208 protein-coding genes, 3 tRNA genes and 1 pseudogene (1 of these 212 running past the window's edge) are annotated in these 230,686 nt (G+C 48.6%); 105 read left to right on the top strand and 107 right to left on the bottom strand.

The features are described from left to right. The first annotated feature begins 223 nt into the window (after positions 1 to 223). Genes ATHL_RS06530 through ATHL_RS06565 form a run of 8 tightly spaced genes read left to right on the top strand, consistent with a single transcriptional unit; the run spans position 224 to position 7,437 of the window. Positions 224 to 1,612 (top strand): dipeptidase, encoded by a 1,389-nt coding sequence (locus tag ATHL_RS06530; RefSeq protein WP_062191113.1) that lies wholly within the window; start codon positions 224 to 226, stop codon positions 1,610 to 1,612. Between the two features lie 5 nt (positions 1,613 to 1,617). Further along, positions 1,618 to 2,508, top strand: a complete 891-nt coding sequence (locus tag ATHL_RS06535) for a DUF1385 domain-containing protein (protein WP_162787628.1) — start codon at positions 1,618 to 1,620, stop codon at positions 2,506 to 2,508. Positions 2,509 to 2,526: 18 nt separating this feature from the next. After that, positions 2,527 to 3,093, top strand: coding sequence for a helix-hairpin-helix domain-containing protein (locus ATHL_RS06540; RefSeq protein ID WP_062191119.1), 567 nt, complete (start codon positions 2,527 to 2,529; stop codon positions 3,091 to 3,093). 52 nt (positions 3,094 to 3,145) lie between these two features. Next, positions 3,146 to 3,592 carry a GatB/YqeY domain-containing protein gene (locus tag ATHL_RS06545; RefSeq protein ID WP_062191122.1) on the top strand — a complete coding sequence of 149 codons (447 nt, stop codon included), beginning with the start codon at positions 3,146 to 3,148 and terminating at the stop codon, positions 3,590 to 3,592. A gap of 45 nt (positions 3,593 to 3,637) precedes the next feature. Continuing rightward, entirely contained in the window at positions 3,638 to 5,734 is a 2,097-nt protein-coding gene (locus ATHL_RS06550) for an HD family phosphohydrolase (protein WP_162787629.1), read from the top strand. After that, positions 5,731 to 6,189 (top strand): rRNA maturation RNase YbeY, encoded by a 459-nt coding sequence (gene ybeY, locus ATHL_RS06555; protein ID WP_062191138.1) that lies wholly within the window; start codon positions 5,731 to 5,733, stop codon positions 6,187 to 6,189. The genes ATHL_RS06550 and ybeY overlap by 4 nt, the downstream gene beginning before the upstream one ends. Positions 6,190 to 6,195: 6 nt before the next feature. Next, on the top strand, positions 6,196 to 6,576 hold the full coding sequence (locus tag ATHL_RS06560) for a diacylglycerol kinase family protein (RefSeq protein WP_062191141.1): 381 nt from the start codon (positions 6,196 to 6,198) through the stop codon (positions 6,574 to 6,576). 12 nt (positions 6,577 to 6,588) lie between these two features. Then, positions 6,589 to 7,437: a TIM barrel protein gene (locus ATHL_RS06565; protein ID WP_062191143.1), complete on the top strand. Its 849-nt coding sequence runs from the start codon at positions 6,589 to 6,591 to the stop codon at positions 7,435 to 7,437. 18 nt (positions 7,438 to 7,455) lie between these two features. On the opposite strand, the gene ATHL_RS06570 is transcribed toward ATHL_RS06565, so the two are convergent. Next, the gene (locus tag ATHL_RS06570) at positions 7,456 to 8,112 is read right to left on the bottom strand and encodes a response regulator transcription factor (protein WP_062191145.1); all 657 of its coding nucleotides are present in this window, start codon (positions 8,110 to 8,112) and stop codon (positions 7,456 to 7,458) included. 121 nt (positions 8,113 to 8,233) lie between these two features. Between ATHL_RS06570 and ATHL_RS06575 the strand changes: the two genes are divergently transcribed. From ATHL_RS06575 to ATHL_RS06595, 5 genes are all read left to right on the top strand, one after another. After that, a complete protein-coding gene (locus ATHL_RS06575; protein WP_062191147.1) occupies positions 8,234 to 8,626 on the top strand; it encodes a response regulator transcription factor in 393 nt (130 codons plus the stop codon). Between the two features lie 17 nt (positions 8,627 to 8,643). Next, on the top strand, positions 8,644 to 9,012 hold the full coding sequence (locus tag ATHL_RS06580; RefSeq protein WP_062191149.1) for a DUF192 domain-containing protein: 369 nt from the start codon (positions 8,644 to 8,646) through the stop codon (positions 9,010 to 9,012). After that, complete coding sequence (locus ATHL_RS19495; protein WP_062191153.1) at positions 8,987 to 10,390, top strand: LysM peptidoglycan-binding domain-containing M23 family metallopeptidase; 1,404 nt, start codon at positions 8,987 to 8,989, stop codon at positions 10,388 to 10,390. Before ATHL_RS06580 ends, ATHL_RS19495 begins: the two co-directional genes overlap by 26 nt. A gap of 90 nt (positions 10,391 to 10,480) precedes the next feature. Continuing rightward, the gene (locus ATHL_RS06590) at positions 10,481 to 12,070 is read left to right on the top strand and encodes a hypothetical protein (protein ID WP_062191156.1); all 1,590 of its coding nucleotides are present in this window, start codon (positions 10,481 to 10,483) and stop codon (positions 12,068 to 12,070) included. Positions 12,071 to 12,075: 5 nt separating this feature from the next. Further along, entirely contained in the window at positions 12,076 to 12,510 is a 435-nt protein-coding gene (locus ATHL_RS06595) for a hypothetical protein (RefSeq protein WP_062191159.1), read from the top strand. On the opposite strand, the gene ATHL_RS06600 is transcribed toward ATHL_RS06595, so the two are convergent. Then, on the bottom strand, positions 12,507 to 13,232 hold the full coding sequence (locus ATHL_RS06600) for a histidine phosphatase family protein (protein WP_062191162.1): 726 nt from the start codon (positions 13,230 to 13,232) through the stop codon (positions 12,507 to 12,509). The two genes, ATHL_RS06595 and ATHL_RS06600, sit on opposite strands and share 4 nt — an antisense overlap. Positions 13,233 to 13,350: 118 nt before the next feature. Here ATHL_RS06600 and ATHL_RS06605 point away from each other — a divergent pair, with 118 nt between their 5' ends. After that, positions 13,351 to 13,806 (top strand): VOC family protein, encoded by a 456-nt coding sequence (locus tag ATHL_RS06605; protein ID WP_062191165.1) that lies wholly within the window; start codon positions 13,351 to 13,353, stop codon positions 13,804 to 13,806. A 42-nt stretch (positions 13,807 to 13,848) separates the two neighbouring features. Here the strand turns inward: ATHL_RS06605 and glmS are convergent, their stop codons facing one another. Further along, a complete protein-coding gene (gene glmS / locus ATHL_RS06610) occupies positions 13,849 to 15,690 on the bottom strand; it encodes a glutamine--fructose-6-phosphate transaminase (isomerizing) (protein WP_062191167.1) in 1,842 nt (613 codons plus the stop codon). Between the two features lie 378 nt (positions 15,691 to 16,068). Between glmS and ATHL_RS06615 the strand changes: the two genes are divergently transcribed. From ATHL_RS06615 to ATHL_RS06670, 12 genes are all read left to right on the top strand, one after another. Beyond that, a complete protein-coding gene (locus ATHL_RS06615; protein WP_062191170.1) occupies positions 16,069 to 17,595 on the top strand; it encodes an AAA family ATPase in 1,527 nt (508 codons plus the stop codon). 26 nt (positions 17,596 to 17,621) lie between these two features. Next, a complete protein-coding gene (locus tag ATHL_RS06620) occupies positions 17,622 to 19,205 on the top strand; it encodes an Hsp70 family protein (RefSeq protein ID WP_062191184.1) in 1,584 nt (527 codons plus the stop codon). Positions 19,206 to 19,216: 11 nt separating this feature from the next. Continuing rightward, entirely contained in the window at positions 19,217 to 19,597 is a 381-nt protein-coding gene (locus ATHL_RS06625; protein ID WP_062191186.1) for a DUF1257 domain-containing protein, read from the top strand. 15 nt (positions 19,598 to 19,612) lie between these two features. Continuing rightward, positions 19,613 to 19,825 (top strand): DUF2997 domain-containing protein, encoded by a 213-nt coding sequence (locus tag ATHL_RS06630; RefSeq protein ID WP_062191189.1) that lies wholly within the window; start codon positions 19,613 to 19,615, stop codon positions 19,823 to 19,825. A gap of 37 nt (positions 19,826 to 19,862) precedes the next feature. Further along, complete coding sequence (locus ATHL_RS06635; protein WP_236822389.1) at positions 19,863 to 20,399, top strand: 4Fe-4S single cluster domain-containing protein; 537 nt, start codon at positions 19,863 to 19,865, stop codon at positions 20,397 to 20,399. Next, complete coding sequence (locus ATHL_RS06640; RefSeq protein ID WP_062191196.1) at positions 20,393 to 22,651, top strand: WD40 repeat domain-containing protein; 2,259 nt, start codon at positions 20,393 to 20,395, stop codon at positions 22,649 to 22,651. Before ATHL_RS06635 ends, ATHL_RS06640 begins: the two co-directional genes overlap by 7 nt. Further along, positions 22,648 to 23,952 (top strand): MFS transporter, encoded by a 1,305-nt coding sequence (locus ATHL_RS06645; protein WP_062191200.1) that lies wholly within the window; start codon positions 22,648 to 22,650, stop codon positions 23,950 to 23,952. The genes ATHL_RS06640 and ATHL_RS06645 overlap by 4 nt, the downstream gene beginning before the upstream one ends. A gap of 47 nt (positions 23,953 to 23,999) precedes the next feature. Further along, complete coding sequence (locus ATHL_RS06650) at positions 24,000 to 24,341, top strand: rhodanese-like domain-containing protein (protein WP_201797949.1); 342 nt, start codon at positions 24,000 to 24,002, stop codon at positions 24,339 to 24,341. Between the two features lie 317 nt (positions 24,342 to 24,658). After that, the gene (locus ATHL_RS06655; protein WP_062191205.1) at positions 24,659 to 25,684 is read left to right on the top strand and encodes an NAD-dependent epimerase/dehydratase family protein; all 1,026 of its coding nucleotides are present in this window, start codon (positions 24,659 to 24,661) and stop codon (positions 25,682 to 25,684) included. A gap of 22 nt (positions 25,685 to 25,706) precedes the next feature. Continuing rightward, entirely contained in the window at positions 25,707 to 26,252 is a 546-nt protein-coding gene (locus ATHL_RS06660) for a hypothetical protein (protein WP_062191208.1), read from the top strand. Between the two features lie 66 nt (positions 26,253 to 26,318). Continuing rightward, positions 26,319 to 28,175: a molecular chaperone HtpG gene (htpG, locus tag ATHL_RS06665; protein WP_062191211.1), complete on the top strand. Its 1,857-nt coding sequence runs from the start codon at positions 26,319 to 26,321 to the stop codon at positions 28,173 to 28,175. 176 nt (positions 28,176 to 28,351) lie between these two features. Further along, positions 28,352 to 30,466, top strand: coding sequence for an acetate--CoA ligase family protein (locus ATHL_RS06670; protein ID WP_201797950.1), 2,115 nt, complete (start codon positions 28,352 to 28,354; stop codon positions 30,464 to 30,466). A gap of 65 nt (positions 30,467 to 30,531) precedes the next feature. Here the strand turns inward: ATHL_RS06670 and ATHL_RS06675 are convergent, their stop codons facing one another. Both ATHL_RS06675 and alaS read right to left on the bottom strand, forming a co-directional pair. Next, complete coding sequence (locus ATHL_RS06675; RefSeq protein ID WP_062191217.1) at positions 30,532 to 30,948, bottom strand: hypothetical protein; 417 nt, start codon at positions 30,946 to 30,948, stop codon at positions 30,532 to 30,534. Positions 30,949 to 31,050: 102 nt separating this feature from the next. Continuing rightward, entirely contained in the window at positions 31,051 to 33,792 is a 2,742-nt protein-coding gene (alaS, locus tag ATHL_RS06680; RefSeq protein WP_084001300.1) for an alanine--tRNA ligase, read from the bottom strand. 180 nt (positions 33,793 to 33,972) lie between these two features. Here alaS and ATHL_RS06685 point away from each other — a divergent pair, with 180 nt between their 5' ends. From ATHL_RS06685 to secF, 5 genes are all read left to right on the top strand, one after another. Then, positions 33,973 to 34,692, top strand: a complete 720-nt coding sequence (locus ATHL_RS06685; RefSeq protein WP_062191223.1) for a PP2C family protein-serine/threonine phosphatase — start codon at positions 33,973 to 33,975, stop codon at positions 34,690 to 34,692. Between the two features lie 3 nt (positions 34,693 to 34,695). Next, complete coding sequence (locus ATHL_RS06690; protein ID WP_062191226.1) at positions 34,696 to 35,745, top strand: potassium channel family protein; 1,050 nt, start codon at positions 34,696 to 34,698, stop codon at positions 35,743 to 35,745. Continuing rightward, entirely contained in the window at positions 35,729 to 36,112 is a 384-nt protein-coding gene (locus ATHL_RS06695; RefSeq protein ID WP_062191230.1) for a hypothetical protein, read from the top strand. The genes ATHL_RS06690 and ATHL_RS06695 overlap by 17 nt, the downstream gene beginning before the upstream one ends. A gap of 63 nt (positions 36,113 to 36,175) precedes the next feature. After that, on the top strand, positions 36,176 to 37,558 hold the full coding sequence (gene secD, locus ATHL_RS06700) for a protein translocase subunit SecD (RefSeq protein ID WP_062191233.1): 1,383 nt from the start codon (positions 36,176 to 36,178) through the stop codon (positions 37,556 to 37,558). Between the two features lie 10 nt (positions 37,559 to 37,568). Next, the gene (secF, locus tag ATHL_RS06705) at positions 37,569 to 38,492 is read left to right on the top strand and encodes a protein translocase subunit SecF (RefSeq protein WP_062191236.1); all 924 of its coding nucleotides are present in this window, start codon (positions 37,569 to 37,571) and stop codon (positions 38,490 to 38,492) included. 72 nt (positions 38,493 to 38,564) lie between these two features. Here the strand turns inward: secF and ATHL_RS06710 are convergent, their stop codons facing one another. The 3 genes from ATHL_RS06710 to ATHL_RS06720 form a co-directional block, all read right to left on the bottom strand. Next, positions 38,565 to 39,245, bottom strand: a complete 681-nt coding sequence (locus ATHL_RS06710) for a YesL family protein (protein ID WP_114679472.1) — start codon at positions 39,243 to 39,245, stop codon at positions 38,565 to 38,567. An 80-nt stretch (positions 39,246 to 39,325) separates the two neighbouring features. After that, a complete protein-coding gene (locus ATHL_RS06715) occupies positions 39,326 to 40,486 on the bottom strand; it encodes an NBR1-Ig-like domain-containing protein (RefSeq protein ID WP_162787630.1) in 1,161 nt (386 codons plus the stop codon). Between the two features lie 113 nt (positions 40,487 to 40,599). Next, entirely contained in the window at positions 40,600 to 41,250 is a 651-nt protein-coding gene (locus ATHL_RS06720) for a YigZ family protein (RefSeq protein ID WP_062191244.1), read from the bottom strand. A gap of 68 nt (positions 41,251 to 41,318) precedes the next feature. Between ATHL_RS06720 and ATHL_RS06725 the strand changes: the two genes are divergently transcribed. Continuing rightward, positions 41,319 to 42,395, top strand: coding sequence for a glycosyltransferase family 28 protein (locus ATHL_RS06725; protein ID WP_062191247.1), 1,077 nt, complete (start codon positions 41,319 to 41,321; stop codon positions 42,393 to 42,395). Positions 42,396 to 42,400: 5 nt separating this feature from the next. Here the strand turns inward: ATHL_RS06725 and ATHL_RS06730 are convergent, their stop codons facing one another. Next, entirely contained in the window at positions 42,401 to 43,489 is a 1,089-nt protein-coding gene (locus tag ATHL_RS06730) for an Ldh family oxidoreductase (protein WP_062191250.1), read from the bottom strand. 111 nt (positions 43,490 to 43,600) lie between these two features. Here ATHL_RS06730 and ATHL_RS06735 point away from each other — a divergent pair, with 111 nt between their 5' ends. Both ATHL_RS06735 and ATHL_RS06740 read left to right on the top strand, forming a co-directional pair. Then, the gene (locus tag ATHL_RS06735) at positions 43,601 to 45,643 is read left to right on the top strand and encodes an aldehyde ferredoxin oxidoreductase N-terminal domain-containing protein (protein ID WP_062191252.1); all 2,043 of its coding nucleotides are present in this window, start codon (positions 43,601 to 43,603) and stop codon (positions 45,641 to 45,643) included. A gap of 9 nt (positions 45,644 to 45,652) precedes the next feature. Next, positions 45,653 to 46,738, top strand: a complete 1,086-nt coding sequence (locus tag ATHL_RS06740; protein ID WP_062191255.1) for a hypothetical protein — start codon at positions 45,653 to 45,655, stop codon at positions 46,736 to 46,738. Here the strand turns inward: ATHL_RS06740 and ATHL_RS06745 are convergent. After that, positions 46,724 to 47,368 carry an RNA methyltransferase gene (locus tag ATHL_RS06745; protein WP_084001238.1) on the bottom strand — a complete coding sequence of 215 codons (645 nt, stop codon included), beginning with the start codon at positions 47,366 to 47,368 and terminating at the stop codon, positions 46,724 to 46,726. The genes ATHL_RS06740 and ATHL_RS06745 overlap by 15 nt on opposite strands. Before the next feature lie 182 nt (positions 47,369 to 47,550). Here ATHL_RS06745 and ATHL_RS06750 point away from each other — a divergent pair, with 182 nt between their 5' ends. Beyond that, positions 47,551 to 48,393: a LabA-like NYN domain-containing protein gene (locus ATHL_RS06750; RefSeq protein WP_174233924.1), complete on the top strand. Its 843-nt coding sequence runs from the start codon at positions 47,551 to 47,553 to the stop codon at positions 48,391 to 48,393. A 2-nt stretch (positions 48,394 to 48,395) separates the two neighbouring features. On the opposite strand, the gene ATHL_RS06755 is transcribed toward ATHL_RS06750, so the two are convergent. Then, entirely contained in the window at positions 48,396 to 51,227 is a 2,832-nt protein-coding gene (locus tag ATHL_RS06755; RefSeq protein WP_062192338.1) for a molybdopterin-dependent oxidoreductase, read from the bottom strand. A gap of 5 nt (positions 51,228 to 51,232) precedes the next feature. Next, on the bottom strand, positions 51,233 to 52,114 hold the full coding sequence (locus tag ATHL_RS06760) for an FAD binding domain-containing protein (RefSeq protein ID WP_062191262.1): 882 nt from the start codon (positions 52,112 to 52,114) through the stop codon (positions 51,233 to 51,235). A gap of 139 nt (positions 52,115 to 52,253) precedes the next feature. Between ATHL_RS06760 and ATHL_RS18845 the strand changes: the two genes are divergently transcribed. Next, complete coding sequence (locus ATHL_RS18845) at positions 52,254 to 53,198, top strand: polysaccharide deacetylase family protein (RefSeq protein ID WP_162787631.1); 945 nt, start codon at positions 52,254 to 52,256, stop codon at positions 53,196 to 53,198. A 2-nt stretch (positions 53,199 to 53,200) separates the two neighbouring features. Here the strand turns inward: ATHL_RS18845 and ATHL_RS06770 are convergent, their stop codons facing one another. Next, the gene (locus ATHL_RS06770) at positions 53,201 to 53,764 is read right to left on the bottom strand and encodes a nickel-dependent lactate racemase family protein (RefSeq protein ID WP_062191268.1); all 564 of its coding nucleotides are present in this window, start codon (positions 53,762 to 53,764) and stop codon (positions 53,201 to 53,203) included. After that, on the bottom strand, positions 53,764 to 55,080 hold the full coding sequence (locus ATHL_RS06775) for a nickel-dependent lactate racemase family protein (RefSeq protein ID WP_062191271.1): 1,317 nt from the start codon (positions 55,078 to 55,080) through the stop codon (positions 53,764 to 53,766). Before ATHL_RS06775 ends, ATHL_RS06770 begins: the two co-directional genes overlap by 1 nt. A 95-nt stretch (positions 55,081 to 55,175) precedes the next feature. On the opposite strand from ATHL_RS06775, the gene glpK reads away from it, so the two are divergent. The 6 genes from glpK to ATHL_RS06805 all read left to right on the top strand — a co-directional run bounded on the left by glpK (position 55,176) and on the right by ATHL_RS06805 (position 60,769). Beyond that, entirely contained in the window at positions 55,176 to 56,672 is a 1,497-nt protein-coding gene (gene glpK / locus ATHL_RS06780; RefSeq protein WP_062191275.1) for a glycerol kinase GlpK, read from the top strand. Between the two features lie 65 nt (positions 56,673 to 56,737). Beyond that, on the top strand, positions 56,738 to 57,922 hold the full coding sequence (locus ATHL_RS06785; RefSeq protein ID WP_162787632.1) for an FAD-dependent oxidoreductase: 1,185 nt from the start codon (positions 56,738 to 56,740) through the stop codon (positions 57,920 to 57,922). Then, positions 57,919 to 58,656, top strand: coding sequence for a succinate dehydrogenase/fumarate reductase iron-sulfur subunit (locus tag ATHL_RS06790; protein ID WP_062191280.1), 738 nt, complete (start codon positions 57,919 to 57,921; stop codon positions 58,654 to 58,656). Before ATHL_RS06785 ends, ATHL_RS06790 begins: the two co-directional genes overlap by 4 nt. Positions 58,657 to 58,660: 4 nt before the next feature. Further along, positions 58,661 to 59,050: a succinate dehydrogenase, cytochrome b556 subunit gene (gene sdhC, locus ATHL_RS06795; RefSeq protein ID WP_062191283.1), complete on the top strand. Its 390-nt coding sequence runs from the start codon at positions 58,661 to 58,663 to the stop codon at positions 59,048 to 59,050. A 12-nt stretch (positions 59,051 to 59,062) separates the two neighbouring features. Next, positions 59,063 to 59,431 carry a succinate dehydrogenase/fumarate reductase transmembrane subunit gene (locus tag ATHL_RS06800; RefSeq protein WP_062191287.1) on the top strand — a complete coding sequence of 123 codons (369 nt, stop codon included), beginning with the start codon at positions 59,063 to 59,065 and terminating at the stop codon, positions 59,429 to 59,431. A gap of 159 nt (positions 59,432 to 59,590) precedes the next feature. Then, positions 59,591 to 60,769, top strand: a complete 1,179-nt coding sequence (locus tag ATHL_RS06805; RefSeq protein WP_062191290.1) for an aminotransferase class I/II-fold pyridoxal phosphate-dependent enzyme — start codon at positions 59,591 to 59,593, stop codon at positions 60,767 to 60,769. 73 nt (positions 60,770 to 60,842) lie between these two features. On the opposite strand, the gene ATHL_RS06810 is transcribed toward ATHL_RS06805, so the two are convergent. After that, a complete protein-coding gene (locus tag ATHL_RS06810; RefSeq protein WP_062191293.1) occupies positions 60,843 to 61,058 on the bottom strand; it encodes a DegV family protein in 216 nt (71 codons plus the stop codon). Between the two features lie 33 nt (positions 61,059 to 61,091). Here ATHL_RS06810 and ATHL_RS06815 point away from each other — a divergent pair, with 33 nt between their 5' ends. Beyond that, positions 61,092 to 61,421: an aminotransferase class I/II-fold pyridoxal phosphate-dependent enzyme gene (locus tag ATHL_RS06815; protein ID WP_272897353.1), complete on the top strand. Its 330-nt coding sequence runs from the start codon at positions 61,092 to 61,094 to the stop codon at positions 61,419 to 61,421. 73 nt (positions 61,422 to 61,494) lie between these two features. Here ATHL_RS06815 and ATHL_RS06820 read toward each other — a convergent pair whose 3' ends face one another. Together ATHL_RS06820 and corA are read right to left on the bottom strand one after the other, a co-directional pair. Further along, a complete protein-coding gene (locus ATHL_RS06820; RefSeq protein ID WP_062191300.1) occupies positions 61,495 to 62,328 on the bottom strand; it encodes a DegV family protein in 834 nt (277 codons plus the stop codon). A 48-nt stretch (positions 62,329 to 62,376) separates the two neighbouring features. Further along, positions 62,377 to 63,357, bottom strand: a complete 981-nt coding sequence (gene corA, locus ATHL_RS06825; protein WP_062191303.1) for a magnesium/cobalt transporter CorA — start codon at positions 63,355 to 63,357, stop codon at positions 62,377 to 62,379. 173 nt (positions 63,358 to 63,530) lie between these two features. Between corA and ATHL_RS06830 the strand changes: the two genes are divergently transcribed. Further along, the gene (locus tag ATHL_RS06830) at positions 63,531 to 63,869 is read left to right on the top strand and encodes an SCP2 sterol-binding domain-containing protein (protein WP_062191306.1); all 339 of its coding nucleotides are present in this window, start codon (positions 63,531 to 63,533) and stop codon (positions 63,867 to 63,869) included. Between the two features lie 3 nt (positions 63,870 to 63,872). Here ATHL_RS06830 and ATHL_RS06835 read toward each other — a convergent pair whose 3' ends face one another. Then, on the bottom strand, positions 63,873 to 64,223 hold the full coding sequence (locus ATHL_RS06835; RefSeq protein ID WP_062191309.1) for a metal-sulfur cluster assembly factor: 351 nt from the start codon (positions 64,221 to 64,223) through the stop codon (positions 63,873 to 63,875). After that, the gene (locus ATHL_RS06840) at positions 64,220 to 64,852 is read right to left on the bottom strand and encodes a helix-turn-helix transcriptional regulator (RefSeq protein WP_162787633.1); all 633 of its coding nucleotides are present in this window, start codon (positions 64,850 to 64,852) and stop codon (positions 64,220 to 64,222) included. The genes ATHL_RS06835 and ATHL_RS06840 overlap by 4 nt, the downstream gene beginning before the upstream one ends. Positions 64,853 to 65,054: 202 nt before the next feature. On the opposite strand from ATHL_RS06840, the gene sufC reads away from it, so the two are divergent. The 7 genes from sufC to ATHL_RS06875 all read left to right on the top strand — a co-directional run bounded on the left by sufC (position 65,055) and on the right by ATHL_RS06875 (position 71,052). Next, the gene (gene sufC / locus ATHL_RS06845; RefSeq protein WP_062191314.1) at positions 65,055 to 65,828 is read left to right on the top strand and encodes a Fe-S cluster assembly ATPase SufC; all 774 of its coding nucleotides are present in this window, start codon (positions 65,055 to 65,057) and stop codon (positions 65,826 to 65,828) included. Positions 65,829 to 65,849: 21 nt separating this feature from the next. Beyond that, on the top strand, positions 65,850 to 67,262 hold the full coding sequence (sufB, locus tag ATHL_RS06850) for a Fe-S cluster assembly protein SufB (RefSeq protein ID WP_062191317.1): 1,413 nt from the start codon (positions 65,850 to 65,852) through the stop codon (positions 67,260 to 67,262). 59 nt (positions 67,263 to 67,321) lie between these two features. Beyond that, positions 67,322 to 68,686 carry a Fe-S cluster assembly protein SufD gene (gene sufD / locus ATHL_RS06855; protein ID WP_062191320.1) on the top strand — a complete coding sequence of 455 codons (1,365 nt, stop codon included), beginning with the start codon at positions 67,322 to 67,324 and terminating at the stop codon, positions 68,684 to 68,686. 63 nt (positions 68,687 to 68,749) lie between these two features. After that, complete coding sequence (locus ATHL_RS06860; RefSeq protein ID WP_062191324.1) at positions 68,750 to 69,061, top strand: hypothetical protein; 312 nt, start codon at positions 68,750 to 68,752, stop codon at positions 69,059 to 69,061. Continuing rightward, the gene (locus tag ATHL_RS06865) at positions 69,058 to 70,287 is read left to right on the top strand and encodes an aminotransferase class V-fold PLP-dependent enzyme (protein WP_062191326.1); all 1,230 of its coding nucleotides are present in this window, start codon (positions 69,058 to 69,060) and stop codon (positions 70,285 to 70,287) included. Before ATHL_RS06860 ends, ATHL_RS06865 begins: the two co-directional genes overlap by 4 nt. Positions 70,288 to 70,290: 3 nt before the next feature. Beyond that, positions 70,291 to 70,692: a Fe-S cluster assembly sulfur transfer protein SufU gene (gene sufU, locus ATHL_RS06870; RefSeq protein WP_062191331.1), complete on the top strand. Its 402-nt coding sequence runs from the start codon at positions 70,291 to 70,293 to the stop codon at positions 70,690 to 70,692. Further along, the gene (locus tag ATHL_RS06875; RefSeq protein WP_062191335.1) at positions 70,693 to 71,052 is read left to right on the top strand and encodes a Rieske (2Fe-2S) protein; all 360 of its coding nucleotides are present in this window, start codon (positions 70,693 to 70,695) and stop codon (positions 71,050 to 71,052) included. It begins immediately after the preceding gene. Here the strand turns inward: ATHL_RS06875 and ATHL_RS06880 are convergent. The 19 genes from ATHL_RS06880 to ATHL_RS06970 form a co-directional block, all read right to left on the bottom strand. Continuing rightward, a complete protein-coding gene (locus tag ATHL_RS06880; protein ID WP_062191339.1) occupies positions 71,021 to 71,674 on the bottom strand; it encodes a PIG-L deacetylase family protein in 654 nt (217 codons plus the stop codon). The genes ATHL_RS06875 and ATHL_RS06880 overlap by 32 nt on opposite strands. Positions 71,675 to 71,678: 4 nt before the next feature. Then, complete coding sequence (locus ATHL_RS06885; protein ID WP_062191342.1) at positions 71,679 to 72,479, bottom strand: class I SAM-dependent methyltransferase; 801 nt, start codon at positions 72,477 to 72,479, stop codon at positions 71,679 to 71,681. Positions 72,480 to 72,572: 93 nt separating this feature from the next. Beyond that, entirely contained in the window at positions 72,573 to 73,661 is a 1,089-nt protein-coding gene (gene hypE, locus ATHL_RS06890; RefSeq protein ID WP_084001241.1) for a hydrogenase expression/formation protein HypE, read from the bottom strand. Beyond that, positions 73,648 to 74,733 carry a hydrogenase formation protein HypD gene (gene hypD, locus ATHL_RS06895; protein ID WP_062191344.1) on the bottom strand — a complete coding sequence of 362 codons (1,086 nt, stop codon included), beginning with the start codon at positions 74,731 to 74,733 and terminating at the stop codon, positions 73,648 to 73,650. Before hypD ends, hypE begins: the two co-directional genes overlap by 14 nt. A gap of 8 nt (positions 74,734 to 74,741) precedes the next feature. Continuing rightward, entirely contained in the window at positions 74,742 to 75,002 is a 261-nt protein-coding gene (locus tag ATHL_RS06900) for a HypC/HybG/HupF family hydrogenase formation chaperone (RefSeq protein ID WP_062191347.1), read from the bottom strand. Further along, the gene (gene hypF, locus ATHL_RS06905; RefSeq protein ID WP_062191350.1) at positions 74,971 to 77,313 is read right to left on the bottom strand and encodes a carbamoyltransferase HypF; all 2,343 of its coding nucleotides are present in this window, start codon (positions 77,311 to 77,313) and stop codon (positions 74,971 to 74,973) included. The genes ATHL_RS06900 and hypF overlap by 32 nt, the downstream gene beginning before the upstream one ends. Beyond that, positions 77,303 to 77,956, bottom strand: a complete 654-nt coding sequence (gene hypB, locus ATHL_RS06910) for a hydrogenase nickel incorporation protein HypB (RefSeq protein ID WP_236822345.1) — start codon at positions 77,954 to 77,956, stop codon at positions 77,303 to 77,305. Before hypB ends, hypF begins: the two co-directional genes overlap by 11 nt. A gap of 20 nt (positions 77,957 to 77,976) precedes the next feature. Then, positions 77,977 to 78,333 (bottom strand): hydrogenase maturation nickel metallochaperone HypA, encoded by a 357-nt coding sequence (hypA, locus tag ATHL_RS06915; protein ID WP_062191356.1) that lies wholly within the window; start codon positions 78,331 to 78,333, stop codon positions 77,977 to 77,979. 26 nt (positions 78,334 to 78,359) lie between these two features. Beyond that, positions 78,360 to 79,019 carry a cyclic nucleotide-binding domain-containing protein gene (locus ATHL_RS06920; RefSeq protein WP_084001242.1) on the bottom strand — a complete coding sequence of 220 codons (660 nt, stop codon included), beginning with the start codon at positions 79,017 to 79,019 and terminating at the stop codon, positions 78,360 to 78,362. After that, the gene (gene nuoF / locus ATHL_RS06925; RefSeq protein WP_236822346.1) at positions 78,985 to 80,640 is read right to left on the bottom strand and encodes an NADH-quinone oxidoreductase subunit NuoF; all 1,656 of its coding nucleotides are present in this window, start codon (positions 80,638 to 80,640) and stop codon (positions 78,985 to 78,987) included. The genes ATHL_RS06920 and nuoF overlap by 35 nt, the downstream gene beginning before the upstream one ends. 6 nt (positions 80,641 to 80,646) lie before the next feature. Beyond that, positions 80,647 to 81,126 carry an NADH-quinone oxidoreductase subunit NuoE gene (gene nuoE, locus ATHL_RS06930; protein ID WP_062191365.1) on the bottom strand — a complete coding sequence of 160 codons (480 nt, stop codon included), beginning with the start codon at positions 81,124 to 81,126 and terminating at the stop codon, positions 80,647 to 80,649. Positions 81,127 to 81,211: 85 nt separating this feature from the next. Further along, the gene (locus tag ATHL_RS06935; RefSeq protein WP_062191368.1) at positions 81,212 to 82,996 is read right to left on the bottom strand and encodes an NADH-quinone oxidoreductase subunit NuoF; all 1,785 of its coding nucleotides are present in this window, start codon (positions 82,994 to 82,996) and stop codon (positions 81,212 to 81,214) included. A 58-nt stretch (positions 82,997 to 83,054) separates the two neighbouring features. After that, entirely contained in the window at positions 83,055 to 83,423 is a 369-nt protein-coding gene (locus tag ATHL_RS06940; protein WP_062191372.1) for a (2Fe-2S) ferredoxin domain-containing protein, read from the bottom strand. A gap of 24 nt (positions 83,424 to 83,447) precedes the next feature. Beyond that, on the bottom strand, positions 83,448 to 84,002 hold the full coding sequence (locus ATHL_RS06945) for an ATP-binding protein (protein ID WP_062191375.1): 555 nt from the start codon (positions 84,000 to 84,002) through the stop codon (positions 83,448 to 83,450). Positions 84,003 to 84,004: 2 nt separating this feature from the next. Further along, entirely contained in the window at positions 84,005 to 84,520 is a 516-nt protein-coding gene (locus ATHL_RS06950; RefSeq protein ID WP_062191378.1) for an NADH-quinone oxidoreductase subunit NuoE family protein, read from the bottom strand. A 170-nt stretch (positions 84,521 to 84,690) separates the two neighbouring features. Continuing rightward, positions 84,691 to 85,434, bottom strand: coding sequence for a PHP domain-containing protein (locus ATHL_RS06955; RefSeq protein WP_062191382.1), 744 nt, complete (start codon positions 85,432 to 85,434; stop codon positions 84,691 to 84,693). A gap of 30 nt (positions 85,435 to 85,464) precedes the next feature. Next, positions 85,465 to 85,812 carry a DRTGG domain-containing protein gene (locus ATHL_RS06960; RefSeq protein WP_084001244.1) on the bottom strand — a complete coding sequence of 116 codons (348 nt, stop codon included), beginning with the start codon at positions 85,810 to 85,812 and terminating at the stop codon, positions 85,465 to 85,467. A gap of 10 nt (positions 85,813 to 85,822) precedes the next feature. After that, complete coding sequence (locus tag ATHL_RS06965) at positions 85,823 to 86,809, bottom strand: CBS domain-containing protein (RefSeq protein ID WP_062191387.1); 987 nt, start codon at positions 86,807 to 86,809, stop codon at positions 85,823 to 85,825. A 15-nt stretch (positions 86,810 to 86,824) separates the two neighbouring features. After that, positions 86,825 to 87,205, bottom strand: coding sequence for a DRTGG domain-containing protein (locus tag ATHL_RS06970; protein ID WP_084001245.1), 381 nt, complete (start codon positions 87,203 to 87,205; stop codon positions 86,825 to 86,827). A gap of 323 nt (positions 87,206 to 87,528) precedes the next feature. Between ATHL_RS06970 and hisS the strand changes: the two genes are divergently transcribed. Further along, positions 87,529 to 88,809 (top strand): histidine--tRNA ligase, encoded by a 1,281-nt coding sequence (gene hisS / locus ATHL_RS06975; protein ID WP_062191393.1) that lies wholly within the window; start codon positions 87,529 to 87,531, stop codon positions 88,807 to 88,809. Positions 88,810 to 88,833: 24 nt separating this feature from the next. Further along, positions 88,834 to 88,908, top strand: a tRNA-His gene (locus ATHL_RS06980). A 34-nt stretch (positions 88,909 to 88,942) separates the two neighbouring features. Here ATHL_RS06980 and ATHL_RS06985 read toward each other — a convergent pair. The 4 genes from ATHL_RS06985 to ATHL_RS07000 are packed head-to-tail and all read right to left on the bottom strand — an operon-like array spanning position 88,943 to position 92,982. Then, positions 88,943 to 89,776, bottom strand: a complete 834-nt coding sequence (locus tag ATHL_RS06985) for an aldo-keto reductase family protein (protein WP_062191396.1) — start codon at positions 89,774 to 89,776, stop codon at positions 88,943 to 88,945. A 3-nt stretch (positions 89,777 to 89,779) separates the two neighbouring features. Next, positions 89,780 to 90,751 (bottom strand): polyprenyl synthetase family protein, encoded by a 972-nt coding sequence (locus tag ATHL_RS06990; RefSeq protein WP_062191399.1) that lies wholly within the window; start codon positions 90,749 to 90,751, stop codon positions 89,780 to 89,782. 2 nt (positions 90,752 to 90,753) lie between these two features. Continuing rightward, positions 90,754 to 91,557 carry a TatD family hydrolase gene (locus tag ATHL_RS06995; RefSeq protein WP_062191402.1) on the bottom strand — a complete coding sequence of 268 codons (804 nt, stop codon included), beginning with the start codon at positions 91,555 to 91,557 and terminating at the stop codon, positions 90,754 to 90,756. A gap of 3 nt (positions 91,558 to 91,560) precedes the next feature. Continuing rightward, the gene (locus ATHL_RS07000) at positions 91,561 to 92,982 is read right to left on the bottom strand and encodes a phosphoglucomutase/phosphomannomutase family protein (RefSeq protein ID WP_062191405.1); all 1,422 of its coding nucleotides are present in this window, start codon (positions 92,980 to 92,982) and stop codon (positions 91,561 to 91,563) included. A gap of 125 nt (positions 92,983 to 93,107) precedes the next feature. Here ATHL_RS07000 and ATHL_RS07005 point away from each other — a divergent pair, with 125 nt between their 5' ends. The 5 genes from ATHL_RS07005 (at position 93,108) to ATHL_RS07030 (ending at position 99,030) form a co-directional block, all read left to right on the top strand. Continuing rightward, positions 93,108 to 94,259, top strand: a complete 1,152-nt coding sequence (locus tag ATHL_RS07005; RefSeq protein ID WP_062192345.1) for a cysteine desulfurase family protein — start codon at positions 93,108 to 93,110, stop codon at positions 94,257 to 94,259. Between the two features lie 6 nt (positions 94,260 to 94,265). Then, a complete protein-coding gene (mnmA, locus tag ATHL_RS07010; protein WP_062192346.1) occupies positions 94,266 to 95,351 on the top strand; it encodes a tRNA 2-thiouridine(34) synthase MnmA in 1,086 nt (361 codons plus the stop codon). Between the two features lie 520 nt (positions 95,352 to 95,871). Further along, on the top strand, positions 95,872 to 97,542 hold the full coding sequence (locus ATHL_RS07020) for an alpha/beta hydrolase family protein (RefSeq protein ID WP_236822348.1): 1,671 nt from the start codon (positions 95,872 to 95,874) through the stop codon (positions 97,540 to 97,542). 8 nt (positions 97,543 to 97,550) lie between these two features. Then, entirely contained in the window at positions 97,551 to 98,429 is an 879-nt protein-coding gene (locus ATHL_RS07025; RefSeq protein WP_236822349.1) for a tRNA (adenine-N1)-methyltransferase, read from the top strand. Beyond that, on the top strand, positions 98,422 to 99,030 hold the full coding sequence (locus tag ATHL_RS07030; protein ID WP_236822392.1) for an NUDIX hydrolase: 609 nt from the start codon (positions 98,422 to 98,424) through the stop codon (positions 99,028 to 99,030). Before ATHL_RS07025 ends, ATHL_RS07030 begins: the two co-directional genes overlap by 8 nt. 42 nt (positions 99,031 to 99,072) lie before the next feature. Here the strand turns inward: ATHL_RS07030 and ATHL_RS07035 are convergent, their stop codons facing one another. Continuing rightward, positions 99,073 to 99,708: a 50S ribosomal protein L25 gene (locus tag ATHL_RS07035; protein ID WP_062191413.1), complete on the bottom strand. Its 636-nt coding sequence runs from the start codon at positions 99,706 to 99,708 to the stop codon at positions 99,073 to 99,075. Positions 99,709 to 99,947: 239 nt separating this feature from the next. Here ATHL_RS07035 and ATHL_RS07040 point away from each other — a divergent pair, with 239 nt between their 5' ends. Further along, positions 99,948 to 100,847 carry an ROK family protein gene (locus ATHL_RS07040; RefSeq protein ID WP_062191416.1) on the top strand — a complete coding sequence of 300 codons (900 nt, stop codon included), beginning with the start codon at positions 99,948 to 99,950 and terminating at the stop codon, positions 100,845 to 100,847. 42 nt (positions 100,848 to 100,889) lie between these two features. On the opposite strand, the gene ATHL_RS07045 is transcribed toward ATHL_RS07040, so the two are convergent. The 10 genes from ATHL_RS07045 to ATHL_RS07090 form a co-directional block, all read right to left on the bottom strand. Next, the gene (locus ATHL_RS07045) at positions 100,890 to 101,639 is read right to left on the bottom strand and encodes an ABC transporter ATP-binding protein (protein ID WP_062191419.1); all 750 of its coding nucleotides are present in this window, start codon (positions 101,637 to 101,639) and stop codon (positions 100,890 to 100,892) included. Beyond that, complete coding sequence (locus ATHL_RS07050) at positions 101,620 to 102,420, bottom strand: ABC transporter ATP-binding protein (RefSeq protein WP_062191422.1); 801 nt, start codon at positions 102,418 to 102,420, stop codon at positions 101,620 to 101,622. Before ATHL_RS07050 ends, ATHL_RS07045 begins: the two co-directional genes overlap by 20 nt. Next, positions 102,417 to 103,304, bottom strand: coding sequence for a branched-chain amino acid ABC transporter permease (locus ATHL_RS07055; protein WP_084001249.1), 888 nt, complete (start codon positions 103,302 to 103,304; stop codon positions 102,417 to 102,419). The genes ATHL_RS07050 and ATHL_RS07055 overlap by 4 nt, the downstream gene beginning before the upstream one ends. Positions 103,305 to 103,316: 12 nt before the next feature. Beyond that, positions 103,317 to 104,192 (bottom strand): branched-chain amino acid ABC transporter permease, encoded by an 876-nt coding sequence (locus tag ATHL_RS07060; RefSeq protein WP_062191426.1) that lies wholly within the window; start codon positions 104,190 to 104,192, stop codon positions 103,317 to 103,319. 65 nt (positions 104,193 to 104,257) lie between these two features. After that, positions 104,258 to 105,451 (bottom strand): ABC transporter substrate-binding protein, encoded by a 1,194-nt coding sequence (locus ATHL_RS07065; RefSeq protein ID WP_062191429.1) that lies wholly within the window; start codon positions 105,449 to 105,451, stop codon positions 104,258 to 104,260. Between the two features lie 297 nt (positions 105,452 to 105,748). After that, the gene (locus ATHL_RS07070; RefSeq protein ID WP_062191439.1) at positions 105,749 to 108,529 is read right to left on the bottom strand and encodes a bifunctional transaldolase/phosoglucose isomerase; all 2,781 of its coding nucleotides are present in this window, start codon (positions 108,527 to 108,529) and stop codon (positions 105,749 to 105,751) included. A gap of 21 nt (positions 108,530 to 108,550) precedes the next feature. Next, positions 108,551 to 109,000, bottom strand: a complete 450-nt coding sequence (gene rpiB, locus ATHL_RS07075; RefSeq protein ID WP_062191442.1) for a ribose 5-phosphate isomerase B — start codon at positions 108,998 to 109,000, stop codon at positions 108,551 to 108,553. Positions 109,001 to 109,002: 2 nt separating this feature from the next. Continuing rightward, complete coding sequence (gene tkt, locus ATHL_RS07080; protein ID WP_062191445.1) at positions 109,003 to 111,021, bottom strand: transketolase; 2,019 nt, start codon at positions 111,019 to 111,021, stop codon at positions 109,003 to 109,005. Positions 111,022 to 111,111: 90 nt separating this feature from the next. Beyond that, positions 111,112 to 112,083: a tetratricopeptide repeat protein gene (locus ATHL_RS07085; protein ID WP_062191448.1), complete on the bottom strand. Its 972-nt coding sequence runs from the start codon at positions 112,081 to 112,083 to the stop codon at positions 111,112 to 111,114. Further along, positions 112,083 to 112,826, bottom strand: coding sequence for a DUF1638 domain-containing protein (locus ATHL_RS07090; protein WP_062191450.1), 744 nt, complete (start codon positions 112,824 to 112,826; stop codon positions 112,083 to 112,085). Before ATHL_RS07090 ends, ATHL_RS07085 begins: the two co-directional genes overlap by 1 nt. Before the next feature lie 125 nt (positions 112,827 to 112,951). Here ATHL_RS07090 and argF point away from each other — a divergent pair, with 125 nt between their 5' ends. Genes argF through ATHL_RS07110 form a run of 4 tightly spaced genes read left to right on the top strand, consistent with a single transcriptional unit; the run spans position 112,952 to position 117,478 of the window. Beyond that, entirely contained in the window at positions 112,952 to 113,878 is a 927-nt protein-coding gene (gene argF, locus ATHL_RS07095; RefSeq protein ID WP_062191452.1) for an ornithine carbamoyltransferase, read from the top strand. Then, entirely contained in the window at positions 113,878 to 115,080 is a 1,203-nt protein-coding gene (gene rocD, locus ATHL_RS07100; RefSeq protein ID WP_062191455.1) for an ornithine--oxo-acid transaminase, read from the top strand. Before argF ends, rocD begins: the two co-directional genes overlap by 1 nt. Positions 115,081 to 115,116: 36 nt before the next feature. Beyond that, the gene (gene pyk, locus ATHL_RS07105) at positions 115,117 to 116,592 is read left to right on the top strand and encodes a pyruvate kinase (protein WP_062191472.1); all 1,476 of its coding nucleotides are present in this window, start codon (positions 115,117 to 115,119) and stop codon (positions 116,590 to 116,592) included. A gap of 31 nt (positions 116,593 to 116,623) precedes the next feature. Beyond that, positions 116,624 to 117,478: a sulfurtransferase gene (locus tag ATHL_RS07110; protein WP_062191475.1), complete on the top strand. Its 855-nt coding sequence runs from the start codon at positions 116,624 to 116,626 to the stop codon at positions 117,476 to 117,478. Here ATHL_RS07110 and ATHL_RS07115 read toward each other — a convergent pair whose 3' ends face one another. From ATHL_RS07115 to ATHL_RS19565, 12 genes and pseudogenes are all read right to left on the bottom strand, one after another. Beyond that, positions 117,479 to 117,940: a YkoP family protein gene (locus ATHL_RS07115; protein ID WP_162787635.1), complete on the bottom strand. Its 462-nt coding sequence runs from the start codon at positions 117,938 to 117,940 to the stop codon at positions 117,479 to 117,481. It abuts the gene before it with no gap. A 120-nt stretch (positions 117,941 to 118,060) separates the two neighbouring features. Further along, entirely contained in the window at positions 118,061 to 118,441 is a 381-nt protein-coding gene (locus tag ATHL_RS07120) for a DMT family transporter (protein WP_062191482.1), read from the bottom strand. A 146-nt stretch (positions 118,442 to 118,587) separates the two neighbouring features. Then, complete coding sequence (locus ATHL_RS07125) at positions 118,588 to 119,634, bottom strand: 2-oxoacid:ferredoxin oxidoreductase subunit beta (protein WP_062191485.1); 1,047 nt, start codon at positions 119,632 to 119,634, stop codon at positions 118,588 to 118,590. Further along, complete coding sequence (locus tag ATHL_RS07130; protein ID WP_062191495.1) at positions 119,631 to 121,478, bottom strand: 2-oxoacid:acceptor oxidoreductase subunit alpha; 1,848 nt, start codon at positions 121,476 to 121,478, stop codon at positions 119,631 to 119,633. The genes ATHL_RS07125 and ATHL_RS07130 overlap by 4 nt, the downstream gene beginning before the upstream one ends. A 19-nt stretch (positions 121,479 to 121,497) precedes the next feature. Continuing rightward, complete coding sequence (locus ATHL_RS07135) at positions 121,498 to 122,205, bottom strand: FadR/GntR family transcriptional regulator (RefSeq protein ID WP_062191496.1); 708 nt, start codon at positions 122,203 to 122,205, stop codon at positions 121,498 to 121,500. A 245-nt stretch (positions 122,206 to 122,450) separates the two neighbouring features. Further along, the gene (locus ATHL_RS07140) at positions 122,451 to 123,617 is read right to left on the bottom strand and encodes a M20 metallopeptidase family protein (protein ID WP_062191500.1); all 1,167 of its coding nucleotides are present in this window, start codon (positions 123,615 to 123,617) and stop codon (positions 122,451 to 122,453) included. Then, a complete protein-coding gene (locus tag ATHL_RS07145) occupies positions 123,607 to 124,725 on the bottom strand; it encodes a PSP1 domain-containing protein (RefSeq protein ID WP_062191505.1) in 1,119 nt (372 codons plus the stop codon). Before ATHL_RS07145 ends, ATHL_RS07140 begins: the two co-directional genes overlap by 11 nt. A gap of 4 nt (positions 124,726 to 124,729) precedes the next feature. Then, entirely contained in the window at positions 124,730 to 125,803 is a 1,074-nt protein-coding gene (locus ATHL_RS07150; protein ID WP_062191508.1) for an Mrp/NBP35 family ATP-binding protein, read from the bottom strand. A gap of 414 nt (positions 125,804 to 126,217) precedes the next feature. Next, positions 126,218 to 126,814 (bottom strand): 4Fe-4S binding protein, encoded by a 597-nt coding sequence (locus ATHL_RS07160; protein ID WP_062191514.1) that lies wholly within the window; start codon positions 126,812 to 126,814, stop codon positions 126,218 to 126,220. A gap of 8 nt (positions 126,815 to 126,822) precedes the next feature. Continuing rightward, positions 126,823 to 127,947, bottom strand: a complete 1,125-nt coding sequence (locus ATHL_RS19680) for an NADH-quinone oxidoreductase subunit D (protein WP_062192352.1) — start codon at positions 127,945 to 127,947, stop codon at positions 126,823 to 126,825. A 186-nt stretch (positions 127,948 to 128,133) separates the two neighbouring features. Continuing rightward, positions 128,134 to 128,562, bottom strand: a pseudogene (locus ATHL_RS19685) (NADH-quinone oxidoreductase subunit C); the annotation flags it as partial. Next, positions 128,559 to 129,197 (bottom strand): NADH-quinone oxidoreductase subunit B, encoded by a 639-nt coding sequence (locus ATHL_RS19565; RefSeq protein ID WP_201798007.1) that lies wholly within the window; start codon positions 129,195 to 129,197, stop codon positions 128,559 to 128,561. The gene ATHL_RS19565 and the pseudogene ATHL_RS19685, both read right to left, overlap by 4 nt. Before the next feature lie 229 nt (positions 129,198 to 129,426). Here ATHL_RS19565 and ATHL_RS07175 point away from each other — a divergent pair, with 229 nt between their 5' ends. Next, positions 129,427 to 130,065 (top strand): helix-turn-helix transcriptional regulator, encoded by a 639-nt coding sequence (locus ATHL_RS07175; protein WP_084001251.1) that lies wholly within the window; start codon positions 129,427 to 129,429, stop codon positions 130,063 to 130,065. Positions 130,066 to 130,349: 284 nt separating this feature from the next. Here the strand turns inward: ATHL_RS07175 and hpt are convergent, their stop codons facing one another. From hpt to ATHL_RS07205, 6 genes are read right to left on the bottom strand one after another with little or no spacing between them, the layout of a single operon-like run. Further along, positions 130,350 to 130,928 carry a hypoxanthine phosphoribosyltransferase gene (gene hpt / locus ATHL_RS07180; protein WP_062191526.1) on the bottom strand — a complete coding sequence of 193 codons (579 nt, stop codon included), beginning with the start codon at positions 130,926 to 130,928 and terminating at the stop codon, positions 130,350 to 130,352. 2 nt (positions 130,929 to 130,930) lie between these two features. Next, positions 130,931 to 131,311 carry a PDDEXK family nuclease gene (locus ATHL_RS07185; protein ID WP_062191529.1) on the bottom strand — a complete coding sequence of 127 codons (381 nt, stop codon included), beginning with the start codon at positions 131,309 to 131,311 and terminating at the stop codon, positions 130,931 to 130,933. Beyond that, the gene (locus ATHL_RS07190; protein ID WP_062191532.1) at positions 131,308 to 131,883 is read right to left on the bottom strand and encodes a cytidylate kinase-like family protein; all 576 of its coding nucleotides are present in this window, start codon (positions 131,881 to 131,883) and stop codon (positions 131,308 to 131,310) included. Before ATHL_RS07190 ends, ATHL_RS07185 begins: the two co-directional genes overlap by 4 nt. A 45-nt stretch (positions 131,884 to 131,928) precedes the next feature. Next, positions 131,929 to 133,086 (bottom strand): sigma-54-dependent transcriptional regulator, encoded by a 1,158-nt coding sequence (locus ATHL_RS07195; protein WP_062191535.1) that lies wholly within the window; start codon positions 133,084 to 133,086, stop codon positions 131,929 to 131,931. Further along, the gene (locus ATHL_RS07200; protein ID WP_062191538.1) at positions 133,083 to 135,041 is read right to left on the bottom strand and encodes a two-component system sensor histidine kinase NtrB; all 1,959 of its coding nucleotides are present in this window, start codon (positions 135,039 to 135,041) and stop codon (positions 133,083 to 133,085) included. Before ATHL_RS07200 ends, ATHL_RS07195 begins: the two co-directional genes overlap by 4 nt. Before the next feature lie 7 nt (positions 135,042 to 135,048). Beyond that, the gene (locus ATHL_RS07205) at positions 135,049 to 136,449 is read right to left on the bottom strand and encodes an RNA polymerase factor sigma-54 (protein ID WP_062191541.1); all 1,401 of its coding nucleotides are present in this window, start codon (positions 136,447 to 136,449) and stop codon (positions 135,049 to 135,051) included. A gap of 88 nt (positions 136,450 to 136,537) precedes the next feature. Between ATHL_RS07205 and trmFO the strand changes: the two genes are divergently transcribed. The 6 genes from trmFO to ATHL_RS07235 are packed head-to-tail and all read left to right on the top strand — an operon-like array spanning position 136,538 to position 142,838. Beyond that, positions 136,538 to 137,902, top strand: a complete 1,365-nt coding sequence (gene trmFO, locus ATHL_RS07210; RefSeq protein WP_062191544.1) for a methylenetetrahydrofolate--tRNA-(uracil(54)-C(5))-methyltransferase (FADH(2)-oxidizing) TrmFO — start codon at positions 136,538 to 136,540, stop codon at positions 137,900 to 137,902. Continuing rightward, positions 137,868 to 138,788 carry a M28 family peptidase gene (locus tag ATHL_RS07215; protein WP_062191547.1) on the top strand — a complete coding sequence of 307 codons (921 nt, stop codon included), beginning with the start codon at positions 137,868 to 137,870 and terminating at the stop codon, positions 138,786 to 138,788. Before trmFO ends, ATHL_RS07215 begins: the two co-directional genes overlap by 35 nt. 38 nt (positions 138,789 to 138,826) lie before the next feature. Further along, positions 138,827 to 140,050 carry a sensor histidine kinase gene (locus ATHL_RS07220; RefSeq protein WP_062191550.1) on the top strand — a complete coding sequence of 408 codons (1,224 nt, stop codon included), beginning with the start codon at positions 138,827 to 138,829 and terminating at the stop codon, positions 140,048 to 140,050. An 18-nt stretch (positions 140,051 to 140,068) separates the two neighbouring features. After that, positions 140,069 to 141,262, top strand: a complete 1,194-nt coding sequence (locus tag ATHL_RS07225; protein WP_062191553.1) for an LL-diaminopimelate aminotransferase — start codon at positions 140,069 to 140,071, stop codon at positions 141,260 to 141,262. Between the two features lie 2 nt (positions 141,263 to 141,264). After that, positions 141,265 to 142,632, top strand: coding sequence for a GTPase HflX (gene hflX, locus ATHL_RS07230; RefSeq protein ID WP_062191556.1), 1,368 nt, complete (start codon positions 141,265 to 141,267; stop codon positions 142,630 to 142,632). Further along, positions 142,629 to 142,838, top strand: a complete 210-nt coding sequence (locus ATHL_RS07235; RefSeq protein WP_062191559.1) for a hypothetical protein — start codon at positions 142,629 to 142,631, stop codon at positions 142,836 to 142,838. The genes hflX and ATHL_RS07235 overlap by 4 nt, the downstream gene beginning before the upstream one ends. 66 nt (positions 142,839 to 142,904) lie before the next feature. Here ATHL_RS07235 and rpmF read toward each other — a convergent pair whose 3' ends face one another. Beyond that, positions 142,905 to 143,096: a 50S ribosomal protein L32 gene (gene rpmF / locus ATHL_RS07240; RefSeq protein ID WP_084001253.1), complete on the bottom strand. Its 192-nt coding sequence runs from the start codon at positions 143,094 to 143,096 to the stop codon at positions 142,905 to 142,907. A 291-nt stretch (positions 143,097 to 143,387) separates the two neighbouring features. Between rpmF and ATHL_RS07245 the strand changes: the two genes are divergently transcribed. From ATHL_RS07245 to ATHL_RS07255, 3 genes are all read left to right on the top strand, one after another. Further along, on the top strand, positions 143,388 to 143,819 hold the full coding sequence (locus tag ATHL_RS07245) for a LacI family DNA-binding transcriptional regulator (RefSeq protein ID WP_062191562.1): 432 nt from the start codon (positions 143,388 to 143,390) through the stop codon (positions 143,817 to 143,819). 328 nt (positions 143,820 to 144,147) lie between these two features. Next, entirely contained in the window at positions 144,148 to 146,985 is a 2,838-nt protein-coding gene (locus ATHL_RS07250) for an alpha-L-rhamnosidase (RefSeq protein WP_062191565.1), read from the top strand. Positions 146,986 to 147,100: 115 nt separating this feature from the next. Next, a complete protein-coding gene (locus ATHL_RS07255) occupies positions 147,101 to 149,770 on the top strand; it encodes a glycosyl hydrolase (protein WP_062191567.1) in 2,670 nt (889 codons plus the stop codon). Positions 149,771 to 149,804: 34 nt separating this feature from the next. Here the strand turns inward: ATHL_RS07255 and ATHL_RS07260 are convergent, their stop codons facing one another. The 4 genes from ATHL_RS07260 to ATHL_RS07275 are packed head-to-tail and all read right to left on the bottom strand — an operon-like array spanning position 149,805 to position 155,158. Next, positions 149,805 to 150,776, bottom strand: a complete 972-nt coding sequence (locus ATHL_RS07260) for a DMT family transporter (protein WP_084001254.1) — start codon at positions 150,774 to 150,776, stop codon at positions 149,805 to 149,807. A gap of 25 nt (positions 150,777 to 150,801) precedes the next feature. Then, complete coding sequence (locus tag ATHL_RS07265) at positions 150,802 to 152,802, bottom strand: beta-galactosidase (protein ID WP_062191573.1); 2,001 nt, start codon at positions 152,800 to 152,802, stop codon at positions 150,802 to 150,804. Between the two features lie 29 nt (positions 152,803 to 152,831). After that, positions 152,832 to 153,686, bottom strand: a complete 855-nt coding sequence (locus ATHL_RS07270; protein ID WP_062191576.1) for a fumarylacetoacetate hydrolase family protein — start codon at positions 153,684 to 153,686, stop codon at positions 152,832 to 152,834. 20 nt (positions 153,687 to 153,706) lie between these two features. Next, on the bottom strand, positions 153,707 to 155,158 hold the full coding sequence (locus tag ATHL_RS07275) for a glycoside hydrolase family 13 protein (protein WP_062191579.1): 1,452 nt from the start codon (positions 155,156 to 155,158) through the stop codon (positions 153,707 to 153,709). An 86-nt stretch (positions 155,159 to 155,244) separates the two neighbouring features. Here ATHL_RS07275 and ATHL_RS07280 point away from each other — a divergent pair, with 86 nt between their 5' ends. Then, a complete protein-coding gene (locus ATHL_RS07280; RefSeq protein WP_062191582.1) occupies positions 155,245 to 156,330 on the top strand; it encodes a uroporphyrinogen decarboxylase family protein in 1,086 nt (361 codons plus the stop codon). On the opposite strand, the gene ATHL_RS07285 is transcribed toward ATHL_RS07280, so the two are convergent. Continuing rightward, positions 156,321 to 157,313 carry a 2-hydroxyacid dehydrogenase gene (locus ATHL_RS07285; protein ID WP_062191585.1) on the bottom strand — a complete coding sequence of 331 codons (993 nt, stop codon included), beginning with the start codon at positions 157,311 to 157,313 and terminating at the stop codon, positions 156,321 to 156,323. The genes ATHL_RS07280 and ATHL_RS07285 overlap by 10 nt on opposite strands. 163 nt (positions 157,314 to 157,476) lie before the next feature. Between ATHL_RS07285 and ATHL_RS07290 the strand changes: the two genes are divergently transcribed. Next, positions 157,477 to 158,772, top strand: a complete 1,296-nt coding sequence (locus tag ATHL_RS07290) for an esterase/lipase family protein (protein ID WP_062191588.1) — start codon at positions 157,477 to 157,479, stop codon at positions 158,770 to 158,772. Between the two features lie 9 nt (positions 158,773 to 158,781). Further along, positions 158,782 to 159,561 (top strand): caspase family protein, encoded by a 780-nt coding sequence (locus ATHL_RS07295; RefSeq protein ID WP_062191590.1) that lies wholly within the window; start codon positions 158,782 to 158,784, stop codon positions 159,559 to 159,561. 40 nt (positions 159,562 to 159,601) lie between these two features. On the opposite strand, the gene ATHL_RS07300 is transcribed toward ATHL_RS07295, so the two are convergent. The 6 genes from ATHL_RS07300 to ATHL_RS07325 all read right to left on the bottom strand — a co-directional run bounded on the left by ATHL_RS07300 (position 159,602) and on the right by ATHL_RS07325 (position 173,800). Next, a complete protein-coding gene (locus ATHL_RS07300) occupies positions 159,602 to 162,253 on the bottom strand; it encodes a C25 family cysteine peptidase (RefSeq protein ID WP_062191593.1) in 2,652 nt (883 codons plus the stop codon). Continuing rightward, a complete protein-coding gene (locus ATHL_RS07305; protein ID WP_162787636.1) occupies positions 162,250 to 167,343 on the bottom strand; it encodes a tetratricopeptide repeat protein in 5,094 nt (1,697 codons plus the stop codon). Before ATHL_RS07305 ends, ATHL_RS07300 begins: the two co-directional genes overlap by 4 nt. 244 nt (positions 167,344 to 167,587) lie before the next feature. Then, positions 167,588 to 167,917 carry a hypothetical protein gene (locus tag ATHL_RS07310; protein WP_062191599.1) on the bottom strand — a complete coding sequence of 110 codons (330 nt, stop codon included), beginning with the start codon at positions 167,915 to 167,917 and terminating at the stop codon, positions 167,588 to 167,590. A gap of 151 nt (positions 167,918 to 168,068) precedes the next feature. Then, on the bottom strand, positions 168,069 to 169,889 hold the full coding sequence (locus tag ATHL_RS07315; RefSeq protein ID WP_062191601.1) for an ABC transporter ATP-binding protein: 1,821 nt from the start codon (positions 169,887 to 169,889) through the stop codon (positions 168,069 to 168,071). A 3-nt stretch (positions 169,890 to 169,892) separates the two neighbouring features. After that, the gene (locus ATHL_RS07320; RefSeq protein WP_062191604.1) at positions 169,893 to 171,665 is read right to left on the bottom strand and encodes an ABC transporter ATP-binding protein; all 1,773 of its coding nucleotides are present in this window, start codon (positions 171,663 to 171,665) and stop codon (positions 169,893 to 169,895) included. Continuing rightward, complete coding sequence (locus ATHL_RS07325; RefSeq protein WP_062191607.1) at positions 171,662 to 173,800, bottom strand: Tex family protein; 2,139 nt, start codon at positions 173,798 to 173,800, stop codon at positions 171,662 to 171,664. Before ATHL_RS07325 ends, ATHL_RS07320 begins: the two co-directional genes overlap by 4 nt. Before the next feature lie 209 nt (positions 173,801 to 174,009). Between ATHL_RS07325 and ATHL_RS07330 the strand changes: the two genes are divergently transcribed. From ATHL_RS07330 to ATHL_RS07355, 6 genes are all read left to right on the top strand, one after another. Continuing rightward, positions 174,010 to 174,082, top strand: a tRNA-Arg gene (locus ATHL_RS07330). Positions 174,083 to 174,153: 71 nt separating this feature from the next. Next, the gene (locus ATHL_RS07335) at positions 174,154 to 174,567 is read left to right on the top strand and encodes an Hsp20/alpha crystallin family protein (protein ID WP_062191610.1); all 414 of its coding nucleotides are present in this window, start codon (positions 174,154 to 174,156) and stop codon (positions 174,565 to 174,567) included. Between the two features lie 201 nt (positions 174,568 to 174,768). Next, complete coding sequence (locus tag ATHL_RS07340) at positions 174,769 to 175,182, top strand: Hsp20/alpha crystallin family protein (RefSeq protein ID WP_062191610.1); 414 nt, start codon at positions 174,769 to 174,771, stop codon at positions 175,180 to 175,182. Positions 175,183 to 175,295: 113 nt separating this feature from the next. Beyond that, positions 175,296 to 177,842, top strand: a complete 2,547-nt coding sequence (gene lon / locus ATHL_RS07345; protein WP_062192354.1) for an endopeptidase La — start codon at positions 175,296 to 175,298, stop codon at positions 177,840 to 177,842. After that, positions 177,832 to 178,188: a response regulator gene (locus tag ATHL_RS07350; protein ID WP_062191613.1), complete on the top strand. Its 357-nt coding sequence runs from the start codon at positions 177,832 to 177,834 to the stop codon at positions 178,186 to 178,188. The genes lon and ATHL_RS07350 overlap by 11 nt, the downstream gene beginning before the upstream one ends. After that, positions 178,185 to 178,694 (top strand): MogA/MoaB family molybdenum cofactor biosynthesis protein, encoded by a 510-nt coding sequence (locus ATHL_RS07355; protein WP_114679475.1) that lies wholly within the window; start codon positions 178,185 to 178,187, stop codon positions 178,692 to 178,694. The genes ATHL_RS07350 and ATHL_RS07355 overlap by 4 nt, the downstream gene beginning before the upstream one ends. Before the next feature lie 21 nt (positions 178,695 to 178,715). Here the strand turns inward: ATHL_RS07355 and ATHL_RS07360 are convergent, their stop codons facing one another. The 6 genes from ATHL_RS07360 to ATHL_RS07385 form a co-directional block, all read right to left on the bottom strand. Further along, positions 178,716 to 180,020, bottom strand: coding sequence for a DUF58 domain-containing protein (locus ATHL_RS07360; protein ID WP_062191616.1), 1,305 nt, complete (start codon positions 180,018 to 180,020; stop codon positions 178,716 to 178,718). A 5-nt stretch (positions 180,021 to 180,025) separates the two neighbouring features. Then, positions 180,026 to 180,997 (bottom strand): AAA family ATPase, encoded by a 972-nt coding sequence (locus tag ATHL_RS07365; RefSeq protein WP_114679476.1) that lies wholly within the window; start codon positions 180,995 to 180,997, stop codon positions 180,026 to 180,028. Between the two features lie 21 nt (positions 180,998 to 181,018). Further along, positions 181,019 to 183,385, bottom strand: a complete 2,367-nt coding sequence (locus tag ATHL_RS07370; protein WP_062191618.1) for a YfhO family protein — start codon at positions 183,383 to 183,385, stop codon at positions 181,019 to 181,021. Next, positions 183,382 to 184,989 carry a hypothetical protein gene (locus tag ATHL_RS07375; RefSeq protein ID WP_062191621.1) on the bottom strand — a complete coding sequence of 536 codons (1,608 nt, stop codon included), beginning with the start codon at positions 184,987 to 184,989 and terminating at the stop codon, positions 183,382 to 183,384. Before ATHL_RS07375 ends, ATHL_RS07370 begins: the two co-directional genes overlap by 4 nt. Positions 184,990 to 185,004: 15 nt before the next feature. Next, positions 185,005 to 187,023, bottom strand: coding sequence for a YfhO family protein (locus tag ATHL_RS07380; protein WP_162787637.1), 2,019 nt, complete (start codon positions 187,021 to 187,023; stop codon positions 185,005 to 185,007). Between the two features lie 141 nt (positions 187,024 to 187,164). Continuing rightward, positions 187,165 to 188,682: a hypothetical protein gene (locus tag ATHL_RS07385; protein ID WP_062191627.1), complete on the bottom strand. Its 1,518-nt coding sequence runs from the start codon at positions 188,680 to 188,682 to the stop codon at positions 187,165 to 187,167. A gap of 98 nt (positions 188,683 to 188,780) precedes the next feature. On the opposite strand from ATHL_RS07385, the gene ATHL_RS07390 reads away from it, so the two are divergent. Both ATHL_RS07390 and ATHL_RS07395 read left to right on the top strand, forming a co-directional pair. Beyond that, complete coding sequence (locus tag ATHL_RS07390; protein ID WP_062191629.1) at positions 188,781 to 189,482, top strand: zinc ribbon domain-containing protein; 702 nt, start codon at positions 188,781 to 188,783, stop codon at positions 189,480 to 189,482. A gap of 9 nt (positions 189,483 to 189,491) precedes the next feature. Next, the gene (locus ATHL_RS07395; protein ID WP_062191631.1) at positions 189,492 to 192,014 is read left to right on the top strand and encodes a HEAT repeat domain-containing protein; all 2,523 of its coding nucleotides are present in this window, start codon (positions 189,492 to 189,494) and stop codon (positions 192,012 to 192,014) included. A 49-nt stretch (positions 192,015 to 192,063) separates the two neighbouring features. Here the strand turns inward: ATHL_RS07395 and ATHL_RS07400 are convergent, their stop codons facing one another. From ATHL_RS07400 to ATHL_RS07455, 12 genes are all read right to left on the bottom strand, one after another. Then, on the bottom strand, positions 192,064 to 192,381 hold the full coding sequence (locus ATHL_RS07400) for a DUF167 family protein (protein WP_062191632.1): 318 nt from the start codon (positions 192,379 to 192,381) through the stop codon (positions 192,064 to 192,066). A 5-nt stretch (positions 192,382 to 192,386) separates the two neighbouring features. Next, the gene (locus ATHL_RS07405; RefSeq protein WP_062191634.1) at positions 192,387 to 192,650 is read right to left on the bottom strand and encodes a YggT family protein; all 264 of its coding nucleotides are present in this window, start codon (positions 192,648 to 192,650) and stop codon (positions 192,387 to 192,389) included. Positions 192,651 to 192,658: 8 nt separating this feature from the next. After that, positions 192,659 to 193,399 (bottom strand): YggS family pyridoxal phosphate-dependent enzyme, encoded by a 741-nt coding sequence (locus ATHL_RS07410; RefSeq protein WP_062191635.1) that lies wholly within the window; start codon positions 193,397 to 193,399, stop codon positions 192,659 to 192,661. A gap of 9 nt (positions 193,400 to 193,408) precedes the next feature. Beyond that, positions 193,409 to 194,203 carry a peptidoglycan editing factor PgeF gene (gene pgeF, locus ATHL_RS07415; protein WP_062191638.1) on the bottom strand — a complete coding sequence of 265 codons (795 nt, stop codon included), beginning with the start codon at positions 194,201 to 194,203 and terminating at the stop codon, positions 193,409 to 193,411. Positions 194,204 to 194,209: 6 nt separating this feature from the next. Beyond that, positions 194,210 to 195,208, bottom strand: a complete 999-nt coding sequence (locus ATHL_RS07420; RefSeq protein WP_062191640.1) for a DUF2085 domain-containing protein — start codon at positions 195,206 to 195,208, stop codon at positions 194,210 to 194,212. Next, on the bottom strand, positions 195,205 to 195,750 hold the full coding sequence (locus ATHL_RS07425) for a TlpA family protein disulfide reductase (protein ID WP_062191643.1): 546 nt from the start codon (positions 195,748 to 195,750) through the stop codon (positions 195,205 to 195,207). The genes ATHL_RS07420 and ATHL_RS07425 overlap by 4 nt, the downstream gene beginning before the upstream one ends. Positions 195,751 to 195,753: 3 nt before the next feature. Next, positions 195,754 to 196,470 (bottom strand): cytochrome c biogenesis CcdA family protein, encoded by a 717-nt coding sequence (locus ATHL_RS07430; protein ID WP_062191645.1) that lies wholly within the window; start codon positions 196,468 to 196,470, stop codon positions 195,754 to 195,756. 12 nt (positions 196,471 to 196,482) lie between these two features. Further along, on the bottom strand, positions 196,483 to 197,586 hold the full coding sequence (locus ATHL_RS07435; RefSeq protein ID WP_062191648.1) for a L,D-transpeptidase: 1,104 nt from the start codon (positions 197,584 to 197,586) through the stop codon (positions 196,483 to 196,485). Between the two features lie 61 nt (positions 197,587 to 197,647). After that, entirely contained in the window at positions 197,648 to 199,189 is a 1,542-nt protein-coding gene (gene hutH / locus ATHL_RS07440; RefSeq protein ID WP_062191651.1) for a histidine ammonia-lyase, read from the bottom strand. A 4-nt stretch (positions 199,190 to 199,193) separates the two neighbouring features. Then, positions 199,194 to 199,904: a diacylglycerol/polyprenol kinase family protein gene (locus ATHL_RS07445; protein ID WP_062191654.1), complete on the bottom strand. Its 711-nt coding sequence runs from the start codon at positions 199,902 to 199,904 to the stop codon at positions 199,194 to 199,196. Between the two features lie 23 nt (positions 199,905 to 199,927). After that, positions 199,928 to 200,395, bottom strand: a complete 468-nt coding sequence (smpB, locus tag ATHL_RS07450; RefSeq protein WP_062191656.1) for an SsrA-binding protein SmpB — start codon at positions 200,393 to 200,395, stop codon at positions 199,928 to 199,930. Between the two features lie 22 nt (positions 200,396 to 200,417). Continuing rightward, positions 200,418 to 201,683 carry an MFS transporter gene (locus tag ATHL_RS07455; protein WP_084001256.1) on the bottom strand — a complete coding sequence of 422 codons (1,266 nt, stop codon included), beginning with the start codon at positions 201,681 to 201,683 and terminating at the stop codon, positions 200,418 to 200,420. Between the two features lie 124 nt (positions 201,684 to 201,807). Here ATHL_RS07455 and pfkA point away from each other — a divergent pair, with 124 nt between their 5' ends. From pfkA to ATHL_RS07475, 4 genes are read left to right on the top strand one after another with little or no spacing between them, the layout of a single operon-like run. Beyond that, complete coding sequence (pfkA, locus tag ATHL_RS07460) at positions 201,808 to 202,779, top strand: 6-phosphofructokinase (RefSeq protein ID WP_062191661.1); 972 nt, start codon at positions 201,808 to 201,810, stop codon at positions 202,777 to 202,779. Between the two features lies 1 nt (position 202,780). Beyond that, positions 202,781 to 203,749, top strand: coding sequence for a patatin-like phospholipase family protein (locus ATHL_RS07465; protein WP_062191664.1), 969 nt, complete (start codon positions 202,781 to 202,783; stop codon positions 203,747 to 203,749). Further along, positions 203,746 to 203,973, top strand: a complete 228-nt coding sequence (locus tag ATHL_RS07470) for a hypothetical protein (RefSeq protein ID WP_062191666.1) — start codon at positions 203,746 to 203,748, stop codon at positions 203,971 to 203,973. Before ATHL_RS07465 ends, ATHL_RS07470 begins: the two co-directional genes overlap by 4 nt. Next, the gene (locus ATHL_RS07475; RefSeq protein WP_062191668.1) at positions 203,957 to 204,607 is read left to right on the top strand and encodes an alpha/beta hydrolase; all 651 of its coding nucleotides are present in this window, start codon (positions 203,957 to 203,959) and stop codon (positions 204,605 to 204,607) included. Before ATHL_RS07470 ends, ATHL_RS07475 begins: the two co-directional genes overlap by 17 nt. Positions 204,608 to 204,640: 33 nt before the next feature. Here ATHL_RS07475 and ATHL_RS07480 read toward each other — a convergent pair whose 3' ends face one another. Both ATHL_RS07480 and zwf read right to left on the bottom strand, forming a co-directional pair. Then, a complete protein-coding gene (locus tag ATHL_RS07480; protein WP_162787638.1) occupies positions 204,641 to 205,117 on the bottom strand; it encodes an SH3 domain-containing protein in 477 nt (158 codons plus the stop codon). Positions 205,118 to 205,287: 170 nt separating this feature from the next. Next, positions 205,288 to 206,799, bottom strand: coding sequence for a glucose-6-phosphate dehydrogenase (gene zwf / locus ATHL_RS07485; protein WP_062191673.1), 1,512 nt, complete (start codon positions 206,797 to 206,799; stop codon positions 205,288 to 205,290). A 225-nt stretch (positions 206,800 to 207,024) separates the two neighbouring features. Between zwf and ATHL_RS07490 the strand changes: the two genes are divergently transcribed. Then, positions 207,025 to 207,870, top strand: a complete 846-nt coding sequence (locus ATHL_RS07490; protein WP_062191676.1) for a DegV family protein — start codon at positions 207,025 to 207,027, stop codon at positions 207,868 to 207,870. Positions 207,871 to 207,927: 57 nt separating this feature from the next. Here the strand turns inward: ATHL_RS07490 and ATHL_RS07495 are convergent, their stop codons facing one another. After that, positions 207,928 to 208,242 (bottom strand): putative quinol monooxygenase, encoded by a 315-nt coding sequence (locus tag ATHL_RS07495; RefSeq protein ID WP_062191678.1) that lies wholly within the window; start codon positions 208,240 to 208,242, stop codon positions 207,928 to 207,930. 112 nt (positions 208,243 to 208,354) lie between these two features. On the opposite strand from ATHL_RS07495, the gene ATHL_RS07500 reads away from it, so the two are divergent. Both ATHL_RS07500 and ATHL_RS07505 read left to right on the top strand, forming a co-directional pair. Beyond that, on the top strand, positions 208,355 to 209,326 hold the full coding sequence (locus tag ATHL_RS07500) for an aldo/keto reductase (protein WP_062191681.1): 972 nt from the start codon (positions 208,355 to 208,357) through the stop codon (positions 209,324 to 209,326). 51 nt (positions 209,327 to 209,377) lie between these two features. After that, on the top strand, positions 209,378 to 210,112 hold the full coding sequence (locus tag ATHL_RS07505; RefSeq protein ID WP_084001257.1) for an RluA family pseudouridine synthase: 735 nt from the start codon (positions 209,378 to 209,380) through the stop codon (positions 210,110 to 210,112). Positions 210,113 to 210,171: 59 nt separating this feature from the next. Here ATHL_RS07505 and ATHL_RS07510 read toward each other — a convergent pair whose 3' ends face one another. Next, positions 210,172 to 212,490 carry a sodium-translocating pyrophosphatase gene (locus ATHL_RS07510; RefSeq protein ID WP_084001258.1) on the bottom strand — a complete coding sequence of 773 codons (2,319 nt, stop codon included), beginning with the start codon at positions 212,488 to 212,490 and terminating at the stop codon, positions 210,172 to 210,174. A 307-nt stretch (positions 212,491 to 212,797) separates the two neighbouring features. Here ATHL_RS07510 and ATHL_RS07515 point away from each other — a divergent pair, with 307 nt between their 5' ends. From ATHL_RS07515 to ATHL_RS07550, 8 genes are all read left to right on the top strand, one after another. Next, positions 212,798 to 213,763, top strand: coding sequence for an ABC transporter ATP-binding protein (locus ATHL_RS07515; protein ID WP_062191682.1), 966 nt, complete (start codon positions 212,798 to 212,800; stop codon positions 213,761 to 213,763). Positions 213,764 to 213,767: 4 nt separating this feature from the next. Then, the gene (locus ATHL_RS07520; RefSeq protein WP_062191685.1) at positions 213,768 to 214,499 is read left to right on the top strand and encodes an ABC transporter permease subunit; all 732 of its coding nucleotides are present in this window, start codon (positions 213,768 to 213,770) and stop codon (positions 214,497 to 214,499) included. Further along, positions 214,496 to 216,049 (top strand): GldG family protein, encoded by a 1,554-nt coding sequence (locus ATHL_RS07525; RefSeq protein ID WP_062191689.1) that lies wholly within the window; start codon positions 214,496 to 214,498, stop codon positions 216,047 to 216,049. The genes ATHL_RS07520 and ATHL_RS07525 overlap by 4 nt, the downstream gene beginning before the upstream one ends. Positions 216,050 to 216,053: 4 nt before the next feature. Continuing rightward, complete coding sequence (locus ATHL_RS07530; protein WP_062191692.1) at positions 216,054 to 216,653, top strand: DUF4340 domain-containing protein; 600 nt, start codon at positions 216,054 to 216,056, stop codon at positions 216,651 to 216,653. Between the two features lie 160 nt (positions 216,654 to 216,813). Further along, a complete protein-coding gene (locus ATHL_RS07535; protein ID WP_062191693.1) occupies positions 216,814 to 218,025 on the top strand; it encodes a sigma-70 family RNA polymerase sigma factor in 1,212 nt (403 codons plus the stop codon). 134 nt (positions 218,026 to 218,159) lie between these two features. Then, positions 218,160 to 221,258, top strand: a complete 3,099-nt coding sequence (locus ATHL_RS07540) for a tetratricopeptide repeat protein (protein ID WP_062191696.1) — start codon at positions 218,160 to 218,162, stop codon at positions 221,256 to 221,258. Positions 221,259 to 221,279: 21 nt separating this feature from the next. After that, positions 221,280 to 221,735: a nucleoside-diphosphate kinase gene (gene ndk / locus ATHL_RS07545; protein ID WP_062191699.1), complete on the top strand. Its 456-nt coding sequence runs from the start codon at positions 221,280 to 221,282 to the stop codon at positions 221,733 to 221,735. A gap of 108 nt (positions 221,736 to 221,843) precedes the next feature. Beyond that, a tRNA-Asp gene (locus ATHL_RS07550) sits at positions 221,844 to 221,916 on the top strand. Positions 221,917 to 222,019: 103 nt separating this feature from the next. Here ATHL_RS07550 and ATHL_RS07555 read toward each other — a convergent pair. Next, a complete protein-coding gene (locus tag ATHL_RS07555; protein ID WP_062191701.1) occupies positions 222,020 to 222,478 on the bottom strand; it encodes a MarR family winged helix-turn-helix transcriptional regulator in 459 nt (152 codons plus the stop codon). 84 nt (positions 222,479 to 222,562) lie between these two features. Here ATHL_RS07555 and ATHL_RS07560 point away from each other — a divergent pair, with 84 nt between their 5' ends. The 4 genes from ATHL_RS07560 to ATHL_RS07575 all read left to right on the top strand — a co-directional run bounded on the left by ATHL_RS07560 (position 222,563) and on the right by ATHL_RS07575 (position 226,160). After that, positions 222,563 to 223,051, top strand: a complete 489-nt coding sequence (locus tag ATHL_RS07560; RefSeq protein WP_062191704.1) for a cupin domain-containing protein — start codon at positions 222,563 to 222,565, stop codon at positions 223,049 to 223,051. A 130-nt stretch (positions 223,052 to 223,181) separates the two neighbouring features. Then, entirely contained in the window at positions 223,182 to 224,162 is a 981-nt protein-coding gene (gene mvaD, locus ATHL_RS07565) for a diphosphomevalonate decarboxylase (RefSeq protein ID WP_062191707.1), read from the top strand. Between the two features lie 211 nt (positions 224,163 to 224,373). After that, on the top strand, positions 224,374 to 224,988 hold the full coding sequence (locus ATHL_RS07570; protein ID WP_062191710.1) for a glycerol-3-phosphate acyltransferase: 615 nt from the start codon (positions 224,374 to 224,376) through the stop codon (positions 224,986 to 224,988). Continuing rightward, complete coding sequence (locus ATHL_RS07575) at positions 224,985 to 226,160, top strand: glycosyltransferase (protein ID WP_062191713.1); 1,176 nt, start codon at positions 224,985 to 224,987, stop codon at positions 226,158 to 226,160. The genes ATHL_RS07570 and ATHL_RS07575 overlap by 4 nt, the downstream gene beginning before the upstream one ends. A 97-nt stretch (positions 226,161 to 226,257) precedes the next feature. Here ATHL_RS07575 and ATHL_RS07580 read toward each other — a convergent pair whose 3' ends face one another. After that, positions 226,258 to 227,958, bottom strand: coding sequence for a histidine kinase (locus ATHL_RS07580; RefSeq protein ID WP_062191715.1), 1,701 nt, complete (start codon positions 227,956 to 227,958; stop codon positions 226,258 to 226,260). 123 nt (positions 227,959 to 228,081) lie between these two features. Between ATHL_RS07580 and ATHL_RS07585 the strand changes: the two genes are divergently transcribed. Next, complete coding sequence (locus ATHL_RS07585; RefSeq protein ID WP_236822350.1) at positions 228,082 to 228,726, top strand: response regulator; 645 nt, start codon at positions 228,082 to 228,084, stop codon at positions 228,724 to 228,726. Between the two features lie 189 nt (positions 228,727 to 228,915). Then, positions 228,916 to 230,686, top strand: partial view of a 4-hydroxyphenylacetate decarboxylase large subunit gene (gene hpdB, locus ATHL_RS07590; RefSeq protein ID WP_062191718.1) — the 5' portion only. The gene runs 968 nt beyond the window's last position; 1,771 of the gene's 2,739 nt are visible here — the first part of the coding sequence; the start codon lies at positions 228,916 to 228,918; the stop codon falls past the right edge of the window.

The following is a 230,686-nucleotide window of genomic DNA, read 5'->3' on the forward strand; positions in this document are numbered from 1 at the left end:
TTCATATTGCCCCGGTTCAACTTTTGGTAAAATGAGGTTCAGGCGCATTCCAGGTGTGCCTCTCTGTTCGTCGGATGTGGGGTGGCTTGCTAACTACCCCTCATCCATTTAACCACCTTTTTACCAGCTTTGGAACGATCACAAAAAACATCCGGATTGTACGCCTGCCCTAAAATACCTTATAATCATCTGGCGACATCCCAAGTTCAACTACGAGGTATTCATGCCAGACCAAATTGATCAGGCGATTATATATGCCCGAAACCATCATTCCGATTTTTTATCGGAATTAAAGGATTTCGTATCCATTCCATCGGTATCTACCACTCCAGAATATAAGCAGGAGATGGAAAAGGCCGCTCACAAAGTCGCTCAAATGGCCAGTTCCGCCGGTTTGGAAAATATCCAGATTTATCCTACTTCGGGTCACCCGATTGTTTTTGGCGAGTGGCTACACGCAAAAAACCAGCCAACCATCCTTATTTATGGTCATTACGATGTGCAACCGGTGGACCCTGTCGATCTTTGGGAAACCCCACCTTTTCAACCCTCTCTCCGGGATCAATACTTCCTCGGTCGCGGCGCTTCGGATATGAAGGGCCAAATTGTTGCTGTTTTTGCGGCTCTACAGTCCATTCGCCACACAACTGGATCCTTCCCGGTCAATATTAAACTTATGATCGAGGGAGAAGAAGAAATAGGTTCACCTCACCTGAGAACCTTCATTGAAGATCACCGATCCATGTTATCTTGTGATGTATCTCTTAATCCCGACGCCGGGATGATCGCTCCAGACCTTCCCACCCTGGTGTATGCCCTGCGTGGTCTGGTGTTCTTCGAGCTGAAAGTTTTTGGGCCTGAACACGACTTACATTCCGGAGTCTTTGGTGGGGTTGTTCATAACCCTGCCCAGGCATTATGCGAAATTATTGCTTCGATGCATGACGAAAATGGCAGGATTACCATTCCTGGTTTTTACGATCATGTCCGTACTCTCTCTTTGGAGGAAAGAGAGGAACTCTCTCGCCTCCCCATGGGTGAAGACTATTACTTACAACAAACCGGGGCACCTCAGTTATGGGGCGAACCCGATTACACCCCCGTTGAACGGATTGGGGCTCGTCCGACGTTAGAAGTTAACGGGTTATTCTCGGGCTTTACCGGCCAGGGTACAAAAACTGTTCTTCCTGCATACGCGATGGCAAAAATTTCCTGTCGTATTGTTGCTGATCAGGAACCTGACGAAATTCATCGACTTCTACGGCACTATCTTGAACAACACATTCCCTCAACTGTTCGCTGGGAATTGAACTATTTCGGAGGAGCCCCCGCATCCATCACAGACCCCAATCACCCGGCAGCCACAGCAATGAAGAAAGCATTGGAATTAGTATGGAAAACACGACCGCTTCTTAAAAGAGAAGGAGGGAGCATACCGGTAGTTGGTGATATTCAAAAGATCCTGGGAGCCGATTCGGTTCTAACAGGATTTGGTCTACCTGACGATCGCATCCACAGCCCTAACGAGAGACTTCACCTCCCCACCTGGTTCAAAGGGATCGAAGCCCTTATCGCCTTTTTTTACCTCATGAAAAGCAACCTCCAGGAGTGATCATTGTGAAACCTTCTCGCATGCCCGCATACGGTGGACAGGCTATTATTGAGGGAGTTCTCATGCGCGGTCGCCATGCAATGGCTGCCGCCATGCGTTCTCCCGAAGGGGAGATTGTACTGCAGACCGAAGAGCTCTCCGGAATTTATACCCATTCCCTCTTCAAACTTCCTTTTCTTCGCGGCCTGATTGGGCTATGGGATGCCCTGGGATTGGGCATGCGTTATTTAACAATTTCAGCCAACCTTCAAAGCAAAGAGGAAGAGAAAATCGAAGGCAAATCTGCTTTCATCACGGTTGGGATCTCCCTTTTAATAGCAGTGGCCCTTTTCTTTGCTGGCCCAGCATGGATAGGCCATGTAGCAGAGCGGTTGTTTCACCTTAATGCCTTTTCCAGTAATTTATTGGAGGGCTTCATCCGGCTCGCAGCTATTATTGGATATATCTGGGGGGTAGGAAAACTTCCAGAAATTGCCCGCGTATTTGCCTATCACGGTGCAGAGCATAAAACCATTAATGCCTTTGAAGACGGCGCAGAGTTATCCCCATCCATAGTAAAAACCTATCCGCTGGAGCATCCCCGTTGTGGAACGGCTTTTCTTCTCACGCTGGTAGTCTTTTCCATTATTCTTTTTACCATCATTGGTCCACTCTCTGGACTCTGGCGTGTCTTGAGTCGGGTGATCTTGTTACCTGTATTAGCCGGACTGGCTTATGAATATATCCGCTTTACAGCTAATCACCTGGATCATCCTCTGGTGCGTATTTTCACCCAACCCAATCTTGCTCTTCAGCGTCTTACTACACGAGAACCCGACCTTTCCATGATTGAAGTAGCTATTACAGCCTTTTCAGCTATGCGCAGACTAGAAGAGGAACACAACGCTAAGGATTAAAAAAACAGAGGTGCTCTGATGACAGCCTGGCCAGACTGGTGTAAAGTAACATTTGGGATTTTCGTTGGTTTGTTGGCTGGAGCAGTCATTTTTTGGATTGCCCGGCAACCGGATGGCACCCCCATTACCTTAATGCCCAGGCCAACCCCATCTCCATTTCAGGTTTTTGTTACTGGCGCAGTAGCAAACCCCGGAGTTTATGGAATTGAGCCCGGAGGCCGTGTAATAGCCGCTCTTCAAAAAGCCGGTGGAGAAACCTTTGATGCAGACCTCTCTCAGGTGAATCTCGCAGCATTGGTTAATGATGGGGAGAAAATCTACATTCCCCGGAAGGGAGAACCCTTGCCCGTTGAGTATAAGAGCAAAAGTTCTACTTCCACATCCAATCGGGTTGACCTTAACAAAGCGTCTCTTGAAGAATTAATGCAATTACCAGGAATTGGGCAGGATCGTGCTCAGGCTATTATTGCCTATCGCCAGAGTCATGGAGGATTTACATCTATCGAAGAAATAACTTTAGTAGAAGGGATAGGTCAGGGCACCCTGGAACGTCTGAAAGACCTCATCATAATTAATCAACCATAACATCCAAAATTCATGAGATGAACATTGAGCCAGTGGGAGTTATAATCATCCTATGAACATTAGAAAATCTCTCGAAAATGCACTGCATGACGCTATGCGCCAAAAAGATACTCTGACCATGAATGCTATTCGCTCGGTCATTGCCGCCATCAAACTCGCCGAGGTGGAGACAGGCTCCCCACTCGATGACGTGGCGGTTTCCGGAATTATCCAAAAAGAAATTAAATCTCGCCGTGAGTCAATCGCGGATGCAGAAAAAGCTGGACGATCTGACCTGGTGAACCTCGCGAAGCAAGATATTGCTGTTCTGGAGCAATTCCTCCCCCAACAACTCTCCGAAACCGAACTTGAAGAATTAACCCGGCAGACCATACAGGAAGTTGGTGCGACATCCATTTCAGATATGGGAAAAGTAATGAAAGCCCTCCTTCCTAAAGTACAAGGAAGAAGCCCCGGCGATAAAGTGAGCCAGATGGTGAAGCGCTTACTTACAGGTTAAATGATGGATTTTTCAAGGTTTAGAGCAGGCCTTCTAAATGCTAAGGTGCGAAAAGCAATCCTGATCTTAATCTGGACTGCCACTAGCCTGCTTTCGGCAGCGGCTCTGGTCTCTCCAATTGCCACCAGACCCTCGGCTTATGTATTATCTCCAGGAGATGTAGCTCCCCAGGATATTCAGGCGCCCTACTCCCTCAGTTTTCCAAGCGAAATTTTAACCGAGCAGGCCCGCCAGGAAGCAGAGCAGCGAGTACCGGCCCTTTACTTACCTGCTGATCCAGCCATCTCAAGAAAACAGATTGAACAGTTACGCACCGCACTCAATTACATCAGTGTTGTCAGGCTCGATGCTTACTCCAGTGACGAGGAGAAAATATCGGATCTCTCAAATTTAACCACCATAAAAATAGATGCGGATTTAGCGCGCACAATTCTCAACCTCAATGAGGTTCGCTGGCAAGCCATCCAGAACGAGGCCTTGAATGTTTTAGAGCAAATCATGAGAGATTCAATTCGTGAAGATCAGGTCAATGAAGCAGTTCGCCGAATCCCCTCTTTAATTAGTTTTTCTCTTCCCCAAGAACAGGCTGTTATTGTAAATGAGCTGGTTGCACCATTTATTGTTCCAAACAGTCTTTTCGACCGTGAGCAGACCGAAGCCGCGAAAAAAAAGGCGCGTGAATCCGTTCAGCCAGTAATACGAAATTACATTTCGGGTGAAATCATCGTCCGGCGAGGTCAGGTGATCACTCCCATGGTATGGGAAACCCTGCAACAATACGGTTTAATTCGATCCCAGACCACTCATGAAGATTACATTTCATCCCTGGCATTGGTGGCTGTGGTTACCGGTTTTGGAATATTATTTTTCACCAGACGTTCCAACGAACCCGGAAACAATCTAAAAATATTAAAACGGCTCCCCAGCCAGGTCTTAATTGCAGCCCTTTTCCTTCTCTTTTTATATTCCGCGAAACTCGTAATTCCCAACCGAACCGTTGTCCCCTATTTTTTTCCTTTACCAGCATTCGGGTTAACGATCTCTATTTTATTCAACCTTGAAATTGGGCTAATTTTGTCATTAATGCTTTCTATTCTCACCGGGTTCGGGTTGACCAATGCCCTCGACCTAACCATTTTCTATATTCTCACCAGCTTTATCGGGGCGCTTACTTTGGGACGAGGAAAACGTATCAGCGCCTTTATCTGGGCAGGAATCGCCATTGGGCTTTCGGGCAGCGCTGTCATCCTTGCTTACCGCCTCACCAGTCCCTATTCCGATCTGATCGGTCTGGCCACTCTGGTTGCCGCAGCCTTCGTGAATGGAATTGCGTCATCAAGTCTGGGATTATTATTCCAGTATATCTTTTCTCAATTTCTCGGAGCTACCACAGCCTTACAATTGCTGGAAATTTCTCGCCCCGATCATCCCCTTCTTCAATTTATCCTTCAAAACGCCCCTGGTAGTTACCAGCACAGCCTGCAGGTTGCTGTTCTGGCGGAACAGGCCGCAGATAAAATTGGCGCCGATTCAATGCTTGTGCGAGTCGGGGGGTTATATCACGATGCGGGTAAAGCGCTAAACCCTTCTTTCTTCATTGAGAATCAAATCGGTGGCCAGCTAAACACTCATGACGATCTGGATCCATCGGAAAGCGCACGCATCATAATTGAGCATGTTAATCACGGGGTAATGCTTGCCCGGAAATATCGATTACCCAATCGAATCCAGGATTTTATTCGTGAGCATCATGGTACACTGATGACTCGTTACCAGTATGCAAAAGCGCTCGAATTGGCCGGGAATGATACGAGCCGGGTGGATTCAACCAAATTTCGGTACCCGGGACCTGAACCGAGATCAAGAGAGACAGCCATTCTCATGCTTGCAGATGGATGCCAGGCACGGGTACGTGCAGAACTCCCTCAGACTGAAGAAGAAATCCGCTCAGTAGTTCGAAAAGTAATCGAATACTGTGAAAAGGAAGGCCAATTGGATCACACACAGCTCACGATGAGAGATTTAAGTGTTATAACCGAGTCGTTTGTCTCAACTCTGAAAAACACTTATCATCCCCGCATCCGATATCCCGAAATAGCTCCCGCAACACAACCTTTATCTATTGAGGAAACAGCTAAATGATTTACGTCACGATTTCAGAAAATTTTTCATCCAGTGTGCCTGAAGAAGCAGTAATAACAGCGGCTCGAGCGGCTCTCCAGACCCGGCACGTAAAAGAAGATGAAGTAGATTTAACCATCGTTTTCGATGACGATGCAAGGATTCAAGAACTTAATCAACAATTTAGTGGTATTAATGCTCCAACCGATGTCTTATCGTTCCCTGCAAACGTAATTGACCCAGAAACAGGCCGACTCTACCTGGGTGATATTATTATTTCGGTTCCTCGAGCTGAAGTGCAGGCTGTAGAGGCCGGGTTAAAAGTAGAAGAAGAATTAACAATTCTTGTAGTTCATGGAGTTCTTCATCTGCTAGGATTTGATCATTATACCGATGTGGATAAGATGAAAATGTGGGCTACACAGAAAAATATCCTGGCAGAATTAGGAATTGCCAGCGATAAACTCCCTGAATAGGATTGTATGTTTCCTTTTCTTCGTTCTCGGTTTAATGCCTTCCGGTATGCCTTTTCTGGATGGTGGTATGTTATTAAAACCCAAAGAAACGCCTGGATTCATGCCATCGCCTCCATGGGGGTCATTTCTATTAGCCTGTGGTTAAAACTTCCTCCTCGCGATTGGGCAGTGTTAATCCTTACCATCGCTTTAGTCTGGACTGCAGAATTTCTTAATACCGCGCTTGAAGCCGTTGTGGATCTTTCTATCCCCTCCCAACATCCTCTGGCACGGGTTGGAAAGGATGTAGGTGCTGCAGCGGTTTTGATCGCCGCATTATCATCTATCGTCATTGGAGTTTTGATTCTTGGCCTCCCTTTAATCAACCGACTCCGTTCTATATTCTAAAGGGTGAGAACTATGGATAATTCTCCTTTTTTATTTGGTACGGTTGGTGCTCCTCTTTCAACTCCTAAAAAACCAGGAGGGAGTGTGGGAGCCATCCAGACGCTTGCTTCCCTTGGACTATATGCCTTTGAGTTGGGTTGGGTCCAATCCGTCCGGGTGACTGAAGAGACCTGCTTTGCAATTAAAAAAACCGCTTCAGAATATTCTGTACACTTAAGCGTCCATGCACCTTATTTTATAAATCTAAATGCAAACGCAGAGGAATGGCCCAAATCTCGCAAACGGCTCATGGACGCGGCCCATTATGGATACCTTGCTGGAGCTACCGATATTATTTTCCATCCGGGTTCTTATTTTAATGTCGATCCAGATCAAGTAATTCCTCTGGTTGTTAGCCGCCTGCGGGAATGCGTCCGGGAACTACGCGTCGATGGAAATCCGGTCACCCTGCGTCCGGAGACCATGGGTAAAAAGTCTATGCTCGGTTCGCTTGAAGACACTTTGACAATGAGCGCAGAGATTGATGGGGTAGAACCCTGTTTAGATTTTGCGCACTTGCATGCCCGAGCAGGAGATGGAACCATGAACACGAAAGAAGAATGGCTCGAAGTGCTTGAGAAATACGAAAAGTCCCTCGGTAAAGAGGCTCTCTCTCGTTTACATATTCACATGTCAGGAATTGAGTATTCTGAAAAAGGAGAACGGAACCATTTAAAAATTAGCGATTCTGATTTTAACCTGGTAGATCTCTTTGAAGCTCTTCACGAGGCTGGGGCACGGGGGCGCATTGTATGTGAAAGTCCGGTCCTCGAAGAAGACGCTTTATATATGATGGAAAAGTGGCATATCCTCTTTGGTTAAAAGGGCGAGCCGCTGTACTTATAAGTATTCTTTGAGGTTATGCTCAACAGCGTAAGCCGCGGCTTCAGCGCGATTGCTTACCCCCAGTTTAGATAAAATACTGCTGACATAATTCCGAACCGTCCCCTCGCCGAGGAAAAGCGCCTTGGCAATTTCCCGATTCGTTTTTCCTTCAGAAACCAGCATTAATACATGCCTTTCTTGTTGAGAAAGGTTAGCAAAGGCCGATGCTTCCTCTTCTTTAACCGCTCGCCTCACTTCCTGAAAAACTCTCTGCGTTACAGCCGGGTCTAGTAGAGCTTCTCCCTTACCTACCGCCTCAATGGCTTTTATTAAATCCTCACCTGCAATTTGCTTTAAAACATACCCCGAAGCTCCCGCCCGAATCGCAGAAAACAGCATTTCATCTTCCGCATAGGACGTCAACATAATCACCCGGGTATTCGGATATTGCGTGGTTATCTCTTCGCAGGCCTCGATTCCACTGGCTCCTGGAAGACGAATGTCCATGAGAACAATATCCGGCCGGTGTCGGGCAACCTGTTCCACCGCTTCTCTGGCCGATGCTGCTTCGCCCACCACCTCGAAATTTTCCCGATGCTCCAGTAAAGATTTCAATCCCAGCCGAACAACTTCATGATCGTCAACCAGTACGATCCGATATTTCGTTACCATAATCGCTGATCCTCCAGTGATGAGTATAAATGAGCCTTTCATTCCTTGCAAGAGAAAAATCTTTTTCCTGAATAAACACCCTCATCCGAGGGGTTGTGGTAAACTAAACGGGAGGGAGCCTATGGAAGAGCAGAGAATTCGAACCATTGTATATGTCGAGGACGATCTCGAAATGATCGACCTGGTGTCACTTATCCTGAATCGACGAGGTTTCCAGGTTCATGGTGCCCACGGCGGGAGGAACGGGTTAGATTTGATTAATCGTGAACTTCCGGATCTGATCCTGCTCGACCTGATGATGCCTGGAATGGATGGCTGGGAAGTATTCCAGCAGGTGAAAGCCAACGAGAAAACCCGTAATATTCCTGTAATCGTCATTACCGCAAAAGCACAGGACATCGACCGTGTCCTCGGGTTACATATAGCCAAGGTCGATGACTACATCTGTAAGCCATTCCGTCCCCAGGAACTGGTCGATGCCGTAGAAAAAGTGCTCCAGCGGATTTCACCATAATAAGCATCTTTACCGGCATGAAACAGGTGCTCCTGACCAACTTCTCGAATCCTTCTGCTCCCACCTTGCGAGTGAAGTTCTGCGATGATTTTTTTTCCCGATTTCGCGGTTTAATGTTTACTGCTTCTTTACCCAAAGATCATGGCATCTTACTGGTAGAACCTCAAGAAAGCATCATCAATACTTCCATTCACATGTTCTTCATGAATTTTGATATCGCCGTTATCTGGTTATCTTCGCATTACAAAGTGGTTGACGCCTGTTATGCCAGAGCCTGGCGACCGCTTTATAAACCCAGAACGCCGGCGAAGTTCGTACTTGAAACCCGCACTGAAAACTTGCCCTTTTACCACATCGGTGATGAAATCCAAGTTCACGAAATATAACCTTTTCTTTTTGGGTCTACTCCTTTGCCTGGTTATTTTTCCTGTCAGGGTGCGTGCTCAGAATCAACCAGATGGCCCGGTTTATGTGGTTCAACCTGGAGATACGCTGTATAGTATTGCCCTCCGGTTTGGAATCACAGTGAATGACTTGATTTCAGCCAATTCAATCAGCGACCCAAACCAGGTTAATGCAGGCACAGAATTGATCCTTCCTGGCCTGGAAGGAGTCACCGGAAAATTGGTAACTGAAACCCTTCCTCTAGGAATGGATCTTTCAGCACTTATTAAATACCGCGGATTAGATGAGGCGTTAATTGTCCGCTTGAACCGGATAACCAGTCCCGCCGAGATTTACGCCGGTTCTAATCTCATTCTTCCCCAAACAGATACCCCTTCTTATCGAAAGCCCTTACAACCCCCGGCAGAGGGAAGTGCATATCTACAATATGCGGCCTTCCATAGGCTAAATCCATGGGAAGTTATCCTTGCCAGTCAAGAAATTTCTTCGGCCTATGTCACTCCAGGAGAAAACCTGGTTGCTGCATCTTCCGGAGAAAGCCCGCCTTATACACCTCTATCCCCCCTGGTATCCCGCCTTGAGATGAACCCCTTGCCTCTGGTACAGGGGCATACAACCGTCATCCAAGCATCGGTTTTACCCGGTGTTCAATTAGAAGGTAATTTAAATGGTTACCCACTCCATTTTATGCAAAGTTCACCCGGAAATTTTGTTGCCCTGCAAGGGATTCATGCCATGGCCGATCCGGGATTAGCACCATTATCCCTGAAAGCTACAGACGAAACCGGGAAAAGTTTGTTCTTTTCACAAATGGTACTTCTACAACAGGGCTATTACGCCCAGGATCCTCCTCTGACCGTTGACCCGGCGACGATTGACCCTGCCAATACCCGGCCCGAGGATGAACTTGTTCGACAACGAACAGCTCCTGTAACACCCGAAAAGTTCTGGTCGGGAATTTTCCGTTTACCGGTAGATGAGCCTTATTGCATAAAGTCGTGGTTTGGGAACCGCCGTTCTTATAATGGTGGATCTTACTCATATTTCCACACCGGTCTCGATTTTGGGGTATGCGCTTCATTAAACATTTATGCTCCCGCCCCTGGAGTTGTCGTTTTCGCCGGTCCATTAACTGTCCGTGGAAACGCCACCATTATCGATCATGGCTGGGGCGTTTACAGCGGGTTCTGGCATCAGGAACAAATTCAAGTTAAAGAGGGCGATCGGGTAGAAGCTGGCCAACTTATTGGCCTGATTGGAGGTACGGGGCGGGTCACCGGTCCTCACCTCCACTGGGAAGTATGGGTTAATGGGGTGCAGGTTGAACCTCAAGATTGGTTGGATCGAGAATTTCCATGAACAACTTGTTCTAAATGAAACCTAAGGTATAATGAGGACGCACCGGTTATTACCCGGTCGGGAATTAATCGTGGAGTAAACAGGGAAGCAATGGGTATAACTCCTCTGACACTGAAACCAGATTACTGGAAAAACTTCGAAATTACCGAAGAAGATCTCCAATTTATCTATAACCACCTATTAGAATTAGAGACCCCTCTCACGGCTGAAGAATTGGTCGAAACTCTGGTTATTGAACGCATTCGCCGTGAAAAGGACAACCTGCTTCAGCAACAAAATCACTCCAACCAGATCTACCGCCCCGGTGAACCATACCAAATAGGCCAACAACTCCTGTTCCCAGCCTTTAATTGGAAACGTGGTCGGGTGTTGTCTATTAGAGAAGGAAATAATCCGGAGATTTCATCTTTCAAAGTTATAGAAGTCGAATTTGAAAATGGTGAAAGGCATCTGTTTGCCTCGGAATTACCCGATCATAAATTGAATACTCCTATAGAAATTTCACTGGATGATCCAGAATTAGATCCCAAATACGTTTTAAAATCACACGGCCAACAGTTAATAAAAGTTCTTACCCAGCACCTGGAGGGAAACCCGGAACTGGTAAAAATCGCTGGTCGATGGTTCCCGCGTGCCTTACTGGTAGATATCAACATGGGTCATCTGAATTTGGCAGAGGCCATTCTGGAAGTCGCGAATGGAGGTCCCCTTCCAACCCACGAGCTAATGGAACAGCTCGATCTTCCTCAGGATGTCAATCCTAAACTCACCGAATTTTCATTAAATCTGGCGTTACAAAATGACGAACGCTTTGACGAAGTGGGCCCGGCAGGGAAAATCCTTTGGTATCTTCGCCGACTTGAACCGGAATTTGTAAAACAACCCCCTCCTCAATTAACCTATACTCCATACCCATACCAGCCCGAAAAGGTCGCCGGATTACTTGCCCAATTTGAGGGACACATAGCTGACGAACTGGATCAATGCATTGCTCCTCCGGCTACGAACGATGAGGTCACCATCACTCTGCTCTATCCGCACTTTCGCGTTGGGGCATTGCCTGTTTGTGGAGATCTGTACCGTTTCTTCCCTACCGCATACGAATCACCGCGAGTTCGTTTTACTTTTGTAGATGCCGAAACCAGGGCACAATTCGAAGGTTGGGTAGTTCGCGAACACGGCTATGTCCTGGGTCTTCGGGAATGGTTTTTAAAAAATGAATGTTTTCCCGGCAGTCTCATCACCATCCGTAAAAGCGAAGTACCAGGAGAGGTGATCGTCTCTTCGGGTCATCGACGCCCCACTCGTGAATGGCTTCGCACTGCTATGGTTGGCTCTGATGGTGGCATTGTATTCGCGATGTTAAAACACAACATCAGTACGCCCTACGACGAACGGATGGCCATCGTAGTTCCTGACCAGGAAGCTCTGGATAAAGTATGGGAGCAATCCAATTCACGGAATCGGTCACTTCCTCAAATAGTAAAGAAAGTGATGTTTGAGCTTGCCAAGCTCAGCCCTCAAGGCCACGTTCATGCACAGGAACTTTACGCTGCTGTTAATATCATTCGGAGGTCTCCCCCAGGCCCCATTGTATCCATCCTTCTCGAAAGTGAATGGGCTCAGCATCTGGGCGACCTCTATTTCCGCTTCCATGATTCCAATTCCACTGAAGGGTAAGGAACATGCCGGATTTAAAACGCTTCAGCCTCATTAAACCCACTTCCCAGACTCCATTTCACATCGATTTTGATTGGTGGAAGAGTCAGGATAACAACTGGCGTGTGTATCTCTTTGGTTACTTATGTCCTGAGCATCAAAAAGCCTTTTCCGAGAGCTCATTAAACATTCAGGTTGACTGGGTGGACAAAGAAACTGCTGAAGTGACCACGGTGGATGGATTGCAGCATACCTTAATTACTCATTGTGCCCGTCAACCAGACTTTGTTACCAAAAACACCTCGTTAGTCGATGCAGTTTTTCGGATCTTTCTTGCCAACGGGAATTCTCCCCTTACCCCTGAAGAACTTGCCAAAATGATCGGACGCCCCCCTGAAACAATTTTACGCACTCTCGCCGGAACAACAGTTTATAAAGGAATCAGGCCTGTTCAGGCTTAACTGAAAATATTATTCATCACCTCTGCTCTATCACTCAAATGACATAAAAAATTGTGGTAAACAATACGTCGATCACCATCCATAAAATCGATACGGGTAATGCCGCAATTATTCAATTGAAACCAGGCGATAACAATTTCCTCCACTCCCAGTACAGCAGCCAGAAAGTTCATATAAAAACCCCCGTGACTCACCACTAACACCCTATCATCCGTCCCTCCGTGCCGATCTAACAGCTCATATAGAACTCTACGTGCTCTTACAGGGCGCTCTTCCCTCTCCTCATATGGACGATCCCACCAACCATTTTCGGGGATACTCTCATCCAGGATAACGTCTGGGAAGTTTTCCCGAATCTCCTCAAGACATAGACCCGGAAGACCTATCTTCTGATTCGTTGTTCGATCATCCAGGTATATACCACCGTTTTCATGCCAGTCCTTCCAAGGAATAACTTTTACTCCCAGTCTCTGCCCAATGACCGATGCCGTGCTCAAAGCCCTGACCATCAGGCTGGAATACACGTGAGTGATTCCATAGTTGGTCTCATCCATGTCACCCACAGGGTCTCTATGGGTGGCAAGGAAATTAGCCGTAGCCTGTGCCTGTTTCCATCCGATATCGGTCAATTTTGGATCGTGACTTCTACCCTCATCTGACCCAGTCCGCCTGTAAAGCTCATTATTTTCTGACTCACCATGACGCACAAAATAAAGTCGCATCGATCCAATCTCCATTGTTTTTTGTTTTAGCCCGTATTCTACTCTGCCCTTAACCAGGAACCATATAAAATAAGTTTACCCATAATTTAAATTTCACAACACTAAACGGAGGTTTTCCATGGAAGAAAGGGTTGGGTTAGGAACCAACATTATCACTCAAATTGGTATTGTTGTTCATGACATTGAAAAATACATCGACGCATATTGTTCCATTCTTGGGTTACCACGCCCACAGGTTATTCTGACAGACGAATACGAAAAAGCCAGGACAATTTATCAGGGTAAACCGACTTATGCTCGAGCTAAATTAGCCTTTTTTGATATGGGGCAAGTACAAATTGAGTTGATCGAGCCAGTAGATGGCCCCAGTACATGGAAAGAATTCTTGGAAAATAACGGTGAGGGAGTTCATCATATTGCATTCCAGATCAAGGATACCCCGGATGTTGTTACTTACCTGGAAAACAAAGGCATTCCCATGGTCCAACAGGGTTATTACACCGGCGGAATGTACTCATACCTCGACGCCAGTTCTCAACTTGGTGTCATTCTGGAATTGCTTGAGAATTTTTAAAAAGTCAAGGCCCCCGCGGAACTCCGCCGGGGGCCTATATTTTTACTCGACTGTCACCGATTTTGCCAGATTTCGCGGCTGATCAACATCTAACCCCCGTAAGGATGCAATATGATAAGCAAATATCTGCAACGGGATCACCGTAACCACCGGGGCTAGCAACCAGTTCACCCGGGGTACCCAAAAAACGTGGTCTGCCAGGCTTTCAACTCTTTGGTCCCCTTCCGTTGCCACTGCCACCACCACTCCTCCCCGGGCTTTCACCTGTTCAATCTGGCTGATCATTTTGTCGTACCATAAATCCTGCGGGGCAATCGCAACCACGGGCATATCTTTATCGACCAGGGCAATCGGGCCATGTTTCATTTCCCCTGCCGGATATGCTTCTGCATGAATATAGGAAATTTCTTTAAGTTTCAACGCGCCTTCATAGGCTATCGGCATATTAATTCCTCGGCCAAGGTATAATGCGTCTCGCGTATCCTTTAAGGCCCGTGCCACAGCAAGAACTTCATTTTCCCGATCGAGGCATCGCCCTACAGCATCCGGTAAAACCGAAAGATCGGACACCAGTTTTTGTCTGTCTCTCTGAGTCAGCACACCGCGCAGATCTCCTAACAGGATTGCCAGAAGGTATAAATCGACCAGAGGGGCTGTGAAAGCCTTGGTAGAAGCTACCCCAATTTCTGGCCCAACCTGCATGGAAATACAGCCATCTGCTATTCTCATAGCCTGAGAGCCAATAGCATTTACGATAGACCATACCATAGCTCCTTTACGCCTGGCCTCTTCCATAGCTGCCAGCGTATCAGCAGTTTCGCCTGACTGACTGATTGCCAATACTACGGTATTGGCATTCACAAGGGGATCACGATATCGAAACTCTGATGCAATATCCACCTCAGTCGGAATTCGAGCTATGTGCTCCAGCAGGAACTTTCCAACCATTCCTGCATGAGCCGCAGTTCCACAGGCCGTAATGGTTATTTTTTGAATCTTTTCTGCGATCTCCCGGTTAAGGTTTAACGAAGGCAAAAGTACTCTGGCGTCTTCCCAATCCACCCTTCCTGCCAGTGTATCGGTCAGGGAACGTACCTGCTCATGAATTTCTTTTTGCATAAAGTGCCGATACTCTCCCTTTTCAGCTGCCACAGGATCCCATGAAATGACATGGAACTCCGGCTTTACTGGCAGGCCTGTCAGAGTCGATAGGCTGGCCCCATCTCGGGTTATCACTGCCATTTGTCCCGATTCAAGAAAGACAACCCTTCGGGTATGATCCAGGATTGCGGGGATGTCCGACGCCACAAACATCTCCCCCTCACCATACCCTATGACCACTCCGCCGGCATTCCCAATACGGGCTGCAACTATCTTGTCCGGTTCCAACCGTGACATCATAACCACTCCATGAGCCCCTTTTAATGCCAGTAAGGTCTTTCGGGCTGCTGAAATTAAGTCATGGGTCAGGGTATAGTTTTTCTCTAGCAGGTGGACTATGGTTTCTGTATCCGTATCCGATTGAAAAACCACTCCCTCGGCCTCCAGTTCTTCTTTGAGCGTGAGGAAATTTTCAACGATACCATTGTGAACCACAACAAAATTCCCATCCTTACTCAGGTGAGGATGTGCATTTCTCGCCGATGGAATCCCATGGGTCGCCCAACGCGTATGACCAATACCTGCAGACCCAGCTATAGGAGACTCTTTGATCAAAGCCGCCAATTTTTCCAGCTTTCCGGCATCCCGTCGTACTTCAATTCGCCCATCCATCAAAACGGCCATGCCCGCTGAATCGTACCCTCGATATTCCAATTTTTTCAATCCCCCAAGAATAATCGGGGTTGCATTTTTCTCCCCAATATAACCAACTATTCCGCACATAGGTTTACCTCGGTGCTATGATTCTTCCCCTGTCAGGTGTGCAGGGGTGTTCTCATGCAAACCTTACTGGTCGCTCAGCCAGCTCGGTTTGCATTCTTCTGTTTCGGGGATTCAGGAGATGATCCTGGAGGGCTTCCGCTGATCTTTCGATTTTCCCACATCATGGTGGTTAACTCTACCTCGCGATAGAGAACCCTCTTCCTCGTCAATCTACCGTCCTTCCCCCTGCCGGCAGATCCATGCGCTTATTCTCCCCATGCATAACCATTTTAGTAGAACGTTCTCACCTCCTGGGTCTAAAAACTTACCGGATTATACCTGATCTTGTCCTATAATTGGAAATGAAACGCAGGTATTATTTAGCACCAAAGGTGGTTTATGGATTTCATTAATTTACTGGATACTTACCTTCGTGCTCGGTTTACTTTGATTATCCTGATCACTCACGAGGAAGAACGGGCGCTGTCTGCCGTCCTCAGCGCCTGCAATACTACTCAACGGCTTTGCTTGAGTTGGGATATTGCCGACCATTTTCAATGGGTCTCCGATGGCTCCTTCCCTATTCCAGTTGGACGTGACCCCCTCACTGCCCTGGAGCAAATGGAAAAAATCGACCTTCCCCACCCCGTTGTTTTCATTCTGAAAGATTTCCATGATCTCTGGGGGAATCCCTCAATTCGGCGAAAACTCCGCACCCTTTCTCAACGGTTCAGGTATTCTCGGAAGACTCTCGTCATCATTACTCCCTCCAGTAAAATACCACCTGAATTGAAAGACGAAGCTGTAGTCCTGGATTATCCCTTGCCTGATTCCCATGAACTGGCTCAGGTACTTACACGAATGACTCAATCTGCAGGGGTAAAAGTTTCACTCACTCCCCTTGGACAGGAAAAATTAATCCAGGCTGCCCTTGGCCTGACTGCCTCTCAGGCTCAGCGTGCTTTTGCTCGGGCAATCATACAGGATGGAGTGCTTGACGATCGTGCTATTGATCTGGTCACCGAAGAAAAAAGACAAATGATTCGTGAAAGTGAAGCACTGGAATTCTTCCCTGCGAATGAAACCATGGAAGATGTGGGTGGATTAAACGCTTTAAAAGAATGGCTACGCCTGCGAGAAACTGCCTTCACCCAGAAAGCCCGTGAGTACGGCTTGCCTGCTCCAAAAGGGATCGCCTTGATCGGCATTCCTGGTACTGGCAAAAGTCTTACCGCTAAAATGATTGCCGGTTCATGGAAACTCCCTCTGTTACGTCTTGATGTCGGGGCCTTATTCGGTAGCCTTGTAGGGGAATCAGAGGAACGAACACGTCGGGCATTGCAATTGGCTCATACCATTGCTCCCTGTATCCTCTGGATTGATGAGATGGAAAAAGCCCTTGCTCATGGTGGATTGGATAGTGGAACCAGTACCCGCGTCTTTGGTTCGATATTAACCTGGATGCAGGAAAAAACCTCACCTGTGTTCGTCGTCGCAACCGCCAATGATATTTCAAGCCTTCCACCTGAACTCCTCCGCCGTGGCCGCTTTGATGAAATTTTTTTCCTGGATTTACCCTCACGCAAAGAGAGAGCCGAAATTTTCTCGGTTCACCTCAAAAAACGCAGGCGAATACCTGAAGATTATGATCTTGATCTTCTGGCCACTCATTCCGATGGCTTTGTAGGAGCAGAAATTGAACAGGCAGTCATCGACGCCATGTATATCGGATTCAACGACCATGAACGTGAATTTACCACAGAAGATATTCTCTTTGCCCTTAAACGTCAGGTTCCTTTATCGGTCTCCCAAAGAGAGACCGTGCAATACCTTCGCAGTTGGCTGAACGAAGGAAGGGCTATTTCTGCTTCAGGCATTATCCTCGAACCATCTGAAGCTGAAACCAAAGGTATTCATCTATCATGAATTTCACCCTGCATTAATAATAAAAAATGAACGGTTACCTGGGAATTGACTTTGGTACCTCCAACACAGTTATAGCCCTCTGGAATCCAGATACTTCTGAAGCGATCCCTCTCAAGATTTCAGAATACAGTTCTATGGTACCCGGAATTCATGGCGAAGTCCCGGTGATTCCATCGTTAATTCATTATGCGGAAGATCAGAGAATATGGATTGGACAACAAGTCCTCCTTCGTGGAATCGCTGACTCTCCACACACCTTTCGTTGGATGAAGCGTTATATCAGTCATCGAAGCCCCATGCGGATTCGTATCCACGACCGTGAAATTACCCCCTATCAGGCCGGAGCTGATTTCCTAAAGACTGTGCTTCTTTCAATCATCAACGAATACGAGCCGCGCGGAGAAGAAGTGGGGCTAAGTGTACCCGTGGAGTCGTTTGAGCATTACGAAAACTGGCTCGCTTCAATTGCGGAAAACGCAGGGATAAACCGCTTCCGCCTCATCGATGAGCCTTCTGCTGCCGCCCTGGGATATGGAGCCCACATCCAACCGGGGAATATTTACCTCATTTTTGATTTTGGGGGAGGCACATTCCATGCCTCTGTTGTCTTGATTGAGGATGAAGACCGGGCTCATCATGGCCGCCGTTGCCGAGTGTTAGGAAAAGCCGGACGGGATATTGGGGGAGCCACTATTGATCAGTGGTTATTTCAGGATATTCTCAAGCGCCATAAGCTTGATGATTGGAACGATGAAATTCGCCAGATTAGCACAATTCTCTTGAATAAATGTCAGGTATTGAAAGAGACCCTTTCGATAGATAACGCTGCCCGTCTGGAACTCACATCTCCAGAACTATCAATTAGTGCTTCGTACACCCGCGAACAATTTGAAAACCTGCTTGAAAACCAGGATTTATTTACTGAAATCAACCGAACCGTTAGAGAGGCCTTAAATAAGGCTCTGGAACGTGGTTTCAGCGAAGATAACCTGCAAGCAGTCTTGCTGGTCGGTGGGAGCTGCCAGATACCCTGTGTGCAGCGTGTTTTTCGGCAGCTCTTTGGAAAAGACCGGGTATTTTACCACCACCCTTTGGATGCCGTCGCTAGGGGAACAGCCGCTTTTGCGGCAGGAGTAGATTTCTACGATCATATTCAACATGACTACGCCATACGCTATCTGAATACCCGGGCAGGAAAATATGAATTCAGAGTCATTGTTCCTAAAGGGACACCATACCCAACAAAAACACCCGTGAGCCGGCTCACAATAAAGGCTACCCACCCCGGACAAAAATACCTGGGGATTGCGATCTTTGAAATGAGTGATATGAAAACTCGATCCTCATCCAATTTTGAACTCGTTTTTGATATGGATGGTTCGGCTCGTATTGCTAACCTCACCCCCTTTGAGTTGGAGCAACGATCATCATTCTGGATGAATCAACAAAACCCAACCTTCCTTGTAGCAGATCCACCGGCTGAGCCAGGAGAACCCTGTTTTGAGGTAGAATTCAACATTGACTCAAATAAAAGGTTGGTCATTTCGGCTCGAGATCTTCGAACAGGCCAAATGATCTTGAAAGATGCGCTGGTAGTTCGTCTCTCTTGAGGAGGACAGGAATGTCTCACTTCAGTCGTATAAAAACCCAGCTCGCTGATAAGGATCTTCTGATTCAGGCCCTGAAAGCTCTGGGATTTACCCCTGAAGAAGGGGACTTACTCCTTCATGGATTTGGGGGACAGCATACGCCCGTTGAAATACTGGTAAAGCTTCCCCAGTCTTTTCCTATTGGCTTCCGGAAAAGCGGTGACTTCTTCGAGATTATTGCAGATTGGTCTGGTGTTCGGGGTGTTCAGGCCAAAGAGTTCACCCAAAGTCTCCTGCAGCGATATGCTTACCTGGCTACCAGACAAAAATTGGAAGCGCAAGGATTTACCCTTGTTGAGGAACAGATTGCCTCCACAGGTGAAATCCGGTTACTCCTTCGAAGAATGGTATAACCTGAGGAGCGCTATATGGAAATTCATGAAATATACGTCCAAATAAAACCCGATGGTCAGGTTGAAATTGCAGTCCAAGGGGTAAACGGGAGTGATTGCCTGGACATTACCGCAGAACTTGAAGTAGCTCTTGGTGGAAATGTGGTGCTCAGAGAAATGAAAACCGAAGCCATTGAACCAACGACGCTCGATCATTCTCAGATTGATCCTTTGAGGTCAGGTGGATAATCTCGAAAAGGGGGGCGCCTTCCTTCGCCTGCATGGCATGTTACCTTCCAGCCAGGCTAATGGACCTGGATTGCGCTGGGTCCTATGGCTTCAGGGATGCAATCTCGCCTGTCCCGGTTGTTTCAACCCTGAAACTCATCCCTTTAACGCCGGCCAACGAATGGAAATCTCATCCCTGGCAAAATCCATCCTTGATGCTCAGGAACATATTGAGGGGATATCAATTAGTGGTGGCGAACCCTTTATCCAGGCCCAGGAACTTGCCGTATTCCTGGAAATGATTCGTCAGCAATCCCGGTTAAGCGTGTTAATTTTTACCGGTTATTCCTTGAATGAATTGGGTTCTATACCCTCAGCTTCTCGTGTGCTCCAATTGACCGATGTGCTCATTGCAGGAAGATATGTTCAAAGCCGACGCATCGCATCGGGATTAATCGGATCAGATAATAAAAAAATCCATCTCCTGACCAATCGTTATACTCGTGAAGATATTCTCGCCTCGTTTGAAGCCGAGGTACACATTCAAATCGATGGAGGTATCCTCTTGACGGGGATTGACCCACTCCAATGGTAGCAAAGCTCCTGCTTCCAATTGACATCGAAACCCTTCAAAAGCTGCTCGTTGATAAACCATCCCTGGATGATCTCCTCTCTATAGAGCAACGGGATTTCCTTATCCAACTCGGCGTCATTTCTGCGCTACAGGAACTTGGCGATAAAAATGCCATTCAGATCTTGATTGAGACTGCCCGGCATCACTCTCACGCTCTCGTTCGCCGGGCCTCTCTTCTGGCTCTCCTCAACCTTGCCGGGAGCAAACTTCCCAATGCTATCGATGCAATCTATTACCTCAGTATTTTCGACCAATTCCTGGCGGCCAGACAGGCTATTATTGCCAATCAATGGCAACCTTCAAAACCTTTCTTAAAAACCCTCTTCGATTGGGTGATCGGGCTGGAAGAAAATGAACGCCCATCTATAAACCTGGATGAACTTACAGAGATTTTTTTTGAGAAAGCTGACGCTCAATTACAGGAACGAATTTTATCGTTGGCCTCTGCAGTTAAAGATTATCAAAATTGGTCTCGTTTAGTTTTCTTGCTCCAGGTTCCACAACCAGAACAACTCGCTCAGGTTGTTGATCTTTTTCCATTCCTCAACCAAACCGAGCAAAATATCGCCCGATCTCGTTTGGCCTTACTGGCACATTCCTTACTACCAGCGCAAGAGGCATTATGCCAGTTGTTCTTACGGTTTGACGACCAGCTCTCCGGGACTCTGGCACGGGAAAATGGCTATCTCCCTTCCAATCCCAGCGACCGGGCGCTGTTCTTCTTCCTTTGTGGAGACTGGAACCGTTATAACCAGATCGATTTTAACCGTTCTTTACTCCTTTCGGCTTATATATCTGGTGAAAAAAACCTTCGTCGACGTCTTATTACTTTTAGCCGCCAAACTGGTCAGGTAGATTGGCTCCAGGCTATCGAGCACTCGTCTGAAACCCGTTTAATAGAGGATCTTTCGAGCTCCGATTGGGAGATTGCCATCTCCCGGCTTAACCAGACAGCCCGGTATGTTGAACTCTGGCAACTGGCTCAGGCTGCCCCCCCTTTTTGGAGCGCCCGCATCTTGACCCTGCTTTCAGATGCCGGCTGGTTCCCTGAAGAGACCTTTGAAAAAGAAAGTTTCCTTTCTCTGGCATCCCTGGCGGCCGCCTGTAAAAATCTCCCCTTGGAAATGCGCAGTGTGATGCAAAATCAATTTTCCGAGGGCTCTATAATCAGTCTGGCCATCGATCCTCAACAAAAGCACCTGGCCATCGGATCGGATAAACAATCAATCGCAATCTGGCCTATTCCTGATAGATGCCCCCAATTAACCATTCAGGGGCCAGCTTCTATTACTCGCTCTCTTTTATTTAGCCTGGATGGAGACCTTCTGGTAGCGGCCAATGGAGATCAGCAAATTCGTATTTACCGCCTGAAAGATGGTCAAATGCTAAAAGCCCTGACCGGCCATCAAGGGTTGATTAAGCAGCTTGCCCTCACTCCCGACAACCGATCTTTACTGAGTGTTGGCTTTGATGGAACCATTCGCTTCTGGCGATTTCCTTTAGGTATAGAATTTAATCGTATTCAATCACTAATCCACGAACTGTTCGGTATTTCAGTGCTGGGAAAAAGGAAATGGATCGCTGTAGGCGGGGCCAGTGAAGAAGTATTCGTCTGGAGCTTCCCTGAAGGCACCCTCGTTCGAACCATCCCGGCATCCAACCAGGGCACACTCCATATCGCCACCACAGCCAACTCTGATTTACTTGCCATTGCCGGGCGCGATCACAGCCTTTCCATCTGGAATGCTGCCAGCGGGAACAAGATTGCGCAATTTCCAACCCATCCTTCTCCGGTAATAGGTATAGCCCTTCATCCTGAAGCTCCAATCATTTTTTGCGGAAATCGAGATGGAACTATCCGATTAGGAGACCTGAACACAGGAACATGGCTCCATACCTTCAATCCTCATAAGTCCTCCCTGAGTGCAATGGCCTTATCAAAGAACGGTAATTTTCTCGCCATGGCCTACGAAGATGGTGCTGTTTATGGGTGGGATTGCACTACCTTTCTTTGGGCATTCACTCCACGCGTCCCAGGGTTCCTGCTCCCTATCTCTGAAGTAGAAAATAAAATCACTTCAGCCGAACAGGGCTCTGCCGAAAAGGCCTGGCTTCATTACATTTCTGCATTATGGAAGTTTTCAGCACGCTTTGAAATTGGCGTCGGCGATCCCACAATCATCGACATCGGAGAATTTGATATCGAATTATGACCCGGCTATCTTTGGCTTCTTTTAAAAAATGGTTTACTACTCCCCAGACCACAGACCACATCGACCGGGGGAATTTTATCAATGTGCAAATCGATGCCATCGGAGTGGGGTTGGCCAGTGCAGCTGCCCCCTTTCTTCCAGTATATCTTACCCGACTGGGCGCAGGCACTTTCGAAGTAGGTCTCTTAACCTCCATGCCCGCCCTGACTGGGCTGGTGCTTTCTATTCCGCTCGGTCAGTTTTTACAACGGCAAAAGAATATTGTCCCCTGGTTCAGTCTTGCCCGGCTCCTGGTCATCGCCAGTTACGCTCTTACAGGCATCATTTCTTTCTTCTTATCAGGTCATCTCGCCATTGTCGGTATATTGAGTATCTGGGCTCTGGCTACTATTCCACAAACACTTGTGGCCATTGCATTCTCAGTAGTGATGAATAATGTCGCCGGACCAACGGGACGCTACGAATTGATGACCCGCCGCTGGTCTATCCTTGGATTAACCACAACCCTCACGGTGATTCTCGTCGGACAAATGTTGGACGATATCCAATTCCCTCTGAACTATCAGGTTATGTTTTTATTTTTATCCATTGGAGGGTTGATCAGCTATTACTTTTCATCGCATATTAATCTTCCTGACTCAGAACCCTTTGAAAGCCATGCCCATAATTTTCGAGAACAAATACAGGAATTTGTCCAGCAAATCAGTCAAGAGAAACCATTCGTTTCTTTTACGGTTAAACGATTTATTTTTCTAACCGGAACTACTCTGGCAGCTCCGTTGTTCCCGGTTTATTTCGTGAGAGTTCTCAATGCCCCAGATAGCTGGATTGCCACCATCAACACCGCCCAAACGGCCATCCTTATTCTTGGCTATTTCCTCTGGACACGGATCTCCCGTCGTTATGGCTCACGTGCCGTCTTACTGGCCACAACCTTCGGCATATCCTTCTATCCACTTTTAACCGGACTCAGTCATACCTATTACCCGATTCCTCTTTATGCCGGGTTATCTGGCATCTTCCAGGCTGGCCTGAACCTGGTATTTTTTGATGAACTCATGAAACGTGTTCCCGTCCAATACTCCGCGACCTTCGTTTCGGCAGCCCAGAGCATCCAATATTTATCTTCTATCCTTGCCCCTTTTCTTGGCACATATCTTTCCAACACCTTTGGATTCACCCCGGCTTTCGCAACCAGCAGCATCATCAGCCTTCTCGGTTTTCTGTTATTTTTAAATGAGGAAGGGACTCTTATCGGAGTAAAATCTCTCTTTCATGGGAAATTAAGGTTTCGCAGGTAAAATATCTCCAATTCAATCCACCTTAAAGGTTCAAGATCAATATGCCCGTGAAAAAGAAAAATAATCAAGTATCAGTTCCTTTCCTTTTAATTTTCGGCGGTTTGGTTTTATTATCGATTGGCCTTATCTTCCTGGCATTGAATGCACCAACTACCAATGCCTCACAAGGGGGCACACTCGATATCCCTTTTCCCCAAATCGCTCGGGTTTCTCTCGCGGACGCGAAGTCAGCCTATGATAAGAACATGGCCATCTTTATTGACGTCCGTGACTCGGGCTCTTATGCAGCCAGTCATATCGCCAATGCACTCAACATCCCCCTCACTGAATTAGAAGGTCGGTTGGCCGAAATACCCAGGGATCGGTGGATAATCACCTACTGCACCTGACCGGCAGAAAATAGTAGTGCCCGTGCGGCAGACATACTTCTCTCCCAAGGATATACACAAGTCAACCCTCTCCAGGGCGGTTTTCAGGCCTGGATTAATGCAGGTTACCCTGTAGAGCCCTGATCCTTCCTATAGATATTTTTTCAGAGAGCCACCTGCTTCCAACCTGAAGGTGGCTCCATTTACATTCTTCCTTACATACACGCCGTCTCGCAAGGTATGACCACCCTTCGCCACAACAACGTGATTTTTAGCCATAGTGTCATCATCCATATCCTGCTACAATAAACAGTAGCTTTTCATTGAAAGGATCAGGAATGCGAAAAGAAGTTGTACTAATCACAGGCGCCAACGGTGAAATGGGGCATGGGTTAATAAAATATTTGGGGCAAAAAAAATATATCAACATCATCGCACTGGACGTGCAACCGCTGGATGATGAGCTCAAACCCTTTTGCACACGTTTTATTCAAGGAGATATTTTAGATCAAATGCTCCTGGGAAGGATGGTGGTTGAATTCGAGATTCGCACCATCTTCCATCTCGCATCTATTCTATCAACAAAGGCGGAATACAACCCCGAGACAGCTCATAAAGTAAACGTAGAAGGCACATTGAATCTCCTCAGGTTAGCCGTCGAGCAATCCCAGTGGCAGGGCCAACCTGTAAAATTCATTTACCCAAGTTCGATAGCGGTTTATGGATTACCCAATCTTCTCGAAAAACAACGCGCTGGAAAAGTAAAAGAAGATCAATGGTGTCAGCCTATAACCATGTACGGATGTAATAAATTATATTGCGAGCATTTAGGGCGGTACTACGCCCATTATTACCGCCAACTTGCCGCTGATCCCGAACGGAGCAGTGTTGATTTTCGGGCCATTCGTTTTCCTGGATTGATCAGTGCTGATACTATCCCCACAGGCGGAACCAGCGATTACGGTCCTGAAATGCTTCATCATGCCGCCCAGGGGCTTCCATACCAGTGTTTTGTGCGAGAAGATACACGGATCCCCTTCATGGCCATGCCTGATGCCATAAAATCCCTGCTCATGCTTCACGCCGCTCCTAAAGAAGCACTCACTCAATCGGTATACAATGTGACCAGCTTCAACCCCGCCGCAAGTGAGATCTACGAGATCGTAAAATCCTATTTTCCCGATGCTGATATCACCTTTAAACCTCATCAGAGCCGGCAAAGGATTGTTGATAGCTGGCCAGTCGACATTGATGATACCGCCGCCCGTAACGATTGGGGATGGGCACCGGACTTTGACCAGAGCCGTGCCTTCTCTGAATACCTGATTCCTGCCATTCGCCAGCGTTATATGGCCAATGCCTGATATTTTCCAGGAGGGAATGTCCATGACCAGTGCAACACAGGGAACAACAATCCCTAAAGGCCAGGATGAAAAATCCGAGAAAATTATGGTCTATACCTCTACCTCATTATACTGGGGCGAAGTAGTTGTAAAAGAAGTTATTAGGGTGAGTACATGGTTGCGAACCAATGCCGCTCCAGACCGCATCACTCTATACAACGCAAGCGGAATCATCGCCACCACAGCGGTAAACACCAAACCGTTGAAATTTGGGGAATTAAATATCCCCTTATCCCAGATCTATGCCTACCATCTCATGCCACCAGCCAGAGACCCTCTCGATTTCGATCCTACTGAACCCAATCGGCGGATGGAATCAGTAACAGCACTGGTAAGCACCTTCATCATCAAAGGCTCATTACGCCTATCTACTAACTCAGATTTGAAAAAATATTTAGAAGTGACCAGGGAATCATTTACCGCAATATACGATGCAGAAATTACCAACGGTGTTATTCCCTCTCTTGGCCCAATCACAGTGCCATTTGTGCTGGTCAGACAGGATACCACTACCTTTGCCAAACGTTAATCACATATAAAAATCTTATCAAACGGGGATATATTAAGGGTCGATTATTCGATGGAGGTGAGTAATATGTCAGATAACAAGAAGGAATTACAAGCCATCCCCTTTAAAGCCGAGACCCGCCAACTCCTCAATATCCTGATCCATTCCCTCTATTCTGAACGAGAGGTATTTTTACGAGAATTAATATCAAATGCCAGTGACGCTCTAACCCGTCTGCATTTTGAAACTTTAACCAATCGGAACATCCTGGATCCTGATGTTGAAATGGGGATTTGGATTACCCCCAACGAAACAGAACGCACCCTCACCATTCGTGACACCGGGATTGGCATGACCCTGGAAGAGATGGTTGAAAACCTGGGAACCATCGCCCAGTCCGGAGCGCGTGTCTTCCTTCAGGCGGCTGAATCCAACCCCGGTAATCTTTCTGACATCATCGGGCAGTTTGGTGTGGGTTTTTATTCGGCCTTTATGGTTGCCGAATGGATTCGGGTTGAATCTCGCTCATTCAGGCCAGAAGCTCAGGGAGCAATCTGGTTCTCTACGGGTGATGATACATTTACTGTCGAACCGGCAGACATCCACACCCGTGGAACCACAGTGACCATTAAACTCAAAGAAGATGCTTTGGAGTTTACCAGGTCCTACCGCCTGCGGGAAATTATTAAAAAACATTCTGATTACATTCCATATCCTATTTATCTTGGTGAAGACAAGGAGCAGGTCAACCAACAAACCGCCCTCTGGAGAACCCCTCCTCGTGAGGTTGCAAAAGAACAAGCGTTTGAATTTTACCGACAATTAACCCTCGACTTCAATGAACCATTGACTTATCTTCATTTGAATATTGATGCGCCGGTTCAGTTGTATGCCCTTTTATTCATTCCTTCCACTCCTGAAAAGCCCCTTTTCTCCCCAAGGAAGGAAGACGGGCTAAAACTGTATGCCAGAAAAGTACTGATCCAGGAATATTGCCGGGACATTCTCCCTAATTATTTCCGCTTCGTTCAGGGTGTCGTTGATTCAGAGGATATTCCTTTAAACGTTTCCAGAGAAACCATTCAGGCATCAAAAGCCATGCCGCAATTAAAGAAAGTTGTAACCCGAAAACTTCTGGATCATCTCAACGCAATGGGAAAAGACCAGGCCGATAACTATGCGAAGTTCTGGAAGGCTTTTGGTGCATACATCAAAGAAGGTGTGGCCACCGATCACGAAACCCATTCAGATCTTGTTCCCCTTTTGCGTTTCGTAACGCTCAACCATCCCGATTCGCTGATTTCCCTCGACCAGTACATCGAGGAAGCCCACCCAGACCAGAAAAAAATTTACTACCTTCTTGGAGATGACCCTCGAGCTGTTTTCCACAGTCCACACCTTGACCTGTATCGCAAGAATAAGGTAGATGTTCTTCTTCTCTCCGACCCCCTTGATCCTTTTGTTATGCTCTCTCTGACCCAGTATAAAGATTATTCTCTGGTCAATGCTGCTCTTGAAAAACCTCAAACCTCGAGCCAGGAGCCTGAACCAGAGCCAGAAGAATCCCTCCCTCTTGATGAAGTGAATCGCCTCATTCGCCTCTTCAAAGAACGACTGGGAGAGAAAGTATCTGAAGTGCGGTCAACAGACCGATTAACGACATCACCGGTACGGCTGGTGAATAAAGACGGATCACTGCAACAGGAAGTACAGAAAGTGTATCAGCTCATGCGAAAAGAATATACCTTACCGGAAAAAATCCTTGAGATTAATCCATCCCATGAGCTGATCAAGCAATTATCCTCCCTTCCGGAAGAGGATGAAAGGGTACCTCTAGCCATCGACCAGCTGTTCGAAAATGCTCTCCTAATCGAGGGCTTGCACCCCGACCCCGCAGGAATGGTCGACCGAATCAATCGACTTCTGAAAACTGCCTTAAAATAAAAAAAGGACTTCGAAACTGTGGAGATGCTCTCCACAGTTTCGTTTATAAATGATTAATGGCTTCAAAATTCGTTACTTTCAGGTCATTAAATGTGTTTAAAATAAGTTTGGTTAATTCATATATGACCTTGTTAGTCAACTTATCATTCTTGTAATGATCTTTTTGGAGGATAACAGTGAAGAACTCAGCGATAGATGCCATCATGCACCCGGAATCCCTGGCCGTGGTTGGTGCTTCCACCACCCCTGGAAAGATCGGATATACCGTTCTCGAAAACCTGGTTAAGCAAGGATATACAGGGAAAATTTACCCGATCAATCCCAGTGCTGATGAGATCCTGGGATTGAAATGCTATCATTCCATCCTGGAAGTTCCAGGCACGGTTGATGCTGCTGTCATGACTATCCCTGCCAAACTCGTCCCTCAGGCTGTTGAGGAATGTGGTAAGAAGGGCGTTAAAGGGTTGATTATCATCACTTCTGGTTTCAGCGAAGTCGGGAAGAGAGAACTGGAAGAACAAATCGTCGATATAGCCCACCAGTATAATATGAGGATTCTGGGGCCAAACATTGTAGGTGTTTTATCGAACTCAGATAAAATGAATGCTTCGTTTGCCCCTTACCTGCCATTACCAGGAAAAGCCACCCTTGTCAGCCAGAGTGGTGCATTGTTGATCGCCATTGATGCATCCACCTATACCCGGGGCGTTGGCTTCGATAAGCTGATTTCTATCGGCAACATGTCAGACCTCGACTTTGCCGATATGATCGCCTGGCTTAATGACGATCCCAATACATCTTGCGTGACTCTTTATGTAGAAGGATTTAAAAACGGTCGACGTTTTATGGACGTTTGCCGGGCGTCATCCAAACCAATCATTGCATTAAAATCGGGTGTTTCTGCTCATGGAGCAGCGGCAGCAGCATCTCATACCGGTTCGCTTGCCGGCGCAGCCAAGGTATATGGGGCAGCTTTCGAGCAGGCTGGTGTCGTTCAGGCTTCAGACCTGGATAATCTCTTCGATCGAACCCTTGCCCTATCCCTGCAGCCTCCTATGAAAGGGGATAATCTTTTAATCATCACCAATGGTGGAGGTGTTGGTGTACTTGCCACCGATGCTGCTGAACGTTATGATCTGCCTCTGAAATTTGCCCCTGCCGAAGTTCAGGCCGAGCTGAAGAAACATATGCCTGAATTTGGATCGGCAAAGAACCCGGTTGATCTGACCGGGATGGCAGGGAATGAGTGGTACCACGACGCGATCAAATTCGCCTATGCCCACAATTGGGTAGATGGACTGGTCGTCCTGTATTGTGAAACTGCTGTAACCGATCCTTTGGAGATTGCCAAAAGCATCAAATCCGCCCTTGATGAATCAGGCACTAAGGGGAAGCCCGTGACTGTTTCTTTCGTCGGTGGAGAACGTTCCGAAAAAGCCATGAGCTGGCTGGTCGATCATGGCATTCCCGCGTATGGTGCTCCCGATACCGCAGTCAATGCAATGGCCGCCCTCAGGGAATTTGCCCGCATGAAGGAAATGGTGAACGAATCAGTCGCCGCCTGCGGAGAGGAAGGTCGGGCTGAGGCTTTGAAAGTCATTGAACATGCCCGGGCTGAAGGTCGGGATTCGCTGACTGAAATTGAAGCGAAACAGGTTTTCTCTGCCTACGGCCTCCCCGTAACGCGAACAAAGCTTGCCACCTCCGAAGACGAAGCCGTTGCCATTGCCAGGGAAATTGGTTTCCCGGTAGTGATGAAAATTGTATCCCCTGATATTCTCCACAAATCCGATGCAGGTGGGGTCAAGGTCAACATCAAAGACGAAGCTGCAGTACGTGAAGCCTACCGGGCTATCCTGACCAACGCGCGAAATTATAAATCAGACGCCAATATTCACGGCATCGCCATCCAGGAAATGGCACCCTGGGGGACCGAGGTCATTCTCGGGTCAGTTAACGACCAGACTTTTGGCCCAACGATGATGTTTGGTCTCGGCGGGATTTTCGTCGAAGTCCTTAAGGATGTAACCTTCCGGGTGGCTCCAGTGGCAACCAGCCAGGCTCTGCGAATGTTGGCCGAAATCCGTGGAGCGCCCATCCTCGCTGGCATTCGGGGAGAAGAACCTCGCGACCGAAAAGTCCTTGCAGAGACGATCTGCGCTTACTCCAATATGATTCTCGACCTGGCAGATGAAATTGCCGAGTCGGATGCCAATCCCGTGCTGGTATATGCCGAAGGCAAAGGGGTCAAAGTAGTCGACGCCCGGATTATTTTGAAACCCCGTCCATAAATTATTCGCTAATTAGGGAAAGAAAAAAAACAAGGCCGGTGGGCTTCCACCGGCCTTGTTTTGCATCAGGTTTTTTCTCTTAATGATTGTCTAGCCCCTACCCATGGTTGCCCCAGACGGTTACGCTCTGCCACCTGAACACTTGATAATTTTCCTCCTATCTGAGCCGCAATTAAAGCCACCTGTCCCCAATCTTCTGCCAGAACCGCCTTTTCCATTTGCTCCCCCAGCCGGGCAGACCAATCCCACTCCATACGGAATCGGTCGGCTTTTAACCAGTATCCTTTCTTTTCCCAGGCGGTCACCGAGGTTTCAATCGTCTCAGAAATTGCCTGTAATGCCAGAGCAATGTAAGCCGCCAAATCTCGGCTGGTATCATCTGGCTGCGTCTGCTTCATCAGTTCCCGGAGCGCAAGGACTGTAGATTTTGCCAGTCGATTTCGCTCTTTACCCGCGCTATCCGGATTGATGACTCTTCCCATGAAAACCTCCCAATGGTTTAATCCCGAGGATTATACTGGAAAATTCCAGCCTTAGTAATAAATGGATTCCAAGAAAACCGCCCCAGGAAGGGGCGGAGAGATTTAAGCCGTTTTCTCTCGAATGTAATTTTCCACTTCATGAAGGGCTTGCGGTAGCTTTTCAGCATCCCGACCACCGGCCTGGGCCATATTCGGGCGGCCTCCTCCTCCGCCCCCTACCACCTGTGCAACTCGCTTCACCAATTCACCGGCGTGAAATCCCCTTCGTATTAAATCATCGGTTACTGAACCGACAATGAGCGGCTTTCCATCCATCACACTGGCCAGAACAATGACTCCCTGCTGTGGATGTAGTTGGCGAAACCGATCAGCCAGCGAACGCAACGCATCAACATCAGCCCCGGGAATCTCTACGGCGAGGTATGTAATATCATTCAGGACTTTGGTGTTTCGTAATAGAGTTTCAAAACGCTGCGTAACCAGTGCCTGACGTAAGGTATGATTTTCCTTCCGAACCGCGGCCAATTCATCGAGTAAATTCTCCACTTTTACAGGAATTTCATCCAGTGATGAGCTTAATTTCTCAGCTGTGGCTCGTAAGATACGGAACCGTTTCTGAACCAGCTCATACGCAGCTCTACCTGTGACTGCCTCGATACGCCGAATACCTGCCGCAGCGCTTCCCTCGCTGGTGATTAAGAAGAGTCCAATATCTGCTGTTTCTTCCACGTGAGTGCCACCACATAATTCATACGATATGGGTTCAGTGGCCCCAATGGTCACGGTTCGCACATTTTCGGCATACTTTTCACCAAATAACGCCATGGCGCCTTCTGCCACAGCTTGCTGTAATGGCTTTACTCGTGTCTCAAGCCGATAATTAGCCAGGATTGCATGATTAACCCCCTCTTCGATTCTCTCAATCTGCTCCTGTGTCAGAGCTTCTGGATGCGTAAAATCGAATCGTAGACGATCCGGAGCAACCAGCGACCCGGCCTGACGAGCATGGGAGCCAAGAACGGCCTGGAGTTCAGCATGAAGGAGATGAGTCGCTGTGTGATTTCTCATGATGTCTCTGCGTCTCGCAGCATCCACCCGAGCAATCGCTCCATCTCCAACTTTTATTACACCGCGAAGAACACGACCGCTGTGCACAATGATACCCGCGGCGGGTTTCCGCATTGCTTCCACCTGCAGCTCCCAGCGCGGCTCAGATGTAGAGACTATCTTCCCTGTATCTGAGACCTGCCCCCCCGATTCAATATAAAAACACGTTTTTGGAAGAATCACCTCTACTACGTCTCCAGGGAAAGCCTCGCCTACCACCTCTCCTTCCCGGACGATCGCCAGCACTTCTCCTTCAACCTCAATCGCAGAGTAAGGGTCGTAAACCACACCGTCGTTGTTTAACTTTGCCTCTTTTCGTAAATTTTCAAAGACCCGACGATAAATGTCCACATCCTCGCCACCAAGAGGCCCAAAGGCTTTCCCCGCGCCTGATGCTACCCGGTGTGCTTCCATTGCCTCTCGGAAGCCCATTTGATCCACTTCCAGGCCCTGTTCACGAGCAATATCTCTGGTTAACTCAAGAGGTAATCCATGGGTTGCATACAGTTCAAAGGCCACCTGGCCATCAAGTACCTGTTCTTTCCGTTCCTTCAAATCATTCAGATAAACCTGAAGTTGACTCACCCCGGTTTCAACAGTGCGTTGAAAGCGTTCTTCTTCTCGGGTGATATTTGAAAGAATTGCATCCCGATTTTTAACCAGTTCAGGGAAAAAATCGCCATAACGATCAATCACCACTTCCGCAACCTTTGCAAGGAAAGGTTGGTTTAAGCCAATTTTGCTCCCAAATCGCGCTGCCCGTCGGATAATCATCCGGCACACATAATTACGTCCGGTATTGCCCGGAACAACCCCATCAGCAATTAAAAAGGCTGAAGCTCTGGCATGGTCAGCAATTACCCGGTAAGGGGTGAAATTATTCTCCCGCTCTTCATCGGTATGACCGGTCATCTCTTGAACTTTCATAAGCAACGGCCAGAAGAGATCGGTACGGTAATTAGAGTTTACTCCTTGGAGTAAAGAGACGATACGTTCAAACCCCATTCCTGTATCCACGTGCCTGGCCGGTAATGGCTCAAGGGTAGACGGCCCTGTCCGATTATATTGAATAAACACAAGATTCCAAATTTCCACAAACCGTTTACAGTCCCCGTTAACCTGACACACATGACCGGGAACTCCCCTCTTATCACAGGCCTCTTCGCCGCGATCATAATTAATTTCACTGCACGGACCGCAGGGGCCTGTATCGGCCATTTCCCAAAAATTATCTTTTCGGCCAAAGAACAGAACATGGTCTGTAGCCATTCCCGGCTGTGATTTCCATATCTCAGCCGCTTCCTCATCCGTCGGGATTTCTCCCTTTTCATCTTTGAAACAGGTGGCGTACAACCTTGATGGATCAATTTCAAAAATCTGAGTTAGCAATTCCCAGGCCCAGCTAATAGCTTCTTTTTTGTAATAATCCCCAAAGGACCAGTTCCCCAGCATTTCAAAGAAGGTATGGTGCGTATCATCACGACCCACATCGTCCAGATCATTATGTTTTCCAGCAACCCGCATGCATTTTTGTGAATTGACCGCCCTTTTATAGGGTCGGTGATCCGTGCCGAGAAAAACATCTTTGAATTGAACCATACCAGCGTTGGTAAACAACAAGGTTTGATCCCCGCCTGGAACCAGAGAGGACGAGGGCACAAAAGTATGTCCTTTTTGTTCAACAAAAAACCGGATAAATGTCTGACGAATTTCTGAGCCGCTCAACTTGTTTTTCATATAACGCCTGATCTCCGTTTCTCTCCCAATCGTGCCTGAATTATACGCAACAAGAGGCATGGAAGCAATGAAACACCAGCCAGCAGCAGGATTATTTCCAAACCGGGCTTTCTAAAAAAGTCGTGAACGTTTGTAAAAAGCTGGTTTCAAAAATTATTACTTTTGTATTAAAATCAATTCATGGAAATTCAAATCGCCGTTGCAAAGACCAATAAATACGCAACATCCGAAAGCGGAGATACTCTGGAAACTGTCGAACGGCCCAACGGAGGCGTTTCGGTTGTTCTGGCTGATGGACAAACATCAGGAAAAGGGGCCAAAGTTATATCCTCTATGGTCGTTCGCAAGGTGATTAGTCTGCTCGCTGAAGGGGTTCGAGATGGAGCTGCAGCTCGGGCAGCTTCAGATTATCTCTACACTGAACGGGGCGGGAAAGTCTCAGCCACCTTGAACATCCTTTCAGCAGATCTGCAATCTCACACCATCGTGATTACCAGTAATAATCATTGCCCGGTCATCATTGCTCAAGGTGATCATATCGAATGCCTGGCTACTGAGAGCTCACCCATTGGCACATCCCGAAACATTCGCCCCACTATTACCGAGATACCTTTAGAAGGGCGTACGACGGTAGTGATGTATACTGATGGCCTGATGCACGCCGGAGAACAGTACGGCGAGTCACTGGATATTTGCACCCTCCTCGAGTCTCATCTGGAAGAACAGGAACCCACTGCTCAGCAAATAGCCGATGCCATCTTATTGCAGGCCCTTCGTCTGGACCAGAATCGTCCCAATGACGATATGAGCGTGGTCGTCCTCCGGGTATTACCTCGGAACACAGATCAAATTCGCCGCATGGTCGTCAGATTGCCATTTGGGCCTGTTGCCGATGAGTGAGTTATGCCTTCGATATCCTCGAGGCAAAACTGGAGAAAACTTAAAGCTGGGTGGCGTGATACCCGAATCTTACTCGGACAATTTCGCCGTCCCCTTTATATTTTTATTTTTTTAATGGTAGGGTGCGGCGCTCTTTATGACCGCCTTTCCCAGTTTACTGCTTCCCCTACATCATCCTTTATTGAAGGTGTGTATGATGTTCTCACCCTGGTTTTTCTTCAACCCATCGAACCTTTTCCGAACGAATGGTATTTACAGCTTTTTTACTTTATCCTTCCAGTAGCCGGTATTGGTCTTCTTGCACTGGGGCTGGCCGAATTTGGAATCATGTTTTTTAATCGGAGCGCACGAGGAAAGGAATGGCAAATGGCCGTAGCATCCACACTTTCAAACCATATCATAGTGGTGGGTTTAGGCCATCTTGGTTATCGGGTTGTGTTGCATCTCCACGATCTGGGCCATGACCTTGTAGTCATCGAATTATCTTCCAAACCTCACCTCTGGAATCACCTGCAGAAACTCGGAATTCCCGTCCTCGAAGACGATGCAACCCGCCCGGATATTCTCTCTGCAGCGGGGGTACGGCAGGCTCAAACGATCATCCTTTGTACTCAGAATGACAGTTTGAACCTTGAGGTCGCCCTTAAAGCCCGAAATTTTAATCCTTCGATCAGGGTAGTGATTCGAATTTTCGATAATGATTTTGCCGAATTACTCCAGAAGCAATTTGGCTTTTACGCCTTGAGCGCCACAGGAATGGCCGCCCCTCTTTTTGCTGCAGCTGCTACCAATATCGATCTCACGCCCCCCATCCTGATCGAAGGACAACCTCACATTCTTGCTCGCCTTGAGATTTCCGAATTCTCCAGCCTCGACGGTTTAAGTGTAAACGAGATTGAAGAAAAATACCACACAAGCCTGATTTACCTGGCTCAAGATGGTCGAACAATGTTTCATCCTGAAGGATCAATCTCTGTGCACAAAGGAGCCTCTCTGGCCCTTTTTGGCACACCAGCCAATATCAACCTGGTCTTAAATGAGAACCGAAGTTGATATTCCACTAATCGGCGTTGTTGGCCCCTGCACCGCAGGAAAAACCACACTCATCCAGGGCCTGAAAACGATCGGGATCACTGCCCGGCATATCGCACAGGAACATTCCTTTGTTCCCACCATGTGGCAAAAAATCACCAATCCCGACGTTTTAATTTTTTTGGATGTAAGTTATCCCGAATCCTTAAAACGGCGAAAAATAAACTGGAATGAAGCCGAATACCTGGAACAACGGAGGAGGCTGGCTCATGCTCTCGCCCATGCCGATTATTATATCCACACCGATTCTCTCACTCCCACAGTGATTCTCGAGCAGGTCTTGGCTTTTTTAGAAAATCATTATCCAGCCCTCAGGCTCCAGAAATAATAGTATAATCCCCCTTTAGCCAGCCATTGGCTGGCATTTGCATGATCGGAGGCATTTGAAGGAATGAGACGCCACTACATTACCCTGGCTCTAATCGTCTTGCTTCTCGCTTTGGTGATCTGGTTAAACCTTCCAGGCCCCGGCATTTCGATCGGTTCTTTTTACCGGAGCATGCAACCTGTATTAGGGCTTGACTTGCGGGGAGGAGTTCAGGTGCTTTTAGAAGCTGACCTCCCTGAATCCACCACCATTGACCCTCAGGCTATGGAAGATGCCCGTCAGATTCTTGAAAACCGCACCAACGCACTCGGCGTGGCCGAAAACCAATTCCAGGTGGCTGGCGAACGCCGCATTGTGGGTGAGTTCCCAGGCCTGAGTGACCCGGAGCGGATTATTTCTGTCATCCGTGAAACAGGGCTGTTGGAATTTGTAGACCTGGGTGATACCCCTATTCCCGATGGAACTGTCATCAAGACAGACTTCGGGCAAACCGGGCAAGATGTCAGTCCTACTCCCACTCCTCAAACCGATTCAACAACTTCTGGAACTGAAGACCCAACCAGTAAAATCTGGCATACCATTATGACCGGAAAAGAGCTGAAAAGCGTTGGGGTCTCTACAGATGGGAAAGGCGGTTATGAGATCAATTTTGTCCTCACTACCAACGGCGCCCAAATATTTAAAGATTACACTACCAACAACGTGAACAAACACCTTGCAATTGTTCTGGACAAAAAGATTATCTCAGCCCCCAGGATAGAAAGCCCAATTCCAGACGGACAGGGACGAATTACTGGCCAATTTACCTACGATTCAGCCAATGCCCTGGCAATCCAGATGCGTTACGGGGCTCTACCCATTCCCTTTAAGGTAGTAGAAAGCCGGGTGATTGGCCCAACCCTGGGAGAAGACTCATTGAAAAAGAGCCTTCAGGCGGGTTATATCGGTTTCGCAATTGTTATCCTCTTTATGGCCATTTATTACCGATTGCCCGGTATAATGGCCAATCTTTCCATCGGTGTCTATGCCTTAATCGCCCTGGCATTGTTTAAATTAATCCCTGTCACCCTCACACTTCCTGGTATTGCCGGCTTCCTGCTCAGTACCGGAAGTGCCCTGGACGCCAACATTTTGATTTTCGAGCGCTTTAAAGAGGAAATCCGCAGCGGACGGACCTTCTTCCAGGCATTAGATTTAGCCTGGAAACGTGCTTTGCCCTCCATTCGAGACTCCAACATTGCAACATTAATTACCTGCATCATCCTCTACTGGTTTGGTTCTCAGTTTGGAGCGACGATTGTCAAGGGCTTTGCATTTACACTCGCCCTCGGAATTGGGATTTCCCTCTTCTGTGCCCTGGTGGTTACCCGGACACTCCTCTACGTTTTGGTTGACCAGATGAAACCCCAGGCCAAACACCTGAAATGGTTTGGGCTGGTTGAATAAGGAGTTAGTCATGCTTGACATCCTCGGTAAACGCTATGTCTTTTTTGGCATTTCATTACTGCTGATCGTCCCGGGTCTGATTGTCATGGCCATTTTTGGGCTCCCGCTCTCCATCGATTTTAAAGGCGGAACCCTGCTCGAGATCCAGTTCGCGTCAGGAAACCTCCCTTCCACCGATCAGATCCTATCAGTGTATAACGACCTTGGCCTCACTGATGCTCAAGTGACGACCACCAGTAATGGCGTCATGATCATTCGTTCATCTTTTATGAGTGACGAATTACGCTCCACGGTCGTCAATGAACTTGAGAAAAAGGTCAATGATCAGATTACCGTTCGACGCTTCGATAGCGTTGGCCCTACCATTGGACGAGAAGTGGCCGGTCGGGCAGCCATTGCAGTCGGTGCTGCAGCAATTGCTGTGATTATCTATATCACCTTTGCTTTTCGCGGTATCCCCAATGCTTTCCGTTATGGGGTCTGCGCGGTGATCGCCATGCTTCATGACGTACTGGTGGTGATTAGCCTCGTTTCAATCGGTGGCCAATTATTCGGGTGGCAGGTCGATGCTCTCTTCTTGACCGCTCTCTTATCTGTTATCGGATTCAGCGTTCAAGATAAAGTTGTGGTCTTTGATCGTATCCGCGAAAACAGCATGATCTATCGAAAATTAGACTTTGAGAAACTGGCCAACCATTCCATCGTCCAGACCCTTCAACGCTCGATCAATACTCAGCTCATGACGGTAGAATACATGCTTCTGGCCCTTGCACTGTTTGGCGGTGTGACTCTCCGTGAGTTCGCGGTCATCCTGTTGGTCGGTCTATTCATGGGAACCTACTCCTCCATTTTTATTGCCGCTCCCACCCTGGTGATCTGGGAGAATGGCGAATGGCGGCGGTGGTTCCATCGCAAAAACCAGGCCGCGGCCTGATTGGATACTCCCTAAAAAAGCAAAGGCTGACCATGCAAGGTCAGCCTTTGCTTTTTCGTTAACAAATCGACGTCATTGAATTTCTCTCGGATCGGGGTCTTTTTTCCTTAACCCAAAGGCCTCCAGACGATCGTAGAGAGCCCGTGTCCCCAATACGGGAATAAATAACGGAACACCAAGGAAAGCGGGAAGAATAAGGAAGACGCACAACGCAATGATTAGAATCTCAAGGATCATTAATCCCACAGTAAAGAAAAGTGTTCCAACAGCCATAAAAAAGCCATTTCTCAAAGCAAGCAATATCCGCTCTTCCTGCTGAGCCATGAAAAACGGCACCGTATAAAATTGTGTCATTAACCACAAACCAGTCAACACCATGACGAACACCTGGGCCGCAAATGCAAAGGGCGAGTTGACCTGTGAATAAAAAGTGAAATTCACCACGGCAATAACCAGCACCAGGAGGTTAAGCGCTCCCCAACCGAGTGATTGCCAGAAATACTTTTTAGCCCCTTCAAACATCCCTTTAATCCCACGGTTTTCGCCGGTACGGATCATTAAATTAACGACGTAATATACACCAAAGGTTGCGGGCGGTCCAAGGATGATGGTAACCTGAGCTATTAACCAGAGAATACCCATCACAGTCATGTCAAGCCAGGCGTCATACCAATCCACCGCGCTTTTTCCAAAGACTCTCAGAAATGCAGGCAGGTGTAGTTTCATGACCATCTTCCATTCTAAAAACAACATTTTTTCGCTATCATATCATAAAAACTGGAGCCTTTTACAGGCTCCAGTCGGGAACAGCAAGTTGGTTATACGAAATCCAGCTACTTATGCACAATTCGCGGTGCCAGCCATTGCGCCCGGTCCTGGTTCATTGCTCCATTAGCCATCACGGTCAGGATAAATTTAACCTCCTTACCAGCCAGGCTGCTTAAGTCCACACTGACACTCTGGTATTTATCATCATATTTCTCGTTCCAGGATGCCAGGGTAACGATCGATTCGCTACCAATCTGGTAATCGAGCTGGAACTTGACATCACAGTTAGTCGCCTTGTAGGAACACATCACGATTGCAAGAAATTTATCTCCGTCTTGCACTTTGTAGGCTGGATATTTACCGCGAATGATTCCATCGGTAATTGCCTGCGGTTGGGTAACCAGAGCTGGTTCGTCATCTTGCGTACCGGTTTCCAGGACAGCATTTTCGACCCGGAGCACAAAACCCTTAGAATCTCCATCTGAACCAGGGCAGGTTAAGGTACCGGCACCACTCGTCCATTCAGCCGCGCAGAAAGAATTGACAAAATCATAAGCATAACCTGATGGAGACGCTTTCACTACTATTTCCACATAAAATGCGGAATTTTTACTCCCAAGACCGAACTCAACCCCTGATGCATTGCGAAGTTTCCAACTGCTTCGGTATTTTCCTTCTGATGTTGGCGCCGTTAACGTCACCGAAACATCAATCGTTTCACCAGGTTTTACATTGGCACTCAGAGGCTGAGGAGAAGCTCCTCCCATCCTTTCGCCTGAGGAAAAGATCAGAGCATACCCTGTAGTCCAGGTACAGGCCCCGGTGTTCTTGATCCGCCAGATTTTTGTAAAGCTCATTCCCGGAGCTACTACCGTACCATCCGGTATCGTTACATCAGCCACAAATCCCGCCTGATCACACGGAATGGAAGTCGCCGTGGGTAGAGGTGGAACCGGGGTAAACGATGGTAATGGAGTAAAAGAAGGTAGCGGGGTGGCTGAAGGATATGGCGTCTGGGTAGGTAGAAGCATCGTTGGTGTTGGGGATGCTTCAGTTGTGGTTTGTTTTCCGGCTTCGGTTTGAAGTGCAGATATCTGGGTTTGCAATGCAATCACCGTAGCCGTCATTCGCCCCTGTTCAATGATAGCAGCGCTCTGCGTGGCAACTTCACTTTCGCTTACCCCAGGAGCAAATAGATTACAAGATAGAGCGACGAAAAGGATCATGAGGGCAACCGGAATTATGGAAAGGGAACGTTTCATCTTCATCCTCCTGCTCCCGCCACCATATGTGGACGGATGCAATGTCATTTTCACATTAAAGACGAATTATGGATTAATCAAGTTCCTGTATCTTTTTTAATGGGCATAATAGAATTATAAGCGGTATTAACAAGGACAATGTTAGTCTGTCCACGCGAAAGATCTCTCAACCCATTGCAAAACATAGAAACATTTTCTTCTCTGAGTCTAACGCTTATGGTTACATCGCCAGCAAAATCTTCGTCGAGAATAACTCCCTGAAATTCTTCAATCAATTTTCTTGTGCGCTCGAAGAGGGAATAGGGAATAGTCATCATCACATCCGATACCACAACCTTTTCAGCAACGGGCAAAACGGCCAGTACCTCTTTGGCAGCCTCAGAATAAGCTCTTACCAACCCTCCTGTGCCCAGCTTAATACCTCCAAAATACCTGGTTACCACTATCCAAATGTCACCCAAACCACTCCCCTGTAAAACCGCCAGAATTGGCCGTCCAGCAGTACCAGATGGCTCTCCATCATCACTGCAATGCATCGTAACACCCGCCCCATGACCAATAATAAAAGCAGGCACATGATGGGTTGCATCCGGAAATTCGTTGCGAATATTTTGGATCGAACTACGTGCCTCTTCAACCGAGAAAGCTGGTCCTGCAGTGGCAATGAATTTTGACTTTTCAACTACCATTTCAATACGTGCAGTTTCAAAAGGAACAATCCAGGCCATGGTCTCCTTCTATACAAATCCAGGTACAATGATTACCAATCTTGATCGAAAGGTTCTAAAAATTAGCAATGCATCTCGCATATTTTATTACCCCCCATGGTTTTGGTCATGCAGCCCGTGCCTGTGCTGTAATGATCGCTCTCCAAAAGATAGAATCTTCTATTCATTTTGATATCTTCACCACGATCCCGGAATGGTTTTTCCACGAATCAGGAATCGTTTCTTTTACTTACCATAAAATTGTAACGGATATTGGATTAATCCAGCATAATGCGTTTGAAGAAGACCTGGAGGAAACCTCCAAAGCGTTACATCGGTTTATTCCATTTTCCCGGGATTTAGTTTCTGGTTTGGCTGAACATCTTCAGCAACTGGGAACCCGCCTGGTTTTATGCGACATTGCTCCCCTGGGACTCTCCATCGCCGCTCAGGCAAAAATACCTTCAGTGTTAATTGAAAACTTCACCTGGGACTGGATCTATAACGGGTACACGGTTAATGACCAGCAATGGCCGCAAATGATCCATTATCTGCATGAGCAATTCCAAAAGGCGACCTGCCATATTCAAACTCGCCCCGTTTGTCTTCCTGTTTCATGTGATCTGGAAACCGAGCCTGTTAGCAGACCTACTCGATCTCCTTCTTCAATCCGTCCCAGACTGGGCATCTCTCCAGAAGAGAAAATGATATTGATCACCCTGGGTGGAATTGAAGGACAAATGGATCATTTTCTTCCGCCCCATTTTCCGGATCATTGGATACTGGTCTTTCCAGGGGCTGCGCGTAATTGCCAGCGGGACGGAAATATCCTCCGGCTTCCTCATCACCATGGATTTTTTCATCCCGATCTTGTAAGCGCCGCTGATGTTGTAATCGGTAAACTGGGATATAGCACTTTAGCAGAATGCTACCACACAGGCACTCCCTTCGCCTTTATTCCTCGAGACCATTTTCCCGAATCCGTTCCGCTGACAAACTTTGTTCTTGAGCGCATGCATGGTATCCGAATCGATCCGGCAAATTTTATCCATGGCCATTGGATTGATCAGCTCGCCACTCTCGTCAACTCCCCGACGATAAAAAGATCAGCCCCCAATGGAGCTGATCAAATCGCCGATTTTATCCTTGATCGATTCTTTCCCTGAAAAAATCAATCGACCCTGCCAAGAACCTCAAGGTCAAAAGGAACGCCAATTTCCTGACCAGTCGTAATCAACTGCCGCACCACTTCTTCCATCAGAGGCACCCCCTCGCGCTCATACTTCTCAGTCAACTCAAACTCCTTTTCTCCATGGATGTAGATCCGTTCTTGGCCGGCTGCTTTAGGTGCATCTTTCAACAATTGGATATAGCGATCCAAATGTTCCTTAAATTCCTCCAGGGGCCGGAATGCATCAATGCGTACAGCCGCGAAGAAATGCCCCACATCTGCCGGGAGATTGGTATTGGGACGCCCAACCTCCGGCCCGGTAGCGGCACCAGAAAGTACTCCTGAAAAAATATCCACAAGCAGGGATAAACCATATCCTTTGTACCCTCGCATGATATCCGTCCCGCCGAGAGGCATTAAGGCTCCCCCCTTTAAGACAGCATTCGGGTCTCTGGTAACCTGTCCATCCTTATCGATACCCCATCCTTCAGGAATCTCTTTCCCTGCCTTTTGATACACCGTGATTCTCCCTATGGGCACAATACTCGTCGCCATGTCGAGAACATAGGGACGTTGTTTCCCGGCAGGAACCGCCACAGCAATAGGATTGGTTCCAAGCAGGGCTGTGCGCCCATACGTGGGAGCCACCAGCGGCTGTGAATTGGTAAAGCTGATACCGATCATATCGTATGGAAGGGCCATCATGGCATAATAACCAGCGATCCCATAATGGTTGCTATTTCGAACCGTCACCATGCTAATTCCGGACTCTCGGGCTTTCTCGATACAACGAGTCATGGCATAGTAGCCAACCACCTGGCCCATTCCCGCTCCACCATCCAGGGCAAGGGTAGTAGCAGTTTCGTTAAGCACCTTAATTTCAGGTTTTACAGCAATAAGCCCTCGGCGAATACGGCTCCCATAATAAGTGTCCAGACGAATAACACCGTGCGAGTCCACCCCGCGAAGGTCTGCTGCAACAAGAATATCTGCGATGATTTTGGAATCCTCATCCGAAATTCCATGCTTTTTAAAAAACCGTACAACATATTCCCGCAAATCGTTTGCCCGGTACAGTAACTTCGCCATTGTTCCTCCTGCTTCCAAGCGAATAACACACCATCAAAGGATACACTACGTGTATTATAATCATGTTCAATCACTGGCGACCCGATTTTTTTCACACAAATGAGGTCTATAATGGCATATCCTTTGATGCTACGTGAACTGATCATTCACCTGGATACAGGTGAATACAATATTCTCCCGGTGAATAATCCCAAAATCATCGGACCAGTAGATTATGGGTGGGATAAGTACCACACCAATTTGCACATGACCGGTCGCCGTGATCCTGAAATCATGACCTTTGGGGGTGGGCCGCTGGCCGGATCTCGCATTCCGGGAACCCGCCGCCTCGTCTTTACTGGTTATTCCCCCCTTTGGGACGGATTTTATATTTCCAGCCTTGGCGGGGCAGCTTATATCTTCCATCGTGTTGGAGTAGATTTTGTTACTCTGATTGGCGCGGCCCCAGAAGATTCAGTCCTTTTGTTGAATCATCGAAACGGTGATGTTCAGATCCGCCTCGAGCCTATCAATCCTGACTTAATCTGGACAGGATATGCAGATAACGAGGGCAACCGTACTATCGGTTTTTATGCCCTTCAACAGGCCATCTATGATCGCTATAAGCACGAATATGATGATGACTGGGTCCGGGTTTTCTGTGTCGGGCCCGCCGCGAGAAACACTAATCAGGGCATTATTGGTAGCAATCACATCCGAAAAGGAGTCATCACTCCCATTGACGATTGGGCTGGAAGAGGAGGCTTGGGGAGCCGTTTATTGCAGGTGCATCATCTTGCCGGTTGTATCTTCGGAGGAGACTGGATCGACCCTGACCTTCAGGATTCCAAGGAAATCGACGCCTATTTCCAGACCTATTACCAGCAATCCATGATTAAAACCGATCTGGGTGCAACCGAAAAATATCGATATGTACCTGGCTTTCAGACCGGAGGTACTTTTGGTGTTAACATGCACACCGTTGAGGAAAAACTATTGAGCTTTAACTATACCTCGGTCTATTACGAAATTTCTCAACGTCTAGAGCAACATAAAAATTTTATCCTCAATCATTATCTCAAACAATTTAACGAAGAAATCATTGAACCTAAATTATTCAGCCATTGCGGTGAACCCTGCTCTGTAGTTTGCAAAAAATACAAAGATCAGTACAAAAAAGATTACGAACCTTATCAGGCCCTTGGCCCGCTGTGTGGTGTATTTGATCAGCGTGCTGCAGAGGAATTGAACCATTTTGTAGATGCGATGGCCCTGGATGCAATTCAGATTGGGGGTACAGTATCCTGGCTGATGGAATTAATCACCGAAGGATTGATAGATCCTTCAGATTTTGGCCTTCCTCCAGCCGATCAGCTTCATTTCCAGTTTGCCTCTGGTCCTGATGAGTTCGACGTGGTGAAAGATTCACAGAGAAATGCTGACTATGCAAAGAATATCATCTCCATGATTTTATTCGAGCCCCAGGGAGAACCCTTCCGCAAAGGGATTCGCTTTGCGGCAAAATACCTGGATGAAAAAGCTCATCGAGATGAACCGGGAAAAAGAAGCATCGACCGGGCAGTTTTTACCTCTCATGGCCGAACAGGATGCATGACCCCCAACCAGTACTGGGTTCCTGGTATGCTCGCCCCCATGCCGATGATGGGAAAGTATTTCGTATATTATGGAGGCGAATACCTTGCACCACGTGAGCTTGGCAGGCAATGTGTATATCGCATGGTTTACGAGCTTTTCAGCGAAAATAGCGGGGTATGTCGATTCCACCGAAAATGGGTAGAAGCCATCATTGATGAAATCATTACCGCTCATTATGATCTGAACCTGGATTATAAAAAACACCAGTTCTTGTTAAGCCGGGAGATTTTTGATCATGAAGGCCCAACTGTAGTTTTCTGGGAAAGTGGCCGTGTGATCGACATGCTTGAGCGCTTTTTACAAGATTGGGTCGACCGTGGCCTTCAAAATGCCGATCTGCAAAATTGGCTGGAACGATTTAAACAGAACAAACGTCAGGCGGCCTGGGAATTTTGGGAAGAGGTACGCGCAGGGATTGAAGAGGCCTTTATGGCTGGCCCAGAAGCTGTCCCCGATATTCTCCCACCTTATCGGGCAGCTCGATTGGATATTATGGAACAGAAAAAAAACTCTAGCTGATTCAATAGCATGGCGAAACAATCTCCATATTCTCGCCTTGTTCTTCGAGAAAAAAGCCAGTCATACCTGCTTGTTTCGCTGATCAGTTTTGCAGGTACGGTTATCTTAACTCGTCTGTTCCTGGAAATTACAGGCTACCCGCGTCTGGGTCATGGAGAAATCCACATCGCCCACGTCCTTTGGGGAGGATTAGCCTTGTTCATCGCTGCAATTCTCCCTCTCATCTTTATCCATCGCCGGGTTTTCATGCTCAGTGCATTATTGAGTGGAGTGGGCATCGGCCTTTTCATCGATGAAGTTGGAAAATTTATTACAACTACCAATGATTATTTTTATCCGGTTGCCGCACCCATTATTTATGCGTTTTTCCTGGGCTTAGTACTCCTCTATATACGCTTGAAAAAATTTGAAAAACCAGACCCCCGGACCAGGCTCTATCAAATTCTGGAAGATTTTTCTGAAATTTTAGATGGTGATTTGGAAATTGAAGAACAGGAAGACCTTGAGACTCGAATTTCTCAACTTGTCCAGGAAACCGAGGATCCAGATCTTGGTAGACTCGCACAGTCTTTATTACAGTTTATCCATTCAAAAGATCTCAAGCTTGTTGTTCACCAACCCGGTAGATGGGAACGCCTTATTCGTTCCGGCATGCAATTCCTTGGTTGTATCCCAGAGCGAACCTTCAAATGGTTCCTTATCACTGCTTTATCCATCGTAGGGGGCATTGCATGGTTTGAGCTGGGTAGTCTGTTACAGGCCATTTCTGCTGATGGAAGCTTTTTAGAAAACCTGATCTTTTTGGGGGTGATTCATGGCGAAGTACGATCGCAAATTGGGGCTTTCTGGTTCATTATTCACCTCATCCTCCAGGGATTGGTTGGGTTATCAGCCATATCAAGCAGTTTGTTTCTGATTTTTAAAAAGGATCAACTTGCCCTTTCACTGGGAACCATGAGTATGATTTTTTCCTTAACTGCCGTCAACCTTTTATATTTTTTTGTCGATCAATTCAGCGCTGCCTTTGCTGCGATCTTTCAATTATTGGTTCTACTCGGTCTATCTCAATACCGCCGGAAATTATCCTCCCGCTAAATCTATTCTTCCAAATCTAAGCCAGTACATGGCGATACTCCCGGCAATCGCCACGTTGAGAGACTTTTTATCTCCCATCATCGGTAAATAAACCACATTCTCACATACATCCATAATGCCGGCATCAATGCCGGTCAATTCATTTCCAAGCACCAGAGCCAATGGATCTGGAAGCTTCAAAGAAGTATCAAACAGTGATCTGGCCCTTTCTCCTCCTTCCAAAGCCCAGACATGGTATCCTTGTTTTTGTAGGGCGATACAGGTTTCGTATCCGTCAGAGTAATATTGCCAGGCGACATGATTCTCAGCTCCCAGCGAAGTTTTACGCACCGCCATGGCTTCGGGGGTGGGTGTGATTCCACAGAGGTGGATTTTCCGAACCCCCGCCCCACTCGCAGTGCGGAAGATGGATCCTACATTCCACCCGCTGCGAAGATTGTCTAATACAATTTCAAGAGTTGGTTTTCCTGCTTTCTCTATCTGAGGTATTTCAAAAGCCGATGAACGACTTGTGACAAGAAAAGTATCTGACCGACAACGTGGACAACGTCTTCCACGGCCCACCCCGGACAGTTGTGAAAACCTTAATCCACAATCCGGGTTTTTACATTTCAAAGTTTCAATCAACATAGGACTGATTCGGTGACTCCAGTGAGAAAATAAAAATGAAAACTCATGAAGGAATGATAGAATTATGATGAATCCCAACCAAAATGAGGAGGTTTTCTTTCGGAATATTAAAAACGGCCCACTAAAAATTGAATTTTGATTGTACTCGAAAATTCATTTATTTATATCTACAGGAAAAACGTATGACACCAATCCAAAATAATCTTCGTATAGGGGTATATGTTGATGTGGCCAACATCTATATGAACGGAGGTCAGCGAATGCAATATGATGTGCTCCGTGAATTCGCCTGCCGTGATGGAGCAGAACCCATTCGATTAAATGCCTATGTCACCTACGATACTGAGCGCGCCAATGACGATGAAGAATATCGAAAAGGAGCTTCCAGTTTTCACGCCGCTCTTCGCGACCTTGGCTATAAAGTAATTGTAAAAGAATTACACTGGTATATTGATGATGAGGGGAACCGCATAGCAAAGGCAAACTCTGACCTTGAACTTGCAGTAGATGTCATGCTCCAGGCTGATAAACTTGACCGGGTGCTCATTGCATCCGGAGATGGTGATTTTATCCAGGTGGTGAGAGCACTCCAAAACAAAGGTTGTAGAGTAGAAGTAGTTGGGTTGGAAAATGTTTCTACTCGGCTGAAGCAAGAGGCCGACCTATACTTATCAGGATTTCTCATCCCCAACTTGATCCCGGTTGATTATGAAGGGCGTTATGAACAACCCCCCGCCTGGGGAGATATAGGTTCCCGAGTGCGTGGTTGGTGCTACTGGCACAGCGAGCAGGGATACGGTTTTCTCCGCTTTATTAAAAATATCAGTCCGTCTTTATGGATAACCGATACCCGCCACCCCGATTCTCCTTACGGTACAGTTTTCTTCCACGACTCAAACCTGCCCACTTCCATTAACCCATCCAATCTTCCAAGCAGATCATTCATCTTTGAGTTCGAGCTCAGTAAGTCAGACCGCGGATCAGGGATACAGGCCATTGAAATAGATCTGGTCAGCCGATCGTAACCCTATAGAAAAATAGTTTTATCCGGCACAACGCCGGATTTTTTAATTTCATGCAAAATCCATTCCTGATCTACCGGTAATCGATTCACCCTGACTCCTACAGCATGGTAAATGGCATTGGTAATTGCCGGCACCGTTGGAATAATTACAATTTCCCCTACCCCTTTGGCTCCGTAAGGCCCTTCAGACGTCGGGTGTTCCACCACGAAAGAATGAATTTCTGGAGTGTGAATGATAGAAGGAATACGATATTTCGAAAATCGATCCGTAACCACCTTTCCTTCTTCCACCCAGAAAGCTTCAGTCAGAGCATGGCCAATTCCCATCATTACGCCGCCTTCGATCTGTCCTTGTAACCCCAAAGGATTCACAGCAAAACCAACATCATTAGCAGTAATTACCCGAATTACCCGAACCTCACCCGTCAACCGATTGACTTCAACCTCCACCGCCTGGGCCGCAAATGAATAAGCAAAATGCATATCGCCATCTTCACCAAGCGGTCGGGTTTCAGGAGCATAATAAGTATAAGTCGTCACCGGCGAACGTCCTTCCCGGATCATGAGATCAGCTATTTTTTCTAGGGTTACCCGTTCATCCCCTACCACAGCCAGCCCTTCTTCAAAACGAATTCGCTCCGGAGAAATATCATAATGTTCAGAGAGGAATCCAATGATCAGTTCCCCAAGGGCATGGGCTGCATACCTTACAGCATTTCCTGTTACATAGGTCTGTCTGGATGCCGTCGTAGGACCACCGTCGGGCGTTAAATCAGTGTCTGATAATAAGACTCTCACCCGCTGGGGACTTTGCATTAATTCCTGCGAAGCAATCATCTGAAGTACAGCTGGCAAACCCTGACCGAGTTCAGCGGAGGCAGTCCGCACTTCAAAGGTACCATCCGGATACAGCTCCACCTGGGCACCGGCTTTATCGGGAGCTCCTCCTCCCAGGCCTGTATTTTTATAAGCCGTTGCAAACCCCCAGCTCCTTACCAGGTGGGGAGCTCCATCTACCATTTTCGGAGAAAATGGATCACTACCCCCAATTCGCCGCATTTCTGCTTCAACCTTGTCTATGCATTCCTGTAAACCCGCCGAATCCTTTAAAACTTGCCCGGTACTTGTGACGCTCCCTACACGCAATGCATTTTTCCTTCGCAGTTCCACAGGGTCCATCCCCAGGGCTTCTGCCAGACGATCCATCATAGATTCCACTGCAAAGGCCGATTGAAGCACCCCAAAACCCCGGAAGGCCCCCGCCGGGGGATTATTGGTATACATCGCATAACAATCTGCTCTGACAGACGGAACCTCATAAGGGCCCGAGGAATGGGTTGTGGCACGAGTCATGACTTTTTCCCCCAATGATGCATACGCCCCCGTATCGCCATAAAGTTCAGTTTGCATTGCCATCAGCGTTCCATCTCGCCTGACACCTACTTTTACCTTTATCTGAGTGGCATGGCGTTTCGGGTGAACAAGCATACTTTCATGGCGATCAAACAGCAGTTTCACCGGACGACGGGTCCTTTGAGCCAGTAACGCAGCATGGATTTGTCCGGCAATGTCTTCCTTTCCGCCAAATCCACCACCGATTGTCATCCCAATGACCCGAACCTGCTCATCTGGTACGCCGAGAGCTCTCGCCACCTGGCTCCGATCGGAATAAGGGATTTGTGAGCCAACATAAATTTCCATTCTACCGTCCGGCAAGGGTTTGGCGACACTGCATTCAGGTTCAATAAAAGCATGTTCGTACATAGGAGTGTAAAAAGTATCTTCCAGAATGATGTCCGCTTTTAAAAAGCCCTCGTTGATATCCCCTTTTCTCACCTTGATATGTTTTAACAGGTTGCCCTTTTCATGGACACGTGGGGCGTCTTCAGCCCTGGCCTGCACAGGATCAGACACTACGGGCAATACATGATATGAAACCTCAATTTCATTCATCGCCCTTGTTGCAATCTCACGAGTCTCTGCTGCGATAATCGCCACCGCGTCACCTGCTGTGCGCACTCTTTCCCCCACTCCTACCAGAATCGGCCAGTCCTGTATCACCAGGCCGTGATTCTTCTCCCCGGGAAGATCTTCGGCAGTCAGGATCGCAACCACTCCCGGAATTTTCTCGGCTTTGCTAAGGTTAATATCCATCACAATACCCGACGGAATCATTGCTCTTTTCACCCGGGCATGGAGCATTCCATCAAATGTAAGGTCATCAGCATACCGAGCAGTCCCGGTGACTTTTTGAATACCGTCTGGTCGAATATGTATCCGCCCCACAACCTCGTGAGCCTTCACCGCTTCAGGCACTTCAGGGGGTTCAACGGGTTTCCCCGTACGAATAGCTTTAGCCGCAGCCAGGATCGCCCGGATAATTGCTGTATATCCGCCACATCGGCAGAGGTTATCTTTCAAAGCATACCGAATATCTTCAGCCGTTGGATGATTATTATTCACCAAGAGGCCATACGCAGCCATAATCTGGCCTGGAATACAAAAGCCGCACTGCACAGCTCCATATAGGACGAAGGCTTGTTGTAAAGGGTGAAGAATTCGTTCATCGGGTTTCTCACCCGGTGAAGCCAGACCCTCAATGGTGATGATCTCACATCCGTGGGCACGTTTTGCCGGAAAAGAGCAGGAAAGAATCGCCTTCCCATTTAAAAGGACGGTACAGGCACCACATTCTGCTTCATTACACCCGATTTTCGTCCCAGTCAGCCCGAGCCGATACCTTAATAAATCAGAAAGCATTTCTCCGGGAATTTCCGGTAGGTGGTAATCAATCCCATTAACATTGATATCGATCCATTGACCATTAAAATTCATACCTTCTACCATTCTTCACCTGCCCTTTCCCATGCTACTGAAAACACCTCAACAAATAACTGTTTACAAACCTGGAGCCGGTATTCTGCCGTGGCTCTGTAAGGGCTGGTTCTGAAAGAAAACGTCTGCCGCATTAATTGGATGGCTTCGGAAATTGTTTCACGATTCCACGGCTTTCCCGCCAGGAAGGTTTCAATTGTAGAGGCTCTCTGAGGTTTGGGCCCCGATGGCCCAACCGCAATTCTTGTCTGAGTGATCGTGGTGCCCTCCCGTTCGATCCAGACTGCCATATTAAGAATCGGCAGGGCCACGCCCTGTGGTCGCATGATTCTCTGAAAACTCGAAGCCTGCCCGAAGTGGCGGAGAGGTATTCGAAAGCCTACCAGAATATCCTTACCCAGCATCAATGATGACCTGCCGGGGCCCTGGAATAAATCCAGGATGGGAACCAAACGGCTATCCTCGGCGTCTATAATCTCAGCCAGAGCATCCAGGGCCACAAGCCCGATTGTTCCATCTGCCGCTGGAAGTGCGTGGGCTACATTCCCGCCCAAAGTAGCCACGTTTCTCACCTGTGGCCCGCCAATCATGGAGCATCCTTCTGCAAGAGCCCGGGCGTGAAATTTGACGAGAGGCGAATCTGCAATACAATGGATTGGCACCGCCGCTCCAACAAAAAGGTAATCGCCATCCACCTCAAGGCGATTGAGTTCCTGGATGCGAGTTACATCAATAAGCGTGTGTACAGGTGCTTGGCGGCCTTGCTGGATATCCAGGAGAAGGTCTGTTCCTCCGGCAATGATTCGAGCCGGTTGTGGACTTTCAGATAGAAGTTGAAGCGCTTGCTTCAGAGTAGAGGGAAAATAATATTCTTTCCAGAGGCTCATTAGATCGGCGGCTCCTTACTACGGCGGCACTTTTCGACGGACTTCTAGCCCGACGCCGGTATGTTCATGACACACACCGACCGCCGATCGAATGACAGGTTTCTTTCGCCATTATAATACAAGCAATAAAAAGGTAGAAATGACTCGCATTAAAAAAACGACACTAATATTCCTTGGGTTCGTCGCGGTTTTTGTTATTTCATGCAACCTGTCTCTCTCGATTCATCCATCTGATCATTTTGCTTTGATGGACGGGGAAAAAATAAAGGCCACTTTTACTACCACGCCATCCTTAACCCCAACCCCAACCTCAACATTTACGCCAACCACAACATTTACACTCACTCCAACACTCACTCCATCTCCTACATCAACCCTTACCACCACTCCCACGACTCAATTGGTAACCGTCGGGCCGGGTGTGGTACCCGTTCCAGTCCTTTTATACCATCACATCGCCTCACCTTCAGGTAAGATAAACCGGTATTATGAAGAACCTGAAACCTTTAAAAATCAAATGGAATACCTGAAGAAAAATGGCTACCATACCGTTAGGGTTAGCGACCTGGTAAATGCTGTACGAGAAGGTTCCCTTTTTCCTGTAAAGCCAGTAGTCATCACATTCGATGACGGAGATCGTGATGTATACGAAAATGCTTATCCCATTCTCCAACAATTCGGCTTTACAGCAACCATATACCTGATTGGAAATGCCCTTAATGCCGATACTAACCTGTCGGTTGATATGGTGCACGAACTTTTAGCGAATGGTTGGGAAGTTGGTAGCCACAGTATGAGTCATACCGATTTAATCCAAAGCCAGAATCAGGCTTACGAAGTATGCACCTCACGGCAAAAGTTAATGGAGCAACTGGGCGTTCCTATCGATACATTTGCCTACCCTTACGGTCTGGCCGACGATCACTTAATGCAAATGGTTCGAGATTGCGGATACACTTCGGGTGCAGGATTGGGTTATTGGAACAAACACACACCGTACAATTTATATTATTTCAGCCGAAGAGAAGTAGAAGGTACTTTTACCCTCCAAAAATTCGACCGCCTTCTCGATACCTCAAACTAAGTTCAATCGACGATATCAGGGTAAGTGATCCCTCCATGTGGAAAAACCAGTACTCTGGTATTTCGAGGAAGGGCTTTGGATGCTAAGATCACACCTTCTTCTGGCCGATTAATAAAATCAACAAAAGGAAGGCGCTCTTTAACCTCAGATGGGATCGTCGGAGCATACATTAACAAACGAGCATGCCTCATGGCCTGAAGGGCAAAATACAGGAAAAAACGATCTTCTTCTCCCATACCTTTTAGTTTAAGCCTCGGCACCAGGGGTAATAATGCCGGTGCAAGTATCCTGAGGGCTCCCTTACTCAGAGGAAGTTTCCGATTGGCAAGTCCAAACACCCCCGTCCCTTCATCAGCTTTCACCAGGGTAAGCAATATTCCCCCTTTTTTTACTGCGCGAATCGTATTGGCTAATGCTTTTACACCCTGGCGGAGATCAATATCCATAGGATGAGAGGCTGTAATGACCATATCGACCGGCTCGGAAACTTTTGCGCCGTAAAGCTCAGCACTGACTCTAACGCCTTCTCGATGGGCTAAAATTGGATCTCCCGATACAATCTTCACTACCTGTTGCTGATAATCAAGAATGGCGTTGACCCTCCATGTGGAAAAACCAGTACTCTGGTATTTCGAGGAAGGGCTTTGGATGCTAAGATCACACCTTCTTCTGGCCGATTAATAAAATCAACAAAAGGAAGGCGCTCTTTAACCTCAGATGGGATCGTCGGAGCATACATTAACAAACGAGCATGCCTCATGGCCTGAAGGGCAAAATACAGGAAAAAACGATCTTCTTCTCCCATACCTTTTAGTTTAAGCCTCGGCACCAGGGGTAATAATGCCGGTGCAAGTATCCTGAGGGCTCCCTTACTCAGAGGAAGTTTCCGATTGGCAAGTCCAAACACCCCCGTCCCTTCATCAGCTTTCACCAGGGTAAGCAATATTCCCCCTTTTTTTACTGCGCGAATCGTATTGGCTAATGCTTTTACACCCTGGCGGAGATCAATATCCATAGGATGAGAGGCTGTAATGACCATATCGACCGGCTCGGAAACTTTTGCGCCGTAAAGCTCAGCACTGACTCTAACGCCTTCTCGATGGGCTAAAATTGGATCTCCCGATACAATCTTCACTACCTGTTGCTGATAATCAAGAATGGCGTTGACGATGAAAACTTTACCCCGCAGCATTTTCCCTGCTTCTTCCAGGTCAAGCCGCATCGGGTTTTTCTCAATATCTCTTCCCACGTTATTAAATGTGTCAGGACGGCAGTTAATTGCATGGTTATGCGCAATTGTCTCGCGGCCAGCGACCCCGGGAAGAATGTTTTTATAACCGCCCCCAAAACTGGCGATGATATGGGGTTCAATACATCCAATAGAAATGACTAAATCTGCAGTTGCTGTAGTTTTATTTATCCAAACCGGCGTTCCCCGACTCGTAGTACCGAGATAAACCATTTTTTCTGGATCATCACAATCCGGATTCTCCCAGGAAATATCCTTTATAAAATCCTCCCCAACCCGGGAGGCCAGCTCTTCCTCAGTTATTCCCCGATGCACACCGAGAGCTGGAACTATGGTTATTTGTTTTCTTTGCACTCCCGCTCGTTCCAATTCAGAGAGCACCGCCGGGAAGATTTTCCTCACAGGTGTCGGTCGGCTCGAGTCATCTACTACAATGGTCACCCTGTCTACCCCCTGTGCTAAATCACTGATCTTTCCTGAACCAATGGGTTCATTCAGGCTCCGGATGAGCTCTTCATTAACATTATCAACCGGGGAGATGGCAGCTGGCTGCATGATTCCAACAATCTCCCAGTTTGCTGGCAGTTCAAGGTTAATGAATTGATTTCCCCACGGAATTTCTACTTGGGCCATGATTTTTATTACCTCCCATGATGACAATCTCACTGCAACATAATTTATAATACTTTAAATTTAGAATTCGACGAAATCATTTCAGGAGGTTCTCCGTGTCAAAATATGCTGCTTCCATCGACCAGGGAACTACCAGTACTCGATTCATGGTGTTTGACGCTCACGGCGAAGTAGTTGCTCTCGAACAACGCGAACATCAGCAATTTTACCCTCAACCGGGATGGGTCGAACACGACCCTCTTGAAATTTGGCAAAGAACTCGCGAAGTGATCACCACAGCACTCAATAAATTTCGCATCGATCCTCAAGACCTTGTCGCCCTCGGCATCACCAACCAGCGAGAAACCACATTAGTCTGGAATCGAAAAACCGGCAAACCTTATTATCCTGCCATCGTCTGGCAAGATACCCGAACAGCCTCTATTTGTGCCAGCCTGGCTGAAGAGGGTGGACAGGATCGTTTTAGAGAGCGCACCGGCTTGCCTCTGGCGACTTATTTTTCAGGGCCTAAATTAAAATGGATTCTCGACAACATCCCTGGGGTTCGCGAGGATGCACTCAAAGGCGAGGCCATTTTTGGCACAATCGATACCTGGTTAATCTGGAATCTCACAGGAGGCCCTGCCGGCGGTCTCCACATGACCGACGTCACCAATGCTTCCCGTACGCTATGCATGAACCTTTCAACTTTAGAATGGGATAGCGAAATTTTAGAAATTTTGGGTATCCCACGCTCAATGATGCCCCAAATTCGGCCTTCCTCTGAAGTATACGGTTATTGCACCGATGTACTCCCCAGAATACCGGTTGCCGCAGACCTCGGAGATCAGCAAGCAGCTCTGTTTGGCCAGGCCTGTTTTTCACCGGGAGAAGCCAAAAACACGTATGGTACAGGTTGTTTTTTACTCTTGAACACGGGAGAACGTCCAACCCCGAGCACGTCAGGATTATTAACCACACTGGGTTACCAGATTGGGAAAAATCCCGCAGTCTATTGTCTTGAGGGTTCTATCGCCATCGCGGGAGCTCTCGTACAATGGTTGCGCGATAACCTTGGCCTTATCGAAAAATCATCCGACATTGAACCTCTCGCCCGTACCGTTGTCGACAATGGGGGTATTTATTTCGTTCCGGCTTTTTCAGGTTTATTTGCACCCTACTGGCGTAGTGACGCCCGTGGAGTCATCGTAGGGTTGACTCGATACATTCATCGCGGCCATATTGCCCGGGCTGTGTTGGAAGCCACTGCCTATCAAACCAGAGAAGTTGTCGAAGCCATGGAGAAAGATTCAGGAATTCCATTAACCAGCCTTAAAGTGGATGGTGGAATGGTGAAAAATGACCTGCTTATGCAATTCCAGGCCGATATCCTCAACGTCCCTGTTGTTCGTCCTAAAGTCTCTGAAACTACCGCCCTTGGTGCAGCTTATGCCGCCGGCCTCGCATTAGGTTTCTGGCCCGATCTTTCTGTCTTGCAGGCGAACTGGAAAAAGGATCAGGAATGGCGTCCGCGAATGGATGCTGAAATACGCGAAAAGTACTATTTATCATGGAAAAAAGCCGTCACTCGCACCTTTGACTGGGTAGAATGACCGGATACAATTTTTCCAATTCCAGAAATAGAAACTTAACCTTTCCTTCAGGATCGTTTATTCGAATGACCCAAACAAAAGCCCATGTAATCATCATTGGAGCAGGATTCACCGGTTGCGCCCTTGCATATGATTTGGCGCGTCGGGGCCTGGCAGTTACAGTGGTCGACCGTGGTGAAATTGCCTCAGGCACTTCTGGCCGAACCCATGGCTTACTACATAGCGGGGCACGTTATTGCGTGAACGACCAGGAATCGGCCATAGAATGCATTCACGAAAATATAATTCTGAGAAAAATCGCCCACCAGTGCATTGAATACAATGGCGGTTTCTTCGTCGCCCTCAACGAACAAGATCTCGCTTATCAGGCTCGTTTTGAAATTGGTGCTCAACAATGTGGGATTGAGATTGACGCAATCCACCCACAAAAAGCCAGGCAGCTTGAGCCTAATCTCAATCCAGCCGTGCTGGCTGTTTACCATGTTCCGGATGGCGTCTTCGATCCATTGCGGCTGGCACTTGCTTTTGCTGCTTCTGCTCGATTCTTTGGGGCGGAATTCCTTCCATACCATGAGATGGAGAATTTTCTCACCAATGGGCAGGGAACTGTCACAGGGATTAAACTCTGGAATCGACTGACCAATGCTCACAGCGAACTCAAAGCCGATCTGGTTGTGAATGCTACGGGAGCATGGGCAGGTATGATCCTGAAAAAAATTGGCGCCTCGGTTGTTGTGACGCCAACACCAGGGATCATGGTAGCTTACAATCGTCGTTTGATCAACCGGGTGATTAACCGGCTCAATGAACCAGGGGACGGTGACATTCTCATTCCTCAACGCAGAATGGTGGTCATCGGAACAACGTCCTATGAGGCAGAAGAGGTCGATTACATCCCTGTGGAGAAAGAACAGGCCATCCAAATGGATCGAGATGCTATTTCCCTGGTCCCTGGAGTGGCTACCTGTAACCGACGGGGAGTATATATGTCTGCCAGACCTTTGATTGGGAAAGGAGAAGCTGGTAGAAGCCTGGCGAGAACCTTCAAGTGTTTTGATCACCGGGAGACAGATGGCATCGAGGGCCTGGTGACCATCACCGGCGGGAAAGCCACTACATGCCGGTTGATGGCTGAAAAAACAGCCGACCTTGTCTGTCAGAAACTGGGCCTGACAGCAACCTGCGAAACAGCCTGTGAACCATTACGATCTTATCGTGAATATTACCGACCATCAGGAGTTAATCGATGACCGAGGGGCACTGGCACGTAACTTTTTGTATTTATCGAAAAAAAGGAGATCAACCTCCTTTTTACCAGGATTTTCCGCTGGAGGTTGACCCTGATGAGTATGTTTTAGACGGGATTGAAAGAATCTGGGCATTTCATGACCGTAGCCTTACCTTCCGGCACGCCTGCCATCATTCAACCTGTGGTGCCTGCGGCATGCTCGTGAACGGGGTTGAAAAACTCACCTGCATTACCCCCATTCGGGCAGTCACAAAGAACGGTGGAACAATCAGGGTGGAACCCTTACGAAACTTTCCCGTCCTGAGTGACCTGGTAGTCGATATGGCAGAATTTTACCTGCGAATGGAACAAGCCCATGCGCTTCAGGTTGTGCCGGTTGCACAGTCAACTCTCCCATACGAACCACCGCCCTTTCCGGACGATGGACTTCCTCACCAACGCCTGAATGATTGCATCGAGTGCGGCATGTGTGTTAGTGCTTGCCCCATTGCATTAACAGCTTCTAGTTATCAGGGCCCAGCTGCATTAGCAGCAACCCAGCAGACTTACTCGCTGACTGGCGAGAAAAGCCTCTTGTCTCTCGTAGATTGTGCAGATGGTGTCTGGCGGTGCCATAGCGGTTTCGAATGCACCGCAGTCTGCCCTTCAAACGTCGATCCCGCCTGGCGTATCATGGAATTGCGCCGACAGGTGATCCGTCATCGCATTCAACGCATATTTCACCAGGATAGATGAATGTATGAAAAATAATCAACCCGCTCCAGGAAAAGCCCTTCGCTGGTTTGACCCAAGGCATCGGCAACCCGGAACCTGGGCCTTTATTTTGAACCGTATCACTGCTCTTGGCCTTACCCTTTATCTGGCATTACACCTGATCATGCTTGGAAAACTGGCCCAGGGGCCCGATGCGTACGACACTTTCATCGCTCTGGCGAAAACACCATGGATTAAAGTAGGTGAATTACTGGTCATCTCTGCAGGCTTAATACATGGCCTGAATGGGATTCGTATTGCCCTGACCAGTTTTGGTATTGGAGTAACTGTGCAGCGCCAACTTTTCTGGGGTTTTTTGACCCTGGCACTCCTTGGCACGGTCATCTTTGGATATTTCATGTTTTTCGTCCATTAAGGGAGTACCCACATGCCTGGAATTCAACCCAAAGCACGTGAAGGAGCTTTCCTCTGGCTCATAAAAATCCTCGCAGGGCTATCCATCGTTATTGTTCTGGGAATTCATTTTGTAGTCAATCACCTGGTCGCCCCTGAAGGCCTCCTCAATTATTCCGATGTCGTTCGTTATTATCAAAATCCATGGGTGGTTACCATGGAAATATTCTTCCTGATCACAGTGGTAACCCATGCCTTGATTGGAATCCGAAGCATTCTCCTGGACCTCAACCCATCCGATTCGCTTCTATCCATCATTAATTTGATACTTGCCGTTGCTGGGGTTGGAGCGGTGACCTACGGTATCTGGCTTGCACTTGAAATTGCCAGCCGGGGGCAATAACCTGAACCTTCGAGTTATTTAAGGGCTTCGTTTTTTTTTCAAAGTATAATGAAATATCATCGTGAGGTAATTCACAAAAACCTTCATTGTTTGAGGCCGGCTCTTTTTTCTTAATCAACGGCCTTCCTTTTTTCATATCATTTTTCTGAGAGGTTATTCATGGATATTTTTGAGAAAACCAAAAGCTTTACCGCCGCAAGAGAGGCCATCAAAGAAGGATACTATCCTTACTTCATACCTCTGGATGAAAACGAGGGTACCGAAGTAGTCTATAAGGGGCATCGGCTCATTATGTGCGGCTCGAATAATTATCTTGGTCTCACTACTCACCCCAGAGTTCGGCAGGCAGCTTGCGAGGCCATTGAACGTTATGGAACTTCCTGCACCGGATCACGCTTCCTTAACGGAACCCTGGAAATGCATGAAGCTCTGGAGAGGAAACTGGCTACATGGGTCGGGAAAGAATCGGCTTTGGTGTTTTCCACAGGGATGCAGGCGAATTTAGGTGCAGTAAGCGCAATTGTTGGCCGGGGAGATTACGTAATTTTAGACAAAGATGACCATGCCAGTATTGTGGATGGTGCCCGCCTCAGTTATGGAGAAATCCAACGCTTTCGCCACAACGATGTGGAGCACCTTGAAAAAGTACTTAAATCACTCCCAGAATCAGCAGGAAAGCTGGTAGTGGTGGATGGTGTCTTCAGTATGGGCGGAGACCTTGCTCCTCTGCCTGAAATGATCCCCGTTTGTCAGAAATATGGGGCCCGTCTTATGGTAGATGATGCTCACGGTATGGGCGTCATGGGTTGTGGCCGCGGTACCGCAGCACATTTTGGCGTTACCGATAAGGTCGATCTAATCATGTCCACCTTCAGCAAGTCATTCGCCTCTTTAGGCGGGTTCATCGCTGGAGACGAAGATATTGTCCATTACATTAAACATTTTGCCCGCTCAATGATTTTCAGCGCAAGTATTCCTCCTGCAAACGCTGCTGCTGCTCTGACAGCCCTGGAGATCATGGAACAGGAACCCGAGAGAGTTAACCGGGTAAATCAAATCGGTGAATATATGCGGAAGGAATTTTCTGCCTTGGGCTTTAACATAGGTCAATCCGTTACACCCATTGTGCCCATCATCATCGGGGATGATAACCTCACCTTTGCCTTTTGGAAAGCCCTTTTTGAAGCCGGTGTCTTCGTAAACCCGATCATTTCACCTGCTGTTCCCGCGGGAATGCAGTTGCTTCGCACCAGCTATATGGCTACTCATACCGATGACCAGCTTAATCGGGTACTTGAGATCTTCCAAAAAGTAGGAAAACAAATCGGCGTTATATAAGTTGATGAAGTGCTCTGGTCATCAAAGAGGTTCGGGATGATTTTCCCGAACCTCTTTAATTTTTGCGAATGTATTATTTCACCATATACAAAATACCAATCGTATCAGGCCCGCAATGGCTGGCAATGACGCTTCCGGCACGTGTAATCAGGATTTCTTCAATCTTCGCTCTCGACATTAACTCTGATTTTAAAAACTCCGCATCTGCAACGCATCCGGTATGAGTGATAAACACTCGATGGAGATCAATCTCTTCGAGGTGTTCTTCAAAATCCTTGACCAATTCCATTAACCCTTTTTTTCTGGTGCTGCTCTGACAGCCCTGGAGATCATGGAACAGGAACCCGAGAGAGTTAACCGGGTAAATCAAATCGGTGAATATATGCGGAAGGAATTTTCTGCCTTGGGCTTTAACATAGGTCAATCCGTTACACCCATTGTGCCCATCATCATCGGGGATGATAACCTCACCTTTGCCTTTTGGAAAGCCCTTTTTGAAGCCGGTGTCTTCGTAAACCCGATCATTTCACCTGCTGTTCCCGCGGGAATGCAGTTGCTTCGCACCAGCTATATGGCTACTCATACCGATGACCAGCTTAATCGGGTACTTGAGATCTTCCAAAAAGTAGGAAAACAAATCGGCGTTATATAAGTTGATGAAGTGCTCTGGTCATCAAAGAGGTTCGGGATGATTTTCCCGAACCTCTTTAATTTTTGCGAATGTATTATTTCACCATATACAAAATACCAATCGTATCAGGCCCGCAATGGCTGGCAATGACGCTTCCGGCACGTGTAATCAGGATTTCTTCAATCTTCGCTCTCGACATTAACTCTGATTTTAAAAACTCCGCATCTGCAACGCATCCGGTATGAGTGATAAACACTCGATGGAGATCAATCTCTTCGAGGTGTTCTTCAAAATCCTTGACCAATTCCATTAACCCTTTTTTTCTGGTGCCGCGGGTTTTTGCCTTAACGCCCAGTGTCCCATCAGGTCGAACTGCAATAATCGGGCGGATCGAAAGGAGACTGCTCATGAGGTTTTGCAGAGCTGTGCACCGTCCCCCTTTGTAAAGATAGTCCAGAGTCTCAATGATGAAGGAAGTTCTCACTTTGGGAACCAGTGCCTTAATCGTTTCTGCTATATCCCGGGCAGACATCCCCTCATCGCGAAGTTCTGCAGCCCGGAGGGCTAGCAAACCTATACCAGTAGATAAATTCAACGAATCCACAATATAAATATTCTCTTTGCCAAGCGTTTCTGCAGCTATAGTAGCGTTCTTAATCGTAGCAGATAACTGGCTCGAAATACCGATGTAGACAATGTCTTCCGAGCCATTGAATTTTTTGACGAAGTCACCAATAGAAGCCGCTGAGGTTTTGGGAAGTTGCCCGGTTTCCTGAACTGACCGGAAAAGATCCTCCAGGCTAATATTCACTCCATCCAGAAAGGATTGTTCTCCCATCAGAACATACAACGGGATCATTTCAATCCTGTAGTGCGATAAGAGATCCATTCCAAGGTCTGCTGTGCTGTCGGTGATAATGCGTATCATGAATACTCCTGTGAAAATAAAATATAAAAAAATAAATTGAAAACGAGACTAAAACCAATTTCGTCGTTTAAACCAGGTCAGCATCCCTACAAAAATAGAAACAAAAACAATCCAGACGAAAAGATACCCCCAACGCCAGGACAGCTCGGGCATATAGTGAAAATTCATACCGTACACTCCAGCCACGAACGAGAGGGGCAGGAAAATGGTAGAAACCACCGTAAGAGCTTTCATTATCTCGTTTAAACGCAATGAAGTTGAATTCAAATAGATGTCCAGTACTCCAGAGACAATATCTCTTAAGGTATCGCTTAAATCCTGCAATCGCACCAAATGATCATATACATCTCGAAAGTAGATTCTACTTTGCCGGTCGATCATTGGAAAATCGTCCCGGCTTAAGCGATTCATCACCTCTCTTTGAGGAGAAACTATTCTTCGAAGGGCCATGAGAGAGTGTTTAATTTCAAGCAACTCGGGTAAAACCCTGGATGTTGGTTGCTGAAGAACCTGGTCCTCAATGAATTCCAATTTCTCATCCAATCCGTCAATCAAAGGTAAATAAGCATCTACCAGGTGGTCTAAAATACTATGACATAAAAAATCCGCCCCATTTTTAATTAATCGATCATCTCGTGCCAGTCGGTCCTTCACGGCCTGGATAGGATGGGCATCACCACTGGTACAGCTCACCAGGTAATTAGCTCCTAAAAAAAGATTAATTTCTACAGTATTCTCTAAATCTATCGGGGTGCTTCCATTGGGCAGAGCATGCACCACAAGAAAAAGATAACTACCAAAATCATCCACTTTGGGCGTTTGATATCCATTACTCAAACAATCTTCGATGGCCAACGGGTGAAATTGTAAGGTATCTCGCAAAACCTGGTTAATTTCATCCAGATCAGGTTTGACTAAATTTACCCAGAGTAAGCCATCCGGGTTTTGAAGAGCACGCTTAATCTCCTCCACCGAGAGATGAGTGTTGAAAGTGCCTATGGCAGAAGGGAAATAATAGGTTTCGATCATAATGAAAAGGCAATTCAGGAGACAGTATAGTCAACAAGGGTAATTTTCGCAACCTGTGTTTTCATGTTTTCTCAATGAGCAACATCACTTCCCCCTTTCATCGTCTCGCTGAACGAGTCTCGCTGAACGAAACTCATGTACAATTAATACAATAACTCAATCCCGAGGAAAATATGACAACATCACTACCTGACCCCAACAGCGTGGTAGACCTCTTATCATCAGCGTTTCAATCAGACAAGGCTGATGGAATTGAAGCAACCCTTCAATTACGTATCACCGGTCCTGAGGCCAGGAATTATTACCTGCAAATCAAGGATAAAGCTATATCAGGTGGTGAAGGTATTGTTGAGAAACCAAGGGTAACAATATCAGCGAATTTAAAGGACCTTCTTAATATTTTTGAAGGACGCTTAGACCCTATGACAGCCTATTTTCAGGGACGGCTGATCGTACAGGGTGATTTAAGCTTTGCGATGAAGCTTGCAGGATTATTTAAGCGAAAGAAATAAACTTTAATAAATACCCCAATCCCCCGCCAGGCCCTCTTCCATATAGGAAAAATCCCACATTTCATTAGCCACAAAATCGATCCGGGTGGGAACTCCCAGAGCCTCTTCTGCTTTCTGGCGGGTTGCTTCCAGCATAGCCGGCCCGTATGGGCAAAATGGCGTGGTAAGCATCATTTTTACCAGGCCGGTTCCATCTTCAATCCGAACATCTCGCACCAGCCCCAGCTGAAGGATATTCAAGCCAATTTCCGGATCCACAATTTCGCGGAATTTTTCATTCACCAGTTCAACCAGATCCGGGTGCGTGGTATCAATTCCCCATTCAGGTCGATTGACATTCATCATCTCAGTCATGATTTCTTCTCTCCAATGGCCTGATTTTGAATCACATAAGTGCAATGGGTGTCCCCATTAAGAACACACTGGACTTTCTCAGTAGGAATAGAAAGAACCGTTGAGATCAACTCCTGATCCACCGTACATACTTCAGGATGAGATTGCCCGATATGTAAATAGGGACAGGTCGTTTCATAGATTCGATATTCATCCCCTTGTTTTTCCCATTCTACCGAGAACCCTTCCGAGGCCAGCACCTGCTTGATCAAGTCCAGCCGGGCCTCAAACGGAAGAGACTGTGCTTTTACAGCCATATCGGCCGCCATATCCGAGGCAATTTGCCGGAACAAATGACTTACCATCGGAGCAGGGAGGGATTCTTTGATTTGCTCAAGCAATCGATTGGCCAGGCGGTAATACCGGGTCGGAAAGCGCTCTAACCCTTTCTCAGAGAGAGAGTAGACCTGCCGAGGCCGTCCCACCCCATGACGTACCTCTTCCACGATCACCAAATTTTCAGCCAGCAGGCTGTTAAGATGGTGGCGGACTGAGATACCGTTGATCCCAACAGCCTCAGCCAGATCCTGCACCGTAGATTTGGGATGCTGAAGAAGCGTTTGGATGATACGTTCCCGAGTGCTTTTCATTCCTGCCATATCCAATCTCACTCAAAATCCGTTTGGGCTTATTGAGCACAGCCAGTATATCATAGGTCGTTGGAATTTGTCAATATATAAGATTTTTATGTTAAATATTGACGCAATTGAACAACCATGCTATAATCTTTTCTGTGCCTTTAGAGATCAATTGGCACTCCGCACAACTAAAACTTAAGGAGCTCGGTCAACCATGGCTGCATTGGAAATAAAAAATTTACATGTCAGCATTGAAGGAAAAGAAATCCTCAAAGGTGTAAATCTTACCATTAACCAGGGAGAGGTTCATGCTATCATGGGCCCCAATGGCACAGGTAAGTCAACGCTTGCCTACACTCTCATGGGGCACCCTTCGTATCAAGTCACTCAGGGTGAAGTCTGGTATAAAGGGCAGAATATCCTTGAACTCGAACCCGACGAACGATCCCGGCTTGGTATCTTCCTGGCATTTCAATATCCAGTAGCTATTCCGGGGGTTACTGTCGCCAACTTTCTTCGCACGGCATTGAATGCCCGTCGGAGAGCCGAAAACCCTGAGGATAAAGGGATTCCCATCCTGGAGTTTCGCAAGTTAATTCGGTCGAAAATGGAGCTCCTTAAAATGGACCCGGAGTTTGCTGGCCGATATCTTAACGATGGCTTTTCCGGTGGAGAGAAGAAGCGCGCTGAAATTCTTCAGATGGCGGTACTGCAACCTGAAATCGCCATTTTAGATGAAACCGACTCGGGCCTGGATATCGATGCCTTACGCATCGTATCTGAAGGAGTCAATGCGCTTCGTGGCCCCAATCTAGGGGTCTTGGTCATCACCCATTATCAGCGCATTCTCAATTACATACAACCCGATTTCGTGCACATTATGCTGGACGGCCGAATTGTCGAGTCGGGCGGCGCAGACCTGGCTCTCCACCTGGAGGAACACGGGTACGAATGGGTGCGTGAGAAATATGAGGTCGTTGAGTCTTAACGGTATTCCGGAGGAAATGCAATGAACAAGCCTGCAGAGCGTGAAATTCTTGAAAGTATCAGTGATTACAAGTATGGCTTTAGCGACCCGGAAACTTACGTCTACAAAGCTCCCAAAGGGCTGAGCCAGGAAGTTGTCCGTCAAATTTCTGCCATGAAGGGCGAACCCGAATGGATGCTTGAATTTCGCCTTCGGGCTCTGGAACACTTTTTAAGGCGCCCCATGCCTGCCTGGGGGGCAGATCTCTCCGGTTTAAACCTGGATGAGATCTATTATTACGTTAAACCAACCGAAGCCGAAGGTCGTTCCTGGAATGATGTCCCGGAAACAATCAAAAACACCTTCGACCGTCTGGGAATCCCGAAGGCGGAACAAAAATTCCTCGCTGGTGTAGGCGCACAATACGAGTCTGAAATGGTGTACCATAGCATTCAGGAACACCTGGAAAAACAGGGAGTGATTTTCCTGAGTATCGAAGACGGATTACGTAAACATCCTGATCTGTTCAGAGAATACTTTGGCACAGTTATTCCAATCGAAGATAATAAGTTTGCCGCTTTAAATAGCGCCGTTTGGTCTGGCGGATCCTTTGTTTACGTTCCCAAAGGAGTAAAGGTTGATTTACCCCTCCAGGCCTACTTCCGGCTTAATGTTGCTAACATCGGGCAGTTTGAGCGTTCGCTCATCATCGCCGATGAAGGTGCCCAGGTGCACTACGTAGAAGGTTGCACTGCTCCCCAATACACTACTGATTCTTTCCATTCTGGAGTTATTGAAATTATCGTAAAAAAAGGTGCCAGAGTTCGTTACACCACTATCCAGAACTGGTCTAACAACGTTTACAACCTGGTTACGCAACGGGCGATGGTGCACGAAGAAGGAACTATGGAATGGGTGGACGCCAATCTGGGTTCCAAGATCACCATGAAATACCCATCCTGTTATCTGGTAGGCAAAGGTGCCCGCGGGGAGATCCTCTCCATTGCATTTGCGGGTGCAGGGCAGCATCAGGATGCCGGGGGTAAAGTCATCCATTTTGCTCCTGGAACCAGCAGCAAAATTACCTCCAAGTCAATCAGTAAAAGTGGTGGACGTACATCCTACCGGGGTCTACTCAAAGTACACAAAGGGGCAACCGACGTGCGTTCCAATGTGGTTTGCGATGCTCTTCTCCTCGATCCTCAATCTCGCTCTGATACTTACCCTTATATCGAGATTGACGAAGAAGATGTGACCATCGGTCACGAAGCCTCGGTTTCCAAGATTGGCGAGGAACAACTTTTCTACCTGACCAGCCGTGGTCTTTCGGAGGAAGAGGCTATTACCATGGTCGTTTCTGGCTTCATTGAGCCGTTGGTAAAAGAACTGCCCATGGAATATGCTGTAGAAATGAACCGTCTGATCCAACTCCAAATGGAAGGTTCTATCGGGTAAAGCTTCGCCCTACTGGTGAACCTTTTGAAGATTCTGATCTATTTACATCGAGGGTAACCATGAATGAAACACCGCGTATCGTAACGCGTGGAAGACGATCCGAAACCATTGAAATTCCCGAATTCACCTTCACCCGCGAAATGATGAACCTTGATCTACCGGGTGAAACCCTGGTTGAATACCGCCGAAATGCCTGGGAAGCATTTCAACGTCTTCCCTTTCCAACCCCCAGAGAAGAAGCCTGGCGTCGAACCGATATTCGCGGTCTTCACGCCAATCGCTTTCGCCTGCCCAGGCGAGATGAATATCTCGACCTTCCTCCTGCCCCTGAACGTCTGCTTGCTCCACTTGCCGGGAGTTCACATGGCGGTGAAATCCTCTTGATGGCTGGTGGCTCACAGGTTCGGCTGGACAATGATCTGGCATCCCAAGGAGTAATTTTTACCGATCTTGAAACAGCCCTCTACCATTATCCGGATTTGGTTAGCAAAATCATCGGCAAAGCAGTAAAGCCCGAAGATGGCAAGTTTGCAGCACTGGCAGGCGCACTGGCTCAAACCGGGGTATTCCTTTACGTTCCACGTGGGGTTAAGGTTTCAGCCCCTCTGCATAGTTTACTCTGGGGCCCTGGAGATCACCTGGCTTATCTTTCTCACCTGCTTGTTTACCTCGAAGAAGGAACTGAAGTTACCTATCTGCACGAATCGGCCTCTCCGAATGAACCTGACACGCAAACCCTCCATTGTGGTAATGTGGAAGTGTACATCGGGCCAGGCGCAAAATTAACCTTTGTGGAATTGCAATCCTGGGGAGAAAGTGTCTGGAATTTCACCCATGAGCGAGTCATCGTGGATCAGCAGGCTTCTCTAGACTGGGTCTTTGGCGCTGTAGGCAGCCACCTCACAAAAAACTTTTCAGAGATCGACCTGGTTGGAGAAGGGGCTGTCGGGAAAATGTCGGGGTTTTATTTTACCGATCACGATCAGCATCTTGACCACGATACCCAGCAAAATCATCTCGCTTCTCACACCACCAGTGATTTACTGTTCAAAGGCGCTCTTCTCCATGAGAGTCGCTCAGTCTGGCAAGGAATGATCTATGTGGCTCCAGGAGCTCAAAAAACAGATGGGTATCAGGCCAATCGCAACCTGGTACTGAGCCGAAAAGCCCGTGCCGATTCTATCCCGGGCCTCGAAATTCTCGCAGATGATGTTCGCTGCACCCATGGAGCCACTGTGGGAAAGATTGATGAAGAGCAAATTTTCTATATGATGGCCAGGGGCATACCTCGAAAAATAGCTGAACGCACCATTGTGGGTGGGTTCTTTGACCCAATTATGCAGCGCATTCCCTTCGAAGGCGTACGTCAACGCTTTGAAGAAGCCATTGAAGCGAAAATGGCTGTTTTCGAGGAAGATAACTGAGTTTGATCGTTGTATAATTGTAAGGATTTTCACCTGTAATTCCTGCTGGCAGGAGGATTAAATATGGCACAGGCACCATTTATGAAGGCTCCTGAACCCGAACAGAAATACGAAGTCGGAGATGTGGTTGAAGTTTTTTGCGACCACGAAAAAGGCGGTCAGCGCATTCGTGGCTGGCTTAAAGGAATCGTGGTTCAGGTGGATCCCAAAATGGTTGCAGTTCAATTCCGCTCGAACGTCTTCCTGACGGACGGATGGATGGTTCCAGATCATATTCTGTGGTTTCCGGTCAATTCTTCTCACATTCGCTTTCCCGAGAAACGCGCTACCCGAGGCGTTCCTCAAGGTGAATTGAACTCTCAAAAAGAGGAATGATGGATAACATTGCGGTTAATTTACGGGCTGACTTTCCCATTCTAAACCGCGAAGTACGTCCTGGCGTCCCTCTTGTTTACCTGGATTCCACGGCAACTTCGCAAAAGCCATGGCAAGTGATCCAGGCAATGGATCAGTATTATCAAAAAAATAACGCCAATATACACCGTGGAGTTCACACCCTGGCAGAAGAGGCTACAGCCCAATACGAGGAAGCCAGGCAAAAAATCGCCTCTTTTATCAACGCCGCCAGTACGAATGAGGTGATCTTCACCCGAAACACGACCGAATCCATCAACCTTGTTGCCTACACCTGGGGACGCCAGGCGCTTCAACCTGGTGATATTATTATCCTCACCGAGATGGAGCATCACTCCAATCTGGTGCCATGGCAAATACTGGCGGCTGAAAAAGGTCTTCGTCTTGAGTTTATCCCCGTCACAGACGACTACCTGCTTGACCTCGAGGAATATCAAAGATTGCTGGCACTTAAACCAAAATTGGTGGCATTTACTCAAATGTCCAACGTCCTGGGAACCATTAATCCCGCCAAAGAAATGATTCGCATGGCGCATGATGCAGGCGCTCTTACATTAATCGATGGTGCCCAATCTGTTCCTCATTTTCCGGTAGACGTGCAAGATCTGAAAGCCGATTTTCTGGCATTCTCAGCCCATAAGATGTGCGGCCCGACCGGGATTGGCATCCTGTATGGCAAGGAGAATCTTCTTGAAAACATGCCCCCTTTCCTGGGTGGGGGAGACATGATACGAAAAGTCATGTTGAGAAGTTTTTCTCCCAATGACCTGCCTCATAAATTTGAGGCGGGTACCCCTGCCATTGCCGAAGCCATTGGTTTTGGCGTGGCCGTAGATTATTTAAAATCTGTCGGCATGGAAGTAGTTGCCGCTCATGAGCGCGAAATAACTGCTTATGCACTTGATCGCCTCTCTGAAATTCCCGGTCTTGAAATCTTCGGTCCGGCCATCGAACATAAGGGGGGAGTGGTTTCTTTCACACTACGGGGTATTCATCCCCACGATGTGGCTCAATTGCTGGATCGAGAGGGCATTGCAGTACGTGCAGGGCATCATTGTGCCATGCCTCTACATCAAAAATTTAATATCCCTGCAACCACGCGCGCCAGCTTTTATCTCTATACCACACTGGATGAGGTTGATCAGCTGGCCAGAGGTCTGGAGAACGTGGTTCGTATTTTCGGGTGATCCATGGACGATCTCTATCGAGAAATCATTATTGAACGATATAAAAATCCGCTTTTTCGGGGCGAATTGGAACCATGTGATATCCGTTTTGAGGATGAAAATCCTCTCTGCGGCGATCACATCCGAATCGATGTTCGGCTGGATGAAACAGGGCATGTTAAAGAGGCCGCGTTCAGTGGGCATGGTTGCGCTATCTCACAGGCTTCCGCCGACCTGTTACTCGAAAGCATTATCGGGAAATCCATCGAAGAAATAAAAAGTTTGAGCAAAGAGGATGTGATCGATCTTCTCGGGATTGATCTCGGGCCGGTCCGGCTTAAATGCGCCCTGTTATCGCTGAAAGTGTTAAAAGCCGGGGTGTATGGCCTCGGTGTTGCCCATGATGAACTCGTGGAGGGACACTAAATGCCTGATGTCGAATCCGCCGCGGAATATACCTATGTTCGAGTCGCCCGGGTCGAAGATCTTCCCTCTGGCGAACGCCTATTTATTGAAATTAATGATCTTCCGGTGGTCGTGATCAATCTAGGTGGAATATTTTTTGCGATTGGCGACATTTGCACTCATGATGAAGGCCCCCTCGGAGATGGTGAAATTGAAGATCATCACATTATTTGTCCACGGCATGGAGCAAAATTCGACCTGCGCACCGGAAAAGCTCTCACCCTTCCGGCTGTGATAGATACGCCAGCCTTCCCGGTGAGAGTCAATGAAGGTTGGATCGAGCTAGGTCTCAAGACTCCTGACAGCCAAAAGCCCCAATAATTCTTAGAATGTCAAAACCTTCTGCGTATGGCCTCTCTGCGATTGCACCATTCCGCACCAGCGTTGCTCTCGTAATCTCAGGAGCAAAATAATATCTGGAAGCATAAGTCTTATATTCTTGCAGAGCGGCAATCTTTTTTTCCACATCTTCTTCGGTTACTTCAACCAGAAATTGAGGGAAAAAGCCGTAACTGCTACGGATTACATCGAAGCCTAACACAGTCTTTCCTCGATACGCTCGCAAAGCTTCTTCTGTAACTGTGCCATGATCCTGATGAATATCCGCCCTGGAATGCACAAAGACAATATCGGGGTTGAAACTCCGATCGAGTTGAATCATATATTCAAGAATTTCCTGCCTGAAGTGAGGGAAGCGGCGCGTCTCAAAAGTACCCAACACAATACTCTTCTCGGGCACTCCAAGCACAGCCATGCTGCGATAATGCTCCTCGACCAGGTTCACAAGCGCCGGGTTTTTCTGGTTGTCTGATAACGTCACACACAGTAATTCCGCATGTGGAGCGATATGGGCGATCAATGCCCCACAGCCGATCTCTATATCATCCGGATGTGCCCCGATAAAACACACCCTTTTCCCGTAAAAGTGAAGGTTATTCTTCATATCTCTACTTCGTTGCTACAAAACCGCCCACCACTTTGGTCATCACCAGTTTCCCGTCCGTTTTCAGTCGGTGAAGCGCCACTTCTTTGATCGCCGACATGATGGCTTCAAAATCATCCTTTGACTGGAAGAAGCTGTTCCAAAGCTTACGGTCTTCTGATAATGATGCCCGGGTATATGCCAGAAACGGATCAACGCTTTCAAATATCAGAGGATTTTCAAAAATGTGAGTCTCTACTTTGGAGAATCGCTCCTGAATAGCCGAGAAAATTTGCGAACTGTAACGCGAACTCCCCGGCATGGGCGGAATCGGTTTCCCTGTCGCCTCTCGAATAATGTCGTAGAAAAGTTGCTTATTCCGGGGCATTGGACCGGTTGTAAACAACCTGCCCCCTGTTTTTAAAACCCTGTGCATTTCACTAATGGTGAATGGAATATCCTCTGCGTAATATATGGCAAAACAACAGGAAACCAAATCATACTGGTTTCCTTCCAGTGGAAACACCTTATTGAAATCCAGGGAAATGAACCGGATTGGATTGCCATACTGACGGTTAATTTCCTGGGCCTGTGCCAGCAATTCAGGGTTGACGTCACCACCGGTAATAGTAGCATCGCCCTGAAGGTACCGGTGGTAGGAAAAGCACTGTTTTCCTGCACCACACCCAACATCCAGAATAACCGAGCCGGGTTGTAATTTCAAAACATCGAGCATCCAGGCATCAATATCTCTGGCCCCATATTTGGAGTGGATATCTATTCGCGTCTGTAAATCGTTTGTCGTTTCTCGATATTCAATTTTCATACTATTCTCCCTTATTACCATTTTCCGCTAAATCAACCTTACCGGAGCAATGCGGCTCAAGTATACTGGAAAGCTCCTGGAAATCCAAGGTGTTTAGCAAATTCGAGGTAACATCTCCCCGGCAAGCATATCCAGAATTCGAGTGCTGCCCACCAATGTTCGAACGGTTACTCTTCCCGGAGGTCCTGCAGTGACCTCTCCGATCCTGACTGCATTTTCTCCATATTTACACTGCCTCATCGCATGCAGTGCTTCATCGACTTCTTCCGGGGGAACAATAACCACAAGTTTCCCTTCGTTGGCTATATATAGAGGATCAAAGCCTAACATCTCACATGCTGATTGAACTGCTGGGTTCACCGGCACTGTCGCTTCATCAATTTGTATTCCCACCTGACTCTGCTGGGCAATTTCATTAAGTGTCGTAGCCAGTCCGCCTCGGGTTGGGTCACGTAATACATGAACTTCTGGGACCGCTTTGAGAAGCGTTTGGATCAGTTCATTGAGTGGGGCCACATCAGATTGAATCATTGAGGAAAAACCTAATTCCCCACGTGCCGAAAGAACAGCCATTCCATGATCTCCCATACTCCCTGACACCAACACCACATCCCCTGGTTTGGCATTTGCCCCATGAATGGACACCCCCTCAGGGATCCATCCCAAACCAGTGGTGTTGATAAAAAGGCCATCCACCTTCCCTTTCTCTACCACTTTTGTGTCCCCAGCGACGAATCGCACCCCCGCCTCAGCTGCAGCCTCTTGCATCGATATCAGAACCCGATCCAGGACCTCCATGGGCAACCCTTCTTCGAGGATGAAGCCACAAGTTAAATATAGCGGTATTCCCCCTGACATAGCCACATCATTGACCGTTCCACATACTGCTAATCGGCCAATATCTCCCCCGGGGAAAAACAAAGGTGAAACCACATGGGAATCCGTAGAGACCGCCAACCTTCCCGCATTCCCGCTAACAGAAGGCAAAAGCAAGAATGCGAAATCATTTCCAGCTATAAGTTCAGGCCCAAGAAGGCGAGGCTGGAAAACCCGTTGGATTAACTCGTGAGTCATCCGTCCACCAGATCCGTGCCCCAGAACGATTCTATCCTGGTGTTGCAGGGGTAAAGGGCAGGCAGGCCCTTCAAAAGGAACATTCGAAATAATGCTATTTCCGTCCATATCGATAAAAGGCCGCGCAGGCCCCCTCCGATGAAACCATGGGCGCCCCTAGAGGATTTTCTGGTACACATAATGTTCCAAAAGCCGGGCAATCCGTGGGCTTACTCATTCCGGTTAATATCTGGCCAGCAATGCAAATTACCGATTCTTTGGTCTGTATGTCAAGTACATTGAAGCGCTTCTCTGCATCAAACTCTTCAAATTCTGGCCTGAGCCCCCAACCGCTCTTAGGGATTAAACCAATTCCTCTCCAGTTACGGTCCACAGGTTGAAATACTTTATGGATAAGATCCTGAGCAGGTTTGTTTCCATCCCTGGTGACAGCTCGGGGATAGGCATTTTGCACAGATACCTCACCCATTTCCAGCATTTCTATGGTTTTTTGAATACCAAGCAAAAGATCCAGCGGCTCAAACCCGGTTACCACAATTGGCACCTGATATCGAGTTGCAATCGGTTCATATTCCCAGTATCCCATGACCGTGCAAACATGCCCGGCGGCCAGGAATCCCTGTACCCTATTATTGGGAGCACTCAGAATCGCATGCATCGCCGGAGGTACACGTACTTGAGAGACCAAGACCGAAAAGTTCTTTAACCCTAACGCCTTTGCCTTTAGTACCGCAATTGCATTGGCAGGAGCAGTTGTTTCAAACCCAATTGCAAAGAACACTACCTGTTTATCCGGGTTATCCTGAGCCATTCGCACCGCATCCAGAGGAGCATAGATAACCTGGACTTTTCCTCCCCTGGCCCGTATGGAAAATAAATCTTCTGTTGAACCTGGAACCCGCAACATGTCCCCAAAAGATGTAAAAATAACCCCCGGTTGCGATGCAATGGCCAGAGCCCGATCAATCTGTTCAAGAGGAGTCACGCACACCGGGCAGCCTGGTCCATGGACCAGTTCAATTTCTTCGGGCAGGAGTTGATCGATCCCATACCGCATTATCGAATGCGTTTGGCCACCACAGATTTCCATTAAGACCCATGGCCGAGTGATGGTCCTTCGAATCTTTTCTAAAAGGCCGGGTACCAGGTGCCCGTCACGAAACTCCTGAATATATCGCATGGTTTCCTCTATACCGGCGGGGTATTCATCCCCAATTCATCATCGAAAGCTGAAATCTCTCTTAATAATTGAAGTGTCTCCTGCGCGTCTGCTTCGCTCATTATGTTAAGAGCAAAACCAGCATGGATAATCGTATAATCTCCTACCTTGGCTTCTGGGACGGCCTCCAGGCACACTTCTCGGATTGCACCTCCGAAATCCACTTTCCCCATCCGAACCCCCGTTTCATCGGAGATCTCAATAATCTTTCCCGGGATTCCTAAACACATCCGATACCTCCTCAGTGTGAGTTAACTTCATTTGAGTTGCTGCAACCATGGCCTGGCCAAGAGCTATCCCGCCATCATTGGCAGGAACACGTCGGTGAACCAGAACGTCAAAACCTTTATTTTCCAGCAAATTTACGGTCTTCCCTAGCAAGAATCTATTTTGCCACACACCACCACTCAGAGCTACTGTTTTACAGCCCACCTCTCCAGAGATCCACCGACAGACACGCTCGATCATCTCAGCAACTCCATTATGAAAACGTGCTGCCATTGTAGGAATGGGAACTCCATGGTGCCAATCTGTAATTAATTGCTCCCACATGGACAGAGGAATAATCTTACCATCAGACAAATCGAAAGGGTAACTACCCTTCTCATTTGAATCAACCAGAGCTTCCATTTCAATCGCGGCCTGTCCCTCATAGGTCGCCACCTGCCGAATACCCATGAATGCAGATACAGCATCGAACAATCGGCCCATGCTGGAGGTAAGCGGTGCATTGATCGCACGCTCCAGTTGCAAACGAAGGATAGTACGCTCTTCTTCACAGAGAGCACCTGCAGGAGGAAAGTTCATTTCCCATTCCAGCCCATATTTCCACAGATAGGATAGGGCCATCCTTGCCGGCTTTCGCACAGCCAGATCTCCTCCGGGTAATGGAACATAATCCAGGTGAAACTTCCGTTGATATGAGGCGTATCCGCCATAAAAAAATTCTCCCCCCCAGATGGCTCCATCAGCCCCATATCCTGTCCCGTCGAAAATGACACCAATGACTTGCCCTTGATTATCCCAGGCATGATCAGCCAGACAGGATGCCAGATGCGCATGATGATGTTGCACAGCAACAATAGGTAACTTTTCTCTGCTGGCTCTGTCCTGCGCATACCGCGTTGCAAGGTAATTCGGATGAAGGTCACAGGCAATGAGTTCTGGCTTAATCCTGAAAAGACGCTCGTAATGCTCAACCCCTGTTTCAAAAGAGGTATAGGTCTCCAGATTCTCCATATCACCAATATGATGGCTGAGGAATGCATATCGACTACGTGTCAGGCAGAATGCATTTTTCAGTTCTGCTCCAACCGCTAAAGTAGAAGGAAGGTTAAAAGGCAGAATCACTGGATCAGGCGCATAACCCCGTGCTCTTCGAATCGGATAAACCTGTTCACGGAAGACAGACACTACCGAATCATCGACTCTGGTCTGAATGCTCCGATCATGGACTAAGAACGCATCTGCCAGTTCTCTCAATCGGTGCATGGCATCTTCATCATCAAAGGCTATAGGTTCCTCACTCAAGTTTCCACTGGTCATGACCAGCATCTCAGGGAATCCTGCTTCCGGTTCAAGTAAAAGTAAATGGAGCGGTGTATAGGCCAGCATTACCCCAATTTCGCTCAAGTTGGGTGCAATCTGTTCAAGAGCCAGTCTACTCCCCGTCCGAATCCTGGCTAATACAATCGGCTTCTCTCGAGAGGTTAATACTTCACGCTCAACCGGAGTAAGGAGGCAATGGTTTTCAACCTGGACCAGGTCAAAGGCCATCAACGCAAAAGGTTTATCGCTGCGTTTTTTTCTGGATCTTAAAATCTCGACTGCCTTCGGGTTGGTCGCGTCACAGGCCAGATGGAACCCCCCTAGCCCTTTTATTGCAACAATCCTGCCGTCCACCAGCCATTTTCTCGCGGCTTGAATCGCCTGCTCACCTTCTGCATGTTGGCCATCTTTCTCAATGAAATACACTCTGGGGCCACAATCCGGGCAGGCAATGGGTTGAGCATGAAACCGACGATTTCGTGGATCTTCATATTCCTGCCGGCAAGCTCCACACATAATAAAGGATGCCATGGTGGTGTTAGGGCGATCATAAGGAATATCCCTGATGATGGTAAATCTCGGGCCACAGTGGGTACAATTGATAAAAGGATATCGATATCTTCGATCCGAAGGGTCAAACAATTCACGCCTGCAGTCAGGGCAAATACCAACATCAGGAGACACCGGAAGAAATTCCCCGGGCTGAGGGAGACTGGATAGAATAGAAAAAGATAAATACTCTCTTACAGGAATGGGATCCACTCGAACCTGATCAATTCGCGCCAAAGGAGGAGCATCCTGTCGAAGAGAAACCAGAAAGCCCTGAAGTGCGCCTTCATCTCCAACCACTTCAATTTCAACCCCGCTGGAAGTATTTTTTACCCAGCCGGTCAGATGATTCTTTTCTGCCAGAGTAAAAATGAATGGCCGGAATCCAACCCCCTGAACAATACCACCCACATGGATGCGGAGCGCTTTCTTTTCAATCTCCATGGCCAATGAAATGGTTTCTTTGGGCAATCAGCCAGTGGCACCATTTGCTTATGCCATCCCCAGTGGCACAAGACACCGGAAAACTGATGACCCCCGGATTAAGGATTTGTACCCCCTGTAAAAAATAATCCATCTTAAACGGGATATAGGGTAACAAATCCATCTTATTAATTACCAGAACATCCACTCCCCGATACATAGCCGGATATTTATACGGTTTATCATCTCCTTCTGGAATACTTGCCACAAGAACATTAAGGTGAGTACCCAGTTTAAAGGATGCCGGGCATACCAGATTGCCAACATTTTCGACAATGACCAGGTCCAGGTCATTTAAAGGGAGCTGATTCAACCCCTCTTTCAACATCACCGCATCTAAATGGCAATCTCCGCCGGTATTGATTTGTACAGCAGGCATCCCTGCAGCAAGAATCAGGTCAGAATCGATGGTTACCGGCGCCGTATCCCCTTCAACCACCCCTAATCGAAGTATATTTTTCAACCCCTCTATCGTGCGTAATATAAAACTGGTCTTCCCAGCTCCCGGGGAAGCCATTAAATTAATTGAAAAAACACCTGCCGCATTTAATCTCTGGCGGTTTAGCATGGCAATTTGATCATTAGCGCTGAAAATCTGTTCCACAACCGGAACCCGTTCCTTACTCATAACGCCTCTTCTTTCTCAATGAGAATGCTTTCTACAAAAAATTCCTCACCGCTCAATATATCTATACGCATACTCTCGCATTGGGGGCAAAGCGTCAATTCTCCTTTGAGGATAAACTCATGCCCACATTGTTTGCATCTCAATTTGGCCGGTAAACGCTGAAAATGCAGTCTGGCACCCTGGCATAGAGTATTCTGACTGATGATATCCCAGTAAAATTGCACCGAGTCGTCCACAATACTTGATAGTTGACCAATGGTAAGATAAATATCAGTAACCTTCGAGGCCCCGTTCTCGTTAGCGTGTTTTTCGCATATAGCAAGGATGTTTTCGGTTACAGACAATTCGTGCATAGGGCAATTATAATACCGATAAGATGCTATTTATCCATTTTCGTTTCCGGCTTCACCGCTAGGTCTCCTGTCAACTCTCGAATTACCTCAAACAGATGCAATCGAGTGGTCAACAGGCGACTCGCCGCCACATTTGCAATTCTGCGCATAATAATATACCCGGCAACCTGATCGTCATCACAATACTGCCGAAGCATGTCCGAATCAAAACAGAGTAAACGACAGGCGGTTAAAGCTCGTGCAGTATCCGTCCGCTGTCTTACAACCGGTGTAAGAACCGACCATCCGATTACATCTAAAGGTTCGGCTCGAAAAATTGAAACCGTTCCATAACCCGGAACGTGAGTTTCCAGAAGGATCTCTCCCTCCAGTAAAATATACAGGCAATTTTCTGCATCCCCCTCTCGAAACAACACCTCTCCATCCGCCAGTTCACGCAGCTTTGCGATGATAGCAAGCTTCTCCAGAGCAGCCCTGGAGAGCTCATTGAACCAGGGGATGCGCTGCAAGGTGTTTATAACCGGTGCCTGTGATTCCATGATAAGCTTTTTACAACGATAAGTCGTCCATGCGAAGTGTTGTCCGTCATACCTGTGACCGAAAAAAGTCACCCGATGAAAAAGAGGGCGTTTGTTCGCCCTCTTTTGCCTCTCAAGCAATGACCGGCGATGCAGGTATTTCTTCATGCATCGGACAAACCCCTGCCGGACACACTCCCAGTCGAATATGCGCTTCCACTTCAGCTCTGAAATGCTTGAGAATATCTCGAATCGGCGTTCCGGCCGTCTGACCCAGCCCACAATTGGACAACTGGTAGAGGTTATCACTTAAATCCAGCAGCTCCTCAAGATCTTTTAGCGCTCCCTGTCCCTCGGAAATTCTCTTTAGCAGGTACCAGGCTCGTTCCGTACCTACCCGGCAGGGAGTACACTTTCCACAACTCTCACGCCTGAAGAAATTCAGTAATACCCTGGCGAGGTCAACCACACAGGTATCTTCATCGCAAATCAAAAGGGCTCCAGAACCAAGTGATACCCCCGCCCGGGCATACGAGTCAAAATCCATCGGGGTGTCCTGTAAACTGGCCGGGATGACAGAGCCACTCGATCCTCCGGTCTGTGCCAGTTTAAATGCCCGGTTATTTTTCATTCCTCGTGCATAAATGGCAATCACCTCGCGCAATGTAATCCCCATGGGTACTTCAATTAACCCGGTTACATTAACATTGCCCAGAACAGTATACACTTTAGTGCCGGGGCTGGACGGAGTTCCAAATTGCCTGTACCACTCTGCACCGTGCCGAATAATCGCCGGTACATTGGCCAGCGTCTCTACATTATTGATGAGGGTTGGCTTTCCCCAAAGACCGTGAGTGGTAGGATAGGGTGGCCGAATACGTGGCTCGCCACGTTTACCCTCTATGGATTCCAAAAGGGCAGTTTCCTCTCCGCAAATATACGCACCAGCCCCCGAATGGACATGTATGTCAAAGTTGAAAGAAGTTCCAAATATCCCTTTTCCGAGGAAGCCATACTCCTTTGCCTGTTCTATGGCTTGGATCAACCTTTCCTGAGCCAGGGCGTACTCACCACGGACGTAAATGTAGCCTTCATCTGCCCCCACCGCGAATGCAGCAATGGTCATCGCCTCAAGAATACTAAACGGGTCTCCCTCCAGAATCACTCGGTCCTTGAAGGTGCCAGGTTCACTCTCATCGGCATTACAGATCACATATTTCTTGTCCCCATTCGCCTTGGAAACAAAACTCCATTTCAAGCCGGTCGGGAATCCCGCTCCCCCACGCCCCTTCAGACCAGATTTCTGAATTTCTCCAATCACATCCATCGGGGTCATTTCGGTCAGCACTTTTCCAAGCGCCGCATATCCATCGTGGAGGATATAATCCTCGATGCTGGTCGGGTCGATCAGCCCCGCTCGTTCCAGGACAATCCGCTGTTCAGCCGGAACCGTTCCCTTTCGTGCATTTAACCAGGCAATCCGGCCGCTTAATTCCCGCACCGAGGCCTGGAATTCAGGAATGACTCGTCCTTTGTATAAGTGCTCCTCAACAATAGCATGAACCTGGTCCACCCCAACTGGCCCATAAGTCACTGCTTCCGGGTAGATGATTACCAGCGGGAAAACATCATGCCTCCCGATATCTCCAACCATGGAAACTGTAACCTCATCTTCCAGGCCAAAGGCTTTGATCTCCGCCTGAAACCGTTGGAAAACTTCCTCGGCACCGTGCAACATACTTTGAGGATCACTGGATACAAGCACCATGGAACGAAAAACTTTCATCATATCCTCCTAAGCATAGCGGGCGAGAATTTCAGGGATCATGTCGGGTGTAACATTTCCATACATATCGTCATCGACGATGAGCACTGGGCCAACTCCACATACTCCCAGGCAACTGACAGTAACCAGAGTCCATTTTCCATCAGGGCTTGTTTGCCCGGGTTGTAGATGGAGTTCTTCCTGCAAGCGCTGCCAGACCTGGCGACCACCCACCACATGGCAAGGAGCGCTTTCACAGAAGCGGATCACATGTTCACCCATTTCGTCTGTTGAAAGCATCTGATAGAACGTGGCTACCGAAAATACCTGGCTCTTGGGAATCTGCGTCAATCGGGCAACCTCTTCAAGTGCGTACGAAGGAAGATAACCCATTTTCCGATTGATCTCATTGAGTATTGGGATCAACTCTGCGCGACTCGCACCATGTTTCTCAACCACGTTTTTAACAAGCTCATTGATCGATTCCTTGAGAACAATCAGATCGCTCATCATTCTCCTCCAGGGTGATACATGATCTCGTGCAATACTTAAAGATTCAGCCCGGCAGGCAAATTACCCCCGGGCTGTAACTTCCCTAGTTGATCACGATGGCATTGAAATTGCAAACTTGCATACAAATGCCACATCGCACACAGATATCCGGGTCGATCTTGTGGGGTTGGCGCCGCTCACCAGAGATAGCACTGGTCGGGCAGTTCCGGGCACAGACGGTACATCCCGTACAGACATCCGGTTGAATTTCATAGGAGATCAACGCACGGCATACTTTAGCCGGGCAACGTTTTTCATAAACATGAGCTTCATATTCGTGCCGGAAAAGCTTAAGCGTACTCTCAACCGGTGTAGGAGCGCCCTGCCCCAGCCCGCAAAGACTGGTGGCTTTAATCCAGGTGCACAACTCTTCCAGTTGTTCAATATCTCCATCTCGCCCTTTACCTTCACAAATCCTGGTCAGGATTTCCAGAATTTTACGGGTACCAATTCGGCACGGGGTACACTTTCCACAACTTTCTTCCTGTGTGAAATCCATGAAGAAACGTGCAATATCCACCATACACGTATCTTCATCCATTACCACCAGACCACCTGAGCCCATCATGGAACCCGCTTTTGTTAAAGATTCATAATCAATGGGCAAATCGAGAAATTCTGCCGAGAGACACCCACCCATGGGGCCGCCGGTTTGGATGGCCTTAAACCCTTTATTATCTTTGATGCCCCCACCCACATCATAAATAACTTCGCGCAAAGTAATCCCGAAAGGCACCTCGATTAACCCGGTATTCTTCACGTCCCCGGCCAGAGCGAAGGTCTTTGTCCCTTTAGATTTTTCAGTGCCCATACTGCTGTACCATTCCGGGCCACGCAGGATGATCTGAGGGACATTCGCATACGTCTCAACATTGTTAACGTTGGTAGGCTTCATCCACAAACCGGCCACTGCCGGGAAAGGTGGCCGTGGGCGGGGCTCACCCCGTCTTCCCTCAATCGAAGCCATCAGCGCTGTCTCTTCACCGCACACAAACGCGCCAGCCCCCATACGCACTTCGAGGTCAAAGCTGAAGTCTGTTCCAAGGATATTTTTCCCAAGGAAACCAAATTCTCGTGCCTGTGTAATGGCAATGTTCAAGGTCTTGACTGCGAGCGGGTATTCTGCGCGGCAATAAATATAACCCTGCCGTGAGCCAATCGCATACGCCGCAATGATCATTCCCTCAATGACCGCATGGGGATCGCCCTCCAGAACACGGCGATTCATGAAAGCACCCGGATCACCTTCATCCGCATTGCAAATGACATATTTCACATCACCCGGGCTTTGCCTTGCAAACTGCCATTTTCTACCGGTTGGGAAACCCGCCCCGCCTCTACCTCTCAGACCCGATTGAAGCACGGTGTCTATTACTTGCTCCGGTGTCATCTCGGTCAGGACTTTTGCCAGAGCCATGTAACCATCTTCAGCAATATAATCCTCAATGTTATTCGGATCTATAACACCACAGTTACGTAGCACTACCCGCACTTCTTTGGGCTGAGGCGGACGTAACTCCTCGTCTCGGACAAGCCTTTCCTGAGCACGGAATCGTTCTACAGGTCGCCCTTTAAGAAAATGCTCTTCGACAAGATAGGGAATATCATCCGGCGTAAGGTTGGCGTAATGGATCCCCTCAGGATACACCATCATGTCGGGCCCATAAAAAACGGGGTCACCAATCCGCGAGGTTTCCAATACCTGAACTTCGTCAATTAGCCCTTGCGCCACCAGCTCATCGTGAAGCGCATCGATTACTTCGTGTGCCCCACGTTTTAAACATTCAGGATCGACAGACACCAGTACATGGGATCGAAAAAAAGCCATAAAACACCTTCTAGCCCGCTGTAATGATCGGGTGAGACTTATCCAGAAATCTACCCGGTTAACTCTCGATAACGTAATCTTTCACAATTTGCCCACCAACCACGTGTTCTTTCATAATCCGCCGGGCAGCATCAGGATGAACCCGGCCATAGGTCACTTTGGGTTGATCTCCTTTAATCACCTGAACAATGGGTTCAAAGGAATCCAAACCGATATTCCCCGTTTGCCGGACAACAATACCGGAAAGATTCTCTTTTTCAATATAATCCAGGATTGCTTTCAAAGTCTCACGCGCACCGGCGGCAATTCCCACAGTGCCCATTCCAACCACAATTTGCACTTCGCCAGAAGCCGTCTTTACCCGGCGCTTTTCCAGCGCCTCTTCTCGAAGCCGTTTCAAATCCTCAAGCGATTTCACCTTGTCCATGCGACTCTCCTGCTTGATTCGAAGTTATGACTGACCTGCCTGTTGCACCCTCGCGACCCCTTTCTCCAGGGTTTCACGTAGGTAGGCGATAATAGCCGGTTCAGTAAGAGGAATATCCTTAAGTTCCTCTTTGATCGGCGCATCATCGAACTCAAAGGTTTCCCCATCTACCTGATAGCGAAATACCCAGTGTATCTCAGGGCATCCCACAACCAGGGTAAGTATTGTCTCAGCCAGGTTTCCCAGGGGCATTCGGTCTATATGGCTGCGTTGAAAAACGACATCAATCCGCGTTCCTACCCCCGGTTTGGATTGAATGGTCAAATCACCGTTGCAGGCTTCTGCCGCCGCTTTTAACAACGGGATTCCCAGCCCCACGCTGCGGGTAGTTCGGGAGGTTACAAACGGATCCGTTACACGCTGTAGGGTTAACGCATCCATTCCCACACCATCGTCCTCTACAGTCATACTCAGACGATCTACCTGGCTATCTTCAATAATCGTTATGGTAATGTTCCGGGCTCCAGCCGATACGCTGTTATGCGCAATATCCAGCAAGTGAAGCGCTAGCTCTCTCAAGGTTATTTTCCGTCGTTTTCCTGTAATCCACGGACTATCTGAGGAAACTTATTCGGACGCACCCGTCCGTGAGTATCTTCATCAACCACTACCACAGGTGCCTGACTGCAAGCCCCAACGCAGCGACATAATTCCAGGGTAATCAACCCATCACTTGTGGTTTCTCCGGGCTCTATACCAAGTACCTGCCGTGCTTTATCAATCAACTGAGGAGTTCCTCCCACATAACAGGCCGTTCCCATACAAAACTTAATCGTATGCTTTCCGCGGGGTTTGGTTGTGAAGAAGGAATAGAATGAGACCACTCCATGGACCGCAGAAACAGGGACATGCAAGTGGTTGGCAATATAAAGTTGCATCGGTTCAGAAATGAAACCGATTTGGCTTTGCACCTCGTTCAGGATAACCATCAAACCACCGGGTAAATCCTTATTTTGTTCAAGGATCTGGTCGATAATGGCCCGTTTTTCAGGCACTGCTACCGGATCATTTTCAGGTATAGTGATCTGCTTCAACATTGGATCTCCAGCGGAATAAAATAAACTTGATAATTTGACTTAAATTGTAAGAAATACCCTTATTTAACCTAAATGAGTTTACCCTCCCACCCTTAAAATGGTCAATTATCAAATGTCACCTTAAGTCTAGAGGGTTGTCAATTTGGATAAAGTTATCGGAATTTTTCGGATCACTCTTTTAGAACCCGATGACTGCGTCCGTCTATTCCCAATACCGCTCGGCGTATCTCATCCACGGTAATCTCTTCTAAGCTCAGATCATTTAATCCGCGAATGTCTTCTAGAAAATGGGCATCCCCATCCTGGATCAGAGGATACCCTTTAAGTGCCGGAAAGTCTTGATAAGCTTGCTCCGGAGTAGTGTGAAGTGAAATTTCGAGCATCTCTATCGGCACATCATCTGGCACCAATCCGAGAATGGCAAGTAAACCATTGGCTTTCCGGTTTACATGCGCCGGGATCATCAAACCACCCAGCCCATATACAGCCTCCCACGCCTGACGTAACGTCCACTGCGTGGAGGTAAGTAAAAGACGATCTTCCCGACGGATAAATGCTCCCGTCTCATCTACCACGAATTGTTCACCAAAATATTCAACGTTATTGGGAATCACCGGTAACACCCGATCCACCATGGCCTGGAATGCCAGACTTTGTTCCAGCGAATCGAAGAGACACACCACATGCACTTCTTCGATAGTCTGCAGCTCCATACCCGGCAAAATGGTAACCTCGGTTCCTTGAGCTGCCCTTTGAACTGCCAGGATATTTGCAGAGGCGTTATGATCAGTAATAGCCAGCAGGCTGATTCCGCGTTCTATCGCCGTCTCAACAATCAACGGAGGAATCATCTCAACATCGGCACACGGCGAGAGCACCGTATGAACATGAAAATCAGCCCGTAAATGAATCAAAGTGAACCTTTTATGGATGAAGATTGCGCATCAACCGCTGCGCAGCCCAAGTTGCCAGAGTAACCCCGCCACTTCAAAGCTGGTTTTCGGGGTCGAGAAAATAGTCACTCCCTTTTCATTTGCCCGGGAGATAGCCGCAGGATCGAGCAAGGCATTTTCGGTTACGATAATGGCCGCAAGCTCCAGTAATGCCGCCACAGCCACAATATTCACATGGGCTTGCAAAGTGACCCAGATTCCCTGACGGGGTGCACCAGACATTACACAACTTAACATATCCGATACATATCCTCCCGTCGGTACAACTTCACTCAAGTCGTGGCTATCGGTAACCAAGGTCAGGTCAAGTTCTCTGGCTATTTGATCAAGGGTTATCATGTATGCTCCTTTATGAGCTTGAATGTCCTTCGCCTACGGTATTTTCAGGTTTCATGAACAATTTCATGCGCAAACGTGTTCCTTTTCCCCATGTTGATTCCAGCTTCATGCTATCCACACAGCGTTGGATGTTCACCAACCCCATACCAGCACCAAAACCAAGCTCACGAACTTCATCCGACGCGGTGGAGTAGCCCGGCCGCATGGCCAGCTCGACATCTTTAATCCCCGGGCCGTCATCGGTTGCCTCAATAGATATTTGGTGCGGCTCTATTTCTGCTCGAATAACCCCTCCATTGGTGGTGTGAATAATCAAATTCATTTCTGCTTCGTAAACGGCAATGCCACAACGACGAGCAATCTGTGGGTTCGCCCCTAAGCGTAAAAGCGCCCTTTTCAGATTACTTGAAGCCGCCCCACCATGAACAAAATCCCGGGGTTTAATGTTATACCTGAGGATCAAACTGGTTCGATCCGAGACAATATCCTCAAATAAATGGCTGGCCCGGTACCGGCGCACTTCCTCAATCTGATAATCTTTCTGGAGAGCCTGGAGTAAACCCAGAGTGATATCACCTTTGGTTAGAATCCCGAGCAATCGTCGCTGCGCGTCCACCACCGGTAGCCGACCATGACGTGTGGTAACAAATAATTTCAACGCCTCCACCACCGGATCCGTATGAGAGATGGTAATGGGGTTGGCTGTCATGTAATCTTTTACCTGTGCATCAAGGTCATTGTTCGTCAGACAGCGAATGAGATCTTCCAGACTCACCACCCCACATAAAACCCCATCCACCACTACCGGCGCTCCCGAAATTCGTTCGGTTCGAAAAAGCTCAAGCGCCTGATGCATCTTCATATCAGGCGCCAGGCATTTAACATCTCGGGTCATCACCTCTTCTACTTTAAGCTCGTAAGCAAGCTCTTCAGTACGGGTGATATATTGAGCTTCCTGATCAGTGATCGGACGTCTGGATAATTGATGGTCGTCCATAAGAATTTATGTGACCTACCCACAATCACAAAAATCGGGGTCCACCGGCCTCTCCAGGCTTTTTACTCCAGAGTTGTAAAGCCGTCCACAGACCTCAAACATTCCAAAAGGGGTAGAAACAAAAGGTATGCCCTCTTGATTAGCCAGATTGATCGTTTCGGCGGGCGGGGTCTTTCCCCGAACCAGAATAACCGCGGCCACTTCCGCCATCTGCGCCGTCCGAATCACCTGCGGATTGCACAGGCCTGTCACCAATACTGCCTCAGGTTGGATTGCCGCTAATACATCGGACATTAAATCTGCAGCAAATGCTCCCTTAACTTCTCGGTTCAGGTTGCTTTGTGGGGTCAACAAAACCCCGTTTACAAGGTGAATCAATTCATGGATGTTCATCATTCCTTGCCGCTTGCCAGAAAATCTTATTACAGGATCATATAGTTTTTATGGTGTTTGTCCCATATCTGGTTGGTTTTTGATTGCTTGCCACATATGGTGATAAAAAGTTGTAAATCAGGCAGATTTGCCCCCATATGTGGGGTTTCAAAAGTCGCCCACCATTTTTAGGACAGACACTTTTTATGATCATCATTTTACCGCAAGAAAATGAACCTCGGGGTCATTCAGAACTATGTAATCCAATATTAAGATGCCCTCTAAAAATCAACGCCTCAGCCAGAGAACGAGATGTGTTAAAATACCTCGGGAATGGAGCGTTTATTATGAAAAATGTCATTCAACCCGTAAAAGGTACTCGCGATTTTTATCCCGAACTCATGGCCTTACGGAACTGGCTCTATGGGAAAATCCGTGTGGTGTCAGAACGTTTTGGATACCAGGAATACGAGGGGCCATTCATCGAAAAAATAGAACTGTATGCGGCGAAATCTGGCGATGAGTTAGTAAATCAACAATCTTTCGTTTTTCAGGATCGTGGGGGTGATCCAATTACCCTTCGCCCCGAATTAACCCCCACCCTGGCCCGCATGGTGGCTCAACGACAGAATGAACTGACTTTTCCATTACGATGGTGGTCATTTGGCCCCTTTTGGCGTTATGAACGCCCCCAGAAAGGCCGAACCAGAGAGTTTTTCCAGTGGAACATCGATTTAATCGGCGTTAACACACCTGAAGCGGATGCAGAATTACTCCAGATTTGTGCCAATTTTTTCCGGGAGGTTGGGCTCGGTCCCCAAAAAGTGCGCCTGTTGGTTAACAGTCGTCGTTTGATGGATCAACAACTTGCAAAACTTGGATTGGAAGGTGATCTCAGACGGGCGGCTTTTCGTTTAATTGATCGCATGGATAAACTCCAACCCTCGGAATGGAACGACTACGCACTTAGCCAGGGGCTAAGCATAGCGCAGCTGGAAGGAATTAAAAACCTGCTGTCAAACGACGAGGGGTGGCATCAATCTGAAGAGTTATGCCATGTCTTTGAACTCATCCAGCTGACAGGGTTGGCAGATTATATTCGTTATGACCCTCATATCATTCGGGGATTAGATTACTACACTGGTATTGTCTTCGAAGCCAAAGATTTAGATGGTGGTCGCTCCATTTTAGGGGGTGGGCATTACGATAACCTTGTAGCAGCAGTCGGGGGGAACCCGCTTCCGGGTGTGGGATTTGCTATGGGTGATGTGATGATCAGTCTTGTGCTCGAAAAATATGGTCTCATCCCCCCGCTTCCACAAAACCCCGCCCAGGTGTTGGTAACCGTCTTCGATGAAAGCCGCCTTGCCTCATCATTTGCTCTGGCGATGCAACTCCGGAATGCAGGGCTTAACACTGTTTTTTATCCCGAGGCTGCTAAATTACCCAAACAATTCAAATATGCTGACCGAATTGGCGTTCGCTTTGTAGTAGTTTCAGGCCCAGATGAGGAAGCTGCAGGCGTTATAACCCTCAAAGACCTTCTTTACCGAACTCAAGAGACACTGACCGTACCCTCAGCCGTTGAGAAAATTCGCGCATTGCTTGCGGTTGGTCAGGGATTGTGATAAAATCCCTTCGCGTCAGATATGGTGGCTGTAGCTCAATGGCGGAGCGTCTGACTGTGGATCAGAAGGGTGTGGGTTCGACCCCCATCAGCCACCCCAAAAAAGACCGGCGATCAAACTCGCCGGTCTTTTTTCAAGATAGAGATTTTTTACTTCTGGTTCTTTGTAATTCGTATTCGGGAACCTGGCGGGAAAGCAGGTCGAGAGAGATGTCAATCACCTCCCGTGCTTCATCGGGAGTCGTCGTACCAATGGTCACCATATCCACCGGGCGAATGGTGTTCCACACGAATGCCAGTCCAACCACAGGTAACAGCCGCCCGGCCGCCAGCGGTTTAATAGTCATCACGGGTTTCTGAGCATTCCGTATTATGTTCATTACCCAGTCGGCCTCAACTTGCATCAAAAATCCCGCGGCGTTATAGATTTGAATATAAGTGGCAACATCGGCGCCGGTACGATCGGCGATCACTACCGTCTCTGGCATGTGGGTGGATAAACCTGGAATCATCCCCCTTTCCCGAATCATGGCAGTGTATTTCCTAATATCCCGAATGACTCCATCCCTGCGGTCAAGTAATGCATCTGTCACAGCCTGATGGGGCATACAGAATGTCGCTCCATATTTGGCACAAATATCAAAAACATATTCCGGTTCGTTATCTGCCGGACCACCTGGCGTAATGTTAAACCAGGGTGTATAAATTCGGATAATCTTTTGTCCCACCCTCTGTTCAGCTTCACGTATTGCTTCTTCAAGTAATGGATTAACCGGACCCATTACGGCATCCACGCCACTTTCCAGGAAAACTGCCAGAATCCGGGCAATGCTATCTCGTGACTGATACCCTTTGATGAACTTATCCTTCGCAAGGCTGGTATGAGAATAACCCAGGAACCAGTTCGTACCCACAATTAAACGGGGCAGGCTGATCCCCTCTACCTGAGTCCGCGGAAAAGCGTCCATATCTCACAACTCCCTTCGCACAATATAATGCGCCAATTCTTCCAGCGCAAATCTCTCTTCGCATTCTGGTAAGTTTCTTAACTGACACAACCCATTTTCAATGAACCGCACAGCTTCTCGATAACTCAATGAAATGGCTTCGCTGCGACGAATTTCCTCAATGAGATTTTCAAGCCGATCTTCTTCCTGGATACATTCACCATTCAGCAATCTTTGAGCGGCAGGGTGGTCTGGAAAAGTTTCGGCAAAGAGAATAGCCGGTAATGTGATAATTCCCTGACGTAAATCACCACCAACTGGTTTTCCCAGAGCATCTTCCTGACTCACGAAATCCAGTATATCATCGATGATCTGAAACGCCATGCCAATGTTATAACCAAACTGTCCCATCTGCTCCACGATGGATTGATCAACCGGACTGATTAAAGCCGCAGCCTTTGCCGATGTTTCAAACAACGATGCAGTTTTGGAGTAGATTCTGAAGTAATAACTTTCCCGGTCAGCCTTGCATCGTGTCGAAAAGAGTTGAGAAATTTCTCCATTCACAATTACCGAAAGAGTATGGGAAAATATTTTCATTACTGGAATGGAATTCGTTTGAGCCGCCATATTTGCGGCTTTGGCAAAAATAAAATCTCCTGTGAGGACCGTTGCCCCTGGTGACCAGCGGGAGTTCAGGGTTGGCATTCCCCGCCGTAGCAGAGAATTATCGATGAGATCATCATGTACCAGGGTTGCCGTATGGAGTAATTCAATCGCGGCTGCCAGAGATAATAAACTCTCACGATCGGCATGGAGCATTTTACCAATTAAAACTGTCAACGCAGGACGAATCCGCTTCCCTCCAGCAGAAAGCAACAAATGCAGTGCCGATCGTAAATCGGGGTGATGATCATCCGCCTGAGCGCGCATTAAGGCTTCCACAGCCTGGATGTCATCCTGTACGGGAACAATAAAAGGAATAGTAGTATTCAAGATCAAAGCTCCAGGGCAAATAGCCGGGCAGCGTTGTGCGTGGTAATCCCGGCTAGTTCTACAGAGTCTATTTTATGAATTTCAGCAACTTTTTCACTCACATACCTTAAAAACGCAGGTTCGTTTCGTTTTCCTCGAAAGGGATGAGGAGGAAGATAAGGAGAATCGGTTTCCAGTAAAATAGATGATAAATCCAGACCACTGACAACAGTACGACGAGTCAGCGCATTTTTATAGGTTACCGGCCCGCTAACCCCTATCAGAAAACCCAGCTCCACAGCTCTTCTCGCTTCTTCTACCGTGCCATCAAAGGAATGAAATACTCCAGCCCGCTCAGAGAGATATTGGGCACCCTTTCGATTCTCGTGCAACCACCGTTTTAAGAGGTTCCATAAATCATCGAAGGAAGCCCGTTGATGTAAAATCACCGGCAATTGAACATCCAGAGCCAGATCCAGTTGTTCGCGTAAAACGCCCTGTTGCAGTTCATGTGGAGTCCGATCCCGATAATAATCCAACCCAATTTCCCCAATCGCCACCACGCGAGGGTGTCTGGCCAGAGAGGAAATTTCTCTCGCCACCTGTTGATTCCATTGGCCTGCCTCTGAGGGATGGATTCCAACCGCAGCATATACCCCTGGGAATCGCTCAGCTAATTCCACCGCCCGGCGACTCGTCCCAATGTCAATCCCTGGTACTAAAAAGAACGACACTCCTGCTTCCAACCCTCGTTCAATCACCAGGGATAGGTCATTCTCAAAAATGTTAAGGTTCAGATGGCAATGGGTGTCAAAAAGACTTTCCACAGACTAATCCAAACCTGCTATCTTCAAACCATCTGCCAGGATAGCGGCTACACGATCTTCCTGAGTGGTTTCACAATAGACTCGCATAATTGGTTCAGTCCCCGAAAACCTGATCAACAACCAGCCACCATCTTCCAGTGTGAACTTAAAACCATCCGTGGTATTTAATCCCGTTACTTTCAACCCTCCAATCGTTGCCGGATGGGCCGAAAGAATTCTCCGCTCACGCTCTGATCGTTCCCCTGTAAATGAACGATCCACACGATCGTAAAAATGCGGCCCGACCTTGCTGAAGAGTAACGCCAGAAGCTCCGAGGGCCTTCGCTTTAGCCGTACAATCATGTCCAGGATAAACAACCCGGCAAGAATACCATCTCGCTCTGGGACATTTCCCCGAAAAGCATACCCACCAGATTCTTCCCCGCCAATCATCGCGTTCGTTTCGAGCATTTTCGGGGCCACATATTTAAATCCCACACCCGTTTCATAAACCGGCACATGATAAAGCTTTCCCAGTTTCTCCAGCATTCCTGTGGTCGAGAGGGTTTTAACAATCGCTCCACGTTCACCCCGAACCTCGAGCAAATAATAAGCAAGAAGGGCGTAAACCTGAAGTTGATTTACAAACCTTCCATTTTCATCGCCAACACCAACCCGATCCGCATCTCCATCCGTCACGATAAGAACATCAGCTCCAAGATCCACTGTAGTACGTAACCCTACATCGATGTTTGGTGGGATTGGCTCCGGGCGCTTCATCTCGGGAAATATGGGATTCCTCGTGTTGTGAATTTCCACCACCTGGGTTTTTCCACCCTCCAGTAAGCGAGGGAACCATCCTGCACCATTTCCCCACATGCAATCCACCACAATTTTTAAACCGGCCTGGCGGATCGGTTCAAGATCAATGAGCTGTTCCAGGTGGGAAATATAATCCGGTGCTGGATCAAAGCGGCGAATCCATCCTTTTTCCTCAGCTTCAGCCGCATTCATTCGGTTTACAGAGGATACATCATCCGGAATTAAGCTTTCTATTTCTTTTAACCCTTCCGGATCAATGGCTCCACCAAATTCATTCCGCACCTTAAAGCCATTATCCGTTGGGGGGTTGTGAGACGCGGTAATATTAATCGCGCCCGCAGCATGGTGATGAACTACTGAATAAGCAATCACCGGCGTAGGAGTGGCACCATCCGTCAACAGAACTTTCATTCCATTCCCAGCAATGATTTCAGCCGCTGCCAGAGCAAAATTCTCGGAGTGGAAGCGTTTATCATACCCGATGACGATGGTCTCTCCCTGCTTCCCATGATTCTTCATGTACGTAGCAAACCCCTGGGCACATCGACGTACATTATCGAAGGTGTAATCCTCAGCAATGACCCCTCTCCATCCATCGGTTCCAAAATGGATTTTATCTGACATAGCCTCTCCGATATGTGAGAAATAGAACGATTTATGTTATTATATCAGGGATTAATCGGTAACCAAAATGGTTGTATTGTTTCTCAAAGTGCTATAATCACCGACCGGAGGTGAAAATGGCGGTGATGGAAAAAGTTTACCTGGATTTTGCGGCAACAACCCCCCTTGATGATCGAGTATTCCAGGCAATGCTTCCCTATTTCAAGGATTTTTTTGGAAATCCCTCCTCTGTGCATGAATTTGGTCAGGTTGCAGAAGGCGCGGTTGAAAATGCCCGTGAAACTGTAGCCAGATGCCTCAATGCCTCGCCGCGGGAAATCGTTTTTACCTCATGTGGAACAGAAAGCGATAATTTAGCACTTCGAGGGGTTGCCTGGGCGCAACGGAAAAGGCATGGCTTTTGTCATATTCTGACCACTCCAGTCGAGCACCATGCCGTCCTGCATACGGTCAACCAGCTTTCAGAGCAGGGGTTTGAGATCGAATTTTTACCGGTCGATTCCACGGGAATGGTTGACCCGGAAGCCGTTAGGAGCCACCTTCGAAGAGATACCGCCCTGGTTTCGGTTATCTATGCAAACAACGAGATTGGCACCATTAATCCTGTTGCCGAAATAGGGCTGGTTTGCCGCGAGAGAAATATCCCCTTTCATACCGACGCAGTCCAAGCCGCAGCTCACCTGCCCATTGATGTTCTTCGGGAGCATATCGATCTACTTTCCATTGGAGCGCATAAATTTTACGGCCCCAAAGGTGTTGGAGCCCTGTATATCCGGCAGGGAACGCCCATTGAACCAGTCCAGACCGGTGGGAAACAGGAAAGTGGGTTACGTGCTGGAACCCACAACGTGCCGTACATTGTTGGGTTAGCTGAGGCCCTACAAATTACCAAAAATGAATTGCCAGTCCATAGTCGTCGTTTTCTGGAAATGCGCGATACCCTCGTAAATGGCATTCTTCAAAACATTCCCCAGACTCGGTTAACCGGGCATCCCCGCCAGAGGCTTCCCAACCATGTCAGCTTCGTTTTTAAAAACCTTGACGGTAACCGCCTCCTTATGGCCCTTGATGTCGCCGGTTATGCCTGTTCATCCGGTTCGGCCTGTAAAACTGGAGATCCCCGTCCCTCCGAAGTTCTCACCGCGATTGGTCTCCCTGAAGAATGGGCACTCGGGTCATTACGAGTCACCCTTGGTCGATCCACCACCCCTCAAATGATTGAAGCATTTACCGGCATTCTCCCGGAATTAATCCGAAAACAGCGATCCCTATCTTAAGTGATTATGAACAGACCCCTCGTTGTTGTTGCCATGAGTGGTGGTGTCGATAGCTCGGTTGCAGCTGCACTTCTCGTCGAGCAGGGGTACCGGGTAATCGGGATGATGTTGCGCCTGTGGAGCGAAACAGGGACTGAAGAGAGCAACCGTTGCTGTACCCCCGACTCAATGGCCCAGGCTCGGAAAGTTGCCCAGACTTTGGGTATCCCATTCTATACCATCGATGTCCGTCAGCGATTTTTTGATACCGTTGTCCATTACTTTTTAGAAGGATATCGCCAGGGGGTAACCCCGAATCCTTGCGTTGTTTGTAACCGGGTAATTCGGTGGGGAGCACTTTTTGATCAGGCGCGTGCACTGGGTGCCGAATTTTTGGCCACTGGCCACTACGCCCGTACCAAATCTGGACCAGATGGCGAATTTTTACTCCTTAAAGGGTTGGATGCTGAAAAGGACCAGTCTTATGTACTCAGTGTCCTGAGTCAAAACCACCTGACTCACAGTCTATTTCCAATCGGCAACTTCCTGAAATCCCATGTTCGTGACCTGGCCCGGAGATACGACCTTCCAACCGCCAGCCGGCCCGACAGTCAGGATCTTTGTTTTCTTGCCGGTGGAGATTATCGGTCATTTCTCGAGAGGCATATCCCGGAAAGTTTGAGACCAGGGAATATCGTCAATCGGGAGGGGAAAATCCTCGGCCAACACCTTGGATTGGCGCATTACACTATCGGCCAGCGGAAAGGAATAGGTATCTCTACTACCCACCCCGTGTATGTATTGGACAAAGATATACAAAACAATCTGCTCATCGTAGGCCCAAGAGAAGAACTCGGCAGTGATGAGATGTGGGTTGATGAATTAAACTGGATCGGAAAATCTGAGCCAGCGAAATCCTTCCGGGCAGGAGTAAAAATTCGATACAAAGCTCCTGAAATGCCTGCCCTCATCACCCTGACAGAGAATAGTCTGGCTCATGTACAATTCGAAAGCCCACTCAGGGATATTACTCCAGGGCAGCGAGCAGTATTCTATCAGGGAGAGGTATGCCTGGGTGGGGGTACAATTATAAAGAAAGGGGCCAAACTGTGACCATTCCAGCCTTTCTTTTTGGCTTTCTTGTGTCAACTTTCTTGGGTGCTTCTTTCCACCTCTGGAAAAACGGGGGTTTAGGGCGGCTTCTCTTATACCTGCTCCTTTCCTGGATAGGTTTTTGGGGAGGTCATTTCCTGGCAGATAACCTTGGATGGACTTTCCTCAGTATCGGGCCTTTACGCTTTGGGCTGGCTCTACTTGGCTGCCTTATCTTGCTATTTATCGGGCACTGGTTTAGCCTTATAAAAACAACACCGTCTCATCAACACTCTAAATAGAGGACATTATGTATCGAATCGACTCACTTCTTTCCGCCAGACTTTTTATCTCTCCCCAAGTCGTTGGAGATCAAATTTATTTCCTCTCCAACTTATCCGGACACCTCAGCCTTTATAGAATGAATTATGGCGGAAGTGTCCCTGAACCTCTCATTCCTCCCCGGATTGCCTTACAAAATCCTCACCTTCTCGGTGGACTTCCTTTTTACGTATTCCCTCAGATTCAGAAAATTTTAGTCATGCTTGACCATGATGGTGACGAAAATTACCAGCCTCACCTGATTCCCCTCGAAGGCGGACACCCCGAACCAGTCTTTTCCGATATTCTAGGAAAAATGCGGGTACATCTTGTTTTATGCGATATTCAGAATAATATTGCCTATTTCAATGCCGAATCCCGTGAGGATCAGAATCAACATGCATTCCGGGCAAATCTCCAAACCCAAATCCTGACTCACCTTGGCGCCAGCCCTTATGGGGCCTATCCCGGCGCTTACTCACCAGACCACCGGCATGCCATTTTAGTTGATGGCTACACAACCGGTGATGTGGTGCTTTACGAATGGAAAGAAGAGACACAGGAAAAAAGCCTGAGATTTGGGATTCCGCTGGAAAGACGAACTCCCGGGGAAAACGTTCCGCTTAATGGCATAAATGCTATTGAGTATTTAGGAAACAACGAATTATTGGTTTCTTGCGCTCTATTTACAGACCGATACGCCCCGGCCGTACTCCTCCCCGGTGATTCACAGCCTCTTGAAGTGGCGGTTCAGGGAATCAAACATACAGGAGATGGTGAACTCGAAACCTTGAACCATCTTACTGGAAATCGCTATTTACTGGTCTACAACATTGATGGTTGCTCGTGGCTATACGAGGCAGTCTTTGATCGCTCTTCTCTTTGCCTCACCATCGATCAAGTTCTGGTGGGAGATCAACCTCCTTTATCCAATGGAATGGTTTTTTCCTACAGCTATGACCCGCTTGGGGATCGTTATGCTCTTTCTTTTTCTACAGCAACGTCCCCGACACAGATTTACACCATCGAAGGGAACAGGCGAGATAAAATCACCCGCCACACCCACGAGCGGATTCTGGGTATCCCTCAGGAATACCTTTCCCCCGGTGAAGATGCCTCTTATATTTCTTTCGATGGTACACGCATCTCGGCTCGTCTGTATCTTCCCGCCCGTTCCCTGGGCTTCTCAGAGAAACGGCCCCTGATCTACTACATTCATGGAGGCCCCCAGGGACAGGAAAGGCCGGATTTCGCCTGGTTTTCCATGCCCCTCATACAATTCCTAACCCTTAATGGTTTTGCGGTATTTGTCCCCAACGTGCGTGGTAGCACCGGGTATGGTCTGGGATTCACCAAACAGGTCGACCGTGATTGGGGCGGGAAAGACCGCCTGGATCATGTTCATGCGATGCAGCTCCTCAAAAAAGATCCCCGCATTGATGCTTCACGTGCCGGAGTTGTAGGACGCTCATATGGTGGATATATGACCCTCACTCTGGCAGGGCGGCATCCAGAATTATGGTCAGCTGCAGTAGATATGTTTGGCCCCTTCGATTTACTCACCTTCCTGGAGCGCATTCCAGAGACATGGAAACCCTACATGAAAATGGCCCTCGGTGATCCAGAAACCGATCATGATTTTTTAGTCGACCGATCACCGAAAACCCACCTTCACCAGCTGGCCTGTCCACTACTCGTCATTCAAGGGAAAAACGATCCCAGAGTTGTTGAACCAGAATCTCGCGACCTTGTAACCTATTTACGTTCTTTGGGCAAGGATGTGGAATACCTGATGTTCGAGAACGAAGGCCATGATGTGCTCAAGTTTGAAAACCGTGTTCGTTGTTACGAAGCCATCACCGAATTCTTCAAGAAACACTTGAATCCATAGGAGGAGCCTTGAGCTGGAATGCGCATGGTGCGTATGCACGTGATGGTGATTTAATTCAACTCGTCGGGCTCAGACATAAAAATTTTATCTTTCGTCTCCGGGCGGGTGCTGAGTTTCAATCCCATCGGGGCGTTTTAAAACACGATGAGATCATCGGAAAACCCTGGGGAAGCCAGGTTTTTAGTCATAACGGGAGTCCGTTCTTTTTACTTCCCCCATCTCTTGCAGATGTTCTGGCGATTACCAGACGAAATACCCAGATTCTGTACCCCAAAGATATCGGTTTTATCCTCGTCATGATGGGCATTGGACCTGGCAAACGTGTTGTGGAAGCCGGGACAGGGTCAGGGGCGTTAACCACCGCCTTCGCTTTTGCAGTTGGTTCCCAGGGATGTGTAAGCACCTATGAAATTCGCAGTGATTTTCAAGAGCTCGCCCGAAAAAATATTTCCCTCCTCGGTTTAGATGATCGTGTAGTATTTAACCTCAGAGATATTAGAGAAGGATTTACCGAGCAGGATGCAGATGCACTTTTCCTCGATGTTCCTAACCCATGGGATTATATTCCTCAGGTTCGGGCGGCTTTAAAGCCCGGTGGAAACTTCGGTTGCATTCTCCCTACCGCCAATCAGGTTCAAAAGCTCCTTGTAGCCCTTCGCGAGGAGCATTTTGCTTTCCTTGAGGTATGTGAGATCCTCCTGAGATGGTACCGGGCTCACCCGGCACGCTTTCGGCCAACCGACCGAATGGTTGGGCACACCGGGTACCTGATTTTTGCACGACCTGTACTTGTGGAAGATGAAAATCAAAGCCAGGAATTACTTGAAGAAGCTGGAATAGCGTTTCTGGACAATGATGAAGAGAACGATCTATATGGGTATGAATGATATCTCCTATCTGGACGATATAAACGATCAATCCATAAAAACAATCTTCCAGACCACAGATAACTCATATTCAGGAATCAATCATTCCAACCTCACGCCAGCAGCGGTTTTGATTCCTTTATATCAGGATGGAAGAGAGTGGTTTACTCTCTTCACCCTGCGTACAGACCGAGTTGAAAATCATAAGGGGCAGGTTTCTTTTCCCGGAGGGGCTGCCGATATAATGGATAAAACCCCTGTGGATACAGCCTTGCGTGAAACCTTTGAAGAAACCGGAATTCCCCCTCAAAAGGTACAGATCCTTGGGCAAATGCCTCCCCATATTTCATCCAGCGGTTTTCTAATTTACCCCGTGATCGGGAAAATCGCATGGCCCGTTGCATTAACTCCAGCAGAAAATGAAGTGAAACGTATTTTTTCCGTTCCGCTCAAGTGGCTGGCAGAGACCGTGAACAAAGAAGAACGTCTTTATACACGGCAAAACGGCACCCAGGAAATGGTCGTTTTTTATAAACCCTACGATGGAGAAATCATCTGGGGAATCACCGCCCGGATCATAACCGACTTCCTCAACCTGCTTCAAAAGAACCACGGGCGTTAACTTTCCTTCCGCCCGTGGTTCTTCATTTCCAGTTCGAGGAAATTATTCTTCCTCTTCTTCTACTTTCTTACCGCGTTCGATCACTTCAGGTTCAGCAGATTCGGGCAACGCCATCTCTTCGGCTTCTTCCTGGGTCGCAGAAACTACTACTACAACCTCATCAGGATCGGTGAGAATCTCAACACCAGATGGAACAACAAGGTCCTTCACCTGAATCTGATCGCCAATGTGGTTCAACACCGATAAATCCACATGGATGCGTTCAGGAAGATCCTGAGGAAGAGCTTCAACTTCTACTTCATTGAGGTTGGTCACGAGCACACCATTGTAGTCCTTAACCGCAGTAGATACCCCATCAAAGTGAAGGCCAACCAAAGTCCGAATTTTCTCCGTGAGTGAGACTACCTGAAAATCCACATGGAGAAGGCTATTTTTTATGAAATCCCGCTGGCGTTCACGTACCAGTGCAGCATGAGTCTCTCCCTCAAGATCTATGTTAATGATGGTCGATGTCGAAAGACCCATGAGTTTCAGGGAAGCATCATGCGCATTAAGAACAATAGGGGTGGATGGAAAGTGACGTCCATACATCACCGCCGGTAACAGGCCCTCACGACGGAGGGCTTTTGCATTCCGCTTATCGGTCCGCTTTTTTGCTTCAAGCACAATTCTTTCCATAACCTTTACCTCTTCCTTGGAGCGCCTCTCGCTCTTCATAGAGAGCTACCCTCACTCCGGGGGAATGATCGAGCCTGGCGATCTGCTTCGAGAGGCAGGGAAGCAAATCTATAGCCAGACTGACGAGGCAAGATTGTAAACGGATCATGCTCTGGTGTCAAGCCGCATCCTCTCAATTCATCGGAGATCTGATTAGGATATAATTTATGCCAGAAGACTCACCTCACACAGGAGGCAACATGGCAAAATTGGTCGGCGGAATCGAGGCAGGAGGAACAAAGTTCGTTTGCCTGGTGGGGAGCAGCCCGGATGACATTCGAGCTGAAATCCGCTTTCCAACCACTCATCCTCAGGAAACCCTCACAAAAGCAGTACAATTTTTCAAAGAGCAGGAAGAGAAACTTGGTGAGAAAATTGAGGCCATAGGTGTTGCCTGTTTTGGACCAATCGACCTCAACCCATCCTCACCAACCTATGGATATATCACTACTACCCCCAAACCAGGCTGGGCTCACACTCCAGTGGTTAAACCCCTCCATCAAATGCTCGGAGTACCGGTTGCTTTTGACCATGATGTGGTTGTTGCAGGTATTGGAGAGGGGAAATGGGGGGCCGCCCAGGGTCTAAAGGATTTTATTTATCTCACCATAGGTACAGGGATTGGTGGTGGAGTTATTATCTCCGGGAAGCCCGTCCATGGCCTGGTACATCCAGAAATTGGTCATATCCGAATCCCCCATGACCTCCAGAAAGACCCCTTCCCGGGTGCCTGCCCCTACCATGGCGATTGCTTTGAAGGGTTAGCTTCTGGGCCAGCAATCGAGAAACGCTGGGGAAAACCCGGCCATCAGCTTCCTGTGGAGCATCCGGCCTGGGAAATTGAAGCAGAATATTTGAGCCTGGCGGTTTACAATCTCATTTTAACCCTTTCACCCGAAATGGTTATTCTTGGGGGTGGGGTTATGCAACAACTCCAGCTTTTCCCCCGCATTCGTCAACGGGTTCTGGCTTTATTGAATCAATATATCCAGTCTCCTGCAATTCTGGAAAATATCGACTCATATATTGTTCCCCCCAGCCTGGGGAACCGCTCCGGAGGGTTGGGAGCGATCGCTATTGCTCAACAGATAATAGAATAACCAACAGAGAGCCGCCTCAAGCAGGCGGCTCTCTGTTATTGATCAGTCCCCGGCAATTCCCGAAACCCCCAGATAACTATCTTTGACGCGCGGATCATGGAGAAGCTCCACCCCTGTACCTTCCAGTTTTACTTCACCTGTTTCCAATACATACGCCCGATGACTGATCTCCAGAGCCAGCGAAGCATTCTGTTCAACCAGCAAAATGGTCAATTTCATTTCTCTGTTCATTTGGATGATTTTTTGAAACAGGGCATCTACCACAATTGGGGCCAGTCCAAGAGAGGGCTCATCCAGCAAGAGTACCCGGGGGCGGCTCATTAAAGCCCGCCCAATGGCTAACATTTGTTGCTCGCCACCAGATAATGTTCCTCCTCGCTGATGGATACGCTCTTTTAAGACCGGGAATAACCCAAAAACGGTCTCCATACTTTCCGCAATCTCACGTGTAGATTTTCTTGTATAGGCTCCCAGAAGGAGGTTCTCTTTAACGGTGAGGGGGGCAAAGATCCTTCTCCCCTCTGGAACGAGCATAATTCCCTTGCTCACCACCCGATCTGCAAACCGTGGCAATGGCTCTCCCTCAAATTTAATGGAGCCACTGGATGGACTTTTTATGGCCGCAATGGTACGCAACAGGGTTGATTTTCCCGCCCCATTGGCTCCAATGACCGCTACAATTTCACCCAGACGCACCCGAAGGGATACATCATTGAGTGCTCTGATACCCCCGTAATGAACCATCAGGTGATTAATCTCAAGCAATGATTCCTCAGGCAGATGCTGTTGCATTTCGTACGCTCCTCTCCCCAAGGTAAGCACGGATGACCTCCGGATTACGTTGAATCTCCTCAGGCGTACCAGAAGCCAGAATCTGACCGAGGTGAAGGACGTAAATCCGATAATCCGCACACAGCTCCATCACCACATTCATATGATGTTCGATCAATAAAATGGTTTGTCCGTAGCTCTGATGAATACCCCGGATCAATCGAACCAAATCAGCGCATTCCTCCTCATTCATACCCGCCGCCGGCTCATCCAGCAGGAGCAACGTCGGTTCTGAAGCAAGTGCGCGTGCCAGTTCTAATCGCCGTTGCTTTCCGTAAGGTAAACTCCCTGCCTTTTCTCTGGAAAGGTTCTGTAAACCAACCAGTTCCAGTAACTCTTCAGTTCTTCTTTTCACATCCTGATCAGCCTTTCGAGCCCTGGAGGTTCGTAAAAAGGCGTCCACCAGAGAATACATGGTTCGGCTGTACATCCCCATCGCCACATTGTCAAACACAGTCATGTTTTGAAATAAACGGATGTTTTGGAACGTACGGCTAATGCCAAGATGGTTGATCCTGTCAGGAGATAACCCGGTGATATTCTTACCATTAAAAAGAATTTGCCCGCTGGTCGGTTGTACCGAGTTTGTAATCAAATTAAAAATGGTGGTTTTCCCCGCGCCATTCGGCCCAATTAACCCAATAAACTCTCCTTTTTCAATGCGAAGGCTGATACCCTGTACCGCTCTTACGCCGCCAAAACTGACCGAGATATTTTTCAATTCAAGGATCGGAAAGGTCATACGACACCTCCACCCTTTCTTCGCCATTGCTTAATTTTTAACCAGCCCACCTTCAGAAATTGAAAATTCATCTCGGTATATCCCAGTAAACCCTGTGGGCGAAATACCATGATTACCACAAACAAAGCCCCATAAATGATCAAACGCCATTCTGCAAAAAAGCGTAATATCTCAGGCAGAGCAACCAGCAGGAAAGAGGTCAGAATTGGGCCGATGAGAGAATGAACCCCGCCAAAAACCACCGCTGCTAAAAGATCTGAAGACCGGCTGATAGTAAAGAAAGAAGGCGTAAGATATGCCATATAAAAACCCAGCAATCCCCCCGCCACTCCGGCATACACTGCGCTGATAAAGAGCGCGGTTAATTTTGTGCGAAGCAGGTTGATGCCCATCATTTCAGCGGCAATTTCATCCTCACTGATCGCCGCACAATTCTTTCCATACTGAGAGCGCACAAAATTATGCGCAAACCAGATCGCCAGAATAACCACAACCGCAACGATCGGAAGATTGGTTATTTGGGGAAGACCAGTGAACCCGTATGCCCCGCCGATCACGGTGTAAGTATTATTTAAAATGAGTCGAACCGCTTCTGAGAAACCCAGCGTGGCAATGGCAAAATAATCTCCCCGTAGCCGTGTCCGAAAGGCAGGATAGCCGATAATAAAGCTACACAAACCTGCAAAAATTCCCCCGCCTAAAAGAGCTACCGGGAATGGAACTTTCAGAGTTGCGCATAATACAGCCGTCATATAGCCACCCAGAGCCATAAATCCGGCATGGCCGATAGAAAAGAGGCCAGTATACCCGGTGAGGATGGCCACCCCCAGACCAGCAATAATATTGATCCCCCCTAAAATTAATATAGCATTCAAGTACCCCATAGTTCCCCCCGATTAAAGTTTTTCGCTGTCCTTGCTTCCCAGCAAACCGTTTGGGAAGAACAACAGGATAAGAACCAGAATGCTAAAAGAGAATAAATCGCGATACACCGACGAAATGTACCCGGAAACCAGCGTTTCGGTAACACCCAGGAGCAGGCTTCCGAGAACAGCCCCAGGGAGGCTACCCAACCCACCGATAATGCTGGCTATCATGGCTTTGAGAGTCACGATTCCAAGGTAAGGGTACACGGCATATTTAATTCCATAAAAAACCCCTGCAGATCCTGAAAGGACACCAGAAATTGCAAAGACCATAAAGGCTACCGCATCGTTATTGATGCCCATGATTGAAGCCGTGAGTGTGTCAATTGCACTGGCACGAATACCTAAACCTGCCCTGGTTCGGTAAAGGAAAAACCACAGGATTGCCAGTGCTACGGCAGAAAACCCAGCTGCAAAAAGATCCATTTTTCCTACAGCCACCCCACCCAGAAAAATGGTTCCGCTGGCAATTTCGGGGAATTTGCGAAATTGTCCTCCAAAGAACAGGTTCGCCAGATTAATGATACAGAGATTAGCTCCCATTGCTGAAATCATCATAAAGAGGCGTGGTGCATTCCTCAGCCGCAATGGGCGGTAGGCAATTCTTTCCACACCTACCGATAAAATGACCGCTGCCAGAAGTGCTAACGCAATGGCTGGAACAGGCGGGATAAAGAAAGAGGCTATAGCATAAAAACCCGCGAATGCCCCAGCTACCATAAAAGCATCAAATGCCCAGTTCGTGAAATTGTACACGCTGTAAACCAGAGCATATCCTACCGCTAGAAGCGAATATACAGCTCCGATCGAAAGCCCCGATACCACTTGTTGAATGAACAAAATCATATTATTCACTCCCTACGAAAAGCAGGAGACCGCCCGGGGTCTCCTGCTCAGATTAACCCCTCAGGTTATGGTTCGTAAGTTTTTACGATCTTCCACTGGCCGTCTTTGATTTGAAGGATGACTACCGGTTTATTGTGGGGGTTATGAGTGTCGGGTTCCATGGTCAGCTTACTGGTGAAAGCTGGCACATCCTTCATGGTTTCGAGAGCATTTTTCAGGCTCACGCGGAACGCTTCAGAGCCCGGATCGGCCGAGGGGTTTTGGTCAAGCACAGCACTGGCAGCATATTCAATGGCATATAACGCATCTAAAGCATAATATGCATAGACCGTTGCCTTCATGCCATGTTTTTTCTCAAAAGCGGCGTTGTAATCTTTAAATTCTGGAGATTCAGTCGTTACACCGCTGGAAAGATAGGCTCCATCGAGTTCTTTTCCTGCCATGCTTAACAATTCATCAGCCACCCAACCGTCCACGCCGAGATATTGAATCTTTAGCCCGAGGGCATCGGCCTGTTTAGCAATCAGGGCAATATCCCGATAGGTCGCGGTTGGTACGACAAGCAAATCCGCCCCCGATTCGGCCACCTTCGAAATTTGTGCCCGGAACTCCTGATCGTTTGCCTGATAACCTTCTTTGGCCACCACTTCTCCCCCCAGACTGGTGAAGTGCTCTTCAAAATAGTTTTGAATACCAACCGAATAAGCCGCACTCACATCTGTGATGAAAGCCGCCTTTCGTTTGCCCAGTTCTTTGTAGGCAAAGTCAGCAATTGCAAACCCCTGGTATGGGTCAATAAAGCAGACCCTGAACATAAAGGGATGAACGTTCCCATTATCGTCCACCGTCACCTTGATGTTCGATGCTGTAGTCGCAATCACCGGTGTTTTCGAAGTATCTGCAATGGACGCAATGGGAATCGCAGCGCCAGACCATTCCGGGCCGATAATAGCACTCACGTGGTCCTGGTCCATCAAACGTTTGGCAGCTGCCACAGCATCCGGTACTTCCGAGCGGCTGTCATAAGTAATCAGCTCGATCTTGTATCCTTTTATTCCGCCTTTTTCGTTGATCTCAGCGATCCTATCTTCCAGCGCCAATTTCGCCGCCTGACCAATGTAAGAATCAGGCCCTGTCATCTGAGCGATAAAACCAATTTTGATCGTTTTTGATGACGCACAACCGCTCAGCAAGCTACTCAAACTGAGCGCCAGCAGGGCAACCAGCCAGACACCTTTCTTGAAATACTTAAAAAACATCGTCTCCTCCTGATTGGCAAGAATTATTCTCCTACCCGGGCATAGGAGAAAATTACACACAGAATGATGTGCCTGGTAACAAGAAAGGGGCTTTCACACCGCTTTCAATCGCTTATAGGCTGATGATTATACAAATTCCTGGGAAACCTGATGAATCCAGAGCTGCTCCATCGGTATAACACAAAGAATAGGGTATTTATACAGGGAAATTCATTTCATGACAAGAGATTTTATATCAAAAAAACCCCGGTGGCTTGTTGATCACAAATCACCGGGGTTGAGATGATCATTGAACTATTAGAGAATTTTCTCTAATAACCGTACAGGTAAATGAATGCGAATTGCCCGTCTTTCTCGCGCTAAAAGTGCCTCTAGATCCCCTAATGCCTGAGCCCGTTCCAGGGTACCAAACGTCATGCCAGCACCCGGGATTTCCAAATCCACCTCGGGGTCAGTCGTTATTTGAATAAATAGCCCTTCGTTACTCCCCCCTTTGTGAAGCTGGCCAGTAGAATGTAAAAATCGTGGACCAAAACCAAGAGTAGTGGGCAATCCAGTCTTCATCTGAATAGATTTCCTCAACCGCTGTAGCCTTTCCCTTATTTCGTGATTACGTGGCAGGTAAGCATTAACAGCCACATAATCCCCTTTTCTGGCCAGCTCAAGGAATCGGTTCGTCAGTTCATCTAAAGTCTGAGCTGAATCACAACCCTCAAAAGGTTTTCCAAACACCTTCACTTCATCTTTCTGCCAGATTGGCAAGGGTTCATCCAGATGGCCTGATTCCTGGAATTGCTTGATTTTATTGGCCGTGCGATCCTTATTGTCTTGTACGTCCGGCTGGTCAAAACTATTCACCCCGATGACACTGCAGGCCACAGCCGTGGCAATTTCCCAGCGGTAAAACTCGGCAGGTAAATCGTAACAATCGGTCGATTCAAAAGTTAAGACCGGGTGCCCCAGCGAAACTAAATCGGATGCCAGAGTTGAAAGACCACCATCAGATTTGAGATAAACAAACACCCGATCCTGGGAATACCATGACGCATTTTGGATGGGTTCATCATCCACCGGTAGAATACCTTTTCCGTCTTTACCGCTAGACTCGGCAATTAACTGCTCCAGCCATGCCCCCATCGGTTTCCATAATGGATCGGCAAGAAAGGTAACCTTATCCCGTCCTTCCAGCGCTGCCTGGCCAAGAATTGCCCCAAGAACTACTCCGGGATTTCGGCCAGCGGGCACATCAGCAGCACATTCTCTGGCCATCTGTGAGCTTCTCTGTAAAATACACTCCAGATCTAGGCCGAGAAACCCAGCAGGAACCAGGCCAAAAGCGGTTAAAGCGGAATTCCTTCCCCCAACACTGGCGTCCGCGAGAAACACCTTTCGGAAATTCCGTTCTATGGCTAACTTTTCTAGTGATGTACCAGGATCCGTTACAGCCACAAAATGCAACCCGGCCCGATCACCCGCCGCCCTCACTGCTTTATCCCAGAAATATTGGAAAAGCGCATTGACCTCACTGGTAGAACCTGACTTGCTTGAAACAATATACACTGTGTGGTCAAAATCTGACCATGCCTCGGCCTGTTGAACCTGAACGGGATCGGTCGAATCCAGAATTAATAGATCCATCCCTTCACGGTCACCCATTCTCCCCAGACCACAAATTTCTCGGAACACCTCAGGAGCCAGCGAAGACCCACCCATTCCAAGCAACAACGCGTGAGTATACCCTTCCTGAAGCAGGTCTTCTGTTACCGAGGTAATTTCTGGAAGAAGCGCCAAACTATTTTTTGGAGCATCCAGCCATCCCATCCTTTTAGTAATCTCTTCCTGCCCCTTTTTATCTACGGTCCACAAACTTGGATCATGCGCATGAAGGCGTTCGGCAAGGTTCTTGCGCTCCAATTCTTCCACACGCACAGCTACTGATGACCGAAGTACTCCCAGGCATGCCTGCGCTGCAGATCTTTTCTCATCGATGGCCTTTAAAAGCGACGCAAAAGCATCTGCAAATGCTTTTACCCCTTCCTGTTCCAACTCCTGGGTCACCTTCTCCATTGAAATTCCCAGAGATTCCAGATCATTTAAAACTTTTCTGGATTCATCCGCGTTTTCTGTCAGGCTTAATCTCACACAACCATGATCACGGAAGGCACTTAACGTCTGAGGAGGAACGGTGTTCACGGTATCGGGACCTATTAATTCCTCTACATACATTACATCCCGATACCGAGGATTTTTGGTGCTCGTCGAAGCCCAGAGAGGTCTCTGGACTTTTGCCCCTTGTGCCTGCAAAGCCTGGAAACGCTTCCCGGAGAATACCTCCATGAATTGGGAGTACGCCAGTCGTGCATTGGCAATAGCAGCCTTCCCAACCAGTTGTTGAGCAAGTTCGGCCCGGGTTCCGTCACTCTGAGTTAATTCGGCAAGCAGTCCATCGACTTTAGTGTCTACTCTCGAAACAAAGAAAGAAGCCACAGAAGCAATGGAATGCACCGGTAACCCCGCAGCCACACGTCTCTCCAGACCGGTAAGATAGGCATCCATGACCTCCGCGTATCGTTTTAATGAGAAGATCAGGGTCACATTAACATTAATCCCCTCTGCAATAGCTTCCCGAATAGCGGGAATCCCTTCCTTCGTTGCAGGGATTTTAATCATCAAGTTCGGACGGTTTACCTCCCGCCATAACTGTCGCGCTTCCCGTAATGTATCCTGAGTATCATGAGCTAAAAATGGGTTGACTTCTAAGCTGACGTAACCATCCCGCCCTTGAGTTTCCTCATAAAGCGGTCTGAATAAATCAGCGGCTTCCCGAATATCTTCCAGGGATAATTGATGAAAAATCCGGTCAGCCGTCCACCCTGCCCATGCCATCGGTGTCAAGGCAGTATCATAATCTGAGGATTTCGCAATCGCATTGTTAAAAATGGCCGGATTCGAGGTAATTCCTCGGATTTCGCCCGCCGCTATTAAATTCGCCAGCTCACCGTTTCTCAATAAAGAGCGTTGAATATTGTCATACCAGATCGATTGCCCAATCTGGAGTAAATCATCGAATGGTTTCATGTCTTTGTCACCCTTTCTTTATCACTTTCCTCGAGCCTCAATGGCCAGGACTTTATTGACCCGTCGAAGGTGACGCTCTTCCTGACTAAACACAGCTCCGAGATAAGCTCTGACAATTTCACGCGCGAGTTCCTCACCGATAATTCGTGCCCCCAGGCAAAGCACATTCATCCGATCATGTTCCACACCCTGATGGGCAGAGTAAGTATCGTGGCAAACCCCGGCGTAAATTCCTTTGATCTTATTCGCCGCAATACAGGCGCCAATTCCAGAACCACAGATAAGAATACCCCGTTCTGCCTGACCTGACAGGATCGATTGAGCAAGCTTCTGAGCAAAATCGGGATAATCAGAACTCTCTGCCGAAAACGCTCCCAGGTCGATTGCCTCATGACCGGTTTCTTGAACTGTCTCCAGAATGACACCTTTAAGCGGGAATCCGCCATGATCACACGCCACTGCAACTCGCATAGTTACCCTCTGGAGTTACCCGCTAACTTTTTAACTGCCGAAACAATCGCCTCTACTGTAAAGCCGAATTGTTCGTACAGAACTTTATACGGCGCAGATGCCCCAAACCGGTTAAGCCCAAAGATGATACCTTTCGGGCCAACCCATCGCTCCCACCCCATGGGGACTCCTGCTTCCACAGCTACACGAAGTTGAAGCTCATCCGGAAGCACCTCTTTACGATATTGTTCCGGTTGCTTCTCAAACAATTCCCAGCTCGGGAAGGAAACCAACCGAACGGCTATACCCTCCGTTTCCAGTTGCTCGCCAGCCCGAACAATGAGATCTACCTCTGATCCACTCGCCATCAGTAGAACTTCAGGTTTCTTGCCAGAAGTCTCCCGGAGGATATAGGCTCCCTTATGAACACCCTCTGCCGGGTTAAAGATGGAACGATCCAGCGTTGGCACTGCCTGACGCGATAGAGCAAGGAGCGTTGGTGTATCCCGATTGGCCACAGCGGCTTTCCATGCTTCGCGAACTTCATTGGCATCCGCCGGGCGAATAACCGTCAACCCCGGGATTGCCCGCAACGACGCCAGGTGTTCAACAGGTTGATGGGTAGGGCCATCTTCTCCGAGCCCAATACTGTCATGGGTGAACACCCAGATAGCCGGGAGATGAGACAATGCCGAAAGGCGAATAGCTGGCCTCATGTAATCCGCAAATACCAAGAAGGTCGCACCGAAGGGTATCACTCCTCCATGATAGGCCATGCCATTGACCACAGCCCCCATCGCATGTTCCCGCACTCCGAAATGGATATTCCGCCCCTCAGGGCTGTTTGCCTGAAATGCCGGAGTGCCATTAATCCAGGTATTGGTAGAAGGTGCCAGATCAGCTGATCCCCCCATGAGTTCGGGTAATTTCTCAGCAAGCGCATTGAGCACTTTTCCTGAGGCCGCCCGGGTTGCCATCCCTTTGCTATCCGCCGGGAATTCAGGCAAACCTTCGTCCCACCTTAATGGAAGTTGTTTTTTCAACCTGCGTTCGAATTCGCCAGCGAGGTCAGGATAATCTTTCTGGTAGGCTTTGAATAACTCATTCCAGCGTTTTTCTTCGTCGGCCCCCCTATGAACGGCCTGTCGGAAAAATGCTAAAACATCCTCAGGAATATAAAACCGGGGTTCAAGCGGCCACCCCAATTTCTCTTTGGCCCCTTTTAACTCTTCTTCCCCAGCGGGCTCTCCGTGAGCTTTTGCAGTATCCTGACGAGTCGGCAATCCAAACCCGATATGCGTGCGGCAAACAATTAAACTGGGGCGTGGGTCATTCTTCGCCTGTTGAATCGCCTGGTCAATTGCCTCGACATCATTACCATCAGGCACGTAAAGAACCTGCCAGCCATAAGCTTCAAAGCGTTTTCCACGGTCTTCGGTGAATGTAAGTTCAGTTGAACCTTCGATGGAAATCCGGTTATCATCGTAGAGGTAGATTATTTTTCCCAATTTCAGATGACCGGCCAGAGAAGCCGCCTCTGAAGCCACACCCTCCATCAGATCCCCATCAGTTACAATACCATACACATAATGATCAATCAATTCATACCCTGGCCGATTAAACACCGCCGAAAGATGACGTTCGGCAATAGCCATTCCAACACCGTTCGCAAATCCTTGTCCCAGCGGGCCAGTGGTTGTCTCCACTCCGGGTGTCAGGCCGTATTCTGGGTGACCAGGGGTTTTACTTCCCCACTGCCGAAACCGCTTCAATTCTTCCAGTGGTAAATCGTACCCGGTCAGGTGTAACAGACTGTAAAGCAACATCGAGCCATGGCCGCCTGACAGAATAAAACGATCTCTGTTTGCCCAGTCAGGGTTGACTGGATTATGCCGTAAATGGCGCGTCCAAACTGTATATGCCATCGCTGCCGCCCCCATAGGCAAGCCCGGATGACCCGAATTTGCCTGTTGTACGGCATCTGCAGATAGGAAACGAATGGTATTAATGGCCTTGTCCTGGAGCAAAAGTGAGTTTTCCATGAGTACCTCGGTTGAAATAAATCCATTCCGGGGTTTATTTTACCACCGGCGCTAAGATAAACCCGATCAAGTATCCAGAGGTTCAGACAATCAAGGAGTATTGGTTGGGGCAGCCTGGTCCAAAGTAGGCAATCCCATAATTTGCATTAACATCCCCATTTTGATTCTCGCCTGTGCGACAGTGGTTGGATCATTCACGCGCTCCCCCACCTCTGAAGCCTTTTCATACGTCTGCAACGCCTGGAGTTGGTCACCCATCAGCTCATACGCCTGTCCCAACAATAAATATCCCTTTGCCGAGTCCGGTTCTTGAGCAATAAGACCATTGAGAACATCTATTGCCTCACCCAACCGATTAAGAAGCATGTAGGTCTGGGCTTTGCTTAGGGCAAAAGCTTCAGGGTTTTTGGCTCTCTTCTCAAGCTCTGTAAAAAGGGCTTTCGCCTCATTGGTTTTACCCTGCGCTTCAAGAATACCAGCCTTAAGCATGAGTAAATCCATCGATTCAGGAGATTGCTTCAATCCTTCTTCGACTTCCTTCAAGGCGGCCTGTATATCTTTTTCCATCAAAGCTTGCTCTGCATTTTGCTTCGCGGTCACCTCAGCAATGACTTTGGGATCAGGAGCAAAGAACTTCTGGTAAAGGATCACTACCAGTGCAAGGACTGCTCCCAGAATAATCCCCAGGCGAAGGATGTGATAAAACCTTTTGCGCCGTTCCTCTGCAAGGTATTCGTCCAAATACCACCACCAGTGATCGGGTGGAACCCCCTTTTGATTTCTGGCCGATTGGAGTGACGACTTCCCACCGGCTTTCCTCAAAAGCTCTCCGGCGTCGCGCTTTATTGTCGCAAGAATGCCATCCCATTGAGCCTGTTCTGCTTTTAATGCCAATCCTCGCTTCTCACCATCGTCAAGCTGTTGCTTAACCTCATCAAGCTCCTGAAAAATTGCAAACACATCCATCTCTTCATTGATGGATAATCGTCCCAGATGATTTTCAATTTCATCGAGCCGCTTATTCAGGCTTAAAGGAGGTGCTACGCTTGTTGATTGGCTCATCACCCATCCCTCAAACCATGGATAATCTGTTCATCAAAGGTCATTTCAATATGTTCTCCCGGTTGCAACACCAGGAAATCGTCATCCCATTCCCCAAACAACAATTTTCGAACCAGAAGAAGATTCCCAGCCATCTTTTCGAAAAACCATCCATGTTCCTGGGCATCACGCCTGGCTAAATCCTCGGCCTGAGAACCATCACCGACCCCCACATCAACATACACTGCCCGCTGGTAGTGTTTTTGCCATGCACCCATGACAGACATCAGGTACTGAGCATTATCCGCCCCAAACCGTTCCACGTACTCATCGTAAGTTTTCTGCAAATCACTCGCAAAGTCCGACGCACCCAGAGAAAGAACCGTACCGCCATCCTCACGTCGCTGAATATAATCCAGCGCGTACCAGTAAGTCCCGGGTTGACGTTCAAACTCCTCTTTGTATCGATCCCTCCCCCCAAGGAAAAGCGTAATACAATCATGAGCTCTGGGAAGAACCACTGGAATCTGACGCGCCTTCACACCATATGTGCTCTTTCCACATAAGCCATAACCAAGAACAATGGCATCATAACCGGCGCCTTCCAGAGCTTCAATCCTGGCCTGAAGTGTATCTCGTAAAAGTGTTGGGGTATTGTGCAAACCAAGTTTAACGATTTCAACATCAACAATATGCGGTGATAGGGCCGCACAATAATAAACCATTCGAGCCAGTGCTTCGCAACTTAAACAAAGAATGCGCATTTTTGTTTTTCCTCAGGAGACATTATAGCCAAACTTTCACCTAACTACCAATGGTATCTGAAAACCCATGTGATATACTTTGGTTAATTGTCAGTCATTTCAGCTCAGACTCGAGGAGTTCATCTATGAAAAAGGATTTTGTTAGCATTCAAGACTTCTCCGCACCAGAGCTTCAATCTATGCTGGATCTGGCCATCCAGCTTAAAAAAGAATACTTTTCGGGTGGAAACGTCCCTCTCTTGAAGGGAAAAGTCCTGGGCATGATTTTCCAGAAACCCAGCCTGCGAACCAGAGTCAGTTTTGACATGGCGATGCGACACCTGGGAGGAGATGCCCTCTACCTCTCTCCCAACGAAATTGGTCTGGGGCAGCGGGAATCCATTGCGGATGTGGCCAGGGTAATGTCAGGTTATGTCCATGCGATTATGGCACGCGTTTTTTCTCATGACCATGTCCTTGAACTTGCAAAATGGTCGTCAATTCCGGTCATTAATGGCCTGAGCGATTACGATCATCCATGCCAGGCAATGGCAGATACCCTCACGATCATAGAACGTTTCGGCTCCCTCAAAGGTCTTAAGGTGGTTTTCGTGGGCGATGGCAACAATGTCGCCGTCTCTCTCATGCACATGGTCACCAAATTCGGAGGTCATTTTGTTCACTCCGGCCCTGAAGGGTATGATATCCACCCGGATGCAGTTACACTGGGCTATCGTTTTGCGGCAGAAAGTGGTGGATCCGTAACCTTTATTCGAGATCCCCATGAAGCTGTACGTAACGCTCAGGTGATCTACACCGATACATGGACCAGCATGGGGCAAGAAGCAGAGGCGCGTCAGCGGGAACAAGTATTCCCACCCTATCAGGTGAATCAAAAGCTGGTCAGCGAAGCCGATCCGAATGTGATTGTCATGCATTGCCTGCCTGCCCATCGTGGCCAGGAAATCACCGACGAAGTCGCCGATGGGCCGCATTCGGTGCTCTTTCCTCAGGCTCATAACCGCCTTCATGCCCAGAAGGCCATTCTCGCCCGAATCTTTGAGGTAGCTTAATGTTAACGACAAAAGAATATATCGAAATCGAAGAACAGTATGGTGCGCACAATTATCATCCTCTGGATGTAGTCATTACCAGAGGAGAAGGCGTCTGGGTCTATGATGTAGAAGGGAAACGATACCTTGATTGCCTGAGTGCCTATTCAGCCCTCAACCAGGGGCATGTTCACCCGAAAATTCTAAAAGCTATGATTGAACAGGCAGGCCGCGTCACTCTTACATCCCGTGCCTTTCGAAATGATCAACTTCCTCTATTTTATAAAGAGCTGGCCGAGATGACTGGTTATGGCATGTCTCTCCCCATGAACAGCGGTGCCGAAGCCGTCGAAACGGCAATAAAACTTGCCCGAAAATGGGCCTATCAGGTGAAAGGCATTCCGCGTTATCAGGCTGAAATTATCGTTGCCGAAGGGAATTTTCACGGGCGCACTACCACCATCATCTCGTTCTCCACTGAGCCTGCTTATCGAGATGATTTTGGGCCATTTACTCCCGGATTTGTGGCTGTTCCATATGGAGACGCCCTCGCTTTGGAAAGAGCCATCACTCCGAATACCGCTGCAGTTTTAATTGAACCTATACAGGGAGAAGGAGGGGTAATCATTCCTCCCGAGGGCTATTTAAAAAAGGTGCGTGAAATTTGTACCCGTCATCAGGTCTTAATGATCGCAGATGAGATCCAGACGGGGTTGGGCCGTACTGGAAAACTCTTAGCCTGCCAGCACGAAAATGTACGCCCCGATCTCGTCATTCTTGGCAAAGCATTATCAGGAGGGTTTTATCCAATCTCTGCAGTCATTGCCGACGAACCTATTCTCGGTTTATTTCAACCGGGTGATCATGGATCCACTTTCGGAGGCAACCCACTGGCAGCCGCTATCGGGCGTGCAGCATTAAGTGTCATTCGTGAAGAAAAACTGGTTGAAAACGCCGCCGTTCAGGGGGAATATTTTTTAGAACAGCTTTCTGAAATTCCCAGCCGATATGTGAAAGAAGTTCGTGGCAAGGGATTATTAATCGGGGTTGAATTAAAACCAGAAGCTGGCGGAGCCCGACGTTTCTGCGAAGCATTGAAAGATCATGGTGTGCTGGCCAAAGAAACTCATCAGCATGTCATCCGTTTTGCCCCCCCTCTGATCATAGATCGTTCCACCATAGACTGGGCATTGGATCATATCCGTACAGTGTTAACCATGTAAAGCAATGGATTCCATAAGCTCGGACGAGAGGCAGACATGATCTCAGAACGAAAAGCCAAGATTGTTGCCACAATTGGCCCTGCATGTCACTCTAAAGAAATGCTCAGGCGTTTAATTCAAGCGGGTATTGATGTTGCCCGCTTGAATTTTTCCCATGGAACTCATGCAGAACATGCCGAAAGGATTTTGATACTTCGGGAACTTTCCGAAGAGCTTAAAAAACCTGTTACCATCCTGCAAGATCTACAAGGGCCTAAGCTGCGGGTGGCTGAATTTTCGGGAGAAATTCACCTGATCCCTGGCGATATCATCCTCCTATCTTCTAAAAATAAAAATGGGGAAGCTGTCAACTCTCAGTCCAACCGTATCTTTGTTCCCATGGACGTTCCAGACCTGGAGAAGGCTGTTCATCCAGGTAGCCGGATATTAATGGACGATGGGAAAATTGAGTTGTCGGTGCTCCACGTGACCTCCGATTCGGTAGAGGCTTCGGTAGTTACAGGTGGCATCCTGACTTCTAACAAAGGTGTTAACCTCCCGGATGCTAATTTTTCAATCCCCGGCTTTACCGAAAAAGACCAGGAAGATCTGGCATTTGGCGTTAACCAGGGCGTCGATATGGTGGCTGTCTCTTTTGTCCGCCATGCTGATGATATTAACCGGGTTAAGCAAGCTATCCAACAATATTCTCCATCCCGGATTCCAATCCCGGTAATCGCAAAAATAGAACTCCCAGAGGCGATTAAAAACCTTCATGAAATCATTCACGCCGCTGATGGGGTCATGGTTGCCCGTGGAGATCTGGGAGTTGAAATGTCTGCTGCTGCAGTCCCTACATTGCAGAAAGAGATCATCCGCCTGGCAAACCGCCACGCCAAACTGGTGATCACCGCCACCCAAATGCTGGAATCCATGATCCATAACCCGCGCCCCACCCGTGCCGAGGCTTCTGATGTGGCCAATGCCATCTTTGATGGTTCTGATGCTGTCATGCTTTCAGCCGAAACTGCAGCCGGTGAATATCCAATCGAGTCCGTAAACATGATGGATGCCATAATCCGAGATGCCGAAGCCCATTATGAAACATGGGGACACTATCGTGACCTTCCTGAAGAGGCCATGCAAAATGATGCTCTCTCGATTACAGCTGCAGCCCGTGAACTCGCCCACGACCGCGATGTTACTGCAATTGCCGTGTTCACCGAAACCGGCCGCACTGCACTTTTTGCCAGCAAAGCTAGGCCAAAAGTTCCTATTCTCGCCTTCACTCCATCCCGGGAAACTTACCGTCGGTTAAGCCTGTACTGGGGTGTCACTCCAGTCCTTGTACCAACCGTATATTCAGTTGAGTCGTTGATTGCTACCGTCAATGACGCCGCAACTCAGATTACTGCTCTGCAACCCGGTCAGCAAATTGTACTGGTCTCGGGTCTGCCCGTTGGTGCAATGAAACAACCCAATTTTATTTTCCTGCATACCATTGGTGAGGTTTACAACTCTCGAGGCTCTTAAATTATCTGACACGACACAGGAGCGTTCCTATATGCCTTCTCCTTTTACCGATATTATTGAGACTTCCGAATTAGCCAGCCATCTCGAAGACCCTGATTGGTTAATATTTGATTGCCGCTTTAACCTTGCAAACCCTTCCTGGGGTGAAAAGGAATATTTCAGGTCTCACATACCAGGGGCAATCTATGCGCATCTTGACCGACATCTTTCAGGGCCAGTAACCTCACATACCGGGCGTCATCCCCTGCCCGAACCGAAGAAGTTTGTGGAACAGTTATCAGCCTGGGGAGTGGATTCACATAAACAGGTCGTGGTGTATGATTCTCTGAGCGGTGAATTCGCCGCCCGGCTTTGGTGGCTCCTGAATTATTATGGCCATTCACAGGTTGCGGTTTTAAACGGAGGTTTCACCAAATGGGAGGCTGAAGGTCACCCCACCCGTTCAGGTGATGAAGAAAACCGACCCTCCACATTTATTCCCACCCTGCATCCCGAAATGCTTGTCACGACCCAGGAAATTGAGCGCCTCTATCAAGACCCTGAGTTTCTTGTTATTGATGCTCGTGCTCCAGCACGTTTTGCTGGCCGGGAAGAACCCATTGACCCTGTTGCTGGTCATATTCCCGGAGCTGTGAACCGTTTCCATGGGAATAATTTATCTCCCAGTGGGACTATTCTAAGCCCGGAAGAATTAAGGCAAGAATTCCGCCATCTTATCGGCCATCGCAATTCTCGGAATGTCATCGTTTATTGCGGCTCTGGCGTCACTTCCTGTCATCATGTGCTCGCTATGCACCTGGCAGGCATTGGATTCCCCAGGCTTTATGCAGGTTCCTGGAGCGAATGGATTCGCGATCCCTCTCACCCTGTCGACCGCGAAGATTAGTCATGTGGACTCACCACCGAATCGATTTAAAAATGAGGACATGGAAATCCAAATTTCTGCGCGCCTTCTCTTAAAAATCCCCCAGCGCCATAAGCTGATTGGATTGTACGCATTGGCTAACAACCAGGCATAGAAGTTTTCCCAGAATTCTCCAAATCTCCCCAGCCGGCTCCTGTAGAAAATCACAGTAAATCCAAACCTTTGCATCGGGTGCCACTCGCCAGGTTTTTCAGGAGGTGGAAACAAAGATGTGACTCCCATCACAGCGCGCAAGGACATCAAAGGGGGAGTATTTTTAATATAAATCGCAGCTTTCCGTAAGGAAGAGCGAAACATTCGTTGTGTTTTTACCGCCCATGCCAGATCTATCTCTTTTCCCGGTAAAGGAGGAAGATGCTCATTCCAGAGATGGATCGCCAGTACAGGGTCTCCTCTCTTGATCTCCAATCCATCAACCGTCATGGCATGGTGAGCGCGCGTCACCTGGAGCTTAACCAGGCATTCGGGATCTGAACAAAATGGGAAGCCCCCCATCCATTGGCACAACCAGTAGTCAAACTTTCTCACAAGAGCCCGCATGACTTATCCAGTAACCAGTACAATCCCAACAATGATTACCAACGTTCCTAGCCATTGCGTAAAGCTGATTGCTTCCTTGAAAAAGAGCATTCCGCCGAGAACATGTACCCCGATAACCGCTAACCCGGTAGTGAGTGGAAATGCAATGTGCAAAGGTAAATACTTCAATAACCAGGTAAGGGTAACCACCGTAACCAGTCCGGCCAGGTTTCCTGCCACCTGCCATGCCAGGAACTCCCCAATCCGTGTGCTCTGGATAGAATATTTAAAGCATACATTCGCCACCACATTGAATATCATATTCCCTACCACCAGGGCCAGAGGGAGCGCCGTTTTATCTGCCTGGTGCATCCATAAAAATATTCTTGCGGGTTGTTGATTCATCTCCAGGCCTCCTTGTCTACCTGAAGTATAGTGGGATTTCCCCTACCAGAAAATGATTGGCTGTTAAAAAAAGGCTAACCGTTTATGGTTAACCTTTCTTTCCATACCATTAATTCTTCGGAACAGAAGTCTTCAAGGGGTTAGCTTTATGCAGAAAACATCCATTCATTAACCATCCGAATAGTCTCTGAGGGTGGACGGATTTCCTGTTCGGTCATCCGATTAAAGGGTTTTTCAGGAAATTTATACAGATCAAATATGGATGGCTCATCAGGGTTCACATAAATTAGCCCTGTGAGTAATTCTCGTTTTACCCGGGCTTCTTCCAACACCTTGAAAGCTGCTTGCCGATCCCGGGGATCATAATCGGTTCCCAGTTTATGCAGGGTGATCATCGAACCATCATAGAGTTCAACGTCTCGCGTATCGCCTTCCGCAAAATCCTCAATCGTGAGCATGTCACGAGCAGGAGTAAAAATTAAATCATGCAGGCGAACCTCATGCTCCTTTCCAAACACATAGGAATGAATGGTATCATCCTTGTTGTTGAAAGTAACGCATGGACTAATAATATCCAGAACGGCTACTCCTCGATGACTTATGGCCGCCTTAATTAATTCCTTAACCTGCTTGGGATCACCGGCAAAAGAGCGCGCTACAAATGTAGCATTGGAAGCCAGGGCTTCTAAGCAAATATCCACCGGTAGGAAGAGGTTAGTTCCTTCATGTTTTAAAGTCAGTCCTTTTTCTGCCGTCGCGGAAAACTGTCCTTTGGTTAAGCCATACACTCCGTTGTTTTCTACAATATAAACCATCGGCAGGTTTCGACGAATTAAGTGCTTAAATTGGCCAAGCCCAATGGATGCCGTATCTCCGTCTCCGCTGACGCCAATCCCCTTCAAAGTCATATCCGCAAACAAAGTTCCCAGCGCCATGGAAGGCATTCTCCCATGAAGCCCATTGAAAGAGAAACTGCGGTTCAAGAAATACGCCGGGCTTTTACTTGAGCAACCAATGCCGCTGAATTTTACAATTTTTTCCGGGATGACGTCCAATTCATACATCGCAGCAATAATCTGGTTAGAAATAGCGTTATGACCGCATCCCTGACACAAAGTACTGGGCAAGCCCTTATAATCCGCACGGCTCAACCCCACTTTATTGATTCCAGTTTGAGCATCAACCGTGGTCATTTTTCCTCCTGAGATAGAATCTCGTCGATTATCCACCGAGCACTCAACGGCAATCCATTTACTCTGGCAACCTTCCGGAAATGAGAAGCCTGTTCAGGATAATTGATCATAAGAATCTGACGTAGTTGCCCATCGCGGTTGATTTCTACCACGTAAATTCGCTCATGCGTCCTTACAAACTCATCCACTTCTTGGGTAAAAGGCCACCCTCGAATTCGCATGTAATCAGTTTTTATCCCCCGGTCTGCAAGCTTCAAACGGGCTTCCTGAACCGCCGCATCTGTTGAGCCAACAGCAATGATTCCTGCTTGTGCCTGTTCCATGCGTTGAATCACCGGGCCTGGCATATAAGATTTAGCCGTCTGTATCTTCTTTGCCAACCGGAGGATATTCCGTTCCCAGACTTCCGGGTCTTCCGAATATCGCGCATATTCATCGTGTCCGGTTCCACGGGTAAAGTAAGCGCTTCGGGGGTTGAGGTTTCCTGGTAAAGTCCGATACGGAATCCCGTCGCCATCCACATCCAGATAGCGCCCCCACTTTTTCCCTGTTTTTGCTTCAAACAGGTCCAGGTCACCTTCCCAGAGCACCTTTCCCCGGTCCATCGGTCGGTCAGGGTATTCAAAAGGCTGGCCCATCCATTGATTCATCCCTAAATCCAGATCACTTAACACTACCACAGGCATTTGCAACCTTTCAGCAATGTCAAAAGCTTTCCAGCCAAACTCAAAGCACTCATTCATATTCCCGGGGAAGAGCTGGATGAAATTAGTATCGCCATGCCCCATAAAATACACCCCGGTCAGGTCTCCCTGAGCTGTACGAGTAGGCAACCCTGTACTGGGCCCAACTCTTTGCACATCCCAGACGACCAGAGGTACTTCTGCAAAATATGCCAGACCGAGGTATTCTGTCATCAGGCTCAGGCCAGGGCCTGCAGTAGCCGTCATCGCTCGTAAACCTCCCCATCCGGCTCCAACCAGCATACCAATGGCGGCAATTTCATCTTCGGCCTGAACAATCATGTAATTTTGTTCCCCAGTTTCCTTGTTCATACGAAGTTCAGGCAAATATTCTATTAACGCTTCAGGGAGTGAAGAACCCGGTGTAATTGGGTACCAGGCCACAAACTGAACTCCTCCATAAATGGCCCCCAGCGCTGCCGCTGTATTGCCATCCGAAAGGATCATTCCTTCGGTTGCTTTCATAGGCTGAAGGCGATAGGTGTGGTTCTCCTGGAGATTAGCAGCGGCCCAATCATATGCCACCCGGATCGCTGCAAGGTTCGTTTCAACCGGCTTGGCACGCCCTTTGAAGTGATATTCCAGTGCAGCCCGGATGGCTTCCATATCGATACCAATCAACCAGGCCAGAACTCCCACATAAATCATATTCGAAACAAAATCTCTTAATTGGGGCGTGATATCGATACTTCGGATTAATTGTTTTACCGGCATCGGGTAATACGTTAAATCGCTACGCGTCGGGGTCAATTTGATATCATCCGAATAAAGAACCATTCCCCCTGGCACAACATAGTCGAGATCTTGAATGAACGTCGCCGGGTTCATCGCCACAATAATATCGTCTTTTTCCACCCTGGCAGTAAATCCATCTTTATTTACTCGAATCGAATACCACGTGGGTAATCCCTGGATATTCGATGGAAATATATTCTTACCCGAAACAGGGATTCCCATTTTAAAAATGGCCCGTAAGACGGTCAAGTTAGATGTAGCACTCCCCGAACCATTAACCGTACAAAAAGTAATTGAAAAATCATTAACTACTGGTTGCCGTTCCGGGGTAGATGTCGAAATCATATCTGGTTGATGTTGAGACATAAATACTCCTTGGAATGGATCACTCAAAAGTTTGCCTTCTGACAGATGGAGCCCTTGCCTGAAGCAAATCAGCATGCTCAAGCAAAGCCCGGTAACCCCGGTCTACTTCGCCTTGCCGGATGGCTTCAACCATCTGACGATGGTAATTCCAGACCGTCTTTAAGTAATGAATGTCTGTATAGAGAGCCAAACCAACCGCCTCATACAAATCCCAGTAAGCTTCCAGAATCCCAAAAACAAAAGGATTTTCCAGCCGTTTGAAAATAGTCAGATGAAGTTCCCGATGCTCAGGGTGTGGAATCTGGGGGGGATCGCTTGACAATTTTTCTTCTGCCTTTTTCAGCAGACATTCCAATACCTCAAGATCATTTTCCGTTAATAAAGAGACCGCCTGATACCAGTAGGCGGCCTCGATGTGGGTTCGTAATTCAGCAAATCGGCGGAAATTTCGTTCATCCACCAGCATGGCATAATTCAAGCTATGGATGACTGCCGGCTTAAATGAATAACTTAATCGGCGAATGCCTGTTTTCGGCTTTACCTCCACCACACCCAGGGCTCGAGCTACTTCAAGCTGCTCTCTCAAGCTCGCCAGGCTAACCCCTAATTCTCGGCTGATTACAGAGAGTGCCGGTAATCGTTCTCCATCCGAGAAATGGGTAGCCAGATATATCAAAAAAGGAGAGAAGTAATCCGAAAAGGGTTTTTCGCCAGAATAGCTAGCCATATTTAATCAGTTTAATCTGTTTAATCGTAACAATACTTTAGCACGGACAATTCATAATGTCAAGATGCATTCATGATGTGTTTGTCCCAAAAATGGTGGGCGACTTTTGAAACCCCACATATGGGGGCAAATCCGCCTGATTTACAACTTTTTATCACCATATGTGGCAAGCAATCAAAAACCAACCAGATATGGGACAAACACTCATGATTTATTTGGTCTAATTAGGGACTAAATCGGCGTGTTCAACCCAACCATTCGCGAACCACCCCAGTCATCAGTTCACAGGCACCAACCATGGCGCTCTCATCAAAATCAAATTTGGGGTGATGATGGCTGTAAGATAAACCTGCATCAGGATTCGCCGAACCAACTAAAATATAACAACCGGGAACCTCCCGTAAGATAAAAGCCATATCTTCTGAGACCATCGTTCTGCAATCCGGCTCTATCCTGCTCCCTGGAAGATTGTTTTCAATACTCGCCTTCACCCGGTTTGCCACTTCCGGGTGATTCACTACCGGCGGGGTTAGCTCAGTCACTTCAACCTCCGCCCTGCACTGCATACCCGTCGAGATGTTTCGGATAGTTTCTTCAAACCTGGTAAGCACCAGTTTCCTCACCTCTGGATCAAAAGTTCGTATCGTTCCACCCAGTTCAACTTCCTGTGGAATAATATTATAGGCTTCACCGGCCCTCACCCTGGTGATAGAAAGGACTGCGGCATTAAGAGGAGATACATTCCGTGAAACAATGGTTTGCAGCGCTTGAATAATACTTGCGCTGGTTGCAATCGGGTCAATAGCCTGGTGCGGCAAAGCCCCATGACCACCTTTACCTAAAATCCTTACTTTAAACAGGTCAGCCCCTGCCATGAGAGGCCCTTCAGTTACTCCATACCAGCCCACAGGTTTCTCATTCCAGAGATGAATTGCCAGTGCCACATCTGGACGGGGATTTTCAAGCACCCCATCTCGGATCATGGCTTCAGCCCCTCCCAAACCCTCTTCAGCCGGCTGAAATACAAATTTAACCACCCCACGCAACTCTTGTCGTATTTCTGAAAGCATCCGCGCTACGGTTAATCCAATGGCAACATGACCATCATGTCCACAGGCATGCATTATCCCAGGGATTTCGGAAGCATAAGAAACACCGGTCTCTTCCTGAATCGGGAGTGCGTCCATATCAAAACGGAGGAGCACCACCGGTCCATTCCCTTTGCCCCCATCCAGTAAACCCACAACACCGGTTTTTGCCACTCCGGTTTGAACTTCAATTCCAAGCCAGGATAATTCCCCGGCAATAATTCCCGCCGTTCGAATTTCTTGAAACCCAAGTTCAGGATGTCGATGAAGTTCTCGTCGAACGTCCTGGGCAAATTGAAAGAGACGCTGTGCATCAGGCTTCATTAGATCCCTGTTGCCGATTCTTTCCACCTCGCCTGCCACGACTCTTGGGATGGCTCCGTCCTGTGTGCGGCTGGCCATTTGCCGGTTGCTCTTTTTTACGTGAGGATGGGCGTTGTTTCTGGGGCGTTATATTCCGCGTTGACTGATTCTGAGAAACTGACCCCTGAGGTGTTGAAGCAACAGACGGCAAGTTTTCTTCTCCCGGTACCTCATCGAAATTATCACCCTCAAGCCCATTTTCTACCGTTTCAGGCTCAGGTCTGACGGGTGACGGCGCTCCTTCGTCAATAACCGTAAGCAGTTCCTTCTTCACCTCACGCCGGATACCATCCGGATATTCTACAATAGCCGACTCTCGTAAGGGCACCACATCGACCACCCGCCCCTCCCCATCGGGGGTCATTACCCGCTTATTCCGTTTAGGAAGTTGCGCGCGAGCATCGGCATATTGTTGAAACTCATAAATTAAACAGCAACGAAGCCGTCCACACATTCCCGTAATTTCGGTTGGTGTCAGGGAAATTCCCTGTTCTTTTGCCATTTTGATCGAGATTGAGCTAAATTCGCACAGGAATTGCGAACAGCATCGCTGCTCCAGACCACAGGCCCCCATTCCTCCCAGCAGTTTAGCCACATCCCGGGGACCAATTTGCCGTAACTCAACCTGAGCTGGAGCAAATTGCCGTTGCATGTCCTGGCGCAGCGACTTCATATCGACTTTCTCGTCGGTCTCGCTTGAAAACATGATCGATAACCGGCTGCCATCAAAGCTGTAATCTGCCGCAATGATTTTTACCCCAACCAGATTAAGTTCACTGGCACGTTTACGGCTCGCCGCCAATACCTCGGGCTCTTTCGCTTTCCACATATCACGGATCGCGAGGTCTCGAGGTGTAGCTCTCCGATCGATTTGTTTCAATCCCTCTGGGAGCGTTTCAGGGGTTGGCTCAAGAGTCGCCACGGTCCCAATTTGCCACCCGCGACTGGTCTCAACGACAACCGAATCCCCCGGTTGCACATCCGGCACCAGGCTGGCATCGAAATGGTATATTTTCCCAACCTTTGAAAAGCGAACCCCAACAATAACAGGACTCACGGTACGATTCATAAACTCATTCTTCTATACGAATAACCGGCGTTGATGATGGCTGAAGCGCCGCAACGCTCAATCTGGCGGCTATGGTCTCAGCCAGAGCACTGAACGCCTGGGCTGTGGGGGAATCTGGCCTGGATAGAACAATCGGAGTTCCTGTATCCCCTCCTACCCGCACCGCGGGGTCCATGGGTACCGAACCAAGAAAAGCCACTCCTGCCGCCTCTGCCAGTGCGCGGCCGCCTCCACTGCCAAAGATGTCGATTCTCGATCCATCAGCCAGTTCGAGATAACTCATATTCTCGATAACCCCAAGGATGGGAACATTCAATTCCCGGAACATCTCAAGCCCCCGGCGAGCATCCTCAAGAGAGACCTGCTGAGGCAGGGTCACGATCACCCCTCCACTTAACGGTACAGACTGCGCCAGGCTTAATTGTGCATCCCCTGTTCCGGGGGGCAAGTCAATCACCATATAATCAAGCTCATTCCAGGCAACATCGGCCAGAAACTGCCGGATGGCTGAGTGGAGCATTGGACCGCGCCAGATCAAAGGTTGCCCGGGTTTTACTAGAAAACCAATGGACATTACCTGCACCCCATAAGCTTCGGCGGGGATGAGTTTTTGCCCGTTTTGTGGGGGTAATCGATTTACTCCCATCATCGTAGGGATATTAGGGCCGTAAATATCAGCATCCAGCAAACCCACCCGCGCCCCTTTTTGGGCCAATGCCACAGCAATATTGACCGCAATGGTGGACTTACCGACTCCACCCTTACCGGAAGCAACAGCCACAATATTCCGCACCGGTAAAGACAACAGCCCGCGTTGCCTTCCATCAGAAGGGACACTGGCGTCCATTTTAATCTCAACCCGGCTTACCCCAGGAACCGCCAGCACTGCTTCTCGAGCTTCCTTCTCAATTTTTGTTCGCAAAGGGCAGGCGGGGGTGGTCAGCATAATGGTAAATCGCACCTGCTCCCCCTCAACTTCGAGATCACGAATCATCCGAAGTGTGACTAAATCTTTGTGAAGCTCTGGCTCCTGAACACTGCTGAGTGCCGCCAGAACATCTTCCTTGGAAACTCCCATGATTTATCCTTTCGTAATATTTCCGTTAATATCACCTGAAAGGTTTTCTGACTGTCCTTTCAAGAACTGTTCCACTTCTTTCTGCAACAACCGGTGTTGTTCAACGAGATCCTTATCTGCGCCTTTAAAACGACGCACTGTTTGTTTCGCACAGATCGTACACCCTCTCATTGCCCGGAATGAATCCGAATTACAACTGATACATCCACCCATCCTCACCATCATCAGGACAAAAGAACACCGCTCGATCTGACTGGCTGTAGGTTGGCTTACCCTTTCAACTAATTTCCGCCACTCTTCTCCACGCAAACTCGCAAGCTGTGGAAGTACCCGAAGGGGAAAAAGTAACTCAGTGTCCGGATTATACATCCAATCACCTCACATACTCAAAACCAAACACCTCAACCATTCTCATCATGGAGCAGCCTTTTTTGCGGCTTTGGCTTCTCGCTCTGCGGTTTCCCTGGCAAAATTCGCTGGCCGAATCTTTGCATAATATGAGGCTGGTTTACTCAATTTATTCAAGTCGAAAATATGCTCCTTAAAGCGATCGTAGGATGCAATTTCATAGTTATGATCCATTTTAATCGCATCAAATGGGCAATACTCAGCACAATAACCACAATTCATGCAGATATCTACATCAATATAAAATTCAGCAGGGGCCGGCACAGGCTTACCCGTCACAGGGTCATTTGTGCGCACAATCCAAATACACTGCGGAGGGCAAACTTTGGCACAAATACCACACGAAGTGCAACGTAAAGCCCTTTCTCCATTTTCCCCCTCATCATATACAAGAAAAGGAATATACCGGAATTCTTCCGGTACCGGTAGCTTTTCTTCGGGGTACTGGATTGAGAAAATACCTTTGGCTTCTATCGATGCACGCTGACGAATGCCCTCCTCGGTAAAGTAGCGCTTTTTTCCAGCTTTAAAATCTTCCAGATACGTATCGATAAAGTGCCGGAATGTGACCGCTAAACCTTTTAAGACACCCATTCCATTCATATCACCTCCTATCGGTCCACTTCACCAAGCACAATATCGATCGATCCCAGAATAACCACCACATCTGCCACTTTGCCTCCTCGTGCCATTTCAGCGAGGGTATGCAGATTGATAAAAGAGGGAGCTCGCACATGGTATCGCCAGGGATTGGGTTTCCCGTTTGATACCACATAAAACCCCAATTCTCCTTTGGGACCCTCCACCCGTCCATACGATTCCCCGGTAGGTACACGGACCTGCCATTGGGGTTTTCCAGAAATAACCGGGCCTTCAGGGATATCGCGCAACACCTGCTTAAGAATGCGTATACTCTGGCGAATCTCGTCTAGACGGATTAAGTACCGGTCGTAAATATCACCATGGTAACGCACAGCTACATCAAACTCAAAACGATCATAAATGCTGTATGGATCAGCCCGCCTTAGATCATAAGGCACCCCGGAAGCCCGTAATACAGGCCCTGTGGCTGACAATGCGATTGCCCGCTCAGCTGTTAACACACCTACTCCCTCACAACGGGTACGGACGATTTCGTTCTTCGTGAGGTATCGATCAATTTCATCTATTTTTCTGGGCAATCGATTTTCCACCAGATCCCGCACCCGCTCCAGCACCCCCTCAGGAAGATCGCGAGCCACCCCCCCAAAGCGGAAGTAATTACACATCATCCGCGAGCCTGAAACTGCCTCAAAAATATCCAGAATCAACTCCCGCTCTTCAAGTGCATAAAGCACTGGTGTGAAAAACGCCCCCAGATCATTTAATAAAAAGCCGACAGCGACTAAATGGCTCACGATTCTGGTTAATTCTGCCATCATCACCCGGATATATTCTGCTCTTTCAGGGGGCTTTATCCCCATTAGCTTTTCCACAGCCAGAGCATATCCAAAATTATTACTCATCGAGCTGATATAATCCAGCCGGTCAGTGAAAGGCATATTCTGAATCCAGGTACAACGTTCACCAATTTTCTCATGATTTCGATGGAGGTATCCAAAAACCGGCTTAAGATCCACAATGGTCTCACCATCCAGAACCACCACCATTCTGAATACCCCATGGGTCGACGGATGCTGAGGCCCAAGATTTACAATCAGGCGGTCAGTTTTAAGCTCTGATCCTGAATCCTCCAGGTACTTCCGTAAACCTCTGTAGAGAGCTTCGTCTCCGTCGGGCGTCCAACTTTCTGGATCAAATCCAGGAGGATATTGGACGTTATCATGAAGCGGAGCTACATCTTCCGCCCGTCGGACATGGCCCTCAGGCCACCGGCTTTTATACGGTTTGGCATCTTCTTCATAATAAGGTTCTTTCCAATCCTTGCGCAACGGATGTCCTTCGAAGCCTTCCCACATCAAAATTCGCCGTAAGTCCGGATGGCCCTCGAAACGAATCCCGAGCAAATCCCAGGCTTCTCTCTCCTGAAAATCCGCTCCAGGCCAGACTGGAACGACAGACGGCACTATCGGATCTTCCCGTGGAACCTGCACCTTGAAGACAAATGGCGCACCGCCGATCGTCTGAAGGGCGTGATAAACCACCTCCATCTTTCCATCAGGCAAATAATCCACTCCGGTCACCGATGATAGCAAATCATATCCAAGTTTGTCCCGTAGAAGGAAAGCAAACTCAATCAGGCGACTTACCGGGACAATGACACCTTCGTATCCCGGCCTGGAATCTGCTACCACCCAATCGGGCAGGAGATCACCATGCCTGGTTGTAAGCGTCGACTCATGGTCAGTCATGCAGCACCTCCCTGCCCAGCATCTTGGGTTGATTGATCTCCTTCGACGCCCTGAGCCTGTTCCTCTGCTAGCTTACGAGTGTATTCACGAATCTCTTCAAATTTAGCCGGGCTCATTAAGTCCGGCCCCAGTACGGGCACCGGAATCGGAGGAACAGGCCTGCGTGAGTACCAGCGAGAGGTTTTGATGGATTCTTTTTCAACTTTTTTCTGGAGAGTCATTAACCCGTGAAGCAACGCCTGCGGCGTAGGGGGGCATCCCGGAATATACACATCAACCGGTAAAAACTTGTCAATTCCAGAGACTACATTGTATCCTTCTTTGAAAGGGCCCCCTCCGGAGGCACAGGCTCCCATCGCGACAACATATTTGGGTTCTGGCATCTGGTTATATAAGCGCACAATCTGCGGAACCATCTTCTTTGTAACCGTTCCCGATACAATCATCACATCTGCCTGGCGTGGGCTGGGACGCATCACTTCCATTCCAAACCGCGAGAAGTCATAACGGCTGGCGGCAGTACAGATCATTTCTATGGCGCAACAGGCCAGACCAAACATCATCGGCCATAAGGAGTTCTTTCGGCTCCAATTATAGATTCGATCAATGGTCGTGATATTGACCTGCCCGCGCATTTCTGGGGGAATATCATATCCAGGTGAATCAAGCGTTTCGATTGGGTTCATTTTTTGATTCCTTGGGCCTGTATGTTGAATTCCATGTGTGCCAGTATTTCAATTTTTAATCAGCTATCGATAAACATAAAACCCTTTTGACTCATTGTAACATTAGCTAATGTACTGTCAAGTCGAATTTGCGCGAAAATAATTTTGCATAATTCACATGTGAAGTTATAATTAGTGCATGTCCTCCGAATCAACTCGAAGAGCCATTCTCTCTTACCTGGAGAATCACTCTTCCGTATCTTCACGAGAGATTGCGAGACAGTTTCAGATAACCGAGGCAGGGGCCCGATATCACCTCGGACAATTACGAAGGGAAGGCCTGGTGATAGAAAGCTCGCCTTTAACTGAAGAAACCACCAGACGAGGCCACCGATGTAAACGATATAGTCTTTCGTGGTCTCTTCGACCGCACAATCTGACCTGGTTAACCAATGGCTTATGGGAGTTCCTGATTAAAAACTCTCAAATTAACGAAAAAGACCTGATAAACTACCTGGCTCTGTTTTTTGGGTCGAATTTACAAAAACTGAAAAACAATGCGCATAAAAATAACCGCCTGGTTGAATTACTCAATCAGCATCATTACAAAGCCAGCTGGGAAGCCCGGCGTGAAGGACCTCGCTTCTTCTTCCGAAATTGCCCTTACTCAGTGATCTGGAAAGCTCATCCTGTTTTGTGTGAAATGGATCGCTATATACTGGAACAAACACTACAATTCACCATCTTGAAAATCTCAACCATCTTTCCACAGACTTCTGACAACCCCATCTGTATATTTCAAGCCCTTATGAGTGAGCCAAAGCCAATTGATAAATAATTGTCAACCGGGAATATCACCCATAGTTTTTATTGAATTCTTAACTTAACTGCTTGACTTTTAATCTTCCTCTTGCTACTATAAAATTGCCGAAGGTTAAGAACCTTCGGATAAAGGGAGCCCCGAGAAATTCGGTAAGCACTCATCGAGGCCTCAGTCATAAACCGATTAGGTTTTGTCAGTGGGCCGAAAGTAAATCGGCACCACAAAAGTGCAAAACTAAAAAGGGACTAGGCACTCAAAGGAATGAGAAAGCTGGACGGGTTACTTGGGGCCCCTGATTTTTAATTTTTACCAAAGAGAACTTCTGGTTTGAGGATACCTATAAAAGGTAAATTTCGATATCTTTCTCCATAATCCAATCCATATCCCACAATAAAATAATCTGGCATGTCAAACCCTTTATATCGAATTGGAATTTCAACCAGTCTGCGGCTGGTTTTATTCAATAAGGCACAAACCTCTAGAGAAGCTGGCCCACGTGCCTGAAGACTCCGCAGCAAATAATTCAGGGTTAATCCGGTATCCACAACGTCTTCTACAAAAATAACATGCCTATCCGTAATGGATAGATCCAGATCCTTGATCACTCGCACTACCCCCCGATCGCGTTCTTCACTGGAATAGCTGGATACTGCCATAAAATCGACTTCTACCACTATTGGTATCGCTCGCACCAGATCAGCCAGAAAACACATCACCCCTTTTAAGGCTCCAACGAGCAGAGGCTTTTTTCCGGCGTAATCTCGAGCAATTTCACTACCCAGATCGATCACACGCTGATGGATCTCCTCTTGGGTCAGAAACACTTCTTGAATGTCTCGACTGAGTTCTTGAAATTCAACCGGAATGTTTTTTTTCATCCTTACACATCCTGAGCATCTGAGCCAAGAATCCGTTCGGCCTCTTCGGTTAAACCGAAGCGTAGCATCATGTTCCTCAATTCGCGCCTTTTGAATAATTTGATATTAATCCCCGGGTATAACTCCCGAATGCGTTTTAACTTTCGGTTCTTTTTGGTAGTCAATTGAGGTCGAAGAGTCGTCAATTCCACGTATAAATTTTGCTCAGGAAGATAGAAATCTGGTGTAAATGCCTCAATGACATTCCCTGCTTCATCCCATTCCAGAGGGAAAGTACGCGGTTCGTACTCCCATCGAACCCCATAAAAATCTAAAATGCGCGCAAAAACTTCTTCGATGGGATGAACGAATTTCGCAGGAGGAGTAGTCGGGTTATTATTCAATCTCTATTTTCGTGAATGTGGCGAAAAAATGCGGCACAAATGATTTCAGCTGCATCCGTAGCAGCCAGATCCTGGGTATTGATAACCAGGTCGTAAAGGAGTGGATCATCAACATCCACATGGTAATAACGCCGAAGATAAACGGTGCGATTGTGATCGCTGGTCTCAACCATCGCCTGCGCCACTTCCAGAGGCAGCTTTTTTTCTTCCATGACTCGTTTCACCCTCAAAGATTTTGGGGCCACTACCCTGACATGGAGAAAATCTTTCACGTCCTGAAGAATCACCTGGCCAGCTCTACCAATAATAACCACATCACCTTCTTCAGCAAGCTCCCTCAAAACCTGTTTCACCGCCTGGTGGTATGCCTGCTGAGCACTCCGTGAAGGCCTTAACCCCATGATTCCTGATTCATCAATAGTGGCAAGAGCTACTTCTGGCACCCCGGCACGAATCGCCGCCTGGTTGATAAGGTCGCGCCAGACCAGCTTAAAACCCAACTTTTGAGCTGCCTCTGTGGCCACCTGTCTCCCAAGACTCCCCATCTGCCGAGAAATGGTGATTCCAGCCATAATTCCATTATAGTACGAACCCTACCTCTTTGTTTGAGCAGACTTCTACTCCAGATCGGGTAGGTCAGCCAGGTCAATTACCTCTCCGTTACAAAACAACATTGCTCGTTCAATAGAGTTACTTAATTCTCGGATATTTCCCGGCCAACGGTAAGACATTAATGCTTCCAGGGCACGAGAAGTTATATCCCGCACATTGAATCCCAGACGAGCATTATTCAACCGAATAAAAAAGCCCACCAGTTCCGGAATATCCTCCCTGCGTTCACGAAGAGGTGGCAGGTGAAGATCCACTACTTTTAATCGATAATACAGGTCTTCACGAAAATGCCCATCCCGAATCATGGTTTTTAAATCTCTATTCGATGCCGCAATCAGTTGTACATCCACTTTGATAAGCGTTGTTCCCCCTACTCGCCGGAAAGCTCTTTCTTCCAGAGCGCGGAGTAATTTGGCCTGAATATCCATTGGCATAGAACTGATTTCATCGAGGAACAGAATTCCACCATCCGCCACTTCCATGAGGCCATGCTTTCGCCGATCTGCTCCGGTAAACGCACCTGCTTCAAAACCAAAAAGTTCTGCTTCCAGCATGGTGGGTTGAATCGCAGCGCAATTAATCGCAATAAAGGGTTTGTTCGAACGCGGGCTGGATTGATGAATAAACTTTGCTAATACCTCTTTTCCCGTGCCAGTCTCACCGGTGATGAGAACAGAAACCGACGCCGTTGCCGCCTTTTGTGCCTGAGCGATCATCGTCTGCATCCTGGGGCTCTTCCCGATTACAAAATCGCATGTCTTTTGAATTTGACGCCAGTGTAACAATTCACGCCGCATGGTAACAATTTCACCGGCTCTTTCGATTGATTTCTCAAGCTGGCTGTATTGGATAGGTTTCGTTAAAAAATCATGCGCACCATTTCGCATCGCATCTACAGCCATTTCTATATCACCATAGGCTGTAACCAGGATGATCGGTGGACGGTAAACCATTCCGGTCGTTTCATAAAGAAGATTTGGACCATATCCATCGGGCAATTGGACATCGAGAAGGATCAGATCAGCCTTTCCTTTTTGAAGGTGCTCCTTGGCTTCTGCCAGGGAACCCACCCCAATCACTTCATATCCCTTTGAAGCCAGATAAGTTTCTGTATTCTTTCGAAAAGTCTCTTCATCATCCACAATTAATACCGTAAGGCTCATGATTCCTCTCCATTGTAAGCAAGTAAGGTGACCTCAAACATTGTCCCGCCAGGGAAAGAACTCACTTGAATACTTCCATGGTGCGCCGTAATAATACGTTTTGTAATCGCCAACCCCAGACCCGTTCCATTACTTTTTGTAGTCACAAAAGGCTCAAAGATCCGATCGCGGATTTCATCAGGAATACCCGGCCCGTCATCAGATACCGTAACAACCACCTGAGGCCGGTTGGGAAGCACATTTTTAGGGCCGATCCTCACGGCAAGATTTCCACCATTTTTACTCATCGCATCGGTGGCATTACTGATTAAGTTTGTAAACACCTGTTCCATGGCACGAGGATCAGCATATACCAGAGGAGTGTTGTTTTCAACATGAAAGAAAGGATGAATATTGACCTTCGAAAATCTCGGATGCCACCGTTCCAAAAGGCGCTTCAACAACAAAGCCAGATCGATCGCCTCGAATCTGTACTGGGTATTGCGCGAGAAATTTAAAACCGATTCCATCAAGTGGTTGAGACGGACACAATCATTCTGTAGACGGGTCAAGTGATCCTGATGTGGGTCATCTGCTGGAAGGGTCGCTGAGAGTAATTGCAACCCCGTATAAATATTATTGATTGGATTCCGTACTTCATGGGCGAAAACTGCAGTAACTTCTCCAAGAATTGCTCGCTGCTCCAATTGCTGACTGCGAATCCGAATTTCCTCATTCTCTGAAATATCCGTCACTAACACCACCAGAGCCACAACCTGATCTCCGTCACTCACCGGAATCGTTTGAATATGCGCCGGAAACAACTGCCCATGTCTTCGATGAAGAGACACATTTCCGATGTTGTGGGTGGGTATTCCCCTTGCTGCGGCCTCCAGTGCCGGAATGAGGCTATCCGGGCCGATTAATACCGTATCAGCTTTCTGAGACTTAACTTCCCATTCCGCATATCCAAGCATCCACTCGGCGGCGGGGTTCATAGCCGTAATTTCCATGGCCGGATTAAGGATCAATATTCCTTCCTGGGCATTTTCGGTTATCACCCGGAAGGTCTCTAAGGATTGATTGAGAGCTAACAAATCACACCGCAGATTTTCAACCAGTACATGATGTTCAATGAATCGGCTGATTTCTATCCCAAAAAGGTTCAAGGCGTCCATGATCCATGCCGCTGGTTTTTTACGATCAGCAACGACCAGTAAACCAAACAATTGTCCCGGTTGACCCAAAGGAGCAGTTCCTATGTATTGAAAGCCAAACTCATGACCGATTTGATGAAGATCCGAAATAAGTCTTTTTCCAGGTTGCCAGAGACCTACCCGCGCCAGCCTAGCTAAGCTTACAGAGGAAATATGGTCTGGGAAAATTTCCCCTTCAGAAGAACACTCCATGAACTTGGTCAGTCTGGGTTTTTCTGGATCAGCCTGATATAAACATAAAAACGGTGCATCCAACACCTCTGCCATCTTGACGCCCACTTTATGCAGCACTTCAATAAAATTTCCCTCCATGGCCGCTTCATCAAGAAGATCGATTACCTGGGTTACCTTTTCCATAGGTAACTCAGGTTCCGAACTGTTGTTAGGGGGTGGCAGGGTAAGGATAAATAGATAAAAACCGCTTCTTCCGTCCTTAATCTCTCTGGAAGTTAACTTTACTTTACATGCTTCTTGACCCTGTCTTAGCAGAATTACGTCCTTCTCGTTTGCCGCAGCGTAATCTTCATCAGAAATACCTGTAATGACCTTCGTTACTTTTTCTCTGGCAACTTCATTTGCCTCAAACTTCGAGAGTTTCAAAAAAGCCTGGTTGTATCTGTAAATAAGCCCATCTTTTTTACTCACCAGAAGTGCTGGCTTATCGATCAATTCCAGCACAGTATTAAACTCATTACCCCCCGGTAGATCATTCTGCCAGGGGATTCGAAACATTTTGTGAAACCAACCAAAATCAACCATGGGCCATTTAACCGGTCCTCCTTAAGTTAGCGGGCAGAATCCCCTCCATGGCTCGATATTTTGCCACAGTTCTCCGGGCTACTTCATACCCTCTCTCTGCCAGAAGTTGAACCAGCTCTGAATCGCTGAGTGGGCGGGCTTCCTGATGGATGATTTCCTTCAAAACCATTCTCGCACTAAGACTGCGGTCAAAAAAATCCGCCAGTGGAATGATCTTGCGATTGGGTAATTGAACCGATTTATTAGCTACCGCACGTGAAATGGTCGATTCATGAACCCCCAACACTTTTGCCAGGTAGGCCCGGGTGATCGGCCTGAGATATTTCTCTCCATAGAGAATAAAATCACGTTGTAGGGTGGCAATTTGTGCCATTAATCGCTGCATGGTGTGGTTTCGCTGTTGAAGGCATTTGATAAAAAGGGATGCCCGCTCCAGGTCTTCTTTCATACTTTCCTTGTTTTCATCTTCTGCCTGGCGAATCGCTTGCTTAAAGAGAGGGTTTACCCGTAAAGTCCCCCAGAGTGGAAACAAAATTTCCACCACAAGTTGACTATCAGGCTCACCGGTTAACCGACTAATGATGATGTCAGGGCGATAAAATATTTGCGTCTGCGGTCCAGAAGGTTCTCGAATATCCCCCCAAGAGGACCTTCCCGGAAAGGGATTAAGGTTTTCCGCAATAAACCTTGCACACTCCCTCACGGCCTCGTCCGCCATACCCAGAGATTTAGCAAGCTCGTGATATTGTCTGCGGCTTAAATAATCCATCCCATCCCGAATGACCCGTTCTAGATTTTCGGGTACATGGCGGCTTTCACGCAACACATCAACCTGAACCAGCAACGCTTCCGTAGTACTGCAAGACCCCACACCCAGGGGGTCTGCTCGTTGAATAATTTTTTGTACCCCAAATACCCGTGTCAAAGGCACGTGCAAGTATGCCGCTACTTCTTCAAGTGAGACCGTGAGTAGACCATCTTCATCCAGATGTGTTAATAGAAACGCGGCAATCCCACGGTCTTCCACGGATACATCGGGAGCTACTTGCCGAAATACATAGGTAGCCAGGTCTTCAGTGGATGCAGAACCTGTGTCCTCATAATCATCTTTTTCTTCCACATCCCCAAAGCCTGAGACAACATCTCGGGTAGAAACAAAGACGATGGGATCATCCTCACTTTTCAAAGAAGGCCGACTACAAACAGGACATACCCCCCCATTACGCAACAGACGGCGACAGGTTGGACAGCGAATTTCATCCACCAATTCCAACGCCGGATTGGAGGCTAACTCGGCCTCAATCTGTTGTTGAAGCTCACCCGATGTAAGGCTCAATAATGTCATCGTCTGAGCCAGATGTGCCGTGGTCAATGGGCGAATGGTGTGAACAGGTAGATGCTGGAACATGTCAGTCGATCCTTGAAAACAGTATAGCCTTGGTTAAAAAATGTTGCAAGTTCTGTGCCACCCCTTTTGATGGTAAAATCAAATTCCAATGGAAGAATTAATCGTAATTGGAGGCGGATTAGCTGGAAGCGAAGCTGCATGGCAGGCGGCCATACGAGGGATGAAGGTGCGACTCTACGAAATGCGTCCCTCTAAACCAACCGGCGCTCATGTCAGTGGAAATCTGGCCGAACTCGTCTGCTCAAACTCACTTGGATCCAACCTTCAAGACCGTGCTTCAGGTTTACTTAAAGAGGAGCTACGCCGGCTAGGGTCTTTGCTTCTGCAGATCGCGGAAACAACCAGCATCCCTGCCGGATCTGCTTTAGCCGTTGATCGGGAAGCATTCTCTCAAAAAGTTACCGAGGTCATCGCCAGTCACCCAATGATCACTCTCGTCCGTGAGGAGGTCCTTGAAATACCATCCTCACTGACGGTGATTGCGTCAGGCCCTCTCACCTCTCCTGGCCTGAGTCAGTCCATTCAGATGATCACAGGGCAGGAGCACCTTTTCTTTTTTGATGCCATCGCCCCGGTTGTTCGAGCTGATACCATCAATATGGAAAAAGCCTTCAGAGCGTCTCGATACGGCAAAACCGAACAACCTGAGGGAGATTATATTAACTGCCCGCTGACTCGCGAAGAATATGAACATTTTGTTACAGAATTAATTCATGCAGAGAGGATTCCCCTGCGTGACTTTGAAACTCCTATCCTGGAAGGGGTACGTGCCGGGGCTTTTTTTGAGGGTTGCCTGCCTGTTGAAGTAATCGCATCGCGGGGATTGCAAGCTCTGGCATTCGGCCCCATGAGACCTGTTGGCCTCAGAGATCCCCATACAGGCCGGAGGCCTTATGCTGTAGTTCAGCTACGCCAGGATAACCTGGCTGGCACCCTGTATAATATGGTTGGATTCCAAACCAATCTGCTTTACCAGGAACAAAAACGCGTTTTCCGTCTGATCCCGGGGCTTGAATCGGCTGAGTTTGAACGCTTCGGACAAATGCACCGGAATACCTTTCTTGCTTCACCTGTTTTATTGCATTCCACCTTACAATTAAAGTCTCAAGAAAATATTCTCTTTGCCGGCCAAATTACCGGCGTCGAAGGATATATGGGTAACATCGCCACGGGGCTTCTCGCCGGCATCAATGCTGCCCGCCTTGCTCGCAGCCTCCCCCCGGTGACTCCTCCGCCGACGACCATGATTGGGGCGTTATGTCATTACATAACCCATGCCTCTCTGAAAGACTTTCAACCCATGAAAGCCAATTTCGGTATCCTTTCCCCTCTACCAGACCTGGAACACGATAAACGGAAACGGTCAATGCAATATGTCTCTCGTGCACTGACCGACCTTGAACTCTGGATAAATGCTCATGACCTCATCCCACCCATTCACGCATTCGGGTAGCCCGTTCAGGAAATCTCGCATTTTACTTTTCTTTACCCTCCTGGTCGGGGCTATCATTCTGGTAAGCTTCCTCTGGCCATTGCTCAAACCAGTTCGATTCGATGGGAAACAAGCCTACCAACATGTGCTTGCCCAGGTGCAAATGGGGCCGCGTATACCCGGTAGCCCCGCACACCATGCCGCGGTGAAGTATATAACCTCTCAGCTGCAGCGCCATCATTGGGAAGTGTTGCTACAAGAAACCACAATTTCCGGCATTCCGGTTATCAACATCATTGCCCACCGTGGTTCCTTATCTCCCCGGCTCATCCTGGGAGCTCATTACGATACCCGGCAACTGGCAGATCAGGATGAAAATCCCGATCAGCGTAATCAACCCGTCCCAGGCGCCAATGACGGTGCCTCTGGAGTAGCTGTACTCCTGGAAATTGCCCGCGTTCTTCCCAAAGAAACCAAAGACATCAACCTGGTTTTTTTCGATGTTGAAGATCAGGGAGAGATCAATGGCCTCCCCTGGATCATTGGATCTTCTTATTACGCTCAGCAATTAACCGTTCTCCCCGAAGCAGTAATCATCATAGATATGATTGGTGACGCTGACCAACAAATTTATTTCGAGCGCAATTCCGATACCAAGTTACAGGAAGAAATCTGGCAGATTGCAGCTGACCTGGGTTTTTCTAGTCGCTTCCTCCCCTACCCCAGGTTCAGTATGCTAGACGATCACACCCCCTTCTTACAGCGTGGGATTGCTGCAGTTGACATCATTGACTTTGACTATCCTTACTGGCACAAAACTTCAGATACTCCCGATAAAGTCTCTCCAGAAAGCCTTGCCGCCGTTGGGCGCGTCCTTGTACAATGGATCCACCAGAGGGGGTGGTAAAATAGTATTAAACAGGGTACCTATTGTTTAATTCAAAGATGCAAGAGCCTGAATTGCTTCGCAATCTACAACCCATCTGGTTGAGCCGCGCAACTGAAGCCATGGCGCGGTCCTTGAATATTCGTGATGATCTCCGTGCTCAACTCGAACGGTTTTTCTTTCTTCTCACTCAGGCTGTAGAAACAGGCAATCCAGAATGGTTGGATCCAGTTCTGGATGAGTGGGCTTCATCCCTCACCCAGACTGACCTGGAAGCCAGAGAAAGCAACCTTTTGAGCTTTATTCGAGAAATAATGCAACGAACCATCGATGTATGCCGGCAGACTCTCCACGAAGAACAGGCTCTTTCTTTGATTGTGGATATCATCCCACATCTGACTTATTGTTATGAAAAAGCTGCTCAGGCGGAGATTCAGGTGAGGGTATCCTATGTATCCAACCAGTTAAAACAGGTACAACAAACTCTGGAGCGGTTAGACCGTAGTAAATCCGATTTCATTGCCGTAGCTGCCCATGAGTTGAAGACTCCTCTTACTCTGGTAGAAGGGTATGCAGCTATGCTTCGAGAAGTGCTGAACAAAAAAGAGCTTTCTCCTTACGAGCAGGAATTATTAAATGGGATCAGCACTGGCACAAAACGCTTGAAACTCATTATTGACGATATGATTGATGTTTCAATGATCGACAATAACTTACTCTCCCTGAATTTCCAACCTGTCTGGGTAAACCGTTTATTGTCGGTGATTAAAAACGAGCTGGAACCCTTCATCAAAGAACGCCATCAGACCCTTGAGATATATGATTTTCCCGGGAGTTCCGAAATGACCTTTGGAGACCCCGAACGTTTATTACAGGTGCTACGAAATGTACTCACCAACGCTATGAAATACACCCCCGATGGAGGAAAAATCACCGTCGATGGCCGCCTGTTGCCGGGGTTTATCGAGGTCGTTGTTAACGACACAGGAATTGGCATTGCCCCGGAAGACCAGTTACTCATTTTTGATAAATTTGCTCGCCTTGGCAACAGCGACCTTCACTCCAGCGGAAAAACCAAATTCAAAGGGGGTGGCCCGGGGCTTGGTCTGCACATTGCCCGCGGAATCATCGAGTCTCACGGCGGGGCGATTTGGGTTGAATCACCCGGCTATGATGAAGAAAAATTACCCGGGTCAACCTTCCACATTCTCATCCCACATCGCCGAGAGCCGCCCGACGAGAAATTAGCCCGTTTACTGGCGCCGGTCATTGGAGCCGCCTGATTTCATTAAGGATTGGATATGAACGAGTACGAAAATTACACCTTTATACAGCCTGCAGATAGAATTGCCTCTTTCAAACCGTACTTCTTTGCCAGCCTGAATCAAAAGATCGCTCAATTACGTGCGCAAGGCATGGATGTCATCCGATTGGATATGGGGTCTCCCGATCTGCCTCCAGCCGACTTTATCATTGATGCGTTGATCCAGTCCGCTCGTCGCCCCGATACTCACGGCTACTCACCCAATGGCGGCACACCAGCCTTTCGAAAAGCAGTGGCTGAGTACTACCTGAATCGATTCGATGTCTCTCTCGATCCACAAAAAGAGGTGCTCGCACTCGTCGGTTCTAAAGAAGGTCTTTTTAATCTGAGTCAGGTCTTGTTGAATCCTGGTGACATCTCACTGGTACCAGATCCCGGGTATCCCGTATATGCTGCTGGTAGTATGATCGCTGGTGCCGAAGTATATCCCATGCCCCTGCTCAAGGAAAACGGGTTTTTACCTGATTTAGATGCCATTCCCCCTGAGGTTGCCAGGCGAGCAAAAATCCTCTGGTTGAATTATCCCAATAATCCAACCGGGGCAGTGGCAACGTATGACTTCTACATGAAAGTAATAGAATTTGCGCACAGATATCAGGTATTGGTGGCCAGTGATGCGCCCTATACAGATATTTGTTTTGAAGGATATCGTGCCCCTAGTATTCTGCAAATCCCCGGTGCCCGAGAAGTTACCGTAGAGTTCAACTCCCTTTCCAAGACTTATAATATGGCAGGTTGGCGCCTGGGAATGGCGGTTGGGAACGCCAGAGTCATTTCATACCTTCATACGTATAAAAGCCAATCGGATTCATCTCAATTCCAGGCAATTCTCGATGCCGGAACTGTAGCCCTCACTGGAGATCAATCCTGGATCGAACAACGGAACGACATTTACCGCCAGCGCCGAGACATTGTTGTCCAGGGTTTGAGGGAGGCTGGCTTTACGGTTGACATTCCTCCTGCCGCCATTTATGTCTGGGCAAAATTACCCCCTGGTCATAACGATAGCACAGATTTCTGCACTCGCCTTTTAGAATCAACCGGCGTATCCGTCACACCGGGGATTGTTTATGGAGCTCACGGGGAAGGGTACCTGCGTGTATCCCTGGGCACAGATACCGAACTCATCCAGAAAGCAATGGAGCGAATTAAAGGCTGGATTAAGGAATAACCATGGCTAAAAAAATCGCGGAACCGACCCTTCCTCCCAAAGAACGCGCTTTTCTGGTAGGTGTAGAACTCAGAAATGAACCTTCTCTCCTTTCACTGGAGGATTCATTAACCGAGCTGGCTTTACTTGCGAAGACCGCAGGGCTTGAAGTGGTCGGTATGACCAGCCAAAAGTTAGATGCTCCTAATCCCAATACTTTTATAGGACCTGGGAAAGTGGAAGAAATCAAAGCCCTGGTGGAAGAAACGCTCGCTCAGGTAGTTGTTTTTGATAACGAATTATCACCCCGTCACCTCCGTGAACTGGAAGAGCGTTTCGGTGAAAACGTCCGGATTCTGGATCGCACGGCTCTCATCCTCGATATTTTCGCTCAACATGCCAGCACTCGGGAAGGTATTCTTCAGGTAGAACTGGCTCAATACGAATATCGTTTGCCACGTCTCACCCGTGCCTGGACGCACCTGGCCCGGCAAACTGGTGGTGGGGGAGGGCGAACCGGTAGCACGGGTGGAGTTGGCCTGCGTGGTCCAGGTGAAACCCAGCTTGAAGTAGACCGCCGGGAAATTCGAAAACGGATTGCCAGCTTGAAAAGCGAGCTGGAGAAAGTACGTGCACATCGAAGCCGATATCGCTCTCAGCGTCAGCGATCTCAGATTCCAACCGTGGCTCTTGTGGGGTACACCAATGCCGGTAAATCTACCCTGCTCAATCGCCTTGCCAGAGCTGATGTTTTGGTGGCCGATCAACTCTTCGCAACCCTCGATCCCACTACCCGGCGGGTTGAACTTCCCGGAGGAAATTGGGCTCTTTTTACCGATACAGTTGGGTTTATCCAGAAACTCCCAACCCAGTTAGTGGCCGCTTTCCGGGCCACCCTGGAAGAAATTGCCGAAGCCGATTTACTTCTTCACGTCGTGGATATTACTCACCCCAATGCCTTGCAACAGGCTCAGGCTGTGCACCAGACGCTAACAGAGATTGATGCCAGTCACATTCCCACGATCACTGTGCTCAACAAGGTTGATCAATTCCCTGATCCTCAGGCAGCAGCGCAAACACTTTATGGTTTACCCGGCCCCATTGTTGCCATCTCTGCATTAACCGGGCAGGGTATCCCGGAACTACTTTCGACGGTTTCACGAGAACTCTTCGAAGTGTACATACCTGTCAGAGTCAAATTGCCCTATCAGCAAGGAAACCTGATTTCAATTTTCCATGATCAGGGTAAAGTGTCCCGGGTAGAACATGTGCGGGGCGGAGTATGGATTGAAGGCAACCTTCCTGTCCGGCTCCTCGCAAGGTTTCAGCCCTTCATCAAAAACACCTCAAACGATGCCAGTGAAGAAGTTGGAGAAATCATCGAAACATGATTGATCAGTTCAACCGTTTTTTAGACTGGTTCTCAAATTTTTTCGCCCACCGGAAGGGTTTACTCCCCCTTCTCGGAATAGTTTTTGTTGTGATCAATCTCTTTCTAAAAATTTTCTCCGTTGGCTGGTTCGCTGCTACCGACTTTTTCCTGCATCTGGGTGTGATCCTGGCAATCCTTGGCTTCATGATCGCCTGGGCTTTATAAACATAAAACCGCAGGTCTGTTCTGCGGTTTTATAGAGACGGTTGTGATTAATCCAGCGAATCCGGCTTACTTCTTCGCTTTTTCCACGCTTAAGACCTCACGGCCCTGGTAATGTCCACAGGAAGGGCACACTGTGTGAGGAGGTCGAAGCTCCCCACAGTTACTACACTGCACAAGGTTGAGTGGTTTCACTACATCCTGGCTGCGCCGTCGATCACGCCGGCCTTGGGAATGTTTTCTTTTCGGGTGCGGAACCATTCCAGATCTCCATTCTCTTTCAACAAAATGCCTCTCAATTAAAGCCGTGTAATTCTACCCTTTCCAGAAATAACCGTCAAGGTTTGATTATGTCATTTCTACCAGTTGGCGATTATCTTTCTCTAAAAAATGGTGGTTGGAGCAAAAAGGGAATTGACTCTCGAATTTGAATTATAGTATCTTCAGGTTATTGACACGTATAAATTAATCCGTTCTAAACCAGAATCATCCCTTGACTCGTCCCTGTCATTCGTTCACCTTTCACACGATTATGTTTCAGGATGCAGTGTGATGAAACGACCCACCCAGGTAGATGTAGCTAAATTAGCCGGTGTTTCCCGGGCAACCGTCTCCCTGGTTGTGAATGGATTGGCCGATGGAAAAGTCTCCATATCCGAAGAGACCCGCCTCAGGGTGCTTAAGGCTGTTGAGGAACTGGGATATGAACCTGATGTTCGCGCTCAAACGCTTCGCTCAGGCGACACCCGCACCATTCGAATGATTGCCATCGACATGTATAACCCCCATCATTGGGAATTTGCGGAGGGAGTTGAACAGGAATCCAGAGAGAACGGCTATAACATTCTGCTTTTCACCCGTTCCCTCGACCGTCCTTACATCCAAAGAATGATGAAGGACCTCATGGGACGACGGATCGAAGGGCTCATCCTATCAGGCAGGCTCATCGAATCCTCTGAGGACGTCCGAACCATCTTACCCTAGATTCAACGTCATCGGCTTCCGGTAGTTGAGGTCAACGAGTATCGTCCCGAGTATGACTTGAATTGCCTACTGCAACTAAAATATCCTCCAGGCTGGACGAAAAGCCATCCAATGGTGTTGGAACGAATGGCCAATTCCGAAAAGCTTTATCAACAGATTTATATCCCGGATTATTCGGGATTCTACCGGTCCAGCACCATCGTAACCTGCTTATTTTAATCTCACACAGAAAGGAGAAATCGCCCCGAAATAAAAACGACCGCCTTCTAACGAAACTTAGAGGATAATACAACTCTCGTCTCATCATAAAAGTTTAAAAAGGACCATTATGACTACCTCAAATCACAACACATCCTCGGACATCAGAATCACAAGAATTCGTTTTGAGCATTTACGAGAGGCTTTAGGAATTGGTGTTCCCCGACCACGCCTATCCTGGATGATCCAAACCGATCAACCCGATTGGGAACAATCAGCATATGAGATCGTATCCTTCTCATCCTCAGGTGAAATGCTTGAACAATCTGGAAAAATCACCTCACCCAATTCCGTTCTTGTTCCCTGGCCTTTTTCACCGTTAACCTCTCGCCAGCGAGTAGGGGTACGGATCCGCGTCTGGGGAAAAGATGGAAAGGTATCGGAGTGGAGTGATCTGGCATGGGTTGAAGCAGGCCTGCTCTCACCGGAGGATTGGAAAGCACAATTCATTCGGCCAGAGTGGGACGAAGATGCAACACAACCCCGCCCCGGCCCTCTGATGCGAAAGGAGTTTTCCCTCCCTGATAAGGTTCGGCAAGCACGCCTTTATATCACCGCTCTGGGTGTATACGAGGCAAGCCTGAATGGAAAGCGTGTTGGTGACCAGGTTATGCCTCCCGGCTGGACCAGTTATCATCATCGGCTTCGCTATCAGATTTATGATGTGACAGATCTACTCCAGGAAGGTGCCAATGCGATTGGGGTCATGCTTGGAGACGGATGGTTCCGCGGACGTCTGGGATTCGGTGGTGGCCGGGTGAATATCTATGGTGAACACCTCGCTTTACTTGCCCAACTCGAAGCTGAATTGGAAAATGGTGAAAAAGTCTGGGTGACCTCGGATGAAACCTGGAAAGCTACCCGTGGGCCGATTCTTTATAACAATATCTACGATGGAGAAATATATGATGCTCGCTTAGAGCCAGAAGGGTGGAAAGAGCCCGGGTTCAACGATCATGATTGGGGCGGGGTAATTAAGACTGACTGGGATTACCATACCCTTTTTGCCCCATTAGAACCACCTGTGCGGCGAACCGAGATCCTGAAGCCGAAGAAAATTTTCCTCTCCCCTTCCGGAAAAACCCTGGTAGATTTTGGCCAAAACCTGGTGGGGCGAATAAACATTACCGTTAGAGGAACTGCCGGAACAACCATTACATTACGCCATGCAGAAGTCCTCGAAAACGGAGAACTGGCAACTCGACCATTACGCCACGCCAAAGCGACAGATCAGTACATTCTAAAGGGAGAAAGCATAGAAACCTGGGAACCAAGGTTTACTTTCCATGGTTTTCGGTATGCCGAGGTCACCGGATGGCCGGGCGAACTCAAACCCGAAGATTTACATGCAGTGGTTTGTTATTCCGATATGGAACGTACCGGGTGGTTCGAATGCTCTGACCCACTAATTAATCGGCTACACGAAAATGTGATCTGGAGCATGCGCGGGAATTTCTTCTACATCCCTACAGATTGTCCGCAGAGAGATGAACGTCTGGGTTGGACGGGCGACATTCAGGTATTTTCACCCACTGCCTCTTTCCTTTACGATTCAGCTGGTTTTCTTACTTCCTGGCTTGCAGACCTGGCTGCAGAGCAAAAAGAAACTGGCGTCGTTCCCTTCGTTGTTCCTACCATTATGGAACATCCCACCCCACCGGCTGCAGCCTGGGGAGACGCAGCCGTGTTCATTCCCTGGGTCCTCTATCAGCGATTTGGTGATGAAAAAATCCTCTCTGATCAGTTTGAGAGTATGCGGGCCTGGGTTGATCTCATCGAAAAAATTGCCGGGGAGTCCCGCTTGTGGGATAAAGGCTTCCAATTTGGAGATTGGCTCGATCCCGCTGCTCCACCGGATAGACCTGGCGACGCCCGCACCCCTGGCTTTATCGTGGCAACCGCTTATTTTGCACGTTCTTCAGAAATTGTCGGCCAGACCGCAAAAGTTCTTGGACTCATTGAGGAAGAAAAATATTATTTGAACTTAGCCGACGAAATCCGCAAAGCCTTCAATTGGGAATATGTTACTCCGTCAGGCAGGGTGTTGAGTGACTCGGCCACCGCATATGCATTGGCCTTACAGTTCGCCCTGTTACCCGAAGAAGCCCAGCGTCGCCGGGCTGGAGCCCGTCTTACCGAACTCGTTCGATCCAGTGGTTATCGGATCAGCACGGGATTTGTAGGTACTCCGCTCATCTGTGATGCCCTGTGCACCTACGGAGATCCGGAAGCAGCTTTCCGGTTAATCACCCAACGCGAATGTCCTTCCTGGTTGTACCCGGTTACCATGGGTGCAACAACCATTTGGGAGCGATGGGACAGCATGTTACCCGATGGTAGAGTAAATCCGGGAGAAATGACTTCCTTCAATCATTATGCCCTTGGAGCCGTCGCTGACCGGCTTCACCGTACTGTGGCCGGCCTGGCTCCAGCCGAACCAGGTTACCGCCGCATTGAAGTTCATCCCATTCTGGGAAGCCCTCTGAAACATGCTTCTGCTCGCCACCTTACCCCTTACGGAATGGCCAGCACCTCATGGATTCTGGAGGGAGAGACTCTCACGGTTGAGGTTGAAGTCCCACCAAACACTCGCGCACGTGTCATTTTGCCCGGGAAAGAAGAAGCCCCCCTGGAGGTCGGCTCTGGGAAACACACATGGAAGTATCCTTTTACTCCCAAAAAACACCCCCGTAAGCCCATCTCACTTGATAGCACAGTGGGAGAGTTAATTGATGACCCTGAGGCATTCTCATTGGCTCTGCAAGTTTTACGAAGCTATGGCACAGAGCTGGCAGATCATCTCCTGAGCCGTGAAGATATCAAATTATGCGACGCCGTTGGGTTCATGCCGCAGGCAAAATCCATCCTCGAAGATTTGCAGAAGGTTTTTGCTTCGTTGAATCGGTAAAATCTCACCCCTTTCTTAGACCTCATAGAGCTGGTTGGGAATCAACTTCCCACCAGCTCTATGATCAACTTGAAATGGCCCTTAACTTTACCCCTTTTTTCTGGGAGGCACATCCATGAAAACCCGCCTGGACGAAGTGCTAGAAGGCTGTGAAGCCAATTACCTTCTCCCCTTTATCTGGCAGCGTGGAGAAGGTGAAGCCGTCATTCGGGAAGAAATGGAACGCATTCATCAGGCAGGTATTGGCGCAGTGTGTGTAGAAGCCAGGCCTCATCCCGACTTTTTAGGCAAACGCTGGTGGCATGATTTTGACGTTATTTTGGAAGAAGCCCGGAAACGACACATGCGGGTCTGGGTGCTGGATGATGATCATTTTCCAACCGGACACGCTGCCGGGATAGTGGTAAACGCGCAGCCATCGCAGAAACGCCTCTTTTTATACGAACACCATCTGGATGTTCTTGGCCCGCAACGGCATTCTTCTTTCCTGGTGAAACCGTTTTTAATGGAGTTATTCCAACCTCCCGGCGCTCCCCCTGAGACGAATCTCCTTGCAGTAATCGCTGTACGCAGGGATGTAGAAACCGGTCTGCTCACCGGTCCTTTTGTTGAAATTACCTCAAACATTCAGGAGGATATTCTATACTGGGATATTCCTGAAGGGTACTGGCGAATCTTCTTTCTTTTCACTTCCCCAACCGGAGGAAGTGAACCTCATAAAGACTATATCAACCCCCTGGTTCCCGAATCGGTGAAAATTTTAATTGATACAGTCTATGAACCATTTTATCAGCGTTACGCTGGTGATTTCGGAGGTACTTTTGCAGGGTTCTTTTCCGATGAGCCGGGTTTCTACAATGATCGGGATACTTTCGACTACCAGTCAAAACCCGGGAAAAAAGGTATCGCTTTACCCTGGAGAAGCGATTTACTTACCCTTTTAGAAGCAGAAGCAGGCTGCGATTTTAAATCCTATCTTCCTCTTTTATGGTTTGATGGTGGAGAACAAACTGGAGCCATCCGCTTTTCCTATATGAATCTGGTCAGCAAATTATACGCTGAACATTTTACCCGGCAAATCGGAGAGTGGTGTCGCAATCATGGCGTGGAATATATCGGTCATGTACTCGAAGATAATGGCTCTCATGCCCACCTGGGATGCGGACCCGGTCATTATTTCCGCGCCTTATGGGGACAGGACATGGCAGGGTTGGATGTTGTTCTGTGGCAGTTACTTCCAGGATTTGACCATGGCATCTTCAACAGTGTGGCTGGAGAGGCCGACGGTGAATTTTATCATTATGGTTTAGCCAAAATGGGATCATCTCTGGGCCATATTGACCCCAAAAAACAAGGGCGTACGATGTGCGAACTGTTCGGGGCTTACGGTTGGCGTGAAGGTCTCAAGTTGATGAAATGGATGGCTGATCATTTACTGGTAAGAGGAGTGAACTATTTTGTACCGCATGCTTTTTCTCAGGCAAACTTTCCCGACCCAGATTGCCCGCCTCATTTTTATGCTCGCGGTATGAATCCTCAATATCGGTATCTTCACCTTCTTTCTCATTACATCAACCGCGTCAGTCATCTCCTTTCAGGAGGCGTGCACATTGCTCCGGTAGCAGTTCTTTATCACGCTGAAGCAGAATGGGCAGGTACTGCCATGCCATTCCAGACGCCAGTCAGACTCCTGATGCAACATCAAATCGACTGTGACGTCATACCCGGCGATATTCTTCTTCATGGCGCTGAGGTCGTTCAGGGAAATTTGAAGATCCATCAAGAAGCGTATCAGGTTTTAATAATTCCCCAATGCTCATCCTTACCTGAACACCTCATCCACCGAATAATTGAACTGGCTGATTCAGGATTAAAGGTGATTTTCATAGACAACCCACCGGGATTATCCCTGCAGGGAACCCGGGCAAACCCAATCTCTTTAGGATTCGCAGGCCATGCTCATCTACTCACCACCTCTCTTGACCAGCTTATCTCAACAGTCCGTCCATTAATTTCACAGGACATTCTGGCAGGTGAAGAGCAACCTTATCTTCGCTATTATCATGTCCGGCATAATGCGAGCCATGTATACTTTCTGACCAACGAACATCCAGGGATTCCCATAAAAACCTGCCTCAAAATCCGGAATAGAGGCCCGGCTTTATTTTACGATGCCTTTACAAACCAGATTCATCCCCTTGCTTACGAAGAAATTGATGACACAATGGAATTCCCACTGGATCTTCCTCCGTATAATGGAGTTGTGATCGTCACTGGAGACCTTTGTAAGCCTTATCATGAACACCTTGGCCAGCCGACCAGCCTTGCTGAAGCCGGGGGGCTGCAAGAAATTCCAATACCCGGCCCCTGGAAAATAAGTATTGCCACTGCAAAAGAATACCCGAATTTTCGACGGTATCAAGATGCCTGTGAGCTCATGGATTTGAGCTGTCCTGCAGCCTTACCGACTTTTTCCGGCACGATACGATACGAAACGACCTTTGAAATTGAGCCATTCCATTTACCTGCAGAGCTGGATTTTGGCGAAGCGTTTGAAACTGTAGAGGTATGGCTCAACGGTCAACACATTGGAACACGCATTTGCCCGCCCTACCGCTGGAACGTGACCGGCCTGATCCATTCGGGAGATAATCATTTACGTGTCGATGTAACCAACACCCTCGTCAAAGAACAGCGAGATTTTTTTTCGTGTTTCACGTACCAGGAACCCAGCGGTTTACTCGGGCCGGTCAGACTTTTGGTTAGAACACCGGCAGAAAAATAATTATCCTGGGGTTGTATTTATTAATGGCTTATGATCATTGCGGAGTTGTCCCCGATGGGAGTATTTGCCTGGCAGTAACTCGTTGCTCAGACCATCGTAAAAATATTACTCCTCCCAGAATAAGGATCGAACCCGCAAGTTGAGTTGAGGTGAGCCGTTCACCCAAAAACAGGTAAGCCTGAACAGCGGTCAAAGCGGGTTCAAGCGTGGCAATTAAGTTCGCCACACTTGCAGGAAGATATCCCAGGCTCACAGTATAGAGACCGTATCCTCCGATGGTAGGACCAAATGCTAACAAAATAAGAAATCCCCAACCGACCAGAGAATTTTCCAACCAGAAAAGATGACGTATTCCTGAATACCCGGGGATTTCAACCATATTGAACAGGAGTAAAAAACCTGCAGCTGTTCCAAAAGTATAGGTTAATGTGGTCAATGAAGGAATTCCCCGACGAGATGCCTGCCGTCCAAAAAGGCTGTAGATAGCAAAGGCCATCCCAGAAATCAGACCGGTCACAATTCCCAGCGGGTTAAGAGCCCAAGCCGATACACTCGCTGCGCCTGAAACAAGAATACATCCTGTAAGGCTGAACCCCACTGCCAGAATTTTAGCTCCACCCAGGTTCTCGTTGAGGAAACGCCACCCCAGAACCGCAGTAAAAGCCGCCGATGAATAGGCCAGTACAGTAGACACTGCCGCCCCATTATAATAAACCGACAATGTCCAGGTAAAATTAAATACAGCCAGTACCAGGCCGTATATCAATAAGTAAAGAAATGTAGATCTGGTTGTAAATAAAAGAGAACGCCTGAAAAACCCTAAAATCAGAACCAGGATCAGAAAAACAAAGAAGTCTCGCCAGAACGCCAGAATTATGGGTGGCAAATGCCATTGATTGGTTAAATGACGAATAAGAATGGCTGTCGTTGACCAGATGAAGGTTCCAACAAGGGCAATCACATACCCTTTGGTTTGATTCCGTGTCATCGTCGTTGTTGTGTCCATGGAGTTATAGGTAAGTGTGAATTTTCTACATCGTTTTAATCAGAACAGCCACTTCGTAAGGTGCAAGCTTCATCGCCCCGGCATGTACCCTTCCGGTCAGTTTATTTTCAAAGGTATCCGAACTCAAATTAATGGACTGTTCTTGACGTGTGTGGTTAATTACCACCATTACTTCTCGGTTATCTTCTCGAACCCGCCTGGAAGCAGTAACCCCCGGCGGGGTCTCTAATACCCTGCTCAAACCACAAATTTGCGTTACATGGTTGAGGAAAATGGCCTGAGTAGACGCATCCAGGTAAGTCCCTACAACATAGATCATGCCACTTCGCACCCCCCGAACCGTCATTGCGGGTTGTCCGTCTAACCAGCCATTAGAGTCTTTATATGTGGCAACGATCAGGGTGAGATTGGTATCTAGAATTTCCAACATCTCCGCCCAGGTTTGACTCACCCCCGTAAACCAGTTTCCCTTAACCGGGACGTTTTCATCCATCGCAAAGAACTCTTTAACTTCTACTCCGGCCATTGGGCGTAATGGGCCCGGCTGGCGCTCAGATAAAAAGACATTATCTCGGTTCTTTATGCCCGTCCTTGGAGTCAAAATCAAATATCCTCCCCCTTCTACATACTCCTTTAATATCCTAAACCGATTCTCGTCCAGGATCGCCAGGGAGGGAGCAATCACCAACCGATATCCTTTAAGAGGCTGATCAGCCGAGATAATATCTACAGGAATATTGGCTTCAGCCAGTGGACGATAATAATGAAATAAATGCGCCACATAATCAAAGTTGCGATGATGTTTTTGCCATTGTATCGACCAGCGCGACTCATAATCATTAAGAATCGCTGCCCGAGCTGGATAACGAGAACCAGCCAGGAGTGGAGACATTTCTTTGAACTCGCGAGAGATTTGTTGAACCTCTTCAAAAAACGGACGTGGTTTTCCAGCATGATCAAGGAGAGACCCATGGAGTTGTTCTTGACCGCCTGGAGCAGGACGCCATTGCCAGTAAAGAAAACCATCGGCGCCATGGGCAACTGCCTGCCAGGCCATAGTCCGGCCTTCTCCTCGATACAGAGGGTTATTAACCTTCGCCCAGTTCACCGTATTCGGTTGCGCCTCCATGACCCAGTAATTTTTCCGTTTTAAACCCCGCATCAGGTCATGAGTGCTCCCAGAAAAATATGGGTCGTTATGACCAGTACCAACATACCAGTCCCAGCTTACCATATCTAGATCAGCCGCCAGCTCATAATGGTCGAAGCCATCGAACCACCCCATGAAATTGTGGGTAATCCATACCCCCGGTTGTAAATGAGGGCGAAGCAAATCAATCTGCAGTTTTTGAAAATTTCGGTAACTGCGGGTAATGAAACGCTTCCATTCCAACATCAAAGAAGGATGGTGGTTTCCAATGGGGATTGGAATTTGACTCCAATCCGAATATGTCTGGCTCCAGTAACTGGTTGACCATCGGCGATTCAGTTCAGCTAGCGTTTGATACTTTTCTTCAAGAAATTGTTGAAATAAACTCCGGCATAAATCACAGGTGCAGACCCGGTTAAATTCATTGTCAATCTGCCATCCGATGACATTCGGATTCGGACCAAAATGCTCAGCCAGAGTAGATACAAGTCTTTGTGTAGCATGGTGAAAATCGGGTGAATTGACGCAGTAATGACACCGATTTCCAAACTGAACGCGCCTGCCATCTTCGTCCACCGCAAGGATTTCAGGATATTTCGTAATCAGCCAGGCCGGGGGAGCAGCAGTCGGTGTACCTAGCACGGTTTTAATTCCATAAAGTGCCAGTAACCCAATAATCCGGTCCAGCCACTCTAATTGAAATTCTCCTTCGGCGGGTTCCAGGGTTGACCAGGCAAATTCTCCCATCCGAACAACATTAATCCCGGCTTCCACCATTAATCGAATGTCTTCTAACCAGCGTTCTTCCGGCCAATGTTCAGGATAATAAGCCGTTCCTATATAAAGGGTTGGTTGTATTTGCGTTGATTCACTCATAGGTTACCCTGCCTGCAAAAATAGTTTGGTTACGAAAGGCAAACCGGGTTTTCGAGACGACCAATCTTCTCAATTTCAAGGACCACCCGATCCCCATGTTTGAGGAAAACAGGGGGTTTTCTGAAAACCCCTACACCATCGGGCGTTCCAGTGGCAATCACATCGCCCGGTTCCAGAGTAAATGAATGGGACAAAAAAGAAACCAGATCAGCTACAGAAAAAACCATTTCGGCCGTCGTAGAATTTTGAACAACCTCTCCATTGAGAAGAGTGCGCAGTTCCAAATGCTGGGGATCAGGAATTTCATCTTTAGTAACAATCGCCGGGCCCATCGGACAAAAAGTATCAAGGCTTTTTGCCCTTACCCACTGACGATCGCTGAATTGTAGATCTCTCGCTGATACGTCATTGATAATCGTATACCCAAACACATAATCCAGAGCCTCCGTAACGGGTACCGATTTAGCTCGTTTTCCAATCACCACCCCCAGTTCCACCTCATAATCCACCTGTTGAGTCAGTGTAGAATCCCACGAAATTGGATCGCCCGGTCCAATAATGGAGGTATTGAACTTGGTAAAAACAATTGGGCGGTCAGGTACAGGAATATTTTGCTCACGGCAATGGTCAAAATAATTAAGGCCAATGGCTACGATCTTTCCAGGAGTGCTCAAAGGAGCGAGAATTTTAGCATCGGAATGGGCAATAACCTTTACCTTGCCTGCAGAGAGAGCCTCCTTTGCACGTTGTAACAGAGCATCTCCCTCCTTTATCCATTCCTCTAACTGTGCAGGAAATTCAGGAGAAGGTAAAAGAGCAATGCCTTCATCAACGATGACGCCAACAAGAGAATTTTGACGATACAGTACAGTGGCAAGCTTCATTTTCAACACCTTCCAGATAGTTAATGGAGCAGTACCGTTCCATAGAATGGAGGAACATTCAGACCTTGCAATGTTCCCTGCTGGACAAACGCAGGCTGCTGGGTGAAAGCGTCATAAAACAGGACGCCATCTTGAATTTCTCCAGCAACTTGTAAATGCAGGTGAAATGTTCGCTCCGAGTTGTTCAGAATAATGACTGCTTTCTTTTCCTCCAATGTACGCAAGAAAACAACCACCCCTTTCTCAGTGTAAAGGGTTTTCCATGATCCGTCCCTTAAAACCCGATTCTCCATTCTCAAGCGAATACATTGTTTAAAATAGCTCCGCAATTCGTGATCCCAACGGCTTTCGTCCCATGGAAAAGCCCTGCGGCAGTCGGGGTCTTTCCCACCCTCCATACCTATTTCATTACCATAATAGATACATGGAGCTCCGGGATACGTCATCTGAAATAGTGTGGCCAATCGAAGGGCATTTTTCGAGCCTGTGAGGCTGAGAAAACGAGCGGTGTCATGACTATCAAGCAGGTTAAGCTGAGCCAGAACAGCCGGCCTTGGGTATTTTTCCAGCAGGTTAGTGACATACCCGGCAAAGGAGTTAGCATCAGAAACGAAAGCTGCAGGATCATGATCACGCCAATGCCCAACCAAATCTTCAGAGAGATTCTTCCCTCCGAAAAAGCTCCAGCACGGATACGCCATCAGATAATTCATCACCCCATCAAATTGATCACCCTGCAGCCATGGTGAAGCATCCCAGGGAATTTCACCGGTAATATACGCATCAGGATTGGCAGACTTCACCACATGACGGAATTCCTGCCAGAAGGTTGTATCTTTTATTTCAAAAGGTACATCCAGGCGCCAGCCGTCAATCCCTCGCTCAACCCAGGTGCGCGCCACTTTAAAAATAAAATTCCGAACTTGAGGATTCTGGTGGTTAAAAGTTGGCAAAGCCGGTAAATTCCACCAACAATCATAGTTTGGTTTTCCCTGGTAAGCATTCAAAGGAAATTTCCGAACTTTAAACCAGTTCAGATAGGGAGATTGCTCCCCTGTTTCCAGAATGTGGTTGAATTGAAAGAAACCCCGGCTGGCATGGTTAAACACTCCATCCAGAACAATACGAATGTTTCGGCGATGAGCTTCGCGTAAAAGTTGTGAAAAGGCTTCGTTCCCTCCAAGAATTGGGTCGATCTGGAAATAATCATGGGTATGATAACGATGATTGGATGCTGACTGGAAAATGGGGGTAAAATAAATTGCATTGATTCCCAGATCCTGTAAATAATCGAGTTTTTCCACCACCCCCAAAAGATCACCGCCCTTAAATCCGTAAATTGTAGGAGGGGCATCCCAGGCCTCAAGATGATCGGGCTTTTCTACGCGGCTACTGAAAGCAAAACGATCGGGAAATATCTGATAAAACACCGCATGATGTACCCAGGATGGTGTTTCAAATCCAGCGGTCATGATGCGCTCCTGATGTGATGAAAACCTTTGACGTTATGATAACAGAAAAACGAACTGATTATAAAAAGAACCTGTGAGGAGATTCTATGCAGATAATGACCGGAAAAGAACGCATCCATAATATTTTGAAACGGAAACCCGTTGATCGCATCGGCCTGTTTGAACACTTCTGGAATGATACCCACCGAACCTGGGTCGAACGAGGGTGGATACGCCCCGATGAAAGCTTTGAAGATCACTTCGGCTACGATCTTCAACTTTTTTGGGCTTTTAACATGGTGGCCGATCTGGACTTTGAACCTGAAACGATCGAAGAGACTGAAGAGACCATCCTGCAAAGAGATGGGAATGGAGCTTTACTCAGGCGCCACAAATTACACGATAGCACACCCGAACATGTTGACTTTCTGGTCAAAGAGCGAAAAGCGTGGGAAGAGTGGATAAAACCGAAATTAACCCCCGACCGCAGGCGGATTAATTTTGAAGGTTATCGAAAAGCAAAGCAAGAAGCTGACAAAAAAGGCCGCTTTTTTTGCTGGTCGGGTGTTAATGTCTTTGAATTAATGCACCCGGTGTGCGGTCACGAATATATGTTAATGGGCATGGCGCTTGACCCTGACTGGGTAAAAGATATGGTTAACACTTACGCCGAGTTAACCATCAACTTACAGGAAATCCTCTTTTCAGAAGAAGGTTATCCAGACGGAATCTGGTTTTACGAAGATATGGGGTACAAGCAACACCCATTTATGTCACCAAGAATGTATCGCGAAATTATCCAGCCAGGGCATCAAAGGACCATTCAGTGGGCAAAAAGTAAAGGGTGCCCGGTGATTATGCATTCCTGTGGATATGTTGAACCCCTCGTACCCGGAATGCTCGAAGCTGGCATTGATTGCCTCCAGGTGATAGAGGTGAAAGCAGGCATGGATTTAATCAGACTTTATCAAACTTTTGGGGATCGATTATCCTTCATGGGGGGAATAGATGTCAGGGTTCTATATAACAACGACAAACGAGAAATCGACCGCGAATTGGAACAAAAGATTCCCATTGTCAAGAAGAATTTTGGGTACGTCCTTCACAGCGATCATTCCATTCCGAGCAATGTCACACACGAAACGTACGCTTATTTCATTGAACGAGGACTCGAGCTTGGCCGTTATTCCTGAGTGCGCTGGTAGACTTCGGGATTTACACAATTCGGAAGCTGTTCTCCGCGAAGACCTGCCAGCAGATTTTCAGCGGCCATTTCTGCCATACGAGTTCTAGAATGGAAGCTTGCACTGGCAATATGCGGAGTAATGAGAAGATTCTCCAGGGAAAGCAAGGGGCTGTCAGGCGGAATTGGTTCTGGTTCAGTGACATCCAGTGCTGCCGCTGCAATACGATGGGTACTCAACGCGCGGTATAGTGCCTGGGGATCAACAATGCTACCCCGGGCAGTATTGATTAAAATGGCTCCCGATTTCATGAGCGCGAACTGAGCATCAGAGATTAAATGATAAGTCTCTGGCGTCAATGGGGTATGGATGCTGATAAAATCCGCCTCCTGTAAAACATCCTCCAGTGGTGCATAAGATGCCCCTAACTCTTGCTCCAGTGCCAGATGACGCTGAGGATCAAAATAAAGCACCCTCATCTCAAATCCGCGTGCCCGCCGGGCTACAGCCTGACCAATTCGCCCAAAACCGATAATCCCCAGGGTTGAACGTGCAATATCCGCACCTAGAAGAAAGGTGGGGCCCCAGGTTTTCCACCCACCCGACCGAACAAAGCGATCTCCCTCAATTACCCGACGGGCGGCCGCCATCAACAAAGCCCAGGTAAAGTCGGCCGTTGCATCTGTCAGCACCCCTGGGGTATTCCCTACAGGAATTTTCCGTGCAGTCGCTGCAGAAATATCAATATTATCGTATCCTACGGCGAATTGACTGATCACTCGCAAAGATGACCCGGCCGCATCCAAAACCCGGTCATCAATCCTGTCGGTAAGTAAACACAGCAGGCCCTCTATCCCCCTCACCTTTTCTAAAATCACATCATAAGAGGGTGGCAGTTCATCCTCCCAGAGGTCTATCTCGGCATAAGGGCTGATTAAGTCCAACCCTCTTTGCGGAATACGACGGGTAATCCATACACGTGGCTTTTTCATGCCATGATTTTACTCGAGAAAACCCGGTTCAATTCAGAGAAATATCTGACTGAGGAAATTTTATTAAACATCCTCCCTGCATGAAAAACCAGTAAGGTTAATTTTCAAAATATATGATATTATCAATACATATTATACATAAAAGGATCCGAACAGGAGAATAATGAATAACCTGGACCTGTTGCAGAAGCTTGCTGTACTTTCCGTGGATGAAATCGAAAAGGCCCTGAATGAAGATTCGTCCAATCTACCTATACAAAATCTGATCGGTGAAGAAAAAGCAGAACAACTCATTCAGACAGCCCGGGCACCAAAAGCCAGAGGTATCAAAGAACCCATCGCGGTCTTACCGGGTATCATGGGCTCATTGCTCTTCAGTATTCGAGGAGTCACGACCATGCTTTGGATTAATCCATTGCTTTTTATAAATGGGCAAGCGTCTTACCTGAGGATAGACGATGAAGAGAGAACCAGCCCGATGGTGGAATGTGTCGCGTTCTCTCTGGAGAAATTAACCTACCTGAAGCTCGTACTTGAGTTACGCCGGGAATTCACGGTTTATGAATTTCCTTACGATTGGCGGTTACCCATTGAAAACAACGCAGACATACTCCATTCCTCAATCGAACGATGGATTTCTGCACACCCCGGACAAAAAATCACTCTGGTAGCCCACAGTATGGGAGGGTTAGTATCAAGAAGTTACCTGGGAAGGCACCCGGAAACCGCCGAAAATCGCATCAGCCGCCTGATTACCCTTGGCACGCCACATCTTGGAGCCACCAGTGCTATCGATAATCTCTATCATGGGAATCAGATGATAGCTGTAGTCGATCGAATCAATCAACAAAACGAGATGAACCAGGTGGTGCTTTCAATGCCGAGCGTTTATCAGCTCTTGCCAGCTCCCCCCTCGCTTTTACCAGGTAATGTAGAACCAGCAAATTGGAACCTCTACGATGCAAGTACATGGGGAATAACGGGCATCAAACAAAAATACCTGGATTTGGCCCGCAGTTTTCATGAGTCTCTTGCCGCTAGTGACCCACAGGTAGAGCTGGTTCAAATTGCCGGTTGCAATATCCAAACCCTGACCCTGATAAAGAGAGAGAATGGTACTGGAACCATCCCTTATGAGATGATCGCTTTTGATGAAGGCAAGGACTCTGGAGATGGAACTGTGCCAGGATGGTCAGGTTTCTACCCAAAAGCGCGGGTTTATTATATTCAGGAAGTCCATCGAAATTTACCGGGTAATTCAGACGTGATTCAAGCCGTAAAAGCCATTACCCGGGAAGGCAAATGCAATCTCAGCCAGCAAGTCCCGAAGAAAAAAAGTGGGTTAATTGCCCGTGATAGTCCATTGCCTGTGAACACCCGTGCTGCCATCATAGAGGAGAAAATCCACTCCGGAACTGTGACCGAAGCAGATTTGGAGAATCTTTATTTTGCTTTGTAGGGAGAAAAAATGACCAAAAAAGCGTTGTGCGTAGGAATCAATGACTACCCTTACTTGGGAAACGATCTTCGAGGATGTGTTAATGATGCCAGGGGATGGGCTCACCTTTTGATCGACCACTACGATTTTCCTGCCCCAAACGTGCAGGTTATCCTGGACTCTCAAGCTACCAAAGTCAACATAATCTCAGCCTTAAAGAATCTCCTTGCTGGTGCTACCCCGGGGGATGTTTTGGTTTTTACCAATTCTTCTCATGGATCTTATGAGGTTTCAACGGATAATGATGAGAAATACGATGAGTTGATCTGCCCATATGATATTGATTCCAACCAGATCGTAGACGACGAACTTCGCGAATTATTTTCTGGTATTCCCCGGGGAGTTCGCATGACTGTAATCCTGGATAACTGTTTCTCTGGCACCGGTACCAAACTCCCAATCCTTGACCTCAGACCCCGCTTTTTACCCCCGTCAGTCCGCGGTAAACCCGAGTTGCTCAATCCCTTTCTGGCCAGGCCAGCTAATTCGGGCCTCAGTGAAGAGGATATGAATGAAATTTTGTTGAGCGGTTGTAAGGACATCGAGTTTTCATACGATGGTAATTTTGGCGGGACATTTCATGGCGCGATGACCTACCATGCCCTGGAAGTAATCCGTCAGGCAAAGTACAAGCTCACCTATGAACAGCTTCATCGCAGGGTGAATCTACGTTTAAGAAAAGCCAATATCAACCAGCACCCTCAGCTCGAAGGGAAACTTGCCTTTAAAAAAGCTCAGATCTTCAACTAGACCTGAGCTTTCCTGATTAATGTTCTCGTTTCTTTGGTGCTTATCGTGACACTGCCAGTTTTATTACCTTTCCATCTGCCGCCACGGTAGCCCTGGCATAATGCCGATGTACTGTTTTTGCCCAGGGGACTTGCTTACTTACCGTGACCACATAACACTTACCGTGCGGTATCCCTTTGGATCCCTTTGAAAGTGCAGGGGCATCCGATCCACTCTGAGCGGCAATATGAATTTCGGCTGTATCGATACCCGGTAAGTAGCCTGCCAATTTTTGTTTTACATCTTCCAGAACTTTGAAGGAAAGGGGGCCGGGTTCTCCACTTTCAACCGGTTTTTCGTTTACCACCGTAATTTTTGGATGTTTCTTCAAACGCAACGTCGTTTTTGCCTGTTTTTGTCGGTTCTCCAGGCGTACAAGAGGGTCTCCATACAACACGAAAGAGAGAAGCGTTTTCTGGTCTTCGGCATCCAGATAACCCTGGCGTCTTACCATTTCACGGGACATTTCAATCTTTGCGATCATTAACGCTTCTCCCGCCGTCCTGCCTGCTTTCATCTGCTGCCAGAAGTAATTCCCAAGCAAATCCGCTGACACCAGTGGAGGGGTAATTGCGCCATAAGCGATACAGGTCGATCCAATCATTGCCAGCGTACCAAGGGACAGGAACTTTAATGCAAGAGCAGTATCTTCTGTTTTATTTACAATATGCCCCCCATAACAGGCCTCACTGAAAACCACCTTTGGGGCGTGTCCATTGCGCTTAAGCTGAGATGGCATCAAAGCTACCGGATAATCCGGTCCACGTATCGGATCAAAAGGATCTCTTTGCCCATACCATTCAGGAGTATCTTCCATGCCGTGCAGGTTGTAATAGGCCACTTCAGTCTGAAGCAATTTTTCAACCGGTAGGTTTTGAGTATCCTGAGGGGGTGAGACCAATAACTTCGCCGGGTTTCCTACTGGACGGAATACCGCCGTCGAAGAACGACGCCAGACTGCTGCCGTATATCCTGTATTCTCTGCTCCATTGTTCCTATCCTGAAATACCCGAAAAAATGCCTCGAACATCCACAGGAAAGGCCAGAGAACACTACTTTCTCCCATCGATTTTTTCTGTTTTGCACCGTTATGGTATCCAACCTGCCGCCTCAATTGATCTAAGAGCAGGCCGGCGTCTGGACCGGTAGCCCCAGGCAGCCTTCCTACCGGCCATTCGGGCACAAAATAGTTGGATCCGAGGGTTGCGTAAGGGTTGTCTGAGAATATCTTTTCGTCGAAATCATCTGCAGGGTTCGGAAGCTCATGAAATGGAATTACCTGAGGCCCTCCCACGATTAACAACATTCCGATCATTTTCCCTTTTTTAGAAAGAGCTTTATCAAGATCTGAAAGAGAAAGCTTAAGCTTCCATGGGTCACGTTCTGTAAGGGGTTGAAAACCGTATGTTGCCACCACGTCGGGGTCATCCGGGTAAAATACCAATGAATCCCAGCCTGTATGCTTCTTTATGGCCTCACCAAGACGCCTCATTTCAAGGTCAATCACCTGAGCCGTCTGTTCTCCATATTGTTCGATCAATCCCTGTTTCGAAGAAAAAATCACATAAACAGGGAATCGACCATCCGATTTACCAATCACCGGTTGCTTGATCCGGATAGCAACTTTTCGCAACTCACCTTCAATCGATTTTAACTCTTCGGAACTTAATGGAGAAACCCTGGTAGGAGTGTCCATTCCATGTCCATCAGACTGGATAGGAATTTCTGAATGGCTGGGATGTGCCTCAAAGTTAGGATCAGCGATCGGGGAGATAGATTCCTGGACTCTCTCATTGACATCTCCCCGGTCATAGTGCTCAGGGGCCGGTTCGACAATCCCCTCTCCAGGTGGTAACCAGGCACCCGTTAATCGGGTAGCTACTGCAACAGGTAGAGGAAGATCAAAATAACATTCCATTTTCGCTGGCCAGAGCGATCGATAGGGATGATGATCTCCCCAGATTCGACGCGCTACCTGTCCGGTAGAATCCAGTGTAACGCACTGGTGAAGCAGTTTCACCGCTTCTGTTTCCCGCCCAATTGTTATCAACGCGGCTGATTTTCGTAAAAGAAGCTCTACGCACTGACACCCTGATTGTAAATATTTCTCAGCAATTTCCACCACCCGCCCAGCTTCACCTGATTTCTCCACCAATCTTAAGTGAAGAATAATTCCCAGTAGTGGAATGGTTTCGCCCATCATTACCGGCTCCAGTAGTGCTTCGGCTTCGGAAAAATGACCGGAATGATATGCCTGTCTTGCCAAAAAAAGCGTTTCCGCCCAGGGATACGTTGCTGCGTCAGGTGGAAGAATCTCTCCAAGAGCCTTCAATGACGACATTGATTCAACAAAGTGCTCTGAGGACTGAGAGCGGGCAATTCTGGCTCTGACCTGATGGGCATCCTGGAATTCAGGATCAAGGACAATGATTCGGTCCAAAATTTCCAGAGCCTGGGTTTCCCGGTGATCACCTGCCAGCATCTCTGCCAGGAACAGCATAACTTCAAGGTCACCTGGATACACTGCCAGCCAGGCCAAAGCAGCCTGCCTGCCAAAGGAGTAAGACTGGCACCCCAATGCAATCTCCAACATTTGAAGCAAATGCTTTCGACTTAGCATCTGCGTCTCTGGTTTCCTCTCTTCGTTGCTCATAAGGCTGTTTTCGCCTCCTGGGTTTTATGAATCAGGTTCAGTGCCATCACGCTGACCAGTTGCCGGTGAATTTGTAAATCATCCGGTGCAATTTTTGCCGCCTGCTGTAACATTTTCTCAGCCCCTTGATAATCCTTGGCTTCTTTAAGGATCAGACCCGCCTCAAAATATCCACGAGCATCTCGAGGAGCAATCCGGATTACCTCCTGAAAAGTTTCTAGGGCCTTCTGAAATTCTCTCCGATCCAGATATACCTGTCCAAGTTCAAGATAAGCATCTACATTGGCAGGGTCCATGAGAACAGCCTGACTCAGATGATGGACTGCCTGATCTAATTGCCCGGTACGCCGATTCAAAACACCGAGTTTCATTGCCAGTCTGGGTTGATGGGGGTTAATCCTTAATGAGCGGAGCGCTGATTGCTGGGCTAATTGAACATTACCCAATTCCGCCTGCACCATTGCATGAAGAGCCAGCACCTCTGCATCCTCAGGATAAGCCTGCACCAGACGTTGAGCCATTTCGGAAACCGAGGCAGGCCCATCAATCTGATAAATCAACTGGGCTTTTTCCAGGAGCAATTCCCGGCACGCTGGCTGACTCTCGAGTGCACTTTCAATCACAGCCAGGCTGGCATGGAGTTCCTGCTGAAGCCCCAGCATCCGGCTGAAATTAATGATTGCCTCGAGGGTGTGTGGTGAACATTCATAAGCGATTCTCGCCAATCGGAGCGCCTCGGAGGAATTGCCAAGTTTGAAAGAAGCTCTGGATGCCAGAACAAGAGCAAGAGAATCACCACCCGCCATTTCGCTGGCTTTGAGAGCATTCTTAAGAGAGCCCTCCCAGTGGCCCTGTTCAAATTGGGCCTGAGCCAGCAACAACCAGGCTTCTGGAGAATCGGGGCACAACCGGGTAGCCTGTACCAGTATTTCTTCTGCTTTCTCTTGATCACCATTGAATAAGTGGTTACGCCCAAGTCCCAGGGCATATTTTCCTTCTGCAGGATTCAAAGCAAAAGCTTTCTCCAGGTGAACAAGTGCATTTGAATAATCTCCCATGGATTCAGCCAACCACCCAACCTGGGCCTGCCAGCCCTCCTCATCCGGCCAAATAGATAACGCCTCTTCTAGGGATTCAATCGCTGTACCAACTTCACCAAACCGTTCTTGAAGAGTTGCCACCAGAACCAAAACCAATGGATGCCCAATATTTTGTGCAAGTATATCCTTTGCCAATAAAAGAGCACCGGGATCGTTCTTCTCCGCAAGCACAAGTGCTTTCTGGAACAATACCACACTGTGATTCGAGAGATTGGCAGCTTGCAATGCTTCATCAAGACAGTTCAATTTTCTGAAACACAAAATTACGGCCGCCAGTTCACCCGCAGAACGGGGCATGATCATCGCTTGCTTTGCAACCTCTTTGGCGGGTTGTAAAGCCATGGAAATTCTCCATTTCAGCTGCTGGAACCTTCCGGCATCGAGGAACAAACGCAGGCTTTCCAGGCTGTTTTCAAGTGTTTCTCTAAAGGCAAGGTCCTTTTCATCCACAAACGGAGTGTGCGCTTTGATTCGGAGTTCCTTTTCCATGGACTTGAACTCCACCGCCTCCACAGATATACGCACTTTTTCATAAATTCCACGCACTTCACCCGGAAAGAGTGTTAAATATTGACTTATCAATTTAAAACTGCTGTCCCATAAATACGCTTCAGCTGCAGTCTTTGCAACCGCCAGTAAAAGATTCCCATCAGGGCGAGCGTTCACGATAAGATGCTGGACCAGGTTTTCAATGATTTCGGTTGCCTGGCGGAACTTTCCCTGGCGGATGAGCAATCTGGCTTCTACACTTTGCACCCACAAAGATTCATTTCCAGCAGGTCGGCAAAGCTGGTGCCATCGTGTTGCCCCTTCAAGGTCTTCATGTTCGATAGCCAGATGGCAGCCAAGACCAACCAGTGAAGCGGCCTCAGCCTCAAGGAGGCTGTCATCATCCGGGGTCAGCGAAAAAGCCAACTCCAGGGCTTTCTCATCCTGAAGGGTGGCATAAGCCAGTTCAGTTAACAGCCAGCGGTTTCGGAGCGATTTAGGAGAGTAGACCCATGCCTTTTCAGCCTGTTCAAAGGCGCTCGCCAGGTTACCCAATCGGCGTTGCCAGACCGCCAGACGATAATATAAATCCGTCAGCATGGCTTCCTCATTCTCATTCTCCGGATTTATCGCTCCGATGGCCTTTTCTACTGCTTCGATCGCCCCATTGAATCGATTCTGGCGGGCCAGCAAATCGGCGTAATAGACCAGTAGACGGGGATCAGAAATACCCTGATTGCCCTTCTCCAAGGTTTGAGTTGCCAGATCAATTTGACCGGTTTTTTCATACACCTGCGCCAGCTCATACACCAGCTCTGGAGATGCAGGGCTGCTTAATGATATTGCCTTTTCGAAATACTCAATCGCCGCGGGAAAATCCTGTAACCGTAAAGACAGGTATGCCGCCTGGCGTAGTAGTTCAACATCATCGCTCGATTGCTCTTCTTTGATTGCCTGCAGGGCATCCCGGGCGCTTTCCAGATCACCGCTTTCCAGAGCCAGCCGGGCATATCGAATTCGGAGATCGACCCTGCCTGGTATTAACATAATCGCCTGTTTTAGCGCGTCTAACGCCCTGGAAGCTCTATCGAGGCGAACCATCATTCTGGCAAACCAGTCCAGGTTTTCTGGATCATTGGGGGCCAGACTAAGAGCTCGTTCTGCAGCTTCTTCTGCGTCCTTCTTCAGGTTTGCCTCAAGGCAGGCTTCCGCCAGATCATGGGTCAAGGTGAGGTTAGAAGGCTGGGATTGGGAAGCTTCTCGCAACAAAGCCACCCCGGCTTCCATATTCCCAACCGCCATCATAGTCATGCCTAACCCGTGTTGAACGTTCCCCAGGAGCCCACTGCGGAGAACATCTTCAGCGTCAATCAGTTCTCGATATAGCTGTTGGGCATCTTCAAGTCTCCCCTGTTTTCGGATCGATTCAGCAATGGCCAGCTTAATGACCAAATTATCCGGGGCCAGTATCTCGGCCTTTTCTAATAATTCCTCAGCTCGTTGATACCGGAGGTTCTTTTCATGGTTTCCCAGAGCTAGATGATCATCCAGGAGTACCCGGGCATACTTCAAATACCAATCTGCTTTTGCACGAGGAGAGCGGGTGGCTATCTCAAATGCTGGGACAGCCGCTCTTGCATCTCCAAGGTCCATCGCGATACATCCATACTCATATGCCACTCCCGGATCTACCTCCCACATATTTTTCAAGGGTTCGATCACCTCTCTGGCTTCCTGTAAGTAACCAAGAGCGTGAAGAGCCTTGCTGAATAGAAACTGCACTTCAGGAGATTGACGATTCAGGTTGGAAGCTTGCCTGAGATAAGGCAATGCTTCGGTTGGCTGTTCTTTTTCGAGAAGCTTCTTTCCCAGAGCAAAGTTTAATTCTGGCGAACTTGACGCTGCCAGCAGTCCTGCTTTCAGAGTATCAATCTCTGCAATTTCCTCGCCCTTCTGCTCGTACAGACCAGCGAGAGCTAACCACCATTCAGGCGCTTCGGGAGAAACCAGGGTTGCCCGGCTCAAATGCATTTCGGCTTCATCCAAACGGCCCTGAACAATCCGAATTTTGCCCAGGATCCCATGAATTTCGCCAATATCTGGATAGGAGGAGAGTAACTCCTCACAAAGATTTGAAGCCTCATCGTATTGACCCACTTCTACTGCATCACGGGTGTATAAAATTTTATCTTCCAAAGTGGGCTCTTTGGCTCTGGTAAGAACACCCTTCCGTCTGAGATAAGCATTGGCCCAATCCCCCAGGTGCTCGTACAAAGCCGCAGACTCACGAATAAGATCGATTCGGTCAGGGGCAAGGCAAAGAGCAATCTCTATCAGGCGCAGTGCCTGCTCTAATAAACCAGAATCTCTGTATATCTTCTCGAGGAAAAGGATAAGTTCAAAATCCGCCGGTCTTTTCTGGAGGAGAAGATCTCCAAGTTCCATGGCCTCCTGGAGTAATCCCATTTCAATAAGTTTTGAAAGAATGGTACCAGGCCGCCATGTTAAAATAAACCCGGCCTCTTGAGTTTCTTCCTCTCTCAATGAGCGAATTAATTTCTGAACCGAGGGTTTGGCCACCTCACACCCCAGTGCCTTCTCTCCCTGTTGGTAAAGAGTCCAACCATATTGGACCGAAATGCAAGGATCATGATAGGCCGCCAACTTTTCACCGATATCCTGAAGATCATCAGGGTTGCGATATGACAATAACCATCCAAACTGTTCTTGAACAGCAGGATTAGCCACAGTAATCGGATCAATGGCGGTCATTTGTTCTGCAAGACCACTCTTCAAATTTTGAGACTCATCGAGAAAAGCTCTCTGCAGCCTGATTCCCCATTGGAAGACTTCCAGAGCATCAGTGGCTTTTTTAAGCATCATTTTGGCCTGAACCGGGTTCCCTGCCAGAGAATGGAGTGTGGCCGTTCTCTGGGCTTCCAGGAGGATTTTTCCAAGCGCTTCCGGGGTGAAGTGGAAATTCTCTTGCTCGCCGGGTTCAACGGCAGAAAGCGGGACATTTTCCAGCAGTTCTCCCGCAAGAACGCGGCTTTCTTCTTCCAGACCACGCTGAACTAAAAGGCGTAAAAATTCAATTTGTTGTGCCCCTGTAATGCCCCGCAACCATTTTTTCACCGATTCTGCCACCGGTGATCGGTCGGCAGGTTGTGTCTCGTAAATGTGCAGCATCCATCGTAAACCTGCAGTTTCGTTTTTCGGAGCCCACAATCCCAGAATCAGGTCGTACGCATCTCCAACCATTCCTGCCAGGCAGGCCAGCGGTGTTAACCAGATCTCTGGATTTAGGGAACGGACCCCGGTAGGTGCTGTAATTAATTCATCCGCAAGACCATTCCAATTCCCGGTAAGCCTGCGTCTTTCCCGAAGGGCTAAAGCCGCCAAAACTGCCATCTTCAGGTCCGAGGGTTTCTCGCCTCTCCGTCTGATATCTTCATACGCGCGCACTGCCCTGACCCGCAGACCGCTTTCCAATCCATTCATTGGTTCTTTTAGGAGTTGATCTCGGAGTCCCGGTTCTCCAATGGCCATTAATCCCAGGGTGGCTGGAGTCCAATCATGAAGATCTCGGCCCCAGTCTTCTGATAGGTTCTTAAAAAAAGACTCTTCCTGGACGTACTCCCAGATTAGAGAATCCCGCCTCAAAATCTGGCTCAAACGGACTGCCCATTGGGGTTCGAAGGTCGTATGAAGAAAATCAAAAAAGCGCTGGGCTGTCATAAGGCCTCTAGAATGAATTAACTCGAGTGATTAAAAAATAAGCCCCTGCAAAGAGGATAAATCCCACGATGATCAAAAACACTCCAACCCCTGTGGTAGTTTTTACCAGTTGGTTCAACGCATCCAGAAGAGCAGATGCATTCCCGACAAGCCCCGATACTTCTTCAGCCAACCCCTTTTGGGCCAGCCGAACAGTCTGATCAGCCAGGGTCCGAACATCCTTCCCTGAAGCGCGGTATACGAGCACCACAATGCCAGCAATGAGAGAAATTGCCCCCAGTACCATCATGCTGACGGCCATAATGATCATTAATTCGTCGACACCCAGAGAAATCATATTGCCTCCCGATTGGTGTGAACACTCGAGAGGCAAGGATGCAATTTCTATGCCAGGAAGGGAATATCAAGGACAGAAGAAAGTTATACCCCCAACTCTGAAAAACTCAAGGCAGGATTGATCTCGAACATGAATTTCTCCCACCGAGCTCCTAATCGGGATTTTCAATCAGAGATTTAATTTGTTCGACATAGGAGAGGCTTTGATGCCTGAAATAGGTATTATATAAATCGGCGTAATACCCTCCCTTCCTAAGCAATCCCTCATGATTGCCTTCCTCGAGAATTTTCCCATGCTCCAGCACAATTATCCTGTCAGCTGACCGGACGGTCGACAGGCGGTGAGCAATGAGAATACTGGTAGCATTCTTCAAAATCATATTGAGTGCCTGTTGGATTTGCCACTCTGTAAAGGGGTCAATGCTGGCTGTTGCCTCGTCCAGGATAAAAATAGCTGGCTTTTGCACCAACACCCGTAACAGGGAGACCAGTTGCCTTTGCCCCATGGATAACCTGCTCCCCCGTTCTCCTACCTGAGTGTCGAGCCCATCTGGAAGAGTGTCTAACCATTCTCCATCTCCAATCCGCCGGGCTATAGCCTCCACATCACTTCGAGTAATTTCAGGCCTGGCGTATGAGACATTCTCAAAAATGGTGCCTGCAAAAAGAAATGGAGATTGAGATACAATGCCAAGTTGTTTTCGATATTGCTGCAGATCGAATGAACGGATATCCATTTGATCAACCAGGATCCTTCCACCCTGGAATTCATAAAACCGGGCAATCAACCGCGCCAGGGATGATTTTCCGGCACCAGTATGGCCAACAATTGCCAGTGTTTCGCCGGGATCAATATGAAGTGTGAAATCATCCAGAACGCGTTCTCCCTCTCGATAATGGAAAGTCACTCGGATAAAATCAATCTCTCCCTTTAAAGGCGGAACCGGTAGATTTGACGATTGGACAACAGCTGGTTCTGCATCAATCAGGGCAAACACTCTTTCCGCGGCTGACAGACCAGATTGTATCTGTGTCCAAAAGGAAGCCAGACTCATCACCGGGAATAAAAAACGATCGAGACTCAGGATAAACAGGTACCATGCTCCTGCAGTCACCAGTCCCTGAGTCACACTCAACCCGCCAAAATATACCAGTATTGCCGAAGTCACTCCGCCGATCATATTAAGAGTTGGAAAGACGACCGAGAGCACAAGCCCCCGTTGTACATTGACCCGATAAGAGAGGACATTTGCGTTGGAAAAGATCTGATAAATACTCTGTTCTTGCCGATAATTTTTAGCTACAGCGATACCACTCACGGTCTCCTTGATGGTCGAATTGACCTCGGCCATGGCCTGCATTCCGCGCTTCGTTACCTTTCGGGCAAGTGATCGATAGCCCAGAGTCATAGCAAAAACCAGAGGCACCAGGGTAAATACAAACAGCGAAAGCCGCCATTCAATCCGCACCAGAACAACTCCCAGGATCAACGCTTCAGCCACCTGCGAAACCAGGTCAGTAATCATGGTGACCAGGTTTCCAAATTCACGGGTGTCGTTGGTGATTCTGGAAAGCACCTTCCCAGAGGGATATTGATCATAAAATGACAAATCATGCCCTGCTGCAGATCGAAATGCCTCTGTGCTAAGTACGACCAGGGTATCTGCAATCGTCCGCACGGTCAGCTTTCGCCGCACGTAATTCGCCAGCCAGTTTAAAACTCCAACCAGTAACACGGCGCCACAGATCAGGTAGATCCCACTTTCCACCCGTTGATTCTTGATCCAGTCTACACCCCTCGAAACCAGAACCGGATTAAGCGCTCCCAGTCCGGACATTAAAAGGACAAAGCATGCAATCGCAACCAATCGCCAGCGCTGGGGATAAAAATAATAAGCAATCCTTCGAACCAGTTCCCGGTCGGAATATTGTCTGTCGTATTTTTCCGCAGTTAGACTTCCAAAAAAGCCCATAGTTTACTCACTAAAAATTCGCCGATAGATTTCGGATGTCTTCATCAGCTGGTCATGTGTTCCGATAGCAGCCACCCGCCCTTTTCGCATCACCAGAATCAGATCCGCCCATCGAATCTGAGAGAGGCGATGCGTGATGATAAAAGTTGTCCGCCCCTGGGCCGCACGGAAGATGGCCCGTTGAATTTTATCTTCCGTCGCACTGTCAATCGCACTGGTTGAGTCATCCAGAATAAGGATGCGGGGATTCGTCAGGAAGGCCCTCGCGAGCGCAATCCGCTGACGTTGTCCGCCTGAAAGGGTTACTCCCCGCTCACCAACCACTGTTTCATACCCATCTGCAAACGATCGGATGAACTCATCTGCCTGAGCCAGCCTTGCCGCTTCTTCAATTTCTTCACGAGTCGCCCCGGGTTTTCCAAAGGCTATATTCTCAGCTATCGTCCTTGAGAAAAGAAAAATATCCTGTTCAATGATGGAAATATTCCTGCGTAAAGCCTCCAGATTCCAATCCCGCACATCGATCCCGTCAACCAAAACCTGTCCTCTGGTTACATCGTAGATGCGATTAATCAATTTGACCAGAGTGGTTTTACCAGAACCTGTTTGCCCGACAATGGCAACCGTTTTACCAGCCTCGATCTGGAATGATATATCTTGAAGAAGATCCTCCTCCCCCTGAGTATTCTGATAAGAAAAAGAGACGTTGCGAAATTCAACCTCTCCCTTCATAGGGCCAGCATAACCAGCGATATTCTGGTCAAGATTATTTTCACGATTCATCAGCTCAAGGATCCGGCGTGCACCCGACATTCCCAGAGAGATTTGCGAATAAGCCCAGAGCGAAGTGAAAGTTGGAAAGTCAAGCATCAGAAGAATACCAAAATACCCGACCACATCACCCAGGTTGAGAATCCCCTGACGATACAGTAAAAGTGCGTGGAGTAACCCACCGGCCAGGGCAATACTCAACAGCAGAAGAGGAAGAAAACGTGCTTCGATATCTCCCTGTCTAACGGAAGCATCTCGATAACGTTGCACGTTTTCTGAAAACCGACCCACCTCCGATTCTTCCTGTGAAGCTCCTTTAACCGTTTCTATCCCTTCCAGAGCCTCTGCCAGCCTGGAATTGAGCACCCCAAACGTCGCACGTACTGAGTCGGTCACGGGTCTCAAGGACCGTAAGTATTCTCGAAGAGTAACAATATAAGCGATTACAAACAAAACTGGGGTAAGTAACAGGCTCGGATGGTAACGGGGAGCAACGAGTAAAGGCATGATTAAAAAAATCAAAGATCCCACCACAAGGTTTAAACCCGGGCTGAACATAAAATTTACTTCTCGAACATCATTGCTGGCCCGTGCCATGGTATCCCCTACCGGTTGAAGGTTGTGGAAAGTCATGCTCTTACCAAGGAGATTGATATAGAGCTCGTTTCGCACATCCCGTTCTATTTTTTGCGCTAAAAGCTCCGAACCAAAGTTCCTCCCAAACTGCAACAGGCCCCGAAGCAGAGAAGCCAGTCCAATCCAAAATGCCAGCTTTGCCAGGGTGGACAGATCAGGCGGGGTTGCAAGGACAGCATTAAAAGCTCGCCCGATCATTGTTTGTACCAGGGCTAGAAAACCCGCGTTTCCCACCGCTCCACCGATAATCAGCAACCAGAGCGGCCATTTGGTAACCGCGTGCGAGAGTATCCAAAGAACCGGAGAGCTTCGATTAGTACGATATGGTAAAGGAAGAGAAAACTCCCCCACTGATGAATTTCCATTCATGCCGTTTCTCCAGCCCATGACAGAGAGATTCGCCCACGCTCTATATCGACCTGAATCACCTCAACATCAATAATCGCTCCTGTATGAAGTGTCAGAGAATGGGGTATTTGGCTCCGATGAAGTAAGCCATCCTGTTTGACTCCTATGTCTACAAAAGCTCCAAAATCGACCACATTTCTAACCGTTCCCTTCAATCGCATCCCGGGTCGTAAATCTTCCATTGATAGCACATCACTGCGCAGAATGGGGGCCGGGTGGTCCTCTCTTGGATCTCGGCCGGGCCGTAAAAGCTGCTCAACAATATCACTTAGAGTAAATGAGCCAATCCCAACCTGTTTCGCGATGGCATCGATGGATGATTGTTGAAGTAATCCTTGCAGGGCTGGTCTGATCTGTCCAGGATCGGCACTCTGCTTCACTCCGGCAAGAGCCAGAACAGCTTTTGCCGCCGGATAACTCTCCGGGTGAATCGCCGTTGCATCCAGGTGCTCGCTTCCTCCATGAATTCTTAAAAAGCCAGCGGCTTGCTCAAAGGCTTTTTCGCCCAAACCGGGCACCTTTTTCAGTTCGTCCCGGCTTCGAAACGCACCGTGTTCATTCCGGTAAGCCACTATTTTATCCGCCAGTCGGGGGCCAATGCCAGATACATAAGTCAGCAACGCTGGTGATGCCGTGTTAACATCAACCCCTACCTGATTCACCACACTTTCCACCACCGAATGAAGAGCCCGGCCAAGCTCTCCTTGATCCACATCATGTTGATACATCCCGACCCCGATGGATTTGGGATCTATCTTGACCAGTTCCGCAAGAGCATCTTGAGCACGCCGGGCGATGGAGACCGCTCCGCGAAGAGAAACATCCAGGCCAGGTAATTCCTCTCTTGCCAACGGACTGGCGCTGTAAACGCTGGCTCCCGCTTCATTGACGATCAAGTAGCACACCCCCTCCACTTCCCGGATCAACTCAGCGACTAAACGTTCTGTTTCTCGTGAGGCAGTGCCATTTCCGATGGTTATCAGATTAATATGATATTTATTGACCCAGTGTTTTAATTCCCTGAGCGACTCAGCCCATTGTTTCTGGGGTTCATGCGGATAAATCGTTCCCGTGGTAAGGACCTTACCAGTTGGATCTACCACCGCAATTTTACAGCCCGTTCTAAAGCCCGGATCGATACCAAGAATCGTCTTCCCTTTCAACGGTGGTTGCAGGAGAAGGGCCCGTAAATTATCCTGAAACACCTTCAGGGCATGACTCCAGGCAGCTTCGGTAAGCTGCCGGCGAATATCTCGCTCGATTGCCGGAAGTAATAACCGCTCGGTGGCATCTTCAATAGCCAGTTCGAGTTGTCCGGCACAACCAGATTTCGGATCAGGCTTGAAAAAAGATTCTACAATTCCCCGCCAATCTCTTTCTTCAACCTGTACCTTAACCTTTAAAACCTTTTCGGCTTCTCCGCGATTAATCGCTAAAACCTGGTGTGGCCGCAAACGTTCAATTCTGCATTCAAAGGAGTAATAGAGTTCATACACCCGTTTCGGATCTTCTGCTTTTTCATTTTTTTCACAGAGTAAGTTACCCCATTGCCAGGCCTTGGCACGTAACTGTGCCCGTACCTCCGGGTGGTCACTGATCATCTCCGCCAGAATATCACGTGCACCCTGTAATGCCAGCTCGTGATTGTCGACTTTCTCATTCAAATATTTCGTTGCCGCCTCGACCAGGTCTACATTCCCTTTCGGTTGAGACAGGATCAATGTGGCAAGACCTTCCAACCCATTCTCTCGTGCAACCATGGCCCGTGTACGTCGTTTGGGTTTATAGGGCTGATATAAATCTTCCAGCTGGGTAAGGGTCTGAGCCTGATGAATCTGTTCTTTTAATTCCTCAGTTAATTTACCCTGTCCATCAATGGTCGCAAGGATTGTCTCCCTTCGTTCGTCAATAGCTTTCAGCTTTTCCAACCAGTCTTGAATTTGCCGAAGTTGCTCTTCATCGAGTAAACCCGTGGCTTCCTTTCGATAGCGAGCGACAAAAGGAATGGTATTTCCATCTTCAAGTAATAAAATAGCCGCTTCAACCTGTTGCGGGCGAACCTGGATTTTTTCAGCAATCAGATTAGCATAACTCATAAAAGCGTCTCCTGAAAATACAAGGATTTCATTCTATCACTAAACTGAAGTTCATTCTCACGTAAACCTTACCATCGGGGGCATTCACTTCATCCATTCTTTTGGTGTATAATCGGGTCATTGAACGAAACAATCAGTTCTCGGTCAGGGCAATGACGAGAATACCCATCGGTTAGACGGGGTGAAAACCGAAACTTGAAGTAAATGATGCCCCTGTAGCTCAATGGACAGAGCACCTGCCTTCTAAGCAGTTGGCTGAGAGTTCGAATCTCTCCAGGGGCGCTGAAGCTCCCAGGGAGACAGGTAAAGCTCATCAGGGATGTCCAGGGTTTTTTAGAAGTAGGAGGTGTTCTTTGATCACAATCACCCTTCGGCCGGCATCCGTTCGCAATCAGCACATGGTGGACCAGTCCAATTATATGTTAATCAACTGGCGCGTTTCAGGTTCTACACATATTTGGCGTCCGCCCACGGACGTTTTAGAATTAGAAGACCGCTATCTCGTCAGGGTAGAGATCGCTGGAATGGATGAGAAAGATTTCGATATCATCCTTGATCAGAACTACCTGACAATCAAAGGAGTCAGACCAGATATATCGGCCCGCCGGGCCTATCATCAAATGGAGATTAACTTCGGTGAATTTATTACCACCGTTGAAATACCCGGCCCCATCGAGCCGCAGGCAGTGATTGCAGAGTATAAAGCTGGTTTTTTATCCATCACCCTCCCCAAGGTAACCCCGAAACAAATACAAATCAATGGGTAAACCAATCTATGGCAGCATCGCGATGGAACACTGATCCAACAGATTTTTTTAGGTGGATTGAAGAAGAGGAAAACAACATTCGCTCAAACTTCTAAGCAGTTGGCTGAGAGTTCGAATCTCTCCAGGGGCGCTGAAGCTCCCAGGGAGACAGGTAAAGCTCATCAGGGATGTCCAGGGTTTTTTAGAAGTAGGAGGTGTTCTTTGATCACAATCACCCTTCGGCCGGCATCCGTTCGCAATCAGCACATGGTGGACCAGTCCAATTATATGTTAATCAACTGGCGCGTTTCAGGTTCTACACATATTTGGCGTCCGCCCACGGACGTTTTAGAATTAGAAGACCGCTATCTCGTCAGGGTAGAGATCGCTGGAATGGATGAGAAAGATTTCGATATCATCCTTGATCAGAACTACCTGACAATCAAAGGAGTCAGACCAGATATATCGGCCCGCCGGGCCTATCATCAAATGGAGATTAACTTCGGTGAATTTATTACCACCGTTGAAATACCCGGCCCCATCGAGCCGCAGGCAGTGATTGCAGAGTATAAAGCTGGTTTTTTATCCATCACCCTCCCCAAGGTAACCCCGAAACAAATACAAATCAATGGGTAAACCAATCTATGGCAGCATCGCGATGGAACACTGATCCAACAGATTTTTTTAGGTGGATTGAAGAAGAGGAAAACAACATTCGCTCAAACTTCTCGGATTTAATTTTACAATTTATGGGTGAGCAATCCCAGAATAGGGGAACGATATCCGAGTCCAATGAGGATTCTCTGGGCCAGGATTCACCCGCGATTCCCATTCCAGGAAACCTTCCCATCCTTCCTTTACGAGGATTGGTTGTTTACCCGCAAACAGCTGTTCCTCTTACCATTGGACAACCACGTTCTATCAAACTGGTGGATGATGTCGTCATCGGCGAAAAGCTTATCGGGCTTGTGACGGCAAAAAACCCCGAATTGGAAAACCCCGGTCCCGAAGACCTGTATTCGGTTGGTACCGTCGCTATTGTTCACCGCATGTTTCGGGCACCCGATGGGACAATCCGCCTCCTTGTGCAGGGCATCAGCCGCTTCAGGCTCGGTGAGTTTACCCAGATAGAGCCTTACCTGAGGGCTAACATTACCGTCAGCCCTGAAACCATCGAAGAAGGGCTGGAGATCGAAGCCCTGGCTCGTAATGCCCGTGAACAATTCATTCATATTGCAGAAATGATCCCTTCTTTCCCAAGGGAGATCATTGCCGGTATTAATTCCATTGAAGACCCGTTGCAAACAGTTTACACCATCGCTAATTTCCAGCGTATGGACCTGGCCGAAGCCCAGGCCCTCCTGGAAATCGACTCGGTTACCGAAAAACTTCATAAACTGGTCGCCATCCTCGCTCGCGAAAGCGAAGTTCTCGAACTGGGGCAAAAAATCCAAAACGAAGCCCGTTCTGAAATCGAAAAAATGCAACGGGAATATTTCCTTCGAGAACAATTGAAAGCTATCCAGAAAGAACTCGGCGAAGGAGACGAACAGGCAGCGGATATTGAAGAATTCCGCCGGAAAATTGAGACCTCCGGCATGAGCGAAGAGGCCGAAAAACAGGCGCGCAGGGAACTTGAACGGTTATCGCGTCTTCCCACTGCTGCCGCAGAATATGGCGTCATTCGTACCTACCTGGACTGGCTCGTGTCTCTTCCATGGAATAAAGCCACTGAAGATAATCTGGATATTGCCCATGCAAGGGCAGTGTTGAATGAGGATCATTACGGTCTGGAAGATGTCAAAGAACGAATTCTGGAATTCCTTGCAGTCCGAAAACTCCGGTTAGAACGCCAGGAAGGCACCTCAGAACAATCCCTGCCCCGAGACCGCATCCGACGTGAGCGTGAGGGGGTGATTCTGTGTTTTGTGGGGCCTCCCGGGGTTGGTAAAACCTCCCTTGGACAATCGATCGCGCGTGCACTCGGGCGTAAATTTATTCGCATCTCTCTGGGTGGAGTACGTGACGAAGCTGAGATTCGTGGGCATCGGCGTACATATATCGGAGCAATGCCCGGCCGGATCCTTCAAGCTCTCCGTCGGGTAGAATCACGTAACCCGGTCTTCATGATGGATGAGATCGACAAACTCGGCTACGATTTTCGAGGAGACCCATCCAGCGCACTTCTTGAGGTTCTTGACCCCGAACAAAATTATGATTTCCGTGATAACTACCTGGAAGTGGGCTTCGATTTGTCTCAGGTCATGTTCATCACAACCGCCAACCAGTTAGAAACGATCCCCCCTCCACTTCTGGATCGCATGGAAGTCATTCGAATCTCAGGCTATACCGAACGAGAAAAACTGGAAATTGCCCGGCATTACCTCATCCCCCGTCAACTTCTTGAAAATGGTCTTCAAGCTGGAGAAGTCCATTTCACAGATGAGGCCATTCTAACCATCATTCGCTCCTATACCCGCGAAGCCGGTGTTCGGAACCTGGAACGTGAGATTGGTGCTGTGTGTCGGAAAATCGCCACTCGCATTGCCGAAAAGGGTGAAACCCCAACCGAAATCACTGAAACTCTGGTCAGAGAGTTCCTGGGACGCCCTAAGTACCTGGGAAGCGAAGAGGTTTCTATTCGTACCTCACAACCCGGTGTGGCGACAGGCCTCGCATGGACACCGGTTGGTGGTGATATCCTCTTCATTGAAGCCACGCGTATGCCCGGAGGGAAGGGATTTACTGTTACCGGTTCCATCGGGAATGTCATGCAAGAATCAGCCCGTGCCGCTCTGTCACTCGTGCGTTCACGCAGTGAGCATTACAATATTCCGGCAAACTTCTTTGAAAATTCCGATATCCATGTTCATGTTCCTGCCGGGGCACAACCCAAAGACGGCCCATCTGCAGGCGTAGCCATTGTCACCGCGCTGGTTTCCTTACTGACGAATCGGCCGGTCAAATCGGATGTAGGGATGACTGGAGAAATCACTCTACGTGGTCAGGTACTTCCCGTAGGTGGTATTAAAGAAAAAATTCTGGCCGCCCATCGGGCAGGCCTTAAAAAAGTCATCCTTCCTAAATTCAATGAAGCTGACCTGGATGATATACCTGACGAGATCCGACAAGCTATGCAATTTGTCCTTGTCGATCAAATCGACGAAGTCCTCGACCATGCCCTTGAACCGGCACCGGTAGAGCAGGACTCAACTCCGGCCTCTATTGAAAAAAGCCCTTCTCCTAAAAAGTCCAGAAAAAGAAAGGCCGCTGCCGATGAAGGTAATGCTGGTTGACGACGACCGAACCATGCGTTCTCTGTTAACGACTTTGTTAGAAATAGAAAAGTTCGAAGTCGTAGCTTCCGAGGATTTGCGTCAGGGAAATCTTCTCGAACAAATCCGTTCTGAAAAACCCGATGTTCTTATCATGGATATTTTCCTGCGAGACATCAATGGATTGGATATCCTGCGCGCCTTACGGAAAGACCATGACCTTGCTTATATTAAAGTGATGATGACTTCAGGCACCGCCATGCAGGAAGAGTGTATTTCTGCCGGGGCCGATGCCTTTCTACTGAAGCCATACATGCCAGATGACTTACTTCGTCTGATCCGACAGGTGCGACAACCCCAGCAATGAGCCTGAGAGTTTCAATCCTGACTGTATCCGATCGCTCTGCGCAGGGTATCCGTCCCGACTCGGCCGGGCCGGTTCTGGTGAGTGCATGTCAGGAACGAAATTGGAACGTGGTAGAAACAGACATTGTGCCGGACGAGTTCCATCAAATCCAGTCCAAATTGATACAATGGTGCCAGTCCGGTGAAGTAGATGTGATCCTCACTACCGGAGGAACAGGGTTCTCTCCTCGCGACATCACCCCCGAGGCTACACTTGGTATCCTCGATCGTCAGGCTCCTGGTCTCGCCGAAGCGATGCGTCTGGAGAGCTTAAAAATTACCCCCTATGCGATGCTGTCCCGGAGTGTATGTGGTATTCGGGGGAAGACCATCATCATTAATCTACCGGGCAGTCCAAAAGCCGCCCTCGAAAACTTTCTCACCGTCGCCCCTGTGCTTCCACACGCAGTTCATTTACTTCAAGATTCCCCCTCTTCTGAAGCCGAGCATAGAAACCTTCCAGCGTAAATCATCCGGGCTCTCTTAAAATTAAACCAGACTCTCGAGACAATCCCTTAAAGGAATCCCATGGCGTACCACAATCACCGGAATGTTACGCCGCTTAATTCGATTGAGAAAAACCCCGGTTGGGATAGATGATCCAAAAGATTCCCCATCAATAAATACCATCACCGGGCGAAGTCGCCGCATTAAAAGCGCATCAATTGCCAGTTCCACGTCGTTCCGGACGGACGAAGTGATTAAAACCACCGTTGATGCGCGGGGTAACTGGGGAGCCTCAGTCTCTACAAGACCTGCCAGGGGAATACTCCCATTGGCTTTCAGGAAACTCAAATTCTCAAGGATCTTATTCAATTGCCGTTCTCCACGCTCTGGGGCCATCACCAGGGTGACCTCACTGGCGCACACTATTCCGACTGCCCGCCCCATTCGTAAATAGAAATCTGCGATCGATCCGGCAGCACTCACACAATACTCAAAGGTATCCATAGGCAACTGAAAACGCAGCTCGGTGCGCCGCAACCAGATTTGATCAACTCTCGGGGGCGGGGTTGCATCTTCTCGCGCAAAGTGAACCTCACGGTCTGCATCGATAAAAATCCACACATCAGCCTGCGGGTCTTGTTCAAACTCTTTCACCATCAAACGATCTTTTCTCGCAGAAGTTGGCCAGTGGATGGAGCGTAACGCATCGCCGGGAATATATTCGCGCACTCCTGCAGCCTGTGGAGTCACCTCGGTGGCCTTCTGAAGAATCGCTTTTCCGCCGGGAAATTGCCCCCCGGGCGAGGGAAACCGATCAAGCTTGACGACATAAGGCAATACCAGTAATTCTTTATCACCGGCCAAAATTCGGCTTTTCCGAAAAAGCCCGAATGGGTCCCCGGATGATAAAATGGTTGGCCCAAGGCGAAAAGCCCCCCGTCGATTGAGTAATGTATACGACACATAGCTTCTCTGCTGATTGGGCCCAATGAGAGACAAAACCCGCGAGCCGGCACTCCCCGGCAGGCCTGACTCGTCTCGAACTTCCAGCCACAACCGCGAAAAAGGCAAACGATTGTTGATGCGAAAACGTTCCTCAAAAATCTGCCCCACCTGATGACGCAACACACGGGCTTCTCGGCGGATTGACACTGCTGTCAATGAAAAAGAGGCCCAGACCCAGCTTACCAGGATTAATCCGACACACATCACGATAATCCGGGTAAAGATCCGAATATCCGTATTCGGCGCTGGTGCAGGGAAGAGAGCCGTTGGAACAAAAAGGCTGCCCAGAACCGCCAGCGCAAGCAGGATAAAAATTGCCCAGAATGTTTTCCCTACACTCATTCGCTTTAGACTTTACTCAATAAACCGCCTGGTACGGGGAGGTTCTGCACAATCTCTTTGACAATTTGCGCTGCAGTGAGGTTTTTCAAACGAGCTGCCGGATTGATGACAATTCGATGCGCCAGGACAAATTCCGAAAGCGCTTTGATATCATCGGGTAATACATAATCTCTACCATCCAGCGCCGCTCTTACCTGCCCGGCGCGAAACAGCCCCAGGCTACCACGTGGACTCGCTCCGAGGTATACATCCTGATTGTCTCTCGTGGCGCGCGTCAAATCCACAATATACCGCTTGACTGCCGGAGAAACAAACACCTGCTTGACGGCCTCCTGCATTTGGGTAAGCTCATCAACCGATACCACCGGTTGAATGGCATTAATGGGGTGCTCAAATTGCTGTTCTTCCATGATCTTCATTTCATCATCCGCCGATGGATACCCCAACCGGATTCGCAACAAGAAGCGGTCAAGTTGCGCTTCAGGTAGCGGAAAGGTACCTTCATATTCGATGGGATTCTGGGTGGCCATCACCATGAAAGGACGAAGCAGTGGGTGCGTTACCCCGTCCACTGTAACCTGGTGTTCTTCCATGGCTTCCAACAGAGCTGATTGAGTTTTGGGTGTTGCACGATTAATTTCATCCGCAAGGATCACTTGGGCATTGATCGGACCCGGCCGATACTCGAAGTCCCGTGTCATCTGATTAAAAATTGAAACCCCGGTAACATCACTTGGAAGCATGTCGGGCGTGAACTGGATTCGGTTGAACGAGCACCCCAGTGACTTTGCCAGTGCACGTGCCAGCATGGTCTTTCCTACTCCAGGAACATCTTCAATCAGCATGTGTCCCTGACAGAGAAGCCCGATAATCGTATGTTCAAGAACCTGGCGTTTACCAACAATAACTTTTTCCAGGTTCCCGATTAACTTTTGGCCAAAGGCCTGCACGTCCGCCACAGTCAACGTTCTTTCCATTTTCTGATTCTCCGATGCGCCTCAACCTGTACCGATAGCAGCCCATTTTGAACGCTGCCGCCGGATAACGAATATTCCAAACGTAATGATCATAAGTATACTCAATATTAATCCAATTCGAAACGACCAGGGCTGATATTCCAGCCAGATGGTATGGTCACCCGCAGGAACAAATATCGCCATGAAAAGGTAATCGCCCCGGTAGATAACAGCCTTGGTTTGGTCGATCTTTGCTGTCCATCCAGGGTACCAGACCTGAGATACTCTGATCCATCCGTCCTGTTCTGTAGACAGGTAAACACGCCATTTCCCTGCATTTCCTTCGATGGAAAATTCTTTGACCTGGGTCTGATCACAATCCTTTCCCTGAGCACCGATTCCCTCCACAACCAGCATTTGGTTGCTGAAATCATTGAGGACCATCTTCTGCAACGCTTCTTCTTCCGTCGAAGCCCCAACCGCACAAGAAAACCAGGTCACTCCACTCCCGGTGTCCGTGCGCATCAGTCTGATCCCTCCGGCAGCCTTCGACTCTGGCACCTCAATCAACCCAACATTCATTCTGGAAAGCATCCTTTCCTGTTGGTGAAGGGGACCTTTTTCAAGCATGTCGATCCACTCTTTATATCGCCCGGGCACCAATGGATCGAAATTGTTGACACTGGCAATCTCTTCCAGTAAGTTGAGATTGGGGAGTAAAACTTCCCGCATCGAAAGCCATGTATCGCCATTCTTTTCACGATAATCGGCCATTCTAAAAAAGCGATCGAACTTGAGGTGGTATTCATCCTGGCTATGGAGATAAATCCGTTTACCGTTAAGGCTCTCGCGAATCCATTGGGAATTTGAGGTCATTTGAGAGTAAAACGTCGCGTCAACAACAGGTACAACCGTTTGCCCGGCCAAGAATAGATCACTCAACACCCATAAGAACACTGCTCCCTGCCACCATCGCTCTCCTCGCCTGTTCGCGAACAGAGTCAGAACCACTACCCCCAGTGCCCAGAAACCAGTCATTGCCATGGATTGGATAAAGGTAGCTTTCACGTTGGGAAGCAAGAAAGCAGTGATTCCGGCCCCAAGAGTGATGGCAAATGCCCCTGCACCACTCAACCGCAGCCAGTAAAGCCCTCTGCCAGAAGGCTTTTTCCAGCTATCTACCCCGTGAGCGGCCAAAAGCGTCATACTGAAGGCCAGCCAGATTAAATATCGCGCTGGTGCCTGGAACATATTAAACGTGGGCACGTACCGATAGAAGAATACAAAAACAGGGGTGTTTTTCCCAAGCGCGAAGATCAAGGCCACCAGATTAATCCCCCAGAGCAGGCGCAAGACAAAAGGATTCAAAAATCCATGTACGGGGGAGTGCGATCGGTTTCTGAATACCTCTTTCAGGGTAGAACATGCCAGAATCAGAGGTAGAACTCCAAGGTAGGCGTGATCTTCCCAAAAACTGGCATATCCCCAGTAAGTACCCGTACCCGGGTTTCCAAAAAAGAAAGGTGAGGCCAGGGTAATCAGGCGCCAGGGCCAGAATGAATAGGTCATCGCTTCTTCAAAACCAACCTGGCTGGCACGTTGCGATTGCAATAAATACTCTGCCGTGGGTATTAGTTGAATAGCAGCTATAAGAGCCGCACACATCACCGAGCCTGTAAAGGTGAGAATACCCTTCCACACCTTCCTGTTAGAACGTTTCTGCCATATTCCCGCTAGCAACCAGATCGTAGCAAGCTGTAATGTATACCAGGACAACTGGGCGTGTCCGGCCAGAAGCTGCAAGCTAATACACACTACCAATGGAAAATGAAACCACTGGACTTTCTCTTCCTTTGTTGGACTGGTTGTGGCAGGGCTGACGATTTCATCGGTAAACAGAATAATCCAGGGCAACCAGACCGCCGCCCAGATCATACTGATGAAACCCAGGCGGCCAATCAGGTATCCTCCCATAGCAAAGGCCATTCCTCCAACCACCTGGGCCATCCGGCTCCCCCCCAAACGGCGAATGAGAGCAGCCGCACCCCATCCCCCCCAGATAAGGTGAACCATGCTCATAAATGTAAAACCCCGGGCCACCCCTTCTACACCATACCAGATTCCTGAGAGAAGAATGACCAGATTGGGTGGATAAAAAAAGGCGCTCTGATAATTGGCAAGTAAAGGAGCCCCCATTCCATTGAACCCATTCCATAAAGGGACAGTTCCATGAGTTATCTGCCTGATTCCTTCCATCCACCAGGGCACAAACTGCAAAGCCGGGGTTCCCCAAAAAAGGACCTGGCCAAAAATCAACGGCTTTCCGATTAGAAGGACTGGTCCTGTGGCGATAGCCAGTCGAACGGCCCACTCAGACTGAAGCGATGGTTTCAGTGCCTTAATGTTCATGGCAATAGCCCAACCCGATAAATATGATATCCACCCTCTGAATAAACCTCTTCCAGGTACCTGTCTTTCGCTGGATTCCAACCACCGGGCACCTGTTCAAGAGGCCCCCAAAAAATATACTCATACCCACCCTGCTTTATAAAGGTTTCCCGGTCCTTTTCATTCAACCGACCACTCCAGAAAGCATTCACTGTCGGCAAAAGATTCTTTAATCCCAGGCTTTCAGGCCCATGCCCGATCGGTACTCTCACCGGTACAAAGGCTGGCAAAACGGTGGATGTTTCATAAGATGCTAAAACTGCAACCCCCGGTCTGATATGATCAGATAAAAAACGAAAAGCACGAACTTCACTTTCAGGGATGAAAAGCGGTCTGCCCGGGGCCAGTACGCTGAAGATTCCCCCTGCAACCAGCAGAAAGGTTGAGATGAGCCCGGAGCCAACCAGTGCGTAGAAAAAGGGTTTCCATCCCTTTTTCATCATTTCAATCCCTAGCATCCCCATAACTACTAACCCGACCCAGGTACCCTCCGGTAAACGCCGTTGGAGATTGTATGGAACATAGGCAAGAAACGGGAAAGCTGCCAGCCAACCACATAGAAAAAGCATTTTTACATCCAGCTCTCGCCATCGCCGATACAGAAAGAAAGCCACAGGAAGCATTACCGGGCCATAAGCCAGAAGGTAATCGCCCGGCGGTGGCGAAGGGAGAATATTCTGAGCCTGCCATCTATAAAGAAAGGGGTCGATTTGGAACGAAAGGAAATTGTACAAAACCATAGGGCTTGAAATAATACCCGCCAGAGCAACCTGACGGGCCCAGAATTTCCATTCATTCCAGGCATGGAAATGAAAAAACACGATTCTGAGGGTCAGAATCCCCAAAAAACCCGCCAGTGCTCCCCAGGCAGAAACGATTGCAAGTGGTTGAAAGAATCCCATCACAAACCACATTCCTCCCGCAATGATCGCGTCCTGCCATCGGCGCCCGCTCAACAGGCGAGCAAATCCCAGGATTAATAAACCACGCGCCCAGGGTAAATGGGCAATCGCCAGAGATCCCAGAAAACCGAACGTTTCGGGTGAATAAAACTCCAGAGGCATTGGCCCTTTCCATAATCCGGAAAGCCCCAACAAAGAAAAATACCCGAGCCCTCCCCCAAAAATGATCAGGATTAACGCCCATTTTCTTTCAGCTCCTTCGATGAAGAGAGAAAGAAACCGATCAACCGCCCAAATGGATAGTACAACACCGGTTAACCGTAACAGATGGTAAAGGATGACCATCTGTTCATACTGCCCCGGCGGTGAAGTTAACTTTCCAAGGAGTAAGTAAGGCAGATAGGCGATGAACCCCCTCTGGGGTTCGAGGGTATAAGGCGTCCTGAAGAGCCAGGCGCCGTGAGCGCCTGACAACATTTTAGCCAGATAAGAGAACCCATCCTCAGCAGCAATCAACAGGCCCGAGTAAATCCAGCCGTCTCCTGCAGAATGGATCCTGGCCATCTGAAATCCCAGCAGATAAGGCACACTGATAATACTTAGTGTAACTCCCGTGAACCACATCAGCCCTTTTTTTTCGGTGGCTACCACTGGATTGCTCATAAGGATCTTTCTCTACTAACTTTCTCTTTTCCTGATTACGAGTTTTCTCATCCAAAGGATTCCCGTAATAAGTAATGTAATCAGACTTATACTCATCCCAGTAAAAAAGGAGAGAGGTGTAAACTGAAAAACCACTTCATGCTCTCCGGCAGGTAAAACAACCCCCCGGAAAACCCCGTATACCGGAACCACCTCAGACGAATGACCATCCACGCTGACTCGCCACCCAGGATAATAGATCTCTGACAGTACCAGAAGGCCAGGTCCCTGGGCGTCAAGAATGATACGATTGGCACGTATAGATTTTAGTGCAGGTATCGAGAGAATACCCTCTCCCAGGCTGGTCATTTCACTCTGAACCCAGCTGCGCGGGAGAGCATTTAGATTTTTATACAAATAGGTTGTTTGAAATCTACCCACCAGTCGCAACCCACTCTCACCCAGTGGAAATTCTGTTGCCAGAAAACATACATTCAAATAACCTAAACGCCGAGAGTCTGGCTTTGATAAAATCTGATCGGTCGCAGGCTCTCCATTCCGGAACGGCGGAAGAGTCACGCTATATCCCTCATTTTCATATCCTCCCGCCCGTTCCATAAAAAAGCTATACGCACCCAGCTGAAGGGGGTCAACCCCATCTGCCAGTTGGAGATCGTAATAGGCCGCTGTCTGTTGCGGCAGGCTGTAGGATGGGGAATACACCCGAAAAGGCCCTTCTTTCCCGCACCCTTCTCGTGAAATGATCTCTGCGATGGTTGCTTTTTCTTTGACCACCTTTTCCGCTGGCAATCGATAATTGCTTAATGCATTTACCCCCCAAAGGTCTATCGCCATCCAGATGAAAATCCAGAAGATCCACCACCGATGTGTCGCATTCACACCCTTGCGGCCAAGAACCAGCCAGACAAACACCCCCAGGAATCCCAGAGCACCCCAGGCCAATCGCAGCGGAAATACTTTACTAAACGCCCAGACTGGAGGAATCAGGGCCAGAATTAAGAAGCCCAGGCCCAAAACTACCAGTAAAGGATTAAATTTGGGCAACCTTCCCAAAAAATCCGGATTAGCCCAGAGCATTTCAAGGCCATAACTGGCCATAACAATCCAGCAAAAATCCGCCACGATCAACCACCTTGAGGGCACTCGTAACAGATTCAGCCCCGGCAGTTGAGTTAACCAGGTATATCCAGGAAGATGCTCCCCGAAGGACAGAAGGGTGAACAGCACCAACCCTGCCCCCCAGAACAGAATACGCTTGCGAAACCCGGATGACCAAAGCCCGATCATTCCCAGGCTTAACACCACTGAACCTACATACACCACCCATTCCGGGGTTCCACCCATTTCAGGAACAACCAGACCTATTAATCGCTCCGGCGGCAGCGACATCACCAGCCTATCTTCAATGGTCATCTGAGCCCGTGTGGAAAGTGGGAGAAATTCCGCCAGTGGAACGATTAAAACAGCTCCAATTCCTGCAGCAATTGCCAGATTCATGACTCCCCTGAGCCCCTGATGAATCAGACCCATTCCTGTAATCAGCCGGCCCACCCGCATCAATCCATATCCAATCCAAAGTAATCCCGCCACAGGCAACATACGCGGGTCTGCCAGAATAATCATTCCAGAGATTATTCCCGGGAAGACTGGAAACCTGCTTCTAAGATGGAAGGCGCTCCGATGGGCAACTAACAACCATGGAATCCAGCCGGAGGCGTAAAGGAGGGTCAGGTGACCTGCCCCAAAGTGTGCCCATAATCTGGGCATTGCCTCCCACGCCATGGCACCGAAGGTACTGGCTACATGGCTTACCCCCTCTCCCCGGAGGAATCGATACATTCCAACTCCTCCCAGGATCAAGTGAAGCGCAACCAGTAAATTAAGCCCTGCAGGCAATGGAAAAAGCAAAGCCAACCAACCCGGTGGGTAGTGTAAACCAGAGAGAGGATTGGCTGTTAACGGAAAACCCCCCAGGATCGCGTCTGACCAGAGTGGAATTTCACCTTTCTGGGTCACCCCTTTTTGAATTGTCAACGCATTAGGATAATGGGTGATAGCCATATCGGAAAAGTGAGATCCAGCCGTGAAAAAGAAACTGTTTAGAAAAGGCAACAGTAGAAAGAGTGGTAACCCAAAGACACAAAAAAGGGATAACTTCTGAAATTTCATGAACACTCAAGGCTGATATATTTGAATTTTTCCAATTGAATCTACAAGGGTAAACTCATCGGGTAGTTCTATTAACCCATAACTGGTTTCTCGAGGGCCTAGAAGAACAATGGCCACATGGTTTGCTTCTACAAAGGCCTTCATTGCTTCTGAGGAAAGCCGGCCCGAATAAAATGCCTCAACTTCTTTACGGGCACGGTCAGCATTCACACTTTCAAAGGGATGGCCGTAAACCACCCTGCGCCCTGTTCTGGCAGGAATAAAAACCCCCATCTCCGGACTGGCCAGTACCACGGCTTGCTGTTCAGTATGATGAGTGATCCAATTCAACACTGAAACCTCATCCCTTGATAAAAACAGTGAAGCATCGTGAGAAGCAATGGGCCTAAAAAGAGATAAAAGAATGAACAGATTGGTCAGGATAGATAGAAACCAGATAACTGGCCAACCCCAGCGGTTAAACGCCGACATTTTTTTTGCGACCACCGTCATCCCGGCCACCGCAAGGCCGGTGACAGGGAGATAATAGCCGGTCATAAACCTTCGTTGTAAGGAAAAGGGAAGATAGATCAATACCCAGCCAACCACTGCCCAAATAGTGAGTACCTTCATAGAGGGCTGTGCTTTCCATGTCCAAACCGCTCCCGCTATGGCCAGAAGAATCGCCGGGGCAAACGAGATGAACCCATCCCACACAGGAGGCGTCAGGGTGATGTTTTGCCGGTTCCATAGATCGAGTAAAGGGTCGGAGTGTATGGTAATAAATTGATATCCCAGTACAATAGCCCCCGGTAAAAGAATGATTGAATTCCTTAATAAAACATCCCGCTTTACTCTCGGAAATCCGATCAAGGCAGCTGCCATCATGGGTAATGCCGCTATCACAACACCGAACGGTTGAACACCCCCAAGCAACGCCACCAATCCGGCAGAAAGCCAGAAATTACCCGGCCGATCTCTCAGGCTAAGATAAACAACCCAGAGAATCAAGGCCAGCCCTAAAGGAAAATGGGGATTGACAAACATGGAAAGGAAGGGGTAGGCCTCCGCGATCCAGAAATCACCCGTTAACCCAAAGCCCGCAATGGCACTCAGCCAGCCCAGCCCTCCTCCAACTAAGGCAAGAGAATAAGCCCGGTAGACTTCCCCAGGCCGATCAGGAAAACACCCCTCGAAAAATTTCCATAAAGTAAACATTAAGAAAGCACTGGCAAGGACCCTGGCTGCATGAAAAACAATGATCAGCGATAAATGCAACCACCGGGCAAGCTTTCCTAAGAAGATGTAAAACAAAAAAAGATAAGCCCCCTTTCCAGGAAGAGGGGAATAAAGCAAATCAAATTTCCATGCTCCCGACCATCCTATCTGCATCTTGGCTAGATAGCTATTGCCATCCAGTGGATTAAGCAAGAAACCAGCAAATTCATATTGCTCCCCCCCGGCCCGGAAAGCCAGGTAAAAGGGTAAATTCATGATCACCAGTACCAGAAATGCCAGCCCAATTGGCTTGATTTTAGATTTCATAGGCTCATATTCAGTATACTTGATATAAAAATAGCGGACAAATATCCAGCCCCGGTGATTTACTTGCTTCTAATCCTGTCTCCATCTATAATTTTGGTATGAACCAGGCAGGATACCTGTATCGACTCCAAATCGTTGATTCTCAACTAGATCAAATCCATACTCGTCTGAACCAAATTGAGCGGATAATCCAGGAAGACCAGCGCCTCTCCCAGGCGAAACAATCTCTTGAAGAAGCTGCCCATGCCAAAGAAATTTCCCGTCAGGCGCTTCGCAGCATCGAATACACGGTTGCAGAACAACAAATTAAAATCGAACAAACCGAATCAACGCTTTACTCAGGCCGGGTGAAAAATCCAAAGGAATTACAGGACCTTCAGCTTGAATTAAATACTCTGAAGAAACTTCTAAAAACCCTGGAAGACCGGCAATTAGATGCCATGATTCAATTCGAGGAAGCTGAAAGCATCCTCACCACTGCCAAGGCCGCCTTCGAACGTACTCAGGCTCAAGTGATTGAAGAAAAAGCCGGGCTGATGGGAGAAAAAGACCAGTTATTGGCACGAGAAAAGAACCTGGAAGCTGAGCGACAGGCTATCTTACCTTCAATAGCCCCCGAAAATTACCAGATGTATCTTCAACTCCGTCAGCAGAAAAACGGAATTGCTGTGAGTAAAGTAGAAGAAGAGGCCTGTTCTGCTTGTGGCGCACCTATCCGGCCATCTGAAGCTCAGAGCGCGCGTCTCCAGTCGCGGCTTTTCTATTGCGCCTCCTGCGGGCGTATTCTTTATGCAGGATAAACTACAGTTATGCCCAGGCTTCCAACCTCCCTCGATCAGGTATCATTCTGGTTAGGTTTTATCGCAGCAACGCTCTTCTGGTGGTTGCTTGGAAGAATAAGGCCTCTCTATCCCGCTCTACGCGACCGGGTTGTACATCTGATTCGGTATATCCGTGAGCGAAACCTGAGCGGAGCCAATCTATACCTTCGTAAACAGGCGATTCAAAAGGCTCAACACTGGCATGTAGCATCAAGCCTCTTCTCCCTGGACGAACTTTTAATTCAACCCTGGCTGCTGGCACCTCCTGTCCATTCCGGCCCCGGCAATCCGCCACAACCCGAGACGATCTCTGAACAGGTGATTCCCTATCTTCCGGATTGGCCTGAAATTCCATCCCGTTTGGGATATCCCCGGCTGACCCTCGCCGAAGCCCTGAGCGCCGGGAGTGTAATTGCAGTCATTGGTCAACCAGGAAGCGGAAAGACCGTCTGCCTGGCTCATCTGGCCTGTCAGGTGGCCCGACGCGAGACTGCGTCAGGGATTTTAATGGATTATGCTCCCTTTCTTCTTCACGGGCTGGATTTAACCATAGAAGAAAGCGAAAAGGATCTCCTTGCTCCTTTTTACCGCGCATTCTCAAGCCACGCACCGCTTTACCTCCAGGGGCAGATTAAACGGCTGATCATCGAGCGCTTTCGCGAAGGCCATGCACTGATTTTGCTTGATGGCCTGGATGAACTTAATCAGGATCAGAAACGATCGGTAGTTCAGTACCTCAAATTAATCCTCGATCGTTATCCTGGAAATCGGATGGCCGTGTCATCCGCTCCTGAATGGATCGATGGGTTATCCGATCTCAATGCCATTCCATTAGCTATTGTCCCCTGGTCGAAACAAGAATACCGTGAGTTTCTCCAAAAATGGAGTTTGGCCTGGGAAAAATATATTGCCCCACAGGTGGCCCGACAAACCTCAGTCCACACGATACCTAATAATCTACTGGACAACTGGTTGGTCTCTGAAACCGGCTTTTTTACCCCTCTGGAATGGACGTTAAAAATATGGGGGGCTTATTCCGGTGACATCCAGGGTCCAACACGAATCGGTGCTATTGAGTCATACCTTAATCGCTTCGTGGGGGGACTGGTGACGCGTCCCATCCTTGAAAAGCTTGCCCATGAATTTGTTTCCCACGGAGTCTCCGCGCTGAAGTTCAACGATCTTGACCGACTTCTCACCGAACAAACTGGTCCCAGACAACCCACAGTTTTATCTCAGGAACAGGAAACATCTGAGGATAGATTGAGACATTCTTCGCGACGAGGCAAAAAAAGAGACCTCATACTATCCACAGGGGAACAGATCCTGGAGACACTGATCAACGCAGGCCTTCTTGCAGAACATGCTGGCGAATGGGTACGCTTTACATCTCTTGCTTTTGCGGGAATTTTATCCGCCACTCAGGTCACAGTTGAAGAACTCGGAAAGTTGCTTGAGGAAGCTCACTGGCCTTTGTACCAGAGCACACTTCATTACCTTGCCGCCCGAAGCAATGAAGCAGCCTGGATGAGCGACTTTATCGAGCGTGATTCGTCACCCATAGTAAGCCGAATCACTCTGGCAAGCCGCTGGCTGGCCGATGCAGCTCCCGGAGCCTCATGGCGGCCACAACTTTTCCGCACCATGGTTAACTTGATCCAGGATGCATCTTTGCCCCTGGGGTTACGGGCACGGCTAATCGCAGGCTTTACCTGTTCAGGTGACCCTTCACTTCAACGTTTCTTCCGACAACTCTTTTCCTCCCCGTCTCCAGAGACTCGCCGTCTCAGTCTGCTTGGTGCAGGAGCTTTGGGAGATCCTTCTCTGGTAGATGCTTTGATACCTCTTCTTGGTGATCCCGAGGAACCCGTCAGGCTAGCAGCCTGCCTCGCACTGGGGGGCATCAATAACGATAAAGCCATTCACACGCTTGCAGAGGTTTTAATAAAAGGGGATGAAAACATGCGCCAGGCAGCTGCAGAAACCCTGGCCATACTACCCGAAAGCGGTTACGAAATCATTAAAGAAGCCGCAACCCTCGATGATATCCTCACCCGCCGGGCGGCGGTCTTTGGATTGATGCGGATCCGAACTACCTGGGCCAAACAAACCCTGGAAACCATGGCCATCGAAGACAGCCAGTGGGTGGTGCGAAATGCGGCCACCCAGGCCCTCGAAACCCTTCAAACCAGTGACCCTCACATACCCCAACCTTTACCCAGGCCATGGGAATGTGGATGGTTAATTGCTTTTGCTGCCAGGCATGGATCAGGCGTCCTCCCCAATGCCCCGGCACACAATTTAATTCACCAGGTTTTGACCACAGGATCGCCGGAAGAACAACAAGCAGCTCTGGAATATGCCAGAACGATTGTAGACGATCAGATCATTCTGGATGTCTACACCATGTTCTTCAGCGGAGATCAAATCATCGCAGAGGCTGCTTTACAAACCATCTGGTACTGGGCGATCAGTGGGATTCCACTCCCTCAACCCCATAAAGTATTGTGATTTAACCTTACACCAGCGCTGATAGATCTTACTCTGAGGTAATACATCCTTACTTGTGAGACATCTGTGCCAGAACCTGTTCCTGCACTTGCTCAGCGGTTAACCCTAATACAGTGATCAGTTTTTCAGAGCTTTGAATACCTGCAACAATTTCCAAAGGGTGCGTTGCTCCCCCAAAAATTCCGTCAAGAAAAGCAAGAAGGGCTTGATTGACTCGCTCCGGATTCTTTTCGGTAAGCCTTATTTCGATTAAACCATTTTCCCGAATGGCATGAATCTCGTTCCTGTTGGCATTCTGGATCACTCGTACCGTAATAGCCGCACCGGCCTGACCATCATGAAAACGGAGGGTTTTATTTTTCCTCATCTTTATCACCTGATCAATGAAACCAGCGAAACCAGAAGAGAGACCACAACCTGGATCAATAGAATCAATACTAGAGGAGAAAAATCGAATCCACACATCGCTGGCAGGACACGCCGAATAGGCGCATATAAAGGATTAAGAATCCGGCCAAAAGCCTCTCGAACAGGATGATATGGCGAGAGAATAAACGAAAGTACCGCATCAATAATTATTGCCAAAGTGAGAACTCGCCCGATCGTTTCAATGATAATGACCAGGAATGTGCCCATATCACTCCTTAAGATGAAAGATTCTTGGCTGGTCGTGGCCCCAGAACGGCGGTCCCGACACGTATTAAGGTGGCGCCTTCTTCGACGGCAACCGGATAATCCATACTCGTTCCCATGGATACAACTGAAAAATCTACTCCATGAAACCGTTTGGCCAGGAAGTCTCGCAATTTGATAAGACGGGTAAAATAAGGGCGAGATTGTTCTGGGTGCTCCATGAGCGGGGGCATGGTCATCAGCCCCTTTACTCTGAGATGAGGAAGGGTCAGAATTTTTTCCACATCTGGAAGCACCCCCTCCCACAACTCCTCTCGGGAAACATCCCAACCCGATTTACTCGCCTCACCCCCAACATTAAATTCCAGAAGAACCGGTAGAACCTTACCAGCGTCTGCAAGCCGTTTTTCAAGTTTAAGCGCCAGATCGACCCCATCCAGAGATTCAAGCATCTGAAACCATTCTACAACGATAGGAATCTTCCGACTCTGCAAGTGTCCAATCATGTGCCATTCTACAGCAAATTCATCCTTTAACCCCAGAATTTTCGGTAACGTCTCTTCTGGGTAATTCTCCCCAAGGATCTTTGCGCCAGCAAGTAAGGTGTCCCGAACCACATCGATTGGTTGGGCTTTTGTCACCACTACAATTTGCACCTCATCTGGATTGCGTCCGGCCCGCTTTGCAGCAGCTTCAATCTCATTTCGAACCCGGTTGAGATTATTCCTTATCTGTTCAACGCGTTGTTCCATGCATGCCCCTCACTGTCTGAGCGCCAGTACGGCACCAAACCTGCCGGTCTTCCCCTGTTCTCCCCGGTGAGAATACCATCGTTCTGGATCTTCAACAGTGCAAATTCCAGACACTTGAATATGGTCGTTTTGTAAACCACACTCAAGTAAAATTTGTAGATTGGCTTGCCATAAATCAAAATGAGCCTTGCCATTATCCGTGTGAGACAGCAAACCGTCACTCTCCTGAAACTTTGTTCTCACCCGTTCAATCACCTCTTCACCCACTTCATAATGCTTTTGACAGATGGATGGCCCAATCCCCGCCAGAAGATCCTGCGTTTTTGTCCCATAATACTCTTTCATGCGCGACACAGCATGTTGCACCACATGGGAAACAGTGCCCTGCCATCCTGCATGAACAAGGGCAATTGCCCGGTGAATGGGATCATAAAGAAAAATAGGGACACAATCGGCGAATAACATCAGTAAAGCGACCTCTGGATGATCGGTCATCATGGCATCCGCCTTCTGGTGAGGTTCACCAGGAAGGCGCGGCGACCGGGTAGCGATCACATTCGTGCCATGTACCTGCCAGACATCAAAAAACCATGCCTTTTGCAAACCTAGCGCTTGCTGAATCCGGCGCCGGTTTTCTAGTACATTCTCCCGTGAATCCCCCACTGAAGTAGCCATATTCAACGAAGCCCACGGATGCGGACTAATCCCTCCTTTTCGCGTCACCACAGCCTGAATCAGGCTCTTTTCCTCAGCAAAGAGATCAAAAAAATACCATTCTATCGCATCCTTCTGGTTGAACGGCATAATCGTTTAATTTTCCTTTGTCGCCAGTTGTTCTACCGTGGCCATTTTACGGGTAATAATCCGGCGAGTTTCCAGCATCGTTTCTTCAATCATGGGGTACAAATACCAGGCAGTCATCACTCCAAACAGCGATCCTGTCAGTGTTCTTAAAAGAGGAGTGCTCTCTCGGACAGGCAACCAGGCCGGTACATTTCCAATAATTCCTGGAAGCTGCGAGAATCCATCCAGAGCAATTGGCCCCAGACCAATCACAACCCAGAGATACCAGGGCAGGGGCTTAATTCTCCTTCCCGATAATGCAAACCCGATCCCAAAGATGAGCATCGCCCCATAAATGGCCACATCTCGCTGGCAGAGAGCCACTTTATAGCCTAATTGGGCGTTCCCGATAAACCATCGATCGTTGAAAATGTCAATCTGTTCTTCATGAGTGGCCTGCTCGTAAGATATGACCCCTTCCATCCCGGCAAGTTGGCGTGGATAAAATGCCTGCTCCCCATATAAGAACCAGGATCGAAATGGCAGTTGATGGCACACCACCGAGTAAATGCGATAAATAAGGTTCGCGGTAGAAACAGCTCCATTCCGTACAAGTACTGGTGCCAGAAAGGGCAACCCTACGTAAATGAAAATGAGAATATTAAAAACATGAATGTAATTTTTACTGATCCAGAGTGATAATCGATCTCCACCGGTTAAAGTCTGCCCGCGCGCCACCCGATCCCGGTAGCCTTTATCTCCGATTTTCTCCAGCTGTGTGACCCTGTCGGTAGCGGCCCCCAGTGCAACGCGCAACCGTTGAGCGGTGAGTTCCCCTTCCAATTGGTAAGGGCCAATTTGAAGCAAAGGTACCCGCGCCTCAAAAGCTTTCTTTAAGGCGCGATCGCGATTGATATCGATCTCAATAACTCGATGTGGGAACTCTCTTTCCAGTTCGTTCAGGAGTGCCTTAACTGCCTGGCAGGCAGAGTCTTGCCCATTACAATACAGAGTGACAGTGATCATGGTGTAACTTTCAAAATCGCCAAATACTTTTTAAGCAGGTCTTCATCCAGTTGCCCAATATGGCGGGCACGTAAAATACCCTGACCATCGATAAAAAATGTACTGGGGTAACTATCGATGTAGTATAAATCTGAAATCTCTCCTTTGGGGTCTAGCCAGATGGGAAAAGTTATTTTATTCTCAGCGACAAAATTTTGCACGGTCACAGCGTCTTCTCCATAATTTACTCCAACTACTGTGACCTGATCTCTATATTCTCTGGAATACTTCTCGAAAAGTGGCATTTCTTCCCGGCATGGAGGACACCAGGTTGCCCAGAAGTTCAACACTACCGGTTTCCCTTTCAAATCTGAGAGCCTGACTGTTCTCCGGTCAAGCCCGGTGAGTGAAAAGTCAGCCATTGGCTCACCAGTAGTGGGCGGCAGGGGACGTTTATTCCCCGGATCTCTATGAAGCGATAAAAACAGAAGAAAACCTCCCAGGATCAACCCCAGGAACAATCCACCTGCGAGGATGAAGACGCTGCGTAATCGAGGATTCATCCCTTAAAGCCCAAGATCAACGAAAAACCCAAACCGACCCAGCGTATTAAATGTGCCCATGAATAACATTGCACCAACAATGATCAGCACCACGCCCATCGCAACTTCAACCCAATGCATTACTTTTCCATACCGGCGTAGAATCTGTGTTACCCATCCAATCCCCAGAGCGGCGATAAGAAACGGAATAGCCAGGCCAGCCGAATATGCCGAAAGGAGTTGGACTCCCTTAAGTACCGATCCGCCATTCAAAGCTAAAGTTAAAATAGCGCCCAACACCGGGCCCACGCACGGCGACCAACCTGCTGAGAAAAACACTCCCATTAAGGCTGAAGAAAGATAACTCCGGGATCGATCTTCCCTGCTTCGCGGCCGCAAATCATATTCAAGAAATGAAAGCCGGATAATCCCGGTCATGTGCAGCCCAAAAATGATAACCAGAACACCCCCGATTTTTGCCAACCAGGTACGCACATCATAAAGAATTCCCCCCAGAAAAGAAACGGCTACCCCGAGGGAAATAAAAACCACGCTAAACCCCACCACAAAGGCAACACCATGGGCCAGGGTTTCCAGGCGCTTCTCACCACCCTCGGCCCTCTTTGCTGCCAGCGAACGCCCGCTCAGATAACCGATATATACCGGCACCAGGGAAAAAACACAGGGAGAAAGGAAAGAAGCCATTCCAGCCAGAAACGCTAAACCTAAAGAGACGTCCATCTTGCTTCCCTTCTATTCCACTACTTCCACAACCGTACCTACCGGCGGCCATTCTTTAGAGACATCCAGCTCCCCAGGGTAAACCGGAACATACGGATAGCTCCACCGAAAGACCCATTTTGCATCATCCGGTGCAACATTAATGCATCCGTGAGAACGCGGAATTCCAAAGTCATTATGCCAGTACGTGGAATGCACAGCAACCCCTTCGCCGGTGATAAAACACGTCCACGGCACGGCAGTATAATCACCGGTTGTCTGACCGCTCATATGTAGCGACATCAGTTTTCGGTAGATCGGATGTGGCCCCAGAGGTGTAGACCATTTATCTACGGCATTCCCATAAGCGTCAAATTTCGCCCCGGTAGAAACCCGGGCAAAATAAACTTCCCGTCCATCTTCATAACATGACAGCGTTTGCCGGGTGACGTTAACTACAATTTTTTTATTTTCCACCTCTTCACTCAGAGGCTTCATTTCTTCAACAGTGATGGGACGAAAAGCTTCGGCGGATGCCCAGAAAATATCGCCATACGTGCCGTATTTTTGGTTGATGCGATATAAAGGTGTTCCGGTCGAGCCAATTTTCAGGTCGTCAATCCAGACCACCTGGCTGTAATACAAACGAGGATATTGGGCATTCTTCAAAGAAGGCGTACGAATGGGCGGATTAGCGATGATGATATCCACATATGGAACGGTTACCTCTGCCCACATGCCCCTTTCCCCATTGACAACAGGAAGCTCATCCACAACCTTGTTCGGGCGGTTATATACAGGTTGTAATCGGGGCGAGTAGATATATCCATCCGGTGTTTCGACCCAGCGCCGGCTGCCATATCCGGGAGAATTTCCAACCACCTCCCGTAACCAGACTACAACCGCGTCATCATAAATCTCTTTGGTTGTAGCCGCATTTGGATCGGGTTTAACCCGAATGTTTACTTTACCGAGGCACACGCGCCCGTATTTACCATTTTCTTCCCAGCCAGAGGCTATCTGACTCCAGTATTTCCAGGGAGTCATAGCCAGCGTGCCCATAGCTGCTACAGAGAATTTCAAAAACTGACGTCGTGTCAGCCCTCTTTCTGGAAGTTCCATATCTTTTCCCATCATTCCATTATAAATTTGGTTGCCCTCTATCCATGATTAGGATCTTTTAACCTTCCCGTATCCTTCACAGGTCAGTCAATTCCTCAAATTCTCGATTAAGGATCATTTCCTTCACGGCCTCAATCTCTGGCCCCCACCAGGCATCTCCTGCGCGATATGGTACTTTCTCCCGGATAGAATGATAGATCATCGAAGTTCTTCTACCTGGCCTCAAACCCGGCAAAGCTCGTAGACGCAGATCAAGTGCTCTGGCCGCGGTATACAATTCAATAGCAAGGACATGAGCAGTGTTAAATAAAACCTCACGGGCATGTCGAGCGGCGGTCATTGAATTGGCGTTATGATCTTCCTGTTCCCCTGAGGTAGGTAAAGAATGTACTGAATCAGGGGTAGCCAGGGTTTGATTTTCGAGCACCAGAGACGCCGCAGTATACTGAGGCATCATCAGGCCAGAATTGAGCCCCGCATCTTCAGGAGTATCAACCAGCATCGGAGGAAGTCCTCCGTTGAGTTTACCATCCGTCAATCGGAAAATTCGCCGTTCTGAAATAGCCGCAACCTCAGCCATCACAATGGCCAGAAAATCCATTGCCATGCCGACAGGTTCTCCGTGGAAATTCCCCCCCGAAAGCACCTCGCCATTCTCAAAGATCAACGGGTTATCTGTAGCTGCATTTACTTCTCGTTCGATAATTTGACGTACAAAGACAAGGGTATCTCGAGCTGCTCCATTCACCTGAGGAGCACATCGTAATGAATAAGCATCCTGAATACGTCCGGCAGCATCAAGTAACTGACTTCCATCGGTTAATTTCAACACGTGCTCAGAAACGGTCAATTGCCCCACATGAGAACGAGCCCGATGCAGGCGTGGGTCAAAAGCAGATCGACAACCCATCACAGCTTCAAGGCTGAGCGCCAGAGCCGCGTCAGCCACATTTAATAAATAATCGGCATCTTCTACTGAAAGGGCAGCTATGGCTGCGCTGAAAGTAGCTCCATTATTCAGAGCCAGCCCTTCTTTAGGGCCAAGCCGCAACCGGGGAATACCTGCTCTCAGCATAGCAGTCTTCCCATCGAGAATCTCACCCTGATACTCAGCAAACCCCGAGTCCTCTGCTCGATCCTCCGCATCGGTGGTAAAGACAAGCGCGAGATGCGAGAGAGGTAATAAATCTCCCGAAGACCCCAGCGATCCCTGTCCTGGCACCAGTGGAGTTACCCCGGCATTAAGCATGTTTAACAGGGTTTCCACAATCTCTACCCGCACTCCGGAGTACCCTTTCGTTAAGGCATTGGCGCGTACCAGCATCGCCGCGCGTACGACCTCGGTAGGCAACGGTGCTCCTGTGCCTACCGCATGGCTTAAGATTAAATTCCGGCTTAAGGTCGCTGAATCCCGACGAGGAATGCGTTGTTCAGAAAAAATTCCAAAGCCTGTGTTTATGCCATACACAGGGCGATCGGTGGCTACAATTTCATTCAATATTCGTTGTGATCGAAGAATAGCCGCACGCCCTTCATCTCCCAGAACCACACTGGCATGATGTCGGGCTACCTTTCGAATGGCTTCCAGGCTTAACCCATATCCATTAATTTCAATCATATCTTCATCCCCAGAACAACAACCCCAGTAGCGTCGCCACCACCGGTACGGTTAGATTGTCAATATCCTTCCATGGGAGAGATTCCACCACCATACCTGCAAAAGAAATGACAAAAATGCCCGGTAAATACTTGATTAACGGCCCGTGAAGAACATTTTGACCAACAAATAGGCTGACGACCAGTATCGAAAGAATTGCTCCTCCAAAAAATACTCCAAGCGAACCAAGCAAGGTTTTCCTGGGCGACCACGGAAGGGTTGCTGAAGGAAGTCGTTTGCCAACAATATCTGCCAAACCGTCCCCGCCACATAGAAGCATTAAAGCCACAATTGCCACGGGGGAATTTTTCCAGAACAAGAGCGTTAGGACGACAAACACCATTCCATAAAGCAGGGGACCGCGGAGAACTTCTCGTCGGTCTCCTGTCCGGGACATTGCTCGAACCGCCTGCTCATCCTGAATAATTCCTGCACCTACAAGAACGAACTGCATTGTAATCGCCCCCGGAACCAGCGCCGCCAGCCATCGGGCAAAGCCAGCGTCACTGAAGAAAAGCCAGCAAAGCACAAAGATTGGGCCGGTTCCCAGGTGAATAATTTTTCGTGAAAGCTGGCCACTGATCCAACCACGGAAGGCTAAAAAATCATTAAACCGCAACCAGATGATAGCCAGACCCAGGGTGAGGCCGAGAGCAACCCAGTCGTTACCGATCATTCAGGCTCCAGAAAGACATGTTTTCAATAACGCTGTCGTTCTCGTTCTTCGCGGCGTAACTCCCGTTCCACATCCCGTTCAGCAATCGCCGCACGTTTATCGTAGAGTTTTTTCCCTTTAGCTATCGCTATTTCCACCTTCGCTCGCCCATCTTTGAGGTAGACCTGAACCGGGATGACGGTCACCCCCTTTTGCCGAACAGCGTTCCAGAGAGAGAGGATTTCTCGCTTATGGAGAAGTAATCGCCGCGGACGGCGTGGATCATGGTTAAAACGACTGGCGGGATTGTACGGAGCAATATGCGCATCCATTAACCAGGCCTCCCGTCCATCAACCCGCACATAGGCCTCTGCCAGGCTAATCTGCCCGGCTCGAATGGACTTGATTTCCGTGCCTTCAAGAGCGATCCCCGCTTCCAGCTTCTCAAGCAAAAAATATTCAAAGTGGGCACGACGATTGGTAGCAACGACTTTGATTCCTGGAGTCTTCATGCGCTCATTTTAACATATTCGCCTAACCCCAGCGTAAAGTTGCCCATCCGGCCAGAATACGTAACCCCGCAAAGCACAACAGCGCTCCCGGATATCCTAACCAGTTTATAAACTGAGGTCCCAGGAGAGAACCTATCAAAATTGCCCCATTGCTGACAAGAATATACCAGGAGAATGCCCCGGCACGATTGGTTGATGGAAGACTATCGGCCAGATAGTTAAACATCGCCCCCGCCAGAATAGACCAGGAGATTCCACCCACAAACTGCGCCACCATGAAGAAGGAAAATCCGTGAGACAAAGCCAGTAACGCCGGGAATATTCCCAGCCCCATCATACTGATCGCAGTTGTTCGATGATTACCAAACCGCCCCGTGACTTTACTCAGGTAAAAAGACCCAATAAAAACTACCAGGTTAAACATTGCCGATCCCACCCCAATTTGAAAGTCATTTAGCCTCAGGTAATTTACTGTAAACAGCGGCACCACAGGAATAACCAACCATTGCGAAATGTGGAATCCAAAAAATAATAAAAGCACACGGATGTATCGGCTAATCTCCGGATTGCTCCTGGTCAAGACAACCTCTTTTCGAATCGGTTCGTCCGTCTCCTCAGCGCTTGTGCTCACTACACTCTGCCGAGAATCAAGCCTGCCCAGGAAAAACAAATGCAGGCTGCTCATCGCCGCTCCAAGAAATCCAATTCCAAAAACGATCTGATAACCCAGGGGGAACGTAACTCCGTTAAGAATTTGGCCACTAAGTAATGTAAAGCATAGAGCAACTACTGAAAGAAGCCCATTTCGCCCACCCACGACGTAAGCTCGCCATTGTGAAGGCACCGCTTCAATAACAAAGGCATTGAAACTCACATTGAGCACAGTCAATGGAACATTCATAACGAGCGTAATTAGAATAATCACCCATAATTCGACTGCTGGAGAAAATAAGAGGGGTAAAAAAACGAAACCCAGATAGAAAATTCTCGCCGCCGCAGAAGACCAAAAAGCCACTCTTCCCAACCTTCGACCTCGCATCCAGCGACCGGATGGGATGGCAAGCAACAGATTTACCAGCGCAGGAACCGCATTAAGCAACCCAATTTGCCCCGGACTCGCTCCGAGCCGTGCAGCATAGACCCCCAGAAAGGCCACCGTCGATCCGCTCAATACTCCAACCCAGGCCATGTCCAGGAAGAGATGTAAGAAAATATCTTTATATTGCCCCGGAATGGGTTGTGAGGGAAAAAAACGATAAGTAATGGAACGCCACAATGTTTGCATCATAAGTTCGTATTATATGGGTATAATTCGAAATTGCATTACCCATTTTTTTCTTAAGAAATAAACAGTCCACGGTAAACCCCGTTCATGGGGTTGTGCCACGAACCAGCCAGGGAGGATTCGGCTCATGAAACGTATTGCGGTACTGACCAGCGGTGGAGATGCTCCCGGTATGAACGCAGCCATTCGAGCTGTGGTGCGTACTGGCATTTATAAAGGATGGGAAGTGTATGGTGTTCAGCATGGGTATCAAGGATTGATCTCCGGCGATATCCGTCCACTTGGCAATCGTGATGTGGGGGGAATTATCCAACAGGGTGGCACCATTCTGGGTAGTGCCCGCTGCCCTGATTTTGAAACCCTTGAAGGGCGACAGAAAGCCATTGACCAGCTGAAACAAAGGGGAATTAGTGCCCTTGTGGTCATTGGGGGGAATGGCTCACAAACAGGCGCTTATGAATTAAACCGGATGGGATTTCCTGTGGTAGGTGTAGCGTCTACCATTGACAACGACCTTTTTGGCTCCGATATTACCATTGGTGTCGATACTGCTTTAAATATTGCACTGGAAGCCATTGATCGGCTTAAAGTCACTGCTTCTTCTCACCACCGTGCCTTCCTTGTAGAGGTGATGGGACGAAAGTGTGGCTATCTTGCGCTCATGTCCGGGATTGCAGGGGGTGCGGAAGCCATTGTCATCCCTGAGATTGAAATCCACCCGGAAGATATTGCCAGTGAAATTCGCCGGGCTTATGAACGGGGAAAGGCTCATGCCCTGATCGTCGTAGCCGAAGGGGCGAAGTATAATGCCCAGGCTTTGGCCGATTATTTTAAGCAACATCAGGAACGCCTTGGCTTTGATGTTCGCACTACCACGTTGGGACACGTTCAACGAGGTGGCGCCCCCGGTGCATACGATCGCATCCTTGCAACCAGACTCGGCGCGGGCGCTACTGACGCAATAGCGCGTGAAGAAACCGGAGTCCTCGTGGGAATGATCCGAGGCCAGATTACAACAACCCCTTATTCAGATGTTGTTGGGCAACAGAAGCCTCTCGATCTAAGCCTTCTTGACCTTAGTAAATCGCTGGAGCAATAAGATGACCATCGAAGTCAGTCTGGCATTGGGTGGGGGCGGAGTGCGTGGCATTGCCCATCTTGGAGTGATCGATTTTCTCGAAAGCCAGGGAGTATGCATTAAAGCAGTTGCCGGGACAAGTATCGGTAGTCTGATGGGAGCCCTTTACGCTGCCGGGAAAAAGCCCTCTGAGTTAATCGCGTTAATCCATCACTTCAATCTAAACGATTTATACCGCCGCCGCCCTGAAGATGGCCCGGCAATTTTTGGTCATGCTGGCCTGATCGATGTGTTATCTGATGTCCTCGGAGATTGTGATTTTTCTCAGCTAAAGATTCCCTTTGCCTGTACCGCGGTCGATCTCAACACTGCGAAAGAAGTTTACCTGACCTCCGGAAAAGTCATCGAGGCTATCCTAGCCAGCAGTGCCTTTCCCGGAATGCTACCACCCCGGCCATGGAATGACTTTCTCCTGGTCGATGGCGGTATCCTCGATCCAGTGCCGGTGAAGCTAGCCCGCCTGTTAGCGCCAGGTCTTCCAGTCATCGCTGTTACTTTACAACCCCCTCCCGAGGAATGGGGGCAATTACCCGAAGCCGACCTGATTGATACCGCACCTCTTCCCATACCCCATCGCCTTCTTCAGGGCTTCTCACGACTGCGGATTGGTCAGGCAGTGAAAATTTTCACCCGTTCGATGGATATTAACTCTCGCATGGTTGCAGAATTACGCCTATTGATCGACCGCCCCGATGTCAATATCCGACCGGATGTCATTCGTTTTGGCCTGTTCGAGCAGGTTGACCCCGACATTCTGGCCGATCTTGGCCGACAAGCTGCCAGCGAAAAATTCACTGAGATAGTAAACGCCGCTTCCCTGGCCGGAAAAATCCGCCGTTTCTTTCGTCAAATTGCCCCTATGGAAGAGCCTGCTGTTTTATTCAGGAATGATCCCGAGCACGAATCGTCACGTAGAAGAGAACCTGAATGAAGCGTGACCTTCGAGATTATGCCCGTCAGACTACCATCCGATTGTTGATCGGTGGAATTTTACTTCTGTTCATTGTTGGTGATGGGTTGGTTTATTGGATTTATGGCCCTTCGGCGGCCCTCGCCGGCCTCCTGTGCCTTGGAGCGGGACTTTTTCCGGTCCTTTTGATTTTTCTTGTTCTCAGCTTTTTAGATTGGATTGTCAAGCGTGCGAACCGGGAATGACACCCTTACTCTTTTACAGCGCGGTTGGGTGTTCCGACTGCGTTTACCGGAAAACCCGGTTCGAACCGTGATCATGCTCCACGGTTGGACGGGAGATGAAACTTCTATGGAGATCTTTAGCCGGGTGCTTCCCCAGGATAGTCTCATCCTCTACCCTCGTGCACCCCTCCCCGCACGACCATCAGGGTTTGGTTGGGTTGAGCCCCTGGATGAGGTCTGGCCACCGATGCATCGGTTCAAGTCCGTCTGCCAGAATCTGGTTTCACGTATTGATTCCCTCCTGAACGAGATGGGGCTTTCACCCTCTCACCGGTGGAATATCGCAGGATTTAGCCAGGGTGGTGCGATGGGTTATGCTTTGGGATTTTACTTTTCGGACCGCCTGGAAAAAATCGCAATTCTTTCTGGTTATTTCCCGGAACCCGACTCTCAACAACCCCCGCCTGACCTGTCAGGTTTATCTTTCTTCATCGCACACGGGTCCAGAGACGAGACCGTTCCTTCTGAACAGGCCATTCGTGGTCTGACCTGGGTAAAAAGAGCCGGTGCTCAAGTAAGGTTCTGTGAAAGCCCGGTAGGGCACCGGGTTTCGGCAGATTGTATGAAAAAATTTCAGGAATTTATCACAAGCTGAGAAGAAGAGAGCCTTCGGTCTTTGGTTTGAGCCTTAAAACCTTGACTGAGCTAGCGAGATTAAACCGAACAACAGCCCCAGTGCAGCCAACCCGGCAATGATAAATCCCATCGGCACGTTTCCGACCGTTGCTCCCGATTCCGCTTCAAAGGTGGGAATGCTTAACGGCGGCGGCGAAGTGTACGTCGGGAGGCGTGTAGGCGCCAGAGTCACAATAAACTTGGCAGCGAGTGTCGGATCAATGGTATTGGTTACCAGGGGTGTCGGCGTTGGAGGAGGCTCAATGATCGGCAGCTCAACATTAGGTTCAATCCTCACATAGGCAGACCAGACCCAGGCGACTCCGCCGGGTACGCCGGGGTATTCAATCATCACCCATAAACCACCGGAAGACCGCCCCTTGGCAGGAGCTTTTTGCCCAACCAATAGAACTCCCACCTTGTCGTATGTGGTGCCCGGCCCAGACCGGATATTAATCTGCGGTTCTGGACCCGGTACAACCACTGCCATTGGCCCACTTGCGGTACTGGTAACCGTTGGCGCAGGAGGTTGTCCCTGATCAGCCTCCGAGGCGCTTACAGTATGCCTCCACCCAGAATAACCACTAAGGATAACAACTGATAAAAGAATGAAAAACTTCCAGAAAACAAATTTGGTTTTAAAGATGCTCTCGTTCACGCTCATGATCCTTGAATAACACGCCACGACCAACCATCGCGATGAATGAAGTCATCCGCACAGGCCGGCCCCCAGGTTCCCGCCTCATAAATGGGTAAATTCTTCACCGGGTAAGCCTCCCATGCTTTAAGAATGCCCGAGGTGAATCGCCATGCGGCTAAAACCTCATCACTCCGGGTGAACAGAGTCGCGTCACCCATAAGACAATCAAGGAGCAACCGCTCATACGCCTCCGGCGGCTCCGACCCGAAAGCCTCCTGATAACTGAATTGCATCTTCACCGGAGCAATCTGAGTGCGTGGTTGCGGATTCTTCGCCCCAAAGGTCAGAGTAATGCCTTCATTGGGTTGAATATTCAAGACCAGGGCATTGGGGGCGGCTTCTCCCATATCCTGCCAGTCGAACAATCGTAAAGGAGGTTGCTTAAACTGAATCGCGATTTCCGTTACCCTGGCACCCAGACGTTTCCCACAACGGAGGTAAAAAGGGACTCCCGCCCAGCGCCAGTTATCAATCAGGAGCTTTGCAGCAAGATACGTTTCAGTGGTGGAATTGGGAGGTACCCCTTTTTCATCTTTGTATCCCGGAACCCTCACCCCATCCACCAACCCGGCGACATACTGACCACGGCAGGTGTTTTCCAGAGCAGCCTTGCCTTCCAATGGTTGAAGGGCCTCAAGGACTTTAACTTTCTCATCTCGCACATTATCTGCTTTGAATTGCACCGGGGCTTCCATCGCGGTCAGACCCACCAGTTGCAACATGTGGTTTTGGAACATATCTCGTATGACCCCGGCCGTATCATAATACCCGGCCCGGGTACCAACCCCTACGGTTTCAGCAACGGTAATCTGCACATTATCGATAAAATTACGATTCCAGATAGGCTCAAAAATACCATTGGCAAACCGGAACACTAAAATGTTTTGTACGGTTTCTTTTCCAAGGTAATGGTCAATACGATATACCTGATCTTCACGGAAAGATTGGTGAATGACTCTTTCCAGTTCTTCCGCCGATTCGAGGTCCCTGCCGTAAGGTTTTTCAACCACCAGCCTTGTCCAGGAGCCAGAGCAGTCCACCATTTGGTGCTGTCCCAAACGTTTGATGATGTCAATATAAGCGTCGGGTGGAGTGGCCAGATAGAAGACTACATTGCATAATCCGAGCTCTGAAAGCATCTGTTGAAGACGCTCGTACCCGCTGTCATCGTCAAAAGAGGAACGGACATAATGCGCCCGGCTCAATAGATCCTCTACAACCGTTGCATCCACAGGACGGGTTCGCGCAAATTCATGAATTGCTTTCTTCAGGGAATCACGTAAAACATCATCATCCCATTCTCGCCTTGCAAAACCAATCACATGCACTGGTACAGTCAGTCTTCCTTCTCGATGCAACTCATAAAGCGCCGGTAAAAGCTTTCGATGGGTTAAATCGCCAGTTACCCCAAAAATGACAAAGGCTATCGGCTCACTTCCCAGAGATAATTGTTGGTTGTTTCTGATGATCATGGCTTCAACCTCTTTGAGATTTCAACACCCATTTTACCCGATGAATCCAGACTTCCGAGTTTCTCTTGCATACTTTTCGCTTTCCGAACGAGTCATCGCCTGTTGTATAATACTTTCATCACTTTATGATGCTTCAACCTGCCCGAACGTTATCTTCATCTTTGGTAGCTTGAAGCCGTGCTCTCTATTCTGATTGATCATTCATTGCACGAAAGGAACTCATTCATGGTCAAAATTATAGCCGACACCACATCTTGCCTGCCTCTGGAATTGGTAAAACAAGCAGGCATATATTATGTACCCCAGATCATTGTGATCGGCGAGGAAACATACCGCGACGACACGGAAATGAATGCCCTGGAATTTCTCAAACGCCAGCGCACCAGCCCGGTTTTGCCCAAAACGGCTGCTCCCAGTCCGGCATTTTATACCCCAATTTACAGAGAAATTCAGGAACAGGGCAATTCAGGCGTGGTTCTGGCACCTTCTGCTCAGGTGAGTGGTACTTTACGCGGAGCATCAGTAGCTGCTCAGGATTTCCCGGGCCTTGATATCCATGTTGTCGATACCGAGTTGATTGCCGGAGGGCTTGGTGCTCTCGTTCTCGAAGCCAATCGCTGGGCCCAGGCTGGGATGGATGCCGCTACAATTGTTGATCGGGCGAAAGCCATGGCAAAACGGCATCGAGTTTACTTTCTCGTCGACACGCTGGATTATCTCTACAAAGGTGGCCGCATTGGGGCAGCTTCTCACCTCGTCGGAAGCCTTCTTCAGATGAAGCCTATTCTGACGTTAAAAGAAGGGCATGTGGCTTCCCTGGAAAGTCAACGTACTCATAAACGCGCTCTAGCTCGGCTCAAAGAAATTGTTGTCTCCGAATGTCCTGCAGGGCCAGAGAGCTTCCTGTGTGTTATGCACGGAGACGCTCTGGAACAGGCACAGGCGCTCGCTCAGGATTTATCCTCGCAGTTGAATATTCCGATGGAGCAAATCCCCATTTATGACCTCACCCCGGCCATCCTTGTGCATTCCGGCCCGGGGGTCCTTGCTGTGGCTTTCTTTGTGCAATAAACTCAGCGAATCATGGCAAAAGCGGGAGGCAGCAAAAGAACCTCCCGCTTTTTTACTCTATTTCAGGTTCCAGTGGTCGTCAGCAGGAAATACATTTCTATATTGGAGGCCAACTCTGGGTTCAGCCATCATTTCAGCCACAGAATCGCGCCATTTCTGGTAATGCGCGGTCTCCCGATGTCTTGCATGATCCTCCGGGGTCCGATACACCTCCACCAGGCTAAATCGGGTCGGATCATCGGTCTGCTGAAAGACATCGAAACGGATCACCCCTTCCTCCTGAATGCTGTTCCGAGCATTTTCCACAATGGCTTCTTTAAAAGGCTCAATGGCTTCAGGTTTAACCCGAATATGGACCATCAAGACGTGCATAATCACCCTCCATATCACCCGATCATCTTTTTTTCTTATGAATATTTTTGTTATACTCATTTTACATCGAATATTTTCAATGTTCTTTTGGTTCAGCATCAGGAGGTGAACTATGGAATATACCCATCTCGGTAGAACCGGCTTACTCGTCAGCCGCCTTTGCCTTGGCACAATGAATTTTGGCCCTCTTACCAGCGAAGCGGACAGTTTCGCTATTATGGACCGAGCCCTTGAGCTCGGGATCAACTTCTTCGATACTGCAAACGTCTACGGCTGGAAACTTGGTGAAGGCGTAACCGAGCAAATTATTGGAAAATGGTTTGCTCAGGGAGGTGGCCGCCGAGAGAAAACGGTCATCGCCACCAAGGTATTCGGGCGTATGGGCGAATGGCCCAATCAGCAAAAACTTTCAGCCCTCCACATTCGGCAGGCCTGTGAAGATAGCCTTCGCCGCCTGAAAACGGACCACATCGATCTTTACCAGATGCACCATGTTGACCCCGAAACCCCATGGGATGAAATCTGGCAGGCTATGGAAGTCCTCGTTCAACAGGGAAAAGTCATTTACGTGGGCAGTTCGAACTTCGGTGGTTGGCATATCACAGCCGCAATGGAGACCGCCCGATCTCGAAATTTCCTTGGCCTCGTTTCTGAACAAAGCCTGTACAACCTGACCGCTCGTACCATCGAACTGGAAGTGATCCCCGCATGTCGGCATTATGGTGTGGGGATCATTCCCTGGAGTCCATTGGCCGGGGGTCTCCTGGGAGGGGTTCTGGAGAAAGCCAGAGAAGGACGTCGCGCATCCGAGAATATCGAAAAGCGCGTCAACGAACTCCGCCCGCAACTTGAGGCCTATGAGAATCTCTGTAAGGAAATGGGGGAGAAACCTGCCGATGTAGCCCTGGCCTGGCTGCTTAAAAACCCGGCCGTTACTGCTCCCATTATTGGCCCTCGCACTCTGGAACAACTCAACGGCAGCCTTCGCGCATTAGAAATCAAGCTGGATGACGAAGTCATGAAAAAGCTTGATCAGCTCTTCCCCGGCCCCGGTGGAGAAGCACCCTGGGCTTATGCATGGTAAAATCAAAAAACGATCCCGCAAGATGCGGGATCGTTTTTTGGAGGGTAGGAAATGGCCGAAGGGAAAGAAGATTTCCCGGTAGATTTTCAAAATCAGGAAGACCCTCGCCGCCTCGTTCTCTATTCAGATGAGAGTATCCTGGTGGTTAATAAACCCGCCGGTCTTCTAACCGTGCCTGACGGCTATCATCGAGAGTTACCCACCATCCGTTCATTCCTTGAACCTCAGTGGGGACGTTGCTGGATCGTCCACCGTCTCGACAAAGATACCAGTGGAGTGATGGTCATCGCTCGCACTCCCGAAGCGCATCGGGATCTCAACCGTCAGTTTGCATCCCGCGAAGTGCATAAGGTATACCATGCTATTTGTGCAGGCTCTCCTTGCGAGGATGAATGGCAAATCAACTTTCCCTTACGTGTAAACGGAGACCGAAATCACCGCACGGTTGTAGATCCCGTGCAAGGGAAACCCGCTCTGACGGTGATTCGTGTGCTTCGGCGCCTGGCTTGTACATGTCTGGTTGCAGCCATGCCCTTTACTGGCTATACGCACCAGATCCGCGCACATCTTTCCTCCTCCGGATTCCCTCTTCTCGGTGATCCTCTTTATCGTATCCCTCGTACCTTTACCGGGCCTGTACCTGATTTTTCATCCCTCCCCATTTTTTCCCGCCCTGCTTTACATGCTTTTCAGATTCATTTCCTCCACCCGGAAACCGGTCAGAGCGTTGAATTCACCGCCCCCTATCCTGTAGATTTTCAGGCTCTCCTGGATCAATTATCCTGAATAAATGACCACGGGGTAGTTTCCTACCCCGTGGTGTCATAACAAAACTAGATTAACTGTCAATCTGCCGCTGATTCGCTCTTAGCTTCTTCCTGGACAAACAATTTAGCCGGTTGCTTGCTGCGTCCAATGGCCCAGATGATAGCCACCAGGAGAACCACCGCAATAATCCACGGAACGATTCCACTGGCCGAAACCATCAACGGAGCAGCCAGCAGGCTTACCAGGTTGACCACTTTGATCATCGGGTTGAGCGCCGGGCCGGCGGTGTCTTTCAATGGATCACCCACGGTGTCGCCTACCACACCAGCTTTGTGCCGTTCAGAGCCTTTTCCGGTATTGGCCTCAAGGTTACGGGGTTCGTCCTCAATGCCCTTCTTGGCGTTGTCCCACGCGCCACCGGCGTTCGCCATGAAGACTGCCAGCATCTGACCACTAAGGATCACGCCCGCCAGGAAACCACCCAGAGCCTCAACCTTCAAAACCAGACCAACCACCAGTGGCAGCAAAACCGAGATGGTTGCCAGAGGGATCAGCTCTTTTTGAGAAGAAGCCGTTGAAATCCCCACCACACGGGCATAATCGGGCTTCACGGTACCTTCCATAATCCCAGGGATGCGGAACTGGTTGCGCACCTCTTCCACGATCTGCCCTGCTGCGCGAGAAACCGCCTTAATGGCCAGCGAGCTGAACAACCAGGGCAGAGCCCCGCCAATCAGGAAGCCAACAAAGACAGCCGTTTCTGAGACACGGATCGAATCGATAACCGGCAGGCCAAGATTTTCTTGCACCCGACCGATATCAGTAATAAACGAGGCAAACAACGAAACCGCCGCAATGACTGCCGACGCAATGGCGATGCCTTTAGTGATAGCCTTCGTGGTATTACCCACCGCATCCAGGTCAGCCATAATCTGCCGGGCGCGCTTGGTAGTGTCATCATCCAGGTCATGCCAGGCCATCTCACCAATTCCATTGGCGTTGTCCGAGATGGGACCATAAGAGTCCATCGCCACATTGTTCCCGGTGTGGCTGAGCATCCCGATGCCAATCATGGCGATCGCATACAACACATACAACGAGCCTTCTGAGCCGTACACAATCATACCTAGCACGAAGGCAATCACGATCACCATCAATGCCCAGACGGAAGATTCCATTCCGACCGAAAGACCAGAAAGAATGGTCGTCGCAGGCCCAAATTTAGTCGATTTGATAATTTCCTGAACCGGGCTCTTCCGGGTGGCAGTGAAATAGGAAGTCAGAGGATTGAAAGCCACTGCAAGACCTACCCCAATGGTGGTAAGCAGGCCAAGGCGCCAGTCGTGTCCGTAGGCAATCGCCAGCACAAACGCCCACAACACCGTGTTGACGCTCGATACTTCGTATGAGCGGAACATGGCTTCTTCGGCATCATGAGCACGGAGGAATTTAAGTGGGAAGCTCTCCCAGATAGGCACGGTGAAAGTACCAAGGATAGAGCTGATCACACCAATCGCCCGAATAACAAGGGGATAAACGATCCACTTCAGCTCCCCGGTCTGTGCTACCAGCGCCAGCCCCAGGATCAATGCCGAAACGATGGTCACCTCATAACTCTCAAAGATATCAGCGGCCATTCCGGCGCAATCGCCCACGTTATCACCCACAAGGTCGGCCACTACTGCCGCATTGCGCGGGTCATCTTCGGGGATATCTTTTTCTACTTTACCCACCAGGTCAGCGCCGACATCGGCAGCCTTCGTGTAAATACCCCCACCTACACGCATGAAGAGAGCCAGCAGGGTTCCACCAAAACCAAACCCCAGCAGAGCATCTGGAGCAGCCGTACCAAACACGATGAAAATAACGGTTCCCCCGAAAAGGCCAAGTCCATCGGTGAGCATGCCAGTGATTGTTCCAGCATAGTAAGCGATGGAAAGGGCTTCATTAAAGCTGCGTCGGGCTGCCGAAGCTGATCGCACACTGGCTTGAATGGCCATGCGCATTCCTAGTTGGCCCACCAGAAGCGAGAAACTCGCACCCATGATAAACGCAATGGTGCGACCAATCGCTACAATGATCTGGGTATTTTGCGGAAACTCATGCAAAGCTTCCCGGCTTGGAGGAACAACATATACGCTCAAGAAGAGAGCAACCGTGAGAAGAAGAATCGCTGGAAGGATTGTTTTTAATTGTCGGTTCAGGTAGCTATCTGCACCAATCCGGATCGTCTCCCAAACTTCCTGCATCTTCGGTGTGCCTTTATCCTTCTTCAGCACGTTCCCTCGCAATAACCATGCATAAAGAAGGCTGATAAAGGCGGTTACGACGACGCCCAGCACAGCGATTTGCTCAAAAGCATTCAGGCCGTGCCGGGCCATTCCTAAGATATCCATAGTACCTCCTGAGAAATATAAAAATGTTGCTGGGTTGTTTTGTGCAGGTTACGCTCTGGGAACAAAAAAATCTCGGCCATTATAATCCAATGTCTGCGAATTGAACATGGAAGATTAGCATTTGATTAGAAGTTCGTTAGCCTATTGACTTTAGTATCACGTTTGTTGTATAAAATGATGCGGCTTGGAAAAGGGTCGCAAATTTAGCGGGGATTCCCCGCCCTAATGGTATGGTATGCATCGAGCGGAACTCAGTTTCCGCTCTTCAATTGCCTGAATCTCTTAAGTCTGCAACTCGGAGAATGCAATGATTCGCGTCACAGGATTAACAAAAGATTACGGCTCCAGGCGCGCCATTCATGACCTTACCTTCAATGCCCGCAAAGGTGAAATTCTGGGTTTCCTCGGCCCGAATGGCGCCGGGAAGACCACCACCATGCGCATCCTCACCGGTTTCATGCCCCCAACCTCAGGCACGGTTGAAATCGGTGGATACGATGTGATCGATCACTCTCTCGAGGTACGTCGAATTGTGGGGTATCTCCCGGAAACCGTTCCCCTGTACCCGGACATGACCGTGAGGGAATATCTGGAGTACATGGCCAGCCTGAGGCACCTTAAAAACATCGAAAAACGCGTTACTGAGACTCTGGAACAGGTTGGAATGGCTGATCGTGCAAACGGGTACATCAGCAACCTTTCTAAGGGAATGCGGCAGCGCGTTGGGTTAGCTCAGGCTTTGATTCATCAACCCGAAGTCCTGATCCTTGATGAACCAACCATTGGCCTTGACCCGGCTCAGGTGGTTAATATCCGAAAGCTGATCAAAGAAATCGGACAGAATAAAACGGTTATTCTTTCCACGCATATTCTTCCCGAGGCACAACAAATTTGTGACCGGGTCATGATTATCAATAAAGGCCATATCGTCGCTGAGGATACTCCTGAACAGCTCCAGGCACGTCTTACCGGCTCTCAGCGTGTCTTGCTTACAGTGCGTGGGGAATCCCAGGATGTGGTTCCGTTGATTAAACAACTTCCAGGCATTCTCCAGGTCGTAGAAAAAGAGGACGGAACACTGGAATACGAGTCCCTCCCCGGACAAGACATTCGTCCCCTGGTCGCCCGAAAGATCATTGAAGCGGGCTTTGACCTCCTGCAATTACAACCCATTAACATGAGCCTGGAAGAGATTTTCTTGCAACTCACCCGCGATGAAACCGAACCATCTGCGGCGATGCCAGAAGTCGGGTATTCGATGGAGGAGAACTGAACCGATGAGGAACATTTTTTCCATTGCCCGTAAAGAATTTAAATCGTTATTTATCAGCCCGGTAGCCTATGCCGTTTCTCTTGCCATTTTCCTGATCATGGGAATCCTTTTCTATGCCAATGTTCTGGGTGCGGCCTATCAGCAAATTGCTCCTTCCATTCAGGTAGTCATTGGGCCACTTGCCACTATCCTGCTTTTTACAACCCCGGCGATTACCATGCGCACCCTGGCCGATGAACAAAAATCAGGCACGCTTGAAATTCTCCTGACCGCTCCGGTACGGGACTGGGAAGTGGTCATTGGGAAATGGCTTGGAACTCTTGCCTTTGTCGCTCTGGTACTCCTGATTACGTGGGTTTATCCAATCATCCTTAATCAAATTGTCGATCCCGGAATTGATCAGGGATCTCTTGTTTCTGGCTATCTTGGTCTCTTTTTGATGGTAGCCTCTTTTCTTGCCATTGGCGTGTCAGTATCTTCTTTGTTTAGTAATCAGATTGCCGCGTTTTTTGCCACACTGGGAATTCTCCTGGCTCTGTGGATGATCGGGTATCCGGCCCAAATCATGGGGAGTATGGGAGGCGAGGTCCTCAGGTATATTGACCTCAGTGAACACTTTTACCCGACCTTTTACCGGGGAATTCTGGAATTAAAGGATGTGGTCTATTATTTGAGTGTAACATCGCTGGCACTTTTGCTCGGTTCGATTTCTGTTGAAACCCGGAGGTGGCGATGAATCGCAGCCAACTTGAAAGATTTGCCCCCATCGGGCTTTATGTTTCACTCCTGGCTTTGCTGGTAAGTGCGGGCCTGTATATCGTTCAGCGCAGCCTCACGCTTCCTCTGCAAATCAGCCTGGGATTGGTTGTGGTTGGGGTTGCTGCCTATGCCCTCATGGCGCCGCGTCGCCTTCGAGAGGCACTCACCGGTCGGCAAGCCCGTTATGGGAGCAATGCTCTGGTATTGACAGTGGCTTTTTTAGGTATTCTGGTTGTAATTAACTATTTGATATACAAAAACCCTGTTCGCTGGGATCTCACCGAAGACAAACAGCATACTCTCTCGAAAGAAACTCTGGAGACCCTGGCGTCTTTGAAAGATAAGGACCCTGTCAAAGCTGAGGCTTTTTATTCCAGCCGATTCCCCTCAGATACTGCCCGCGACCTGCTGGACTCCTACCAGTACAATAGCGGTGGTAAATTCACCTATGAATTCATCGATCCCGAACAGGACCCCGTCAGAGCCCAGTCGGCCAATGTTACCCGGGATGGTACTATTGTACTTTACCAGTCAGGTCGGAGCGAACAGGTGACCTATGCCAGCGAGGAAGAAATTACTTCCGCGTTGATTAAATTGGCCAATCCCGGAGAACGCGCGATTTACTTCCTGGTCGGCCACGGAGAGTACAGCCCCGAGGACACCTCCGACCGATCATATCGACAGGTAAAATCCACGCTTTCAAATAAAAATTACACCGTTAATACGCTAAACCTGCTGGCTACGCGCAACATCCCCGAAGATGCAAAGGCCATTGTCATCGCCGGTCCCGAGAAACCCATTTCTCAGGAAGAGGTAGACCTCATTAAAGCCTATCTCGATAAGGGAGGATCATTGATTTTCCTCTCTGAACCTCCTGTGGTTACGCAGGCTCTGGATGCCACTGATCCCTTGGCTGCATATCTCAAGCAGGCCTGGGGAATTCAGATGAGCAACGACATGGTCATTGACCTGAATTACAACCCTCCTTCTGTGGCTATTTCTGCTTCCTATGGGAACCATTCCATCACCCAGAAAATGTACAATCAGGCAATTGTCTTGCCGAGTGCTCGCAGCCTGGAGGTACAGACCGCTCCACAGGATGTACAGGTTACTGTTTTAGCACAAACCGCTAAAAATTCCTGGGCAGAAAAAGATATTGCCTCCCTTAAAGAAAATAAGGTGGGTTTTGATGAAAAAACCGATATCCCCGGGCCTGTAACTCTGGCTATTGCAGCAGAAAACTCATCCACCAAAGCTCGCCTGGTGATCATCGGGGATTCTGATTTTGCCAACGATAACAATTTCCTTCAATACGGCAACTCAGACTTCCTCATCAACAGCATTGATTGGGCTGCCAAACAGGAAAACTTGATCAATCTAACGCCCAAATCTACCACACAACGCATTTTAATCGTGCGTAGTCAGACCACGCTTGGGCTTATTCTCCTGATTTCGGTGTTCCTTCTGCCAGGGCTTGTCATCGTCTCTGGAGTAGTTGTTTGGATACAACGGAAACGGAGAGGATAAGGATATGATCCGACGTTCAACCTGGATCGTATTTATTGTATTCTTACTCGTTGCGGCGGTTGGGATGTTTCTTATGAAATCCCCCTCTTCTCCTCTGGCTGCCATTTCAGCCCAAACTCCCACTCCTACCGCCACACCCCGATTGATCGAAGGGGTCACATCCTCTCAGGTCTCAGAAATTGAGCTCCTTCAGGCAGACTCTGCACCTGAAAAACTCGTTCGGCAGGCTGACAATGGGTGGATCAACCAGAAAGATGGAAATACGGTAGATTCCGGAACAGTTGAACAATTGTTATCCGAACTACTCGCCACCCGTGTCCTGACAACCCTGCCTGCCGATTACGCTCTGGATGCGCTTCAGTTGGAGAAACCTCAAAAAACCATCCTGCTTACACTTCAGGATGGGACCAAAATTCAGCTGGCTATCGGGGGGCTTACACCCACTGGGAATGGGTATTATGTGAGAGTCGGGCAAAATTCTCCATCGGTCGTGAGTAAATATGCCATTGACTCAACACTCACCCAGTTCGATGAAGCTCGAAAACCGACCCCAACCCCAACCCTCGCAGACACGCCTGCTCCATCGGTTACGCCAACTCCCTAAGCCACGAGATTGCCTGATAAGTATGGGAAATAAAGACAAGATTCTACAGGTATTGAAATTAAGGAAAAAAGAGTGTATTCTGAATTAATGGCATTCGCGAGAGAATGCCACATAAACACGACAAAATATTCATCTCAACAAGAGGTGTGAAGACGGATCCATGGATGATTCTTTGATTAATGTTATTGACGAAGACGAAGAGTATTCAGCGATAGCCAGGCTCGTTGATCTGGGTCGCCAGAAGAGCTATGTGACCATCGATGACATACTCCACTTCTTCCCGGAAGCTGAGCAGGATGTTGAGCAACTGGAAGAAGCTTTTGCCGCTTTAATTAGCGCGGGGATTCCATACCTTGAGGACGAAACCCTGGAAGAACCTGTTGAAGAAGAGATTGACGAAGTACAGGAGGAAGAGGGCGAGGCCGAGGCCAAATCTCTTTCAATGGATGACCTGGCAAACATCGATACCGATGATACCATTGGCCTTTATCTCAAGGAGGTATCGCGTGTTCCTCTTCTAACCGCCGAGGAAGAAGTAGAACTGGCCCAGCGTATCGAACGTGGACGCATGGCACGAGAAGAACTTGCTCGCGGGAATGTTTCTCCCCGTCGGCGCCATGATCTTCGCCGGCTCATTGAAGATGGTTGGGCGGCTCGTGAACACCTGATTACCGCAAACTCTCGCCTGGTCATTTCAGTGGCCAAAAAATATATGGGACGGGGTGTTCCTTTCCTTGATCTGATTCAGGAAGGAAACATCGGGTTGATTCGTGCCACAAAAAAATTCGATTATCGCCGTGGCCATAAATTTAGCACTTATGCCACCTGGTGGATTCGGCAGGCTGTCACCCGTGCCATCGCCGATCAGGGGCGAACCATTCGTGTCCCGGTACACATGGGAGATCAGATAAACAAGCTTCTTCGCGTCCAGCATCAGCTTACCCAGCGATTGGGTCGCGAACCGAGCGTCGAAGAGCTGGCCGAGGCTTTAGATGTTCCACCTCGAAAAGTGGAGAACATGATCCAGGTGGCACGGCGTCCTCTTTCTCTCGAAACGCCCACCGATGATGAAGAAGACTCGGTACTCGGTGATTTTATCGAGGATGATGAAGCTCCACCTCCTGATGATACGGCCACCTATAACCTCTTACGCGAACATCTGGAAGAAGTCCTCAACACATTGCCTCCCCGTGAAGTGCGTATCCTCCAGTTACGTTATGGCCTCCTGGATGGGCAGGCTTATACCCTGGAAGAAGTGGGACGAAAAATGGGCGTCACCCGTGAGCGAGTCAGGCAAATTGAAGCCCAGGCTCTCAGCCGCTTACGACATCCCTCCATTCGCCGAAAACTCCGCGATTATTTAGGCGACTGATTCCCATTAAAAAAACCGCACAGCTCCCTGTGCGGTTTTTTTTACTCAATGATCGAAGACCAACTGATCTAATTCTTCATCACTTGCGAAAATGGCTGGTTTGTTGCATACTTACGATGAGGGAGGCGTAAGCCATGGCCAGAATATCACTTCGTGCATATAACCGTGAGATTGAAAACCTCATCGATCGTGGACAGATCGAAGAGGCTATTGCTCATTGTAAAAATATTCTGAAACAGTTTCCCAAACACATGGATACTTACCGTCTTCTCGGGAAAGCGCTGTTAGAGTCCCAGCGGTATGCTGAAGCCGCTGACATTCTGTTGCGCATCCTATCCGTGTTCCCGGATGATTTTGTTTCTCAACTGGGTATGAGCATTATTCGGGAAGATGAAGGGAACCTGGATGCTGCTATCTGGCACATGGAGCGCGCCTATGAAGTACAACCCTTTAACCGCGCCGTACAGGATGAACTTCGTCGCTTGTATGGAAGGCGCGATGGAATCGAACCTCCACGCATCCGTTTGACCCGTGGCGCACTGGTTAGAATGTATGCGCGCGGTGATCTCTACCCTCAAGCCATCGCCGAGATTCGCTCTGCCCTCCAGGAAGACCCTACCCGTATTGATCTGCAAATTCTTCTCGCTCGGATGTATTATCTCTCCGGGCAAAAAATCGAGGCAACCGAGATATGCTCATCGGTCATTGATAAGCTGCCCTATTGCTACGAAGCTAATAAAATTCTCATGGAAGTACTGCCTGAAACCAGCCGGGCCGATGACGCTCGTGTCTTTCAACAACGAATTTTCTCCCTCGATCCCTATGCCGCCTTCATATCTCCCAATGCTCCTACCAGCGCCCAGGTACCAGAGCAAACCGTCATGGTTGAGAAGATCGAGTGGCAGCCTTCTATGGCTGAAGAGGAAAGCCCCGGCTGGGCAAGAACCATTGGTGTATCCTGGGATGAATCCCCGCAAGAAAACCTACCCGACTGGCTTAATTCCCTCTCTCCCGAGACACCTCTTTCCCCTCCTGTCGAGGAGGTGAATTTACCTTCCCTCACTCAGAAACCAGAAGAAGAGATCATTCCTGATTTTTTGAAGGAAGCCGGGTGGAATATTACGGAAGAGAATGTGGTTGAAACCCCGCCTGAATCCATCGAAGAGGCCACTCCAGAAAGGCATCCTGAGGAAGATGAAATTTTCCAGGCTGAAATCCCTGATTGGTTGAAAGAACTCGCTCCTGAGTCTGCCGAACAAATCGCCCCGAGTTCAGAAGAGGCAACCCCCGGTGACCTTGATTGGCTCTCTCAAATATTACCAACCGCTGAAGAAACCCCCGGTTCTCCCACCCAAGAAGTGAACGAAAGTCTCCCCTCCTTTGAGGGCACTGCTTCCTCTGAAGCGCTACCTCCCATACAAAAAGAGCCGATTAGCCCGGAAGCCGAGGTATTCCCCTGGCAAGAACCAGCCAGTTTTACCGAGCCGTCTTCCGAGTTACCTTTCGAGGAAGAAGTCTCGCTCGCGTCCGCCTTTTCAGAGAATGAACACCTTATAACCGAAGATATAGAAAGCATCGCAACATCTCCCGAAGCACTCTCCCCGGTAGACAGATCTGCTCCTTCTCAGCCAGAAATTCCAACCCCCATAGAATCATCTCCCGCTGAAGATGAGTCTGTGCCTGATTGGATTAGAGAACTTACCGCCGCAGACGAAACCACAGGCCCGTCCATCCCGCCAGAGATCCCCTCACCCTCTGCTTCAGAAACCACAGCCGGGCAAATATTGAATGAGTCCCCTGTTTCTCCCATACCGGAAGAAAAAGATCTGGATTCAGCCCTGGCCTGGCTCGAGGCTTTAGCAGCTCGTCAGGGTGCAGATCAAGAATCTCTCACCCTTTCATCCCCTGAAACCCGCACAGAGACCCCTCCAGAATGGATCCTCCAACAACCAGAGGCCGAATCCGAAACGCTATCTTCTTCAGAGAATATTCCTGAATCTACCGGGGAAATTTCCGGAGAACCCGTTCGTCCAATGAGTTCGGAAGATACAGAACAGGCGTTAGCCTGGCTTGAAGCTCTGGCTGCACGTCAGGGAGCTGACGAAGAAACTCTCACCATCTCTCAACCGGAGGAACGCACTGAAATCCCCCCCTCATGGGTGCAGCAAACCCCCGATGAAACGATTAAGGAAGCCTTTGAAGCACCATTTACCCCGCCTTTTGATGAGGCTCTCGAAGAAAAAACTGATATTCAGACCAGCCCAGCCCTCGAAGATACCCAGCCTGCTTCTGTTCAGCGGTCTTCTGACAAGGTTGAGGAAGCTATTCCCGAAATCCCGGATGCCGAATCGGCCCTGGCATGGCTGGAATCGCTGGCGGCAAGACAGGGAGCAGATGCCGAGACGCTCATCACCCATCCAGAACAGCGTAGTGAGGTTCCACCCGAATGGGTATTAGAAGCCCAGAAAGCATCAGAAAACCAACTTGAATTGGAACCCCTGCATGTTGAAGAAGCCGAACCTGCAGCAGAGAAGGGTGAACTCGTAACCGGTGAAGAACCAATGCCTTCCACGGAGGAAGTATCTCAGCCAGAAACAGAGGAATCCCTTTATTCCGAAAGTTCAGAAATTGAACTCCCAGAATGGCTTCGTTCTTACGAGGAAGAACAACAAATTCAAGAACCGGTCTGGGTTCCTGATGAGAGCTTCCAGCCCGAATCTTTACCCGAAGAAGCTCTGCCTGCCTGGCTCCTCCACGAAGAAGAACAGGCTACTCATCCACCGGAACCCCCTGCGGTAGTGGCTCCTGAAACCAATGATTCTGCTTCCGAGTTGCCAGAATGGCTGAAAGCCCTTCAGGAGCCTCCACCTCTACCAAAGGAAGAGATCCCTCCTTCCATCACCCCATCAGAATGGATTCCGGAAACCCAGTCTGCTTCCATATCCACTGACGCGGGAACTCCAATGCAATATGTTGAACCTGGTACCGGCCCATACGCTCAGGCCCAATTGGCTTTACGCAGCGGTGATCTTCCTCGGGCTGTGGAGATTTATACCCAGTTGATCAATGCCGGCGCACGCCTTGATGATATAATTGCCGACCTGCGGACAGCTCTGGCCGAATATCCCGATGAGGTGATCCTCTGGCAAACACTTGGGGATGCCTGCATTCGTAATAATCGAATCCAGGATGCACTGGACGCCTATACCAGGGCAGAAGAATTGCTCCGCTAACCCTTTCCTGGAGGTTTTATTGTGGAACGCACACTCGTGCTGGTCAAACCTGATGGGGTACAACGCGGCCTCATTGGAGAAATTATTTCACGGCTCGAACGCCGAGGTCTCAAGTTGGTGGCAGCCCGCTTTGTTCAAGTAAGTTCAGAGCTGGCCGGGCAACATTATGCAGTTCATCAGGGAAAACCCTTTTATGACGGCCTGATCCGGTACATTACTTCAGCTCCCGTGATGGCAATGGTCTGGGAAGGACCCAACGCGGTTGCACTTGTCCGCCAGACCATGGGTGCTACCCGCCCCCACGAAGCAGCACCGGGCACCATTCGCCACGATTTTGCCGTCGTTATCGGACGCAATCTCACGCATGCCTCCGATTCCCCGGAAAATGCGGTTGCAGAAATTAATCTCTGGTTCCGTCCGGAAGAAATTATTTCCTGGGGGCGCTCGGACGATCCCTGGATATTTGAAGAAAACTAAGGAACAGATCACAGAAGCCGGCCAGAAATAACCGGCTTCTGTGATTAAACGGGATTGGGGTTTTCTTCTTGACAACCAACCCGCACCATGATAAACTATGGCGCGTTCGGGGGCGTGGTGTAGCGGTTAACATGCGGCCCTGTCAAGGCCGAGACCGCGGGTTCGAATCCCGTCGCTCCCGCAGTTTTATCAACTTTATCGGTATTTCCAAAGCGCGCTTTCGGGCGCGTTTTTGGATTAAAAAATGAATCTAGACTTTTTCTCTCCCTGGCATGGCTGTTAGTTTATTGGTTAGAATTCTCTACCTCAATAACCCGAATGATCGCCATCAGTCCCTGCTTGAGGGCATTCATTTGTTCCCTACCAATTTGGTTTGACCATTCTTCCTCAACCTGCCGGATGATTTCACGCGCTGCGTTGTTTACTGCTTCACCCTTCATACTTAATCGCACAATGCTCGCACGGTGGTCTCTCGGATCGGGTTCCCGTTCAAGATATCCTTTAGCCTCCACATAGTGTACCAGCTCACTCATAGATTGTTTGGTCATTTGAGCCCGTTCGGCCAATTCAGTGATCCGCGAACCTTCCGGACGAATATGCTGAAATACCACAAAATGAGCCGGGCGCAAGTCGGTATACCCTCTCGCCCTTAAGCCCGCTTCTATCTTTGTCACGATCGCCTGGAAAGGTATTCGTAACAACGCCCCAAGCATCCGTGGATATTCATGGTGATTCTCAGCCATAAAAACTCCCTCTTGACACAATGGTAAGGATGCCTTACTATTTAGTCAGTTAATCTGACTATATTCTACTCCAGGAGGTATTATATGGGAATAAATACGAGATTTTTCGCATCAGATCAAGGGCGGGGTAAAACAGTCTGGTTCTTGGGAACTAAAATGACCTTAAGAGCACATGGAGATCAAACCAGCGGAGCTTTTGGTGCAATTGAACAGGAACTTCCACCCGGGTTTACACCTCCAGTTCATATTCACCATAACGAAGATGAGGCCTTTTACCTTTTGGAAGGAGAAGCATCTTTTACCTGTGGCGATGAAACCATCGACGCTCAGCCAGGCTCCTTCATTTTCTTTCCTCGTAATATTCCACATTGGTTCCGAATCAAGGGAGACAAGCCTGCAAGGTTGCTTCAGTTTAATTTTCCGGCAGGTCTTGAGAATTTCTTCATCGAAGCAGGTGAACTATCTGCAGAATTCGAGAATCGCCCCGCGACCCGGGAAAACATCGAGAAAATGATTATGATAGCTCCAAAATACCTGCTTGAAATTCTTGGTCCCCCTCCTCAGGAAATCTGAAAGATGTCATTAGCCTGAACTGTATCGATTTGCTTATGAGTTTGCTATGTTTAGACCCAGCATAAAAGCCATTTTCCTAAAGACCTGCCTGGCATGGTAAACTTATTCAAATCCTGATCAGAGAAAAGTGATGTCAGCCTTAACAGCCACAGCTATTGCTCATCCCAACATCGCCTTTATTAAATATTGGGGAAACCGTGATGAAAATCTGCGTATTCCCGCCAATGGTTCTATTTCGATGAATCTGGATGGTCTTTTTACCCGTACTTCAGTTACCTTTTCACCTAATCTGAAAACTGACCTGTTATTTATCAATGGCAAACCTGCCGAGCAGGTTGCCCTTCGCCGTGTCAGCCGCTTTCTCGACCATATTCGGGGTTTAGCAAAAACGGATTGGTATACCGAAGTGGTTAGTGAAAACAATTTCCCTACAGGAGCCGGGCTTGCTTCATCAGCTGCAGCCTTTGCAGCTCTCAGCATGGCAGCTACTGCTGCTTTAGGGTTGAAGCTCACTGAGCAGGAACTTTCACGTATTGCCCGCCTTGGATCAGGTTCTGCCTGCCGGTCTGTGCCCGGAGGATTTGTGGAGTGGCAGGCTGGTACTTGCCATGAGGATTCCTTTGCTTTTAGCATTGCTCCGCCTGCTCACTGGAATCTGGTCGACTGTATTGCCATTGCATCTTCAGGTCACAAATCCACTGGTTCAACAGAAGGTCATTCCCTGGCATTCACCAGCCCTCTTCAGCTCGCTCGGGTAGCTGATACTCCTCGCCGGCTTGACAAGGCACGCCGCGCCATTCTTGAACGTGATTTCGCTACGTTCGCCGAAATCGTAGAACAGGACAGCACTCTCATGCACGCCGTTATGATGACTTCGACACCGCCATTGTTCTACTGGCAGCCTGTTTCACTGGAGATTATGCAGAAAGTCTCTCAATGGCGCGCAGAGGGCATCCCCTGTTGCTTTACTCTGGATGCTGGCCCAAACGTCCATGTGATTACACTGTCTTCCTCAGCTCCAGAAATCACCTCTCGACTTAGCGTCATACCCGGGATACAGCAAGTCTTACAGGCCACTCCCGGTGGGCCTACTCAACTGATTGAGCAGTGACGTGGGAGTTAAAAATGTAGTTGATATGTTTACACTCCCCGGATGGGCTATTTCTACTGCATAAGCCAAACCTCTCGCTTGAGGGTTTTTTTATTAAAATTCTTATCTCTTTTTATGAAAAAGAGTGTTATATACTGTGAAGAGCGTTTCTCGTGATCGATGATGATCGGCAGGCAAGTCCTTCAATTTGTTGATCATAAAGGAGGGACGCATGTACAATCTGAGCATCTTCACGTACATGGCACTGGGCTTCACCCTGGGAAGTATTCCCTTTTCTTATATCCTGACAAGGGTCTTTACCGGGAAGGATGTACGCCAGATCGGTGACGGAAACCCTGGCGCGGCCAATGCCTGGAAGGCAGGTGGCTGGCGCATTGGTCTGCTGGCTGTATTTTTCGACCTATGTAAAGGTTTTTTACCGGTCTTCCTGGCCCAGCGCGCCGGGTTGACGGATTGGGCACTGGTACCCGTTGCCATGGCTCCGATCTTTGGGCACGCATTACAGCCATTTTTGCACTTCCGCGGCGGCAAGGCACTTGCGGTGAGCGGTGGGGCCTGGCTGGCATGGATTGGTCCCATCGTTTTCCCCATCTATGCCTCGCTGACCCTGCTTGTGCTGGCCCTTCAGGACGAGCATGCATGGGCGGCCTTCTCAGGCACGCTTGCCCTGTTAATTTATGCCCTCTGGCTGGGTGATTCATCAGCTCTGGTAACTTTCGCCGCGTTAAATATGGTGCTCATCGGTTGGACTCATCGCCATGAACTTTCCCATGCCCCCCGATCACGGGCGTGGGTGGGGCGTCTCCTCTCACGGAGGGAGATATGAACGGTCTGGGCGTGCTACTGCCTTTTTCCGAGCACTACCCGGAAATGGTGGTGCTTTTTCTGGCATTAGGCGTGCTCATTGCCCTTTCCAATTTCTTTTTCGTACGCCGTCTGAGTGACTACCCTTCCCCGGTCGCTCACCCGTATGTTTCTGTTCTGGTACCGGCGCGAAATGAAGAGGGCAACATCGAAGCCTGTGTGCGTTCCCTGGCTACTCAAGACTACCCCGCCTATGAAGTACTGGTGCTGGATGACCATTCCACCGATGGCACGGCGCTCATTCTGGAAAGGCTTTCTGCTGAATACCCTCACCTGCGTGTGGTGAAAGGTGCCCCATTACCCCAGGGCTGGTTCGGAAAACACTGGGCCTGTCATCAACTGGCACAGGCGGCAAAGGGTGAACTCCTCCTGTTTACCGACGCTGATACCCGCCATGCCCCCAACACTCTGCGCCTCGCCGTGGCTGCGCTCACCGCAGAAGGTGCCGATTTACTCACCGCCTTTCCATACGAAGAGACCCTGACCCTGGGCGAAACTCTGACTGTACCGATGATGGGTTTTGGTGTTCTCTCTTTTCTACCTGTGGCCCTGGCGCAAAAGCTGGCCTGGCGCGGCTTTTCAGTGACCATCGGGCAATTCATGCTCTTCAGACGAAAAGCGTATGAAGCCATCGGCGGCTTCGCCGCTGTGCGCAGCCATGCCGTAGACGATGTAGCTCTGGGACGGCGCATCCTTGAACAGGGCTATCGCTGGCGTCTGGTGGATGCCACCCGGGAAGTAACCTGCCGCATGTATCATAACCTGCGTGAGGCTATGGATGGCTTCACTAAAAATATTTTTGCCTTCTTTGACTATCACATTCTACTCTACGTACTGGCATGGTTCTGGTTAACGGTTTGCTTCCTTGAGCCGCCTCTGGTGCTGCTGGCCTCAGCCCTGGGGTATCCGCTGGACTTTTACCCACTACCTCTGGCGGAGATCGCCGTGATAGAAGCGCTCTTCCTGTGGACGCTCACCGCCATCCGCTTCCGCTTCTCACCATGGGTGATACTGCTTTATCCCCTGATTGTTGCGCTCTTTGTGGTCATTGCCATGCGTTCTTTTGTTTTCACTCTGCGCGGCCGGGCAGAGTGGAAAGGCCGCACCCTTCCGCGCCCGGCTGTGCGTTGGTGAAGAGAGGGATATGCTCTCACCCACATCATTACAGGATCGCCCGAAACAGTTTGCGGGATAGGTTCTGTATGCCCGGAGTGGCTCTTCGGGGATCTCTTTAAACCGGAACACAAGCCTCGATGGTGGTGCCTATTCCTCGCTGGCTGTGGACGTTGACCACCCCGCCAAACATACGGGCACGTTCGCGCATACACGTAATGCCAAACGAATGCTCAAACTGGGCCTGGCTGTCAAAGCCCACCCCATTATCCATCACACATAAAATCACCTGCCGACTCTCGAAGGTGAGAATGATCTGCACCCGCGTGGCTCGAGAATGCTTGCGAATGTTCGACAGCGCTTCCTGGGCTATTCGAAAGATAGCCTGCTTCACATCCGCTGAAAGAAGCGGTTGAGTGCCAATCACCTGAAATTGCATCTGGAGGTTGAGATCCCTTTGGAGCTTGGCAACCTCGTTTCTGATCAACTCTTCCAGGGATTGATGATTACTGGAGGAGGGTTTCAGAGAGAGCACTGAGCGGCGTGCTTCATTCAAATTATCTCGAGCAATACTCTGAATACGTGAAAGACGTTCAGACGCCTGTTCGATCTGCCCCATATTCAAGCTTTCACGGAGTGCTTCTGTCTGCATGAGGATCCCCGCAAAACCCTGTGCCAGGGTATCGTGAATTTCGCGCGCGATACGGTTTCGCTCTTCAATCACCGCTACCTCACGGAGTTCCTGGTACATCCGCGAATTTTCCAGTGCAATGGCAATCTGGTCAGCCAGAGTTTGCACTGTGAACAGGTCGTGTGTATCCAGGCTGTCATGACGCGGGCTTTGGATATCGAGAATTCCTAACGTATCACAACCCATTTTGATCGGTACGATGATTCTGGATAGCGATTCCGACAGCACCGGGTCAGCAAGCGTATGAGCTGAGTCGGACAGAGGATGGTTCTCAAGGTGCGGTCGGCCAGAACGTGCCACTGCACCTACCAGGCCATCATCTACACTAACCAGGGCGCCCACAGGTTTATCACTGGCATGACCCGCCTGCGCCGCCAGCACAAGAAAACGAGCCTGAGGTTGTTTTAGATACAGACGAATGCGATAAAAATGGAAGGTTTCCTGCAATGAGGCCACGATGGAAGGTAAAACCTGCTCCACATCTACCACTGCACTGATCTTCTGCCCCACTTCGTTAATCGCCCGCAATTGGTCAGCTCTCCGTCTCTCAGCCCGCGTACGCTCCTCGAGATGGCTCAAGAGAGTCAGAATGTTTTCATGAATACTGCGGGAGGGCTGAAGAAATTCATCAATGAAAATCGTTACTGCCACCACCAGTCCATGCGGGTGGATCTGCGGTGGCCAGACCGGATAACAAAACATGTATTTCTTCCGCACCTGGCCATCATTATCCTTGAATTCATAAAAACCCTCAGCTTCACCCCCAAGAGACTGTTCGATGATCTCCCAAAAGTTTGAATAACGTTGGGCTAGCGGGCGAAGGTCACTTCCAACCAGAGCCGGGTCAACATGAAACCGATTAATCCCCCGGCTATCGTGAACAGCTGAGTAACCGGTTTTTCCCACCCGTTGTACAGCGATCGAAGCCAGAATCGGATCAGTGCTGAGGGCTTCAAGGTTAGGGTATGTATGACAGGATAGATAGATTTCAATTTGCCGGGCAATATCAGTGGCCTTCTGGCGAATCAATTCCTTGCCCAAGGCTTCCAGTGCTTCAGCCGCCAGGTCAGCCGCTTGCTGACCGATAAGAAAGCTGTCTTCCAGAGGGAAATCTAAGAATTGGCTCATAGAGTTCTGCCCATCGAAAGCAAACACCTTCAGACTCAATCCAGGCAGTTTGATTGTACCCTACTTCGGCTCTATCCGGTTTATAATCAAACCATCTGGCAGGCATCTTCTGGAGGCATCCTCGTGAGTCAGACGATTCGCATCTTAATTGCAGATGACCATCCGGTTATTCGCGAAGGTTTAAGCGCCATGTTATCTCGAGTCCCGGGTTTCGAGGTGGCGGGAGAAGCCAGAGATGGGAAAGAAGCCATGGATATGGCCTTACGGCTTAAGCCAGATATTGTGCTCATGGATCTGCGTATGCCGGGGATGGATGGGGTAGAAGCCATGCGCATGATACACCTCCAGTGTGAAACTATTCGTTTCATCATCCTTACAGTTTACGACAACGACGAATATATCTTTGAAGGCATTCGGGCAGGTGCATCTGCCTATTTACTTAAGGATGTTTCCCGAGAAACGCTTATCCAGGCTATACGAGAAGTCTATAGTGGGCAATCCCTCCTCCACCCGCAGATCACCCGCAAACTCCTCGATCACGTGTCTGGTGGAGCCGGAAAAGAGCAAAACTCACTTTTAACCGAACGTGAGCTGGAAATTCTCCAGATGATGGCCAGCGGTGCCTCGAATAAAGAAATTGCCCGAGGGCTTTCAATTAGCAGTCACACTGTGAAAACCCACGTGAGCAACATCTACCAGAAACTTGAAGTCAGCGACCGGGCTGAAGCCGTCGCCAAAGCCCTGCGTGAAGGCATTTTACGGGGATAGACCCCACAGGATCAGCCAAATGGGGGATACCCATCGGTAAAACGATTGAGAAGATCATCAGCCATTTTTCGCATTTAAAAATCGGCGATTCCCCCGATTGAGCCCCCGACCAGGAATGGTTAAAGTAAACACGGAACCCCAGAGTGGGAGGTTAGACTCCCCCACACCATTCTTGGAAAGGAGTTTACTATGTCAGAAAAGTCCGTAGGCGTGCAGGAAGTCACCCGAAGCCTGGCTGACATCCTGCAAGAAAAGGGAATCCCGATCAGCTTTCAGTATGGGAAAGCCCCCGAAGAAATGGTCGATCGTGAAGTGAGTCGTGAGCCAACCCCACGCGCTAAAAAGCTTCGCGATCTTTATTTTAATACCTATTCTTCGGTCGATCTGGAATTTCCCTACTGGTACACACGCAAGTATATGGAACTGGATAATGAAGTTCCCATTGTGCGGCGTGCCCTGGCCCTGAAGAGCGCTTTCAGTCACCTCACTCCAAGCATTTACCCCGGAGAACTCCTGGTGATGGGTAAAGCCCATTACTACCGGGGTTCATTCCCCATGCCCTGGTTATCTGAGTCCTTCTACGTAGCCAAAGAGGATGAGCTATACCAGGAAGCCCTGAAGCGTGGGAGCGCTTCCGCAGGGGAACTTTCCAAGTTCGGCGCTGGTGGCGGTAACGTAACCAAATCCTTTGGCAACGTCGTCTCCATTGCCGGTAAGTTTGGCATCCGCAGTGAAGAGGTGCCCGCACTGATCAAACTGGCCAAACAGTGGGTAGGAAAATCAGTTGAGGACCTGGGCCATAAGTACGAGATGATGGTTCCCGAATACGAGCTCAAAGAGAAATTAATGCGCTCGCTGATCTGCATGTTCGACTCGGGATTCACGCTCCCCCAGGGACGCGAGGTGATTAATTATTACTACCCACTTCAGTATGGCTTCGACGGTTTAATCGAACTTGCCAGAAAACGCAAGGCTGAAGTGGCCGGGAACGCCGACGGTGACGGCGTAAAAGGTATGGACCGCCTTTATTATTACGAGGCTGTCATTCATGTGATCGAAGGCCTGCAAAAGTGGATCCTCAACTACGCCCGTGAGGCACGCCGCCTGGCTGGAATCACCACCGATCCCTCTCAAAAGAAAGAATACGAAGAAATCGCTGAAACCCTCGAATGGATTGCCCACAACCAGCCTCGCACTTTCCGCGAAGCTCTACAACTGACCTACACCCTGCATATTGCTGTACTCAATGAAGACGCTATTTCGGGCATGTCTCCGGGTCGTCTTGGACAGGTGCTCTGGCCATGGTACGAACAGGGAACGGAAGCTGGCCATCTGAGCCGAGAAAAAGTACTCGAACTCCTGGAGTGCCATCGCGTTAAATTTACCTGTATTGACTGCTTCGCCTCAACCGGTGTGGTGGGTGGCGTGCTTTCAGGCAACACTTTCAATAACCTGAGCATGGGTGGCCTCACCAAAGATGGGAACCCGGCCTCTAATGACCTGGAAAAGCTCATCATCGATGCTGCCATGAGCCTGCAATCGCCCCAACCCACACTTTCAGTGCTTTACGACGAGAAACTCCCTGAAGACTTCCTCCTCAAAGCTATCGAATGCGTCAAAACGGGCACCGGTTACCCCGCATGGATGAACAACCAGGGCGGCATTCAGTTCCTCATGGGGCAGTACGGCTCAGAGGGAATGACCATTCCCGAAGCACGCGCTATTGCCATTGGTGGGTGTCTGGAAACTTCACCCTGCACCTGGCACCCACTCACTCTGAATGGAAAAAAATACTGGGTACCTGGTGGCGCGGGCCAACCCACCTCAGTGGGAGTTCATTTCATCGCCAATCCCAAGATCCTCGAGTGCGTACTATTCAATGGGTATGATCACCGGCTAAAGGAACAAATTTACCCGCCTCATAATCGCAGGCTTGAAACCTATGGCGATGTGTGGGAAG

This window comes from Anaerolinea thermolimosa (genome assembly GCF_001050195.2).
Lineage (GTDB): Bacteria > Chloroflexota > Anaerolineae > Anaerolineales > Anaerolineaceae > Anaerolinea > Anaerolinea thermolimosa.

Coding starts and splice junctions, on each gene's coding strand:
- ATHL_RS07045 (WP_062191419.1), bottom strand. CDS start 101,639: ATGCAACAGCATCTGCCTGAGGAATCATTGCTTGAGATTAATCACCTG.
- ATHL_RS07070 (WP_062191439.1), bottom strand. CDS start 108,529: ATGAAACCATTCGATGATTTACTCCAGATTGGGCAATCGATCTGGTAT.
- ATHL_RS06880 (WP_062191339.1), bottom strand. CDS start 71,674: ATGAAGAATAACCTTCACTTTTACGGGAAAAGGGTGTGTTTTATCGGG.
- hutH (WP_062191651.1), bottom strand. CDS start 199,189: ATGATTGAAATTAATGGATATGGGTTAAGCCTGGAAGCCATTCGAAAG.
- ATHL_RS07490 (WP_062191676.1), top strand. CDS start 207,025: ATGGTCAAAATTATAGCCGACACCACATCTTGCCTGCCTCTGGAATTG.
- ATHL_RS07175 (WP_084001251.1), top strand. CDS start 129,427: ATGTCCTCCGAATCAACTCGAAGAGCCATTCTCTCTTACCTGGAGAAT.
- ATHL_RS06720 (WP_062191244.1), bottom strand. CDS start 41,250: ATGGCCTGGATTGTTCCTTTTGAAACTGCACGTATTGAAATGGTAGTT.
- ATHL_RS07120 (WP_062191482.1), bottom strand. CDS start 118,441: ATGAATCAACAACCCGCAAGAATATTTTTATGGATGCACCAGGCAGAT.
- ATHL_RS06840 (WP_162787633.1), bottom strand. CDS start 64,852: ATGAAAAGCACTCGGGAACGTATCATCCAAACGCTTCTTCAGCATCCC.
- ATHL_RS07350 (WP_062191613.1), top strand. CDS start 177,832: ATGCTGGTTGACGACGACCGAACCATGCGTTCTCTGTTAACGACTTTG.
- ATHL_RS07510 (WP_084001258.1), bottom strand. CDS start 212,490: ATGGATATCTTAGGAATGGCCCGGCACGGCCTGAATGCTTTTGAGCAA.
- ATHL_RS07525 (WP_062191689.1), top strand. CDS start 214,496: ATGAATCGCAGCCAACTTGAAAGATTTGCCCCCATCGGGCTTTATGTT.
- ATHL_RS07005 (WP_062192345.1), top strand. CDS start 93,108: ATGGAAAAAGTTTACCTGGATTTTGCGGCAACAACCCCCCTTGATGAT.
- ATHL_RS07375 (WP_062191621.1), bottom strand. CDS start 184,989: ATGAGCAATCCAGTGGTAGCCACCGAAAAAAAAGGGCTGATGTGGTTC.
- ATHL_RS06695 (WP_062191230.1), top strand. CDS start 35,729: ATGAGAACCGAAGTTGATATTCCACTAATCGGCGTTGTTGGCCCCTGC.
- ATHL_RS06565 (WP_062191143.1), top strand. CDS start 6,589: ATGGATAATTCTCCTTTTTTATTTGGTACGGTTGGTGCTCCTCTTTCA.
- ATHL_RS07310 (WP_062191599.1), bottom strand. CDS start 167,917: ATGATTTCTCTGGGTGTCGACGAATTAATGATCATTATGGCCGTCAGC.
- ATHL_RS07385 (WP_062191627.1), bottom strand. CDS start 188,682: ATGAAATCTAAAATCAAGCCAATTGGGCTGGCATTTCTGGTACTGGTG.
- alaS (WP_084001300.1), bottom strand. CDS start 33,792: ATGAAAAACAAGTTGAGCGGCTCAGAAATTCGTCAGACATTTATCCGG.
- ATHL_RS07520 (WP_062191685.1), top strand. CDS start 213,768: ATGAGGAACATTTTTTCCATTGCCCGTAAAGAATTTAAATCGTTATTT.
- ATHL_RS06830 (WP_062191306.1), top strand. CDS start 63,531: ATGACAACATCACTACCTGACCCCAACAGCGTGGTAGACCTCTTATCA.
- ATHL_RS06965 (WP_062191387.1), bottom strand. CDS start 86,809: ATGGACGACCATCAATTATCCAGACGTCCGATCACTGATCAGGAAGCT.
- ATHL_RS06640 (WP_062191196.1), top strand. CDS start 20,393: ATGGTAGCAAAGCTCCTGCTTCCAATTGACATCGAAACCCTTCAAAAG.
- ATHL_RS18845 (WP_162787631.1), top strand. CDS start 52,254: ATGACTCGCATTAAAAAAACGACACTAATATTCCTTGGGTTCGTCGCG.
- ATHL_RS07430 (WP_062191645.1), bottom strand. CDS start 196,470: ATGGACGTCTCTTTAGGTTTAGCGTTTCTGGCTGGAATGGCTTCTTTC.
- ATHL_RS07465 (WP_062191664.1), top strand. CDS start 202,781: ATGACCATCGAAGTCAGTCTGGCATTGGGTGGGGGCGGAGTGCGTGGC.
- nuoF (WP_236822346.1), bottom strand. CDS start 80,640: ATGATGAAAGTTTTTCGTTCCATGGTGCTTGTATCCAGTGATCCTCAA.
- ATHL_RS07190 (WP_062191532.1), bottom strand. CDS start 131,883: ATGGCTGGAATCACCATTTCTCGGCAGATGGGGAGTCTTGGGAGACAG.
- ATHL_RS07305 (WP_162787636.1), bottom strand. CDS start 167,343: ATGAATGGATTGGAAAGCGGTCTGCGGGTCAGGGCAGTGCGCGCGTAT.
- ATHL_RS07140 (WP_062191500.1), bottom strand. CDS start 123,617: ATGAAGCCTGATGCACAGCGTCTCTTTCAATTTGCCCAGGACGTTCGA.
- ATHL_RS07515 (WP_062191682.1), top strand. CDS start 212,798: ATGATTCGCGTCACAGGATTAACAAAAGATTACGGCTCCAGGCGCGCC.
- ATHL_RS19565 (WP_201798007.1), bottom strand. CDS start 129,197: ATGCGCGGGCAGGTCAATATCACGACCATTGATCGAATCTATAATTGG.
- ATHL_RS07265 (WP_062191573.1), bottom strand. CDS start 152,802: ATGAGTGAATCAACGCAAATACAACCAACCCTTTATATAGGAACGGCT.
- smpB (WP_062191656.1), bottom strand. CDS start 200,395: ATGAAGACTCCAGGAATCAAAGTCGTTGCTACCAATCGTCGTGCCCAC.
- ATHL_RS07530 (WP_062191692.1), top strand. CDS start 216,054: ATGATCCGACGTTCAACCTGGATCGTATTTATTGTATTCTTACTCGTT.
- hypE (WP_084001241.1), bottom strand. CDS start 73,661: ATGGACGGAAATAGCATTATTTCGAATGTTCCTTTTGAAGGGCCTGCC.
- ATHL_RS07410 (WP_062191635.1), bottom strand. CDS start 193,399: ATGGAACAACGCGTTGAACAGATAAGGAATAATCTCAACCGGGTTCGA.
- trmFO (WP_062191544.1), top strand. CDS start 136,538: ATGGAAGAATTAATCGTAATTGGAGGCGGATTAGCTGGAAGCGAAGCT.
- hypF (WP_062191350.1), bottom strand. CDS start 77,313: ATGGAGATTGAAAAGAAAGCGCTCCGCATCCATGTGGGTGGTATTGTT.
- ATHL_RS06530 (WP_062191113.1), top strand. CDS start 224: ATGCCAGACCAAATTGATCAGGCGATTATATATGCCCGAAACCATCAT.
- ATHL_RS06620 (WP_062191184.1), top strand. CDS start 17,622: ATGAACGGTTACCTGGGAATTGACTTTGGTACCTCCAACACAGTTATA.
- ATHL_RS06710 (WP_114679472.1), bottom strand. CDS start 39,245: ATGTTGTTTTTAGAATGGAAGATGGTCATGAAACTACACCTGCCTGCA.
- ATHL_RS06810 (WP_062191293.1), bottom strand. CDS start 61,058: ATGGAATTGGTCAAGGATTTTGAAGAACACCTCGAAGAGATTGATCTC.
- ATHL_RS07060 (WP_062191426.1), bottom strand. CDS start 104,192: ATGATTTTGTTCATTCAACAAGTGGTATCGGGGCTTTCGATCGGAGCT.
- ATHL_RS07040 (WP_062191416.1), top strand. CDS start 99,948: ATGGCAAAATTGGTCGGCGGAATCGAGGCAGGAGGAACAAAGTTCGTT.
- argF (WP_062191452.1), top strand. CDS start 112,952: ATGAAAAAGGATTTTGTTAGCATTCAAGACTTCTCCGCACCAGAGCTT.
- ATHL_RS06685 (WP_062191223.1), top strand. CDS start 33,973: ATGGAAATTCAAATCGCCGTTGCAAAGACCAATAAATACGCAACATCC.
- ATHL_RS06590 (WP_062191156.1), top strand. CDS start 10,481: ATGGGTATAACTCCTCTGACACTGAAACCAGATTACTGGAAAAACTTC.
- htpG (WP_062191211.1), top strand. CDS start 26,319: ATGTCAGATAACAAGAAGGAATTACAAGCCATCCCCTTTAAAGCCGAG.
- ATHL_RS07300 (WP_062191593.1), bottom strand. CDS start 162,253: ATGAGCAACGAAGAGAGGAAACCAGAGACGCAGATGCTAAGTCGAAAG.
- ATHL_RS07195 (WP_062191535.1), bottom strand. CDS start 133,086: ATGAGCCTTACGGTATTAATTGTGGATGATGAAGAGACTTTTCGAAAG.
- ATHL_RS07435 (WP_062191648.1), bottom strand. CDS start 197,586: ATGATGGGAAAAGATATGGAACTTCCAGAAAGAGGGCTGACACGACGT.
- ATHL_RS06940 (WP_062191372.1), bottom strand. CDS start 83,423: ATGGACAAGGTGAAATCGCTTGAGGATTTGAAACGGCTTCGAGAAGAG.
- secD (WP_062191233.1), top strand. CDS start 36,176: ATGAGACGCCACTACATTACCCTGGCTCTAATCGTCTTGCTTCTCGCT.
- ATHL_RS07445 (WP_062191654.1), bottom strand. CDS start 199,904: ATGATCGGTAACGACTGGGTTGCTCTCGGCCTCACCCTGGGTCTGGCT.
- ATHL_RS06950 (WP_062191378.1), bottom strand. CDS start 84,520: ATGTTGAAGCAGATCACTATACCTGAAAATGATCCGGTAGCAGTGCCT.
- ATHL_RS06760 (WP_062191262.1), bottom strand. CDS start 52,114: ATGAGCCTCTGGAAAGAATATTATTTTCCCTCTACTCTGAAGCAAGCG.
- ATHL_RS06645 (WP_062191200.1), top strand. CDS start 22,648: ATGACCCGGCTATCTTTGGCTTCTTTTAAAAAATGGTTTACTACTCCC.
- ATHL_RS07400 (WP_062191632.1), bottom strand. CDS start 192,381: ATGAGGAAAAATAAAACCCTCCGTTTTCATGATGGTCAGGCCGGTGCG.
- ATHL_RS06725 (WP_062191247.1), top strand. CDS start 41,319: ATGCATCTCGCATATTTTATTACCCCCCATGGTTTTGGTCATGCAGCC.
- rpiB (WP_062191442.1), bottom strand. CDS start 109,000: ATGCGAGTTGCAGTGGCGTGTGATCATGGCGGATTCCCGCTTAAAGGT.
- hypD (WP_062191344.1), bottom strand. CDS start 74,733: ATGCGATATATTCAGGAGTTTCGTGACGGGCACCTGGTACCCGGCCTT.
- ATHL_RS06635 (WP_236822389.1), top strand. CDS start 19,863: ATGTTACCTTCCAGCCAGGCTAATGGACCTGGATTGCGCTGGGTCCTA.
- ATHL_RS07090 (WP_062191450.1), bottom strand. CDS start 112,826: ATGCGCATTCTTTGTTTAAGTTGCGAAGCACTGGCTCGAATGGTTTAT.
- ATHL_RS06600 (WP_062191162.1), bottom strand. CDS start 13,232: ATGCGACTTTATTTTGTGCGTCATGGTGAGTCAGAAAATAATGAGCTT.
- ATHL_RS06605 (WP_062191165.1), top strand. CDS start 13,351: ATGGAAGAAAGGGTTGGGTTAGGAACCAACATTATCACTCAAATTGGT.
- ATHL_RS06865 (WP_062191326.1), top strand. CDS start 69,058: ATGATGGATAACATTGCGGTTAATTTACGGGCTGACTTTCCCATTCTA.
- ATHL_RS07495 (WP_062191678.1), bottom strand. CDS start 208,242: ATGCACGTCTTGATGGTCCATATTCGGGTTAAACCTGAAGCCATTGAG.
- ATHL_RS06690 (WP_062191226.1), top strand. CDS start 34,696: ATGCCTTCGATATCCTCGAGGCAAAACTGGAGAAAACTTAAAGCTGGG.
- ATHL_RS06745 (WP_084001238.1), bottom strand. CDS start 47,368: ATGTTGATTGAAACTTTGAAATGTAAAAACCCGGATTGTGGATTAAGG.
- ATHL_RS07470 (WP_062191666.1), top strand. CDS start 203,746: ATGAAGCGTGACCTTCGAGATTATGCCCGTCAGACTACCATCCGATTG.
- ATHL_RS06835 (WP_062191309.1), bottom strand. CDS start 64,223: ATGACTGAGATGATGAATGTCAATCGACCTGAATGGGGAATTGATACC.
- ATHL_RS07500 (WP_062191681.1), top strand. CDS start 208,355: ATGGAATATACCCATCTCGGTAGAACCGGCTTACTCGTCAGCCGCCTT.
- ATHL_RS07570 (WP_062191710.1), top strand. CDS start 224,374: ATGTACAATCTGAGCATCTTCACGTACATGGCACTGGGCTTCACCCTG.
- ATHL_RS19495 (WP_062191153.1), top strand. CDS start 8,987: ATGAAATCCAAGTTCACGAAATATAACCTTTTCTTTTTGGGTCTACTC.
- ATHL_RS07540 (WP_062191696.1), top strand. CDS start 218,160: ATGGCCAGAATATCACTTCGTGCATATAACCGTGAGATTGAAAACCTC.
- ATHL_RS07480 (WP_162787638.1), bottom strand. CDS start 205,117: ATGGCAGTGGTTGTACCGGGTCCAGAACCGCAGATTAATATCCGGTCT.
- zwf (WP_062191673.1), bottom strand. CDS start 206,799: ATGATCATCAGAAACAACCAACAATTATCTCTGGGAAGTGAGCCGATA.
- ATHL_RS07130 (WP_062191495.1), bottom strand. CDS start 121,478: ATGTCTCAACATCAACCAGATATGATTTCGACATCTACCCCGGAACGG.
- ATHL_RS07575 (WP_062191713.1), top strand. CDS start 224,985: ATGAACGGTCTGGGCGTGCTACTGCCTTTTTCCGAGCACTACCCGGAA.
- lon (WP_062192354.1), top strand. CDS start 175,296: ATGGGTGAGCAATCCCAGAATAGGGGAACGATATCCGAGTCCAATGAG.
- ATHL_RS06805 (WP_062191290.1), top strand. CDS start 59,591: ATGGATATTTTTGAGAAAACCAAAAGCTTTACCGCCGCAAGAGAGGCC.
- rpmF (WP_084001253.1), bottom strand. CDS start 143,096: ATGGTTCCGCACCCGAAAAGAAAACATTCCCAAGGCCGGCGTGATCGA.
- ATHL_RS07390 (WP_062191629.1), top strand. CDS start 188,781: ATGAACCAGGCAGGATACCTGTATCGACTCCAAATCGTTGATTCTCAA.
- ATHL_RS07535 (WP_062191693.1), top strand. CDS start 216,814: ATGGATGATTCTTTGATTAATGTTATTGACGAAGACGAAGAGTATTCA.
- ATHL_RS06730 (WP_062191250.1), bottom strand. CDS start 43,489: ATGGCGAAGTTACTGTACCGGGCAAACGATTTGCGGGAATATGTTGTA.
- ATHL_RS07560 (WP_062191704.1), top strand. CDS start 222,563: ATGGGAATAAATACGAGATTTTTCGCATCAGATCAAGGGCGGGGTAAA.
- sufB (WP_062191317.1), top strand. CDS start 65,850: ATGAACAAGCCTGCAGAGCGTGAAATTCTTGAAAGTATCAGTGATTAC.
- corA (WP_062191303.1), bottom strand. CDS start 63,357: ATGATCGAAACCTATTATTTCCCTTCTGCCATAGGCACTTTCAACACT.
- ATHL_RS07325 (WP_062191607.1), bottom strand. CDS start 173,800: ATGAGTTATGCTAATCTGATTGCTGAAAAAATCCAGGTTCGCCCGCAA.
- ATHL_RS07365 (WP_114679476.1), bottom strand. CDS start 180,997: ATGGAAAGAACGTTGACTGTGGCGGACGTGCAGGCCTTTGGCCAAAAG.
- pgeF (WP_062191638.1), bottom strand. CDS start 194,203: ATGCCGTTCAACCAGAAGGATGCGATAGAATGGTATTTTTTTGATCTC.
- secF (WP_062191236.1), top strand. CDS start 37,569: ATGCTTGACATCCTCGGTAAACGCTATGTCTTTTTTGGCATTTCATTA.
- ATHL_RS07225 (WP_062191553.1), top strand. CDS start 140,069: ATGAACGAGTACGAAAATTACACCTTTATACAGCCTGCAGATAGAATT.
- ATHL_RS07505 (WP_084001257.1), top strand. CDS start 209,378: ATGGCCGAAGGGAAAGAAGATTTCCCGGTAGATTTTCAAAATCAGGAA.
- ATHL_RS06575 (WP_062191147.1), top strand. CDS start 8,234: ATGGAAGAGCAGAGAATTCGAACCATTGTATATGTCGAGGACGATCTC.
- ATHL_RS07360 (WP_062191616.1), bottom strand. CDS start 180,020: ATGAGTGTAGGGAAAACATTCTGGGCAATTTTTATCCTGCTTGCGCTG.
- ATHL_RS07115 (WP_162787635.1), bottom strand. CDS start 117,940: ATGACGGTTGATGGATTGGAGATCAAGAGAGGAGACCCTGTACTGGCG.
- ATHL_RS06715 (WP_162787630.1), bottom strand. CDS start 40,486: ATGATCCTTTTCGTCGCTCTATCTTGTAATCTATTTGCTCCTGGGGTA.
- ATHL_RS06800 (WP_062191287.1), top strand. CDS start 59,063: ATGCCTGGAATTCAACCCAAAGCACGTGAAGGAGCTTTCCTCTGGCTC.
- ATHL_RS07150 (WP_062191508.1), bottom strand. CDS start 125,803: ATGGGAGTTTCCAAGGAAGATGTTCTGGCGGCACTCAGCAGTGTTCAG.
- ATHL_RS07395 (WP_062191631.1), top strand. CDS start 189,492: ATGCCCAGGCTTCCAACCTCCCTCGATCAGGTATCATTCTGGTTAGGT.
- ATHL_RS06630 (WP_062191189.1), top strand. CDS start 19,613: ATGGAAATTCATGAAATATACGTCCAAATAAAACCCGATGGTCAGGTT.
- ATHL_RS06740 (WP_062191255.1), top strand. CDS start 45,653: ATGGCGAAACAATCTCCATATTCTCGCCTTGTTCTTCGAGAAAAAAGC.
- ATHL_RS06785 (WP_162787632.1), top strand. CDS start 56,738: ATGACCCAAACAAAAGCCCATGTAATCATCATTGGAGCAGGATTCACC.
- ATHL_RS07205 (WP_062191541.1), bottom strand. CDS start 136,449: ATGTTCCAGCATCTACCTGTTCACACCATTCGCCCATTGACCACGGCA.
- sufD (WP_062191320.1), top strand. CDS start 67,322: ATGAATGAAACACCGCGTATCGTAACGCGTGGAAGACGATCCGAAACC.
- ATHL_RS07035 (WP_062191413.1), bottom strand. CDS start 99,708: ATGGAAAGAATTGTGCTTGAAGCAAAAAAGCGGACCGATAAGCGGAAT.
- ATHL_RS07290 (WP_062191588.1), top strand. CDS start 157,477: ATGAATAACCTGGACCTGTTGCAGAAGCTTGCTGTACTTTCCGTGGAT.
- ATHL_RS07125 (WP_062191485.1), bottom strand. CDS start 119,634: ATGACCACGGTTGATGCTCAAACTGGAATCAATAAAGTGGGGTTGAGC.
- pfkA (WP_062191661.1), top strand. CDS start 201,808: ATGAAACGTATTGCGGTACTGACCAGCGGTGGAGATGCTCCCGGTATG.
- hisS (WP_062191393.1), top strand. CDS start 87,529: ATGAAAAATGTCATTCAACCCGTAAAAGGTACTCGCGATTTTTATCCC.
- ATHL_RS07160 (WP_062191514.1), bottom strand. CDS start 126,814: ATGAATGGAATGGGTGTCTTAAAAGGTTTAGCGGTCACATTCCGGCAC.
- ATHL_RS07405 (WP_062191634.1), bottom strand. CDS start 192,650: ATGGGCACATTCCTGGTCATTATCATTGAAACGATCGGGCGAGTTCTC.
- ATHL_RS06755 (WP_062192338.1), bottom strand. CDS start 51,227: ATGAATTTTAATGGTCAATGGATCGATATCAATGTTAATGGGATTGAT.
- ATHL_RS07220 (WP_062191550.1), top strand. CDS start 138,827: ATGCAAGAGCCTGAATTGCTTCGCAATCTACAACCCATCTGGTTGAGC.
- ATHL_RS07020 (WP_236822348.1), top strand. CDS start 95,872: ATGCTTGACCATGATGGTGACGAAAATTACCAGCCTCACCTGATTCCC.
- tkt (WP_062191445.1), bottom strand. CDS start 111,021: ATGGAAAACTCACTTTTGCTCCAGGACAAGGCCATTAATACCATTCGT.
- ATHL_RS06875 (WP_062191335.1), top strand. CDS start 70,693: ATGCCTGATGTCGAATCCGCCGCGGAATATACCTATGTTCGAGTCGCC.
- ATHL_RS06775 (WP_062191271.1), bottom strand. CDS start 55,080: ATGGCCCAAGTAGAAATTCCGTGGGGAAATCAATTCATTAACCTTGAA.
- ATHL_RS07285 (WP_062191585.1), bottom strand. CDS start 157,313: ATGAAAAAGCCACGTGTATGGATTACCCGTCGTATTCCGCAAAGAGGG.
- ATHL_RS06820 (WP_062191300.1), bottom strand. CDS start 62,328: ATGATACGCATTATCACCGACAGCACAGCAGACCTTGGAATGGATCTC.
- ATHL_RS07260 (WP_084001254.1), bottom strand. CDS start 150,776: ATGGACACAACAACGACGATGACACGGAATCAAACCAAAGGGTATGTG.
- ATHL_RS07580 (WP_062191715.1), bottom strand. CDS start 227,958: ATGAGCCAATTCTTAGATTTCCCTCTGGAAGACAGCTTTCTTATCGGT.
- ATHL_RS06545 (WP_062191122.1), top strand. CDS start 3,146: ATGAACATTAGAAAATCTCTCGAAAATGCACTGCATGACGCTATGCGC.
- ATHL_RS06935 (WP_062191368.1), bottom strand. CDS start 82,996: ATGGCTTTTTTTCGATCCCATGTACTGGTGTCTGTCGATCCTGAATGT.
- ATHL_RS06615 (WP_062191170.1), top strand. CDS start 16,069: ATGGATTTCATTAATTTACTGGATACTTACCTTCGTGCTCGGTTTACT.
- ATHL_RS07455 (WP_084001256.1), bottom strand. CDS start 201,683: ATGATGCAAACATTGTGGCGTTCCATTACTTATCGTTTTTTTCCCTCA.
- ATHL_RS07085 (WP_062191448.1), bottom strand. CDS start 112,083: ATGAGCCAATCAACAAGCGTAGCACCTCCTTTAAGCCTGAATAAGCGG.
- ATHL_RS06675 (WP_062191217.1), bottom strand. CDS start 30,948: ATGGGAAGAGTCATCAATCCGGATAGCGCGGGTAAAGAGCGAAATCGA.
- sufU (WP_062191331.1), top strand. CDS start 70,291: ATGGACGATCTCTATCGAGAAATCATTATTGAACGATATAAAAATCCG.
- ATHL_RS07250 (WP_062191565.1), top strand. CDS start 144,148: ATGACTACCTCAAATCACAACACATCCTCGGACATCAGAATCACAAGA.
- ATHL_RS06960 (WP_084001244.1), bottom strand. CDS start 85,812: ATGATAACCCTTGATCAAATAGCCAGAGAACTTGACCTGACCTTGGTT.
- ATHL_RS07245 (WP_062191562.1), top strand. CDS start 143,388: ATGAAACGACCCACCCAGGTAGATGTAGCTAAATTAGCCGGTGTTTCC.
- ATHL_RS06900 (WP_062191347.1), bottom strand. CDS start 75,002: ATGTGTTTAGGAATCCCGGGAAAGATTATTGAGATCTCCGATGAAACG.
- mvaD (WP_062191707.1), top strand. CDS start 223,182: ATGTCAGCCTTAACAGCCACAGCTATTGCTCATCCCAACATCGCCTTT.
- ATHL_RS07425 (WP_062191643.1), bottom strand. CDS start 195,750: ATGAATCCTCGATTACGCAGCGTCTTCATCCTCGCAGGTGGATTGTTC.
- ATHL_RS07420 (WP_062191640.1), bottom strand. CDS start 195,208: ATGATCACTGTCACTCTGTATTGTAATGGGCAAGACTCTGCCTGCCAG.
- ATHL_RS06735 (WP_062191252.1), top strand. CDS start 43,601: ATGGCATATCCTTTGATGCTACGTGAACTGATCATTCACCTGGATACA.
- ATHL_RS07315 (WP_062191601.1), bottom strand. CDS start 169,889: ATGGGCTTTTTTGGAAGTCTAACTGCGGAAAAATACGACAGACAATAT.
- ATHL_RS06655 (WP_062191205.1), top strand. CDS start 24,659: ATGCGAAAAGAAGTTGTACTAATCACAGGCGCCAACGGTGAAATGGGG.
- ATHL_RS07275 (WP_062191579.1), bottom strand. CDS start 155,158: ATGACCGCTGGATTTGAAACACCATCCTGGGTACATCATGCGGTGTTT.
- glmS (WP_062191167.1), bottom strand. CDS start 15,690: ATGTGCGGAATAGTTGGTTATATTGGGGAGAAAAATGCAACCCCGATT.
- hypA (WP_062191356.1), bottom strand. CDS start 78,333: ATGCACGAATTGTCTGTAACCGAAAACATCCTTGCTATATGCGAAAAA.
- ATHL_RS07145 (WP_062191505.1), bottom strand. CDS start 124,725: ATGAATCGTACCGTGAGTCCTGTTATTGTTGGGGTTCGCTTTTCAAAG.
- ATHL_RS07000 (WP_062191405.1), bottom strand. CDS start 92,982: ATGTCAGATAAAATCCATTTTGGAACCGATGGATGGAGAGGGGTCATT.
- ATHL_RS07065 (WP_062191429.1), bottom strand. CDS start 105,451: ATGTTTTTTAAGTATTTCAAGAAAGGTGTCTGGCTGGTTGCCCTGCTG.
- ATHL_RS07110 (WP_062191475.1), top strand. CDS start 116,624: ATGCCTTCTCCTTTTACCGATATTATTGAGACTTCCGAATTAGCCAGC.
- ATHL_RS06750 (WP_174233924.1), top strand. CDS start 47,551: ATGACACCAATCCAAAATAATCTTCGTATAGGGGTATATGTTGATGTG.
- ATHL_RS07200 (WP_062191538.1), bottom strand. CDS start 135,041: ATGGTTGATTTTGGTTGGTTTCACAAAATGTTTCGAATCCCCTGGCAG.
- ATHL_RS06885 (WP_062191342.1), bottom strand. CDS start 72,479: ATGAAAATTGAATATCGAGAAACGACAAACGATTTACAGACGCGAATA.
- ATHL_RS07355 (WP_114679475.1), top strand. CDS start 178,185: ATGAGCCTGAGAGTTTCAATCCTGACTGTATCCGATCGCTCTGCGCAG.
- rocD (WP_062191455.1), top strand. CDS start 113,878: ATGTTAACGACAAAAGAATATATCGAAATCGAAGAACAGTATGGTGCG.
- ATHL_RS06580 (WP_062191149.1), top strand. CDS start 8,644: ATGAAACAGGTGCTCCTGACCAACTTCTCGAATCCTTCTGCTCCCACC.
- ATHL_RS07030 (WP_236822392.1), top strand. CDS start 98,422: ATGAATGATATCTCCTATCTGGACGATATAAACGATCAATCCATAAAA.
- ATHL_RS06860 (WP_062191324.1), top strand. CDS start 68,750: ATGGCACAGGCACCATTTATGAAGGCTCCTGAACCCGAACAGAAATAC.
- ATHL_RS07555 (WP_062191701.1), bottom strand. CDS start 222,478: ATGGCTGAGAATCACCATGAATATCCACGGATGCTTGGGGCGTTGTTA.
- ATHL_RS06920 (WP_084001242.1), bottom strand. CDS start 79,019: ATGAAGAAATACCTGCATCGCCGGTCATTGCTTGAGAGGCAAAAGAGG.
- ATHL_RS06625 (WP_062191186.1), top strand. CDS start 19,217: ATGTCTCACTTCAGTCGTATAAAAACCCAGCTCGCTGATAAGGATCTT.
- ATHL_RS07135 (WP_062191496.1), bottom strand. CDS start 122,205: ATGGCTAGCTATTCTGGCGAAAAACCCTTTTCGGATTACTTCTCTCCT.
- hpt (WP_062191526.1), bottom strand. CDS start 130,928: ATGAAAAAAAACATTCCGGTTGAATTTCAAGAACTCAGTCGAGACATT.
- ATHL_RS07295 (WP_062191590.1), top strand. CDS start 158,782: ATGACCAAAAAAGCGTTGTGCGTAGGAATCAATGACTACCCTTACTTG.
- ATHL_RS06570 (WP_062191145.1), bottom strand. CDS start 8,112: ATGGTAACGAAATATCGGATCGTACTGGTTGACGATCATGAAGTTGTT.
- ATHL_RS06790 (WP_062191280.1), top strand. CDS start 57,919: ATGACCGAGGGGCACTGGCACGTAACTTTTTGTATTTATCGAAAAAAA.
- ATHL_RS07320 (WP_062191604.1), bottom strand. CDS start 171,665: ATGAATGGAAATTCATCAGTGGGGGAGTTTTCTCTTCCTTTACCATAT.
- hflX (WP_062191556.1), top strand. CDS start 141,265: ATGGCTAAAAAAATCGCGGAACCGACCCTTCCTCCCAAAGAACGCGCT.
- nuoE (WP_062191365.1), bottom strand. CDS start 81,126: ATGAGCGATCTGATTGTTCTCAAGGAATCGATCAATGAGCTTGTTAAA.
- ATHL_RS07280 (WP_062191582.1), top strand. CDS start 155,245: ATGCAGATAATGACCGGAAAAGAACGCATCCATAATATTTTGAAACGG.
- ATHL_RS06970 (WP_084001245.1), bottom strand. CDS start 87,205: ATGATGAACATCCATGAATTGATTCACCTTGTAAACGGGGTTTTGTTG.
- ATHL_RS07055 (WP_084001249.1), bottom strand. CDS start 103,304: ATGGGGTACTTGAATGCTATATTAATTTTAGGGGGGATCAATATTATT.
- ATHL_RS06560 (WP_062191141.1), top strand. CDS start 6,196: ATGTTTCCTTTTCTTCGTTCTCGGTTTAATGCCTTCCGGTATGCCTTT.
- mnmA (WP_062192346.1), top strand. CDS start 94,266: ATGAACAGACCCCTCGTTGTTGTTGCCATGAGTGGTGGTGTCGATAGC.
- ybeY (WP_062191138.1), top strand. CDS start 5,731: ATGATTTACGTCACGATTTCAGAAAATTTTTCATCCAGTGTGCCTGAA.
- ATHL_RS06540 (WP_062191119.1), top strand. CDS start 2,527: ATGACAGCCTGGCCAGACTGGTGTAAAGTAACATTTGGGATTTTCGTT.
- ATHL_RS07270 (WP_062191576.1), bottom strand. CDS start 153,686: ATGAAGCTTGCCACTGTACTGTATCGTCAAAATTCTCTTGTTGGCGTC.
- ATHL_RS07235 (WP_062191559.1), top strand. CDS start 142,629: ATGATTGATCAGTTCAACCGTTTTTTAGACTGGTTCTCAAATTTTTTC.
- ATHL_RS07215 (WP_062191547.1), top strand. CDS start 137,868: ATGACCTCATCCCACCCATTCACGCATTCGGGTAGCCCGTTCAGGAAA.
- ATHL_RS06595 (WP_062191159.1), top strand. CDS start 12,076: ATGCCGGATTTAAAACGCTTCAGCCTCATTAAACCCACTTCCCAGACT.
- ATHL_RS07255 (WP_062191567.1), top strand. CDS start 147,101: ATGAAAACCCGCCTGGACGAAGTGCTAGAAGGCTGTGAAGCCAATTAC.
- sufC (WP_062191314.1), top strand. CDS start 65,055: ATGGCTGCATTGGAAATAAAAAATTTACATGTCAGCATTGAAGGAAAA.
- ATHL_RS07370 (WP_062191618.1), bottom strand. CDS start 183,385: ATGAACATTAAGGCACTGAAACCATCGCTTCAGTCTGAGTGGGCCGTT.
- ATHL_RS06985 (WP_062191396.1), bottom strand. CDS start 89,776: ATGGACGCTTTTCCGCGGACTCAGGTAGAGGGGATCAGCCTGCCCCGT.
- sdhC (WP_062191283.1), top strand. CDS start 58,661: ATGAAAAATAATCAACCCGCTCCAGGAAAAGCCCTTCGCTGGTTTGAC.
- ATHL_RS06660 (WP_062191208.1), top strand. CDS start 25,707: ATGACCAGTGCAACACAGGGAACAACAATCCCTAAAGGCCAGGATGAA.
- ATHL_RS07050 (WP_062191422.1), bottom strand. CDS start 102,420: ATGACCTTTCCGATCCTTGAATTGAAAAATATCTCGGTCAGTTTTGGC.
- pyk (WP_062191472.1), top strand. CDS start 115,117: ATGATCTCAGAACGAAAAGCCAAGATTGTTGCCACAATTGGCCCTGCA.